Genomic DNA, 227,506 nt, shown 5'->3' with positions numbered 1-227,506 from the left:
CATCGTCGGCCCGTCGCGCCAGCGTATCGAGCTGCAGATCCGCACCAAGCGCATGCACGAGATCGCCGAATTCGGCATCGCCGCCCATGCGCTTTACAAGGATGGCGAAAACGGGGAGGGCGATCTGCTCTCGCCGGAATCGAACGCCTATTCCTGGCTGCGCCACACCATCGAATCGCTGGCCGAAGGCGACAGCCCGGAAGAATTCCTCGAGCACACCAAGCTCGAACTGTTCCAGGACCAGGTGTTCTGCTTCACGCCCAAGGGCAAGCTGATTGCCCTGCCACGCGGCGCGACGCCCATCGATTTCGCCTATGCGGTGCACACCAATATCGGTGACACCACGGTTGGCGCCAAGATCAACGGGCGGATCATGCCGCTCGTCACCCGGCTCAACAATGGCGACGAGGTGGAGATCATCCGCTCCGGTGTGCAGGTGCCGCCCGCCGCCTGGGAAGAGGTTGTCGTGACCGGCAAGGCCCGCTCGGCCATCCGCCGCGCCACCCGCATGGCCATCCGCAAGCAATATTCCGGCCTCGGTTATCGCATTCTGGAACGCACCTTCGAGCGCGCCGGCAAGGCTTTCTCCCGGGAAGCCCTGAAGCCCGTGCTGCATCGTCTGGCGCAGAAGGATGTCGAAGACGCCATCGCCGCCGTCGGTCGCGGTGAGGTCTCCTCGCTCGATGTGCTGCGCGCGGTCTATCCGGATTATCAGGATGAGCGCGTGACGGTGAAGATGACCGGCGACGATGGCTGGTTCAACATGCGCAGCGCCTCCGGCATGGTCTTCAAGATTCCCGGCAAGTCGCGCTCGGTGCTTGAGGACGATGGCGCGGCCGAGATGCTTGATGGACCCGACCCACTGCCGATCCGTGGCCTTTCCGGCAATGTCGACGTGCATTTCGGTGCCGCCGGCGCCGTTCCGGGAGACCGCATCGTCGGCATCATGGAAAAAGGCAAGGGCATCACCATCTATCCCATTCAGGCGCCGGCGCTGCAACGCTTCGACGATGAACCGGAGCGCTGGATCGATGTGCGCTGGGACCTCGATGAGGCGAACAAGTCGCGCTTCATGGCGCGGGTGATGATCAATGCGCTGAACGAGCCGGGCACGCTCGCCTCGGTGGCGCAATCGATCGCGACGCTGGATGTCAATATTCGCGGCCTGAACATGGTCCGCATCGGTACTGACTTCTCCGAGCTGGCGCTGGATGTCGAAGTCTGGGATCTCAGGCAGCTGAACCAGCTTCTGTCGCAGCTGAAGGATCTCGACTGCGTATCAACAGTGGCGCGTGCCTTCGATTGAGGCATTTTTAGACGATCCTGCAACTCAAAAGGCCGTTGTTATGCATTGAATGCATGGCAGCGGCCTTTTCCTGTCTCTGGTCGCGGAGGCGGTTTGCGACTATTTTCCTCTCAGAAATTGAAGAGAAGGAAACGCGGCGTGCCGGTGGAATAACACCGATGAGAAACGCCAGTTCCAAACCGAAAGGACCGAAAATCATGTTTACTCCGCTTCGTAAGATCGCACGCGCCGTTCGTGGCAAGACCACCCAGGAACGCGAATTCGAATATCTCAGCGGCTCGGTATCGAATGTCGACCTCGAGTTCCGCCAGCGCGAAATCGACCGCGGCCTGTTCCGCCGGTAATGCGCCCAGCGCATGGCAGCCCATCGCCATGCGTATGAGACTTGGAGGGTGCGCGGCTGTTGTTGGCACGCTCGCCCCTGTATCTTGCAAAACTATGTGAATGCGCGCTTCAAGCGGTTGTCCCAAACTGGTTGACCAATACGCCGCAAAAAATCCCGGTTCAGTCCCCTGTCGCAATAGACGACACTAAATTGGGACTGATATCGAAGGCTCGATATTCACTGTACTCGTGACATCCCGCGTCCGTCATGCCGGGCTTGATCCGGCATCCAGCCCGCCCGAGTCCTTGGGCGGGAAAGAGTCTTCTCGCCACGCGGACGCATGTCGGCTGGATTCCGGCTCAAGGCCGGAATGACGGAAGCGGAGAATACACCTGCAAAAGAAATCCCCGCGTCGTCTATGATGCTCTTGGCGCGGCCCGGGCGATGAAATAGACTGCCGCCATGCCGTTTCGCCGCCGTGAACCCATTGGTTTTTCAGAGAAGATTCGCGACCTGTTCTGGCCGCGCACGGGTTTTTCGCGTTCGCTGCGCTATATGAAGCTGCGTCTGCTCAGGCTTTCCGCCTCTCCGCATTCGGTTGCCGCTGGTGTCGCGCTTGGTATCGGCGTGGCATGGACGCCCTTTCTTGGTGTTCATATCATCATCGCCATGGCGCTCGGTTTTCTCATGCGGGTCAATCTCGTCGCCGCGGCGCTCGGCACCACCTTTGCCAATCCGCTGACATTTCCGTTCATCTGGGCGTCCACCTGGGAACTCGGGCATTTCATCCTCGGGCGGCAGCAGACGGCAAGTGCGGCGCATGTGGATTTCGTGGCGCTGTTCAGCCATCTCGAATTCCGGCAGATATGGACGCCGGTCCTGGAACCCATGACCATCGGCGCCGTGTTTCCTGCCGTCATCAGCGCGGTCATCGCCTATATCGCCGTCTACGGCCTCATCAGCGGCTTCCAGCGGCGCAAGATGGAAAATCTCGCGCAGCGTGCCGCCAACAGGAATGCTTCTCTGGAGATGTTGAAATGATCATTGGATTGGGCAGCGACCTGATCGATATTCGCCGTGTTGAAAAGTCGATCGAACGTTTTGGTGAACGCTTCACGCATCGCTGTTTCACCGATATAGAGCGCGCCAAATCCGATGGCCGCAAGAACCGCGCGGCTTCCTATGCCAAGCGTTTTGCCGCCAAGGAGGCCTGCTCCAAGGCGCTCGGAACCGGCCTTGCGAACGGTGTCTTCTGGAAGGATATGGGCGTCGTCAACCTGCCGGGCGGCAGGCCGACAATGGTGCTGACCAATGGGGCAGGGGAAAGGCTGGCGGCCATGCTGCCCGCCGGCCACCGCGCCAATATTCACCTGACGATCACGGATGACTATCCTTATGCTCAGGCATTTGTGATTATCGAAGCGCTGCCCGTGAACGGTTAAGGCCCGGGGTCGCCGCATTGGCGGTCTATTTGCACCGGTGTCATAGAAGCGCTTCCCTTCGGGCTGGAAAGGTTCTAGAGAAGTCGCAGAAATATGAAAGCGTTGCCGGCTGCGTGAAACAGCTTCACCCGCCGCAGGCGCGACGAAACAACGGCCCGGATGCTCCCTCACGATCGGAGAAGCCGGGAAACAATCAGGCAGGTCTTTAAGTGTCCGAAAAAGCTGAAAAGAAGCAGAACGCCCTCTGGGAGAACGTCAAGGTCATCATTCAGGCGCTGCTGCTGGCCATGGTCATCCGCACCGTGCTGTTTCAGCCCTTCACCATCCCGTCCGGCTCGATGATGCCGACGCTTCTGGTGGGCGACTATCTTTTCGTCAACAAGTTCTCCTACGGCTATTCGAAATATTCGCTGCCTTTCTCGCCGAACCTGTTTTCGGGTCGCATTCTCGAATTCAGCAAGCCGAAGCGCGGCGATGTCGTGGTCTTCCGCCTGCCGCCCAATCCCGAGGTCGATTACATCAAGCGTCTGGTCGGCCTGCCGGGTGATCGTGTTCAGATGATGAACGGCGTGCTGTTCATCAACGGCCAGCCGGTGCCGAAGCAGCCCGATGGCACCTTCACTTCCGATTACCGTGCCGATCCGGGCGCCAATGTGCCGGTCTTCCGCGAAACGCTCGACAATGGCGTCACCTACGACACGCTTGACCAGTCGCCCGACTCGCGCGGCGACAACACCCGGGAATTCCTGGTGCCGGAAGGCCATTATTTCATGATGGGCGACAACAGAGACAATTCGCTCGACAGCCGCTTCGATGTCGGTTTCGTGCCGGAAGAAAACCTGATCGGCCGCGCCAGCGTCATCTTCTTCTCGCTGGGCAACGACACGCCGTTCAGCCGCATTTGGGAGTGGCCGGCCAACATGCGTTGGGACCGCCTCTTCAAGGTTGTGGAATGAGCAAGACCAAGCCGCTTTCGGCGGACGAGATTTCCCGTCTGGAAGCGTTGATCGGATATGAGTTCAAGGAAAAGGCCCGGCTGGACCGGGCCTTGACCCATGCCAGCGCCCGCTCGGCGGCGGCCGGCAATTACGAGCGGCTGGAGTTTCTGGGCGACCGTGTCCTCGGTCTCTGCGTTGCCGAATTGCTGTTCTCCACCTTCCGCAACGCCACCGAAGGCGAGCTTTCGGTCCGTCTGAACCAGCTCGTCAGCGCCGAATCCTGCGCCGCGATCGGCGACGAGATGGGCCTGCATAATTTTATCCGCACCGGCTCGGATGTGAAGAAGCTGACAGGCAAGGCGATGCTCAACGTGCGCGCCGATGTGGTCGAAAGCTTGATCGCCACCATCTATCTGGATGGCGGGCTGGAGGCGTCGCGCAAATTCATCCTGAAATACTGGCAAAGCCGGGCCACAAGCGTGGATGCCGGGCGGCGTGACGCCAAGACGGAATTGCAGGAATGGGCGCATGCCAGATTTGCGACCACGCCCGCTTACCGGGTTGACGATCGCTCCGGACCGGATCACGATCCCCGCTTCACCGTGACGGTGGAAATTCCCGGCGTGAAGCCGGAAACCGGCGTGGAGCGCTCAAAGCGCGCGGCCGAACAGGTGGCGGCGACACGGTTGCTGGAGCGCGAAGGCGTCTGGCAGAAATCCTCCACCTGAGACTGAGTGCCCGAACGGGTGCTGAAATCGAGCGCATGGCGGACCCTTTTGGCCGCATGTTGAATACCTCTGACCTTGAATGGATATCATGACCGATCACGAAAACCCCGCCATCCCTGGCGAAGATGCAGCCCTTCCGACCCGCTCCGGCTTCGTCGCCCTCATCGGCCCGACCAATGCCGGCAAGTCGACGCTGGTGAACCGGCTGGTGGGCGCCAAGGTTTCGATCGTCAGCCACAAGGTGCAGACGACACGCGCGGTGATGCGCGGCATCGCCATTCACGACAATGCCCAGATCGTTTTCATGGATACGCCCGGCATCTTCAAGCCGCGCCGCCGGCTCGACCGCGCCATGGTCACCTCCGCCTGGGGCGGCGCGAAGGACGCGGACCTCATCCTGCTGCTGATCGACAGCGAACGCGGCCTGAAGGGCGATGCGGAAACCATTCTCGAAGGTCTGAAGGATGTTCCGCAGAAGAAAATCCTCTGCCTCAACAAGATCGACCAGGTGAAGCGCGAGGACCTTCTGAAGCTCGCCGCCGCCGCCAACGAGACAGTCGCTTTCGACCGCACCTTCATGATCTCGGCGACCAATGGTTCGGGCTGCGAGGACCTGATGAACTATCTGGCCGCCGAACTGCCGGAAGGCCCATGGTATTACCCGGAAGACCAGATTTCCGACCTGCCGATGCGCCAGCTCGCCGCCGAAATCACCCGCGAGAAACTGTTCCTGCGCCTGCATCAGGAGCTTCCCTACGCCTCGCATGTCGAGACGGAAAAGTGGGAAGAACGCAAGGACGGCTCCGTGCGCATCGAGCAGGTGATCTATGTCGAGCGCGACAGCCAGAAGAAGATTGCACTCGGCAAGAACGGCGATGCGATCAAGGCCATTTCCACCGCCTCGCGCAAGGAGCTGTCGGAAATCCTCGAACAGCCCGTTCATCTCTTCCTGTTCGTCAAGGTGCGCGAGAACTGGGGCGACGACCCCGAGCGCTTCCGTGAAATGGGTCTGGAGTTCCCGCGGGGGTAACGCGCAGGCGCGATATGCGCGATGCGAAAACACACCCGCTTCCGTCATTCCGGCCTTGAGCCGGAATGACGGGCGGAAATGTCGCGAACCAACGCGAACGTCGAGGTTGCCCAAGCCCTTCGTTTTTATGTGTTCGAGGGAGAACGCGACGCAATCCTTGAACGATCTGAATATCTTCACCTCCATCGGGAACCGAATAGGTTCGGGCGGGTTGTTCCAAAACAATTGGGCGCAACCTTTTTCGATGACGGATATTCATGTCGCCAAAAAAACCGAACGGAATTTCCACCACCCCGTGCCAGCAATGTCCTCTGCGCGACCTGCCGCATTTCCGGGATTTTTCCTCCTCCGAACTCGATTTCGTCTCGCGTTTCAAGACGGGCGAACTTGCGGTGGAAAGCGGCTCGGTCATCCTGATGGAAGGCTCGCACAGCGCCCATCTTTACACCGTTTTGCAGGGCTGGGCTTTCCGTTACAAAACGCTGGAGGACGGCAGGCGGCAGATACTCAACTATGTCATGCCGGGCGATCTCGTCGGTCTTCAGGGCACGGTGATGGGGGAAATGCAGCATTCGGTGGAGGCGCTCTCGCCGGTGACGCTCTGCGTCTTCGAGCGGTCCCGCCTCAACAACCTCTTCACCGATCACCCGACACTTGCCTATGACCTGACCTGGATCGCGGCAAGCGAGGAGCGCATGCTCGACAGCCATCTTCTCAGCATCGGCCGGCGCACCGCCCTGGAGCGTGCCGCCTATCTGATCGCGTTTCTTTATCGCAAGGCGAAAGCGGTCAATCTCATCCCCGGCGAAACACCGATCCCGGTCACCCAGCAGCATGTGGCAGACACACTCGGCCTCTCCATCGTTCATACCAATAAAACCCTGAGAAAGCTGGTCGATCGCGGCCTCATCCGCTGGACGGACAAGGGCTGTCTGGTGCTTGATGATGCGGGGCTTAGCCATGTGGCGGGGTGGGAGAGCGACGAGAAACGGCAAAGGCCCTTCATCTGATCTTCCTTTGACATGTCTTTTTTAAATGACGGTGGGGCCGTAATTTGCGACTCCTGTCGTGATATCTCACTGCGGAATCATTTCGGAGATCGCGGCTTCGGGCCTGACGGCTCTCTCATTTAGGAAGAAGAAAACATATGGTGCCACAACGGGTTATCATCGTTGAGGATGAATATCTGGTGGCGCTTGATGTCGAGGCGGTTCTCCAGTCCATGGGGGTGGAAACCATCACCATCGCCACGACGCTTGCGCAGGCAAGGGAGGCCGCCGGACAGGATGTTGCAGATTGCGTGCTTCTCGATGTCAGCCTCTCCGATGGCAAGAGTTACGATTTTGCCCGTGAGCTGCGCGCGGCGGGCATTCCCTTCGGTTTCGTCAGCGGTTACGGCGATACGACGGGCTTTCCGGAAGACCTGATGCATGCCCCCTTGCTTGGCAAGCCTTTCGGCGAAAACGAAATCGTCGGTTTTGTCCTTGGTCTGGTCGATACGGACAGGGATGCCGTAAAAGAATAACGTTTCGCCGCCAGATCGGTTATGGTGGGACTTGAATCGAAATTCGGACAGGTTTCATGCAGTGGCAGGATGAGGCGATCATTCTCGGTGTCAAACGCCATGGCGAGACGAGCGTCATCGCCGAGGTGATGACCCGTTCGCGTGGCCGCCATCTGGGCATGGTGCGCTCCGGTCGTTCCCGCAGCATGCAGCCGGTGCTGCAGGCGGGAAACCGGGTGGATGTCGTCTGGCGGGCGCGTCTTGACGACCATCTCGGCGAATATCGCATCGAGCCTCTGCAGTTGCGCGCCGCGCAGCTGATGGAAACGGCGACCGCCGTTTACGGCGTCCAGGCCATGGGCGCTCTTCTCAGGCTTCTGCCGGAGCGTGATCCGCACCCGCATCTCTATCAGGCGCTCGATATCATCCTCGACAATCTCCACGATCCGGCCGATGCCGGCGAATTGTTCGTGCGGTTCGAACTCGCCGTCTTGAACGATCTGGGTTTCGGGCTTGATCTCACCGAATGCGCGGCGACGGGGCTGCGCACCGATCTCATCTATGTATCACCGAAAACGGGCAGGGCGGTTTGCCGCACGGCAGGCGCGCCCTATGCCGCCCGGATGCTGTCATTGCCCGCTTTTCTCGGTGAGGGCCAGTCGAAAGCTGCCGATCCCGAAAGCCTCGCGGCGGCCTTCCGCCTGACGGCCCATTTCCTCAACCGGCATGTCTATGATCCACGTGGCCTGAGTGAAAACGCCGCCCGCGACGGTTTCGTGCAGGCGGCGTTGAAGGCGCTGCAGCGCAGGGCATCGCCGCCCGCGCTTGATGAGGCCGTGTAGTCTCAGGCCATTGCAGGCCGCGGTGCGGGGCGCTCCTGAATGGGCCAATGTACGATGGCGGCAAAGATTCCCATGCCGACGCCGAGCCACCAGACAAGATCATAGGACCCCAGCCGGTCATAAAGAAAGCCGCCGAGCCAGACGCCGAGGAACGAACCGATCTGGTGCGACAGGAACACGACGCCGCCGAGCATGCCGAGATGGCGCGTGCCGAACATGATCGCCACCAGGGCATTGGTGGGCGGTACGGTGGAAAGCCAGAGAATGCCCATGACGGCCGCAAAGAGGATGACCGAAAGCGGTGATTGCGGCAAAAGCAGGAAGGCCGTAACGGCGACCGAGCGGGCGATATAGATATAGGCCAGCATATAGGGTTTCGAATAACGCTGGGCGATGACGCCGGCGGCCAATGACCCGATGATATTGAAGAAGCCGATCAGCGCCATGGCAATGACGGCATAGCGCGGTTCGATGCCGATATCGCCGAGATAGGCCGGGAAATGCGCGGTGATGAAGGCCACCTGGAAACCGCAGACGAAAAAGCCTGTCGTCAACAGGAGATAGCTCTTGTGGCCAAGCGCTTCCCGCAACGCTTCGCCCGCCGTCTGCTGGAACTGCGTCTGTGACTGGCTGCCGGAAGAGGAGTTGCCGCGCATCGGAAAGGCGAGCAGCGGCACCAGCATCATCATCACGGCAAGCCAGACGAGGCTGTCAGACCAGCCATAGGCGGAAATCAGCCCCTGGCTGATCGGCGCGAACAGGAACATGCCGGCAGAACCCGCCGCCGTGCCGATGCCGAAGGCGAGCGAGCGCTGCTGCGGCGTGACATGGCGTGCAAAGGCAGACAGGATGACGCTGAAGGAGCCGGCGGCAATGCCAAGCCCGACAAGCACGCCGCCGCCGAAATGCAGCCAGAACGGCGAGGTGCCGAAGGACATGCAGATGAGGCCGGCGGCATAAAGAAAGCCTGAGAGCACAAGCACGCGGCCCGTGCCGTATTTATCGGCGATTGCGCCGAAGAAGGGCTGGCCGAGGCCCCAGAACAGGTTCTGCAGGGCCATGGCGAGGCCGAAGGTGGAGCGATCCCAGCCGGTGTCGGCCAGCATCGGCAGCTGAAAAAAGCCCATGGCCGAACGCGGCCCGAAGGTCATGACGGCAATCAGCGACCCGGCGGCGATAATCAGCCAGGGCATGGTCTGGCGTGTGGCTTGCGACATGAAATTCTCCTGCTGCAGCATGCGCCTTGGAGGTGGCGAAGATCTTCTGCAGATTCCCTCTGATCGGGATGAATATTAGCTTTTGTCAGCCGTCCCCACTAGCGACTTTTCTTGACCCCCATTATTCATGGGATTGATGGGATGCCCCCGTATATAGCTTCCGGGGATACCGGAGATATGACGATGAAGCAGAATATTTACGATGACCCCGGGTTTTTCGAGCGCTACAGCGCCATGCCGCGCTCCGTGGAAGGGTTGCGGCAGGCTGGCGAGTGGCACGAGCTGCGCGCCATGCTTCCGCCGCTGCAGGGCCGCAGCCTTCTCGATCTCGGCTGCGGTTTCGGCTGGCATTGCCGTTATGCGGCAGAGCAGGGGGCGGCCCGTGTCGTCGGCGTTGATCTTTCGGAAAACATGCTGCGCCGTGCCGCCGAAATAAATGGCGGCCCTGGTATCGAATATCGCCGGGCGGCAATTGAGGACATCGATTTTCCGTCGGAAAGTTTCGATGTGGTTCTGAGTTCTCTCGCCCTGCATTATGTCCGCGATATCGACCTGGCATTCGCGAAAGTTTCCGCGGTGCTGAAATCCGGCGGCGAGTTCATCTTTTCCATCGAACATCCCGTTTTCACCGCGCTGGAAAAACAGGACTGGTTCTATGACGAGAAGGGCGAAATCCTCCACTGGCCGCTCGACAATTACCAGAACGAAGGCGTGCGCCATTCCAACTGGATGGCGGATGACGTCGTCAAATATCACCGCACGGTGTCAGGCATTCTCAACAGCCTGCTTTCTGCCGGCTTTGCCCTGACGCGTCTGGCCGAGCCAAGGCCCGATCCCGCCTTGCTCGCGGAGCGACCGGAGATGAAGCACGAAGATCGCCGTCCGATCTTTCTGATCGTCAGCGCCCGCAAGCCGTGATGGCATTGCGGACGTTGCAACGCCCGTGGCTTACCGCCTCTTGATCGCCCAGCCTTCCGGCCGTTCCTCGACCACCTTGGCCACGTCGCCGAGCGATAGTTTGCCCTGACTGCGCGGCGTCACGTTCCAGCCGAACAGCGGGCCGGGCACGCGCCGATCCCCCGACATGCGGATGCGGCCCATGGCTTTCATGGGCGAGGGCACATCGCGGGAGCCGGTTATCTGGTCCTGCGTGGTCATGATGCAACGGGCGCAGGGCTTGACCAGATCAAAACGAATGCCGCCGATCTCGATGGCCGCCCAGCGATCCTCAGCCCATGGCTCGTCCGTATCCAGCACGATATTCGGCCGGAACCGCTCCATGCCGACGGCATCCTCGCCATTGGCGCGCATGTTGTCGTTCAGCGCGGCAAGCGAGGCGGTGGTGGTGACGAGGATCTGGTAGCCGTCCGCAAAGGTGACGGGCGTTTCGTTGCCGGTCCATTCGAGGCTTGCAATGCGTTTCGAGGCATCATCGAAGAATGCCAGCTTCACCTCGCGCCCCAGCCACGCCGAAAGCGTATCGTTGGTCTCGTCATCGGCGATATTAGCGCTGACGATCGATTTCCACACCGCCACATCCATGCGCGCTCCGGTCGGTCTTGCAACGATCTCGCCGTCCTTTTCCCGCGCAAGTGCCATGCCGCCATCCTCATGCCGCGCCAGAACCGTGGCGATGGCAGGCAACTCGCGCTGGGTGATGAAATGGCCGGAAGGGTCGATCAACATGGCGCGACGGTCGCCCGGCAGGCCCTCGGCCGAAACGGCGCTCTCGGAGAGGGGAATGCCGCGCGCGCTTTTCAGCGGATAGATGTTGAGTTCGGTCACACGCATCTTGGATATCCTCAAATCTCGTCGAGAAACAGCTCGAGCACCTGTTGCAGCCGCTCATGGCGGGCCTTGGCCATCTGCCGCCCCGTCCCGGTGCGAAAGCCGTCCGCCAGTTTGAAGAGCTTGGTTTCGAAATGGTCTATCGCAAAGGCGCGGTCGTCAAGCGGACGGTCCTTCGCCAGCGGATCGGCCGGATCGTAGAGCGCCGAGCCCATGCGTCCGGCAATGTAAAAGCACCGCGCCGCCCCCACCATGCCGATGGCATCCAGCCGGTCGGCATCCTGAAGGATTTTTGCCTCCAGCGTCTGCGGCTCGATATTGGCGGAAAAGCTATGGGTGGTGATGGCGTGTGTGGCGGCGTCGATATCTTTCTGCTGCCAGCCAAGCCCGGCCAGAATGCCGGATGCCTTTTCCGCCGCCAGTCGTGAGGCCTGCGCACGCAGCGGCGAGTTCTTTTCCACCGCAACGCAATCATGCAACAGCACGCTTGCCGCCAGCACGGTGCCATCGCCGCCTTCGCCCGCATGGATGCGCATGGCGTTGCGGAAGACGCGGTGAATATGGGCAAGATCATGCGAACCGTCGCCCGTATCGGCGGCGTGCGGTATCAGGTCCTGCGCAAGCGCCGCATAGGGCGCGAAAGCCTCGGCCGCGATCATGCCTGCGGCTTCCGGGTCAGGATTTTCTGGTAGAACAGGCCGATGCCGATCAGCACTGCGCCAAGCCCGATGAAGGACAGGGCTCTCAGCACGCCTTCAAGGTTGCTCATGTCGATCAGGAATGCCTTGGCAACCGAGATCAGCACGAAGGCGGCCGATGCCAGACGCAGGCTGCGGGCATTAAAGCGCGAGCCGAGCACCAGTAGCAAGACGCCGATCAGCAACCAGACCACCGAATAGCTGTAGGTCTCGCCCTGCATAAAACCCTTCCAGTCGGCGATGTTTTCGCCCTGCCAGAACCGCCGAACCGAAAGTGTGGCCCAGGCAAAACCGAGTGCCGCACCCGCCACCGCCAGCATGCTGACATAGGGCGGCGGACGTTTGCCGCGCGCATAATAGGCAAGGCCGCCATAGGCGAGCGCCGGCAGGAGGTAACCGATCAGCAGCAGATTGAGGACCGGAATGCGCCCGGTGTTTTCGCCGGTGAAATAAGGGTTGAGCGTAAAGAAATGCATCGTCAGCACGTTGATGACGGCAATCACGCCGGCAATCATCGAACCGTAACGGAAGACGGGGCTGGGGCTCTTGAGATCCAGCGTCATCAGCACGCCCGAGAAGCCGATGGTCAGCAGCGTGTAGATCGATTGTTCGCCGAGCGTCGGTACGCTGTTATCAAGCGTGCCGCCATTCATCGCGTGGCGGATGAGGATGGCGACGGCGAGAAGCCCCATGACGCTGGCAATCGCCTGCAGGAAGTTTTTCGCCCTGACCCCCGGCCAGTCGCGCAGCAGCCAGGCCGAGGCGACGGCCAGCAGTGCGGGAATGCCGTAACCCGGCAGAAGCGCGTTGAAGACTGGTCTGGTCCCAAGATTTTGCGGCCCGACAATGGTGGGTTCCCAGGCGATGCGGCCGAGAACGGCAACGCTTGCCACCGCCATGACCCAGGGCAGCACATCCCAGTTGCGGTAACGGCTGGCCAGCACATAAACAAAGCCGATAACCGAAAGCAGAACGGTTGTCGCGAGCCCTTCCGTCAGCGTGTGCAGGCTGAGCGCGAAGGCGGCAAACGAGCCGAGCACGAGAATGTTGAGCGGTTTGCGATAGGCCGCGTTGTCCTGCCGGTGCAGCCACTCCGCCCCGGCAATCAGCACCAGGCCGAGGCCGAGACCATAGGCGGCGTGCAGCCAGTCGCGGCCGAGATTGCCATATTCAACGAAGCTTGCGGTTGCCAGCCAGACCGGGAACAGCGCGGCAATACCTGCCCAGAGCTGGGCGAAATCCGCATCGTCAGCGCCCTTCCGCTTCAGGAAGGAGAAGGCGCAGAGCACGAGGACAGCGCCAAGACCAAGCGCCATGGCGATTTCAGCCGTATAGCCCGTCCCGACGGGCGGCAGTGTGATCCCGGTATCGTTTATGAGGCCGATGAAATCGATGCCCTGCCGCGACATCAGCGCAACCGCCGTCTGCGCACCGAGTGCTGCGATGATGGCCGGCCACACCGCATAGTGGCGGGCAGCACCAAGGGCCGCAAGCGCTGCGATGAGCGCCGAGACGATCAGCGCCGGGTGGGTGTCGATGCCGCCACTGGCGAACAGGAAGCCGATGGCCGGCAGGATGACGGCCATCGATACGGTGAGGTTGATGGCAAGTGACGGGCGCAACAAAAGCCGTAGCGCACGGATGGCGCGCCGCTCCGGGGCGGCGGTTTCGCCGGTTTCTGCCGGCGGCGTATCTAGGTGTTTCCCGGGCCACAGGAAGATCGTGCCGGCCAGCATGACGAGCAAAGCGAGCGTCGGTGGTTCGGCATTGATCGTCTCGGAAAAGCCGATATAGCCGAGCGCCCAGAGGCCAAGGCCGGCATTGGCAAGGGACGGAACCACGGTCCAGCCCTGCCTGCGCGCTGCGGCCGCGGTCGCCAGCCACGAGATCGTCAGGAAAACGAACAGCGCCCAGATATTTGGCGTTTCGCTGGAAATCAGCGCCGGCGTCAGCATCGAGCCGAGAAGACCGAGCCCGGCCAGCGCCTGCCCATGCAGCAGCGATAGGCCAATGGTGGCAAAGGCGACAAGCCCGAGCAGGATGAAGGCCGTTCCGGAGCCGATATAGCCGTAGATGCCATAGGCCGCATAAACCACGCCGAACAGCGTCAATGCGCCGGCCGCCGTCAGCACGCCCGGTATCATGGCGTTGGAATAAGCGGTGGCGATGCCCGGCACCGCCTTGCGGCGGATCGCTTCACCGGCAAGCCCGAGAACGAGGCCGAAAATGGCGGCAAGCGACAGCCTGACCGCTGGGCTGAGCAGCCCCGATTCGATCGAATATTTGACGAGGAAAATACCGCCCAGCGCCAGCGCCAGCCCGCCGGCCCAGACCGCCCAGCGCGCGCCGAGCAGACTTTCCAAGCTTTCATTCGTCGCCGGCGCGGATACGGCCCCGGCGGCGAGCGCAGGCTGCGCTTCCTCGCGCACGACCTCTTCCGGTACTGCTGTGGCTGCGATTTCTTCAGGCTCGGATGCGTATTCAGCCTGGGGGGCTGCCGCTTCCGGAGCGGCTTCACTTTCCTTTTCCGCTGCGAAATCCGGTTTTTCCGTGGTTTCCGCACTCTCCGCCTGCGCCGCCGCAGGAGCCACAACGCCCGCAGCCATCAGCCGCTTGAGGCTGTGAACCTCCCGTTCCAGAGACTTGATTCGGCCTGAATTGCGGATGGTCGCGACCAGCATGTAGATGAAGGCCGCGATGAGGGCGAGGATAAACAGCGGGATGTCCAAACGGGCTCTCCAATTACGAAGCTGTTTTTAAAGCTCTTTTGGCGAGTTTATGCAAGGCCCGGTTGATGAAGGTGTGGGTAACGGGGGAGCGGGCGGCGCCCACTCGGCCTATGCGCATCTATCGAAAATCAGGAAACATCCGCCAGCCAGCGCCGCGCGGCTTCGATATCGGCGAGCCCGAGATCGTGTCCGTCTTCGACCGTTTCCATCTCGGCCCTCGCGCCGCCGGCCGCAAGCTTTCCCTGCAGCTCGCTCGCCTTGTCGCGGTATTTGTCGCGTTCTCCCGCCACAAGCAGGAAATTGCGACCGGAAAGGTCGGCGTCCGGCCATGTTTCGAGAACCGGTGTCGGGCGATAGAGCAGCGCGTCTCCGGCCAACTCCGGATGGAGCGCGGCAAAGGCCGCATAGAAGTTCGCGCCATTGGAATGGCCGATAAACCGCAGCTTCGAACGATCAAGACCATAGGAGCGTATCGCGCCTTCCACGAAGGCGGCAAAGGCTTCCGCTTCGGAAACGATATCCTTCTGGTCGAAGCTGAAATCGGGATAACGGCGGAACCAGCGGGCGATATCTTCTTCCGTGCTGCGGCCGCGCACGCCAAGAAGTGTCGCGCCGGCTGCTGCCCGGTGCGCCAGCGGCATCAGGCTGGTTTCGCTGCCGCCGGAACCATGCAGCAGGATGATGGTGCTGCCATCCGGCTCCTCGGGCGTGTAAAAACGGTGTACGAAGGGCAGGTCGCGATAAACGATGCGCTCTTCGCCCGGCATCGCAAATTGCGGCAGGGCGACCCGCACATCCGCCTCGTCCTTCATGAACAGCGGCGGAATGAACAGTTTTTCGCCGAGCGTTTCCAGCGGTTCGTCCACTGTCATGCCCGGCCCGTCGGTCGCCATTTCAATCAGCACGCCGCCCGGTTCGCGGACGTAGAGCGAGTGGAAATATTTGCGGTCATGGGCGTTGGTGGTGCTGGAATTCAGCGATTTCAACCCCGCAAGAACAGCGTTCAGCTCTTCCATGTCCTCGGCGCGGAAGGCGATGTGGTCGACCGTGCCGGTGCCCGGCGCGCTGGACCAGAAGCCGGTCGCGTCGCGCACGTCGATAATGTCGCCGCCGTCGGAAACGAGCCGACGGATCGCGCCTGTCTGGCTTTCCTGCCGGTAACCGAAATGTTTCTCCAGAAACGCCACGGTCTCTTCCGGCACCTCGCTCAGCATCGTCGCACCATAGATGCGGCGAATCGCGTCCTGCGCAGAAATGTCGTCCGTCACATGCGGCGTGGCATCGGCAAAGGCATGGGTGCCGACCAGTTTGACGATCAGGCCATCAGGGTCTTTCAGCCGGATGACCGGGGCGCCGAATTCGTCGGCGGGACCTTCGGTGCGAATGCCGAATTTCAGCGCCCGCGTCAGCCAGAAACCGATGGCGGCGGGATCGATCGCCAGCGAAATCTCCAGCGTCTGGCCGTAACCGACACGCCCCTGGCCGCCGTCTTCCCAGACAAGAAATGTCAGAAGGGAGCCGGGCGAAGCGATATCGTCGCCATAGAGCAGATGCAGCTGCATGGCGTCTTCGAAGCCGGCGGTGCGCTTCGCCAGCCTTAACCCGAGGAAGCCGGCGTAAAAATCCACATTCGCCTGCACCTTCCGGGTGATCATGGTGATGTGGTGTATGCCCAGTGCAGAATTCATCTCGCCGTCCCGCTGTTTTACCCGTTATTCGTGATCCTATTTGTCCTACGCTGCCCCTGATCCGCAACCCCGGCAAATGAGAACGCTGTGTTCGTCGTGTGAACGGAATTCCACACGCTTCGTTGCATGCGCCTTGGGCAAAATTCCCGCTTTTTACTCGCCGATTGACCATTTTTGCTCTTAAAATAAGCATATAAAATTATGGCTATTTTGTATGCAGTTTTGTCTTGCCTTGAGGGATGGAATTGGCTCTTATGCAACCAATCCAACAAAACCATCAGGGGGAACAGATGATTTTAACGCGCAGGTTGTTGTCCAGGGGCCTGGCTATCGCCGTGGTCGGCGCCGCTGCCGGAATTTCGTTGCCGGCGACGGCTGTCCGTGCCGAAACGCCGGTCAAATTCACGCTCGACTGGAAATTCGAAGGCCCCGCCGCCGGCTTCCTGCTGGCGCTGGACAAGGGATACTTCAAGGCGGAAGGCCTCGACGTCACGATCGACAGCGGCAATGGCTCGGTGGAAGCGATCCCGCGCGTGGCGACGGGCGCCTACCAGATGGGGTTCGGCGATATCAACTCGGTGATGAAGTTCCTCGATGAAGATCCGAGCCAGAAGATCAAGGCCGTTTACATGGTCTATGAGCGCCCGACTTTTGCCGTCGTCGGCCGCAAGTCGCTTGGCGTCACGGGTGATCCGAAGTCGCTGGAAGGCAGGAAGCTCGGCGCGCCGCCGCCGGATGGCGCCTTTGCGCAATGGCCGGCCTTCAGGCAGGTCGCGGGTCTCGATGAGAGCAAGATCAAGATCGAATCGATCGGTTTTCCCGTGCGTGAACCGATGCTTGCCAAAGGCGATGTCGATGCCGTCTTCGGTTTTGCTTTTTCTGTCATCCTCAACCTGAAGAAGCAGGGCATTGCCGATGAGGACATCTCAACCATCCTGATGGCCGAGCACGGCTTGAATCTCTATGGCAATGCGGTGCTGGTAAATACTGATTTCGCTGAGAAAAACCCTGATGCCGTGAAGGGGTTCCTGAAAGCGCTGGCCAAGGGCTTCGCCGATTCCGTCAAGACCCCGGAAGAGGGCGTGGCGGCGGTGCTGAAGCGCAATGAGACGCTCGACAGCGCCATCGAGCTGGAACGCCTCAACATGGCCAACAGCATGAATATCAAGACGCCCTATGTGGTGGAAAACGGCATGGGCGGCGTCGATCCAGCCCGGCTTGCTGCCTCCATCGAGACGTTGAAGGTTTCCATGGGCCTGAAGGGCAATGTGAAGGCGGAACAGGTGTTCGATGCGACCTACCTGCCGGCCAAGGCAGAACGCATGCTTCCCTAAAGGATGGAGCGAGTGGGTGCCGCGCGCTTCTTCTCCCCCGCCGGGGAGAAGTCCGCGGCAGCGGGATGAGGGGCAGGGGTGCGGTCTATCGCTGGCGTCGCCCCCCTCATCCGACCCTTTCGGGCCACCTTCTCCCCGCGCAGGGAGAAGAAACAAGCGGCGATGACGGTAGCGCATCTAGCAACTGAAAATGGGGATCGCGATGTCACATCTCGTGGAAATAGACAATGTCGACATGCGTTATGGCGGGTCGGCCGGCACGCTGGCCGTATCCGGTTTGAACCTGACGGTCGACAAGGGTGAATTCGCCGCCGTGGTCGGCCCGTCGGGCTGCGGCAAGTCGACCCTGATGAAGCTGGTGACGGGGCTGCATATTCCGCAAAAGGGCAATGTCATCGTTGCCGGGCGGCAGGTCACGGAGCCGGTCTCCATCGTCGGCATGGCGTTTCAGAACCCGACGATGCTGCCCTGGCGCACCACGCTTGAGAACATCCTGCTACCGCTGGAAATCGTCGAAAAACACCGCCGCCGCCTGCGCGCCCACAGGGCGGAATATGTCGCAAAGGCCGAGCGCCTTCTGGAAATTGTCGGCCTGAAGGGATTTGGCTCGAAATATCCGTGGCAGCTTTCCGGCGGCATGCAGCAGCGTGCCAATCTCTGCCGCGCGCTGATCCATGAGCCGGAACTGCTGATGCTGGATGAGCCATTCGGCGCGCTCGACGCCTTTACCCGCGAGGAGTTGTGGTGTGTCATCCGTGACCTGCACGCCGCGCAGCGCGTGACCATCATTCTGGTAACCCACGATCTGCGCGAAGCGACCTTCCTCGCCGACAAGATTTTTGTGATGAGCGCGAGGCCGGGCCGCGTGCTGGCGGAACATCGCGTGCCCTTCGCCCGTCCGCGCCAGCTCGATCTCATGTATGACAAGGGTTTCAACGACATGGTGCAGGCACTGCATGGCGAAATCGCGCAGGCGAGGGTGGCGGCATGAGCGCGATCATGGAAAGCACCGTCACGGTCGAGCCACGCAAGCCGCTGATTGCCCGCGTCAACTGGGTGAAGGCCGCCCCCTGGCTTTATACGCTGGCGCTCTTCGCGCTGTGGGAATTGCTGGTATATGCGCTGAAAATGCCGCCCACCATCCTGCCGTCGCCGGTAAGGGTAGGTCAGGCCATCCTGCAATATTGGTCGCCGATCTGGAAGAATTCGCTGCAGACGCTTTATACGACGACTTTGGGCTTTGCCATCGCTGTTGTCGCCGGCCTTGCCATCGGCCTGTTCATCGGCTGGTCGAAAACCATTTATGCCGGGCTTTATCCATTGATGATCGGCTTTAACGCCATCCCCAAGGTGGCGCTGGTGCCAATCCTCGTCATCTGGTTCGGCATCGGCACTGTTCCCGCAGTGTTGACCGCCTTCCTGATTTCCTTCTTCCCCATCGTCGTGAATGTCGCCACCGGCCTTGCCACCATCGAGCCGGAAACCGAGGACGTGCTGCGGGCGCTGGGCGCAAAGAAGATGGATATCATGCTGAAGGTCGGCATTCCGCGTTCCATGCCCTATTTCTTCGGCTCGCTGAAAATCGCCATCACGCTCGCCTTCGTCGGCTCGGTCGTCTCGGAAACCGTCGCCTCCAATTATGGCCTCGGCAACATGATGAGTTCGGCGCAGAGCCAGTTCAACGTGCCGCTGGTCTTTGCCGGCCTCCTGATGCTCGCCGTGGAAGGCATCGTCATGTACGCCATCATGGCCTGGCTTGAAAAACGCATGACCGGCTGGGCGCATCGCTCGACCATGGGTCAGTGAGGCTTTCTTCTCCCTACCGGCGAGAATTTGGCCCGAAGGGTCGGATGAGGGGGCGACAGCAGAGATATGCGGCGAGCTTACCCCCTCAACCCGCTGCCGCGACCTTCTCCCCGGCGGGGAGAAGGCGAAAGACGTGCTAGCTCGGCATTCCTCACGCTCCGGAAAGCCGTGGGCCTGCCAGGGCTCAATGCGCCGCCATTTCCTTGACGATATCCGCGCCATCCATCAGGAAGGGATAATAGGTCGGCCAATTGGTGACTTCGTCCAGCAGGGCCTTGCGGTCATTCCCCCAGTAGAGGTGGTAATGGCCGGCCTTTACCGGAGCGATGGAGTGGTCGCTGAACTGGATGAACTGCGGAGCGGTCTCGTCGCCTGCGGTCTTCTTGAAGATGTAGCGCACGCCGCGGTTGCCCTTCGTGTAGGTCAGGATTTCCTGGCCGTCGCTGGCATATGTGCCTTCGACCGGCTTGCCTTCCTTGTAGAAAGCCACGCTGTCGCCCTTGATGACGATGCGGTTCACATCCGTCTTGTAACCGATGTCGTAATAGGCGCGATATTCTGCGGCCGTCTTGTCGCCATGGGCGGCTTTTTCGGCCATGACGGAATCAAGCGAACCGTTCAGCAGGTAAGGATAAACAGACTGCCAGTCGCCGCCCCAGTCGGAAAGCGTGCGCGGCTTTACCTGGGCATCCTCGAAATAGCCATTGTAAATCTTCTTTTCCGCCTCGGTCATCTGGTGGCTGTGATCGTGCCCGTGGTCATGGCTGTGGGCGGTGGATTTGTCGCCGCCGGCGCCCGTGGCAGCGGCTGCCACCAGCAGCATGGAACCAAGTGCGACCGCGCCGGTGACGCGGATGAGTGTCTTCTGCATTGTTTCGGCCCTCTCGTATCTGTCATGGAAGAGTAGGTTACGTAATAACATTACAATGCGACCTATAGAGATCGCGCCTGCGGGACGCAAGGCTATGTTCTGACATGCCACGATGAAAAAGCGCGATGGCCTTCCCGGCCACCGCGCTCGCAAAAGAGATGAAGAGGAGGGGCCTTTCCAGACGTCAGGCCGGCTGTGCGCTCAATTCCGCCTTGTGTTCATCGAAGGCGAGTTTCATGGCCTTCGTCACGTCGCGGGTTGTTGCGAAATAACTGTCGCTGCGTACCCAGTAACGCAAGATGAGGGTTGCGCCGTCGGCACTGACCGAATCGACAAAGGTAACAGGGGCAGGGTCCAGCAATATCCGGCTTTCTGAGCGCACCACGCGCATCAGCATATCCTGGGCGGCGGTCAGGTTATCGTCGTTGGTGACGGTCAGGCTCAGCTCGTGACGGCGGGAGGGAAAGCGGCTGTAATTGGTAATCGGCACGTTCCACAGGGTGGAGTTGGGCGCAAGGCGGTAAAGCCCGTCGCTGGTCTTGAGCTCGGTGGCAAACAGGCCGATTTCAATGACCGTGCCGCTGACCGTGCTGGTTTCGATATATTCACCGACCCGGAAGGGGCGCAGCACCAGAAGCATGATGCCGGCGGCAATGTTCTGCAGCGTGCCCTGAAGTGCCAGACCGATGGCGAGACCGGCGGCACCCAGCGCCGCGAGAATGGAGGCCGTCTGTACCCCGAACTGGCCAAGCACCATGACCAGCACCAGAATAAGCACGACGTAGCGGATCGCGCCCGCAAAGAAACCGGCAAGCGTCGCATCGAAGCCGCGAATGCGCGACAGGCCCTGAAAGGCCCATCGCTGCAGGAAGGTGGCGGCCAGCCAGCCGACGATCAGCAGCAGAAGCGCGCCGACGATCGAAAAGGAATATTGCACCGCCAGCGCGCTTGCCTGCCGCACGGCCGCCTGCGATGCGACGATGATATCCGTTGCCTGTTGTTCCATGAATTATCCCGTGATTTTCATTGCTGTTCAGGGTTGGTAACGAATGGATGCCGCAGGGGTTCCGCCAAAAATCGGGCGTCAGCCGGCAAGCGGCAACACGAAAGGCACGTTGCCGTCGGTATCTGCTCCCCTGCCGATCGCCTTGATCGCCTTGACCAGCCGGCCTTCACGCGCCAGCAGCCGGTCGCCGATGGCAATGATGCGGGCATTGGGGGTGACATAGGGCGAGACGGCGCGCAGGCGAAGCGCAAGCGCCATTTCGTCCTGATCCGGATAAAGGCAAAGTGCGGCAATGACGGCGGCGGCCGGCGAGCGCGAAATCCCCATCCAGCAATGGATGAGAAGCGGTGCTGACTGATCCCATTCCCGGGCAAAATCGATGAGCTTCAGCACATGCGCATCGTCAGGAGCGATAAGATCGCCGGTGCCCTTGAAGGCGATGTCGTTCATGGCAAGCGTCAGATGCCGGTCGGCGGCAATCACCGCCGGGCGGTGAAAGCTCTGCTCCTTGGCAATCAGCGTCACCATCTCGCGAGCCTTGTGCTTCACGGCCATTTCCGCGATCCGCGACAGCGGCGATACCACGATGGCCGTCATGTCGCGCTCCCGGTCCCGGTTGCGCGCAGCGCCTCGATTGCTTCGAAACGCTCGATGAACAGTTTCTGTGCTTCAGTCGAGGGCAGGGGCGTGATGGTGAACATGTCGCGGGTGATGCCGCGCGGCAGGCCGAAAAATTTCTGCGCCTCGGCGGTGGAAAAACCGGCAAGCTCCGTCGCCTCGAAAAAGGCGGCAACCGTGTCGGCCTTCTTGATCCGGTCCTTCAATTCGCGCGATGCATGCGGCGGCAGACCGAAGCGCAGATGCACGGCGGCCTCCAGCCGTTTTTCCACGGTCTTGTAACCGCCGCCGACCACGGATTTGAACGGCGAGATCATGTCGCCGATGACATATTCCGGCGCATCGTGCAGCAGCGCCATCAGCATGTCGCCGGGCGTCGCATCCGTGCACATGCGGCAGAAAATCGTCTCGACGATGAGGCTGTGCTGGGCGACGGAAAAGGCATGATCGCCGCGCGTCTGGCCGTTCCAGCGGGCAACGCGGGCAAGACCATGGGCGATATCGGCGATTTCCACGTCGAGCGGCGAAGGATCGAGCAGATCGAGCCGCCGCCCGGAGAGCATGCGCTGCCAGGCGCGCGGACTTTTTGCGGGCGCCACGCCTAGTCCTCCGCCCGCGCTGCCGGATCGGCGGCCGGGAAGGAAAGGCCGCTCCAGAGGGGTAGGGCCACGGTTACGGTGGCATCTTCCGCAAGAAGCGGGGTGCCGGAGGCAAGCGCATCGGCAATGCGATCGATCCGCACGATGGCGAGCGCTGTGCTGCCGCAAACGGTCCCAAGCGTGCCGACTGGTTTTCCATTGGCGGTAATCTCAGTCCCGCTGTCTGGAAGCGGACCTTCGGCCGAAACGGTAACGACGCGCCGCCTTGCGGTGCCGCGATGTTTCATGCGTGAGACGACTTCCTGCCCGACGAAGCAGCCTTTCTTGAAGGAAACGCCGTCATTCACATCCATCAGCACATCATGGGGAAATGCATCCTGCAGCGCATAATCCCGGCCGGATTCGGCAATGCCATGTTCGACGCGCAGGGCCTCATAGGCAGCAGCCTCGCCGGAGGCCGAAGCGCCCGGCAGGCGGAACAGATCAACGCCGGCCCTGGCGAAACGCCCATCCCGGATGCCTGTTTCCGGCGCATTCTCGTTCCAGAAAACGCTGACACCTTCGGTCGCTTCTGATTTCAGATCGACCGGCGCGCGCAGCTTGTACATCGTCAGGCGGCGCAGCAGCGCATCCTGCTCGGCAGCGCCTGTCTCGATCAGATAATCCGTTCCGTCGCGCGCAATCAGGAAATCGAACAGGATCTTGCCCTGCGGCGTCAGCAGCGCCGAAGCGCGGGCTTCGCCCTCGCCCAAATTTTCAACATCGGCGGTGATGAGATTATTCAGAAACTCCTCGGCGCCTGTGCCGGAAACTCTGATCAGGCGGCGGTCGGCAAGAAAGGCGGAAGGCATGGCGTCACCGTTCGGTTTATGGGAGCGTGTTCCGCCAAGCGTTTACAGCCCAAGGACTTGGGCTGGCTGGATTCCGGCTCGAGGCCGGAATGACGGGAGAAGGGAGCGTCAACCCGCAGTAAACTTTAAGCCTGCCGCACCAATCTCAAACCCAGCGTCGTTCACTCTAAAAACGAATCGCAGAACTTCTACCCAATTATTTCCATCCATTCCGGCAAAACCGCGAGGCGTTTCTGCCAAAATGCTCATTCCGCACAGTTAGGATTTTTACCGGAGAACGGCAAGCACCGGAAGGCGATCAATCGCCGGCGGTGAAGAACTTCCATTTGCCATCAGGCGAAATGCCGATGCGGTAAAAGCTGTAATTGCCATATTCCTGCATATCCGCCAGATCGCCCGCCGTGATGATGCGCAGGAGTTCCACCTTCTCCGGCGGCGTCAGCGTGTTGAGCGGCTTGCCGGCGAAATAGGGGAAGACATAGGCTTCGTCCGGCGTGCCGGCATCGATATGGGCATAACCGGTCGACAACAGGTCGATGATGATCGCCAGCACTTCCAGCCCGTCCGGATCGCCGGAATAGCTTTTCAGCGCCGCGATCGGGTCTTCGCTGTCATTGCCATCGATGCGAAATTCATTCTGCCCGGCGGCGATGAAGGGCCGCAGCTTTTCGATGTCGCCGGAGGCGGCGGCGTCGATGATCTGCTGGCGCAGCTTGCGCACGGCTTCCGGGGCCTTGGAAATATCGTGTTCGATGACCACGGACATTTCCGGCGTATTGTCGGGCTTGGAGGATTGCTGGTTGGTCTGGGCGGCGGAACGGTCGACCAGAGGGTCGGGCAGGGGAATGCCTTCCGAATCGCCTTCAACCTCGTCCGGCTCCGCAGGCTCGGCCTGCTTCGGCTGTTCGCCAGTCTGGGCCTGCGGTTGGTTTTCACCATTCTGCGCCGGCTTCAGCTCGGACAGGGCAAAGGCCGCGTCCGGCAAGCCGATTGACCCGGCGGTCAGGGCAAGCAGGATGGACAGCAGGGCGGAAGAGCGCAAAAGCCCCTTGCTCAGGCAAGACATGATAGACCCCGGCTTTACTGTATCACGCGCTGCGGAGAAAACTCGCCTTCAAGCATACGCTGGCGCAGCGATTCCAGCATTGCTTCCGCACCGGCTTCGCCATGCATGCGGATGGTTTCGCGCATGGCCAGAGCGATGGCGGCATCGGCGATGATCTCAGGCTCGATGCCGTCGGCCATGCCGTCAGCCCATGCCTCGTTCTGGTGTTCCAGAGCGACCTGCATCTTTTCATGCACGATCATATCGTCGATTTCGTTACGGCTCGTCTGCATTTTTCATCCTCGACAGGGCGGGCAAGTCCTTACCACCCTGTTAACAACACTAGCAGCCTTTTATCAAAACGGCACGGGCTGCGGCGAAAAGAGGTTAACAATCCTCTAATTTCCGAACCTGGACGCGATTTCCTGAGCGAGTGTTGCTCCCTCGTTACGGTAGTTCTCTTCTGCCATGATGGCGGCGCGCGTGCAACTGGTGTGGATGGCCGCAAAGGAGCGGTATCCACGGTTGAATGCAGCCGTCATGCGCTGGCGCCGTTCGGGTTCATTGGCCGTGTCCGCAGCCAGAAGGTCGCTCATCGATCTACGCCAGTCCTCGGGACCGGAAGAAGGGCACAGCGTCCTCAGATATTGCACCGCGCCCAGTATTTCCGAAAGCCGTGCCAGCTTGTCGTCATAGGGCGCGGGCTTGGGCGGCGTCACTTCCGCAGGGCGTGCCTCCTTGGAAGCCGCCTTTGAAGGCTGCGCATGGGCGATACCTTCCAGGCCCGCAGGTAGCATGGTCAGGAAAAGAGACAGGAAAATGGTTGGCCGTATCAAAATTCTATTCTGCCCCACACATACGCGTGAACTGCTGGCTCGTGAACATCCGGCGGGCGGACATGCCCTAAATAATCGCGATTCTGGCTGGCTGGCAATCATGCAAGCAGGCGCTCGGCGCACTCGATGACGCTTTCAGGGGCCGGCAGCCGGCGAATTTCCGCCAATGTGTACCAGCCCGCATCCGCCGCATCGTCGGCCGCCGTCACCGCCGGATCGGCATCCGTCTCCACGGTAAAGACCGACAGGAAATAATGGCTGGTCAGAACGCCTTCGGCGCTGCGCGAAGGCAGGTCGTAGGTGGCGAAGAGTTGCGGTTTGCGCGCCACGATGCCGGTTTCCTCGTGAAGTTCGCGAAGCGCCGTCTCCGCCGGCGTTTCCCCTTCTTCGCCGCGCCCGCCCGGAAAAGCGAACATGTCCTTTGACGGCGGATTGATGCGGCGCACGAGAAGCAGCCGGTCGCCATTCCTGACAATGGCGGAGGAGGCGGGGCGGGGCTTGATGCGAAGGGTCATGAACGGTTTCACTCGTTTCGGCCGTCTGAGGCCTGTCTGCATATTATGGTGCGTGAGCGCCGATGCGCCCTTTCGGATATGGCGCGGAGGCTCTAACCTGTTGCGAACAACACGCCCCATTGTGCACGCAGAAGACGGTGGAATGAAGGTCTATCTTATCTATGTATTGGCTGCGGTCGCGGAAATCGCCGGTTGCTTCTCCTTCTGGGCCTGGCTGAAACTCGGCAAGCCGGTCTGGATATTATTGCCGGGCATGCTGTCGCTTGCCGCCTTCGCCTGGTTATTGGCACTGGTGCCGACCGAAACGGCGGGCAGAGCCTATGCCGCCTATGGCGGGATTTACATCGCCGCATCGCTTCTCTGGCTCTGGGGCGTTGAAGGGCAATTGCCGGATAAATGGGATGTCGCCGGCGGCGTCGTCTGCCTGGCCGGCACGGCCATCATCCTGTTCGGCCCACGCGCCTGAGGAGAAGAAGATGTGTGGACGTTTTGTCCTGAAGGCGACGCCGGAAGAAATTGCCGATTATCTCGATCTGATCGGGCTTGATGACTTTCCCGCCCGTTTCAACATCGCGCCGACTCAACCGATTCTCGTGGTGCTGGAAGGCGAGCGGCAGGAGCGTGGCAGCAATTTGCCCAACCGCCGGGCGGTGCTGGTCCGCTGGGGTTTCCTGCCGGGCTGGGTGAAGGACCCCAAGGATTTTCCCCTGCTCATCAATGCGCGTTCGGAAACCGCCATCGGCAAGGCTTCCTTCCGCGCCGCCATGCGCCATCGCCGCGTGCTCATTCCCGCCACCGGCTTTTACGAATGGCGACGACCACCGAAGGAGGAGGGCGGCAAACCGCAGCCCTATTTCATCCGCCCGAAAAACGGCGGCATCGTCGCCTTTGCCGGTCTCATGGAAACATGGTCTTCCGCCGACGGATCGGAAGTCGATACCGGCGCCATCCTGACGACGGCCGCCAATGCCGCAATCGGCCGCATTCACGACCGGATGCCTGTCGTCATCGCGCCTGAGGATTTCAGCCGCTGGCTGGATTGCAAAACGCAGGAACCGCGCGAGGTGGCCGATCTGATGCGGCCGGCTCAGGACGATTTCTTCGAGATGATTCCGGTGTCGGACAAGGTCAACAAGGTCGCCAATGTCGGCGCCGATCTCATCGAGCCGGTGCCGGAAAGCGCGCCGCTGGCCAAGATCAAGCCGCCGAAGGACGAGGGGCAGATGTCGCTGTTCTGACGTGATTCCCAAGGCCAATGACTAGGGCCGGACGTTGCCGCATATTTCTTCTCTCCGCCGGGGAGAAGAAACAAGCGGCATCCGCTCGGCCCATGACCCTGTCTACGGAAAAACCTCAGCCGTTCAGCCCGATCTTCTGCAGGCCTTCCTGGATCATCACGTCGGAATACACCCGGTTACGGCCATTCGCCTTGGCGAGATAGAGCAACTGGTCGGCGGCATTCAGCTGGTTGTCGAAAGGTTCGCCCTTTTCGATTTCCACCACGCCGAGCGAAATCGTCAGCGCCAGGCTGCTGCCGCTGAGCTGGCGGCCATTGCTTTCAACGGCACCGCGCAGTTCCTCGCAGAACTGATAGGCGGCATGGGCATCGAGCCCGCGCAGGAACACGGCGAACTCCTCGCCGCCGAGGCGGGCGGGAATATGGCGCTGTTCGTGGCACATGTCGTGCAGCAGTTCGGCAAGCTTCTTCAGCGCCCGGTCGCCGGCATCGTGCCCGAGTGTATCGTTGATCTTCTTGAAATGGTCGATATCGAGAATGGCGACCGCGCCGTTCTCGTCATTGTCGTTGATGATATCCATCAACGCCCGGGTACGCTCGAAGAAGGAGCGGCGGTTCGGCAGGCCGGTCAGATGGTCGCGCTCGGCCAGTTCGCGCAGGCGTTTGAGCTGCTTCAGCGTTTCGATATTATTGTCGATACGGCACTGCAATTCTTCCGGCACGAAGGGGCGATAGACGAAATCCGATGCGCCTGCCTTCAGGAAACTTGCCGAAAGCAGCCGGTCCGTGGAGGACGAGATGCCGATCACCCGCAAATCTTCCGAGGAACGGCTGTCGCAGATGCGGCGTGTCAGCTCATAACCGTCCATGTCAGGCATATGATAATCGGTGATGACGAGCTGGATCGATGGGTCCTGCGACAGGATTTCCAGCGCCCGGTTGCCCGAATGGGCCTCGCTGACCCTGAAATTCTGCCGCTCCAGAATTTCCACCAGACCGGAACGCGCCGTGCGCGCATCATCGACCACCAGAACGGAAAAGCGCCGGTTGGTCAAAATCCGGTCGACGGTCTTGACCACCGCATCGACGGTGCGATGACCATCCTTGACGATATAATCGATGATCTTCTTTTCGGCGTAACGTTTGCGCGCTTCTTCATCCACCGTTGCGGTGAACACGATCGCCGGCACCTTGCGTTCGGAAAGAAGGCCCAAAATCTCGCCCTTCGGCGCGTCGGGCAGGTTGAGCCCCGTCAGCGCCAGCGTGAAATGATGGGCGCTCAGAAGGGCATCGGCGGCAGCCATGCTGTCGCAATGAATGACCTCAGCTTCGGTCTCTTCCGAGAGCCGCGACTTCAGCAGCATGGAAAGAGCAACGGAATCTTCAATCAGAAGGATCTTATCCTGCATGGCCGTCCCAAGCCCCCCTGGCCTGTCTCCGCATTCTTTCCCGAACACCGGATATTCGTCATCCGCATGTCTGCGGATTTGAAAGTCGGCTTATGCATTGTTTTGGAAAAAACTGCGAAAAATAGAAAATTCTTTGTTATTCACTAGTCTATACGTTTGCACTCGTACAGACGTTTCGTAGAGGCCGGGCTTTTTACTTCACTTTCGTTGCAGCTTCGTTACAAAAAGTTCCCGAATTTATGAATACCGATGCGTCGCGCCGCCATTCTGCAAGCCGGCGAAAAAAAACGGCGCCGTTAAAGGCGCCGCGTCATCGCTGAAATTCTGTCGGGGAATGGCGGCTCTCTACCAGATCCACCGCATGATCCGAAAAGATCAGAACCCGAAAAACCGAGTATTTTCAGGCGGTTTTGGCAGCGGGCTTGCGTTTCAGCATCAGGGCTGCGGCCGCTACGGCCTTCAGTCCGAGCGGGCGGTAGTGGCTTTTGAGGTCGGGCTTCGCCTGCGGCTGTGCCTTCGTCTCGTTCGTCATTTCTCTCTCTCCACAATTCACGCCATTCGCCTGTGCGAAGCGTGTGAGCCCTCTCTTTCGAGGGTAATCTTGACGGATTCGAGGCGAAAAAAACGAAGCTGACTTTTCGGGATGCGACATTTTGCGCCACATCCGCAAGCCAGGTCCCGCGGGAAAAATAACATCTGTGGTTTTAAATACCCCGGTCGAGGCCGTTGCCGCCATTCGCGTCATCATGCGCGTCTTCTTCGATGGTCAGCGTGCCGTAGCGGCGGTGCCAGAGCCGGGCGCTGATGGGAATGAAGACGAGATAGGCAGCAACCGTCAGAACCAGCACTTCCCATGTGAAGCTCATCAGCATCGCCACGTAGAGCACGACGACGAGGATCATTGGCAGCACCAGATCGCGGCGAATGCGGCTGGTGCCCGATTTTCCCGACCAGACCGGCAGGCGGCTGATGAGGAGATAACCGATGAGCACGGTATAGGCGGCGGCGACATAAGCGAAGGGCTTGTCCGGCGCCACGCCGAGGAAGCCGAGATAGACCGGCAGAAGCACCAGCATGGCGCCCATGGGAGCCGGAACGCCCACGAAGAATTCGTTCTGCCAGGGCGCTTTCACCGGCCGCTCGATCATCACGTTGAAGCGTGCCAGCCGCAGCCCGGCGGCAATGACATAGATGAGCGCGGCAATCCAGCCGATGGAGCGCGCCTGATCGAGCAGATAGGCATAGACCACGAGGGCAGGGGCGACGCCGAAATTGACGATGTCGGCAAGGCTGTCCATCTGTTCGCCGAATTTGGAAGTCGCCTTCATCATGCGGGCGATGCGACCGTCGATGCCGTCGAGGAAGGCGGCGAGCAGCACCATGCCGACGGCCAGCTCGAAGCGGCCCTCGATGGCGAGACGCACGCCGCTGAGACCCGCGCAGATGGCCAGAACGGTGATGAGATTGGGAACCACGAGGCGAAAGGGAATTTCCCTCAGGCGTGGCCCGCGGCCGCTATCCTTGCGGCCCTCCTGTTTTCCGTTCTGCTGCGGCTCGGCGATCGGCGTTTCCATGGCGCATGCCCTTCCTGATTGTCATCAGCCGCGGCGGCTGATGACCGGGCCCTTGGCGGAGCCGAACTCGGCAAGCACGGTTTCACCGGCAACGGCCGTCTGGCCGACGGAAACGCGCGGCTGGAAACCTTCCGGCAGGAAGATATCGAGGCGCGAACCAAAACGGATAAGGCCGAAACGCTCACCGGCATCAACTGGTTCATTCGGCTTGACCCAGCAGACGATACGGCGGGCGACCATGCCGGCGATCTGCACCACGCCGACCTTGCCATGCGCGCTTTCGATGACGAGGCCGTTGCGTTCATTGTCTTCGGAAGCCTTGTCCACTTCCGCATTGAGGAAGAGGCCGGGGCGGTAAGCGACATTGACGATGCGGCCGCGTACCGGCGCGCGGTTCACATGGCAGTTGAACACGTTCATGAACACCGAGATGCGCACCATCGGCTCCTTGCCGAGTTCCAGCTCCAGCGGCGGAACGACGGTCTGGATGGCGGAAACCTTGCCATCGGCGGGGCTGATGATCAGGTCGTCATCCTGTGGTGTAACGCGTTCGGGGTCGCGGAAGAAATAGGCGCACCAGGCCGTCAGTACGAGGCCGATCCAGAAAAGCGGTTCGGAGATCCAGCCGAGCACCAGCGATGCGACGAAGAAAGCGGCGACAAAGACGTAACCTTCCTTGTGGATCGGTACGATGGTGTTGCGAATGGTGTCGAACAGACTCATGAGATTCCTTGCTCCGGTTTCCGTTGTCGCGTCTATATGTGGTCGTGATACGACACGATCCACACGGCAATGCGACAAATTTTGCCTAGCTGGTTACAGCCAAACGCCCCGCCCGGCAATGGCCCGGTTGTCGCGCCACCCCAAGTTCCCCGGGGTTTCTGCCCGTTAGTGCGCGGGTTCGCCGCGGTCCACGACCCCGAGATCGTCGGTTTCGCGAACTTGGCGCAACATTTCTTCCGCCCGGATGGCTTCGCGCTGGCGGCTCCACATCGAGGCGTAGAGGCCGTTCTGCGCCATCAGCGAGGCGTGCGTGCCCCGCTCGGCGATCAGCCCTTCCTTCAGCACGATGATTTCGTCGGCGTGGATGACCGTCGAGAGACGATGGGCGATGACCAGTGTGGTGCGGTTCTTCGAGACGATATCGAGCGCGCTCTGGATCTCCTGCTCGGTATGCGTATCGAGCGCCGAAGTCGCCTCATCGAGAATGAGGATCGGCGGGGCCTTGAGGATGGTTCGGGCAATCGCCACGCGCTGCTTTTCACCGCCCGACAGTTTCAGACCCCGTTCGCCGACCATGGTGGCGTAACCTTCCGGCAGCTTGCCGATGAAGGCGCTGATCTGCGCCGCATCCGCTGCGGCCATGACCTCCTCCTGCGTTGCCGAGGGGCGGCCGTAACGGATGTTGTAGGCGAGCGTATCGTTGAACAGCACCGTATCCTGCGGAACCATGCCGATCACCGAACGCAGGCTCTGTTGCGTCACGTCGCGAATATCCTGCCCGTCGATTGTGACGGCACCTTCCTGAATATCGTAGAAACGATAAAGCAGCCGCGAGATCGTTGATTTTCCCGCACCCGAGGGCCCAACGATCGCCACCGTCTTGCCGGCCGGTACATCGAAGGAAACACCCTTCAAAATCGGCCTTTCGGGATCATAGGCAAAATGCACGTCGCGGAACGAGATGGCGCCCGGTCCGGCGCCAAGCGGTTTCGCATCCGCCCGGTCGGTAACCTCGGCCTCAACCTCGAGAAGGTCGAACATCTGCTCTATGTCGGTCAGACCCTGACGGATTTCGCGATAAACGAAACCGATGAAGTTCAGCGGCACGGAAAGCTGCAGCAGCAGCGCATTGACGAACACGAAATCGCCGATCGTCTGTTCGCCGCGCTGCACGGCAAGCGCCGACATCACCATCATGACGGTGGAGCCGATGCCGAAGATCACGCCCTGGCCGAAGTTCAGCCAGCCAAGCGATGTCCAGATCGAGATCGCCGATTTTTCGTAACGCTCCATGGCGACGTCGAAACGCCGCGCCTCCATCTCCTCATTGCCGAAATATTTGACGGTCTCGAAATTCAGAAGCGAGTCGATTGCCTTGGTGTTGGCGTCGGTATCGCTGTCATTCATGGCGCGGCGGATGGAGATGCGCCAATTGCTGGCCCTGACTGTGAACCAGATATAGGCCCAGACGGTGATGACCGTGACCAGCACATAGGAGAAACCGTAGGAAGCCCAGAAGATAATCGCTGTCAGCAGGAATTCGATGAAGGTCGGCGCGGTATTGAGGATGGTGAAACGGACAATGGTTTCAATGCCCTTGGTGCCGCGCTCGATAACTCGCGAAAGCCCGCCGGTCTTGCGTTCCAGATGGAAACGCAGCGAAAGCCGGTGCATGTGCACGAAGGTCCTGTAGGCGAGCTGGCGCACCGCATGCTGGCCGACGCTGGCAAACAGCGAATCGCGCAGCTGGTTGAGCCCCACCTGGATCAGCCGCGTCAGATTATAGGCGATGACCAGCGCCACGGCGCCGAGCAGGAAGGCGGGAACAAGACCCGCCATGTCCAGACGGCCGTTCAGCGCATCCGTTGCCCATTTGAAGAAATAGGGAACCGAGATCAGCACCAGCTTGGCGACAACAAGGAACACGGTGGCCCAGATCACCCGCATTTTCAGGTCCCACCGGCCCTCCGGCCACATATAGGGCCAGAGATTGATCAGGGTCTGGGTCGGATTGCTGGAATCTGCCGAAATGGTTTTTTGCTTCGTGGCCATCATTTGCTCCGGTCACTGCCGGAAGCCGACAGCAGGGCGGCGGCTTTGGTCAAGCCGCCGCGCGTGTCACAGATAGGGTCGTTGCGGGTTCACCGCAACGCTTCAAATTCAGGAACCGCCCTTCAGCCGCTTGCGGTGAAGTTCCTCCGCATTCGGCAGGGCCTCTTTCGGCACGCCGAAAATCTGGCCGGGCTCTATCAGGTCGGGATTCTTGATCTGGTCCTCATTGGCGAGGTAGATCGTCGTGTAACGCACGCCCTGTCCATAAACGCGCCGGGAAATCTGCCACAGCGTATCGCCGCGGCGGATGATGACACTGTTCTGACTTTCGGCAAGCGGTGCCTGCTCGAAGGTCTGCGGGCCGGCAGGCGCCTGCGGCGCGGGCGCGGCCGGCGCCGTAATGTGCAGTTCGGTCAGCCGGCTTGCGAGCGATGCGATGCCGTTGCCGATGGCCGCTACATCATTCGGCCATGCCTCGACCGATGCCAGCAGATCGCGCGCCTTGGCGGTGATGCCACCTGCAAAGGCAGTGAAGGCCGGTTCTGTTGCCGCGGCGGTGCGGAATTCCGAAAGCGATTTCAGGCCGATCGCCACCGCGGAGCGGCCGGCAATGGCCTGATCGAGCGCAGGTGTCGCCTGATCCTTGTAGAGATTGGACAGGATGCCGAATGCCTTGGCGACGTCGTCGCGCAGCTTTTCGAAAGCGGCGCGATCGCTCGCCGTGCTCTGGTTCTCAGCCGGTGCCGTCGTGGTGGCGGCTGGTGAAGCGGCCGGCGCCTGCATGGCGACGGTCGCCTGATCGGTCTGCGGCCGCTCGAAGGGAACGCGCACGCGCAGCTTCACGCTGCCATCGGCATTCAGTTCCTCGACGGTGATGAGGTGGCTGCCCACGGCCAGATCGACATCACCCTCGACGACGAAATGACCGGAGGCTTCCGTGACGCTCTTGCCGATCTCCCTGTCATCGACCAGCGCGCGCACCGTCGAACCGGCAGGCGCGGAACCCGCGACGAAAATCTTCGATCCTTCGAATTCGACGGCGGTGACCTGAACGCTCGAAGCCGCTGTCGGGGCTGGGGCGGAACCGGCAGCGGCGGGAGGCGTCACACCGGCGGCGGGCGCGGGTGCAGCGGCAGGATTGCCGGTTTCGCCGGCTGCGGCGGCGGGCTGTCCCGATTGTGCGGTCTGCGGGGCGGGCGGTGCCGCCTCCGGCATCGCCAGCACGCGGCTTGCTTGGCCGGGCTTGGAAACCATCGCCAGAAGTTCGCCGGCCTTGCCGTCCGGCACGGAAACGGTCGCCACTTCCTCGGATTGCGTCGCCTTGCCGCTGGTGTCGGTTGAACGCAGCACCAGCTCGTGGTCGCCGGGGGGCAGGGGATTGTCGAAGACGGCGGCGAAATCGCCGCTTCCATCGATGGTCGTCTGGGCGACGACATTGCCGTTGCTCAGAATTTCAAGTTTTGCGCCCGGCTGTGCCTTGCCGGCGATCACGGCCGAACCGTCAGGCTCGACGCGCAGCACGTCGAAGGTCGGCGCGCCGGGCGTGGCCTGGGCGGCATCACCGTTCGCAGGTGCGGCGGCGGGTTCCACAGGCTTCGGCGCACCGTCATCCGTGCCGGCGAAGACGCCGGCCAGACGGCGGATCTGTGCTGCGGCCGCGGCCGCGTTTTCAGGCAGGCCACGCAGGAAGGCGGTGGTGCGTTCGGCGGCAGCGCGCGCCGTGGTGATCAGCCGCGACGTGGTTTCGTCCAGCGTCTCGGGAATTTCGATATTGGTCAGTTCCTTCAGCGAGGCCTCGACCTTCTTGCGGGCGGCCGCGAAATCGGCGTCGGAGGGAACCTTTTCGTCGGCGAAAAGCCCTGCGAGATCCTTGATCGACTGCGTGGCCGAAGCCGCCAGACGCCCGACCTTGTCGGCGATATTGGCGGTTTCCTCGGCTGCGTCCGACAGGATGTCACCCGCCTTGTCGCCACCCATTTCGACGCTGTTCTTCACGGCGTTGCCCGCCTCGTTGATGGCGTCGCCGATCGGTTTGCCATCATTGGAAATTCTCGGCAGGACGAAAAAGATCATGAGCAGGGATGCAATCCCCAGCACGATCAGCGCCAGCAAACCGGCCTTATTGTTTTTCATCCTGGAATCTCCGGGTATTTCAAGCTTTTCACACGAGTTGAGATTGCTAGCGTCTTACCTTGCGCCAGACAAGCGGCGTGACGGCAAAAGGCCATATTTGCAAGGGATTTCCCAAATTTTCTTGACGTGCCGCATCGCACATAGTTCCTTCCCTTCATGACGGACAAAAATACAGCGATTCGATCCATCTGCGTTTATTGCGGCTCCCAGCCCGGTCGTGATCCGGCCCATATGGAAGCAGGCCGCGCGCTTGGGAAATCCATTGCCGAAAACGGCATCCGCCTCGTTTATGGCGGCGGCACCAAGGGCATCATGGGCGCAGTCGCCAGCGGTGTTCTTTCCAATGGCGGCGAAGTGACTGGCATCATACCGGAATTTCTCGTCGATATGGAGGCAACCCGCCATTCTCTCGGACAATTGAACGAGCTGGTCGTCACCAAGGACATGCATGAGCGCAAACATATGATGTTCGAGCGCTCGGACGCCTTCGTGACCCTGCCGGGCGGTGTCGGCACGCTGGAGGAGATCGTCGAGATCATGACCTGGGCGCAGCTTGGCCGCCACGCCAAGCCGATGGTCTTTGCCAATATCAACGGCTTCTGGAACCCGATGCTGGAACTGGTGCAGCATATGCGCGACCAGGGTTTCATCCATCGCGCCCATCTTTTGAACCCGCTTGTCATCGACGAGGTCAAGGACATCGTGCCCGCCATCATCGACAGGGCGCTGGCGCAGCAGAACCCGGAGGGTGACCCTTCGGTGATTTCCCGCCTCTAGTGCGGCCTGCCCGGAAGCGCGCGGCGTCTTCGGGAAAACGGCGTGCATCCGGCATCTGAAAACCGTTAATGAACCGCCCTGCGGTTCGTTACGATTTTAAATGTATATTAATACAGATTTAACAGCAGCGTCGTTCCGACCGCTCTTTTCATGGCCCCGCGACTGATCCTGTGCCAGCCTCACCAGGGCGTTGGCTGTTGCGGAATTTATTTCGCCGCCATGAGAGTGGGTGCATCGGGAAATGATAGCTTTTGTGGTGCGGCTTAAAAGCCGGGCGCATTTCATTATTCAGAGAAGCCCGCTGCGGGGCAGGGAGGCCGTTCTTGGTGCCGCCGCCCGCCGCCGGGTGGATGCCCGGATGAGGCTGGGCATCGTGATCGCCGTCTTTACCGTCATCTATGCCGTCGTGGCCGCGCGCCTCGTTCAATATGGCCTTGCGGAACCGGTTGCCACCGCCTGGATCAATACGGGTGCCACAGCCGTCGCGTCGCGGCCGGATATTGTCGACCGCAACGGTACATTGCTGGCCACCGATCTCAACATGGTGTCGCTCTACGCGGATCCGCGCCGGGTGGTCGATCCGGATGAGGTGGTGGAAAAACTCGCGACTGTCATCCCCAATCTCGACTGGCGCGAAACGCACCGCAGATTGCGCTCGGATAGCGGCTTCCAGTGGCTGCGCCGCCAGCTGACACCCCGGCAGCAGGCGGCTATCCTCAATCTCGGCATACCCGGCATCGGTTTTCGGCCGGAAAAACGGCGATTTTATCCGGGTGGCCCGACCGCCTCGCACATTATCGGCCATGTGAACGTCGACAATCAGGGCCTTGCCGGCATGGAGCGTTATCTCGACCAGCAGGGGCTCGCCGATCTGCGCGCCACCGGTCTTGCGAGCGGCATGGCGCTGGAGCCGGTGAAACTGTCGATCGATCTGCGGGTGCAGAACATCGTTCGTGAGATCGTCATGAAGGCGAAAAACGACTATCAGGCGGAAGCGGCGGGCGCGGTGATCCTCGATGTGGAGACAGGCGAGGTGCTGGCCATGGCCTCGGTGCCGGACTACGACCCCAACGAACCGTCCCGCATCCTTGCCGATGGCAGCATCGACAGGGAGTATGAAAAGGGCTGGTTCAACCGCATGAGCAATGCCACCTTCGAGATGGGCTCCACCTTCAAGAGCTTCACGCTCGCCATGGGGCTGGATGCGGGCGCGATCACGCTCAATTCGGTGGTCGACGCATCGCGGCCGATCCGCATGGGCGGCTTCACCATCAAGGATTTCTGGGGCAAGAACCGCCCGCTTTCAATCGCGGAAGTGTTTCAATATTCCTCCAACATCGGCACGGCGGCCGTCGCCGACATGGTCGGTGTCGAAGGCCACCAGCAATTCCTGACGAAACTCGGGCTGCTGTCGCGCATGGAGACCGAAATGCCCGGCGTGGCGACGCCAACCCAGCCGAGGACGTGGAAGAAGATCAATTCCGTCACCATTTCCTTCGGGCACGGTATCGCCACCACGCCGTTGCAGACGGCGGTTGCCGCCGCAGCGCTCATCAATGGCGGAAACCTGATTTCACCGACCTTCCTGTCGCGTTCAAGGGAAGAGGCGGCAACGGTTTCCCGTGCCGTCATCAAGGGAAAGACCAGCGCCGATATGCGTTATCTTTTCAACTGGAACGGTATCAAGGGCTCCGGCAGGCGTGCGCAGGTCGATGGTTTCCATGTGGGCGGCAAGACCGGAACCGCCGACAAGGTCATCAATGGCCGATACGCCAAGGATATCAATTTCAACAGTTTCGTCGCCGCCTTCCCGATGCACAGGCCGAGATATGTCGTTCTATCGATGATCGATGCGCCGAAGACGGGTGAGAACGGCGGCCGCACGGCAGCCTCCACCGCAGCGCCGATGATCCGCGAAATCGTCGCCCAGACGGCAGCGCTCCTCGGTGTCAAACCGCGTTTCGGTTACGAAGCGGAACCGCAATTGCTGATGGATTATTGACCCCCTCATTGCTGTGACGGGCACAGGAATGAGGGGAAAAGCCAGATTATCGCTTGAGCCGCATCAGGCTCGAGCCGGTATAGATCGCCAGCGCCACCCAGATCATCGCAAACGCCGCCATCCGCACCATGTCGAAGGGTTCCTTGAAGATGAAGATGGCGATGAGGAAGATCATCGTCGGCGCGATATATTGCATGATGCCGATGGTCGACAGCCGCAGCAGTTTTGCGCCATTGCCATAGAGAATGAGGGGAACGGCGGTGATCACGCCGCTTGCGGCCAGAAGCCATGTGTCTGCGGAATTGCCGCCCATGAAATGCGCCTGTCCACTGAAGGCAAGCCAGATCATGACCAGCACGGCGGGGATGGACAGCAGCATGACTTCCAGCAGGAAGCCCTGCGTCGCGCCGATCGGCAATGTCTTGCGGAAGAAAGCGTAAAAGCCCCACGAGACAGTCAGAGCGATGGAGACCCAGGGCAGGCTGCCGGCGTGCCAGGTGAGGATCGCCACCGCCACCGCCACGAGGCTGATGGCGGCAATCTGCGCCGGGTAGAGCTTTTCCTTCAGCAGCACTGCGCCAAGGAAGATGCTGAACAGCGGATTGATGAAATAGCCAAGTGCGGCGTCAAGCGCGCGGCCGGCGCCGATCGACCAGATATAGACACCCCAGTTGATGCTGATGAGGGCGGCGGTAAGGCTGGCCATGGCCAGCATTTTCGGGGTTTTCAGTGCCGTGCGGATTTCCGCCGTGCGCCCGAGCGCGATCAGCACGACCGCCGCGATCGGCACCGACCAGATGACGCGATGCACGATGACTTCGATCGGCGAAATATGCGCGACCGCCTTCATGTAAAAGGGGAGAAAGCCCCACAGCAGATAAGCGGAGAGCGCGAAAGCAAAACCGCGCGCGCTATCGCCGCCCTCTTGGGCCGGGAGCGTTTTGTCGAGTGCCATGGGAGTACCACCAATCGTTGGGATAGTTCCTTCATAGCGGATCGGCTTGACGGGAGCCAATTCATTTCCGTGAAGGGTTCATGAGAAAAACTGCATGAATAAAGGGCGTTTTGCCCGCGAAACGGGCTTCAGTCGCGACCGACAGGGGATTCACGCCGGCAGGTCCAGCGTGAATCCGGTTTGAATCATTGTCTCATCCGGCCTCTGCAACCGGTTGAACGGGCTGGTTATTTCCCCGCAAAACGATCATTTGCGCGAATCAGCTGGTCAAGAATGCCCGGCTCGCTCATCGCGTGTCCGGCTGCCTCGATGATGTGGAAATCCGCCTTCGGCCAGGCCTTGGCCAGTTGCCAGGCATATTTCAGCGGGCAGGGCATGTCATAACGTCCATGCACGATGACGCCGGGAATATCTTTCAGCTTGCCGGCGTCGCGCAGCAATTGCCCTTCCTCCAGCCAGCCGCCATTGACGAAAAAGTGGTTCTCGATGCGGGCGAAAGCGATGGCGTATTTATCCTCGCCGAAATCCTCGACACGGTCGGTATCGGTAACGAGCGCGATGGTCGCACCTTCCCACTGGCTCCATGCCTTGGCGCATTCGAGCTTCTTTGCCTCGTCGGTGCCGGTAAGATAGCGGTTATAGGCCTGCATCATCTCGCCGCGTTCGGCTTGCGGGATAGGCGCGATGAAATTTTCCCAGCGGTCGGGATACATTTCGGAAACGCCGAACTGGTAGTACCAGTCCAGTTCCGGCCTGGTGACGGTGTAGATGCCGCGCAGGACCAGTTCGCTGACGCGGTCCGGATGGGTCTCGGCATAGGCGAGCGCCAGCGTCGAACCCCAGGAACCGCCGAAAACCAGCCATTTTTCAAAACCGCAAAGCGCGCGCAGCCTTTCGATATCGGCAACGAGATGCCAGGTGGTGTTGGCTTCCAGCTCCGCATGCGGCGTGGAACGGCCGCAGCCGCGCTGGTCGAACAGGATGACGTCGTAAAGCGCGGGATCAAAAACCCGGCGATGCGTGGGATTGACCCCGCCGCCCGGGCCGCCATGCAGGAAAACCGCCGGCTTCGCACCGCGTGTGCCCACCCGTTCCCAATAGATCGTGTGGCCGTCGCCGACATCGAGCATACCGGTCTCGAAAGGTTCGATCTCGGGGTAAAAGCCGCGCAATTCTTCTGTCATGTGTCACTATCCTCTGGTGGCCATTTGGCCGTGTCGTGGTCCGGATGCTGCCGGCTGTTCACCGGCGCGGGCGCGTCATCCGTTGCAGGTTCCGGCTCGACCGGCAAGCCGTCAAGCTCGGCGAACCAGTGCATCTTGCCGGCAAGATTGGACTGCGCCTCGGGTTTTACCCGCTGCGGCTCGTCCAGCGAACCGAGGGTAATGTTGATGAAATCGGCCCCCGGCATGTCATAAAAGAGCGGCGTGCCGCAACGACCGCAGAAACCGCGGCGCACATGGTCGGAGGACTGGAACCATGATGCCTCGCCGCGGGTCATTTCGAAGAGTTCCGGGGTGCTTGCCGCAAGCGGCATGAAATAATTGCCCGACGCCTTCTGGCACATGCGGCAATGGCACAGATGCGGATAACGCAAGCCGCCCTTGATCCGGTAACGCACCGCGCCGCACTGGCATCCGCCGGAAAAGCCCGTCAGTTCGTCCATCAGCGGCCTTCTTCCGGAGGCCATACCTGCGTGTCGTGATCCGGGTGCTGATAGGAGGTGATCTCCGCCTCGTCGACGCCCTGTTCCACCGCCGGCTTGCTGAAAAGCTGCTCGATCCACGGCATGCGCTTGTGGAAATTGACCTGCACCTGCGGCTCGATACGCTCCGGCTCATCGAAAGCGCCGATGGCGATCTCCACGCCGCCGGGATAATGATAGGTCAGCGGCGTGCCGCATTTGTTGCAGAAACCGCGATGGATTTTTGCCGAGGAGCGGAAGAGGGCGGGCTGGCCGCGTGTCCAGGCCAGATGCGCCTGATCGGCGCTGACCAGCGCGCCGAAGAAATTGCCGAAATGTTTCTGGCACATGCGGCAATGGCAGATGGAGGCCCGGCCAAGCTTGCCCGCGTGAAAACGCACGGCGCCGCACTGGCAGCCGCCGGAAAAGCCCGCTTCACTCATTTTCTGTTCTCCGGTGGCCAGCTTTCGGTGTCGTGGTCGGGATGCTGATAGGAGATCAGGTTGGTGAGATAGTCCACCGAGGTCAGGTCGTCTTCCGTGGGAACGGCCGGCAGCTTGTGGATGCTGTCGACGAAATCGATCTTGCGCTCCACACCCCACTGAATGGTCGGCGGCAGTGCCGCGGGATCGTCAAACGCACCGGCGGCCACCGCCACGCCATCCGGCGCCTCATAGGTCAAAGGCGTGCCGCATTCCGGGCAGAAGCCGCGCTTGACGACGCTGGAGGACTGGAAGCGCTTCGGCTCTCCCCGGGTCCATTCAAATTCCACGCCACGCACCGAAACCAGCGGCGCGTAATAGGCCCCGAACGCTTTCTGGCACATGCGGCAATGACAGATCGAACTGTCTTTCAGATCGCCGGTAGCGCGAAAACGGATCGCGCCGCACTGGCATCCGCCGGTATGGGTGGTCATGGTTGGTTCTCCTTTACCGTTCGGATGATGTGGAGACAGACATTGTCGATGTCGCTCATGATATCGTCGTTCCAGAAGCGGAGGACGGTCCAGCCAAGTTCCTCGAGTGCCTGCGTTCTGTGCAGGTCATAGGCTGCCGCAGCGTCGTCCGCGTGCTGAAACCCGTCCAGTTCGACGACGATCTTATGCGACGGGCAGGCGAAATCAACGATGTATCCGCAAACCGGTAGCTGACGTCTGAAAGAGAGGCCGTCTAGGCGATGAGCACGGACGGCGTTCCAGAACCTCAGTTCGGCGTCGGTCATGGCCTTTCGCATCTGTCGGGCATGTGACCGATGTTGAGGATTGACCTTGGCGTGGGGCACGGGATGCTCGCGGCTTGATGGGGTACCGCGAGATTGGAGTATGGTGTGGTCGAAAGCAAGGGCGTGTCGTGGGGCTTACCCCCCTCTGCCCTGCCGGGCATCTCCCCCTCAAGGGGGGAGATCAGCAGGAGGCGCTACCGCCACTTCATTCGCAAACGTTGAGATGGGCGAGACCTTGCCGCAGATCGATCTCCCCCCTTGAGGGGGAGATGCCCGGCAGGGCAGAGGGGGGTAAACCGCAAGCCGCAGCAGCAAATTACCGCTTAATCTCCCACGTCGTCGTCCGCTCCCCGGTCTCCTTGTCCTTGCCATCCTTCAGCTGAATGCCCTTCTCGGAAAGCTCATCGCGCAAACGATCCGCCTCCGCGAAGTTCTTCGCCTTCAGCATTTCCAGACGCAGCTGCACCAGCGCATCGACAGCCGAAACGATGGCCTCGTCCACTTCCGCTTTCTTCGGCAGGACACCGAGCAGTGCGGCGCTGGCCGCAAAGGCCGGCAGTTTGGATGGATCGGTATTGGCGGCGTGGGCCAGCGCGTGCAGCGCCTGCACGGCGGCAACCGTGTTGAGATCGTCGGCAAGCGCCTCGAGCACGGTTTCATCCGGCGCGGCATCGGCGGCATCGGCCGCTGGCCACTTGGCCAGCAGGCGTTCAGCCTCTTCCAGACGCTTCACCGAAAAATCGATCGGCTCGCGGTAATGCGTCATCAGCATGGCAAGGCGCAGAACCTCGCCCGGCCATGTCCGGCCGCCGAATTTCTCCGTGTGCAGCAATTCGTAGATCGTCACGAAGTTGCCCTCGGACTTCGACATCTTGCGGCCTTCCACCTGCACGAAGCCGTTATGCATCCACACATTGGCCATGACATGCGTGCCGTTGGCGCAGCGCGATTGCGCGATCTCGTTCTCATGATGCGGGAAGATGAGGTCGAGCCCGCCGCCGTGAATGTCGAACACTTCGCCGAGGTAACGACCGGCCATGGCCGAGCATTCGATGTGCCAGCCCGGACGGCCACGGCCCCAGGGGCTTTCCCAGCCCGGTTCGTTATGCGAGGACAGTTTCCACAGCACGAAATCGCCGGGGGTCTTCTTGTGGGCTTCCACCGCCACGCGCGCACCGGCCTGCTGCTCGTCCAGCGGCCGCTTCGAAAGCTGGCCGTAATCGGCCATCGAGCGGGTGTCGAACAGCACCTCGCCGCCCGCCGTATAGGCATGGCCGCGGGCGATCAGTTTTTCGATGAGATCGATCATCTCGGCAATATAATCGGTGGCGCGCGGTTCGACCGTCGGCGGAAGGCAGCCGAGCATGGCCACATCGTCGTGGAACTGGTCGGCGGTTTTTTTCGTCACCGCGTGGATGGCCTCGTTCAGAGGCAGATGCGGATAGTCGCGCAACGCACGCGCGTTGATCTTGTCGTCGAGATCGGTGATGTTGCGGGCATAGGTCACATGGTCTTCGCCAAAGACGTGGCGCAGCAGCCGGTAGAGAACATCGAAAACGATGACCGGGCGCGCATTGCCGATATGGGCAAAATCATAGACCGTCGGGCCGCAGACATACATGCGCACATTGTCCGCGTCGATCGGCACGAACTCCGCTTTTTCGCGTGTGAGTGTATTATGAAATTTCAGGCGCAAGGACATGCGGCAGTTCCCTAAAGGCAGAATATTATCCTGGCCGGAACGTTTATCTTTCTTGACCTTGCGGGAGACGAAAACGATCTGGCCGGTGGCGAACCAGCAAAAAAAAATCTCAGCAGCAGGTGCAGATCATCGTTCTCATATCTTGCTTTATGGCGCGGCGGTGCGGCCCGGTCAAGAGCAACCGTGGTGGCCTTATCGCTGCCCGGAGCGGAAAATATTCACTCCGGCTGGCGGTAATCCACGAACTTTCCTTCGCGCACAAGGAAGAGTTTGCCGGTTTCGGTGAGATCGGGCGAGGCGAGCGGAAGAATGGCCGCGGCCACCTCCGATGGATGCGGCACGGTGGCCGGGTCTTCGCCGGGCATGGCCTGCGCACGCATCGCCGTGCGCGTCGCGCCGGGATTGATGCTGTTGACGCGAAGCGCGCTCTTCTGCGTTTCCGCCGCCCAGGTGCGGGCCAGCGCTTCGACTGCCGCCTTGGAGGTGGAATAGACACCCCAGAAGGGGCGACAGCTATGGGCGGCGCCCGAGGACAGGATCAGCGCGCGGCCGGCATCGGATTTCAACAGCAGCGGCTCGACCGAGCGGATCAGCCGCCAGGTGGCGGTGACATTGATGTTCATGACCCTTTCGAAGACTTTCGCCTCGATATGGCCAACCGGCGAGATCACGCCGAGAACGCCGGCATTGGCGACGAGAATATCGAGCTTGCCCCAGCGCTCGAAAATATTCGCACCCAGCGCATCGATGGCTTTCATGTCGGAGAGATCGAAGGGAACCAGCGTCGCGGTGCCGCCGACGGCCTTGATGGCATCGTCCAGCTCCTCAAGACCGCCCACCGTGCGGGCGCAGGCGATGACATGCGCGCCGGCCCTGGCGAGTTCCAGCGCCGTGAAATAGCCGATGCCGCGCGAAGCGCCGGTGACGAGAGCGATGCGGCCCTTGAGATCGATAGTCCCCTTGAGATCGATAGTCATTGTCTCCCCCGAAATGATTGCGCTTCCTTCTACGAAGCGCCGGCGGCCTTTCGCAAGCGATCATATCGTCGCATGCGAGGGCCTGAACAAAAGGCAAGAAAAAAGCGGCCACCGGAAGCCGGATGGCCGCTCTGTCTGGGGCGTATCAGCCGTTGCTGGCCAGCATGGAAATCTTGCTGCCCATGGCCTCGCCGTTCTTGTCGAGAAGGCGGGTCGGATAATCGCCGGTGAAATAGTGGTCCGTGAACTGCGGACGCGCCGGGTTGCGGTTTTCGCCGCCCACCGCACGGTAAAGCCCGTCGATGGACAGGAAGGCCAGCGAATCGGCACCGATATATTTCGCCATCGCCTCGACATCGGCATATTGGTTGGCGAGCAGCTTGTCTGCGTCCGGCGTGTCGATGCCGTAGAAATCCGGATGGAAGATCATCGGGCTGGCAACGCGGATATGAACTTCCTTGGCGCCGGCCTCACGGATCATCTGCACGATCTTCACCGAGGTCGTGCCGCGCACGATGGAATCATCCACCAGCACCACGCGCTTGCCTTCGATCATCGCCCGGTTGGCGGAGTGCTTCAGCTTGACGCCGAAAGCGCGGATCTGCTGCGTCGGCTCGATGAAGGTGCGGCCGACATAGTGGTTGCGGATAATGCCGTATTCGAAGGGAATACCGCTTTCCTGCGCAAAACCGAGTGCTGCCGGCGTGCCGCCATCGGGAACCGGGACCACGACGTCGGCCTCAAGCGGGGCTTCCTTGGCAAGGTTCATGCCCATGTTCTTGCGCGTCGTATAGACGTTGCGGCCGCCGACGACGGAATCGGGACGGGCGAAATAGACATATTCGAACAGGCAGAGGCGCTCCGGCTGTGGCTTTGAAGGCTTGCGCGCATCGATGGTGATCGAACCGTCAGGCTGGATTTCGCAGATGATGACTTCGCCGTTCTCAACGTCGCGCACGAATTTCGCGCCGATGATATCGAGAGCGCAGGTTTCCGAGCAGAAGATCGGCTTGCCGTCCAGTTCGCCCATGACCAGCGGGCGGATGCCGATAGGGTCACGTGCGGCGATCAGCTTGGTGCGCGTCATCGCCAGCATCGAATAACCGCCTTCCATCTGCCTGATGGCATCGATGAAACGATCGGCGGTGGAGGAGTGGCGTGAGCGGGCGATGAGGTGAAGGACGACTTCGGTATCCGACGTCGACTGACAGATGGCGCCGGTGGCGATGATCTGGCGGCGCAGCGTCAGGCCGTTGGTGAAATTGCCGTTATGGGCAATGGAAATGCCGCCTTCTTCCAGCTCGGCAAACAGCGGCTGCACGTTGCGCATCGCCACTTCGCCGGTCGTGGAGTAACGCGTGTGGCCAATGGCGATGGAGCCGGGCAGGCGGGCAAGGGTTGCGGGATCGGTATAATGATCGCCGACGAGGCCCATATGGCGTTCCTGATGGAAGCGCTTGCCATCGAAGGAGACGATGCCCGCCGCTTCCTGGCCGCGATGCTGGAGCGCATGCAGGCCGAGAGCGGTCAGCGCAGACGCATCGGCATGGCCGAGAATGCCGAACACGCCGCATTCTTCATGCAGCGTGTCGCCGTCGATCTCTTCCTTGAAAGTGGCCCCAGGGAACGGGGAATGCGAAAGCGGCTCAATCATCCGGCTTGCCCTTGCTCTCTACCGAGAAAAAAAGAAAGACCTCTCCGGTGAGTATTTCCCCCGGTCGGTCCGTCTGTGTCGTGCTTGATATTTAGCACAAATAGCGCGCCTTGCATGCATTGCAAGGCGCACCCTCGTGTCAATTATTCGTTGCTGGCGGATTTGTTGCCGGCACATCTTCCGCAGGCGCCTGCGTCGTCGTCGGTTCCTGCGGTTTTCCAAGGATACGGGCGCGGATCTGCGGCTCGATATCGTCAGGCAGAACCGCTTCCAGCTTGCCCACCAGCCCGTCGAGGAAGGGCTTGGACTTCGCCTGCGTCACCCATTCCGGCTGCGTCTTCACATCCACCAGCCAGTTCCAGAAGGCGACCGCGACGACGAGCAGCAGGATGCCGCGCGCCGCGCCGAACAGGAAACCGAGCGTGCGATCCAGCGCGCCGATGCGACTGTCGATGATGAAATCGGCAATACGCGAGGTGATGAAGGAAATCACGATCAGCGAGACGAGGAAAACGACGCCTGCCGAACCGGCAATGGCGATCTTGTCGTCATCGGTATAGTTGCGCGCATAGGGCAGCAGAACCGGATAAAGATAATAGGCGGCGGCCACCGAACCGGCCCAGCTCGCGATCGACAGAATTTCGCGGGAGAAGCCGCGGACCATCGCGAGAATGGCGGAGAAAAGAACAACGGCGATGACGATGCCGTCGAAAATTGTAATGGGCATATACCAACTCCGGAGGTGCGACGCCTTGTCAGACGCTGCCTTGCCAATTTTGCGATCCTCTTACACCACTGTTTCCCTTGGCGAAAGGATCAATATTCGTCGTCCTCAACCTGTTTGAACCGGTTGCCGGAGCCGGCGATGCGGGCCACGAGGTCCGGAAGGCTTTCGATTTCCGTCCAGCGTCCCTTGCCGCCTTTCGGCAATTCAGCCGAAGCAGAAGGCAGAAGTGCGGCGGAAAAGCCGAGTTTTTCAGCTTCTTTCAATCGCTGGCCCGTATGCGAGACGGGTCGCACCGCGCCTGACAGGCTGATTTCGCCGAAATAAACGCAATCAGCGGGCAGGGCAAGACCGGCAAGCGAGGAAACCAGCGCCGAGGCAATCGCCATATCGGCGGCCGGTTCGGAAATGCGGTAGCCGCCGGCAACATTCAGATAGACATCATGCTGGCCAAGCTTCACCCCGCAATGGGCCTCCAGCACGGCGAGAATCATCGCGAGGCGCGAACTGTCCCAGCCGACCACGGCGCGGCGCGGCGTACCCAGCGAAGTGGCAGCGACCAGCGCCTGCACTTCGACAAGCACGGGTCGCGTGCCTTCGATGCCGGCAAAAACCGCAGCGCCTGGCGATTTTTCGTTGCGCTCGCCGAGAAACAGTTCGGAGGGATTGGAGACTTCCCTGAGGCCGCGATCCGACATTTCGAACACACCAATTTCATCGGTCGGCCCGAAGCGATTCTTGACGGTGCGCAGGATGCGGTGGTGATGACCTCGGTCGCCTTCGAAATAAAGCACGGCATCGACCATGTGCTCGACCACGCGCGGACCGGCGATCTGGCCTTCCTTGGTGACATGACCGACCAGTACCATGGTCGCGCCCGTCTGCTTGGCGAAACGGATCATCGCCTGCACGCCGGTGCGCACCTGTGTCACCGTGCCGGGGGCGGAATCGGCCGTATCGCTCCACAGCGTCTGGATGGAATCGATGATGACGAGATCGGGCCGCTTGCCCTCGGAAATCGTCGCCAGAATATCCTCGACATTGGTTTCCGCCGCCAGCAGCACATCGGTTTCCGCAGCCCCGAGACGCTGGGCGCGCAGACGCACCTGCGCCACCGCCTCTTCACCCGAGACATAGATGATGCGGTGTCCGCGCCGGGAGAGGGCCGCTGCGGCCTGCATCAAAAGAGTCGATTTGCCGATGCCCGGATCACCGCCGATCAGGACGGCTGAACCGCGCACGAAACCGCCACCGGTCGCCCGGTCCAGCTCGCCGATGCCGGTCGGAATACGCGGCGCTTCCTCGATCTCGCCGGAAAGCGAGGTGAGCGTGACGGGCCGGCCCTTTTTTGGCGTCTTGCCCGGCCCGGAGCCGATGCCGCCCATCGGGTCTTCCTCGACGATGGTATTCCATTCGCCGCAGCCTTCGCATTTTCCCGCCCAGCGGGTGTGAACCGTGCCGCAGTTCTGGCACACGAATTGGGTCTTGGCTTTTGCCATCTTCTATCAGTTTTCTTCTTGTTTGAAATCTTTGGCGGAAATGTCTTGATGGCCATGCAGAACGCGCAGAACGGTAAGCTCATTCTTGTCGACACGAAAGAAAATGACGCGCTCACGATAAGCGATGCTGCGAAGCCCGGCTCCATATTCGCTTCTTGAGATACCGGATAAGCCCAGTGCCGCTATCGATTCGATTTTATTGAAGATATCGAGGGCGAAGCGATCAGCCGCAAGGGGATTCTCAGCCTCGATATAGGCGTGGTCTTCGGCAAGGTCGCGCCTTGCGCGCGTGGTCAAGGTTGGAGTCCGGATTTTAATGGCCGGTCCCCGTTTTTTGCTGCGCGGAAACTCTTTTTATATCGGCCAGAAACTCGTCCTGTGAGGCGTAACGGTGAACCCGGCCCGCCTCGGCGTCGTCGATGCCCTCCCGGATCAGCAACTGAAGCGCGGCTCTTTTACCCTCATCACTGCTCATCAATTGCAGGCTCGCATGGATAACCGCGTCCGCGTCGCTGTAAACGCCCGCCGCCACCTGCTCCTCGATGAACTTTTCGTCCTGCTCGCTCAAATGGATTTCGGGCATTTCGATCTCCTTTTGTTCTCTTTTAGCACAGGTCACGTCGGCTTTCCAAGAGCTAAAGGCAGCTCTCAGTCGTCGGCCATCAGATATTGCCGCTCGTAGCGCAGGCCAAGCCCCGTCAGCATCTCGTAGCCGATGGTGCCGGCCGCCCGTGCGGTCTCGTCGACCGGTACGTTGGGACCAAAAAGCTCGATATAGTCGCCGCTGCGAATGGCATTTGCCGGCACGTCCGTGACGTCAAAGATGGTGAGGTCCATGGTCACGCGGCCAGCCACCGGCACCCTGTGACCGTTGACCACGCCATAGGCGCCGCCATGGCCCATTTCACGCAGGGGAATGCCTGAACCCGAGAGCGAACGCTGGTATCCGTCCGCATATCCGACGGATGCGATGGCAAGCCGGCTTGCACGCTTCAGCAGGAAGCTGCCGCCATAGCTGACGGTCTGGCCTTCACCCGCCTCGCGTATCTGGATGATCCGCGCCTCGGCTCTCGCGACAGGCCGCATGGGGTTGGCCAGGTCGTTGACCGCTTCGCCGCCATAAAGGGCGATGCCGGGGCGGGTGAGGTCAAAGTGATAGTCGGGGCCGAGAAAGATGCCGGCGGAAGCCGAGAGGCTTGATTCGATGCCTTCAAAAGCGGCGCTAACCTTCCGGAATGATTCGAGCTGGGCTCTGTTCATCGGCGAGGAGGGCGTGTCGGCACAGGCGAGATGCGACAGAACCAGAACCGGATCGAAACTCGCCGGCCTTGTCACGTCGTCGGCGAGAAACAGGGCGTCGTCGAGCGGCAGCCCGAGGCGATTGAAACCGGTATCGACATGCAGCGCGCAAGGGTGGTCGCCACGCTCGGCCACCGTCGCCATCCAGAAGGACAGCTGCTCCTCGGATGCCAGCACCGGCACCAGATCATTGTCGAAGACCTGCCGTTCCTGGCCCTGCCAGATTCCTGAGAGCACGAAGATGCGCGCTTCCGGGGCATAGGAGCGCAGCGTTGCGCCCTCGGCCACCGTCGCCACGAAGAAATCCCGCGCACCGGCATGGTACAGGGTGGCGCCGCAATCCTCGATACCGAGGCCGTAAGCATCGGCCTTGACGACAGCCGCCGTCCGCGCCTTGCCAGACCGCTTCTTCATGTCCCGCCAGTTATCGGCCAGCGCGCCAAGATCGACGGTCAGCCTCAACGGTGCGTGCTCGAAAGCGTCGGTTTCTGTTTCGGCGAAAGTCTCTTCGAAGTCGTCTGTCATGCCATGCGTCCGGTTGATGGGAACTGCCGGAACCCTAGCACTTTTGTTCAAGACGGTAAGGATGGAATGCTCTAAACTTCGTTCATGCACAATGTTTCGCAGGAACAGGCCATAGATGCCATGCCGATTGCCGCGACGGAAACCACGCGTTTCTGGCGTGACGGGCGTTTCGGCGGCATGGAGTGCCTGAGTGCGACGTTTCTCACCCATGAATATTCGCCGCACGCGCATGATACCTTCTCGATCGGTGCGATCGAAAGCGGCTCGCAGATTTCCACCATCCAGGGAACCACGGAACAGACAGGGCCGGGGCATCTCTATCTCATCAATCCGGACGAGATACATGACGGCGCGCCGGGCGGCGGCGGTTATCGTTACCGGATGATCTATCCCGACACGGCGCTGCTGCGCGACGTTATCGAGGATGTGACGGGCAGGGCTTTTCACGGCACGCCGTCTTTCCCGAAATTCCTGCCGCGCGATCCGCAGATGGCCGCCGCCTTTCAGGTGGCGCATCGGCGGCTGGAGGCGAAATCCGGCGCGCTGGAAGCGGATGAGGGCATGTTTTCGGTTCTTGCCACCCTGTTCGGCCGGCACGGCAGCGCCATCATCCTGCCTGTGGAAACCCGTGAAAGAACGGCGGTCCATGCCGCCCGGGACTATCTTTACGACCACTATGAAACCGATATCGGCCTTGAGGAGCTGGCCGCCATCGCCGGCCTCAGCCGCGCGCATCTCATCCGTGCCTTTCGCAGGGAATTTCATATCACGCCGCATGCCTATCTGACGGATGTACGCATCCGCAGGGCGCGGAGCCTCCTGCGCGCCGGTGAGACACCGGCCGAGGTGGCGGCGATGTGCGGTTTTGCCGATCAGGCGCATTTCACCCGGCATTTCAAGGCGCGTACCGGCATAACGCCGGGGCAGTTCCGGGCGGCGTGATTCCGCGCACCTTTCCTTCTCGATGTCACTTTCGTTCAAGACCGGACGGCATCCCGGGCGTAATCGCTCTCTTCTGAAAGGGAGAATGCGATGTCCATATCGGAAAAACGCGCCGAATTTACCGCGGGGCTGAGGGCTGCTGCCCCATTGCTGGTCGCCATGGTGCCGATTGGCGTGGTGTTCGGTGCGGTTGCCATTGGCAAGGGCCTGTCGCCGCTCGAAGCCTCGCTGATGTCGCTCCTGGTCTTTGCCGGCGGCTCGCAATTCGTGGCGATGGATTTATGGACGCACCCGGCAAGCTGGAGCGCGCTCGGCTTTGCGGCGCTGCTGGTCAATCTGCGCCATGTGCTGATGAGCGCCTCCATTGCCGGTAAGCTGGATGACTTCAGGGGCTGGCGGAAATATGCGGCCATGCTGGTGCTGACGGATGAATCCTGGGCATTGTCAGAATTCCGCGTCATCGCCGGCAGGTTGACGGCGGCATTCTTCACCGGCGCGGCGCTGTCGATCTATCTCGTCTGGAACCTTGCGACCCTTGCCGGCGCACTACTCGGTTCTGTCGTGGGGGATATGTCGGTCATCGGTCTCGACTTTGCCTTTCCCGCGGTCTTCATCGTCCTGCTCATGGGCTTCTGGAAGGGCAGGGAAACCGGCTTCGTGCTTCTGGCAAGCGCGTCCGCTGCCTGTCTCACCCACGCGCTGGTTCCCGGCGCCTGGTACATTGCCGCCGGCGCGCTGGCCGGGCTTGCCGTCGCCGCCTTCGGCCATGGGGAGCGGGCGGAGCAGCCGGCATGACGCTCGACCCGAATACCCTGCTGACGATCCTCGCCATGATGGCGGCAACCGTCGCCACCCGGCTTGGCGGCCTGTTGCTGGTCAGTCATTTTACCCTGACGCCGCGCCTGAAAAAGGCGCTCGGCGTGGTTCCTCCCGCCGTCCTGATGGCCGTGGTCACCCCGACGGCGCTTGCCACCGGGCCGGCGGAAACCATCGCCTGCGCAATCACCGCCGTCGTGGCGCTGCGCCTCAGCCTTCTGCCCGCCGCCACGCTCGGTGTCGCGGCCGTGGCGCTGCTGCGCGGAATCGGATTGTGAGACAATCCTGTCAAAGCGTTGAAAAGATTCCGCGTCGGGAACCGGACGGGGCGCAAATTCATTCCATGCGGAATATTGAATGTGAACGGACGACGATAACCCGGACTTGAGTGAGCGCTTCCAAGCCGTTATCCAATGCCTGCCGTATCTTTCAAGCAGCGCCGGGCGGGAGAGAGTGATGACAGGCAATCGTGAAGTTGCATTCGGACCGCTTTCCCGAATCTATGCCGAAGACCTGAAGACGTCATGGCCGTCCATCACCTTTTTGCTGCTGACGATCCTGCTCGGCTCTGTTCTCGCCACCGCCGGTCCCTATGTGTTTTCCCGCCTGATCGACGATCTGCCGGACGCGCCGCTGCAATGGATGCTCGGTTTTTCGCTCTATGCGGGCCTGATGGCACTGGCGACGGGTATTCAGCGCTCCACGCAATATATGTCGGTCATCCATTCGGAACGGCTGGAATATGTCGCGACGACGCGCTTCTTCGAGCGCATCGTCCATAAACATCCGTCGTTCTTCAACGATCACAACCCGGCGGAGATTCAGGCTGCGCAGACAAGGGGCGCTTCGGCCGCCTCGGCGATCATGCAGATCGGCCTTATTTATTTCGTTCCGGGCATCGCCACGTTTCTGTTCAGCACGCTGTTGCTGGGAACTGTCCTCAGTGCGGATCTGGTCGCCATCGTCATTGTCTATGGCGCGGCCTTCATCGCGCTTACGCTTGCCTCGAACCGCCTGACCACGCCTTTTCTGGAAAAGGCCATTGAAGCCGGGCAGGGGAATGCCGGTTTTGTCGGCAATGCCATCGGCATGATCGAGCCTTTGCGGCACACGGGCAGCACTGCATGGATGAAACGCCGGTTCGCGGACAATGCAGGCTCGATCTATCGGAACTGGCGGCTTTATTCCCTGCGGCGGATCGGCTTTGTCTTCACCATCTCGCTTGCACTCGTCGTGCAGATGGTCATCGGCTTTTATCTGCTGTTGCCGCGCCATGAGGCGGGAGATCTCTCGATAGGCGATATCGTTCTCTTCAACACGCTTCTGCTTCAGCTCAACATGCCTTTTGAACTGATCGGGCAATCGATCAGCGAGGCGGTCCGATCCTTCGCCCAATTCGCGCCCTATGCCCGCATGTGGAACGAGCCAGCAGAGGAGGAATTTCCAAACACCCGCCCGCTGCAGCTGTCGGGCAAGGCGATTGAGTTTGATCAGGTGGGTTTTCGCTACGAAAACGGTCGCGGCGTCGAAGGTGTTTCTTTCACTGCAGCGCCGGGACGTCTGACCTTCATCACCGGCGAGACCGGCTCCGGAAAATCGACACTCTTCCGGCTTCTGCAGAAAACCATGGCGCCGCAATCCGGTCGCATCACCATCGATGGCACCGACCTGACCGCCATCGGCCGGGACGACTGGTTTGCCGTTGCCGGCATTGTTCCGCAGGAGGTGCAATTGCTGAACGATACGTTGCGCAGCAATATCGTGCTTGGGCGGGTGCTGGATGAGGAAAAACTGCGCCGCTCGGCCGAGCGCGCCGCCATATTCGACCGGATAGAGGCGATGCCGGAAGGTTTCGATACGATTGTCGGCGAAAGGGGGCTGAAGCTCTCCGGCGGCGAACGTCAGCGGGTTGCGATTGCCCGCGCGCTTTATGGCGAACCGTCCATTCTGCTGCTCGATGAGGCAAGTTCGGCGCTGGACGAGGAGACGGAGCGGGAAATCATGGACCAGTTAAGACGGGTCGACAGCGATATCACCATCATCGCCATCACCCACCGCCAGAGCAGCATCCGCACAGGCGATCAGGTCGTCGCTTTATCAGGCAGGGCACTGGATGAATCGGCTTCTGAGACGTCGGTGCCAAGCCATTGAAATGATTCCGCCCCATCCTGAAACCGGACGGGGCGGTGTTCTTTCAGCGATAGCCTGTGTGGCCGTGTGTCAATGCTCTTCGTACTGGCTGAAGGACGGGTCGGCCAGGTCGGCGAAGCGGGTGAATTCGGACTGGAAGGCGAGTTTCACCGTGCCGGTCGGTCCGTGACGCTGCTTGGCGATGATGACGTCGGCCGTGCCCTTCACCTTGTCGAACAGGGCTTCCCATTCGGCATATTTCGGGTCTGCGGGATCGCGCGGCTCCATGTTCTTGACGTAATATTCCTCACGGAACACGAACAGCACCACGTCGGCGTCCTGCTCGATGGAGCCGGATTCACGCAGGTCGGAAAGCTGCGGACGCTTGTCTTCGCGGCTTTCCACCGCACGGGAGAGCTGTGACAGTGCGATGATCGGGACGTTGAGTTCCTTGCCCAGCGCCTTGAGGCCCGTGGTGATCTGGGTGATTTCCTGTACGCGGTTTTCGCCGCTCTTGCCGGAGCCGGTCATCAGCTGAACGTAGTCGACAACAAGCACGTCGAGGCCGCGCTGGCGCTTCAGGCGGCGGGCGCGGGCGGACAGCTGGGCGATGGAGATGCCACCGGTCTGGTCGATGTAAAGCGGCACCTTCTGCATCATCTGGCTGCAGGCGACGAGTTTTTCGAAGTCGGACTCGGTGATGTCACCACGGCGGATTTTCGAGGAGGACACTTCCGTCTGCTCGGAGATGATACGGGTCGCCAGCTGTTCGGACGACATTTCGAGGGAGTAGAAGCCGACGACGCCGCCGTTCTTGGCCTTGTACGACCCGTCCGGCTGCACTTCCTGCTCGTAAGAGGCTGCGATGTTGTAGGCGATGTTGGTCGCAAGCGAGGTCTTGCCCATACCCGGACGACCGGCAAGCACGATAAGGTCGGAACGCTGCAACCCGCCCATGCGGGCGTCGAGCGAATGAATGCCGGTGGAAATGCCGGAGAGATTGCCGTCGCGTTCGAAGGCCGCGCCCGCCATGTCGATCGCCAGCGCCACGGCATCGTTGAAGGACTGGAAACCGCCGTCGTAACGGCCGGTTTCCGCCAGTTCGAACAGGCGGCGTTCAGTGTCTTCGATCTGCGCCTGCGGCGGCATGTCGAGCGGCGCGTCATAGGCGATGTTGACGACATCCTCGCCGATCTGGATCAGCGCGCGGCGCAGCGCCAGATCATAGATCGCGCGGCCGTAATCTTCCGCGTTGATGATCGATACGGCTTCAGCGGCCAGACGTGCGAGGTACTGCGCCACCGTCAGGTCGCCGATCTTGTCGTCGGCCGGCAGGAAGGTCTTGATCGTCACCGGATTGGCGGTCTTGCCCATGCGGATGATATCGCCCGCCACCTCGAAGATCTTGCGATGCAGGGGCTCATACAGATGCACCGGCTTCAGGAAGTCCGACACGCGATAATAGGCGTCGTTGTTGACGAGGATGGCGCCGAGCAGCGCCTGTTCGGCCTCGATATTGTTCGGCGCTTCGCGGTAGTGCGGTTCCGCCGGTTGCGCGGGGGTGATCTTTCTCACAGCGTCGTTCATGGTTTGCGCGATCTCCCTTTGCCTTGTCCTTACACTTCGGGTTTGGCTTCCTGGGGCATGGCAGTCAATGATATTGTTGCAACACTATGCGGCAGGCTGACGTCCGCTCTGTAAAGCTGGATCACATCTTCAGTTGTCCCCAGCAATCCACAGGCGGGGCGGGGACAGGGCGCCGGGATTTTCCGGCAACGTGATTCGCTGCCATGAGTTTACCGCATGGCAGACCCGGCATGAAAGAAACTTGAAAATCGTCAGGCTTGCGAATAAATAGGCAGAAAATAAGTAGTGTGCTAATTATAAGGCTTACTTGGAATGTCTCGCGAAACCGACAAGGAACAGCTTCTCGATGAGGTTTCCGCTTTTACCCGCAAGCTGCGCGCGTTTTTTGATGCGCGGGTAGGGGAAAGCGGGCTGACGCTTGCGCGTGCGCGTGCGCTTTTTGCCCTGTCGCGACGGGGGCCGCTGACGCAGACGGAGCTTGCCGAGGAAATGGAAATCGAAACCCCGACGCTGGTGCGGGTGCTCGACGGCATGGAGAAACAGAACCTCATCGAACGCCGCTCCGACGAAAACGACCGCCGCGCCAAACGCATCCACATGACGGAAGAAGGTGAGAAGACCTCCGGCACGGTGCAGGCGGTGGCAAAGACGCTGCGTTCGGAAATCACCGCCGACATCTCCTCGCAGGATCTGGCGATGGCGCTTGATGTGATGCGCCGTCTTTCGGCCAATCTGCAAAATCTCGCGGCGGGGAGGGCGCAGTCGTGAGCACTGTCTTGCCGCAGGCCACGGACGAGGCGGTTTCCGAAAAAGATGTGCCCGCCGCCGGGCCTGAAGACGCTGTAGCTGCCTCTCGGACGGTGAGCGACGCCGATGGCGATGCGACTGCGCCGGAACCTGCCGCAGCGGCTGCGCCGCAGCCGGTTGAGCGGCCGGTATGGCTGAGACTGTGTTTCATCTTTGCGGGCCTGTCATTCTTCATTACCCAGGGTCTGGGCATGAACCTCGTCATGGCCAATATCTACCAGTTGCAGGGCGAGTTCTCCGCCACGGTGGCCGAAGTGGCCTGGCTTTCCGCCGCCTATATGGCGCCCTATGCCACGTTTTCCATCGCGCTCTTCAAGATCAGGGCGCAATATGGCCTGCGGCCCTTTGCCGAACTCTCGATCATCGCCTTTGTGGTCGCTTCCTGTCTCAACCTGTTCGTGACCGACCTGCATTCGGCCATCGTCATCCGCTTCGTCAGCGGCATGGCGGCGGCGCCGATTTCCTCGCTGGGCTTTCTCTATATTCTGGAGGCCTTTCCGCCGGCACGGAAATTCTCGCTCGGTTTCAGCATCGCGCTGACCGGCACGCTGCTGTCGGCGCCGATCGCGCGTATCGTCTCGCCCTCCCTGCTGGAAATCGACGGCTGGAACGCGCTTTATTCCATGGAAGTGGGATTTGCGCTGATTTCCTTCGCGATGATCTACGTCCTCAAGGTTACGCCACCGCCGCGTGCGAAAGTCATCGAGCGTATGGATATCTTAAGCTATCTGCTGTTTGCGGGCGGCCTCGGTTGTCTCGCGGTCATGCTGACGCTCGGCCGGTTCTACTGGTGGTTCGAAACGTGGTGGCTGGGCGTGCTTCTGGCAACGTCGATCGCACTTTTGACCCTCATGGCCTTCATCGAACTGCCACGCAAGAACCCGCTGCTCGACCTGCGCTGGATTTTCTCGAAAACCAATCTGCATATCATTGCGGTGCTGCTCGTCTACCGCGCCGTTTCCTCCGAGCAATCCTCCACGGCGGTCAGCTTCTACCAGCAGCTCGGCCTGCTGAACGACCAGACCACCACGCTTTATGCGCTGGTGCTGCTGGCCACCGTGCTTGGCGGTGCGGCCTGCGCCTGGCTGATGCTGACGAAATATGTCGATACGGCCCATGTGATCGCGCTGACGCTGATTGCGGCCGGTTCGTTCATGGACAGCCAGTCCACCAATCTGACACGGCCGGCTGAGATGTATCTCAGCCAGATGATGATCGCCTTCGGCGCCGCCATGTTCCTGCCCCCGGTCATGTCCAAGGGATTTGCCGCAGCACTTGCCAGAGGCGTGCCCTATCTGGTGAACTTCATCACCATCTTCCTGTTCACGCAGATCACGGGTTCGATGTTGATGACGGGACTGCTCGGCAGCTTCGTGACCCTGCGTGAAAAGTTCCATTCCAATGTTCTGGTGGAAAATATCCTGCTCACCAATCCCCTGGTTGCCCAGCGCGTGTCGCAGCTTTCCGGCGCCTACAGCCACGTCATCACCGATCCGGCGCTGCTGAAGGCAGAAGGGCTTGCGCTGCTTGGCCAGCAGGTCAGCAGGGAAGCCTATGTGCTGGCCTATAATGACACCTTCCTGCTGATCTCAGTCGTTTCGGCGCTGGCGCTTGTCGCGCTTTTACTCCACCTTGCCTGGATGCGCATCCGTCCCTTCCTCCTCCGGAGTGACATCGATGCCGCGCCGGCACCACAGTCTTGAACCTTCCAAGAGTGACACAATGCTGAAGAAGTTTTTTACCCCCGTTTCCATTCTCGTGCTGCTCGGCGGTCTCGCCGGTGTCGCGCTGGTGCTTTATGCGTGGCGGCTGCCGCCGTTTCTCTCCACCGTCGAAATGACCGACAACGCCTTTGTGCGCGGTTACGTCACGACCATGAGCCCGCAGGTCAGCGGTTATGTCGTGGATGTCCCGGTAAAGGACTATCAGGAAGTCAAGCAGGGCACGCTGCTGGCGAAGATCGATGACCGCATCTACCGGCAGAAACAGGCGCAGGCGGCTGCCACGCTCGATACGCAGAAGGCGGCGCTGGATAATTCCCGCCAGCAGGAAAATGCCGCCAATGCCAACATCCTCTCCAGTCAGGCGGCGGTCGACAGCGCCGAAGCCTCGCTGAAGCAGGCGCAGCTTGCCTCCGACCGGCAGGATAATCTCATCAAAAGCGGGGTCGGAACCTCCAGCCTGCAGGAAGAGGCCCACGCCGCGCTTGAAAAGGCGCGGGCATCGCTGTCGCAGGCCAAAGCCGCCCTTGAGGTCTCGCGTCAGGATCTGCAGACGATCATCGTCAACCGCAGCTCCCTGCAGGCCGCTGTCGCCAACGCCGAGGCCGCGGTCGAACTCACCAAGATCGACCTCGCCAATACCGAAATCCACGCGCCCGTGGACGGCAGGCTCGGCGAAGTCGGCGTGCGCACCGGCCAATATGTCACCGCCGGAACGCAATTGATGGCCGTCGTGCCGCATGATGTCTGGGTCATCGCCAATTTCAAGGAAACCCAGCTTGCGGGCATGCAGGTCGGCCAGCCGGTGACGATCTCGGTGGATGCCCTGCATCGCCGCAAGCTTACCGGCCATGTGGAGCGGTTCTCGCCCGCCACGGGTTCGGAATTCGCCGTCATCAAGCCGGACAATGCGACGGGCAATTTCGTGAAGATCGCCCAGCGCCTCGGCGTGCGGATCGCCATCGATGCCGATCAGCCGCTCGCCGCGGATTTGTCGCCGGGCATGTCGGTGGTGGTGCATGTGGACAAGAGCGTGGCGCCGGAGGGGGCTGAGACGGCGGCGAAGTAGTCTTGTCGTCGAGTGTGCCGAGAGGCACCCCCCTCTGCCCTGCCGGGCATCTCCCCCTCAAGGGGGGAGATCGGCAAGGAGGGACTACATCGCCATAATCGCAACGTTGAGGTGGTCGAACGGTCGCCACGATTCGATCTCCCCCCTTGAGGGGGAGATGCCCGGCAGGGCAGAGGGGGGTAACCTCTCCGCATACTCTCCGCGAACCAACAAACAAAAAACCCGGATGTCTCCATCCGGGGTTTTCCTTTGACCGTTAAGCCAAATCTTATTCGTCGTCGCCGTCGCGGTCTGCTTCCGGATCGAAGAAGTCTTCCGGACGCAGCGCGTCTTCGTCAACGCCGTAGATGGCGTCGGCGGAGGTGAGGCTTTCACCCTTGGACTGGCGTTCTGCTTCTTCAGCCGAACGGGCAACGTTCAGCTCAACCTGCAGCTCGACTTCGGCATGCAGGTGAAGGGTAACGTTGTGCAGGCCGATGGTCTTGATCGGCGTGTTCAGTTCAACCTGGTTACGGCCGATGTTGAAGCCTTCTGCGCCGAGGATTTCAACGACGTCGCGGGCGGCAACAGAACCGTACAGCTGACCGGTTTCGCCAGCCGAACGGACGACGATGAAGGACTTGCCTTCCAGAGCCTCGGCAACCTTCTGGGCTTCCGACTTGCGCTCGAGGTTACGGGCTTCGAGCGTTGCGCGCTCGGTTTCGAAACGGGCCTTGTTGGCGGCGTTGGCGCGCAGCGCCTTGCCCTGCGGCAGCAGGAAGTTACGGGCGTAGCCGTCGCGAACCTTGACGGTTTCGCCCATCTGGCCGAGCTTGTTGATGCGTTCGAGAAGAATGACGTCCATCTTCTTGATCCTTTCTATGGTTTGGTTTCGTTCGTATTGTCGGTTTTCCGCGTCGGAGTAAGAGAGATCGTGCTGCGCACGTCGCTCAGGCCGAACACGAGAATGATGAACAGCGGAAAGACAAAGACCGCCGAGAGATATGCGAGAATGAGAACCGGCAGACGCCAGTCCTTGCCGCGGGCGCGCTTGTGCAGCGAGGCGTAACCCGCCATCAGGAAGCCCGCGCCGAAGGTGCCGCAGATGACCGCGCCGACCATGGCCGCGACGCCGCCGAGGAACATGGCGACGATGCCGGCCAGAAAAATGAAAATGGCGTTGCGGTGCATGCGCAGCGCGGAAGCAATATCCTCACGCGGGCGAAGGCCCTTGCCGAAGGAGCCGACCAGCCGGGTCGCGAAATAATAGGCCGCAAACAAAAGGATGACCCACAGGCCGCCCTGAACGATCGGCAGCATCAGCACCAGCAGCGATTTCGTCTGGGCGAGCGCCTCGGCATTGGGTTCGAACAGCGGCTCGCGGTTCTGCACCGAGGTCATCATGATATCGACCATGCGGGCAACGAGATCAGGACCGTAACCGATCATCCAGCCGAGAATGACAACGGCGAGGGAGACCAGAATGCACAGGTGCAGGACGATGCCGGAGAGCGGATACCAGGCGAGAAGATCGTCCGGGCCGCCGAGTTCGGAAGCCGGGCGCGCCAGATTGGCAAGATGCGAAAGCCAGCCCGCCGGGATCAGCGTGAAGATGGCGATGGTCAGCGCAAACAGCGGCGACATGACGAGAGCGCCGATGATGGCCGCGGTAATGATTGCGACGATGGCGGCGCGGTTGCCCCAGCCCATGCCTGCGATCAGGATCGGCATGGCGGAACCGGCATAGAGCAGGAAGGAAAAGGACGACTGTGCCGTTGCGCCAAGCGTCAAAAACGCGGCGCATATGCCGGCGAGAACGCCGGAAATCAGCACTGTCTGGTTCAACTTTTGCACTTCGCTGTCCTGCTGAAACGAAAGCAGTTAGAGGATCGCCCCTGAGAGCCTCATCCCCAACATGGGTTTTATGGTATCGATCCGCGCCCAACGCGGAAGGATTTGGAAACCTTCAACCTACTGCTTAGAAGGCAGTAGCTTCGAAGGAGAAAACGAGGCCGCGCCGGAACGCAGCCTCGCTTCAATTCATTACGCTACGACGTAGGGCAGCAGGCCGAGGAAGCGGGCGCGCTTGATCGCCTGGGCGAGTTCGCGCTGCTTCTTCTGGGAAACGGCCGTGATGCGGGACGGAACGATCTTGCCACGCTCGGAAATGTAGCGCTGCAGCAGACGTACGTCCTTGTAGTCGATCTTCGGAGCGTTTGCGCCGGAGAAGGGGCACGTCTTGCGACGGCGGTGGAACGGGCGGCGTGCCTGGGAAGAGGATGCGTCAGCCATTGGTCAAAACTCCTTCTTATGCACGGTCTTCGCGCGGACGGCGCGGACGGTCTTCGCGGTCGCCGAAGCCACCTTCGCGCGGTGCGCGGGGGCCACGATCTTCACGCGGGCCACGGTCCGGACGGTCGCCATCGCGGCGCGGACGGTCGTCACGGTCGCGCTTCTGCATCATCGCGGACGGGCCTTCTTCGTGTGCTTCGACGGCGATGGTCATGTAGCGAAGAACGTCTTCGTTGATGCGCATCTGGCGCTCGACTTCATGGATGGCGGCCGCCGGAGCGTCGATGTCCATGAGAGCGTAGTGAGCCTTGCGGTTCTTCTTGATGCGGTAGGTGAGGGACTTCAGACCCCAGTTCTCGATGCGTCCGACTTTGCCGCCGAACGATTCGATAACGCCCTTGTACTGCTCGACAAGTGCGTCGACCTGCTGGGCAGAAATATCCTGCCGGGCAAGGAAGATGTGTTCGTAAAGAGCCATTTAAGCTTTGCCTTTCTTGCGTTTCGTCCTTCACCCGGCAACGGCGCTAAGCCTCAACGACTGCTCTTGGGTGAGGCGGTGAAGCCTTGAAGCAAGAAAAGCGTTGTTCGAGACGGTCGAGAGCGGAGACACGGGAGGCCGGAAAAACCTTATGGTTCCTGCTGTTCCGTCACCGAAACCAGCCCTCCGTTCAGCCACCAGCCAATTGGACCGGGTGTTGTGAACAGCGCGCTTATACCCATTTTTGCCCGGAATGCAAGGGCAAGGGGCGAAAAAGCGCGCCGTCCGGTTGTCAGATCGCCATCGGATATTGCCGGTGGATCGCCGCGATCCCCTTCAGCACGTCATCCGACAGCGTCACGTCGGCGGCGGCAATATCCACCTTCAGCTGTTCCATCGTCGTCGCACCGATGATGACTGACGCCATGAACGGACGGGTGAGGCAAAACGCGATGGCGAGTTGTGCCGGGTCGATCCCATGGGCCGCGGCAAGTTCCAGATAGGCCCTGACCGGGGCTTCCTGAAGCGGTTGCAGGCGGCCGCCGAGATTGCTGTTGATGCTGCCGCGCGATCCCGCCGGGCACGCGCCATTCTGGTACTTGCCGGTGAGAAGTCCGGCCGCCAGTGGCGAATAGGCGAGCAGACCGACATCCTCGTGATGGGCGACTTCCGACATGTCCAGATCGAAGCTGCGATAGAGCAGGTTATATTCGTTCTGGATGGTGGCGACGCGCGGCAGGCCACGGGCCTCGGCGATGTCGATATATTTCTGGGTGCCCCAGGCGCTTTCGTTGGAAAGGCCGATGGCGCGGATCTTGCCGGCCTTCACCAGCTCGCCGAGCGTGTCGAGCTTTTCGGTGATTTCGGCGAGCGTGCGCTCCTTGTCCTGACCGGAGGCGTCGAAGCTCCAGACGCCGCGGAAATGATAGGTGCCGCGATTCGGCCAGTGGATCTGGTAAAGGTCGATATAATCCGTCTTCAGGCGCTTGAGGCTGGTGTCGACAGCCTCGCGGATGGCGGCGGCGTCGATATCACGGCCGCCGCGAATATAATCGCGCCCGGAACCGGCGACCTTGGTGGCCAGCACGACCTGATCGCGCCTGCCGGTCTTTTCGAACCATGTGCCGATATAATCTTCCGTCCGGCCCTGCGTTTCGGCGGAAACGGGGGTGGTGGGGTAAAGTTCTGCCGTGTCGAAGAAATTGACGCCGTTTTCGACGGCGTAATCCATCTGCGCATGCGCCTCGGCTTCGGTGTTCTGTGTGCCCCACGTCATCGTGCCAAGGCAAATTTCGGACACGGAAATACCCGTGCGGCCCAATAGTCTCTGTTTCATGGAAATGTCCCGGTGCTAGGCGAGATGGTTTGAAAGGTGGCATGAAAGTAATGGGGAATTGCCGCAGTGCAAGAAAAAATATGATGAAAAGACAGGGGAAAACAGCACGGCAAAACCCCGGAGAAGGGCCTGCCATAGGGCCTCAAGCCTTGACTTCGCTTCCGGGAATGTGAATGGAAGTCGCAGGAATAAAGGCAAGGCCAGAAAAGAAGGACCACATCCCATGGGTATTGCATTCACATTTCCCGGTCAGGGAAGCCAGGCTGTCGGCATGGGCAAGGAACTCGCCGATACCTATGTCGAGGCGCGTGCCGTGTTCGAGGAAGTGGACGAGGCGCTTGGCCAGAAGCTTTCCGATATCATGTGGAACGGCCCGGAAGAGACGCTGACGCTGACGGCCAATGCCCAGCCGGCGCTGATGGCCGTATCCATGGCGGTCATGCGGGTTCTCGAAGCGCGCGGTTTCAAGCTTTCGGATGCCGTCTCCTATGTCGCGGGCCATTCGCTCGGCGAATATTCGGCGCTCTGTGCCGCCGGCACCTTCTCGGTTGCCGATACGGCGCGTCTTCTTCGCATCCGCGGCAACGCCATGCAGGCTGCCGTGCCGGTGGGCGAGGGCGCCATGGCGGCGATCATCGGGCTGGAGCATGACGCGGTTTCGGCAATCTGCGAGGAAGCCGGCATTCTTGGCGTCTGCCAGATCGCCAACGACAATGGCGGCGGCCAGCTCGTCATTTCCGGCGGCAAGGCGGCTGTCGAAAAGGCGGCGGCAATCGCCTCCGAAAAGGGCGCCAAGCGCGCCATCATGCTGCCGGTTTCCGCCCCATTCCACTCCGCGCTGATGGCGCCGGCGGCGGAAGCGATGCGCGAGGCGCTGGCCAAGGTCGAAAAGAAGGCCCCTGTCGTGCCCGTCATCGCCAATGTGCGCGCCGCGCCGGTTTCCGATGCCGACGAGATTGCCGCCCTACTGGTCGAACAGGTGACGGGTCAGGTGCGCTGGCGCGAAACGGTTGAGTGGTTCGCCGCCAACAATGTCACGCAGCTTTACGAGATCGGCTCCGGCAAGGTGCTGACGGGCCTTGCCCGCCGTATCGACAAGACGGTGAACGGCGTTGCCGTCAACGGCGCTGCCGATATCGACCAGCTTCTTGCCACCCTCATCGGCTGAGACGGATACTCCGGCTGCCGCATTCATCGGGCGCAACAGCGCTGAACATTTTCAGTCCGAAGCTCTAAAGAAGGAATAGGACATGTTTGATCTGACAGGCCGCAAGGCTCTCGTAACCGGCGCGACCGGCGGCATCGGCGAAGAAATCGCCCGCCTTCTCCACAGCCAAGGCGCGACTGTGGGCCTGCACGGCACCCGCGTTGAAAAGCTCGAGGCGCTGGCGGCGGAACTTGGCGAGCGCGTCAAGATTTTCCCGGCGAACCTTGCGGACCGCGCCGAAGTAAAGGCTCTCGGTGAAAAGGCCGAAGCCGAGCTGGAAGGCGTCGATATTCTCGTCAACAATGCCGGCATCACCAAGGACGGCCTCTTCGTGCGCATGAGCGACGAGGACTGGGACAACGTCATCGAAGTGAACCTGACCGCGATGTTCCGCCTGACGCGTGAGCTGACGCACCCGATGATGCGCCGCCGTTTCGGCCGCATCATCAACATCACCTCCATCGTCGGCGTCACCGGCAATCCCGGCCAGGCCAACTATTGCGCCTCCAAGGCCGGCATGATCGGTTTTTCGAAGTCGCTGGCCCAGGAAATCGCCACCCGCAACGTCACCGTCAACTGCGTGGCGCCGGGCTTCATCGAAAGCGCCATGACCGGCAAGCTGAACGACAAGCAGAAGGAAGCCATCATGGGCGCCATTCCCATGAAGCGCATGGGAACCGGTGCCGAAGTGGCGTCGGCCGTTCTTTATCTGGCTTCCAATGAAGCCGCCTACATGACCGGCCAGACCCTGCACGTCAACGGCGGCATGGCAATGATCTGACGGCGCCATCAGCCGTTGTGAAAAGGATTGCGGCGCGATTTCAGTACCTTCTTGGGTAGCTGGCGCCGCAAGGCCCCGGATGCCGGTTTCCGGCGAAATAGCCTGTCATACGCTGTGCTTAGCGCGTTTTCAGGCTTTTCGACCGATTGAAACCGTGTTAAGCGGGCCAAGACTGTGAACAGTCGTCCCGGAGAGACAGGAAGCCGTTGCGATTTTGCGTGACGATGTCTAGCTTGGACCGGGTTGAACGGGTTTGCCCGCAGTGCCGGATTTGAACGGCGCATGAGGGCTTCTAACAGGGCAGGGTGCCGCGAGGCATTCCCTTCAAAATAAAGGTCGAGGAAACCGACATGAGCGATATCGCAGAACGCGTAAAGAAAATTGTAATTGATCATCTTGGCGTTGACGCCGACAAGGTTGTCGAAGGCGCCAGCTTCATTGACGATCTGGGCGCTGATTCGCTCGACACCGTTGAACTGGTCATGGCTTTCGAAGAAGAATTCGGCGTTGAAATTCCCGACGACGCAGCTGACTCGATCCTGACCGTTGGCGACGCCGTCAAGTTCATCGAAAAGGCCCAGGCCTGATCGACCTTCATCGGGAAGGTGAAATATCTTCCCGTCTTGGCCCGGCTTGTCCGGGCCAATGTTTTATAGAGAGACGGTACGCGCCCGAACGGGTGTGTGTCCCGTAGATTGCATGGATTTCCGGCCCCGAAGCGGTGCCCGGCAAATAATGCGGACATTTGAAATGCTGCAGCATTCCGTGAGCGTCACCCCTGTGATGTCCGGCGTTGCAGAAAGACCGATGATTTGGATAAGGGCGGAGCATTGGCGATGAGGCGTGTCGTTATCACCGGTACCGGCATGGTATCTCCTCTTGGATGTGGAACGGAAGTCACCTGGGAAAGGCTGCTCGCCGGCCAGAACGGTGCCCGTCTCGTAACTGAGTTCGAAGTCGAGGACCTGCCCGCAAAGATCGCCTGCCGCATTCCCGTCGGCGATGGCTCCAATGGCACCTTTAATGCCGATGACTGGATGGAGCCCAAGGAACAGCGCAAGATCGATCCTTTCATCCTGTACGGCATGGCTGCCGCCGACATGGCGCTTGCCGATGCAAACTGGCATCCGGAAACGGATGAGGACCAGATTGCCACCGGCGTGCTGATCGGCTCCGGCATCGGCGGTCTGGAAGGCATTGTCGAGGCGGGTTATACGCTGCGCGACAAGGGTCCGCGCCGCATTTCACCATTTTTCATTCCCGGCCGTCTGATCAACCTCGTATCCGGCCAGGTTTCCATTCGCCACAAGCTGCGCGGACCGAACCATGCCGTGGTGACGGCCTGCTCGACCGGCGCGCACGCCATTGGTGACGCTGCCCGGCTGATCGCGCTTGGCGATGCCGATGTCATGGTTGCCGGCGGTGCCGAATCGCCGGTCTGCCGCATCGCGCTTGCCGGTTTTGCCGCCTGCAAGGCGCTTTCCACCCAGCACAACGACAATCCGGAAAAGGCCTCGCGCCCCTATGACCGCGACCGCGACGGTTTCGTCATGGGCGAGGGTGCGGGCATCGTGGTTCTGGAAGAGCTGGACCATGCCAGGGCGCGCGGCGCGAAGATTTACGCCGAAGTCGTCGGTTATGGCCTTTCCGGTGATGCCTACCACATCACGGCGCCCTCCGAAGACGGCGAAGGCGCCTATCGCTGCATGTCGATGGCTCTGAAGCGCGCGGGTCTCACGCCTGACGATATCGACTACATCAATGCCCACGGCACCTCCACCATGGCCGATACGATCGAGCTTGGCGCGGTCGAGCGGCTTGTCGGCGAATCGGCATCGAAGATCTCCATGTCTTCCACCAAGTCGGCCACCGGCCATCTTCTCGGTGCGGCGGGTGCCATCGAGGCGATTTTCGCCATGCTTGCGATCCGTGACAACATCGTTCCGCCGACACTGAATCTCGACAATCCCGATGTCGAGACGAAGATCGATCTGGTGCCGCACAAGGCGCGCAAGCGTCAGGTTAACGTGGCGCTCTCGAACTCCTTCGGCTTCGGCGGCACCAACGCCTCCCTCGTGCTGCGCCGTTACGAAGCCTAGGCATGTCTTCCGAAACCGGGCAGCGGTTTTGGGGTGAGGACTTGCGTAAACCAGAATCCAGATCGCGACGGATTTGCCGTCGCGATGGTGCCCGCGCAGCAAACCGCCTCGGGTTGTTGCGGCTCTCTCCCGCCGGGTGCTGAAAGACAGCGCTCTTTCCTTTGAAGAACGCCTTGCGGTCTGCGAAAGCCATTTCGATTTTCGCGCCGATATTGTAGTCGTCTATGGGAGGTGGTTTGCCGGTTTCGGGATGATTTTCCCGCCACGGGCGGATTGCAGATCGCAGACGGCTTTACCTGACCGGCTCCGCCAGCAACGATGTTTCGCGGGGCCGGAAAAGAGGCATTCACAATGTCTCTATGTGGTGCAGGAAGATATTCCGAACCTGTTTTTGCCGCATTACCTGCGCAAAAAGCGCTGACAACGCCGAACTGAAAAGGACCGACGGTGAGCGACACGAACCAGAACAGCCAGGGACCATACGGACGAGACGGTGGAGGCGAGGGCAATCGCGGCCCGATCATTCCGAAATCCCCGACCGAGGCGCTGCGCCCGGAAAAGGTGCCGGCCCCGCCGAAGCGCTCCCGCAAGGCCCATGGCCAGCTGGTGATCTTCCTGAATTTTCTGATGACGCTTGCGGTCGCCGTCTGTGTGCTGGCCATCGCCGCCTTTTATTACATGATCAATGCGTTCCAGGAGCCCGGTCCGCTTCAGACGAACACCCATTTCACGGTGCGCAACGGTGCCGGCATCATCGAGATTGCCAATAATCTCGAGCGCAATGACGTCATCTCCAATGCCCGTGTTTTCCGCCTGATGACCGGCAGCTACCTGCAAAAGGACCAGACGCTGAAGGCGGGTGAATATGAGATCAAGGCCGGCGCATCGATGAAGGACATCATGATGCTGCTGGAATCCGGCAAGTCGATCCTTTATTCCGTATCGCTGCCGGAAGGTCTGACCGTCAAGCAGATGTTTGCACGTCTTGCTGCGGACGAGGTGCTGGACGGCGAATTGCCGTCGGCCCTGCCGGCGGAAGGCAGCCTGCGCCCGGATACCTATCGCTTTACCCGCGGCACCAAGCGCGAAGAGATCATCAACCAGATGAGTGCGGCGCAGGACAAGCTGATCGACATGATCTGGGAACGGCGCGATCCCGACCTGCCGATCAAGACCGTCGAGGAATTCGTGACGCTTGCCTCGATCGTCGAGAAGGAAACCGGCAAGGATGACGAGCGCGCCCACGTCGCCTCCGTTTTTTATAACCGCCTGAAGAAGGGCATGCGCCTGCAGTCCGACCCGACGATCATCTATGGTCTGTTCGGCGGCGACGGCAAACCGTCGGACCGGCCGATCTACCAGTCGGACCTGCAGAAGCAGACGCCGTTCAACACCTATGTCATCAAGGGCCTGCCGCCGTCACCCATCGCCAATCCGGGCCGCGCGGCGCTTGAAGCCGTCGCCAATCCATGGCGCACGGATGACCTTTATTTCGTTGCCGATGGCACGGGTGGCCATGTCTTTGCGAAGACGCTGGACGAACACAACGCCAATGTGCGCCGCTGGCGCAAGATCGAGGCGGAAAAGGCGGCAGCAGGCGCCAATCCCGATGTGGCCGTGGATGGCCAGCCGGGTGGCGCAGAGGCGGAAAAGCCGGCCAACAACTGATAATCGTGACCGGGCCTTGTCATCGCAAGGCCCGGTTTCGCAGGGCATGACGGGGGGAATCTGGATATGACATTGCAATCGATGACCGGCTTTGCGCGCAGCGAAGGAACCTCCGGCCGTTACCGCTGGGCGTGGGAATTGCGTTCGGTGAACGGCAAGGGGCTCGATGTGCGCCTGCGTCTGCCCAACGGTCTTGAAGCGCTGGAAACCGGCCTGCGGGAAATCGCGGGCGAGCATCTCTCCCGTGGCAATATACAGGCGGGCCTGACGCTGACGATTGCGGAAAACCGGCTGGAGGCCGTCATCAACCGCGATGCGCTCGCTGCGGTTCTGGCGCTCAAGAAGGAACTTGGTGCTGTCGTTGACGACAGGCCGTTGAGTTTCGATACGCTGCTTACGCTGCGCGGCCTTGTCGATTTCCGCGAGGCGGAAGACGACGCAGAGGCGCAGGCGAGACGCAACGGCGATGTGCTGGCCGGTTTCGCGGCCGCCGTCGAGAAGCTGAAGGATATGCGCGAGCGGGAAGGGGCTTCGCTGTTTGCCATCCTGTCCGGCCATATCGACCGGATCGAGCAGCTTGTAGACGTGATCGAGAGCGACCCTTCCCGTCAGCCGGATCAGATCGCGGCAAGGCTTGCCCAGCAGATTGCCCTGATCGGCGATGGCATGCACGGGCTTGATCGCGACCGTCTCCATGCCGAGGCGGCGCTGATCGCCACCAAGGCGGATCTGCGCGAAGAGATCGACCGCCTGCGCGCGCATGTGCAGGCGTCGCGGGAGCTTTTGACGAATGGCGGGCCTGTCGGCCGCAAGCTCGATTTTCTTGCACAGGAATTTAACCGCGAGTCGAATACAATCTGTTCCAAATCGAACGCCAGTGCGGTAACCGCAGCAGGCATAGAGCTGAAAGTGGTTATCGACCAGTTCCGCGAGCAGGTCCAAAATCTGGAGTAGACCCCATGGCCCCGGTGAATGATTCTCCCGTCACGATTGCCCGCAGAGGGCTGATGCTGGTGATTTCTTCACCATCCGGCGCGGGTAAATCCACGATTGCCCGCAACCTGCTCGACAAGGACAAGAATATTGGCCTCTCCGTCAGCGTCACGACGCGTCCGCGCCGCCAGAGCGAGATTGACGGCATCCATTACCATTTCATCTCCACGCGTGAATTCGAGCGCCTGCGCGACAGTGACGCGCTGCTGGAATGGGCGGAAGTTCACGGTAATTTTTACGGCACGCCGCGTGGGCCGGTGGAAGATGCCATGGCCGCCGGCCGTGACATGCTGTTCGATATCGACTGGCAGGGTGCCGAGCAGCTGCAGGACAAGATGAAGGCCGATGTCGTGTCGATCTTCATCCTGCCGCCGACGATGACCGAACTGCAATCGCGCCTGCACCGCCGGGCGGAGGACACCGAAGAGGTCATCAAGACGCGCCTTGTCAATTCCCGCGCCGAAATCGAGCACTGGCGCGATTATGATTATGTCATTCTCAATGACGACCTGCAGGCCGCCTTCGAAGCCGTGGAAGCCATCGTGAAGGCCGAACGCGTCCGCCGCGACCGCCGCCACGGTATGTTCGATTTCGTGCGGGCGTTGCTTGAGGAAGAGCCGAAGCTCTGATTTACGTTGCGGGTCCGCGCGCCAGCCATTGGCGGGACAGTCGCTCGTCCATCGTGTCTTCCGCCCAGCCATGGCCCGCGTCGATCGTCTCCAGGGCGATATCCGCACCGGCTGAAACCAGTTGTGCGGCCAGATGCGGAGCATCGGAGGGGTGACGCCGGTCGTCACGGGTGCCCGCCAGCAGAAGTATGGGATATCCTGCTAGATTTGGAAGAGGCTGCTCATTCCTCGGGGATAGTGGACGAAGCAGGATAGCGCCTTTTGATAGATGGCGGTTCTGACATATCGTTTCAGCCGCGATGATCGCACCATTCGAATATCCGACGAGAAAGGGTCTTTGCCCCGTCTCCTGAAAGACGAAGGTGACAAACCGGCATAGTCTGGCAGCTTGGTGTTTCAGATCGTCGATATCGAGCTGTCTGTCAGGCTTTCTGCGAAAAAATGCAAAGCCATTCTCCCATGGAACAGCCCCTCTCGGCGCATATAAGACGCCCTTAGGGAAGGTGGCACGGCCAAAGGAGACGAGGTCGTCTTCCGTTCGTCCCGATCCATGCAGCAAGACAACCGCGCAATCGGTCGTGTCGGCGGGAGTGTCGAGTTTGTAGTGAAAACCGGCATTATCCACGCGCTTGTTCCTCTATTCGCCAGGTCCACGAACCTGCGGCCCACCACCGTTCAGAACAGTGCGTCACATGGCGTATTTACAGGCAATTCGCCAATGTCACGAACTCTTCCACCGACAGCGTTTCCGCCCGTCGTGTCGGATCGATGCCCGCTTTTTCCAGCAGTGTTTCGCCGCCAAGGCTTTTCACGCTCTGGCGCAGCATCTTGCGGCGCTGGCCGAAGGCGGCCTCGGTCACTTTTTCAAGCTTGGCAACGTCGCAAGGCAGCGGCTTGTCCTTCGGCAGCAGGTGCACGACGGTGGAGGTTACTTTCGGCGGCGGGCTGAAGGCCTGCGGCGGCACGTCGAAGGCCATTTCCGATACCGTGCGCCAGCCGGCGAGAACGCCGAGGCGGCCGTAATGGTTATCGCCTTCTTCCGCCACGATGCGCTGGCCGACTTCCTTCTGGAACATCAGCGTCATGGAGAGCCAGAAGGGCGGCCATTGTTTCGGCAGCAGCCAGTTGACCAGCAATTGCGTACCGACATTATAAGGCAGGTTGGCGATGATCCGTACGGGTTCGCCGGCGGGAAGCAAGGTCTCGAAATCGGTCTTCAGCGCATCACCCTCGATGACCTCAAGACGTCCGGGATAATGTGCTTCTATTTCCGCCAGCGCCGGCAGGCAGCGGCTGTCGCGTTCGACGGCGATGACCTTTTTTGCACCAAGTGAAAGAATGGCGCGGGTAAGGCCGCCAGGTCCGGGGCCGACCTCGATCACCGTCACACCCTCAAGCGGTCCCGCCGTTCGGGCGATCTTCTGGGTGAGATTGAGGTCGAACAGGAAATTCTGCCCGAGCGATTTCTTCGCATCGAGCCCGTGGCGCTGGATGACATCGCGCAGCGGTGGCAGTCCGTCTATGGCCGCCATTATACGCCAACCCGGCTGCGGGCAGAGATTTCTGCCGCCATCTTCAGCGCCGCGACAAGGCTCGCTTCATTGGCGATACCCTGACCGGCAATGCCGAAGGCGGTGCCATGGTCGGGTGACGTGCGGATGAAGGGCAGGCCGAGCGTGACATTGACGGAATCGTCAAAGCCGAGCGCCTTGGCCGGAATGAGTGCCTGGTCATGATACATGCAGACCGCCACGTCGTAGCGCTTGCGGGCGGCATCATGGAACATGGTGTCGGCGGGCAGGGGGCCGAAGGCATCGATGCCGTCCTTGCGAAGCCGCATGGTTGCCGGATGAACCACATCGCGGTCCTCGGTGCCGAGCGCGCCATCTTCGCCCGCATGCGGATTGAGACCGGCGACAGCCAGACGCGGCGCCGCAATGCCGAATTTCTCGCGCAGATCGGTATCGATGATACGGCAGGTCTTGACGATCAGCTCTTCCGTCAGCGCCGCCGGCACGTCTTTTACCGGAATATGGATCGTTACCGGCACGACGCGGACCTTGGGGCCGGCAATCATCATCACCGGCGTTACCTGCTCGCCGGTCTGGCGCAAGGCGAGATCGGCCAGAAATTCCGTATGACCGGGAAAACCGAAACCCGCTTCGTAAAGCACGGACTTCGCAATCGGATTGGTGACGACAGCCGCAGTCTTGCCCTCAACCGTCAGGGACACGGCGGTCTCGATGGCCTTGATCGTCGCGTGCGCTGCTCCGACATGCGGCTGGCCCGCCTGTACCTCGAAACCGACGGGAAGCGGAAGCACAGGGAAAGCACGCTCGAACAGGCCTACGGCATCACCCGTTTCGCAGGTCTCGATAGTGACCGGGATACCGATCAACGCCGCACGGCTCGCCACCACATCGGGATCGCCGATGAAGATAAAGGGCGGCAGACCGTTCTCCCGGCGCTTTGCCCAGGCGGTGATGGCGATATCAGGGCCGATACCGGCTGGATCTCCCTGTGTCAGGGCAAGCGGCAGGGATGCATGTGTCACGGAAAGACCCGGCTTTCGTCTCAGTATCAGGTGTTGACGATCTGCGCCTTCTTGCGCAGCTCATCCATATATTTCTTCTCGTTGGGGTTTTCGCCGCCCTTGGCCTTCATCAGGTCTTCGGCCTTGAACACCATTTCCGCGGCATAGTCGTCGGATACCTGACGCTGCTTGCAGATTGCCAGATATTCGACGCCTTTTTCGGTCACGCGGGTGCCGGTGGTGCCGCCTTCCTTGGTCTTTTCCACCAGCGCCTTCCAGTCTTCCGGCAGTTCGGGCGCGAGAATTCGTCCAAGGTCCTTGATCGCCACGTCGCGCATGGTTGCGGCAAAGCTCATGGCCTGATCGCAGCCGGGGTAACGCTTGCGCGAGGCTTCGGCCTCGGCCTTGCGCTTGCCGGTAATGGCGTTACGCTTCGATTCCGGAATGACGAAAATGATCTGCTGCAGGAAATATTCCGTGGTGACCGGCTTGTCGCCGCGTTCCTTCAGGCGGGTAACGAGGTCCTGGGTCGACATCTTGCCACGTGCGCCATAACGGGCGTTGACAAGGCGAGGCCAGCTCATCTGTACGGCGATGAAGGCTTTGAAATGATCGGCGCCAACACCGGCCTTCGAAAGGATCTGTGTCAGCTGCTGCGGGTTCATTTTGTTATTGGCGGCAAAGCGCGCGAAAGCCGCGTCGACATCGTCCGTACTGACCGACATTTTCACGCGGCCGATTTCTTCACGCTTCAGCGCTTCGTCCACCAGCTGCTCGCGGGCCTTTTCGTTGAGATTGCCGGACTGGCGCTGCAGCTTCAGAAAGGCGACGCGCTTGGCGATATCGTCATTGGTGATCGGCGTCTTGTTGACGACGATCTTGACCGCGCTGTCGGCAAGGGCCTGGCCGGAATAGGGCACGACGGCCATGGGGACGGCGAATATCGCAAAGGCGAAAGCAGCGCCACGCAAAGCCGTCTTTCCGAAATTCATCATATCCTTCTCCCTTTCGTCGGGCCGGGTCCTGTTTCCCTGTCCCGCCAATCTGTTCGTCTGTCGCTCAGGAGTGCGGCACTCCCGGCTTTCAGAGCTGCATTTTTGTATCCGCACCACGATTTTGCCACGTATATATCATCGTGATCCGCAGGACGGCAATGTGTCGGTTTGTTGAAAGAAAACCCCGATGAAGGTTTAAACGCAGCCGACACTGGCGTGTTGTTGCGGCAAAACCGTGACTTTTACTGGCTGAATGGCAAAAAGGCAGGCCACGATGCTGTGTGACCTGCCTTTAAACTCAGTAATTGTTCGGTTTCCAGCCGATATCCATATCGGCCCAGTCTTCGTTTGCGGAGCCGACACTGATGTCGCCGAGCGTGCGGAACGCCAGACGGGCATTGATCGACCAGTCATTGGCGGACTGCCGGCTGGAATTGATGTTGCCCTCGTCGGAATAGCTGACGGTGAAGATCGTGCATTCATCCTGGTAGAGAATGCCGATCCGGCGCTCGGCGGCAAACTTGCCGTTCAGATCGTAGTTGATCGAGCCGAACAGCGACCAGTTGTCATCCATGCGCAACATGCCGGAGGCCTGAACGATGTCGCGGTCTTCGTTATAGCCATATTTCGGCTGTGCCTTCACCTGCGTATAGCTGAGCTTGCCGGTGATACGGCGGTCCGAATAGCTGAGGCCTGTCTCCGAGCGATTGATATCGAGATCGTCCTTGTCGAGACGCAGGCTCGACGACAGCGAAAGACCAATCGGCGCATCGAAGGCAGCCATGGCGACGTAATCCGAACGGTCGGATTCCAGACCGGAATTGGCGCCGACATTGGCCAGATCGTAGGAGGCGAAGGAGTTTTCACCCGCCAGATGGAAGGACTGGCCGACAATGGCACGAACACCATAACCGTTGTCGAAGGTACCATTATAGCGGAAGCCGAGATTGGCGCGGGTGCCGCCCTCGATCCGGTCGAAACCGGAGAACTTGTCGCGCTCGAACAGATTGGTCGCATCGAATACGAATGCCTGCGCATCTTCGTTTGGAAGGCGGCCGGAATATTGCTCGTTCGGGCGCACGAAAATCTGTGCGATCGGTTCGATCACGTGGCTGCTGTTGAGCGCCGTGAAGAGCCAGGGATAACGCACTTCCAGGCCGCCCGTGACCATGCCGCGAAACGCAGCATCGTCATGCATCATGCCCTCATAGGCATAGGATGTGCCGCCCGACGTGAAGCTTGACGGAGACATGTCCGTCCACAGCGCATCGCCGCGCGCAGCGAGGATAGGCGTGATCTGCAGACCGCTATCCATCGTGAAGGTGCGCTTCCACTCGGCTTCGGTGGAAAGGCGCGTATAATCGCCCTCGAGTCCGTTGAAGCGCGAATAACCTCCAAGCGCGTAGGAATCCTGCTTCAGGCGGGTGATGCTGGTCAGATTGGTGGTCAGCGAGAGCTCGCCACCATAGACCGGATCCGGCACGAAATAACGGTAATCGACAACAGGATGGACGATCGCCTGTTTGCGCTCCAGGGATTCGGTGTTGTCTGTGTCTTGAACGTTGAAATAATAACCGCGAGCTTCGAAGGTGTTACGTTCACCTGTGCCAGTCAGGTAAATCTGGTTGGTCTGGACGTCGTTCTTGTAACCCTTCAGCCCGTAGGTGCGTGAAAAGTTGTTGTCGGTCTGCACCATCGCATCCCAGCCGAAGGCCCAGCGCGGATTGATGGTGAAGTCGCCCTTGCTGGCGATCATGCCGCGATTGTCGTTCAGCGCGTCGCTGGTTCCGGCCGTGAAGGTTTCGGATTTCAGCTGGCTGATGCCGGCGATCGTGACCGTGTGCATGCCGGTTTCGAAACGCTGGCGCAGTTCCGCCTGCAACAGCAGGCCCTGCGTCGTGTAATAGGTCGGCGTAACCGTCACATCCGATGTATCGGACAGGACCTGGAAATAGGGAACGCCGATGCCGAAACCGAGATTGTCGGTAATGCTCATCTGCGGGAACAGGAAGCCGGACTTCCGCTTCACTGTATTGTCGGGAACCGTCAGGAACGGCACATAGGCAATCGAATGGCCGAAAAGCTGCAGGCGGGCTTTTTCCAGCCGGATCGTATGGGTCTTTCCGTCCTGGACGACGCGCTCGGCCTTGACCTGCCAGAGCGGCGCCTTTTCAGGCTTTGCGGCGCAGGGCAGACAGGCAGTGTAGACGCCGTTGTTGAGGACCATAAGATCGCCTTCGAGACGCTCGGCGCTCTCACCCGCGATACGGGTATTGTCCGGGGTCTCGACGCGCAGCGCGTTGACGAAGCCCTGACCGAAATCGTCAGTGACATCCATCTCGTCGGCATAGATCTTGTTGCCGCCGGGCTCGATCAGTTCGATGTTGCCATGGGCGATCACGCGACCGGTCTGCTGATTATATTCCACTTGCTGGGCCACCATGCGGTAGCCCGAATATTTCATGCGAACCACGCCCTTCGCGATGACGCGCTGGGAATCGCGATTATAGGTCAGTTCATTTGCTGTAAGCAGGAGTTTCGAATCGTCTTGGCTTGCCGACGCAAGCAAACCATCCTGGCCGAAAGCGACCGGGCTGGATGCCAAATACGCGCACACAGCGGCACCTGTCAGAAGGGCCGTCCAAAGCCGCCTGATATTCCCGCGGTCATATACCGCCACTAGCCGTCCTCCTGATGAAGCAGAATGGTTGCCCCCAAAGCCAACGCCACGATAACTGGAACCCAGACCGCAACGGTGGGAGGGACAACACCACCACTCCCGAATGCCCTTACGAGCACGGTTACTACATAAAGCACGAAGCCGGAAACGATTCCACCCAGAATCACGGAGCGCGACTGGGCGAAGCGGCTGAACTTTAATGAAACGGTCGCGGCGATCAAGGTCATCGCAACCAGAAGCAGGGGCGTCGATAGCAGGAAATGATACTGCGTCTCAAGCGCTTTTGAAGACAGTCCAAAAGACTTTGCAACTTCGATCTTGTGAGAAAGATCAAAGAAAGCAACGGTTTCCGTCTGCGTCATCCGTTCCTGCACGAATTCCCGTCTCAGATTGGTACTGATCCGCGTGCTCTCTTGCCGAACTGGCACATGTCCCGCGCGGGTTTCCGTTACGCCGTTAAGAAGCCAGTAACCATCTTCCAACTTTGCCGACTTGGCATCCTGCCGCGAGACGATGTTTCCGTCCTTGTCGAGGTGGATCAGAACCACATCGAGCAGCATCGTTCCATTGTCCTCGAAGCTCTTGGCGCCGATGATCGTGTCCTGGCCGCCGCTCGCCTGGCGCATCCACGGAATGATCTGCTGCTGGCGGCCGCCATTGGCTTCGTTGCGCCATCCCGCTTCCATCGCCAGCGACCGGTTCTGGCCCCATGCGGCGATGGGGTTCAAAACGGCGACGGACAGAATGCCGAGAAGGACCGCTCCCAGGACGAAGGGAAGGATGAATTGCCAGGCGGAAACACCTGCTGCGCGCGTGACAACCAGTTCATAACGTCGATTGAGCGAGATCAGCGTCGTCATGCCCACGAAAAGGGCGATGAAGGGAACTGTCTGCTGCAGGATCAGCGGCAGGCGAAGTGCTGTCAGGCCAAGTGCGCCCGGAACCGAATAGCCCGGCACACTGGACATGCGCCGCGCCGTCTCGCTGAAATCCGCGAGATAGATGATCGACGATACGCCGAGCACGAACCATACGGCGGTTATCAGATATCGTTTCAGGAAATACCGGGCAAGCGTGTTGAAAATCATGCGTTGCCGCTCCCCGAATTGCGTGCCAGCCGGCTGGAGAACAGACGGCGCAGGCGGCCTGCCGCATCCGCGATCACCTTCGGCATTTTCGGCTTGCGACCGGTTATCAGGATGAAGGCGGCCGCGGCGCCGCTGAGACCCGGCACGGCATAGACCAGCGGGATGAAGGCCGCGCTCTGCTTGACCTGATTGGTGACGTAAAAGCCGAGCCAGCGCAGCATGAAGGCCGTTACCAGCGCGGCGACCATCGGATGCATGCGCGCCTCGCGGTGCGAGCGGGCATCGGCGGCGATGACCAGCGAGATGAGCGCGAAGGAGAAGGCGAACATCCAGTCCGACAGCCGCTTGTGCAATTCGCTGCGGAAGTTCTCCGGCGACCGCTTGTAGCTTGCATTGTTCTCGTCAGGAGAAAGAAGGAAGCTGAGGCTGGCATCGCCGGGAGACAGCGACGGCTCGGAATCCTGCTTTTCCGACATGGTCGAGAGATCGAAGGCATAGGACAGGAACTTGACGATCGAGACCTTGCCGTCAGGCGTCTTCTGCTGCACTTCGCCGTCGCGCATGGTCAGCGACGTGCCGCTCTCATCGATCATGCCTTCCTTGGCGTAATAGATGAGATCGAAATTCGGATCGCGGCGGTCGGCGACGAACAGGCCCTTGAGAATACGGCCCTGCCGCTGCGCGATCTGCACGTAAAGACCGTCCTGAATGGTGCGGAAGGTCTTTTCCTCGATCACGGATGAGAGCAGGTCGGCATAGGCCGCAGCCACCATCTGCCGGGCGGAATTGCGCGCCGGCGGCTCGATGAAATTGGTGATTGTAAAGGAAAACGCACTCAGAACGGCGGCCAGAATGAGAACCGGGCGAAACATCACCGAACGCGGCGCCCCGGCGGCATCGATGATGGCAAGCTCGGAATCATTGTTCATCGCCGTGAAGATCTGGGTGATGCCGATGACGAGGGCGAAAGGCAGGACGACGGGAATGAGCGTCGGCAGGATCATGGTCGCAAGCGCCATGAAGGAGCCCATCGACTGGCCTGTATCGGTGACGAGATTGATTCTCTGGAGAACCTGGATGGTCCAGATGATGGCCAGCACCGGCAGCAGCGCGACCAGAAACATCTGCGTTGTCCGCCGCAGGATATAGTTCTCGAGAAGCTTCATACTGCCCTTGTCGACATTGTTTTTTCCGCACGATCGCCCGCCGGATTTCCGCCTATCTAATCGCATCGTTTGCAATTGGCTATTCCGGCGTGCTCACAAATATGTTTTGCGCGACGATTTTTCCATCGCCTGTGTCTTTTTGTGGAACAAGCTGTCGGTTTCATGACGTGATTTCCTGTTTCACAAAAATGCCTTTCCTTTAAAGACTGTAGGCCTTTAAAGAATGCAGGGTTGCGCCCAGGGCCGAAAAGGCCATGATTGTGCGCATCATGCAGGTCGTCCACGAAGAGCAGGAAAACATGTCCGCCAAATTCGATATTTCTTTCGCCAATTCCGCTTCGCTTGAAAACGCTCTGGCCGTTGTGCTGCAGGCCTCGGGTGAGACACAGGCCGTCGCCGGTGCTTCCGAGGCCGATCCGGGTGGGGTGATCGACAGGGCGGCGAAGATATCGGGCTTCTCCGCAAAGTCGATGACGACGCTCGACGTGATCGCGCCGCAGGGTTCCGCGGCCGACCGGCTGCTCGTCATCGGTCTCGGCAAGCCGTCGAAACTCGTGGCGCATGACTGGCTGCGCGCCGGCGGCACGGCTGCCGCCGGTTTCCGCAAGGCGGACAAGGTCGCCATCTATCTCGACGCTCCCGGCATTGAGGTCGGTGCCCAGGCGGCGGCGGATTTTGCTCTCGGCCTGCTGCTGCGCGCCTATAGCTTCGATGCCTACAAGACCAAGAAGAAGTCCGACGACGAAAAGACCCCGAAGAAGGTCGATGTCATCATCGTCACCGCGGCCCATCGGGAAGCGGAAAAGGCCTTCGCCGTGTCCGAAGCCGTGGCCGGCGGCGTTCTGCTGGCGCGCGATCTCGTGAACCTGCCGCCGAATGCTCTCGGTCCCGTCGAATTTGCCGAAAAGGCCGAAGAGCTGCGCAAGCTCGGCGTCGATGTGGAAATTCTCGGCGAGAAGGAACTGAAGAAACTCGGCATGAACGCGCTTCTCGGCGTGGCGCAGGGTTCGGCCCGTCCGCCCCGGCTTGCGGTCATGCAGTGGAATGGCGGCTCCAAGAAAGATGAACCCGTTGCTTTCGTCGGCAAGGGAGTGGTTTTCGATACCGGCGGCATTTCGCTGAAGCCCGGCTTGAACATGGAAGACATGAAGGGGGACATGGGCGGCGCTGCGGCCGTGACCGGCCTCATGCATGCGCTCGCCGCCCGCAAGGCCAAGGCGAATGTGATCGGCGTCATCGGCCTGGTGGAAAACATGCCCGATGGCAATGCCCAGCGCCCCGGTGACATCGTTACCTCCATGTCCGGCCAGACCATCGAGATCATCAATACCGATGCCGAGGGCCGGCTGGTTCTGGCCGATGCGCTCTGGTACACCAAGGAACGCTTCAACCCGAAATTCATGATCAATCTCGCCACCCTCACGGGCGCGATCACGGTTGCGCTCGGCAATCTGCAGGCGGGCCTCTTCTCCAATGACGATGAGCTGGCCACACGCCTTGCAGATGCGGGCGAGGTGACGGCTGAAAAGCTGTGGCGCATGCCGCTCGGCAAGGATTACGACAAGATCATCGATTCCAAATTCGCCGACATGAAGAACAGCTCGGGTCGTCTGGCCGGCTCCGTCACTGCCGCCCAGTTCCTCAAGCGTTTCGTCGGCGAAACGCCATGGGCGCATCTCGATATTGCCGGCACGGCCATGGGGTCGCCGCTCACCGAGATCAACCAGTCCTGGGGATCGGGCTATGGCGTGCGGCTTTTGAACGAACTCGTTCGCGCGCATTACGAAGATTGAGACGGCCGGAGCTCCAGGTCTGCGGATGACTGAAATTCTGTTCTACCATCTGACGGAATCGAAGCTCGAGGATGCCTTGCCGCCTTTGCTCGAAAAATCGCTGGAACGCGGCTGGAAGGTCGCGATCCAGACGGTTGACGAGGAGCGTCGCGACTTCCTCGAGACGCATCTGTGGACCTTTCGTGACGACAGCTTTCTGCCGCACGCCACGGATACGTCTTCGGCACCGCAAAGCCAGCCGATTCTCCTGACGGCCTCGGAGGCCAACGGTAACGGCGCAAATGTCCGCTTTCTGGTGGACGGCGCCGAACCGCCGGCGGTGGAAGCCTATGAGCGCATCGTCTTCATGTTTGACGGATATGATGCCTATCAGCTCGAAATGGCGCGAAATCACTGGAAGAGACTGAAGAGTGAAGGTCATGCCCTGACCTATTGGCAACAGTCGCCGGAGGGCCGCTGGCAGAAGAAGGCGTGAGCGCGGGCCGGTATCGATCTCGCCCGCCGGCATAGCCCATAAACGGACCGGCAAAAATTCGCACGTGGCGTCGCCTGCCGGTTTTTGCATTATGTGCCGGCCGGCCCGGAGGCCTCAGAGGAAGCAGCGGAAGGACATCATCATGGGACAGGCGATATTGCGGCCGGAAGCGGAAACGGAACGTCTGGTCGCGGTAAGGTCCGTCATGTCCTTCAGAAATGCGGAAATACCGGAGCTGAAGGTGCTCTCGCAGCTGGGGCAGGGCGTTTTCGGCGTGCCGCGCGCCGCCGTCCATATCGTTGACGAGGATTGGCTGCATATTGCCGAACAGGCGGGCATGCAGCTGTCGGAATGCCCGCGCGATCTGTCGATCTGCAACCGCGTCATTGACAGGCGGGATGTCGTGGCCATTTCCGATCTGACGGCGCATCCGGATTTCCACTTCATGTCCTACGTCAAAGGTGGGCCTGAACTGCGCTCCTATGCCGGTGCGCCGATCGAGCTGGAACCCGGCCTCGTCGTCGGGGCCTTTTGTCTGGTCGATACGGTGCCGAGAAAGTTTTCCCGCGCCGAAATCGACAATCTCAGACATTTTGCGATGCTGGCGGCGGCGCTCCTGCGGCTTCAGAAAGCCAATTTCACCATGATCCTTGCCGAGCGCGAGTTGCGCGACGCGGCGATGACGGACCCTCTGACCGGCTTTTATAACCGCAAGGCGCTGGAAGCGATCGTTGACGGGCAACTGGGCGCCGCACTTCAGGCGAGCGAGACCTTCGGCGTGCTTTATCTCGATCTGGATGGTTTCAAGACGATCAACGATACGTTCGGCCACCCGGCCGGTGACTGTGTGCTGACTGCCGCCGCCGGGCGCATTCGCGGTGCCATTCGCAGCGAGGATATCGCGGTGCGTATGGGCGGCGATGAATTCGCTATTTTCATACCGCGACCCGGCGCGCCGGAAGTGATGCGCGCAATGGCCGACCGGCTTTTATCCGCCTTCCGCAAACCTTTCGATGTCGAGGGCCAGGAGGTCGAGGCACGCCTCAGCATCGGCGGCGCGATTGCTCCGCAGGCGGGTGCCGATCGAGCGACGTTGCTGTGCAGCGTCGACGAGGCTCTGTATCAGGCCAAAAAATCAGGGCGCGACCGCTTCGTCAGCCGCGCCCTGTGATGTCTGCTTCTTCGAAAAGCGTTTCGGCGTCTCAGTCGTAGAAGGAATCCACGAATTTGTGGCGGCCGAGAAGGAAGGCGTCCGCCACATGGGTCAGCGGTGCCAGATCCACATCCGAACGGCCCGCCTTGATGATCTCCGCAAAACGCTCGTAAAGTGCCGGATATTCCCGCTCCGGTTCAGAGAGCTTCTCTTCGCCATTGATCGAGAGCTTCGCGCCGCCTTCCGAAAGCACCATCCGTCCGGATGAGGTTTCGGCAACGATATCCCAGCTCTGCTTGCCGGTCTGGCGCCAGTCGAATTCGGCATGAACGGGCATTTTCGTCACGTCGGAGAAATGCAGGTCGGCGGCGATCGGTGCGTCGCGGTTTTCCGGGAATTCCAGTGTCGCCTTGGTCAGGAACAGCGCGCGCGGCAGGATGTGGGTGATGATGGAGAGTGCGTTGATGCCGGGGTCGAACACGCCGAGGCCGCCCGCCTGCCAGATCCACGCCTGGTTCGGATGCCAGTGGCGCACATCTTCCTTCCAGATGATATGCACGCTGTCGATTTTTGTCGCGGCCAGAAACGCTTTGGCGGCTTCCGCTGCCGGCGCGTAACGCGAGTGCCAGCTGGCAAACAGCGAAAGGCCCTTCGAATCCGCGAGGCGCACGAGATCCTGCACTTCGGACAGCGTGGCACCCGGCGGCTTTTCGAGGAAAACATGCTTGCCGGCATTCAGCGCCGCATAGGCCGCCTCGTAGCGATATTGCGGCGGCATGCACAGCGACACGGCCTCGATTTGCGGAACCGCTTCGAGCATCGCCTCGATGGTGCCATAGGAGGCGACGCCGTCCACTGTGCCGTGACGGCTTGCCGTGGCGATCAGTTCGAAATCCGGATTGCCTGCGATGGCTGGAAGGTGCTGGTCGCGAACGATTTTGCCGACGCCGACGATGGCAAGCTTGGTGGCTGACATGGAGAGGTACCCGTTTGAGTGCTTCATGAGATAAAGTGTGACTTTACAAGTTTTTTAGCAGAAACGGCCGAAGGGGCAAGGTGATCATCCAGACCTGGAACGGCTTTTTTGGCTAACAATATCAGGCGTTGAAAACGTAAAGGCGTTATTTATGAATAAAGTAATATTCTTGAAATTAAATAATGAATTGAGAATTGATCGAAAAATTCAACTTCAGATGGTTTTAGAAGGTCGTTTTTTGATGTTCATCGTGGAAATTTAATAGTCGATTTTATTTTTTATTGTGAGTTCTTCGAATCGCGTTTGGATGATATTTTTATTTTGAGAAGAAAATCTCTTGTATTTTGTTTTACAAGATGAATTAAATCAATCATCGGTTCAATATGTATGGACCAAGTTCGGCATGGTTATCGATAGTCTGTAGCTGTGTCGATATGAATTGGGCGGGAAGTAGATTATCCGGTCGGACATTGTCCTGTGGCTTCCTGTTGTCACGCCACTCCGGTTGACTTATTTGCCTGCGCGGCATTATGCGGTGCCGGAACTTCTGGATGCGATCCCGCATGAAATACCGCGTGTGCCGGTGTGCATGCTGATCACGGCGCCACTGATGTCCGCCTTCGCCAGTGCCCGTACCGTGTCAGCGAGTGAATATTGGATACGTATCAGTGCCGTCCGCTTGTCGGCGGCCTGTCGCATCGGCGGCGTGTTATATTGTGCTCCGCAGAGACAGAAAGTGTGAAGGGCAAATGCCGGAATTACGGCTGTGAGACAAATGACAATCGGGGGGTGCAGATGATGGAATTGATCGCCATCCAGGCGGCGGCCGCTGCCGCTGAGCTTCCATTCCTGCTGCTCCAGGCAGCCGCGGTGATCGGCATGGTCTCCCTGCTGATCCTCATGCGCCGCAACATTGCCCTCGATGACCCGCGTTACAAGATTTATTATGGCGTCGTTTTCGGCGTGGCCGGTTTTCTGCTGACGCTTCTGGTGGCCGAGTTCATCAGGCTGCCCTCCAAACCCTATATCCGTTCGGATCTGCTGTTTCTCGCCGGGCTTCTGGGGTCATGGCAGGGCGGCGGCATCGCGCTGTTTCTCGTTGCGTCCGCGCGCTACCTGGTCGGTGGCCCCGTGCTGTTTCTCGCCGCTTTTCAGGACATGGCCATCATCTCGGCTTTCGGGATCATGATGTATGGCTGGATGCGCAGGCGCAGCCTCGCCGAACTGGGAATGCGGGATATTCTTGCCGTGTTCGCCGTGCGGTTTGTTGCCGTGCTGCTCGCCATTTCCGTGTCGTTCGGCCTTGGTCTTGTCGAGCAGTCGCTGTTTTTGGACGCGGTCGGCCGCCGCACTCTCGGGGCGGTCGTCGTCGGTCTGCCGATGATTGCCTGCCTGTTTCTTCTCCTGCGCAGCGAGGCGCGGGCGCGGGAAGACGTGAGGAAGCGCGAGATCGCGGCGCTGACGGACCCCCTGACCGGCCTGCCCAACCGGCGCGCGCTGAAGGATCATATCGAAACCGCGGCACGGCGGGAGCCGGCCGTTCCACGCGCGCTCCTTCTCATCGAAATCGTCAATATTGCCGATGTCGCCGCCTGCGAAGGCGAGGACTGGGCCGATCTTTTCTGGCCGCGACTGGCGCGGGAGATCTGCGAAGGCAATAGCAGCCTGCTGTCGAGTTCCAATGCGCCATGCGGTTTCATGTTCGGCGATACGACGCTTGCGGTGGTCGTCGAGGGGATTGCGCTGGAAAAATCGGAAAGCGCCAGACTCATGATGCATCTTCATGAAGGGCTGAGCGCATTTTGCCGATCCGCGGAGGCAGGGCCTGTTCCGCATCTGAAGATCGGCGCGGCCAATCTGGATATGCTTTCCCACCAGAATGTGGCGTCGTTCCTCCGGCATCTCAGCCTGGAGTTGGGAAGAAGTGAAAATCCGGTGCAGATTTTCCCGTTCTCCTTTGCCGAAAAAGCCAGCCGCGACGAAGGCGTTCGGCAGATGCTGGTCCATTGGATCAAATCCGGCAGGCCGCCCATATGTTACCAGCCGAAATTTGAAATGCACAATCGCCACATGATCGGCGCGGAGGCGCTTCTGCGGGCGACCGATGGGCGCGGGCAGGCGCTTTCACCCTATTACGTGCTGGAGATTGCCGAGCGCCACCGGTTGCTGGTGGAGTTCGAATGGTCGACGATCGAAGCGGTTGTCCGTGACCTTGCCGACCTGCGCGGCCTCGACCCCGATTTTCATCTGGCGGTGAATATTTCCGCCTCGTCTTTGGCGACCCCACGTTTCGGAAGCCGGGTCGTGGCGCTCCTCAGGGAAATGGCGGTCCCGGCGCATCGATTGTCAATCGAGGTAACGGAGATGAGCCGCATACCGGCCATCGATATCGTGCAGCAGAATTTCGACACGCTGAACGAGGCGGGCGTGCGGTTGTCGCTTGATGATTTCGGCACGGGTTATTCCGCGCTCACCCTGCTTGCGCGGTTTCCTTTCGAGGAGGTCAAGGTTGACCACTGGATGACGTCCCGGCTCGATCAGTCACGGTTCAGGGACGCCATCGCGCTCGCCTTTGAAAGCGCCGAGCGTTACGGCGCCAAGCTGGTGACGGAAGGCATAGAAACGGAAGAACAGAGCCTGCTTCTCATGCAGATGGGCATCCGCTTCGGGCAGGGTTATCTTTATTCGCCCGCGGTGCCGCTCGATCGCTTGCAGCCGCGCAGGGAATGCGCCTAGAGGGTTTCCGGCAGGACCAGGCCCGGCGTTACCTCGCCACGTTGCGGCTCCAGCGACATCGAAGCGGGCTTCGGCCGGATTGAATGTTTGGCGCGTCTGTGCTGAGGAGGTACCATGACGAACCAGTGGTCCGACCGTGCTTTCCGGTCACGCGAGCGAACCGATGCTTGAAAATAACGATGCATGGAACAGGCAGCCCGGAATATCCGGCCAGTCCCCGCCGGAAGCAAAGACGGTAAGAGCGGACGTCGCGCAGTCGCTCGGCGCCATCGCCGATGCCGAATTCGGCGCAGGACCTGTGTTGGGATATCCCAATCCTCCGGCGGCCTGGCCGCTGCTAAGGGTGTTCGCTGTCTGGGCATTGTTGATGGCTGCGGTCGTCGCCACTCTGGCGGCTTACCAATATGTCAGCCTGCTGGGTGAGCTGGAACGGCAGAGCGACGCCCTGCAGGCCGAGGCGTCGCGCCGGGCCGACCAGCACGATGCCCATGTGACGGCACTTTCGGCGGCGGCGCAGGCGCAGCAGGGACCGGGCGATAGTCTGTTGCTCGCCATTGCCGCGCCCATCCTGCAATTTTACCCGCGTATCGACGAAGTTCAGCTGGTCTCCCTCACGGAGGGAGGTCCCGTTGTCGGCACCCGGCCGCTGGAAAGCGAACTGGCCGCAGCGGTCCGCGAGGCGGCATCGGTGTTTTCAGGCCGGCCGGCTTTGCTGGCGAGTGCGCTGAGGCCCGGCCACTACCTGATCGTCAAGCGCAGCCCCAACAGCGAGACGGCGCAGCAGGCGCTTGTGCTGGCCGTCGACGCCGCGCAGCTGCTGGCCTCCGATGCTCCCTTCTGGTCGGCACAGCACGCCGTGATCCGTCTGAAAATGCCGGATGGACGCCTGTTATACGGCCCGCCGCAACTGCCCGCGCAGCCGCAATATGCTCGGCAGCTCAGCAGCGTCAGCCAGCCGCTGCTTCTGGAAGTCGCACTTCCCATCACCTGGCGGGAACTTCTGCCGGGCCGTGTCCTGTTCGCGGGGCTTGCCGGCGCCAGCGTCGTTTTTGTGTTCGGCATCGTTATGGCAAGGCAGAGGACACGTATGCGCGCCGCCGAAAGGCGGGCCGAACTGAGCGGCATGGAAGCGAGGCTGACCCATGCATCGCGGGTCAATGCGCTGGGAGAGATGGCAAGCGGCCTTGCCCATGAGCTGACCCAGCCGCTGACGGCCATCTTGGCGCAGGCGCAGGCCGGGCGGCGGCTTCTTGCCCGTCAGGATGTCGCAACGCTGTCCGGTGCTCTGGACGACATGATCGAGCAGGCGCGCTGCGCCGCCAACATGCTCGACCGGTTCCGCAACTGGTCGCTGCCGCATCGCCATCCTGCCACGGCGCATGATTTGCGCGTCGCGCTGCGCAATGTCGATGCGTTGCTGGCCGGCGAAGCCGCGCGGCAACAGGTCGTCATAGATATCCGGCAGCCGGAGGCGCCGCTTCTGGTTCGGGTTGATCCGGTGGAAATGGAGCAGGTCATGTTCAATCTGCTGCGCAATGCCCTCGATGCGCTGGCCGGTGCCGAGGGCAGGGGGGCCATCACCGCCACGCTCAGCCGCGACGGTGATCTCGCCATATTCGAAGTCGCCGATAACGGGCCCGGCGTGGCGCCGCAATTGCGCGACCGGCTCTTTACGCCCTTCGCGACCACGAAAAACAACGGCATGGGACTTGGCCTCGCGCTCAGCCAGCGGCTGGTGGAGCGCGCCGGCGGCGAAATCCTCTCCATAGAGCAGGAAAACGGCGCGTTGTTCCGTGTCGTCCTGCCGGTCATGGCGGAGGCAACGAAACCATGACGCTGCCCGTCTATCTGGTCGATGACGACGACGCCGTGCGCAAGGCGCTGATATTGCTGTTGTCCACCGTCGGCATCAAGGCGAAGGGTTTTGCCGATCCGACGGTTTTTCTCGGTCAATTGCCGGGTCTCGAGCCCGGCTGCCTGATCTTCGACATCCGCATGCCGGCCATCACCGGCCTGAAACTGCAGGAAAAACTGGTTGAGGAAGGCATCGACTGGCCGGTCATCATCATTTCCGGCCATGGAAATATCGAAGCCTGCCGCCGCGCCTTCCGCAACGGCGCCGTCGATTTTCTCTCCAAGCCGGTGGATGAGCAGGATCTCATCGATGCGATCCAGAAAGCGCACCAGACGCTTGCGCGCACGCTGGATGCCAGGGCACTGCAGGCGGAAACGATGGCGCTTCTGTCGCTTCTCACCGCGCGTGAGCGTGAGATACTCGAGCGCATCGCGCTGGGTTTCACCACCCGCCAGATCGCCGACGGGCTCGGCCTTTCACCGCGCACGGTCGACAGCCACCGCGCCGCCATCGGCCTCAAGCTCGGCACCACCTCCCAGGCGGAAATGACAAGGCTGTGGCTGGAGGCCGGCGAAGATCGGTAGAACTACCGACTGGCCGGCAAGTCTTACGGATTCGCAGTCCCGTTCCAATTGCCTAGGTTGCAGTCCTCATCAAGCAAGAGGACCTTTTCATGATCCGCAATCTTCTCATCGCTTCCGTTCTGCTCGCTCCTGCCGCCGCCTTGGCCCAGACGCTGCCAACCGCTCCCTATCTGCCGCTCGAAATGGCGGAGAAGGCGGCGAAAGCCGCGCTTCAGGCCTGTGTTGCCAAGGGTAATGCCGTCACTGTTGCCATCGTTACCCGCGACGGCGCCACCAAGGCGGTGCTGAAAGCGGACAACTCCGGCCCGCACACGGTTTCCAGCGCCACGGGTAAGGCCTTCGCGGCCGCTTCGCTTGGTCGCGACATCGGCGAGATCGCGGAATTCATCGCTTCCAAGCCAGCCAATGATGGTCTTCGCAATATGGATGAACGCATGGTCATCCAGGCGGGTGGCCTGCCGATCAAGATCGGTGAAGCGCTGGTCGGCGGCATTGGCGTTGGCGGCGCGCCGTCGGGCGCCATCGATGCCGAATGCGCCCGTGAAGGTCTCAATGCAATCGGCGCGAAATAAGCAGCGTCAATGTAATCCGGCGGCTTCGCAGAAGGCCGCCGGACCGCGTGCCGGCCTTGCACTGCCGAACATCACCCCGCCATTGCTTCCTCATATTCGCCGGAAAGCAGCAGCCATTGCTCTTCCGCGTCGGAAAGCTTTGCTGCGGCTTCACCGCGCTCCTTGACTTTCTGCGCCGCCTTGGCGGGTGCTTTTTCATAAAGGGCGGGATCGGCCAGTTCGGTGTCAAGCGCCTGAATCAGTTTCTCAAGCTTTGCCGTCAGGGATTCGATTTCGTTGATCTTTTTCTTCAGCGGCGCAAGCTGGGCGCGTTTCTCCGCGCTTGCCTTGCGCTGATCGGCCTTCGACGCCTGATCGGGAGCGGCCTCGGTCTTGTCTTCCTTTTTCCTGCCGGAAGAAACGACGATGTCGCGATATTCCTCCATATCGCCTTCGAAGGTTTTGACCGTGCCGTCGGCCACCAGCCACAGCCGGTCCACCGTCGCTTCGATGAGGTGCCGGTCGTGCGAAATGAGGATGACCGCGCCACTATAGTCATTCAGCGCCTCGATCAGTGCCCGGCGGCTGTCGATGTCGAGGTGGTTGGTTGGCTCGTCGAGGATGAGGAGGTTTGGCGCATGGAAGGCCGCAAGCCCCATCAGCAGCCGTGCCTTTTCGCCGCCGGACAGGTCCTTCGCCGCCGTTGCCATCTTTTCGGTCGCGAGACCCATCTGCGCCACGCGTGCGCGTACCTGCGCTTCTGGCGCCAGCGGCATCAGCTTGCGCACATGTTCGACCGGTGTTTCATCCGGTACGAGGTCATCCAGCTGGTGCTGCGCGAAAAAACCGATCTTCAGGCCGGGTGCCACACGAAGATCGCCCGCCTGCGGGGCAAGCCGGCCGGAAATGAATTTCGCGAAGGTGGATTTGCCGTTGCCGTTGGAACCGAGCAGCGCGATGCGGTCGTCATTGTCGATCCTGAGATTGAGCTGCTTCAGGATCGATTTGCCCGGCTCGTAACCCACAGCGCCGCCATTGATGGCGACGATGGGCGAGGCGGGCTGCTTTTCCGGCTCCGGAAAGGTGATCGGCTGGACATGGTCCTCGATCACGGCGGCAACGGTGCCCATGCGCTCCAGCGCCTTGATGCGGCTCTGCGCCTGCCGCGCCTTGGTGGCCTTGGCGCGGAAGCGGTCGATGAAACTTTGCAGATGTTTGCGTGCCGCGTCGTTTTTCGCCTTCGCCTTCATCTGCAATTCGTCGGCCTCTGCCTTCTGCCGCTCGAACTGGTCGTACCCGCCGCGATAGAAGGTCAACTTCTTCTGGTCCAGATGCACGATGGAATTGACGGCATTGTTCAAAAGATCGCGGTCATGGCTGATGATGATGACGGTATGCGGATAACGCCGGATGTAGTCCTCCAGCCAGAGCGTGCCTTCGAGGTCGAGATAGTTGGTCGGCTCGTCAAGCAGCAAAAGGTCCGGTTCGGCAAACAGCACGGAAGCGAGCGCCACGCGCATGCGCCAGCCGCCGGAGAAGGAGGAGGCGGGGCGCAGCTGCGCCTCGTGATCGAAACCGAGACCGGCGAGAATGCTCGATGCGCGCGCTTCCGCCGAATGGGCGTCGATATCGACGAGCCGCATCTGGATTTCGGCGATCCGGTGCGGATCGGTCGCGGTTTCGGCCTCTGCCAGAAGCGCGCTGCGCTCCTTGTCGGCGGAAAGCACGATGGAAATCAGCGAATCTTCCGTACCCGGTGCTTCCTGCGCGACCTGGCCGATGCGCGCCTGTTTGGGGATCGTCACCGAACCGCTTTCGGCCGAAAAATCGCCGGTGATGACCCGGAACAGGGTGGATTTGCCGGCGCCGTTGCGGCCGACAAGGCCCGCCTTCACGCCAGCAGGAAGTGTCACGCTCGCATGGTCGAGAAGCAGGCGCCCGGCGATGCGGGCGGAAAGATCGGTAATCGTAATCATGGCGTCGTTTTGGCTGAACTGGGAAGCCAAGGCAAGAGCAGCGACGACACACCAGGGCAGATATGGCGCCGGAAAAGCAGCCGGTTTGCAGGCCGCCCTCCGGGCGCATCCCATGTCTTCGGTTTCATGCGTTTTCCAGGGGGAAACAAGGGGGCCGTTTCGCTGGAGATGTTTCAGCAGCCGAGCTGGGCCAGATAGCTGCCGCGGCTGTGCTGAGCCACCTCACGGGAATAGCCGACCACGCAATTGCGCGTGCCGCAGCGTGCCGAAAGCAGGGCAAGTTCGGCATGGCTGAAAAATTCGGCGGGCGTGGCGGTGCCGTCAACGGCCGCAACGCCGATTGAAACCGTCAGGTGCTCGCCATCGCCTTCGCTGGTCACGAAACGCAGCGACCCAACGCTCTGCCGCAGGCGTTCGGCAATCGCTTCGGCCGTATGCTGTGAGACACCAGCAAACAGGAAGGCGAATTCATTGCCGCCGATGCGTGCGACGAAATCATCCTTCTTGATCGTCTTGCGGAAGAGGGCGGCAAGCCGCCGCAACGCCTTGTTGCCGGCGGTGGGGCCGTATTTGCCGTTGATTTCGCGAAAATGATCGATGTTGAGCAGCATCAGCGAGGTGGCGGATGCCGCCTGATCGCCGGCGAAGATATCTCCGAGCTTTTCAAGGAAGGCTGCACGGTTGGGGAGCGCCGTCAGCGCGTCGCGAAGGGAGCTTGCCTGCAGATCGGCCCTGCGTTGCTCAACCTCGCGGATTTTCATCAGCCCCATGGCGATGAAATGTTTCAGGCTTGTCTGTTCTTCCTGAATGTCGTCCAGCAATCCCGCCAGCCGTTCCGTTGCCGTCGAGCCGCGATGTTCGTCATCGGAGAGGCTGTCGATGAAGGTTTCGGTGCGCTGCAGGCCGGCTTCCAGCCGCGCGGAGATTTGCTTGAGGGTCTCGAAGGCCTCGCTCGCCATCTGTTCCGCCTCGATCCGGGAAAAGCCGGGCAGATTATGCCGCTGGCCGACAAGATCGATCTCATGCTGTTGCGGCGCATTGCCGAGTGCGAGGATGTCGCGGCCCATGGCCGGATTGTGTCCCGACAATATTTCGTAGATCAATTCATAATTGCGCGGCAGCGGCGCGATATTCATCTTGGCGATGAACTGCGCGATTTTTGTAAAGACAAGACTATTCCTTGCCTGTTCGCGTTTTTTATCGCCAGCAGATGCCATCGCTGTCAGCTCCAATATCGATGGTTGTATGAATTGAACGAAAAAATCGTTTTTGAATGGCGTATTCATACCGCCAACGGCTTAAAATTGGCTAAACCCTGGAGGGAGTTTGATCGCCTTCAGGTTTTATTTCCCGCCGTCGCAGCCGGCGTCTTCCGAACGGCTTTTGATCGATAATATGACAAATGCTGATTTGCTTTCGGACGGCGGGCGTTTTTATATCGTTCCATCGAGATTGCCAAAGAGGGTGCTTATCATGACGACCTCCAGAACCTTATATTCACTGTGCGGAAGCGATATCTCCCGGCCTTTTTCTCCCCATTGCTGGAAAACCGTTCTTTCGCTGGCGCATAAGGGGCTGGATTTCGAGGAGCGACCTTTGCCCTTCACCATCATTCCGACGGTTGAGGACGGGTTTTCGAAGACGGTGCCGATCCTGCGCGATGGCGACCAGCTCGTGAGCGACAGCTTCGAGATCGCGCTTTATCTGGACGACGCCTATCCGGAGCGCCCCTCGCTGTTTGACGGGGAGGGTGGCAAGGCAATGGCCCGTTTCGTCGAAAGCTGGTCGCAGACGGTGCTTCACCCGGCGATTACCCGCATCGCCGTCCTCGATATCCACAACATGCTGGATGAGCCGGATCGCCGTTATTTCCGCGACAGCCGCACGAAAGTGCTCGGCCGCCCGCTTGAGGATGTGGTGGCCAATCGCGAGACGGAAATCGCGGCCTTCCCGGCATTGCTGACACCGATCCGCCGCATGTTGAGCTTTCAGCCTTTCATCGGCGGTACGTCGCCGCTCTTTGCCGATTATATCCTGTTCGGCGCGCTGCAATGGGCAAGGATCACCACCGGGGCCGATCTGTTTTCCGACAATGACCCGGTGCGGGACTGGTTTGAAGGCTGCCTCGATCTCTATGATGCGAGAGGCCGCAGTGTGACAGCGGCGTGAAATGTCTGGCGTCATCGTCGCAATCTCGTCGATCCCCCTTGTTTTCGGGCCTTTGGGCGGGTAAAGACCGCCCACTTTCTCTGAAGGAAAAGGAAACGGACACATGGCGATTGAACGCACATTTTCGATGATCAAGCCGGACGCAACCAAGCGTAACCTGACGGGCGCGATCACCAAGGTATTTGAAGACAACGGCCTGCGCGTCGTCGCCTCCAAGCGCGTCTGGATGAGCAAGCGCGAAGCCGAAGGCTTCTACGCCGTTCACAAGGAGCGCCCCTTCTTCGGCGAGCTCGTTGAAGGCATGACCTCCGGCCCGACCATCGTTCAGGTTCTGGAAGGCGAAAACGCCATCCTCAAGAACCGCGAAATCATGGGCGCCACCAACCCGGCCCAGGCCGCTGAAGGCACCATCCGCAAGACCTTCGCGCTCTCCATCGGCGAAAACTCCGTTCACGGTTCCGACGCTCCGGAAACCGCCGCACAGGAAATCGCCTACTGGTTCGCCGAAACCGAAATCGTCGGCTGATTCAAAATATCAACGGCTTGAATCGTCCTTTCAGGCGATTGCGCGAGGCCGTTGAAAAGACTCGAGAAAACGGAGCCGAAAGGCTCCGTTTTTTGTTGGGTGACAGGTACGGGCCTCCACACTCCGTCACCCCGGACGAGATCCGGGGTCCAGCGCGATCAAGTCTTTGATCGTGAAAGACTCTTTACGTCGCGCAGACGCGCGGCTGCTGGATACCGGGTCAAGCCCGGCATGACGGATGAGAGCTTGTTATTTCGCTCCGGGAACTCAAGCACAGAAAGTCTTCACGACGCCGGGCACCCCTGAACCGGCCGCATATCCGTCGTACCATCCGGTTTGAACACCTCCGGATTGGGCGTATAGAGCGGCCCGATCACCAGCGGCTTGGCGGGAAGAAGCGACTGGTCCGTGTCGGAGCGGATCGTGGTCTCGATCGTCTGGAGAATGTCGCCCTCCGGCCCCTTGATGCGGATGGTGACCCGGTAAGGCCGGTCCTGCTTCACGCACTCGACTGGCGGACTTTGAACGGCGATCTTCTCGTCTGCCGGAAAAATCCTGTCGCTCGTCGTGAGGTCAGGGCCGCCGCGTGGATTTTCGAATGTTGCCTCAAGCTTGCTGCCGTCGCGAATGGGGGCGATGCGCTGAAGCGTGACCAGATAGGTGGCAACGGCGACGCGATAGTTGAAGACGAACATGCGGCCCGAAACCTTCGCGACTTCGCGCGGTTCGTCGCGCTGGCAAGCCGAAAGGCCGAGTGCAGCCGCAATTATCAGCAATGGCAAGGCAATTGCCTTCATTCCTGTGCCTCCTTCGTCCGGTGATAGTGCCGACTGGCTTTCCGCCGGTTGCCGCACACCGCCATGTCGCACCAGATACGGCTTCTGTTCTTGCTGCGGTCGATGAAAAGCCAGCCGCAATTGCTGCAGATCCGCAGCCTTTCCCGTGTCTGCGCCGCAAGCAGTGACAGAGCGGAATGGGCGGTGGCATTGCCGAGACTTTCGGCCAGCGGAAATGCGCGCAGTGCCGTGCCACAGGCGAAGAGAAGCCGCGCCAGCTTGCCGTCGTCATCGCCGCCATTGCTGATGGATGCGCGAAAATAATCGTCGATCGCCTCCCGCAATTCCAGAAAAACCGGCTTTTGGGCCGCTTGGGGGGCGATGAGTGCGGGAAACCTGCCGCGCTCCGCGCCAAGCCGTGTCGCCGCTTCGGCAAAGGCGACGATCTGCTCCGGCACGGCAAAACGGTCGATCGATTTTGCCGCGTCCGAGCGCAGGATCACGCTATTGGCGACATCCAGCGCCAGGGCGCCGCCTGCGAAACGATGTTCTGTCCAGCGAAAACTCATGCTGCACATTATAACTGTCAAAATGTGTTTTAACAGTTATAATAATGGCGAGAGGACGCGCATGGCCTATTTCCTGCAACAATTGCTGAATGCCGTGCCGGTCGCAGCCCTTTATGCGGTTCTGGCCTTCGGTTATGCCATCGCCTTTTCCATCACCAGGCGCGCCGATGTCACCTATGGCGCCATCTTCGCTTTTGCCGGCCAGACGTGCCTGCTGTTTGCCGATTTCGGCTGGAACCGGCTGTGGCTGGTTCTGCCGGCAACGCTCGCGCTCGGGGCAGGAGCAGGCCTGTTCGGTGGGTTGTGGGCGGCGAGCTTCGTCGGCAGGGCGGTGATGCGGCCTCTGGCGAAGGCCTCTCCCAATGCGGTGACAGTAGCCTCCGTCGGTGTGCTGATCGCGCTTACCGAAAGCGCAAGGCTTGCCGCGGGCACCCGGCAATTATGGCTGCCACCACTTTTGTCGCAGCCAGTACGCTTTTGGAGCGATGGCGGCTTTGCCGTGACCCTGACGCCGATGCAGATACTGAACACGGCGGTGTTTGGACTACTCATCCTCTCAGGGTCCATTTATCTCGGCCGTTCCGCTTTCGGCAGGCGCTGGAAGGCCGTTTGCGATGATCCGCTTGCGGCATCGTTCTGCGGCGTGAATGCGGGCAGGGTGTTCCTGCTGTCCTATTGCGCGGCGGGGTTTGTCGCCGCCATCGCCGGGGTGCTCGCCACCTTTTATTACGGCACCATGGATTTTGGCGCCGGACTTGTTTTCGGCCTCAAGGTCGTGCTGATTTCAGCGGCGGGCGGTTATGCCAGCCCGCTTATTTGCGGTTTGGGAGCTGCTGCCGTGGGATTTGCGGAAACCCTGTGGGCCGGTTATGGCCCGGTCGTCTGGCGCGATGCGGCGGTGCTGGCGCTTCTGGTCGGCTGGCTGATTATCATGCGCAGCAGGGTGGAGGCACCCTGAGGCATTTCCGGGAAAAGCGGATTGCGGTCTTCCACCCGGAAAGGCGGAAAAGGCGATGGATTACCGCCACTTGTCCTTTGCCGTATCGTCGGTTGTCTTTGCCGCAACCCAGTCGCCCGCCGTACCATCCTTGCCATGCTCCTTCTTCCAGAACGGGGCGGAGGTCTTCAGATAGTCCATCACGAAATTCGCGCCGTCAAAGGCCGCCTGCCGGTGGCTGGAAGCGGCGATGACGAGAACGATATTCTCGCCGGCAGCGATTTTGCCGTAGCGGTGGATGGCGGTAAGGCCGAGAAGGTTGAAGCGCTCTATCGCGAGTTTGGCGATGCGGCCGATTTCCGCTTCCGCCATGCCGGGGTAATGTTCGAGTTCCAGTGCCGCAAGCGTTCCACCATCGTCCCGGCAGAGCCCGGTGAAGGCGACCACCGCGCCGATGCCCTTGTCGCTTTGCGTCAGCCGTCGCGTTTCCTCAGTGGCGTCGAAATCCCCTGCCTGTACGCGGATCGTCGGCTGCACGGCTTTCTGCATCCGCTCATCCCCCGGTCATCGGCGGGAAAATACCGATCTCGCGTGCGCCGGCGATGCTCTCGTCATGCTCGACATGTTCCTGATTGACGGCGACGCGGATCACATCCGGAAATTCGAAGGCCGCCTCGTAATTCTCGCCACGGGTCGTGAGCCATGCGATCAGCTCACCGGCTGTGGTGACGGAGGAGGGGATGTCCAGCTCCTCTTCGTCCGTGCCGATCTTTTCGCGAACCCAGGCGAAATAAACGATCCGTGTCATCAGTCTTCGTCCACGATGTGCTTCAGGCCGGCCTTGAAGTAGTCATAGCCGGTATACATGGTGAGCGCCGCCGCAAGCCAGAGAAGTGTGATGCCCATCTCTGTCGTATAGGGCAGGACCTTGTCGCCCGCAGGACCGGCGAGAAGAAAGGCGATGGCGACCATCTGGATCGTCGTCTTCCACTTGGCGATGCGGGTGACGGGAACGCTGACCTTCAGCGCCGCCAGATATTCGCGCAGGCCGGAGACCAGAATTTCGCGGCAGAGAATGGTGATGGCCGCCCAGAGCGACCAGCCGGCAATGGTGCCGTCCGCGGCCATCAGGAGCAGGACGGAAGCGACCAGCAGCTTGTCGGCGATCGGGTCCAGCATCCGGCCGATATTGGAGGTCTGGTTCCAGATGCGGGCCAGATAACCATCGAGAAAATCGGTCAGCGACGCGATGATGAACAGCCAGAGCGCCGTCCAGCGCGCGAAATCAGAGCTTTCCAGCTTGCCCTCGATGAAGAAGCACAAAACGATGACAGGAACCGCCAATATGCGGCCATAGGTCAGAAGATTGGGAATGCTGTATGCGCGCGAAGCCATGGGAAACCTGTCAGTCAAAGATCAGCTGTCTTGATGCCGCCCCTGACGCATAGGGTCAACATGTGATTATGTTTTTTTAGCAGTTCGCCACGACGGTGCGGTATCAATCGCCGCCGCTCTCGTGGAAGTGATTGTAGATTTGTCGTGCCACCGTCTCGGAAATACCGGTGACGGCCATCAGATCGTTGAGGCCGGCGCGGGACACGGCCTTGGCGGTGCCGAAATGCTGCAGCAGGGAGCGCTTGCGTCCCGGGCCGATCCCTGAGATTTCGTCGAGCGGATTGCGCACCATTTCCTTCTTGCGCCGCGCCCGGTGAGAGCCGATGGCGAAACGGTGCGCCTCGTCACGCATGCGCTGAATGAAATAAAGCACGGGATCACGCGGCGGCAGCGAGAAATCGGCGCGCCCGTCGGCGAAGAAACGTTCGCGCCCGGCCTCACGGTCCACGCCTTTGGCGACACCGATCGCCGTCACGCAATCGCGAATGCCGAGTTCGTCGAGAATGGCCCGCACGGCCGTCATCTGCCCCTGACCGCCATCGATCAGGATCACGTCCGGCCAGGTGGGGAAGGGCATGTCGGCCGCTTCTTCGGCTGTCGGCGTCCGTTCGCGATCCGGTTTTCCTTCTTCCTTCAGGAGACGTGAAAAGCGCCGGGTCATCACCTCGCGCATCATGCCGAAGTCATCGCCGGGGGTGATGTCGGTCGATTTGATGTTGAACTTGCGGTACTGATTCTTCACGAAGCCTTCCGGCCCCGCCACCACCATGCCGCCAACGGCATTGGTGCCCATGATGTGGGAGTTGTCGTAAATCTCGATGCGTCGCGGCACGTAGGGCAGGCCGAAGGTTTCCGCAAAACCTTTCAGCAGCCGCGCCTGAGACGAGGTTTCCGCCAGCTTGCGGCCATGCGCCTCGCGGGCATTGGCCAGGACATGGTCGGTAATGTCCTTCTTTTCGCCGCGCTGCGGCACGCTGATGGTCACCTTGTGTCCCGCTTTTTCGCCAAGTGCCGCAGCCAGCAGTTCCTGTTCCTCGATGGTTTTGGATAGCAGAATCTGTTTCGGCACCGGCTTGTCGTCGTAAAACTGCGCGAGGAATGCATTGAGGATTTCCGAGCCGGGCAGGGAAGGGTCGGCCTTCGGGAAATAGGCGCGGTTGCCCCAGTTCTGGCCGGTGCGGAAAAAGAACACCTGAATACAGGAAATGCCGCCTTCATGATGAATGGCGAAGACATCCGCCTCCTCGATACCGGCGGGATTGATGCCCTGATGGCTCTGGACATGCGAAAGTGCGGCCAGCCGGTCGCGATAGACGGCGGCGCGTTCGAAATCGAGATCCTCCGCCGCCTCGTTCATCTGCCGCGCAATCGCGGTCTTGACGCTCTGGCTCTTGCCGGACAGGAAATCCTTGGCTTCCTTGACGAGTTCCGCATACCCCTGATCGCTGATCTCATGCGTACAGGGGCCGGAACAGCGCTTGATCTGGTACAGAAGACAGGGGCGGGTGCGGGTCTCGAAAACGCTGTCGGTGCAGGTGCGGATCAAAAACGCACGCTGCAGCGAATTGATCGTGCGGCCCACGGCGCCGGCCGACGCAAAGGGGCCGAAATAATCGCCCTTGCGTGCCCGGGCACCACGGTGCTTGAAGATCGCCGGCGCACGATTGTCGGCGGTGATGAGAATATAGGGAAACGATTTGTCGTCGCGCAAAAGCACGTTAAAGCGCGGCCGCAAGCGCTTGATGAGGTTAGCTTCCAGGAGAAGCGCCTCGGTCTCCGTGCGGGTGGTGACGAATTCCATGTGGGTGGTCAGCCGCACCATCTGGGCGATGCGGTTGGAGTGCACGCGGCCCTGCGCATAGTTGCCGACACGCTTCTTCAGCGAGCGCGCCTTGCCGACATAAAGCACGTCGCCCGCCTCGTTGAACATGCGATAGACGCCCGGCGAGTTGGGCAGATGTTTGACGAATTCGCCGATGAGGTCCATGCCCTTCAGGCCGGATTCGTTCTTCCAGCCCGCATTCCAGTCCATGCCGGCGACATCGCGCGAAGCCTCGCCCGCATCCGTCGCGGAAAGGCTGGCATCGTCGTCTTCGTCATCGGTTTCATCGAAGAGAATACCGCCATCAGGCAGCTTCTTTCCGTTCATTCAGGTATCTCCGCCACGTCAGGGGTTTCCCAGCCAAGATGCTGGCCGCCATCGAGCGCGATCATTTGTCCGGTGACCGACGGCGTGTCATAAAAAAAGCGAATCGTCCGCCCGAACTCGTCGGGTTCAGGACCACGCTTTAATATAAGGCCGTCGATCTGCGCCTGAAAGTCCTCGGGCGCCTGTCTTTCGCTTTTGAAGGAGGGACCCGGCCCGATGGCGTTGACCCTGACACGCGGCGCAAAGCTCTGCGCCATCGTTCGCGTCGCGGTCCAGAGGGCGGATTTCGAAAGCGTATAGGAATAGAAGCGTGGTGTGAGCGCCAGCACGCGCTGATCGATGATGTTGACGATGAGGCCGGATTTATCCCGCGGCAATTGTTCGACGAAGGCGGCGGCGATGAGGGACGGCGCCCGCACATGCACGGAAAAATGCGTATCGAAGATTGCCGGATCGGGTTTGTCCGCCGTGTCATCCAGAAAAACCGACGCGTTGTTGACGACCACACCGATGGGGCCGAGAGCGGAAGCGGCCTTGTCGACAAGCGCCATTGTTGGCGCGGATTGTGTCAGATCCGCCTGAACGGCAACGGCCTTGCCACCTTTTTGCCTTATTTCGTTAGCGAATTCCTCGGCCTGCGCCATCGATTCATTGGCATGAACGGCGATTGCGAAGCCGTGAGCGGCCAGATCGGTCGCGATTGCCCGCCCGAGCCGGCGGGCGGCTCCCGTTATCAAGACTGTCTTTTGTATATTTTCTTTCACGGCGGACCTGCATTTGCTCATACACGCCCTATGTGCTGGATATAAATGCAAATCGCAAGCTGTCCGTCGGCCTTAAAAGAATTGGGCGATTTTTTATTCGAAAAGAAATTTTGATTTAATTTAAATATAACTAAGTTTAAAGTTGATCTATTGCTGGTTAGGCTCCCGTTAGGGTTAATAAAACCCTTGTGGCAATTAGGCAACGTCTAATTCTAGTCACGCCTCTGCCCCAAACAATTCACATTTTGGCTCTTTGATCTCCGCATTCTCCCATCAAATTCAGTTTCCAGAGGGGCGATTAACCCGACGAGTTTACACCGCGTCTGAAAACGATGTTTTGAGTACAGAGCGGTCCTGAAAGGAGAATAGCATGCGTATTTTCGTAGCAACCCTTATGGCTTCGACCATTGCAGCCGCCGGCTTTTCGGCTGCTCACGCCGCTGATGCCGTAAATGAAGTGCCGCAGGCACCGGTGTCCTACGACCAGCCCGCACCGGTCAAGGATTGGTCTGGCGCCTACCTCGGTGGTACCGTCAACTATGACTGGGGCCGTTTCAGCTCCAGCAATGACGGTCGTGACGCCAAGGGCTTCGGTGGCGGCCTCTACGGTGGTTACAACATGCAGAGCGGCCAGATCGTTTACGGTGCTGAAGCAGACGTGAACCTGGGCGACGAGAAGGGCTCCGCCGGTACGGTTGCCGGCAATGCCATCGAAGGCAAGCAGGGCGTCAACGGCTCGCTGCGTGGCCGCGTTGGTTACGACATGAACCCGTTCCTGCTCTACGGCACGGCCGGTCTTGCTGTCTCCGACAACAAGGTTCGTGACGCGACCTCCAAGGACAGCGCCACCGCCCTCGGTTACACCGTTGGTGCCGGTGTTGAAGCCATGGTGACCGACAACATCACCGCCCGTCTGGAATATCGCTACAGCGACTACCAGAAGAAGGACTACGGTCTCGACTCCGGCGCATTCTCGCGCGGTTTCGACGATCACTCCGTCAAGGCCGGTATCGGCGTCAAGTTCTGATCCTTTCCGGATCGCTTAAAGAAAAGCCGGGGTTTGCGCCCCGGCTTTTTTGTTTTTCCGTCTGCGGCGGTCGCCCGGCGCGGAGGCCGGGCACGCTTCTGCCCTGGTGTCAGGCCGCCTTCATTTCCTCATAGGCGTCGAAGCGCTTGCCGAAAGTCTCCGGCCATTGCGAAAGCGCCTCGCGCCCTTCGGCCCATTCACCCGCGAAACGCAGGTCGAGATAACCGATCATCGCTGCCAGGGCGAAATGGCCGCCATGCAGCTTCTTGCCGGTCTTCGGCAGGTTCGCGTTCAGATGATCGAGACCCCGGACCACTTTTTTCCACTGCTTGTCGATCCACGGCTGGTGGATCTTGTCTTCCGGGCGAAAGCGGCGCTCGTAAACGATGGCCAGCAGGCAATCCATGATGCCGTCGCAGAGCGCTTCCAGAATTTCCGCTTCCGTGCGCTTGCCGTCCTTTTTCGGGTAGAGCTTGCCGCCCGAAAGACGGTGGAGATAATGCATGATCGCCACGCTGTCATAGACGGAGCCGCCGTCATCCAGAAGCAGGACAGGGATTTTGCCGAGCGGATTGTTGTCCATCAGCGTCGCGGGTTCGGCGCTGGCGTCGACGCGCACGGAGGTGATGTCGATTCCCAGATGGCGGGCGGCCATGCGCACCTTGGCGGAATAGGGGGAGGCGGGCGAATAGAGCAGTTCCATGATCGGGTCCTGTGGGTTTGATATCTGGTGATTAGCGTATCGGGATGATTTCGGCGGAGCCGGCGCGGCATCCCCTGCGGTCAAGTTCGGGGCAGTCGCGGAATGTCAGGTCCCTGTTGAGGCAGATGCGTACTTCCTCCAGGCGCTTGCCGTCGCAGCTGATTGAAATGCCGCGTTTCGACAGGCCCGGATTGGCGTCGGTGAAGGCGGTTTCTATGGCATCGGCGGAAAGGGTGGTGGCCCGGGCGCCCGAAGCGATCGTCTCAGGCAGCTTCACGGCCTCGAAGGCAGCCCGCGTCGCCGAGAAATAATCCTTCTGCGACAGGCCGGAACAGGAGCCGTGCTTGCGCCACTGATGGCCGATGAGGCCCATGGACGGCATGATGTCGAACATTGTCCGTCCGATCGCATCCGGAACACGGTCGGGTTCGCGGCTCTGGCAGAATTCGGGATAGCCGTTTTCGTTCTGCGGCCACAGCCCGTGCACCACAAAACCGTAGCGCCTGTCGCTGCCGCATTGCTGGCGGTTGCCGGAACCTTCGGAACTGGCGCAGAAGGCCGGAGACCAGGACAGGGACAGAACATAAAAATCGAATCCCGTTCCCTTGAACGCAGGATTATTGCCCGCATCGCGCCGGGACATTTCCGGCCCGGGACGTCCTGCGGGTTGCGACGGGGCCTGCGTCTGCCGGTTGTTCACGGAAGCGTTCGGTGTCGGATTTTCCTGCGCAAACCACAGCGCTGCAAGCGACAGAAGACCCAAGGCGATGAAACCCGCATAACGCTTCATTCCGTGCTCGTTTCCCGGAAAGTGGACGACCTCATATCGCCGTCGGCGACAAATCGGTCTTACATAAATTTGTGAACGAGGCAAACGGGCAAAAAGGTTGAAAGCTTCGCCGCATAACGAATAGAGTCGAACGAATCTTCCGCGAAAGACGGAAGCCGGGCAGGGGTGAATCTGGAGGAAATAGGCGGCATGACCGCATGAAATTCAAAAAATACATCTGGCCTGTCGTTGGTTTCGCGACGATCGGTTTTTCCGCTTGGCTGCTTTTCCACGAACTGCGTGGCCTGTCGCTCGATGACCTCTGGGACAGTCTGAAGGCAATCCGCGTGCGTGACTGGCTGTGTTCCGGTCTTGCCACTCTGCTGGCCTATGCCGCGCTTGCCGGTTACGACCGCATCGCGCTGCAGCATCTCGGCCGCAAGGTGAACTGGTTCTTCATCACGCTCACCTCTTTCACCACCTATGCGCTGTCCCACAATGTCGGGGCGTCCGTATTCTCGGGCGCCGTGGTGCGATACCGGGCCTATACATCCAAGGGGCTGAGCGTGGCGGAAGTGGGCGTCCTCGTCGGCCTCTGCTCCTTCACCTTCCTCATCGGTACCATCATGCTGATCGGTCTGGTGCTGCTGTACGAGCCCGACATCACCGAACGGTTTACCGGAATCCTGCCGGTCGAAGCCTCCACGACCACGGGCGTTCTGCTGCTTCTTTTCGTCGGCCTGTATGTTCTCGGCAGCCTGCTCAGGCTGAAGCCTCTGAAAATCGGTTCCTTCGTGCTGCCTTACCCCGCACCGAAGCTGGTGGCGCAACAGCTCGTCATCGGCCCGATCGAATTGATCGGCGCAGCGGGCATAATCTATTTTGCGCTGCCGGAAGCCGGAAATCCCGGCTACATGGTCATTCTCGGCATTTTTCTGGTGTCTTTTTCGGCGGCTCTCATCTCGCACGCGCCGGGCGGGCTCGGCGTGCTGGAGCTGGTTTTCGTCACAGGCCTGCCGGACATGAACCCCGCGGATGTGATTGCGGCGCTGCTGGTCTTCCGGCTGTTCTACCTCATCATTCCCTTTATCATGGCCCTGTTCGTGATCCTGTTCTTCGAACGGTCACAGCTTGCGGCGGCACAGAGGCGGGAAGGGTTGAGGTAGCCCTCAATCCTCTTCATGCTTTTCCTCGCCGCGCAGCCAGAAGGCGCGGTGGGAAGCATATCTGTCCTGCGCCATCACCGTCTTCAGGAAGGGCAGGAGCGTGTGCAGCTCGTCCTTCAGCGTGTAGGGCGGGTTGACGATGATGAGGCCGGAGCCGCTCAGGCCATCCAGCCGGTCGCTTTTGACGGAAAGCTCGGCGCACAGCATCTTCGGAATGTCGAAGGATTGCAGCCGCTCATGGAAATCCTTGATCGGGGCGCCCTTTTTTAGCGGATACCACAGGCAATAGGTGCCGGTGGAGAAACGCCGATAGGCCTTGTTCAGGCCGTCCGCCAGCCGCTGATATTCGTTTTCAAGCTCGAATGGCGGATCGACAAGGATGAGACCACGCTTTTCCTTCGGCGGCAGATGCGCGCCGAGCGACAGCCAGCCGTCCAGTTCGGTGACACGCACCTGATAATCCCCCTCGAACAGGCGCGACAGCGCGCGGCTGTCATCCGGATGCAGCTCCATGGCCGAAAGCCGGTCCTGCGGGCGGAACAGCATACGCGCCAGTTTCGGCGAGCCGGGATAGAATTGAATGCCGCCCTCCGGATTGAGTTCCTTCACGGCGGCAAGATAGGGCTCGAGCAGTTCGGCGATGGGGGCGGGCAGGTCGGCCTCCACCAGCTTGCCTATGCCGGTCTGCCACTCGCCGGTCTTCTGCGCCTCTTCCGAGGTCAGGTCGTAAAGCCCGATGCCGGCATGGGTATCCAGCACCCGAAATGCCTTGTCCTTGTTCTGCAGGTAGCGCACGAGGCGGGCGAGAACCGCGTGTTTGAGAACATCCGCGAAATTGCCGGCGTGATAGATGTGGCGGTAGTTCATGGATGTGTCTCGCTTGCCGTTTATCCGGATGAATGGTCAGGATGAATATTCTTGATGGACGTCACTTCGGCCTTTTTGCCGCATCATTGATGCAATATACAAAAGCCATGAACGTTGCGACCCCGATTTCCGCTGAAAAAGCCGCCACCAAGGCCGAACTCCGTATCGGTCATACGGTCTGCCCGCATGACTGTCCGAGCGCCTGCGCGCTGGAGGTCGATATCAATGCGGAAGGCCGTATCGGCCGCGTGCGCGGTGCCAATAGCAATACATACACCGCCGGCGTGATCTGCGCCAAGGTGGCGCGGTATTCCGAGCGCATCTATCATCCCGGCCGTTTGCTGACCCCGAAACGCCGCAAGGGCGAAAAAGGCGCGGGCGACTGGCAGGAGATTTCCTGGGAAGCGGCGCTGGATGAGGTGGCCGATGCTTTCGTAAAGGCGGAAGCCCGCCATGGCGCCGAGGCCGTCTGGCCCTATTTTTATGCCGGAACCATGGGGCAGGTGCAGCGCGATTCCATCGAGCGGCTGCGCCATGCCAAGAAATATTCCGGCTTCTTCGGCTCGATCTGCACCAACATGGCCTGGACGGGCTACGTGATGGGCACCGGTGCGCTGCGTGGCCCCGATCCGCGCGAGATCGGCAAGGCCGATGTCGTCGTTATCTGGGGCACCAATGCGGTCGCCACGCAGGTCAACGTCATGACCCATGCGGTCAAGGCCCGCAAGGAACGCGGCGCAAAGATCGTCGTCGTCGATATCTACGACAATCCGACCATGAAACAGGCGGACATGCGCATCGTCCTTCGCCCCGGCACGGATGCCGCGCTCGCCTGCGCCATCATGCACATCGCCTTCCGCGATGGTTATGCCGACCGCGATTACATGGCGCGCTTCGCCGACGATCCGGCAGGGCTGGAAGCACATCTGAAAACGAAGACGCCGCAATGGGCCTCCGGGATAACAGGTCTTTCCGTTGACGAGATCGAGGCTTTCGCGCGGCTGGTCGGCACCACGAAAAAGACCTTCTTCCGGCTGGGTTACGGTTTTGCCCGCCAGCGCAACGGCGCAGCCTCCATGCACGCGGCCCTGTCCATCGCCACCGTTCTCGGCTCCTGGCAATATGAGGGTGGTGGCGCCTTTCACAACAACGGCGACATTTTCCGGCTCAACAAGGCGGAGCTGATGGGCACTGCCTATGCCGATCCTGACGTGCGCCAGCTCGACCAGTCGCAGATCGGCCGCGTGCTGACGGGTGACGCGGAAGCGCTGCGCCACGGCGGGCCGGTGACGGCGCTGCTCATCCAGAACACCAATCCCGTCAATGTTGCGCCCGAACAAAGGCTGGTAAAGCAGGGCTTCCTGCGAGACGATCTTTTCGTCGCCGTGCATGAGCAGTTCATGACGGAGACGGCCGACGTTGCCGATATCGTGCTGCCGGCCACCATGTTCCTCGAACATGACGATATCTACCGTGCCGGCGGCCAGAACCATATTCTGCTCGGGCCCAAACTGGTGGAGCCGCCGGAAACGGTGCGTACCAACCTCTTCGTCATCGAGGAACTGGCGAAACGCCTCGGCATCGACCACATGCCGGGCTTCGGCCTTTCGGCCCGCGACCATGTCGACCGTCTGCTGAAAGTCAGCGGCTGGGGCGATTTCGATAGGCTGGCCGAAGAGAAATGGATCGATGCGCAGCCGTCTTTCGAAGTGGCGCATTATCTCGAAGGCTTCGGTTACGCCGACGGCAAATTCCGTTTCAGCCCGGATTGGGCGAGCGGACCGTCTCCGAACAAACCGCCGAAGAACATCGGTGTCATGGGACCGGTATCCGAATTTCCCAAATTCCCTGACCAGGTCGATGTCATCGAGGCTGCTGATGAGGAGCACCCGTTCCGGCTGGCGACATCGCCGGCGCGCAATTTCCTGAACTCCACCTTCGCGGAAACCAAAACCTCCGTGCAGAAGGAAGGGCGCCCGGAATTGATGATCTGTCCCGTGGATGCCGCCGGTCACGGTGTCGTCGATGGGGATATCGTCCGTATCGGCAACGGACGCGGCGAAGTGCGTCTCCACGCGAAGATCGTGGAGGGCGCAAGGCCGGGCGTATTGATCGCCGAAGGGCTGTGGCCCAACAAGGCGCATCTGGACGGTGAGGGCATCAATGTTCTTACCGGCGCCGATGCCGTTGCCCCCTATGGCGGCGCGGCTTTCCATGACAACAAGGTGTGGCTGCGAAGAGACTGACAGGACATGGAATGAGCAGGTTCGATAATGTGAAGATCGAGATTCTCAAGGACGAGACGCTCTCGAAGAACTGGTATCATCTCCGCAACATCACCTATAATTACACCAATTCGAAGGGTGAGACGAAGGTCATCAGGCGCGAAGCCTATGATCGCGGCAATGGCGCCGCCATCCTGCTTTATGATCCGCGCCGCGACACTGTTGTCCTTGTGCGGCAGTTCCGCATGCCGACCTATGTGAACGGCTATCACGGCTGGCTTCTGGAAGCGCCTGCCGGCCTTCTGGATGGTGACGACCCGGCCGAGGCCATTCGCCGTGAAGTGATGGAGGAAACCGGATATGTCGTGAGAGACGTCCGGTTTCTGTTCAAGTCCTTCATGTCGCCCGGCTCCGTGACCGAAATTCTCCACTTTTTTGCTGCCGTCATCGATTCATCGGATAGGCTGGAGGAGGGTGGCGGTGCCGCCCATGAGGACGAGGATATTGAGGTTCTGGAGTTTTCACTGGCGGATGCCATGAAGATGATAGAAACCGGCGATATCTGCGATGGAAAGACGATCATGCTGCTGCAATGGGCGGCCCTGAACAAATCGTCCCTCACCCTGTGACGGGATTGCCTGCGGAGTGATTATGGACCGTTCACTGAAAATGGCTTCCACCGGCGACGCGGACAGGATCCGGCTGGTGGAAAAAGAGACGGTCTGGAGGGGCTTCGTGCATATGCAGAAGCTCGTTTTCGACCAGCGTATGCCGGATGGCAGGACGATCCGCATCGTGCGCGAAGTGCACGATCACGGCAGCGCCGCCGCAATCCTGCTTTATGATAAAAAGCGCGACAGCGTGGTGATGGTGCGCCAGTTCCGCCCCGCGGCCTTCGTGAACGGAGACCAAAGCTTCATGATCGAGGTGCCGGCGGGGCTTCTCGATGATGACAATGCCGCCGATGCCATCCGCCGCGAGGCGATGGAAGAATCCGGCTACGCGGTCGAGAAGGTCGACTATCTCTTCGACATGTATGCCAGCCCCGGAACCTTGACGGAGAAGGTCAGCCTCTTCGTTGCGCACATCGATCTCGATGTGCAGGCCGGCAGCGGTGGCGGGCTGGAAAGCGAGGGCGAGGATATCGAGGTTCTGACTTACGGCCTCGACGAAGCCTTCGCGATGATCACGTCCGGTGAGATTACCGACTCCAAGACGATCATTCTTTTGCAATGGGCGATGCTGAACCGCACCCGGCTTTAAGGGCAGGGGGCAATCTCCGCAATCAGAAGCGCCCTTTGACGCCCAGCCCCACGAAAATAGACTGCAAGTCACCGCCGCCGGCGTTCTTTTCCGATGACAGGCCTCCCGCACCCGCGCCGCTGTAGTGCGTGTCGCCGCGCCCCAGGCTGGTATATTCATAGGCGCCGTCGAGATAGATCGAGGCATTCTCGGTCAGGTCATAGGCAACACCCGCCTTTACCCCGAACATGCCGGCTACGTCGAATTTGTCGGTAAAGCGCATGTCGCGCATCCAGTGATCGTCCGTCGCCTTGGCAAATACCATCGCGCCGCCTTCAAGGCCGGCATTGAGCGACCAGTTGCCGAACCTCTGGCCGCCCGTCAGGTTGCCGTAGAAGACCGGAATTTGCTGGCGGTAGGTAATGCCTTTCTCACCGTCCTCGAACCGGATGTTCAGATCTCTTCGTGAGAAAAGACTATAGACGGCGCTGCCGCCATAGGCCGACCATTGCACATCCGTGTAGCGAAAGCCGACACCGGCGCTGAGATATTGCTGGGGATCATCCAGCAACATGCGATTGAGTTCCAAGCTTCCCGCGAAATAGTGATCAAGCCGCGTATCGTCATGCTGGGAGCGATGGCTCCAGTTCTCTTTGGATGAGTCTCTGGAAAACGGCCACACCCAGTCGTAATCGGTCATGTAGCCATCGCCCTCAAAACCGACGCGGCCTTCCGCCTTCACCCGCCAGCCGGGCGCAAGTTCAAGCCCCAGCGAGCCGCGCAGCGCCATGGCGTTTTTGGTTTCCCATTCGAGTTCGCTGATCTTGCTGCCGCCGATATGAACGGTTTCCGTCGCCCGAAGATTGAGAACGCCCGCGTCCAGCGAAGCGGTAATACCACCCTGTTCGGCGGCGAGCGGACCTGCGCTCATCAGCATGACCGCAAAAAGCGGCAGGGAAAATCTCGAAAATAGCATAATCGCTCCTGAATGACCGGAGGGCCTGAAATACGGGGCCGTTGCGGGCATTAGAGATGATTATGGTAAATGATCGGTTTATTTTACGAAAAATACCACATTAAGTGCGGGTGTACTTTAGTGATTTCTTTATCAGAAGGCGGAAATCAGGGTGGAATACTCTGCTTTACTGTCGTGGCCTGTGAAGACGGCCTTGCTGCCTTCCATCCGCACCTTGCCCTCTGCGAGCCGTTTCAGGGTGAGCGGATAAAGCTGGTGCTCGACGGTCAGGATGCGGGCCGCGAGTGTCTCGGCCGTGTCGTCCGGAAGAACCGGTACGGCGCCCTGGGCGATTGTCGGGCCTTCATCCATGCCTTCGGTGACGAAATGCACGGTGCAGCCGGAAATCTTCATGCCGCTGTCAATGGCGCGCTGATGGGTGTGCAGGCCGGGGAAAAGCGGCAGCAGGGAAGGGTGGATATTGATGATGCGGCCTTCATAGGGAGCGATGAAATCCCCCGATATCAACCGCATGTAACCGGCAAGGCAGATGATATCCGGCGCGATTTCGCCAAGTGCGGCCAGAATGGCGCCCTCATGCTCGGCCTTGCTGGCATAGGTCTTGCGCTCGAAGACGAGCGTTGGAATGCCGAGTTCCCGGGCTTTTTCCAGCCCGCCCGCAGAAGCCTTGTCCGAGATCACACAGGCGATTTCAGCCGGAAAATCCGCTGCCTGACAGGCCTTGGCCAGCGACACCATGTTGGAGCCGCCGCCGGAGATGAAAACGACGACACGCTTGCGGCCGGACGACAGGGCGGCGCGCATCATAGGCCAAGCGCGCCCTTGTAGATCGTGCCATGCGCGCCTTCTGCACGGGCGACCATGCGGCCGAGCGGGAAAACCGTTTCGCCTTCCGCCGTCAGCGCATCGGTGACCTTGCCGGCATTTTCAGCCGAAACGACCACGATCATGCCGACGCCGCAGTTGAAGGTGCGCAGCATTTCCTTCGCTTCAACGCCGCCGGTTTTCGCCAGCCATGAGAAGACGGCGGGAACCTTGATCGCATCGAGATCGATTTCGGCAGCGAGATGCTTTGGCAGAACGCGCGGAATATTCTCCGGGAAACCGCCGCCGGTAATATGCGCCAGCGCCTTCAGCGCGCCGGTTTCGCGGATCGCCTTTAAAAGCGGCTTCACATAGATGCGGGTCGGTGTCAGCAACGCTTCGCCAAGTTTCTTGCCCTCGGCGAAGGGGGCAGGCGCGTCCCAGTCGAGGCCGGAGACCGATACGATCTTGCGCACCAGCGAAAAGCCGTTGGAGTGAACGCCGGAGGAGGAGAGGCCGAGAATGACGTCGCCTTCGGCAATGTCGCCGGCCGGCAGAAGCTGGCCGCGTTCGGCCGCACCCACGGCAAAGCCCGCGAGATCGTAGTCACCATCGGAATACATGCCGGGCATTTCGGCGGTTTCGCCGCCGATCAGTGCACAGCCGGATTCGCGGCAGCCGGCGGCGATGCCGGAAACGATGGCCGCACCCTGGTCGGGGTCGAGCTTTCCGGTTGCGAAATAATCGAGGAAGAACAGCGGCTCCGCGCCCTGAACGACGAGGTCGTTGACGCACATGGCGACGAGGTCGATGCCGACGGTATCGTGATAGTTGGCGTCGATGGCGATCTTCAGCTTGGTGCCGACGCCGTCATTGGCGGCCACCAGAACCGGATCGGTGAAGCCTGCGGCCTTCAGGTCGAACAGGCCGCCGAAGCCGCCGATTTCGCCATCCGCACCGGGGCGTCGTGTCGAGCGCACCGCCGGTTTGATCTTCTCGACCATCAGATTGCCGGCGTCGATATCCACACCCGCGTCACTATAGGTAAGACCGTTCTTGCCCGACTGGCTCATGGCTCTCGTCTCCGCTGGTTCCGTTCGCGTCGCCATTCGCACGGGACGGGGCCTGATGCAAGGGTTTGAGTGGCAAAAGCTCCGGTTTTTAACGGCTTTGGCGGGGCTTGCCGGATTGGGCCGTCACGATGGCCGCGGCGCGGCGCGACAGACCAGATTGAGCAGGCCGTCATTGGAGGTATCGGAATTTTCCGCGATCGGCCGACCGTTTTCACCGTAGCGCCCGACAATCTCGAAGCCCGCCGCCTCCAGCTGGCGGGTCTGGGCGGCAAGGTCGATGAAATAGAACAGGCCGCTCCAGCGGTGCGCCTGATCGGCCAGAATTGCATATTCCGGTGTCCGCCGTGTCGAAGGCTGCAGGCGCAGATAGTTGATCCAGCTTTGCGGATGCAGCGAATTCACCACCTCGCGCGGGTGCCAGGAACGCCGATGCAGCGGCATGCCGCCGGCCCGCCTCCATTGCCGGTTATGAAACGAAAAGATGAAGTAACCGCCCGGTGACAGGATGTTTCGGACGGCTTGGATGATGGCAAGCCGGTCCTCATGGCCGAAGGCGCTCAAGATCGCGAGCGCGCCGAGCACGCAATCGAAACGCTCCGCGCCGAACTGGCCGATTGCCCGCACATCCATATCGAGAAACGTGGCGGCGGGAAAATTGCGCCGCGCGAGCGCCAGCATGGGTTGGGAACGGTCGATACCGATATATTCACCCACCAGCGGCAGAAGCGGCTTTGTCGTCCGGCCGGTGCCGACGCCGAGGTCAAGCAGCCGCTTGTCCGCATAGGCATGGCGAAACTGGTCGAGAATGATGCGTTCGGCAGGGTAAAGCTGCTGGTTGTCGTACCATTCGGCAACTTCGGGGTTGTCGAAAAGACCGGCATTATATTCCGCGATGCCATTTTCACTGGTGCCTTGCATCGTGCCTCCGGCCATCGGGCATGACAGAGCGTAGCGGGCTCGCCCGATAATATTTGATATTTGTCCAAGACTATCCGCCCGTCAACCTGCCGTTGCGGCGGAAGGTCCCGGAAAGGCGGTTTTTTGCGCGCGGGAGGCTTTCGCGCCAAAAAACGCCGGTGAACCTGCGGGGCGCAGCCGCCTGTGCGCTGCAAGGCCGGTCTTGACCATATGCATATGGGCGTCCTATCTCCATCATGGGCGGTGACGGCACGGCGACAAGAGGATGAATGAATGCAACCCCATGTGAGCGGTACGAACCTGCGCCGGCAGGTGTTTTTCTGGATCGGCGTGCTCGCCGTCTTTGTCCTTTTCCTGATGGTCTTCAGTTCCATTCTCCTGCCCTTCGTGGCGGGCATGGCGCTTGCCTATTTTCTCGATCCGGTTGCCGACTGGCTGGAGCGGCGAGGCCTGAGCCGGTTGATGGCCACCGTCGTCATCCTCGTCTCCTTCGTGCTGATTTTCGCCCTGTCGCTCATCATCATCATTCCTTTGATCGCCGCCCAGGCCTCGGAATTCATAACGCGCATCCCGCAATATATCTCGTCGCTGCAGCAGCTGATCGCCGGTGCCGATACCAACCTCCTGCCGGACTGGGTCAGCAACCAGATCGATGCGGTGAAGGAGAACTTCTCCAAGCTCCTGACCGAAGGTGCCGGCTTCATCGGCACCCTGCTGACGCAGATATGGAACTCCGGCAAATCGCTGGTTGATGTCGTGTCGCTTCTGGTGGTCACGCCCGTTGTGGCCTTTTACCTGCTGCTCGACTGGGACCGCATGATCGACAAGGTCGACAGCTGGATACCGCGCGACTACGTGCATACCGTTCGCCAGATCGCCCGCGACATGGACAAGACCATCGCCGGCTTCGTGCGCGGGCAGGGGTCGCTCTGCATCATTCTCGGTGTTTATTACGCCGTCGGCCTGTCGCTGGTGGGCTTGAATTTCGGCCTGCTGATCGGTCTTTTCTCCGGCCTCATCAGCTTCATTCCCTATATCGGTTCCATGGTCGGTCTCATCCTCGCCGTCGGCGTCGCCATCGTGCAGTTCTGGCCGGACTATATCTATGTGTTTCTGACGCTCGTCGTGTTCTTTTCCGGCCAGTTCATCGAAGGCAACATCCTGCAGCCGAAGCTTGTCGGCAAAAGCGTCGGCCTGCATCCGGTGTGGCTGATGTTCGCCCTGTTCGCCTTTGGCGCGCTGTTCGGTTTCGTCGGCCTGCTGGTCGCGGTGCCGGCGGCGGCCGCTGTCGGTGTGCTTGTCCGCTTCGCCCTGTCGCGGTATCTTGAAAGCGATCTTTACCACGGGCATGCCGCCAACCTTCCCTGGGACACCAATTCTGCCCTGGAAGAAGGGGAAACGTCCTCCGGCAAGGTTGACTCTCAGAGCTGACGATGACTGACCAAATCAAAACCGACAACGCCCGGTCGAAGGCCGAGCAGCTGCCGCTCGCATTCTCGCACCAGCCCGCCTCCGGCAGGGACGATCTTCTCGTGTCCGCATCGCTTGAGGCCGCCGTCAGCCTCGTCGATGAATGGCCGAACTGGCGCGCGCCGGTCGTCGTGCTGGCCGGGCCGCCGGGCTCGGGAAAGTCGCACCTTGCCAATATCTGGAAGAACATCGCCGGCGCCCGCGATATCCACCCGCAGGCCGGCGCGGACGCCGCACGCGTGGCCGAGAGCGGAGCCGTTCTTTTCGAGGATGCCGACCGCCGCGGTTTTGACGATACCGAACTGTTCCATGTCATCAACAGCGTGCGCCAGCACGGCACGACGCTTTTGATGACAAGCCGGCAATGGCCGGCCGCATGGCCGGTAACGCTGCCGGACCTGCGTTCGCGCCTGAAGGCCGTGACGGTGGTGGAGACCGGTGAGCCGGACGAGGGGCTGCTGGCGCAGGTGCTGGTAAAACTCTTCGCCGACCGGCAGCTTTACATGGATGACAAACTCATAGGTTACATCGTCAACAGAATGGAGCGTTCGCTCGATACGGCGCAGACGATCGTGGAGCGGATCGACAGGCTGGCGCTGGCGCGCGGAACGAGAATAACACGCCCGCTGGCGGCGGAGGTCCTCAATGCGATGGACAGCGCAGCGGCAGGCCCCGGGCTGGACGTCGATTGACTGTCACAGTTCCGTCGTCAAACTGTTATACGGGCAAGAAGGACGATCACGCGATGCAACAGGATCACGGATTGGAAATTGGTCAGGGGATGGAACAGGGCATGGACGCTATCGCGCAGGAAGACTTCAACAAGGTTCAGCCGGTGACCGAGGGCGAGAGCCTGTGGGACAGCCCTGCACGTTTCGTCAACCGCGAATTCTCCTGGCTCCAGTTCAATCGCCGCGTTCTCGAGGAAACGCTGAACACGGATCATCCGCTGCTGGAGCGGCTGCGCTTCCTGTCCATTTCTGCCGCCAACCTCGATGAATTCTTCATGGTCCGCGTCGCCGGCCTCGAAGGCCAGGTGCGCCAGAAGATCACCGTCAAGACGCCCGACGGCAAGACGCCGGCCGAGCAGCTGGAAGACATTCTGAAGGAAATCGACAACCTGCAGATGGAGCAGCAGGCCTCGCTTGCCGTTCTGCAGCAATATCTCGCCAAGGAAGAAATCTTCATCGTGCGCCCCGCCGCGCTGTCGGATGCGGACCGCACCTGGCTGGAAACGGAGTTCGAGGAACGTATGTTCCCGGTGCTGACGCCGCTCTCCATCGACCCGGCGCACCCGTTCCCCTTCATTCCCAATCTCGGCTTTTCCATGGGCCTGCAGCTCGACAGCGTCAACGGCCGCGAGCCGATGACGGCACTCCTGCGCCTGCCGCCGGCGCTCGACCGTTTCGTGCGCCTGCCGGATGACAAGAACGCCATCCGCTACATTACGCTCGAAGACGTGGTCGGCCTGTTCATTCACCGGCTCTATCCCGGTTACACCGTGCGCGGTTCCGGCACGTTCCGCATCATCCGCGACAGCGATATCGAGGTGGAGGAAGAGGCGGAAGATCTGGTCCGTTTCTTCGAAAGCGCGCTGAAGCGCCGCCGCCGCGGTTCCGTCATCCGCATCGAGACCGACAGCGAAATGCCGCAGTCGCTGCGCCAGTTCGTCGTGCATGAGCTTGGCGTGCCCGACAATCGTGTCGCCGTTCTGCCCGGTCTTCTGGCGCTCAACACCATCTCGGAAATCGTGCGTGCGCCGCGCGACGACCTGAAGTTCGAACCCTATAACGCCCGTTTCCCCGAGCGTGTGCGCGAACATGCCGGCGATTGCCTCGCCGCCATCCGCGAAAAGGACATGGTGGTTCACCACCCCTATGAGAGCTTCGACGTTGTCGTGCAGTTCCTGCTGCAGGCGGCGCGCGACCCCGATGTGCTCGCCATCAAGCAGACGCTCTACCGCACCTCCAATGACAGCCCGATCGTTCGCGCGCTGATCGATGCGGCCGAAGCCGGCAAGTCCGTCACCGCGCTGGTCGAACTGAAGGCACGCTTCGACGAAGAGGCGAATATCCGCTGGGCGCGCGACCTGGAGCGCGCCGGCGTGCAGGTCGTCTTCGGCTTCATCGAACTCAAGACCCATGCCAAGATGTCGATGGTGGTGCGCCGTGAAGACGGCAAGCTCAGAACCTATTGCCACCTCGGCACCGGCAATTATCACCCGATCACGGCCAAGATTTACACCGACCTGTCCTTCTTCACCTGCAACCCGAAGATCGCCCATGACATGGCGAATATCTTCAACTTCATCACGGGTTACGGCGAGCCGGAAGAGGGCATGAAGCTGGCCGTTTCGCCCTATACGCTGCGCGCCCGCATCGTGAAGCACATCAATGAAGAGATCGAGCATGCCAAGCGCGGCGCGCCGGCGGCGATCTGGATGAAGATGAATTCGCTGGTCGATCCCGAGATCATCGACACGCTCTACCGCGCCAGCGCGGCGGGTGTGGAGATCGATCTCGTCGTGCGCGGCATCTGCTGCCTGCGCCCGCAGGTGCCCGGCCTGTCGGACAATATCCGCGTCAAATCGATCGTCGGCCGCTTCCTCGAGCACAGCCGTATCTTCTGCTTCGGCAACGGTTTCGGCCTGCCGTCGGACAAGGCGCTGGTCTATATCGGCTCGGCCGACATGATGCCGCGCAACCTTGATCGGCGTGTCGAAACGCTGGTACCGCTTACCAATCCCACCGTGCATGAGCAGGTTCTTTCACAGATTATGCTGGGCAATCTCATTGACAACCAGCAGAGCTACGAGATACTTGCGGACGGAACGTCGAGGCGCATCGAGGTGCGTAAAGGCGAAGAACCGTTCAACGCGCAGCACTATTTCATGACCAATCCCAGCCTTTCCGGACGTGGTGAAGCCCTGAAATCCAGTGCGCCCAAATTGATTGCCGGGTTGATTTCTTCCCGCAAGAAACAGGCTGAATGACTCGATCAGAAGCACAGGGGCGGCTGACCGGCCTTGCCCCCGTTTCCGTCATAGATATTGGTTCGAACTCCGTTCGTCTCGTCGTATATGAAGGTCTCTCCCGCGCGCCCGCCGTGCTGTTCAACGAAAAGGTCCTCTGCGGTCTCGGCAAAGGGCTGGCGCTTACGGGCAGGATGCATGAAGAAGGTGTCAGCCGGGCGCTGATGGCGCTGAGACGCTTTCATGCGCTTTCCGAACAGGCGCAGGCGCAGGAGCTCTACGTGCTGGCGACCGCCGCGGCGCGTGAAGCGGAAAACGGCCCGGATTTCATCCGCGAGGCCGAAGCCATTCTCGGTTGTGAAATCGAGGTATTGTCCGGCGAGAAGGAAGCGCTTTATTCCGCCTATGGGGTGATCAGCGGTTTCCACGATCCGGACGGCATCGCGGGCGATCTGGGCGGTGGTTCGCTCGAACTCATCGACATCAAGGGCAAGAACTGCGGCGAGGGCATTACCCTGCCGCTCGGTGGCCTGAGGCTTTCCGAACAATCCGATGGCTCGCTGGAAAAAGCAGCCACCATTGCCAGGAAACACGTCAAATCCTTCGCAAAGCTGTTGACGGCGGGCGAGGGACGCACCTTTTATGCGGTGGGCGGCACCTGGCGAAACATCGCCAAGCTGCACATGGAAATCACCGGTTATCCGTTGCATATGATGCAGGGATATGAATTGCCGCTGGAGGAAATGCTGAATTTTCTGGAAGAGGTCATTCTCTCCAGGGACAGCAAGGACCCGGCGTGGCAGGCGGTTTCCAAGAGCCGCCGCTCGCTTCTGCCTTTCGGCGCCATCGCCATGCGCGAGGTTCTGAAGGTGATGAAACCGGCGAAGATTGCCTTCTCCGCGCAGGGTGTGCGCGAAGGTTATCTCTATTCGCTGCTGACGGAAGCGGAACGGGATCTGGACCCGCTGCTGGTCACCGCCGATGAGCTTGCCATTCTGCGTGCCCGTTCGCCCGAACATGCGCGTGAACTGGCGGACTGGAGCGGCCGCACCTTTCCGGTCTTCGGTATCAACGAGACGGAAGAAGAGAGCCGTTACCGGCAGGCGGCCTGCCTGCTGGCCGATATCAGCTGGCGCGCCCATCCGGACTATCGCGGCCTGCAGGCGCTGAACATCATCGCCCATTCCTCCTTCGTCGCAATCACCCATCCGGGCCGGGCCTATATCGCGCTTGCCAATTATTACCGTTTTGAGGGACTGAACGACAACGGCACCACGGAGCCGCTTGCGGCCATGGCGGGGGAGCGCCTGCTCGAACTCGGCAAGTTGCTCGGCGGCCTGCTGCGTGTCGTTTACCTCTTCTCGGCCTCGATGCCGGGCGTCGTTGATCACCTGAAATTCCGCAAGTCCGATAATCCGGATCTCGATCTGGAATTTGTGGTGCCGCACGAATATTGCGATTTTGCCGGTGAGCGTCTGGATGGGCGTTTGCAGCAGCTGGCGAAGCTGACGGGCAAGCGGCTGGCATTCGTGTTCGAATAACGCAACGGCACGGTGTTATTGTGCGATGAAAAGGGTCGTGGGCGCAGGCTAGGACCAGCGCTCGCAAAAGGCTTCGATATCGTTTGACTGAAAATCGGCAAGACGCGCCATGATCGTCTCGAATGGCCAGTCCCACCAGGCGATGGAAGCAAGCTTCTCCGCGATCGATCTTGAAAAGCGCTCACGAATGATTTTCGCGGGAACACCGCCGACGATGGTGTAGGGCTGCACGTCCCTGCTGACGACGGCGCCCGCTGCGAGTACGGCACCGTCGCCAATTTTTACGCCGGGCAAGACAATAACCCCGTGTCCGATCCAGACATCGTTCCCGATGACGGTGCGGTCCTGCTTTCGCTGGGCGAAAAAGGCATCGTCACGCACGGCAGTCGCGGAATAATATTCAGGACAATAGCTGAAACGATGCATGGATGGCCGGTCCATCGGATGGTTCGGCGCACCGATCCTGACCTCCGCCGCGATGGCGCAGAACTTTCCGATGGTGGCGTCACCTGCCATGCAACGGGGGCCAAGATAGGAGTAATCGCCAAGCTCGACATTGTGCAGCGAGCTATCCGCCAGAATTTCGCAGCATCTGCCGATGTTTGAATCTCTGATGCTGGCCGTCGCGTGGACAACGGTTTCTGCGATTTTCGGGCGATTGAGTTGCGCGGTCGAATCCATTTCTGCCTCCGGATTTGCGCCTGCGTAACCGGGGATGATGAAGGGCCTGTGACGGCTGGGACAGCACAGGAGCCCGGTCCCGCCGGTTGCTCCATTTGAAGATGAATCGTGGGCGTCACGTCGTGCCGTGCAAAACCCTGCCTTCAGGCAGAAACGTTGGCAGAAGGAAGGCCGTCAGTCGCTCGAGGCATCCGTCTGGTTTTTGCGCCAATAATGGTCGGATATGTTCTGAGCATTCCGGATGATGTGGGCGGCGATTTCAGGGTCTCCGCCCTCGAATGTTTCCCGGTCGGCTCCGCATAATAGCAGGAAGAGCTGCTGATGCGCCGTGGCGACAAGATATTCATAGGCTGGCGGCTCGATCTCTGAACCAATGGCCTGGAGTTCTTCCGCGGCCTTCCTGCTGGCCTGCTCAAGCGCCGCGTAAATTGCAGCCATCATTGCTTCTTGTGTCTGTTCAAATATGTCCTGCGCTTGCCGTTCGGCCGGTGTCAGGATGGGGCAGCTTTCATTCACGGGGCAATTCTCCTCTTGGTGCGCCTCGTTTCGCTGACCGATCATATGTCATGGATTGTGTCCGCATTGCGGGAAAAGCCGGGATCAATACATTTTTAAGTGGATTAACCGTGCCCCAGCGCCTTTCTGATGCAGGCGCTGAGATAGGCATATTGCAGGGGCGTGATCTTCGCCATCGCTTCCACGCGGGTGGAGGGTCTGTCCTGGTAACCGACCGGAGTATCGAACTGGGCGAAGGTGAAATCCCAGCGGATCCCCTCAACGATATTATAGAAGTGGTCGGCGCCGCTGATTGCGGTCTTGGCAATCTCGCCACCGAAAATATCCTGAACCACCAGTGCGGTGACGCCACCCTGTCCCCGGGCGGGGTTTTCGCGCGACCACAGGCTGCTGGTTTCGTCAGACCAGCTTTTCCTCAGCGCGTAATAAAGTCGTTCGGCATGATCCTGCATAGGGGGTCTTTCCTGTTACGGAGCCGGGGTCCGGGTCAGGTATGATCTGAAGAGAAACGGAGCGCCGCGCCTTCTCCAGAGGCTGCGAGAACGCTCCGTCCTGTCGAACCTGCGCAGGGCGCAGGAGGACGCCGGAACGAATTCCGGCGCCACTATGCTTACTTGGCGTCGAGCAGGTCCTTGACTTCCAGCAGGACGAACTCGTTGTCGTCAGCCTTGTCCAGCGCACGGCCAGCCGAGAAGGGCAGGTTGTTGTCGTTGCCGACGATGATATGGGTGGCATCGACGCGGTCGACATTCTCGATGGTGACGAAAGGCATGTCATAGTAGCCGTCGCCGCCGCCCTGACGCTTCTTGTTATCAGGGTCGGAGATTTTCAGAAGATCGATATAGCCGATCTTGCGTGCGGCTTTGCCGACATTGGCGTCGTTGAACTCGATCTTGTAGATGCGCTTGACCTTGGAAGGCACGGCAAAGCAGTTTGCTTCCGGCTTCTTCGGATCGGCGCACGCCTTGTCGGCGGTGCCGGCGCCATTGTCACGTTCGATGACCAGCGCCGTGCTGTCGTCCAGCATGTTGAAGTCGCCGATGGCTTCGCCGCCCTGCGCCAGGGGATAGAGCCAGGTGCGGCCGGTCCATTCCTTCCTGGCGGTGTCGAGTTCGATGATGCGCAGCGCGGTCGCGCCGTCTTCGGTCTTTTCCACCTGGCCATCGGCCATGTAAAGCGGGCCTTCGAGAAGGCCGTAGAGCTTCGAGCCGTCCTTGGAAAGCGCCATGCCCTCATAACCGCCCGATCGCTTCAGGTTGAAGGCCGGCATTTTCTGCGTCGGGTTGCCGGGCAGGGCCAGGGTGGGGTGATCCGGAGACTTCACCTCGATGTCGCCAGCCTTGGTGGCGATGACGTCCGTCAGCTTGCCGTCGCGGGTGAATTTCAGGATGTAGGGGCCGAATTCCTCGCCCACCCAGAAACCGTCGGCGACGGGCTGAATGGATTCGACGTCGAAATCCGCGCCCGTCAGGTAACGCTTCTCGGTGCCTTCCAGAACGATGGGGAAGGGTGCCTTCATGTCCGGATCGGAGAGGAACACGGTTTCAAGCGCGTTGACCTTGCCGGCGTCCCAGTCGAATTTCAGGTGGTGAAGCATCAGCATGGCGTCGCTGGAATTGAGCTTGGAACCGAAGCCGTTGTCGGAAAGGCTCCAGAAGCTGCCGTCGGGCATCGCCTTGATGCCGGAAAAGCCCTGCATCGCCTGGCCGTTGAACGGCATGGAAAGTCCGGTCAGGCGCACGCCATCCTTGCCGGGAACGGTGCCGGTACCTTCCGCGCGCTTGCGGTCGGCCGTCGTGAACTTGGCGGAGGTCTTGAGGTGTTCCGGCGCATCGGCGGGCGCCGCGATAATGGTGTTGGCCGGCAGGATGGCGTGGGAGACCAGCTTCGCCGGAAACTCCTTCTCAGCCGCGTAAGACGTGGTGGCAAGCGCGAGAACCGCGCAGGAGGCGAAAAGAATGTGCTTCATGATGGAGACCCCTCGATACCTGTTGAAGACAGGATTGAGGCGATAGGGTCGTCGCATGACAGGCAGGTGATTGTCGTTTGAAGCTTTGATGAATTTTGATGACGGCCGCCGGCGACAGCGGAATAGCATGGCCTTTTCCGGCGTATCGCCTCAGGCGGCGGAGGCCTGATACTGGCTGAGCGTACACACGCCCAGCGTCTGGCCCCGGCCCTTGACCGCATGTTCACCCAGATATTCGCTGCGCACGCCCTTGGGAAACACCAGCTGATGGGCAAGGTCGGCGGAAATCAGCACCGGGTGGCCGAGCATCTTGCTCAGTGATTCGAGCCGCGAGGTCGTGTTCACCGTATCGCCGAAATAGGTGATCTTGTGGTGATCGACGCCTATTTCCGCTGTTATGACCGGCCCGCCATGGATGGCGAAGCGCAGGCGCGGCATTTCGCCGAAACGCGAGAGCCACATGTCACGCTTTTCCTCGATGGTCGCCTGAATGTCGAAAACGCAGCGCACGCAGGCGGCCCGCCGGATCGCCATGTGATAGGGCCAGGTGATGATGGCGGCATCGCCGATATAATCGTCGATGACACCGCCGTGTTTTCTCACCGGCGCGGCATAGCTCGCAAAGATTTCGCCGAGAAATTCCTGGGCCTTCAGGTCGCCATGCGTCTCGGCGAATGAGGTGGAGCCGACGAGATCGATGAAGATGAAGACGCGGTCCTCGCTGACAGGCCGGCGATAGCGCCCGAGAATGAGATCGATGAAGATGTCGCGCCCGAGAAGCTCACGCACGCGCATGATGAAGACGATGATGCCGCAGACGATGAGGGTGAAGACGAGCGTCTGCACCTCGGCATGCACCGCCCGTTTCCAGGTACCGGGAAATATCCCGCTCAGCCACAGGATGGTGCCGCCAAGCCCGAAGCCGCAGAAGACGAGAACGGCATAGATGATGAGGCCGACGGCGATATAGACCGGCGTCGGCAGGGCGCTGACCCGCCGCGACAGGCCGGGCATGATGTAACCGCGCTCAAAAGCGAGGATGGGCGCGCAGGCAAACAGCGCATAGGTCGCGCCGATCAGCGCGCCGCCGCCATATTCCAGAAAGGCGTAGGCCACGCCGCTGCCGGCCACGGCAACGAAGAGCACCACGTAATCCAGAATGGGCAGCAATTTTCTCATGTCGGTTCTTGATCTCGGGAAGGGAAGGTCCGCCGCTCCCGTCGGCGAAGCTTCTATTGTGGTCATATGCGACATTAATGCGGAAAAAGCGCTGCAAAAAGTGACCTTTCGGTAAGGTCACATGAAGGATTGGAAAGGTTGTTGCCCTGTTGCCGCAAAACCGGCGCAGAGACGCTGCTACGTCTAATATGATGTTCTGTAATAGACCGTTTCAAGCGGGGATTGCGGCCGGTCGTCCGGTGAGCGGTTCGACCATTTGAGTGGAAAGGCGGCGAAACGCAGCCGGTTGCCATCAATCCAGGCCCGGTCGAACAGCGTTTCCCCCTTGCGGGCGAAGGTGATGGCGGCGCAGGTCCGCCCGTCGACGTCGAATGGAATATTCTCCTTCCAGCCGCTCAAGCCGCAGCCGGTGCCTTTCGGGTCACCATTATAGTGCGCGACAACGTCGCCATCATTCGGCGTCATGGTGATGGCGCTAACGGTATGGGCAAAGAGCAGGCTGCCATGGTCTTTCAGCCCGCCATCCAGCGTGCCTTCGTAACGCACCTGCACCGTTGGCTGCTGGCAGCCATTGCGGGCATAGATCTGTGAAATGGCGTGCATGCGGCCGCCGTGTATCGTGATGCGGGTGACGATGCCGTGCCGGTCGTTCCTGCCGATTGTCAGGCAATCGGTCGTCCATTCGCCCTGCAGGTCCACCTTGCCGTCATCGGCGCGCGCCAGGAAAGGGGCCGGAGTGGGAAGAAAGCCTGCGGCCGCCAGAAGGGCGGCCAGCAGCAGGGTGCGGGCAGGTTTCATGCGAAGACCCTCAAAGCGCAACTGTCTTGAGACAGATGGACCGCGATGCGGGCAAAATTGGGGTGAAGGGCGGGGGATTACGACCCGCTCACCTCAACCGCCTCGACCTTCTTGCCGGCAAAACGCAGCGCCACTTCGCCATTGATGAGTTTCAGCGCCACATCACCGAAAAGTTCGCGCCGCCAGCCGGTCAAAGCCGCCACGGTGGCGTTTTCACCTTCGGCGGCGATCTTGTCCAGATCGTCACTGTTGGCGATGACCTTGGCGGCGACGCCGTGTTTGTCCGCCGTCAGTTTCAGGAGAACCTTGAGCAGTTCCACGGCAGCGCCGGAGCCTTCCGGCGCATGGCTGTGGCGTGGCGCCTTGGGCATTTCCTCTTTCGGCAATGCCAGCGCCGCATTCACCGTTTCGACGATGGCGGTGCCGGAGGCGGAGCGCTCCCAACCCTTCGGAATGGTGCGAAGCCGCGACAGCGCCTCGGCGTCCTTCGGCTGCTGCTGGGCGATTTCGAAGATCGCATCGTCCTTCAGGACACGTGAGCGCGGCACGTTGCGCGACCGCGCCTCCCGCTCGCGCCAGGCGGCGACGAATTTGAGAATGGCGAGTTCCGTCGGCTTGCGCAGACGCGACTTCAGCCGCAGCCACGCATCGTCCGGGTGCATGTCATAGGTATCGCGCGATTCCAGAATATCCATCTCTTCGGTCAGCCACAGCGAGCGGCCTTCGCGCTCGAGCTGGGCTTTCAGCGAGAGATAGACATCGCGCAGATGGGTCACGTCGGCCAGCGCGTAGTCCAGCTGTTTTTCGGTCAGCGGGCGGCGGCTCCAGTCGGTGAAACGCGAGGATTTGTCGATCTGCACGTTCTTGATCTTCTGCACCAGCTGGTCGTAGGAGATCGAATCGCCGAAACCGCAGACCATGGCAGCGACCTGCGTGTCGAAGATCGGGTGTGGAATGAGCCCGCCGAGATGATAAATGATTTCGATATCCTGCCGCGCGGCGTGGAAAACCTTCACGACGGCAGGATTGGCCATCAGCTCGAACAGCGGGGTGAGATCGAGACCCTTGGCGAGCGGATCGACCAGCACTTCAAGCGTCGGGCTTGCCATCTGCACGAGACAAAGCTCCGGCCAGAAGGTCGTTTCGCGCAGAAACTCGGTGTCGATGGTGATGAATTCCGATTTCGCCAGTTCCGTGCAGGCCTCGGCGAGGGCGGCAGTCGTTTCAATCATTGCAAATGGCCACTCGTGAAAATTATTCGTCTTACTTTCCCTTTGACGGGCGCATGTCAATACAAAGCCCGCTTTTGAAGGCTTATGGATCGTTTTTCTCGGGCGGATTGGGTTCCGGCCCGTCCTTTTTGGGTGCCGCGGGCGCGGCGAGCTTCTGAAAATAGGCGGATGTGCGCAAAAGCGAGCGGAACCGCCAGTTCCTCTCCTCCACGGGCACACCCTCGCGCACCTGCAGGCGATAGATGGTGTAGGCAATGAAAACGACCTGTATCGCGGCCGTATAGCTGAACAGTGCTTTGGGGCCGAACTGGTCGATCAGGAGCGAGGCGAGAAGCGGTCCCACCGTTGCGCCCACGGACCAGAAGAACAGAAGCCCGGCCGACATCATCGCATGTTCGCCTTCCCTGGCATGGTCGTTGCCGTGCGCTGAACTCAGCGAATAGAGCGGCAGGGCGAAGGCGCCGAAGACGAAGACGCCGATGATGTTGCTCCATTCATCCGTGCCGGCGAAAAAGGCGAGAAACAGACCGACGATGACCGAGCCGGCCGTGGTGGCGAGAATGATGATGCGCCGGTCATAGCGATCGGAATAGACGCCGAGCGGGTATTGCAGCACCACGCCGCCGATGATGCCGGCGCTCATGAAGGTGGCGATGGCCGTCACCGAAAGGCCGATCTGTTCGGCGTAGATCGGTCCGATATTGCGGAAGGCCGCCATGCTGAGGCCGACGGCCACGCAGCCGACGACGGCAAGCGGCGAGATGCGCCAGACGGCGAAAAGATTGAAGGGAATCTGCTTCGGCGGCGCGGGATTGGATTTGTCGGCAAGCGAGATCGGCACAAGCGACAGCGAGAGCGCCATGGCGATCAGCGAAAACACGACGGGCCCGCCAATGCCGGCGATGGGAATGATATATTGCGCAAGCGTGACGGAGCCGAGGTCGACGAAGCGATAGATGGACAGGGTGCGCGCCCGGTTGGAATTCGTCACTTGCGCATTGATCCAGCTTTCGATCACGGCGAAAAGACAGGCGACCGCAATGCCGATGACAAAACGCATCAGCATCCAGAACACGGGGTGAATGACAAGCGGCATGGCGATGGAGGCCGCGGAGGCTACCGCCGCCATGGTGGCGAAGGTACGGATATGGCCGATCCGGCGCATGAGCTGCGTCACCGAAATGCAGCCGAGCGCGAATCCGACGCTGTAGGCAGCGCTGATGAGGCCGATGGTGCTGGCCGAAAATCCCTCGGAAATGCCACGCAGAGCGATGTAAGTTCCCTGCAGGCCATTGCCGCCGATCAGAATGCCGGCGGTAACGAGAAGCGGGATAAGAGGTCTGATCTGGCTCATTGCGGGCCGACTCGGTTTGGCGGGCTGAATAAGCACTATCTAAAGCGAAGGCGGGGGAAAGGACAGCCAGGAGGCGACATTGTTGCGCTTTGCCTTGACAAATCGGGCTGGCCATGCGCTTTTCCGGCCAATTTCGACAGTGCGGCCCATCTGGCCCGCAGCACGTTCCAGGATATAAAAATGCATCGTTACCGCAGCCACACCTGTGCCGCTCTCCGCAAGTCCGACGTCGGCGCGACCGTTCGCCTTTCCGGTTGGGTTCATCGCGTGCGAGATCATGGCGGCGTTCTCTTCATCGACCTTCGCGACCATTACGGCATCACCCAGGTGGTGGCCGATCCCGATAGCCCGGCCTTCAAGGTTGCCGAAACCGTGCGCGGCGAATGGGTCATCCGCATCGACGGCCTCGTCAAGGCACGCTCGGAAGACACCGTCAACAAGGGCATGGCGACCGGCGAGATCGAGCTTTATGCGCAGGAGATCGAAGTTCTCGGCGTTGCCAAGGAATTGCCGCTGCCGGTCTTCGGCGAGCCTGACTATCCTGAAGACGTTCGCCTGAAATATCGCTTCCTCGACCTTCGCCGCGAAACGCTGCACAGGAACATCGTCAAGCGCACGCAGATCATCTCCGCCATGCGCACCGGCATGGCCGATGCCGGCTTTGCCGAATATACCACGCCGATCCTGACGGCCTCTTCGCCGGAAGGCGCGCGCGACTTCCTCGTGCCGTCGCGCATCCACGAAGGCAAGTTCTTCGCCCTGCCGCAGGCGCCGCAGCAGTACAAGCAGCTTCTGATGGTGGCCGGTTTCGACCGTTATTTCCAGATCGCGCCGTGCTTCCGCGATGAAGACCCGCGCGCCGACCGCCTGCCGGGCGAATTCTACCAGCTCGACGTCGAAATGAGCTTCGTGACCCAGGAAGATGTCTGGACCACGATGGAGCCGATGATGACGGCCGTGTTCGAAAAGTTCGCCGAAGGCAAGCCGGTTACCAAAGAGTGGCCGCGCATTCCCTATGACGAGGCGATCCGCAAGTATGGTTCCGACAAGCCCGACCTGCGCAACCCGATCGTCATGGAAGCCGTGACTGAACATTTCGACGGTTCGGGCTTCAAGGTCTTTGCCAACATGATCGCCTCCAACCCCAAGGTTCAGGTCTGGGCGATCCCGGCGAAAACCGGTGGTTCGCGCGCTTTCTGCGACCGCATGAACGCATGGGCACAGTCTCAGGGCCAGCCCGGCCTCGGCTACATCTTCTGGAAGGAAGAGGACGGCAAGGTCGGCGGTTCCGGTCCGCTTGCCAAGAACATCGGCGAGGAGCGCACCGAGGCGCTGCGCCAGCAGCTCGGCCTCGAGGCGGGTGATGCCTGCTTCTTTGTCGCCGGCGATCCCGCCAAGTTCTACAAGTTTGCCGGCGAGGCGCGCACCCGCGCCGCCGACGAGCTGAACCTGATCGACCGCGACCGTTTCGAAATGTGCTGGATCGTCGATTTCCCCTTCTTCGAATATAACGAAGAGGAAAAGAAGATCGACTTCGCCCACAACCCCTTCTCCATGCCGCAGGGCGGTCTGGAGGCGCTGGAAGGGCAGGACCCGCTCTCCATCAAGGCGTTCCAGTATGATGCGGTTTGCAACGGCTTCGAAATCGCCTCCGGCTCGATCCGTAACCAGTCGCCCGAGCTGATGGTCAAGGCCTTTGAAAAAGTGGGTCTCAGCCAGACGGACGTGGAAGAGCGCTTCGGCGGTCTCTATCGCGCCTTCCAGTACGGCGCGCCTCCGCATGGCGGTTGCGCATTCGGCATCGACCGTGTGGTCATGCTGCTGGTCGGCGCCAAGAACCTGCGCGAAATCACGCTGTTCCCGATGAACCAGCAAGCGCAGGATCTCCTGATGAACGCGCCGTCGTCGGCAACGCCGACGCAGCTTCGCGAACTGGCGCTGCGGGTGGTTCCGTCCAAGAAAGACTGATCTGGATTATTCAGGTTCAAACAAAGGGCTGGCGGCGACGCCGGCCCTTTTTGTTTTTGCAACGAACGCGGCAAAGTCACAATTTTACCGCGCGTTAAACCGAATTCCGCGCACAATCAGCCGAAATCCGCTTCCAGTATAGGCTCCGCGTTCACCTGGGGGACGCAAGACTATTCGGGGTTTTAAACTTGGGACAGCGCCGGCCGAACCTCGCTTTCGGTTTCGGCGCGATCATATTTATAAGGATTTCAGAATGGTACATGAAACGGAAAAAGATATCGCGCCGGCGGGTGGATATGCATCTCCAGCCCCGCCGCGCAGCAATTTCGCCGTCAGCCTGCGTTCGCCGGGCGCCAAGTTCCTGATGATCGGCTTCATATCGATGGTTCTGCTCGTGCCGCTCCTGCTTGTGTGGGGATTGACGGAAGAGCGTGCCTCGCGGGCGGAAGATGTCTCGGGGCGGATCGCCAATGGCTGGGGTGGGGATCAGGTGGTGAACGGCCCCTATCTTGCCGTGCCTTTCGACGTGGAGCGCCGCCGCGAGGTGGATGGCCGCAGCATCGTCGATCGCACGACGGAATGGGTGCTGGTCATGCCGGAAACGCTTGATGTCACGGCCGACCTGAAGACGGAGGAAAAGCAGCTGTCGATCTACAGCCTGCCGGTCTACAACGGCAACCTCGTGCTGAAAGGCCGCTTCGGTTCCGGTATCCTGCAGGATCTCGCACGCTTTTCCGGCACGCCGCGACTGGAGAACGCCATTCTCGTCCTCAGCATACAGGATATTACCGGCATTCGCTCCAGCGCCGGCGTCAAGATCGATGGCGGCCCGGTTCTGCCTTTCGATCCCGGCATGCGGGATATTTCGGTGATGACCAACCGCGCCGGTCCGGAAATCGCCATCAGGTCCGATGCCGGTGTGCACAGGCCGATTGAGAGAAACCTCATCGAAACCGGATTCGCCTTCGATATCGCCTTTTCCCTGAATGGCTCAGGCAGTTTCGCCGTTGCGCCGGCTGGCCAGACGACGAGCTTTGCGGCGAACGCCGATTGGCCGCATCCGGGCTTTGAAGGCCTGTTCCTGCCCGAACAGAAGACCGTCACCGCCACGGATTTCAAGGCCAGCTGGACCATCCCCTATCTTGCCAGGGGCATAGACCGGGTGGTGGAGGGCACGCGCCTGCCACTGTCGGGCAGCCTGATGACGATCAATCTCGTCGAACCCGTGAAGTTCTACCAGATCATCGCCCGGACGCTGAAATATTCGATCGGCTTCATCTCGCTGGTTTTCCTCGCCGTCTTCATCGTCGAACTCAAGGGCGGCAAAGTCGTGCACTGGATACAATACGTGCTGACGGGGCTGGCTCTGGTCATATTCTATGTTCTGCTGCTCGCGCTCTCCGAACATACGGGCTTCACGATCGCCTATGCCGCTGCATCGGCGTCGACGGCGGCGCTGATCGCATCTTATCTCGGCAGTGCAACCAATAGTCGTAAAAGCGGTATGGCGCTGTTTATGGTTTTGGCGATCGCCTATGGCGTCATGTATCTGGTTCTGAATGAGGATGAATACGCGCTGCTGGCCGGCGCGGTGATTTCCTTCATTGCCATTGCGGCAACCATGTATGCCACCCGGCAGGTCGACTGGTCGGGCGCCGGATCCTCACGCGCAGGCAACGCCACGGACAATATGGCATAGTTTCCGTCCGCTCCGAGAGCATCCGTCCTGATGACCGCAACGCCCGCCTTTCCTTATCCGGCTTGGCATCCGGCGTGAAGGACGGGACAGCGCGCAAGACGGGAAAGCATTGCTTTCCCGTCTCTTATCCGCTCTTTTCTACTGCAGGCATCTTGGCCGTACAGGCCTGTTGCTTGCAGGAAACGTCGGCTTCTTCCGATTTGACCTGTGGATTGTCATAAAAACTTAATCGAACTGACAAATCCGGTAGAGGACTTCTTAAGCCTTGTCGATCATTCATCGCCCCCATGAAATTTCACAAACGAGGGTTGAATGTTTTCGCTGGTCTCGACGTTCAAAATAGCGCATCGCGTGTCTATGCTGGCGCTGGCCGCGCTATGCGGTATCGCCGTCATCGCGGGCATGCTGCTGTGGCAAAGGCAGATGGAGGCGCGTTATCGCGTCGCTGAAGATACGCTGATCCAGAGGGACGGCGTGTTGACGACGCTGGTGGATGCCCTGCATGAAAGCCGCCTGCACCAGAAGGACTTCCTGCTGTCGAGGGATATGAATTCCGTCGCGCAGTTCGACCAGACGATGGGCAAGGTCGAGCAGTCCATCGCTTCCCTCGATAGCGGCGCGGCGGCGCAGACGCGTGCGAAACTCGAGGCGCTGTCGCAGGGCGTCGTTGCCTATAGTGACCGCATGAAGACGCTGGTTGCCAGGAACCGGGAGCTGGGTCTCACGCCCGCGGACGGTCTTGAAGGCGCCATGCGCAATGGTGTGCACTCCATCGAGAAACTCATCGACGCCGTCGCCAATGCCGAAATCCGCGCCAGCATGCTGATGATGCGCCGGCACGAAAAGGACTTCATCCTGCGGCGCGACGAAACCTATGCGACGAAACACGCCGCCGAGGTGGAAACCTTCAAGGCGCTGGTGAAGCTTGAATACCGGCCGGGAGTGGAGCGCCAGCGCATCATGGACGCCCTGGAAATCTACACCGCATCCTTCCGCTTCTACGCGCAGGCGGTGCTGGAGGAGCAGAAGGCACGCGAAACGGTCGTCACCGCCTATACGGCGCTGCTGCCCGTCGTCGCGGATATTTCCTCGACCTATCGGCAGGAGCGGGAGGCCAGCGCGCTCGAGAATAAAAATGCGGCGGAAAGCACGGTTTCGATCGTTGTCGCCCTCATTGCCCTGACCGTTCTGGTCCTTTTTGCCGGTGTCTATCTCATTGGCCGCTCGATAACACGACCCGCGACGGCAATAACCGGCGCGATGCGCCGCCTTGCCGAAGGCGAGACCGATTTTGCCGTTCCCGGTCTGCGCCGCAAGGACGAATTTGGTGCCATGGCCCATGCGCTGGAAATTTTCCGGCAGGCCGCCATCGCCAAGATCGAGCTGGAAAACCAGGCGCTTGCGGCCCGACAGCAGGCCGAAGCGGAAAAGGCGCGTTTCCAGCGCGAGGCGGAAGCCGAGGCGCAGGCGCGGCTGATGCAGGCAACGACCGGCCTTGCGGCAGCGCTGCATCGTCTTGCCGCCGGCGATCTCTCCTTTGAACTGAACGAGCCTTTCGCCCCGGATTTCGAGGCGTTGCGGCACGATCTCAATCGCACCATCCGCCAGCTGGATGCGGCCATGTCCGGCGTCGTGCAGTCCAGCGTGGCCATTGATGGCGGCAGCCAGGAAATCAGCCAGAGCGCCGCCGATCTTGCCCGGCGCACCGAGCAGCAGGCCGCCTCGCTGGAGGAAACCGCCGCGGCCCTCGATGAGCTGACGGCCAATATCCGCATCTCGGCGGAACGCGCGGTGGAAGCCCGCACGGTTGCCCATTCCGCGGATGAGGATGCCAGCCGCACGGCCGATCTCGTCGTCGATACGATCGCGGCCATGGAAAAGATCGAGCAGTCATCCGGCCGGATCGGCAGCATCATCAGCGTCATTGATGAAATTGCCTTCCAGACCAATCTTCTCGCGCTCAATGCCGGCGTCGAGGCCGCGCGTGCTGGCGAGGCGGGTCGCGGTTTCGCCGTCGTGGCGCAGGAGGTGCGCGAACTGGCGCAGCGCTCCGCAAGGGCGGCGGCCGAGATCAAGGTGCTCATCCAGACCTCCGGCGCCGAGGTGAAGGACGGGGCGCGTTTCGTGCGGGAAACCGGCGCGGCCCTGTCGCGCATCGGCGGTTCGGTGAAGACGATCAACGACCATATCGAAGCCATCGCCGCCGCCACGAAGGAACAGTCGGTCGGGCTTTCCGAGATCAACACCACCGTCAATCATCTGGATCAGGGCACGCAGCAGAACGCCGCCATGGTGGAAGAAAACAATGCCGCCAGCGCCATGCTGGCGGGCGAGACCACACGCCTCAAGGAACTGGTCTGCCAGTTCCGGCTGAGCGAGGTGGAGATGCTGGATTATCACGGACGCGAAGCGGCCTGAGACGCCATCGACGCCATCGAAAAGCGGGCGCGCAACTTGCCGCCCGCTTTTTTGCCGTTTATAGGTGGGCCACTCACCACGGACCCGGTGAAATTCCGGGTGGCTCTTCTGGCCGCCGATCCGCCAGACAACGCAAAGCACCGACATTCCTTTTCAATCTACCGGACATGGCTCCGGCCGGTGCGTCATTCTTTGCGAAAAAATCAGATGAACAGATTTCAGACTTACAGACGTGAGTGGTTTTCCAATATTCGCGGCGATCTTCTTTCCGGCATCGTCGTGGCACTTGCCCTCATTCCCGAAGCCATAGGCTTTTCCGTCATAGCCGGCGTCGATCCGAAGGTGGGATTGTTCGCCTCCTTCGCCATTGCCTGCGTCTCCGCCTTCACCGGCGGCCGACCGGGCATGATTTCGGCGGCCACCGCCGCCACCGCCGTCCTGATGGTCACGCTCGTCAAGGAACACGGGCTGCAATATCTCTTTGCTGCCACCATCCTCATGGGCGTGCTGCAAATCGCTGCGGGCTTTGCGAAACTCGGCCGGGTGATGCGTTTCGTGTCACGCTCGGTCATGACCGGTTTCGTTAATGCGCTGGCGATCCTGATCTTCATGGCGCAATTGCCCGAACTGATCGGCGTGCCCGTCGAAACCTATGTCATGATCGCGGCCGGTCTTGCGATCATCTATCTCTTCCCGCTGGTCACGAAGGTCATTCCCTCGCCGCTGGTCGCTATCGTCGCCCTGACCTGCGTGGCGGTTTTCTCCGGCATGGATATCCGCACGGTCGGCGATCTCGGCGAGTTGCCCTCGACATTGCCGATATTCGCCCTGCCGCAGGTGCCTCTGACTTTCGAGACGTTGCAGATCATCTTTCCCTATTCCGTGGCGCTCGCCGCCGTCGGCCTGCTGGAATCGCTGCTAACAGCCCAGATCGTCGATGACATGACGGATACGGGCAGTAACAAGAGCCAGGAATGCATCGGGCAGGGGACGAGCAATATCGCGTCTGCCCTCATCGGCGGCATGGGCGGCTGCGCCATGATCGGCCAGTCCGTCATCAATGTCAGCTCCGGCGGTCGTGGCCGCTTGTCCACTTTTGTGGCAGGCGCTTTCCTGCTGTTCCTCATTCTGGTGCTGGACGATCTCGTGCGCATCATACCGATGGCGGCGCTGGTGGCTGTCATGATCATGGTGTCCATCGGCACCTTCTCATGGCGCTCCATCATCGATCTCCGCCGCAACCCGCCATCGTCAAGCATCGTCATGCTGGTAACCGTCGGCACGGTGCTTGCCACCCATGACCTTGCAAAGGGTGTGCTGGCGGGCGTGCTTCTTTCCGGCGTGTTTTTCGCAGGCAAGGTTTCCAAGCTTTTCCACGTCAGACCGGAGCTTTCAGCCGATGGTCGCGAGCGGATCTACCGCGTCGACGGCCAGATTTTCTTCGCCTCGACGGAAAGCTTCATCGCCGCCTTCGATTTCGCCGAAGAGGTGGAGGCGGTAACGATTGATGTGACGGAGGCGCATCTGTGGGATATTTCCGCGGTCGGGGCGCTGGACAAGGTGGTCCTGAAGTTCCGTAGAGTTGGCAGGCGGGTCGAGGTGATCGGCGTCAACGAGGCGAGCGCCCATATGATCGACCGTTTCGCCCTGCACGACAAGCAGGATGCGGCGGCAGCGCCGCTGCATTAAGCGCAAAAGAAAAGCCCCGGAAAAACCGGGGCTTTTTTGTTTATTCGTTTGCCGTCACCGTCACGCCGAGCATTTTCGGCAGGGTGTTCGGCGCGCCCATCGCAGCGCCCATGATCATCGGGAACGGGACCGGCTTTTCCGGCTCCGCGGTGATCGAGAAGTTCTTCGGATTGTCGATATAGGCGTTGACGGCCGCCGAGACCATGTTCTGCAGGTCCGGAACGTTGAGCGAGGCCATCATGATCGGGGCCATGCCCTTGATGGTCTGGGCAAGCTGATCGCCCGTCATGCCCTGCTGGCTAGCCGCATAATCGATGGCGCGCTTGGTGATGCTGGCGTCTTCGAAGCTGATTTCAGCGTTGACGAAGGAGAGCTGCTGCATCAGGCCGAGCATGGCGAGGCTTGCTGCCTGGTCCGCCTGTTCCTTGTTCGGGTTGGCGGCCTGCGCCTTTACCGTCTCCTGCATCGACTTGATGAAGTCGAGCGTGTAGCCGGAGAAGCCGAACGACATGTTGAGGCGGCCGACATTGTCGAGATTGATGGCATATTCCTCGACGTCGACGGTGCCGGAGGCAACTTCCCAGCTGCCGCTCATGGTCATGTCGCCGGAAAGGGCCTTGAGTTCGAGCTTCTCGATCGCGTCCTTCGTGGCCGGGTCGGTGACTTCGCTAAGATCGGCCTTGAAGCCGGATGCATCCAGTTCGAAACCGATCGAGGCCTTGTCGTCGCTGACGGACATCGTCGCGGTGCTTTCCTCAAGCGAGAAAGCCTGCTTGCCGTCGATGGAAACCGAAACCGGACCGCTATGGGCTTCGTCATAGAACATCAGAGCATCGACGGTGCCCGTGGTCGCATCGGCGGGAATGACGAGGCCCGACATGTAGATGTCGCTTGCCTTGATTTCCACGTTTTCCTGCTTGTAGTCGATATTGTCGAAACGGGCGTTCTTGATCGTGTAACCGCCGTTGTTTTCCTCGACGCCTTCAAGCGTGATATTGCCGACCGGAATTTTCTTGGCCGGATCTGCGGCCGCGTTGAAGGTCACGCCGTTCAGTGTCACCGTCGTACCGTTGACGGCAACGGAGCCGGCGGCGATCTCACCGCCCTGCGCGGCATAGGCGGCGTTGATCTTCTTCAGCACATCCCCGCCGTCCAGCGCGAAGGCGGGCGCCGAAAGCGTGAGAAGCGCGGCACTCGCAAAAAGAACCTGCCGGGTGGATTTCAGTCTCATGATGTTTCTTCCCTCAACGTACGGCTGTGTACCGTGTTCGAATTCGAATGCTGATACTTATATTCGCGATTATTCAAAGGTCTATAGGATTTAGATCGATTCCCATGACGGCGGCATTGCGGCATTTGCAACGCGGTTAACAAAAAAGCGCATGAAAGGGGTGCTTTCATCCACAGGGCAGACCCCTGAATTTCTTGCCGGGAATCGGCATTTCCGCTAGTCAAGCACCATGGGAAAAAATCTTGTACCTCCGTCCGGCGGAGACGATAACATTCATCCGGTCGATTTGAAGGCGGCGCTTGAAGAGCGCTACCTCGCTTACGCCTTGTCCACGATCATGCATCGTGCGCTGCCGGATGTGCGCGACGGCCTGAAGCCGGTTCACCGCCGCATCATTCACGCCATGAGTGAAATGGGCATTCGCCCCAACTCGGCCTTCAAGAAATGCGCCCGTATCGTCGGTGACGTGATCGGTAAATTCCACCCGCATGGCGACCAGTCCGTTTATGACGCGCTGGTGCGCCTCGCGCAGGATTTCTCGCAGCGTTATCCGATCGTCGACGGGCAGGGCAATTTCGGCAATATCGATGGCGACGGCGCCGCCGCCTATCGTTACACCGAAGCGCGCATGACCGAGGTTGCGGCGCTGCTGCTCGAGGGCATCGGCGAAGATGCGGTGGATTTCCGCGCCACCTATAACGAGGAAGACGAGGAACCCGTCGTCCTGCCGGGCGCTTTCCCCAATCTGCTCGCCAACGGCGCCTCCGGCATCGCGGTGGGCATGGCGACATCGATCCCGCCGCACAACGCGCATGAACTTTGCGACGCGGCGCTTTATCTCATCAAGCACCCCGATGCGACGGTGGAAAAGCTGGTGGAGTTCATTCCCGGCCCCGATCTGCCGACCGGCGGCGTGATCGTCGAAAGCCGCGAGAATATTCTCGATGCCTATAAGACCGGCCGCGGCGGTTTCCGCGTGCGCGCCAAATGGGAGACGGAAGATCTCGGCCGCGGCGGTTACCAGATCGTCATCACCGAAATCCCCTTCCAGGTGCAGAAATCGCGTCTGATCGAGAAGATCGCCGAGCTGCTGATTGCCCGCAAGCTGCCGCTTCTTGAGGATATTCGCGACGAATCGGCCGAAGATGTGCGCATTGTGCTGGTGCCGAAGAGCCGTACCGTCGATGCGACGCTGCTGATGGAATCGCTGTTCCGTCTGTCCGACCTCGAAAGCCGCCTGCCGCTCAACATGAACGTGTTGTCGCTCGGCAAGGTGCCGAAGGTGATGGCGCTGAACGAGGTGCTGAGCGAGTGGCTGGCGCACCGCAAGGATGTGCTGGTCCGCCGCTCCCGTCATCGTCTGGCCGCCATCGACCGCAGGCTGGAGATTCTGGGTGGCCTGCTCGTCGCCTATCTCAATCTCGATGAAGTGATCCGCATCATCCGCGAGGAGGATGAGCCGAAACAGGTGATGATGGCCAAGTGGTCGCTCACCGACACGCAGGCCGAAGCCATCCTCAACATGCGGCTGCGCAACCTGCGCAAGCTCGAGGAATTCGAAATCCGCAAGGAGTTCGATGAACTCAGCAGCGAAAAGGCCGAGATCGAGGCGCTGCTCGCGTCCGATGAGAAGCAGTGGCAGACCGTCGCCTGGGAAATCGGCGAGGTCAAAAAGAAATATGCCAAGGCAACCGAGATCGGCCGCCGCCGCACGCAGTTCGCGGATGCGCCGGATGCCGATATCGAGGCCATCCAGCAGGCGATGATCGAAAAGGAACCGGTCACCATCGTCATCTCGCAGAAGGGCTGGATCCGGGCGCTGAAGGGACACATGTCCGACACGTCCTCGCTCACCTTCAAGGAAGGCGACGGCCCGAAACTGGCTTTCCCCGCGCAGACCACCGACAAGCTGCTGATGCTGACGACAGGCGGCAAGGCCTATACGCTCGGCGCCGACAAGCTGCCGGGCGGGCGCGGCCATGGCGAGCCGATCCGCATCATGGTGGACATGGAAAACGATCAGGATATCCTGACCGCCTTCGTACACGATCCGTCGCGCAAGCTGCTGCTCGTCTCCACGGCCGGCAACGGTTTCATCGTACCCGAGAGCGAAATGGTCGCGAATACCCGCAAGGGCAAGCAGATCATGAATGTCTCGATGCCCGATGAAGCCAAGCTCGCCGTGCCGGTCACGGGCGACCATGTCGCGGTCGTCGGCGAAAACCGCAAGCTCCTGGCCTTCCCGCTGGCGCAGGTGCCGGAAATGTCGCGCGGCAAGGGCGTGCGCCTGCAGCGTTACAAGGATGGCGGCGTTGTCGACGTGAAATGTTTCGCGCTTGCCGAAGGCTTGTCTTGGTCCGACACGGCCGGGCGCCTCTTCAACAAGGTGGGCGAAGAACTGCGCGAATGGCTGGCCGACCGCGCAACGGCGGGCCGCACCGTGCCGAAGGGCTTTCCGCGCAGCGGGAAGTTTGGCGGATAATATGTGAATGATGTTCCCGGCGGCAAAGCCGGGACGTCTTTCCTGGTCTTACTTACAAGAACTCAGCATTCGCTGAGGCTTTGACGACAGCTCATTTTTCTTCCGGCGTATAAACCTCCCACCCGCGCGGCGTCAGATGCTCCTGCGGATGGTAGCGGGTCTTGTAGCCCATCTTTTCCGAGCCATCGACCCAGTAGCCTAGATAGACATGCGGCAGGCCAAGTGCGCGGGTGCGGGTGATGTGATCGAGGATCATGAAGGTGCCGAGTGAGCGCTTCTCAAGGTCGGGATTGAAGAAGGAATAGACCATCGACAGGCCGTCGCTCATCACGTCGCTGAGCGCCACGGCCAGAAGTTCGCCGCGCTTGCTGGAATCGATGCCGGAGCCGGGTTCGCGCACACGATATTCGATGATGCGGGTGTTCACATGCGTGTCTTCCACCATGATCGCATAGTCCAGCGCCGACATGTCGGACATGCCGCCCGACTGGTGGCGGTGGTCGAGATAACGGCGAAACAGGGCAAATTGTTCGGTGGAGGGCTCGGCGGCGTGTACCGTGGCGACGACATCCCTGTTGGCTGCGAGAACACGCCGCATTGATTTTGTCGGCTGGAACTGCTCGGTCAGGATGCGCACGGAGACACAGGCACGGCAGTTTTCGCAGGCCGGTCGATAGGCGATGTTCTGCGAGCGCCTGAAACCGCCCTGGGTCAGAAGATCGTTCATTTCCGAAGCGCGCGGGCCGACCAGATGGGTAAAAACCTTCCGCTCCATCTGGTTCGGCAGATAGGGGCATGTGGCCGGCGCCGTAAGATAAAATTGAGGAGAGGGCGTCGCCTGCGTGTTCATCGAACCGTGATCGCCTCCTGCGTCTGTTATGAAAGCGCGCCGCGATTTCACGGGGTTGGCGGCGACGCTTCAAGCGACATGCATAATGTCACAGAATGGCAAAATGCCGGAAAACGTCAACTGCGAGATGCGGTATTTGCCTGATATGAAAGCCACGTTTGCGTGGCTTTCTTCGATATCAGCGCGTTCTGACGATGACGGTGCCGAGCAGGAAGTCGTGAACGAGGCGCGAGCGCTCGGTAAACAGGCCTGCGAGTAGAATCAGCGGCGTCAAAACCGAGTTGATGACCCAGAAAAGCACGATGTGAACGGTCGAAAGCAGGAAATCGATTCGCCGTCCGTCCATGCGCGCCATGGCTATCCCCATCGCCCGCATGCCGGGGGTCGCCTGCGAGGGGCCGCCGAGCGTCATGCCGAAATAAAGCACCGCGACGATGACGAACAGTGCCGGATAGAGGAAAAAGCCGAGGCCGAGCGTGATCACACCAAGAAAGAAGACGATCACTGCGGCCGGAATGCACAACAGGAGAACGATCGCGTAATCGATCAGGAACGCGAAGACGCGCCGGCTCAGGACGCCGCTATAGGCGCGCCAGTCATCCGGTGCGATATAGGTGGGGTTCTGGTCGAGGCTCATTGGTCGTTTTCTCCTGAGAGGGTCTGACAGCTCGGCAAACCTGCCGTGTCAGCAGACAATATGGGAAGAAAACGACCGAATACAATAAGCGCTGGCCTCAGCCCTTTGCGAGTTTGCGTGCCGCCTCGATGGCGAAGTAGCTCAGAATGCCATCGCAACCCGCACGCTTGAAACAGAGAAGCGTTTCCATCATCACCCGCTCGCCGTCGATCCAGCCATTCATGGCGGCAGCCTTGATCTGGGTATATTCGCCGGACACCTGATAGGCGAAGGTCGGCAGGCCGAAATTCTCCTTCAGTCGCCAGCAGATGTCGAGATAGGGCAGGCCGGGCTTGACCATCAGCATATCCGCACCTTCCTCCACGTCGAGTGCGGCATCGCGGATCGCCTCCATGCCGTTGGCAGGGCTGATGTAATAGCTGTTCTTGTCGCCCTTCAGCAGGCCGGCCGTGGAGATGGCCTCGCGATAGGGACCGTAATAGCCGGAGGCGAATTTCGTCGCATAGGCCATGATGCCGACATTCTGGTGCCCGGCGGCATCGAGACCGCGACGAATGGCGCCGATGCGGCCATCCATCATCTCCGATGGAGAGATAATGTCGGAGCCGGCTTCGGCCTGCAGGATCGCCGCCCTGACGACCTGTTCGACGGTCTCGTCATTGACGATCTCGTCGCCGCGCAGAATGCCGTCATGCCCGTGGCTGGTGAAAGGGTCGAGCGCGACATCCGTGATCATGCCGATATCAGGAACGGCTTTCTTGACCGCGATAGTCGCCTGATTGATGAGGTTGTTGGCCTCGAGCGCGTTCGAACCGGTCTCGTCGCGCAGCTCCATCTCGATATTCGGGAAGGTGGCGATCGCCGGAATGCCGAGATCGGCGGCTTCTTTTGCGGCTTCCACCAGTTTGTCGACGCTCATCCGGTTGACGCCGGGCATCGCTGGAATGGGATCGAGAATATTGCTGCCCGGCACGATGAAGACCGGCCAGATGAGATCGTCGACGGTGAGGCGGCTTTCCTGCACCAGACGGCGCGTCCAATCCGCCTTGCGATTGCGCCGCATGCGGCGATGGCCGGTGATCTCGTCGACCAGATGCGTTTTGTCCTGCATGTAAGAATGTCCTTCGATCAAATTTGGAACGCTGCATAACATGAAGAGTCGCCCGTGCGAATGCGACAATCTTCCCTCATTGGCGTCCCGCGCCGCGATGATGCTTTGACAAGGCAGGTGGCGAAATTCAATATGGACTGGTCGCCCGCCCGTCGAGACCGTATCTTCCGGCCATGGAACCTGATTCTCAACCTCTGCCGAAACGTCCGCTTACGGAAATCCTCTTTCTGGTCTTCATGAGGCTGGTTGCGGTCTCCTGTTTCTGGTTCGGCCTGCAATATTGGGCGATGCTGACGGGGTATTCGCTGGGCGGGCAGGGGCGGTTCGATATGCTGAACCTGCCCTGGCGGGTGGCGGGCAGCGCGCTGGCGGTCATTTTCCCCGTCGCGGCACTCGGTCTCTGGCTTGGCGCCTCCTGGGGCGCGGTCATGTGGGTCATGGGGGCAGGCGCGCAGATCGCCATGTATAAGGTATGGCCACATATCTTCGGCGCCAACACGCTGGTACCCGTCATGCACGGCCTTGTGGCAACCATTTATATACTATTCCTGGTCGCTTTCTGGCTGGATCACCGCCAGAATGAAGAACGCGCAAGAATTGATTTACCATAAGAATAAAGCAATTCGGCCTGTTTTCAGGCCGTTTTTTATCGCTAAGCTATTGATTTATAATGCATGGCCTCTGGCCATTCCCGCTTCGCCACAAGTTGGGCCCTCCAGGGAAAATGCAGGTAACCATTTGTTAATCGTAGCTTTTAAGTAGAATTTTATGCGCATTGATTAGGTTCTCACTCAAGGCGGGAGACAAACAAACACACCGCCAAACAAAACAGTGAGGCAGTCATGATCAATAGCAAAGTTAAGCCGCAGGCCGTTGTTGCCGATGCACATGAAGATACCATCCGCTCGCTCTACATGGAGTCGCTGCACCTGGTGGAACGTCTCCACCGCCGCCTCCTCGATGTCATCAAGGATGAGTTCGACCGTCAGGGTCGCGATGACGTCAACGCCGTTCAGGCCCTGCTGCTGTTCAACATCGGCAATTCCGAACTGACGGCCGGCGAGCTTCGTTCGCGTGGTTATTACCTCGGCTCGAACGTCTCCTACAACGTCAAGAAGCTGGTCGATCTCGGCCTCATCAACCACCAGCGCTCGCGTGTCGACCGCCGTTCGGTCCGCATCAGCCTGACGGAAAAGGGCCAGGAAATTGCCGAAACGGTTGCCCGCCTTTATGAACGCCACGTCGGCTCGATCGAAAAGGTCGGCGGCATCGGCACCGGCGAGTTCTCCGAAATGAACAAGCTGCTGCAGCGCCTCGATCGCTTCTGGAACGACTCGATCGCTTATCGTCTCTAATATCCGCGACGGTTTCACTGTTTAAGCCGGGGGCATCGCTTTGCCTCCGGCTTGCGGATTCCGAGCAGCGCCGGCCCACATTTTTCATGTCAAGCCCGGTCCATTATCTGAGCCTTCGCCTTCATTTTCAGGCAACACAGCTTTGTGAGAAAAGGCTCGTGACACGAATTGGCCATATTGATATGGGACCGGCAAGGATGAGGGAGCCGGCTGTTTCTCCTGCTGTCGCGGCAAGTCCCGACTGTTCTGCCAGACTGTAGCGCCCAGACCCTGGGCCTCGAGCATTACCGGCCGGCAGGCACGTTGTACGTGTTTGTTAATCATATTGATTTAGGCATTGTTGAGAATGCCGAAGAGAGTGGCTGGTAGGTAGAATGACAAAGAAATCCGTTTCCGATTCCGTATCGCGCCGCGCGCTTCTGCGTTCGGCCGTTTCCGTTGGTGCTGCCGCGCTTGCCGCGCCCGCCTTTGCGCAGAACGCGCTCAACGATCTCATGGGCTCGTCGCGCCGCGGCAACTGGGATGACCAGTTCGACGCCAATACGTCGCGTTCGGCCGTGGGCGTCGTTTCCAACAATCCGGTTCTCGGACGCGAAGCGCCTGTCTACATGCAGCAGGCGATCATGCAATATCAGCAGATCGTGCAGAATGGCGGCTGGCCGGAAGTGCCTGCTTCCCAGCAGCGTCTGCAGATCGGCGTCTCCGATCCTTCCGTACAGGCGCTTCGCCAGCGACTGATGGTATCCGGCGACCTGCCGCGCGAAGCCGGCATTTCCAGCGCCTTCGATAGCTACGTCGATGGCGCGCTGAAACGCTTCCAGGCCCGCCATGGCCTTCCGGCAGATGGTGTCAGCGGTGAATACACTACCAAGGCGCTCAATGTTTCCGCGCAGATCCGTCTGGCGCAGTTGCAGACCAACCTCGTGCGCATCCAGTCCATGTCGGGCGATCTCGGCCCGCGTCACCTGATGGTCAATATTCCGGCCGCCGCCATCGAAGCCGTTGAAAATGAACGCGTCGTCCTGCGCAACACGGCCGTCGTCGGCCGCGCCAGCCGCCCGACGCATGTCATCAACTCCAAGATTTACGAGGTCATCCTCAATCCTTACTGGACCGCGCCGCGCTCGATCATCGAGAAGGATATCGTGCCGCTGATGCAGAAGGACCCGACCTATCTGGAGCGGAACAATATCCGCCTCATCGATGGCAAGGGACAGGAAGTGCCGCCGACTGCGGTCGACTGGTTCGCGCCGAAGGCCCCGAACCTGATGTTCCGTCAGGACCCCGGCAAGATCAACGCCATGTCGTCCACGAAGATCAACTTCCACAATCCGAACAACGAATATATGCACGATACGCCGCAGCAGGGCCTGTTCAACAAGCTGATGCGGTTTGAATCCTCCGGCTGCGTGCGCGTGCAGAATGTGCGCGACCTCACAAGCTGGCTGCTGCGCGACACGCCCGGCTGGTCGCGTCAGGAAATGGAACGTGTCATCGCCACCCGCGTCAACACGCCGATCAAGCTCGCGCAGGAAGTGCCTGTTTATTTCGTCTACATCACCGCATGGTCGGCGAAGGACGGCGTGGTGCAGTTCCGCGATGACATCTATGAAAAGGATGGCAATGCCGAACTGGCGCTCAACACCACGAGCGGCATGGAGCAGCCGGCCGGCCCTGTTGATGACGATCTTCTGCCGCGCAACTGATCCACGCTTTCATCGATGAAAACAGGCCGCATCTTCGGGTGCGGCTTTTTTCTTGGCGATTTTCTGAAAACAGCTGCTGTTTTTTGTCGCAACGTCGCAGTTTGACAGGCAAATCTCGCACCCCGTATTGCTCTTGTCCGGGCGGAACGCTAAGACGCCATCGCATTACTGTTTCAGGAGCCTTCACCATGTCGAACACAGATGCTTTCTTCTCCCGTCCGCTTGCCGATGTCGATCCGGAAATTTTCGGCGCGATCGAGAAGGAACTGGGTCGCCAGCGCCACGAGATCGAACTGATCGCCTCGGAAAACATCGTTTCCCGCGCCGTGCTTGAAGCGCAGGGTTCGATCATGACCAACAAATATGCGGAAGGTTATCCGGGCAAGCGTTATTACGGCGGCTGCCAGTTCGTCGACATCGCTGAAGAACTCGCCATCGAGCGCGCCAAGAAGCTGTTCGGCGTCAACTTCGCCAACGTCCAGCCGAATTCCGGTTCGCAGATGAACCAGGCCGTGTTCCTCGCGCTGCTGCAGCCGGGCGATACCTTCATGGGTCTCGACCTGAACTCGGGCGGTCACCTGACGCATGGTTCGCCGGTCAACATGTCCGGCAAATGGTTCAACGTCGTGTCTTACGGCGTGCGCGAAGGCGACAACCTGCTCGACATGGACGAAGTTGAGCGCAAGGCCAAGGAAACCCGGCCGAAGCTGATCCTCGCCGGCGGCACCGCCTATTCGCGCGTCTGGGACTGGAAGCGTTTCCGCGAGATCGCCGATGAAGTCGGCGCTTACCTGATGGTCGACATGGCCCACATCGCCGGTCTCGTTGCTGGTGGCCAGCACCCGTCGCCGTTCCCGCATTGCCATGTTGCAACGACGACGACGCACAAGTCGCTGCGCGGCCCGCGTGGCGGCATGATCCTCACCAATGAAGAGGATCTGGCCAAGAAGTTCAATTCGGCCGTGTTCCCCGGCCTGCAGGGCGGCCCGCTGATGCATGTCATCGCCGCCAAGGCCGTTGCTTTCGGTGAAGCGCTGCAGCCGGAGTTCAAGGACTACGCCGCACAGGTCGTCAAGAACGCCAAGGCGCTGGCTGAAACGCTGGTCGAAGGCGGTCTGGATGTCGTCTCCGGCGGCACCGACAACCACCTGATGCTGGTCGACCTTCGCAAGAAGAACGCCACCGGCAAGCGCGCGGAAGCAGCTCTCGGCCGCGCCTACATCACCTGCAACAAGAACGGCATTCCTTTCGATCCGGAAAAGCCCTTCGTCACCTCTGGTGTCCGTCTTGGCACGCCGGCCGGCACGACGCGCGGTTTCAAGGAAGCGGAATTCCGCGAAATCGGCAAGCTGATCGTCGAGGTTCTCGACGGCCTGAAGGTCGCCAATTCGGACGAGGGCAACGCCTCCGTCGAAGCTGCGGTGCGTGAAAAGGTCGTCGGCCTGACCGACCGTTTCCCGATGTACCCGTACATGTAAGGAAAAAAGACGATGCGCTGCCCCTTTTGCGGTTCCGAAGACACACAGGTCAAGGACTCGCGTCCGGCGGAGGACAACACCTCCATCCGCCGGCGGCGCATCTGCCCCGATTGCGGCGGCCGCTTCACGACCTATGAGCGCGTGCAACTGCGCGAGCTGATGGTCATCAAGAAAAGCGGCCGCAAGCTGCCTTTCGACCGGGAAAAGCTGGTGCGATCCTTCGAGATCGCGCTGCGCAAGCGCCCGGTTGATCGCGACCGGATCGAGCGTGCCGTTTCCGGCATCGTTCGTCGCCTCGAAAGCTCCGGCGAGACGGAAATTCCCTCGGAAGAAATCGGCCTGCAGGTTCTCGAAGCGCTGAAGAGCCTCGATGACGTGGCCTTTGTGCGTTACGCCTCGGTCTATCGCGATTTCAGCCATGCCGAGGATTTTGAAAACGTGATTGCCGAAATCAACGCCAAGATCGCCCGCGACACGGACGCCGGAGTCTAGCCGTGACGAGCCGTGCCGATGACGAAAGGTTCATGGCAAGGGCAATCGAGGTTTCGCTTCGCCACCAGGGCCAGACGCTGACCAACCCCTCGGTCGGCTGTGTTCTCGTCAAGGACGGGAAAATCATCGCCGAAGCGGTGACTGCCATTGGCGGCCGCCCCCATGCCGAACGGCAGGCGCTGGAAATCGCCGGCGATGCGGCTCGTGGTGCTACCGCTTATGTGACGCTCGAACCATGCTCGCACTGGGGCAAGACCCCGCCCTGCGCCAATGCCCTGGTGGAATACGGCGTCGCCCGTGTCGTGGTGGCGGTGGATGATCCGGATGAGCGTGTGTCCGGCCGTGGTTATATGATTTTGCGCGATGCCGGCATTGTCGTGGAAACCGGCCTGCTGCGTGATGAGGGTAAGAGGGCGCTTGCCGGTTATCTCACGCGCCAGATGAAAAAACGCCCGCATGTGATTCTGAAGCTTGCCGTTTCCGCCGATGGCATGATCGGCAGGAAAGGCGAGGGGCAGGTGGCGATCACCGGTCCCGAGGCTCGCCATGCCGTGCATGAGCTGCGGGCGCGTTGCGATTGCATCCTTGTGGGGATTGGCACGGCGATTGCGGATGATCCGGAACTGACGGTGCGCATTGCCGGAATGGAACAGCGTTCGCCGGTGCGCGTCGTGCTGGATCGGCAGTTTGAATTGCCGCTGACGTCGAAGCTGGTGCGGAGTGCGCGGGAGGTGCCGGTAGTGGTTGCGGCTTTACCCCCCTCTGCCCTGCCGGGCATCTCCCCCTCAAGGGGGGAGATCGGCAAGGGGCTGTCCGCTCGCTCAAATTTTGAGCCGGGGTCTCATTCGCCAGCTGTTGATGTCGGGCAACACGCCGCTCCTTCGATCTCCCCCCTTGAGGGGGAGATGCCCGGCAGGGCAGAGGGGGGTAACCGCGAGTCAAAGCGCCAACTCCTCACCAACGCCGGCGTCCAGATCCTCGAAGCCACAACCCTCGAAAACCTCCTCCACATCCTTGCCGATAGCGGCATGTCGGAACTTCTGGTCGAAGGCGGTGCCTTTGCCGCAAAATCATTCCTTGAAGCCGGGCTGGTGGACCGTATCATGCTGTTCGAAAGCCCTGTCGTGATCGGTGAGGGCGGCATTGAAACGCCGCTCCGCCGTGCCGATATCAAGGGCGATTATGCTTTGGTCAGCGAAACCGCCTATGGGCCGGATCGCTGCTTCGATTATGAAAGGCCGATTTGATGTTTACCGGAATTGTCACCGACGTTGGAACCGTTTCCGAGCTGGAAGCCCTGGCGGAAGGCATTCGTCTGCGGGTGGCGACCAATTACGATCCCAAGACCATCGATATGGGTGCATCCATCTCCCATGGCGGCATTTGCCTGACGGTGACGAGGCTGCCGGAAGGCGGCAGCAACGAGCGCTGGTATGAGGTCGAGGCCTGGGAAGAGGCGTTGCGCCTGACGACGATCGCCGGCTGGAAACAGGGCACCCATGTCAATCTGGAGCGGGCGCTGAAGATCGGCGACGAGCTTGGCGGTCACATCGTATCCGGCCATGTCGATGGCAAGGCGGAAATCCTGGCCGTAGAGCCGGAAGGCGAAGCTGTACGTATCCGCCTGCGCGCGCCGGACCATCTGGCGAAATTCGTGGCACCCAAGGGTTCCGTGGCGCTCGACGGCACCTCGCTGACCGTCAACGCCGTCGAAGGCACGGATTTCGACGTGCTGCTGATCCGCCACACGCTCACTGTCACCACATGGGGCGAACGCCAGCCGGGCGATTTTGTCAATTTCGAAGTCGACACCATGGCGCGCTACGCCGCAAGGCTTGCGGAGTTTCCTTCGGCGTAAGCTGGGGAGGCTCGGCGCTTTATTATGTTCGCGGACTCTTCCTTCTCCCGTCATTCCGGCCTTGAGCCGGAATCCAGCCAGCCCAAGTCCTTGGGCTGAAAAGACTCCTTTCGCCGCACAGACGCGCGTCGGCTGGATGCCGGATCAAGTCCGGCATGACGGAGGAGGAGCAGCGAGTTTGATCGTGATCGGTGCTGGTCGCGACTGCGCTTCCGGTCGAACCGGAAAGATTGTACAGACGTCATTCGGCCGTTTGAGATCGACTGCGCGCCAAACAGGATAGGGGAAACACATCATGCCGTCTTTTGAACTGCTGACAGCCTTTTTCATCACCACCGCCCTGTTTGCCTATATTCCCGGTCCAGCCATGCTTTACGCGGCGGCACAGACCATGGCACGGGGTCGGTTTGCCGGGCTGATGGCGGTACTCGGCATCCATGTCGGCTGCTATTTTCATATCTTCGCCGCTGCGGCCGGTCTCTCCGTGCTGTTTCAGGCGGTTCCATGGCTTTACCTTGCGGTGAAGCTGTGCGGTGCGCTTTATCTCATCTGGCTGGGTTTCTCGATGCTGCGCAGCAAGCTGGAAGGCGAGGCGGTCAATCTCACCATCGAGCCGAAATCGGCGCGTCGGGCTTTCATCGACAGTATCATCGTTGATGTCCTCAATCCGAAGACGGCGCTGTTCTTCTTGGCCTTCCTGCCGCAATTCGTCGATCCGGCGGCTGCTTTCCCGGTCTGGCTGCAGTTCCTGATCCTCGGCATCGCCGTCAATTTCATTTTCTCCTCCGCCGATCTCGTCGGCGTGCTTCTGGCGGGCGCCATGGTCGGGCGTCTGAAGCGGTCGAGCGCCGTGCAGGCTCTGGCCCGGCGCGCCGCCGGAACGGTGCTGATGGGGCTTGGCGTGCATCTGGCTTTCCAGAAAAGCTGATTTCTCAGCCGCGCCGCAGAGACATCAAGCCTTGCGGGATACCCCGCAAACGGGCCATGCTGCGTGGGTAATGCATGAAAATACTTGCCAAGAACGGCCAGCCGTGGTTTGACCGCCGCAAAAGCCGGTATGATCCGGCGTAAAGCTTTTCGGGAAAATCCCCAGGAACCCTCACATGTCCAAACCCCATCTTCTTATCGTGGAAGCACGTTTTTACGACGATATGGCGGATGCCCTTCTCGAAGGCGCGAAGTTCGCGCTCGATGAGGCCGGCGCCACCTATGACGTCATCACCGTTCCCGGCGCGCTGGAAATCCCCGCCGCCATCGCCATGGCGCTTGACGGTGCCGACAATGACGGCACGGAATATGACGGTTTCGTCGCACTCGGCATGGTCATTCGCGGCGAGACCTATCACTTCGATATCGTCTCCAACGAATCCTCCCGCGCCCTGATGGATCTCGCCGTCAGCGAATCGCTGCCGATCGGCAACGGCATCCTCACCGTTGAGAACGACGAGCAGGCCTGGGCGCGCGTGCGCCGTTCCGACAAGGACAAGGGCGGTTTTGCCGCCCGTGCGGCGCTGACCATGATCGAGCTGAAGAAGAAACTGGGTGGCTGAGCGCATGTCGAATGTTGATAATGGCGGCGAACCGCGCCAGCCTTCGGTAAAGCCCGCCAACCAGCGCGGCGCGGCCCGCCTTGCGGCCGTGCAGGCGCTCTACCAGATGGATGTCGGCGGAACCGGCGTGATGGAAGTGGTGGCCGAATATGAGGCGCACCGTCTCGGTCAGGAAGTCGATGGCGATACCTATCTGAAGGCCGATCCGTCGTGGTTCCGCTCCATCGTCTCCGGCGTCGTCCGTGACCAGACGAAGATCGACCCCCTGGTGCGTTCCGCCCTTCTGGAAGACTGGCCGCTGTCGCGTCTCGATGCCACCGTGCGCGCCATTCTTCGCGCCGGCACCTTCGAGATCCTCGAGCGTAATGACGTGCCGGTCGCCGTCATCGTCACGGAATATGTCGAAATCGCCCGTGCTTTCTTCGAACACGACGAGCCGAAGCTGGTGAATGCGGTACTTGACCGCATTGCCAAGCAGGTGCGCGGCGAGGCAAAACGCTAAAAAACCTTAGGTGAGGAAGACATGAGCGCCGTTTCCGTCCCCGGACTTGAAGTTCAACTGGACGAGGCCAAGCGCAACGTCTTCCTCCTCACCATGGCGCAGGCGATCATGGGATCGGCCGCGCCTTTGAGCTTTTCGGTCGGCGCGCTTGCCGGCTATCAGCTGCTCGGCGCCGACAAGTCATTGGCGACCGCGCCGCTCACCGGCTTCAATATCGGCGTGGCGCTCGGCGCCATCTGCGTTGCTGCGGCATCCCGTTTTCTCGGGCGCAAGGCCGGTTTCATGGTCGGCGCGCTGATGTGCTCGATCGGTGGCGGCATTGCCGCAGTCGCGCTCTTCCGTTCCGATTTCTGGCTGTTCGCCGTCGGCTTGCTGCTGATCGGCATTTCAGGCGGCTTCACACAGAAAATCCGCTTCGCCGCCGCCGATGCATCGCCATCCTTCTACAAGCCGAAGGCAATCTCGTGGATTCTCGCGGGCGGCATCATCTCCGCCATCGTCGGGCCGCAGCTGGCTATTCTCGGCAAGGACCTGCTGGCGCCGGTCACCTTCGCCGGCGCTTTCATTGCGCTGGTGCCGCTGGGCATCATCTCGATCGCCATTCTGGCATTCCTGAAATTGCCCGATCCAAAGGCCGCCTCCACCCATACGGAGGCCGTCAGACCCCTGTCGGAAATCGTTCGCACGCAGCGTTTCGTCACCGGCATGATCTGCGGCATCGGCTCCTACGCATTGATGACCTTCATGATGACCGGCGCGCCGCTTGCCATGGTGGTCGGTTGCGGTTTCCCCACCGAACTTGCCACGCTCGGCATCCAGTGGCACGTTCTGGCCATGTTCGGCCCGAGCTTTTTCACGGGCATGCTGATTTCCCGATTCGGTGCTGAAAAAATCGTGGCGGCTGGCCTTGTCGTCCTGATGGCCTGCGCCATCGTCGCCCATATGGGCATCGAGCTGTGGAATTTCTGGGCGGCGCTCATCCTGCTCGGTCTCGGCTGGAATTTCGGCTTCATCGGCGCAACCGCCATCATCACCTCCAGTTACCGCCCGCATGAGGCGGACAAGGTGCAGGGCTTCCACGATATCGTGCTGTTCGGCACGGTGGCGCTGTCATCCTTCTCTTCCGGCAAGGTGTTTACGGCCTGGGGCTGGTCGGTGATGAACCTCGTCATCTGGCCGGTTGCGGGGCTTTGCCTCCTGCTCGTCCTGTCGCTGATGCTGAAGCCGCGCAAAAACACCGCATAGGGCGGCGTCCGTCTTCTAGCCCTTTCATGTTTCAGGCGAATTTGTGGGCTTGACGCCGCGCCTTTCGCCAACGCAATCTTGCCGCGCAGGTCGTTTTTCCTTGGGAGGGGAACAAATGGCCACGACAGGACCTGGAGTGCGTGCCATCGCCCCTGTCCTTGCACATGGTTCGCCACGCCGGGGAGGGAGTGAGACCCGGCCTTTTGGGAGGTAAGTGCGCATGACCGTAATACCCATAGTGATTTTATGCGGTGTCCTGTCCGTGGTTTACGCGGTATGGGCGACCAAGAGCGTTCTCGATGCCGATCAGGGCAACGAGCGTATGCGTGAAATAGCAGGTTTTATCCGTGAAGGTGCGCAGGCTTATCTCACCCGTCAATATCTCACCATCGCCATCGTCGGACTGATCGTCGCCATTCTGGCCTGGTATCTTCTGTCCTCCATGGCGGCCATCGGCTTCCTCGTCGGCGCGGTGCTTTCAGGCGTCGCCGGTTTCGTCGGCATGCACGTCTCCGTGCGCGCCAATCTGCGCACCGCGCAGGCCGCCTCGCACAGCCTGTCAGCCGGTCTCGATATCGCCTTCAAGTCGGGCGCCATCACCGGCATGCTGGTGGCGGGGCTCGCGCTGCTCGGCGTATCCATCTATTATTTCATCCTCACCTCGGTGATGGGCCATCCGGCCGGCTCGCGTGAGGTGATTGACGCGCTGGTGTCGCTCGGCTTCGGCGCGTCGCTGATTTCCATCTTCGCCCGTCTCGGCGGCGGCATCTTCACCAAAGGCGCCGATGTCGGCGGCGATCTCGTCGGCAAGGTCGAGGCCGGAATTCCAGAGGACGACCCCCGCAACCCCGCGACGATCGCCGATAATGTCGGTGATAATGTCGGCGATTGCGCCGGCATGGCGGCCGACCTGTTCGAAACCTATGCCGTCTCTGTTGTGGCGACCATGGTTCTCGCCGCGATCTTCTTTGCCGGAACACCGATACTGGAAAGCGCCATGGTCTATCCACTGGCGATCTGCGGCGCCTGCATTCTGACTTCGATTGCCGGCACCTTCTTCGTCAAGCTCGGTACCAACAATTCCATCATGGGCGCGCTCTACAAGGGGCTCATCGCCACCGGCGTCTTTTCGGTCGTCGGTCTTGCGGTCGCCACCTATGCGACGGTGGGCTGGGGAACGGTGGGTACGGTGGCCGGCATGGAGATCACCGGCACCAATCTCTTCTTCTGCGGATTGGTCGGCCTTGTCGTGACGGCGCTGATCGTCGTCATCACTGAATATTATACCGGCACCAACAAGCGGCCGGTCAATTCCATCGCCCAGGCATCGGTCACCGGCCACGGCACCAACGTCATCCAGGGGCTTGCCGTCTCCCTGGAATCGACGGCGCTGCCGGCCATTGTCATCGTCGGTGGCATCATCGGCACATACCAGCTCGGCGGCCTGTTCGGCACCGGCATCGCGGTCACCGCCATGCTTGGCCTTGCCGGCATGATCGTCGCGCTCGACGCCTTCGGTCCGGTCACGGACAATGCCGGCGGCATCGCCGAAATGGCCGGTCTTGATCCCGATGTGCGCAAGGCGACCGACGCGCTGGACGCCGTCGGCAACACCACCAAGGCGGTGACCAAGGGTTATGCCATCGGTTCTGCCGGCCTCGGTGCGCTGGTGCTGTTTGCCGCCTATGCCAACGACCTGTCCTACTTCGCCGCCAATGGCGATACCTATCCCTACTTCAAGGACATGGGCGAGATTTCCTTCAGCCTCGCCAACCCCTACGTGGTGGCTGGCCTGCTGTTCGGCGGCCTCATTCCCTACCTCTTCGGCGGCATCGCCATGACGGCGGTGGGCAAGGCGGCAGGTGCCATCGTCGAGGAAGTACGCCGCCAGTTCCGTGAAAAACCCGGCATCATGGCGGGCACGGAAAAGCCTGACTACGGCAGGGCGGTCGATCTGCTGACGAAAGCGGCGATCCGGGAAATGATCATCCCTTCGCTTCTGCCGGTTCTCGCTCCTCTCGTCGTTTATTTTGGCGTGCTGCTGATCTCGGGCTCCAAGGCGTCAGCCTTTGCCGCACTCGGGGCATCGCTGCTCGGCGTTATCATCAACGGCCTGTTCGTGGCGATTTCCATGACGTCAGGCGGCGGTGCATGGGATAATGCCAAGAAGAGCTTCGAGGATGGTTTCATCGACAAGGACGGCGTGCGCCACGTCAAGGGTTCGGACGCCCACAAGGCGTCGGTGACGGGTGATACGGTTGGCGATCCTTATAAGGACACCGCCGGTCCCGCCGTCAACCCGGCGATCAAGATCACCAATATCGTGGCGCTGCTGCTGCTGGCGGTTCTTGCCCACTGAAGGCTTTAGGTTTCGGCAAACGAAAAAGGCCCGGGGAGCGATCCCCGGGCCTTTGAATTTATTGTCTTTTTCCGATCAGGGCGTGTTATTGCCCTGGCCGAGAATGCTCTTGGCAATATTGGCGCCCGAGGTGCCGCCGGAGAGCAGCTGCTGCAGGAAGGTGAGATCCTTGCCGCCCGTCGGGGTGGTGCGCGAAATCGTGTCGAAGACCTTGCCGTCCTGCAGCGCGTAATTGGCCTTGCGCTCGATGACGCCGTCCTTGTTGAAATAGATCGCAAGAATGTTCTGCTCGACCAGCGTCGGCTTCATGAAGGCGGCGCGGCGCACACGCTTCTGCGAGATGTAATAGAACACTTCGTTGCCGAAGGTCGCGGTGGTGGAAGGCGTGCCCATGGTCAGCAGAACCTGCTCACGGCTGGAGCCTTCCGGGATCAGCTGCAGCGATTGCTCGTCCATGACATAGCCGTTGTGGAATACGTCTGTCGTGCTGGTGCAGGCGGAAAGCAGGCCGGATGCGAGCACGATTGCGATGGCGGTCTTGCTCAGAATTTTGCCGTGACTTGCGGATTTCTGCTTGCTCAACTGCTTTTCCCCGACTGCGATCATGAATGGCACCTTCCGGCATTGCGTGGTGCACAGTGTCTGTGCACATGATTGTGTCAATCCGGGGACGGAAAATCCCGATCACCCCCCAAATTCAATGCTTTCCCGGTCTTTTGGAACTCCTCCGGTTCTCTTCGACTGTTTCAGCGCAAAGACGAACGTGACCGCGACAGCATTGCAATTCGTGGATGCTTCGGTAAACCAGCTTTGACGATCATGCAACAAGTGCGAGGGGCGGTAAGTGAATTCACCGGCCCCGTTCGGAAAAAAACGATGATATTCGGGCTGTTCAAGAAGAAAAACAACAATCGCGCCATAGTCGACAGGCAATACGAGACCTTGACGGCTGCTGCCCGCACGCCGGCCTTTTATCTCGATCTTGGTGTTCCCGATACCGTGATGGGCCGCTTCGAGATGTTGTCGGTCATCATGATTCTCTATTTCCGCCGTACCAAGTCCTCCGGCGTCAGCGGCCAGGAGATCGCACAGGAGATCGTCGACGCCTTTTTTCAGGATATCGATCATTCCATCCGTGAGCTCGGCATCGGTGACCAGGGCGTGCCGAAACGCATGAAGAAATTCGCCGGCATGTTTTATGGACGACTCGAATCCTATGCGGCGGCGCTGGATGCGTCGGACGCCGTTGCCCTTGCCGCAGCGCTCCGGCGCAATATATATCCGCAGACAGACGAGACCGCACCGGCGCTGGACGGGCTGGCGGGCTGGATGATGGAAGCCTCCCTGGCCCTTTCCGCCTGCTCCGAAGAAACAATCGCAACCGGAAGCCTGACGCTGCCCTTGCCTGGACGATGAGGTTTACGATGAACACGCGACACGCCGCAAATGACGACCTGCCTTTTTCCTATCCCGTAAAGGTAGGCCATATTTCCGCCAATCCCGTCAGGATTGGTCTTGAGGCCGACGCCGAGGAACTGAAGGCGCTGGCGAAATTCTGGGATGTGCTTTCCGTCGATTATCTTAAGGCGGAGCTGCAGGTATCCCGCTGGAAGAAGGATGGCTTGAAGATCAAGGGTGAGGTGCATGCGGCCGTGACCCAGTCCTGCGTTGTGACGCTGGAGCCGGTCTCGAGCAGGATCGAAGAGACGCTCGAGCAGATTTTCGTTCCGGAAGGTTCGAAGCTGGCGCGGATGGTCACAAATGAGGAAGGCGAGATCGTGCTCGATCCCGATGGTCCTGATATTCCCGACCAGTTCACGGGTGACAGCATCGATGTCGGCGCCGTCGTCGTGGAATTTGCCGCCCTTGCGATCGACCCCTATCCGCGCAAACCGGATGCCGAATTTGTTGATACCGGCGACATGGAGCGCGAAGAGGAAAAGCGCCCGTCGCCTTTCGCCGCGCTGAAAGATTGGAAAAAAGACTGAATGGCCCCGCCGGGCTGAAATAATTTTATTGTAACAAAAGCCGGAAAAGGTATTTTCGCGCAAAATCCGCTGGAGTGGCGGCAAAAAGGATAAGGGACGAGTGATCAGAATTGCAATTGACGTCATGGGTGGCGATTTCGGCCCAGATGTTGCCATACCCGGTGCCGCCAAGGCGCTTGAACGGCACAACGATGTAACTTTTCTGCTCTATGGGCAGAAGAGCAAATGCGAGCCCATTCTGGCACAATATCCCGCGCTTCGGGAAAAGTCGGTCTTTCACGATTGTGAAGTCTCGGTCGGTATGGACGAAAAGCCGAGCCAGGCGCTGCGGCGCGGCCGCTATGTCTCCAGCATGTGGCGTGCCATCGAAGCCGTGAAGCTCGGCGAGGCGGATGTTGTCGTCTCTGCCGGCAATACCGGCGCGCTGATGGCCATGGCCAAATTCTGTTTGCGCACCATGGCGCGGGTGGAGCGGCCGGCCATTGCCGGCATCTGGCCGACGCTGAAAGGCGAAAGCATCGTTCTCGATATCGGCGCGACGATCGGCGCCGATTCCCAGCAGCTTCTGGATTTCGCCCTGATGGGCGGCGCCATGGCGCGTGCGCTTTTCGATATTGATCGGCCGACCGTCGGCCTGCTCAATGTCGGGGTCGAGGAGGTCAAGGGTCAGGAAGAAGTGCGGGAAGCCGGACGGCTGATCCGCGAGGCTGACCTCGGCACCATCGATTATCGCGGTTTCGTCGAAGGCGACGATATCGGCAAGGGCACAGTGGATGTGGTGGTGACCGAAGGTTTCACCGGCAACATCGCGCTGAAAGCCGCCGAAGGCACGGCGCGTCAGATCACCACGCTGCTGCGCGAGGCGATCTCCCGCAGCTTCTTCGCCAAGATCGGCTATGTTCTGGCGAAAAGCGCCTTTGATGTGCTGCGGGAGAAAATGGACCCGCGCAAGGTCAATGGCGGCGTGTTTCTCGGCCTGAACGGCATTGTCATCAAGAGCCATGGCGGCACTGATGCCATCGGTTTTGCCTCCGCCGTCGATGTCGGCTACGACATGGTTCACAACGGCCTGACCGCCAAGATTGAAAACGATCTGAAGATTTACCACGCAAGACGGCTTCCGCCCCCGGCGCCCGAAGCTCTCGTGGCTGACGAGGAATAAGGGAATGATCCGCTCTATAGTCCGTGGTTTCGGGGCAGCGCTTCCGAAGCGTGTCATGACCAACAGCGAAATCGAAGGTGTCGTCGAGACATCAGACGAATGGATCGTGCAGCGCACCGGCATCAGGCAGCGCTATATCGCCGGCGAGGGTGAAACCACCGCGTCTCTCGGCGAGGCGGCGGCCCGTGCCGCGCTCGACAATGCCGGCCTGACCCCTGATGATATCGACCTTATCATTCTGGCGACGTCCACTCCGGACAACACCTTTCCGGCAACGGCGGTGAATATCCAGAACCGGCTGGGCATGACCCATGGCTTCGCCTTCGACATGCAGGCCGTTTGTTCCGGTTTCGTCTATGCCGTATCGACCGCCGATCTTTATATTCGCGGTGGCATGGCCAAGCGCGTTCTGGTGATCGGCTCCGAGACATTCTCGCGCATTCTCGACTGGAAGGACCGCACCACCTGCGTCCTGTTCGGCGATGGCGCCGGCGCGCTTGTTCTGGAAGCGGGTGAAGGCGAGGGCACCTCCGCCGATCGCGGCATCCTGACCGCGCAGCTGCGTTCCGACGGTTCGCACAAGGAAAAGCTCTATGTCGACGGCGGACCTTCCACAACCGGCACGGTCGGCCATCTGCGCATGGAAGGCCGGGAAGTCTTCAAACATGCCGTTGGCATGATTACCGACGTCATCGAACAGGCTTTCGAAGCGACAGGCACGACGGCGGATGATCTCGACTGGCTCGTTCCGCATCAGGCCAACAAGCGCATCATCGACGGCTCGGCGAAGAAGCTCAACATCGACCCGGAAAAGGTCGTGATCACCGTCGATCAGCACGGCAATACCTCGGCCGCCTCCATTCCGCTGGCGCTTGCCGTTGCCGCCGGTGACGGGCGTATCAAGAAGGGCGACCTGGTCATGCTGGAGGCCATGGGCGGCGGTTTCACCTGGGGCGCAGTGCTGCTGCGCTGGTAGCGATGAATTTATTCTGCGGGAAGGCGGCGGCGCGAAATCGGTTGTGTTTTTCGCAGCCGAAGCCTGATCCGTCGCGCCTGAGCGCCCGGCTATTGCGGCAAAACCGCGCCGGGTGCTCTAAGCCCTTGCACTGATTGCCGAAAGCCTCAAATGAATCTGGAACAATCCCTTGACCGGTCGCCACAAGGGAAATAATCTCGGCGGCTCCTAGAGAAGAGTTCAGACACGGTTTGTGGGGAAAAATGGCCGGGAAGACAGTGACACGCGCAGATCTTGCAGAATCTGTGTTTCGTAAAGTCGGGCTGTCCCGCACCGAATCCGCCGAACTGGTCGAAACGATCATCGACGAAATATGTAACGCGATCACCCGCGGCGAGGTCGTCAAGCTCTCGTCCTTCGCGACTTTCCAGATCAGGGAAAAGAACGAGCGCATCGGCCGCAACCCGAAGACGGGTGAGGAAGTTCCGATTTCGCCGCGCCGTGTCATGACCTTCAAGGCGTCAAACGTGCTGAAGCAGCGCATCCTGAAGGCGCATACGGCCCGCAAGGCCAAGCAGAAGGGCCAGAAGGCCGGGGCATAAGCCCGACCTGAAGCCGCAGCGACACGCCTTTTTTGCCGTATCGCAAGCCCTTTTCCCCATTCTTCTTGTGAACATGCTTGAATTTCAACGTGCAAGCCGTTGAAATCCTGTCGACTCACATCATAATCAATTTTAGTGATTTGTATCTCGCCGCAACGGGTATCGGCGCGAGGGTCGGAAGACGGCTTTCGCATGGTGTCTGGACCGGTGGAGGAAAAGCGTTCTCGTTCAGTGTCCGGCCGGATGCATGGCGCTCCGGTTCGGATGGGAGTGGAAATTTGGACAAAAGCCCCGACGCGTTTCGGACGATCAGTGAAGTGGCGGATGAGCTGAACCTGCCGCAGCATGTGCTGCGTTTCTGGGAAACACGCTTCCCGCAGATCAAGCCGATGAAACGGGGCGGGGGCCGCCGTTATTACCGCCCTGACGACATCGATCTCCTGAAGGGCATTCGCCATCTTCTTTACGACCATGGCTACACCATCAAGGGTGTCCAGAAGCTGCTGAAAGCCAATGGCAACCGCTTCGTGGCCGCGATTGCCTCGGGTGATCTCGCGACCATGGAAGCGATCATGGCGGCGAGCGGCGAAAAGGAAGTCGCCGAACCACGCGTCATCGATACCGATGGGGACGAGGTCGTCGGCCGTCCGAAGGCCAGGCCGAGCGGTCGTTTTTTCGGCTTCGGCGGCGGCAACAGCGATGCGGAAATATCGGTCGGCAAGTCGGGCATCGGCAAGGACGATCAGGCGCTGTTGCAGGAAGCCCTGTTCGATCTGCTCGAATGCAAGCGCCTGCTCGATCAGGTTCGCTGACGGTTTATCCACAGCTGTTTTGAGCGGTTCCCATCGGGGAATTCGAAAAAACAAGGGGTTAGAGCGTTTCCCGATTCCGGGAAAAACGAAAACGCTTGGGAATGCCAACTTTTCGGAAACTCCTTTGGCCGATAATGCGGCTCCGTAAAAAGGAGTCCGATCGTGAGCAATCGAAAATCGACAGCACGACGCCGCACGGCGAAGAAATCGGGTGGCGGAAGCGTTTGGCCCTGGGTGCTGATGCTGGGCGTTGTTGCCGGCGGCATTCAGGCTTACGAGCACCGCGACAGTCTTCTGCCGCAGCGGCATGTTGCGAAGGCCACATCGTCGGCCACGAATTCTCCGAAAGTCGCGACAGCGGCCAGGCGCGATTCCGTCACGCCGGAGAAAGTCGCATCCATTCGCCCGGCATCGCCCGCTCTGCCCGGTAATGGCCCGGTGCCGCCACGCCCGATTGCCATGCCGTCCACGGCACAGCAGAGCCAGGTCGCCGCTATCCTGCCGGAAACGCGCCCTTCGGTCGAAAAAATCTCGCTCGGAGAAAAAAGCGGCACTTTTGCCTTCTGTGGTCGTTCCGGTCTCAACAATTGCGTGGCCGATGGCAACACCTTCTGGATGAAGGGTGTGAAAATGCAGCTTGCCGGCATCGAAGTCCCGCAGATCGACCGGGCGCGCTGCATGGAAGAGCGCCAGCGCGGTTTCGTTGCGAAGGTAAGGCTTCGCGACATGCTGAATGCCGGCGCCTTCGACGTGGCTTCTTCCGCTGTTACGGGCGGACAAACCACGGAACGCAAACGGCTTTCTCGTTCGGGCGTATCCTTTGCCGACCAGCTGGTGCGGGAAGGGCTCGCGCATCCCGCATCGGCAAAAAATCAGTCATGGTGTGGCTGAGGCCCCGTTGACCGAAACGGCCCGGCCTGTGTAGATGGGGCTAAGTTGTGTTTGGGATCGGCCCCTGCGCCGGGCGCCCGAAGCATGACGATTTTTTGCAGCGCCCCGGCCGGAACGGTACGCGGCGTGGCAATGCGGACGTGGCGAAATCGGTAGACGCAGCAGACTTAAAATCTGCCGACCATTGGTCTTGCGGGTTCAAGTCCCGCCGTCCGCACCAGTTTTCCTTTGATCTATCCGATGTCGCAAGTTCTGAACCGACATAAAACGCCCGTTCACGCGCGCGCCATCCCTTCTTGAAAATCATCAAAAAGAACCTATTGACCTTGCCACGATGGGAAGCCCTATCTTTTTTTTAATACAAGAAAAGAGGGGTCATACGCATGTCACAAATGGAGATTCGCGCGAGTCATCAGATTGCGATCGATGGCATGACATGCGCCTCCTGCGTTGGCCGGGTGGAGAAGGCCATTGCCAGAGTGCCGGGGGTTCTCAAGGCCTCGGTCAATCTCGCCACCGAACGCGCCGATATCGCCTTTTCCGGGCCGCCCGACGTCCTGGCCGTTATCGCGGCCGTGCGGAATGCCGGTTATGGCGTCGATGAGAAAACCATCGAACTCGATATTGAGGGCATGACCTGCGCCTCCTGCGTCGGACGTGTCGAAAAAGCACTGAAAGCGGTCGCCGGTGTTTCCGATGCGAGCGTCAATCTGGCAACGGAACGCGCCACTGTCCGCGTCGCGGGCAATGCCGTCTCCGCCGCCGGGCTGGCCGAAGCAATCAGGCAGGTCGGTTATAAGGCAAGCGAGATCGCCACGGACAAAGCCAAGGGCGAGGAGCCGGACCGGCGTGAGGCCGAGTTGCGTGGCCTGAAAGTCAGCCTGGCCGCCGCCGCTATTCTGACGCTGCCGGTTTTCGTCCTGGAAATGGGTTCGCATCTTGTGCCCGCCATCCATGATTTTGTGATGGACACGATCGGCATGCGGGAAAGCTGGTATCTGCAATTTGCGCTGACCACGCTGGTCCTGTTCGGACCCGGCCTGCGCTTCTTCAGGAAGGGCATACCCGCCCTTCTGCGGCTGGCGCCGGACATGAATTCACTGGTGGTGCTGGGCACTTCCGCTGCATGGGGATTTTCGGTGGTCGCGACCTTCCTGCCGGAAATCCTGCCGAGAGGCACGGCCAATGTCTATTATGAGGCGGCGGCCGTTATCGTCACCCTCATTCTGCTCGGTCGTTTTCTCGAGGCGCGCGCCAAGGGGCGCACCAGCGAGGCGATAAAGCGGCTGGTCGGCCTGCAGGCCAAGTCGGCCCGCGTGCTGCGCGATGGCGAAACCATCGATGTGCCGTTGCAGGATGTGCAGACGGGCGACGTTATCGTCGTTCGTCCCGGTGAGAAGGTGCCCGTCGACGGGCTGGTGCTCGATGGTTCCTCTTATGTCGACGAATCGATGATCACGGGTGAACCGATCCCGGTAACGAAGGCGGCGGGTTCCGAAGTCGTCGGCGGTACGGTGAACCGCAACGGCTCCTTCACCTTCCGCGCCACCAAGGTGGGCGCCGATACGCTGATCGCGCAGATCATCCGCATGGTCGAGGAGGCGCAGGCCGACAAGCTGCCGATACAGGCGCTGGTGGACAAGGTGACCAACTGGTTCGTGCCGGCGGTGATGCTCGCCGCGCTCGCCACCTTCATCGTCTGGTTCGTGTTCGGGCCGGACCCGGCCTTGACCTTCGCGCTCGTCAACGCTGTTGCAGTCCTCATCATCGCCTGTCCCTGCGCCATGGGCCTTGCCACGCCCACCTCTATCATGGTCGGCACCGGCCGCGCCGCCGAAATGGGCGTGCTGTTCCGGCGCGGCGATGCGCTCCAGACCCTGCGCGACGCCGATGTTATTGCGGTCGACAAGACCGGCACGCTGACGCTCGGCAAGCCGAAACTGGTCCATTTCACCACGACGGAGGGGTTCGACGCGGATGCGGTGCTGCGCCTCGTCGCCTCGCTTGAGGACCGTTCCGAACATCCGATCGCCGAGGCGATCGTCGAGGCTGCGAAACATGGCGGCCTGACGCTTGCCGATGCGGAGAGCTTTGAGGCCACCCCCGGTTACGGCGTGGCGGCGATAGTCGATGGCCATAAGGTCGAAGCGGGCGCGGATCGCTTCATGACGAAGCTCGGTTACGATGTCGCGATGTTTGCCGGTGATGCAGAGCGGCTGGGCAGGGAAGGGCAGTCGCCGCTTTATGCCGCCGTCGATGGCAGGCTGGCCGCGATCATCGCCGTTGCCGATCCGGTGAAACCAACGACGCCGGAAGCGATTGCGGCGCTGCATGCGCTTGGCCTCAAGGTCACGATGATCACGGGCGACAATCGCCGCACAGCCGAAGCCATCGCTCGCCGCCTTGGCATCGATGAGGTGGTGGCGGAAGTGCTGCCGGACGGCAAGGTCGAGGCCGTGAAGAGACTGGCGGCCGGCGGACGGCGCGTCGCCTTTGTCGGCGATGGCATCAACGATGCGCCGGCGCTCGCGGCGGCCGATGTCGGCCTTGCCATCGGCACGGGCACGGATGTCGCCATTGAAAGCGCCGATGTGGTTCTGATGTCGGGCGATCTTCGTGGCGTTGCCAATGCCATAGCGCTCTCCAAGGCGACGATCCGTAATATCGGCCAGAACCTGTTCTGGGCCTTTGCCTACAACGCCGCGCTCGTTCCCGTGGCAGCCGGAATATTGTATCCTGTCAACGGCGTTCTGCTGTCGCCTGTCCTTGCCGCCGGAGCCATGACGCTCTCCAGCGTATTCGTCCTGACAAACGCGCTGCGCCTCAAAAGCTTCCACGCGCCGCTGGCGGACAAAGCGGCTGGCATGCAGCTCGCAGCGGCCGAATAGGAGGGCGGATATGATGACGCCTGGCAACACAATCTATCTGCCGCAGATCGGACGCAGCATCATGGCGGCGCAAGGCGAGACCGTGCTTCAGGCCGCGCTTGCGGCAGGCATCACCTATCCGCACGGCTGTCGCATGGGCCGCTGCGGGGCCTGCAAATCGCACCTCGTTTCGGGCGAGATCGATCTTCTCAAGCACACGCCCTTTTCATTGACCGAAGAGGAAAAGGCGGAAGGCCTGACGCTCGCCTGCCGCGCCGTGCCGCTGAGCGACGTGACGATCGGCTGGCTCAACGGTGAGGACGAATTTGCCGATATTCCGACCGGCCGCTTCGAGGGCGTGGTGGCGGAAGCCGTGGATGCGACACATGATATCAAGCTCATCCGCATCAGGCTTGACGATCGCGCGCAGTTTACCTTCAAACCCGGTCAATATGTGCGCCTGCTTTACCCGGACTGTTCGCCGCGCGACTATTCCATCGCCAGCCGGATCGACGAGGAGTTGATCGAATTCCACATCCGGCACGTGCCGGGCGGCCTGACAAGCGGCCATATATTCGCGCAGGCCAAGGCGGGCGATCCTGTCACTTTGGTGGGGCCTTTCGGCTCGTCATTCCTGCGGGAAAAACATTGTGGGCCAATCCTTGGCATTGCCGGCGGCTCGGGTCTGGCACCGGTCAAGGCGGTTGTCGAGGCTGCTCTCGCAGCGGGGCAAATGACGGGCCGGGATCGTCCTGTCCATGTCTATTTCGGCGCCCGCGCCCTGCGCGATCTTTATATGGTCGAGCATTTCGAAGCGCTTACCGCGCGCCACGGCAATCTGAGCTTCGTTCCGGTTCTCTCCAATGAGCCACATGCGCAGATGCGGTGCGGTTATGTCGGCAACGCGGTGGCGGATGATTTCGACGACCTTGACGGCTGGAAAGCCTATCTCGCGGGCCCGCCGGCGATGATCGAGGCAACCGTGCCGCAACTGGTGGCGCGTGGCATGCGCACCGCCGACATTCATGCAGACGTGTTTTTCACCCCGGACAGATAGGAGCAGGATCCATGAATATCGGCACAGCCGCCACCGCGTCAGGCGTTTCTGCGAAGATGATCCGTCATTACGAAATGATCGGCCTGATCAAATCGGCAAACCGCACGGATTCCGGATACCGGGTCTATACGGCCAACGATCTGGAAACGCTGCGCTTCATAAGGCGCGGACGCGACCTTGGTTTCTCGATCGAAAAGATCAGGCAGCTCATGACGCTGTGGCGTGATCCGGGCGGCGCGTCCTGTGATGTCAAGCGCATCGTCATGGAACATGTCGTCGACCTCGAGGCGAAGATGCATACGCTTCGGGACATGGCCGATACGCTGCGAAACCTCGCAACCTATTGCCCCGATAATGGCGAGCCGGATTGCCCGATCATTCAGGATCTGGCGCAATCCGAAGATCCCGATTTTGTTCCGGTAGCGGTTGTGCCCAAGCGTTCGGGAATGCTGAAGGGCACTTCCGGGGCGGTGACGGAATTGCCGCGCCTCATGAAATAACCAGCCGTTCCCATCGGGAACGGATCGTTGATTGCAGCAAACGCCAATTGCGGTGAAGGAAACCGGGCCATGTGGATACAGATATTGCAACGCTTCCTTATCCTGTGCCTGATGCTGGCCATCGTTTCCGTCATCGCGTTTCTTTTGCCCTATATGGCGGGTGGCGATCCGGCCCGCACCATCCTGTTTTCGCGCATGCGCGATACCGCTCTCGATCCGCATGCGGTGGAGGCGCTGAGGGTGAGCCTCGGTCTCGACCGGCCGCTTTACGTGCAATATTTCGCCTGGCTGTCCAGTGCGCTGCGCGGCGATCTCGGCTTCTCCTTCACCAGTAGCCAGCCCGTGGCCGGCGAGCTTTTGCGCTCGCTCGGCGTATCGGTGACACTGGCATTGACGGCGCTGGCAATCGCGGTCGCCGTCGCCCTGCCGCTCGGCACGCTGGCCGCGATGCGCCCGGGCGGACGGCTCGACAATTTCGCGACGCTGATGATCCAGACATTCGTCGCAACGCCGGAATACTGGTTTGCGCCGATGTCGGCGCTGGTCTTTGCGCTTTATCTCGGCTGGCTGCCGTCAGCGGGATGGGAAAGCTGGCGTTCCCTGGTGCTTCCGGCTCTCACCCTGACGCTGCGCCCGCTCGCTTATTTCACGCAGGTGACGCGTGCCGCCATGGCCGAGGTTCTGCGTGCGCCTTATATCACGGCGGCACGCAGCCGCGGGCTCGGCATGCATGGCACGGTCATGCGCCACGGCATCCGCAACGGCTCGCTGCCGGTGGTCACCTTCTTCGCCCTGTGGCTTGCCGGCCTCCTGGGCGGATCGGTGGTCGTGGAGGTGATCTTCGCCATCCCCGGCATGGGCCGGCTTCTTTATGACGCGGTGGTCAATCGGGACATCCCGATGCTGCAGGGCGGGTTCATCTGCATCGTCGCCCTGTCCATCCTGATCAATACCCTGGCCGATGGCCTCTATGTCCTGATCAATCCAGCCATGCGAGGTCACCATGACCATTAGTCACTTTCCAGCCGCGACAGCCGCCGCCTTGCCGATGACCACGCCCAAGCGCCCCTCGACGCTCTCCCGTTTCACCGACTTCATCCGTCGGCGACACTGGACCTTCTATGCGGGATCGGCGATCTTTCTCGCCATCATCCTGCTATTGGTCGTCGCCCCGTGGATTTCGCCCTACAATCCCGCACAGCAGAACCTGCGCCTGCGACTGAATGCGCCAAGCGCCACCTATTGGCTGGGAACGGACCATCTGGGGCGCGACGTGCTCAGCCGGCTGCTGATCGGCGGTCGTTTCACGGTCACGATTGCCGCCATCACCGTCATTCTCTCGGTCGCCATCGGCACCTTCGTCGGCATCATCAGCGGCCGCAGCCGCGGCATTCTCGATGAGGTCCTGATGCGCGTGGTCGACCTGCTCATCGCCATACCGGACGTGGTGATCGCCATCTTCCTCGTCGCCATCTTCGGCCCGGGATATGGAACGCTCATCGCGTCGCTGACAATCGTTGGCTGGACGCCCTTTGCGCGGCTGGCGCGCGGGCTGACATTGTCGATCAATTCACGCGAATATATCCGCGCGGCGGAAGTGCTCGGCTGCACGCGGCGCTTCATCATCTTCCGGCATATCATCCCGAACACGATCTGGCCGATTGCGGCCGTGGCGTTCCTGCGCTTCGGCCACAAGCTGATCACGGTGGGCGGCCTGTCGTTTCTGGGCCTCGGCGTCCAGCCGCCTGCCGCCGACTGGGCATTGATGCTGGCCGATGCGCAGGCCTATGCGGAACGCATGCCCGTTCTCGTCATCGCCCCCGGTCTGGCGATTTTCCTGTCGGCGCTCAGCGTGACATGGATTGGCCACGGGCTGAACCTGGAGACCAAAAAACAGAATGGTCATTGACGCCTGCCGACAGGCAATGACCGGCTTGATCATCGTCAAACATGGCTGAGGCGAATGAACTGGAAGGAGAGTAATATCGTCTGAAGCCGCATGAAAATACGCAAATGCCTCCGATTCAATAAAAATAAGGGGAACTCTTATGAATATCGAAGGACAGACGCATGCCAATACGGCCATGTCTCCCGACTGCGCACCGCTTCTGGAGATTGAGGACCTGCACGTTTCGGTGCCGGCGCAAAATGGCCGTAAATTTGTCATTTCGGGCCTCACCCTTTCCGTCAATGCGGGGGAAGTTGTCGCTCTCGTCGGCGAATCCGGTTCCGGCAAGAGCATGACGGCCCTGTCACTGATGCGGCTTTTGCCGCAGGGCGCGGAAATCAATTCCGGCCGCATTTCCTTTGCCGGGCGCGATATCCTCGCACTTTCATCCTCCGAACTCGATGCGCTGCGTGGCGCCGATATCGGCATGCTGTTCCAGCAGCCACAGGCGATGCTCGACCCGACCAGCCGGGTGAGGACGCAGGTTGCCGAGCCGCTGTGGATTCACCGCAAGATGAGCCGGCACGCCGCACTCAACCGGGTTGTCGGCCTTTTGTCAGATGTCGGCATCCCGGACCCTTCGGCGCGGGCGCAATGTTTCGCGCATGAGCTTTCCGGCGGCATGGCGCAGCGTGTCATGATTGCCGCGGCACTCTCGGGCAATCCGCAACTGCTGATCGCCGATGAGCCGACGACGGCTCTCGATGTCACCGTCCAGGCACAGATATTGCGCCTGCTCGATGACGAGCGCCGCAAGCGTCGGCTTGCAACCCTGCTCATCACCCACGATCTGTCGGTCGTCGCCGCTTTCGCCGACAGGATCGCGGTCATGTATGCCGGCCGCATTGTTGAGGAAGGGCCGACGCAGGCGATCCTCAAGGCGCCGCAACATCCCTATACCAAGGCGCTGATCAGCTGCTCGCTTCTGACCACCGACAGCGACGGGCAATTGCTGACGATCCCCGGATCGAGTTCGCAGGCCCATGACATGTCCTGCGGCTGCCGTTTTCATCCGCGCTGTTCGCTCGCCAAGGCGGCCGGCATGGGCAGCCGGTGCATGGCGTCCGAACCGGACCTGAATGCCTTGCCGGAGGGCCGCAAGGCGCGGTGCTGGGCAGTTGGCGAGGACCACGCCGGTCATGATCATGCCAGCCATGCGGTCTGCTGAAGGAGAGGGCGTCATGTTATCGACAGCGATGAGAGAGAACCCGCCAATGGCTGGCAGCGAGAGCCGGCCTTACGTGGTTGCGAAGAATCTCTGCAAATATTATCCGATATCCGGCCTTGGTCACCGGGTGGTGAAATCCGTCGACGATGTGTCCCTGACCATCGGCGAGGGTGAGGTGCTCGGCCTCGTCGGCGAATCCGGATGCGGCAAAAGCACCGTCGCCGGGCTGATCACCCGGATGACCCACGCCACCAAAGGCGAAGTCAGCATCGGCGAACACGACATATTGCACATGCAGGGCGAGACGCTGCGGCGCATGCGCCGTGTCGTGCAACTGGTGTTTCAGGATCCGTATTCCGCGCTCGATCCGCGCATGCGTATCGGGCAGAGCATGGAGGCGCCGCTTGCCCAGCATGGTATCGGCACGCGTGAGGAGCGCACGGCGCGCGTTTTCAGGATGCTGGAAGAGGTCGGCCTCGACTCATCGTTTTTCGACCGTTACCCGAGCCAGTGTTCCGGCGGACAGTTACAGCGTGTGGTCATCGGCCGCGCTCTGCTTCTCAATCCGAGCTTCCTTGTCTGTGACGAGCCGACATCGGCGCTTGACGCCTCCATGCGCACGCAGATTCTTAACCTGCTGATGGACATGAAACGCCGTCATGGCCTGACCGTTCTGATGATTTCCCATGACCTGCGCGTGGTGCGTTATCTCTGCGATCGCATCGCGGTGATGTATCTCGGGCGGATCGTTGAAATCGCTGACCGGGAAGAGCTTTTTCGTGCGCCGAAACATCCCTACACCAAGGCTTTGATCGCCTCGTCGATGTTGGATGAAACCGGGCTTTATGCGCCGGAAATGCTGCTGGATGGTGATCTGCCGAGCCCCCTGAACCCTCCCGGCGGCTGCAAATTTCACACCCGCTGCAAATATGCGACGCCGATCTGCGGCGAAAAGGAGCCGGTTCTGGAGGGTGTTGCGGGTGAGCATTTCGCACGCTGCCACCACTGGCGCGAATGGGGCTGAAGCATGAAGCAGTTACAGTTCTGCGCCTTGGTAAAAACAGATGAATCGTGCGTCTGAGATTTAATATCAGAATTATATTTCGAGTATAGAAACGTAAAATGAATGATATTCGGATGGATATTCTTTTGTCTTGCGACTTAAGGATATTTAATCGGAAAATTCGTGAAGATAAATGGATTGTGAGCATTATCATCAAAAATAAAAGGGGAATATTCTATGATGAAGCACGCACTTTGGGCGACATGCGCCATCGTGGCCTCGTTTGGAGCCGATGCGGCAAAGGCCGCGACAATTACCTATGACGATAATTTCGGGGTGAAGACCGGCTGGCAGATGGCGTCCGACGACGCTTATCTCGGCTCGCGGGCAGGATGTTTCGAGAGCCTGATACGTGTCGGTTACGACATGAAACTGGAGCCGAGTCTGGCTGAATCCTGGACGCAGACCGACCCCAAGGTGTGGGAATTCAAACTGCGCAAGGGCGTCAAATTCCAGAACGGCGAAGCGCTCGATGCCAGGGCCGCAGTCAATGCTCTTACCAATCTTTTGGAGGCTCCGGTTCCGGCCCGCGCCTTTTCGCCCAAACTGATCGCCTCGGTCGAGGCCGGCGGCGATGATATCGTCCGGATAACGACGATCGAGCCCTCGGTGTTGCTGCCGGCACAGATGGCGAGCCCCGCCACCTCCATTCTCGCACCCGCCGCCTACAAGGACGGCAAGGTCGATCCGGTCGGAACCTGCACCGGACCTTTCAAGATCACGGAAGTTGATCCCAGCCAACATATGATACTGACCGCCAATCACGATTACTGGGGCGGAATGCCGAAGCTTGCGGGTGGCCGCGTGAACTTCGTTCCCGATGCCGACACCCGTGCCACCCAGGCCCGAACCGGAGAAGCGCAGATTTCGCGCCTCGTTCCGCCATGGACCGTCAAGACAATCGAATCCACCGACGGCGTCAAGGTCGCGCCGATCCCGTCGCCCCGCATCACGGAACTGCTGCTGAACAATTCCAGGCCGCCTTTCGACAATCTCAAGGTGCGTCAGGCAATCCAGGCCGCCATCGATACGGGCGGCATCGCCGACAGCATCTATGAAGGCGCAGTCAAGGGTGCGGCCATGCCCTTTGCGGCGGGTGAGCCCTGGGCCGCCGAAGAAAACAAGCCCGCCTATGACGTGGAAAAGGCCAAGGACCTGCTGAAGGAAGCGGGAGTGGCTCCCGGCAGCCTGAAGGTCACGCTGCTCGCCTACACGGCAAAAACGGAACTGAAGGATGTCGCGGCGATCATTCAGGCGCAGCTGCAGGAACTCGGCATCAAGGTTGATGTCCGCGTGGCTGACTATAGCGCGATCGAACCCGACCTTCTGGCCGGCAAGTTCGACATGGCACTGCTGTCGCGCGGTTATGCCACCGATGTCGCCGAACCGGCCGGTTTCCTCAATGCGGACTATACCTGCGGCGGCAGTTACAATATCTCGCATTATTGCAACGAGGCGACGGACAAGCTGATCAAATCCGCCTATGCCACGGCCGAACCCGCCGGTCGCTACGCCATATACAGCGAAGCGGCGAAGAAGATTTACGACGAAGCCGTCTCCGTCTTCCTCATCCATGAGACCGTGTTCGACGCCTATTCGGCCAAGCTCGAAAACTACAGGCCCCATCCGCTCAACTATTTTGTCATGACCAAGGATCTCGCAACGAAATAAGCTGGCGCGATATTGTCGATAACAGGGAGACCCGGCTTTGAAAGAGCCGGGTCTTTTTATGGCAAATCGGAGAGCCTCTCCTCGGTCATGACGTCCGTGAGGCCGCGTCCAGCCATGGCACCTCCGCGCCGTGAAAAGGATTTCCCGCGATCAGGAACCTGATCACGCGGTAGCTGGAAGGTGGAGAACTGGCGAAAGGAGAGGGCATCTGCTGTCTGCGAAGACAGGAGGGACGAGCGCAGGCATCGTCCAAAATCCGTCACACAAATTCAGCGTGACGCGGGGCAGGCAGGATGATCCGGCGGCTGCGGGGATACGCGCCGCCGGCATTTCTTTCGATCAGGCGCGTGCTTCCGGCGTGTAGCCTGCGGCGGTGATGATTTCGGCAATACGGGCCGCGTCGGAAACGCCGCCGACGACGACGGTGCGGCTTGCGGGATCGGCATGCACGGCGGCACCGGGAACGGTCTTTTCGATCGCGCCCTTGATCACCCCGGCGCAGTGACCACAGGTCATGTCTTCAACATGGAAAGAAAGGTCTGCATCAACCGGTGCCGTGGTGGTTTCGGCATGATGCTGGTGAGCGGTGCACATGGGGTGGTTCTCCTTGGTTGGGAATTCGTAACCGGGAGAGCCTGGACTATTCCAACGTGGGAAGGTCAAGCGCTTTATTCACGCAGGTGAGGCGATCTCAGTTCTTCCAGAAAATCGGCATCAGCAGCACCAGAACCGTCAGGATTTCCAGGCGGCCGAGCAGCATCAGGACCGACAGGAGATAAAGCGCGGGGTCGCTGATGGTGGAGAAATTGCCCGCCGGTCCGATGATCGGCCCGATGCCGGGGCCGACATTGGCAAGCGAGGTCGCCACCGCCGAGGTGGCGGTGAGGAAATCATAACCCATCAGGCTCATGGCAAGGCTGCCGCCGATCCACAGCGCGATGAAACAGCTGACGAACAGGAAGATCGTCCTGATCGTATCGGGATCGACCACCTGTTGGCCATAACGCACCGAATAGACGGCGTTCGGATAGATCAGCTTCTTCAGACCGGCGCGCACGACGTTGAAGATGATGAGAAAACGGTAGGCCTTGATGCCGCCCGCCGTCGAGCCGGAACAGCCGCCCATGAAGGTGGCGAAAAAGGCGACGACGACAACGAAAGGCCCCCAGAGCGTGTAGTCATCGCTGGCGAAGCCGCCGGTCGACAGGATCGACGTCATGTTGAAGAAGGAATGGCTGAGCGCGTCGTCCAGCGGCACGCCGTTCCTGAAATGATGGTAGACGCCGACCGCAATCGAGATGGCGCAGAGATAGCCGAGAAAGACGGCGATCTGCGGGTCGCGCAGCGTCTCCAGCCGGCGGCGCACCGCAAGCAGGATCATGACCGAAAAGGGCAGACTGCCGAAGATCAGGAAGATGGTGGCGATCCACAGCAGCGCGGTATTGTTGAAATAGGCGAAAGAGGCGTCGTGGGTAGAAAACCCGCCGGTCGCGACCGTCGACATGGCATGGTTCAGCGCATCGAAATGCGACATGCCGGCAAAATCATAAGCGATGGTGCAGGCCAGCGTCATGATAATGTAGATCGCCACGAAGGCCCGGGTAAAGCTTGCCAGCCGCGCGAAGGGCCGGTCATTGCCCGTGTCGGAGGATTCCATGCGGAAGAAGGTCATGCCGCCGACACGCAGGAGCGGCAGGATGAAGAGACCGAGCGCGACGATACCGATGCCGCCCAGCCAGCACAGAAGCGACCGCCACAGAAGAATGCCCTGCGGCGCGTTGTCGAGGCCCGAAATCGCGGTCGATCCCGTCGTGGTGATGGCGGAGACGGATTCGAACAGCGCCTGGCCGGGCGTCAGGTCGAGTTGTGACAGGTAGAGCGGAACCGCACCGACGATGGAAAACACCAGCCAGAGAATATTGACGAGCAGGAAGCCGAAACGCTTGTTGAAGGACGCGATCGGCCCGCGGGTGGCGAGCGCGCAGGCGAGAGCGAAGCCGCCGCACATAAAGCCGGACAGCGCAAACACCATCCAGTCGTCATTGCCGTAATAAAGATCCGTCAGCGCGGGCAGGAACATGGCCGTCGCGAGATAGAGCCCGAAGATGGACGCCACATAAATGACCGAGCGCAGAAGGTTGCTGTTCAAGAAATGAAACCCAGAGTTCGTGGCCGCGCTGAAATGAGTCTTTGTCTCCGACGCCTTCCTATGGCATAGCGGGTGCCATTATGAATTTCAATGGATTGACAATCGTGGACAAGCAGCTTGTGGAGGCAGCGCGGCGGGAAGTGCGGGAGATATTCCCGGAAACGCCGTTGCAGTTGAATGAACATCTCAGCCGTCGGTATGGCGCGTCGATTTGGCTGAAGCGTGAGGATCTGTCCCCGGTTCGTTCCTACAAGATTAGAGGCGCATTCAACTTTCTCCGCAAGGCGGTGGCGAAGGCTGGCAAGGACAAGGTTTTCGTCTGTGCTTCCGCCGGCAACCATGCCCAGGGCTTTGCTTTCGCCTGCCGTCATTTCGGCGTTCACGGTGTCGTTTTCATGCCGGTGACGACGCCGCAGCAGAAGATCGACAAGACCCGTATCTTCGGTGGCGAATTCATCAGCATCCGTCTGGTGGGCGATATATTCGACCAGTGTTATGCGGCTGCGCGCAAGCATGTCGAGGATAATGACGGCTATATGGTGCCGCCTTTCGACCATGAGGATATCATCGAGGGACAGGCGACTGTCGCCGCCGAGATCATGGACCAGCTGCCGGAAGGCACGAAGCCTGACATCGTCGTCATGCCGGTCGGCGGCGGCGGTCTCTCGGCCGGCCTTTCGGGTTTTCTGGCCGGCACGGTCGACAGGGAAAACTTCGTGTTCTGCGAGCCGGAAGGCGCGCCCAGCCTGAAGAAGAGCCTTGAACGCGGCGAGCCGGTGACGCTCACCAAGGTCGACAATTTTGTCGATGGCGCAGCCGTTGCCCGCATCGGCGACCTGAACTTCAAGGCACTGAAGGATTTCCCGGCCGAGCAGGTGATGCTCATCGCGGAAAACGCCATCTGTGTCACGATCATCGAGATGCTGAACCTCGAGGGCGTGGTGCTGGAGCCGGCGGGGGCGCTCGCCATCGCCGCGCTGGAAAAGCTCGGTCGCGAGAGGCTGGAAGGCAAGACGGTCATCGCCGTCGTCTCCGGTGGCAATTTCGATTTCGAGCGCCTGCCGGATGTGAAGGAACGCGCCATGCGTTACACCGGCGTGAAGAAATATTTCATCCTGCGCCTGCCGCAGCGCCCCGGCGCGCTGCGCGATTTCCTCAACCTGCTCGGTCCGGACGATGATATCGCCCGTTTCGAATATCTGAAGAAATCGGCCCGCAACTTCGGCTCGATCCTGATCGGCATTGAAACCAGCGCCAAGGAGAATTTCGCAGGACTGCTGGAGCGTTTCGAGGCCGCCGGTCTCGGTTATGAGGATATTACCGAAAACGAAATCCTGTCGAACCTGATCATCTGATCGGAAAGCGAACGGCAGGGAAGGGCGGATCACCTCCGCCCTTCAAACGTGACAAGATTGAGGGAGTGAAAGCCATGGCATCGTTTTTTTCCAAAATCCTCTCGGCCTTCGGCTCGGGGCAACCATCTTCCGATGCGCCGCAGAAGACCGCTCAGGTGGAGCCGCATGCGCATGGCGACTATCTGATCTACGCGACGCCGATCAAGGAAGGCGGCCAGTTCCGTCTCGCGGGCCGCATCGAGAAAAAGGCCGGGGAGGAAGTGCTGGTGCATGAATTCGTCCGTGCCGATGTCTTCACCAGCCTGGACGATGCGGTGGAGTTCACGATCCGCAAGGCGAAACTGATCATCGACCAGAACGGTTCATCGCTTTTCCCAGGAAAATGATGACGTTTTCTTCCCTCGGACATTAAGATTCCGTTGGTTGCTTGGGCCTATCGTCCTTGAAGGGCATGGAGTCGCGCCGATAGACCGGCGCGGTGTGGATCGACGGGGCGTGCGCCGATGCAATGGGCAAATCTGGCCCTCTTTCTGACGGAGGCCATCGTCTATTTTTCGGTAATGACGGCATTCCTTCATTACCGGCATATTCTCGGCATCGGTGTCTTTCTCACCGCGCTGGGCGTCATGCATTTCATGGAAACCTATCTGGCCGCCGTCTTTTATGTCGGCCTGCCGTTCGGCGTCGCTTCGCCCGGTTCCTCCATCCTTTTTGCCGGCAAGCTGATGATGATCCTCATGCTCTATATGCGCGAGGATGCGGCCGTTGTGCGCCAGCCGATCTACGGCCTGTTTCTCGGCAATATATTGACCGTCATCATGGCGCAGATCATCCATTTTCATCAGACGGAGGCGATCGTTCCCGGACAGTCGGTCAGTGCCGGCTTTCTCGATGAGATGGGCGCGCTGATGGTCTGGGGAACCAGCCTGCTTTACATTGACGCCATCGCCATCATCCTGCTTTACGAAAAGCTGGGGCGTTATCTGCAGCGCCATATCGTCCTGCGCTTCGCGCTCTGCGGCGTCGTCATCCTCAGCTTCGACCAGGCCGGTTTTTACGGGGTTCTGCGATTCCTGTTCAATGCGCCGGTCGATGTCTTCTACGACGGCTGGAAGGCGAAGATGGCGGCGGTTGCGATCTATTCGCTGCTCTTTGCCATCTATCTCTGGCTGACCTCGGCCAAGGGACGTTTTCTGACACGCCGCAGCGTTGCCGATGTCTTCAATGATTTGACTTTCAGGGAGCGCTACGAGGAGCTCTTGTCCCGCTCGGGCCGCGACATGCTGACGGGTGTGTCGGACCGCGCCCGCATGGAGCTCGATGCGCCCTCGGTCGTCGTGGAATGTCTGGAGAAACAACGGCCGGTCAGTGTGCTGATCGTCGACATCGATCACTTCAAGACCGTCAACGATACCTTCGGGCATTTGCAGGGCGACGAGATATTGCGGGAATTCGCCGCCGTGCTGAAACGCACGGTGCATCCGCACGGCCATCTGTATCGCTTTGGTGGTGAGGAGTTCGTGGCGCTCCTGCCGGCGATGGCGCATGAGGCGGCCCTTGCCTTTTCGGCCAGTCTCAGGGCTGCGATCCTTGCGGACCTGCAGCGGCCGGATGGTTCGCCGCTGACCGTCAGCATTGGTGTCGCCACGGCCTTCGAGGACGGGCAGCTTTTCCGCGCGCTTCTGTCAGAAGCCGATGCGCGGCTTTATGCGGCAAAAAACAACGGCCGGGACCAGGTCCACGGCCGTTTTGGCATGTGGGAAGGCTGATACCGGCAATCCCGCCGGCATCAGCCTTCCGTTCAATGTGCCTCAGGCGGCCTGTGCCAGTTCGGCAACCTTGGCGCCAGCGGCGGCAATGGCCTTCTCGACGGCTTCCGGGCCGAACGCCAGACCTTCCACGTAGATGACTTCCACATCCGTCATGCCCATGAAACCAAGAACGGTCTTGAGGTAGGGAACGGCATGGTTCATCGAAACGGCTGGGCCTTCGGAATAAACGCCTGCAGCGGCAAGCACGATGTAGACCTTCTTGCCGGTGGCGAGGCCGACCGGACCCGTCTCGGTGTATTTGAAGGTCTGGCCGGCGCGGGCGACGTTGTCGATCCACGACTTCAGGCCGGAATAGATGTTGAAGTTGATGAGGCCGGTGCCGATGACGACGGTGTCGGCGGCCATAAGCTCGGCAACCAGCTTGTCGGAATATTCAGCCGCAACCGCTTCTTCAGCGGTACGCTGGTCGGCCGGCTTGCGGATTGCAGCCGTCTTGACGGTGTCGAGGTGCGGAATGGGATCGGCGGCGAGATCGCGGTGGACAAGGGTGTTGGAAGCAGACTTGGCCTTCAGCTTGCTCGCGAGTTCACCGGAAAACTTGTTCGAAACCGATTCGTCGCCACGCGGGCTGGAGGTGATGAGAAGAATGTTGGACATGGTCTTTCCTTGCATATGCGATGAATTGACGGGCGCCTTGGGAGGGCGGGAGAGCACGATGCCCTTCCTTTGCGCTCTATATGAAAAATTACTGCCATCAAGAAAACTGTGATAATATGGAAACAATCTATCGATGAAATGGATGGGACATGGACGCGAACCCGACGCTCGATCAATTGCAGGTATTTTTGACGGTTGCCGAGACCGGCAGTTTTTCGGCCGCGTCGCGGGCGCTCAATCGCGCCCAGTCGGTCGTCAGCTACACCATCGCCAATCTCGAGGCGCAGCTTGAAGTGACGCTGTTCGAGCGCAGCGGCGTGCGCCAGCCGAAGCTGACGGATGAGGGCCGCGCCATGCTGGAGGATGCGAGGCGCATTGTCGCCGGCCTGCAGGAAATGCGCGCCCGCGCCAAGGGGCTGAAGCAGGGGCTTGAAGCGGAACTGTCCGTCGCCATCAGCACCATGGTTCCGGCGGAAGCCGTCGTTGCGGTTCTGCGGGATTTTCGCGAACAATTCCCCACTGTCACCCTCAGCCTCAATGTCGGTGAGCTGGGTATGGTGATGGAGATGGTGCTCTCCCGCAAGGCGGGCATCGGCATCGGCGGGGCGCTGATGCGCCAGGATGATGAACTGGTCGTCGAAAAAGTCGGCCATTCCTTCATGCTGCCGGTCGTCGCTGCGGATCATCCACTGGCGCAGATCGAGCGGCCGCTGGCCCTGGCGGATGTGCGTGAGGAAGTCCAACTCGTGGTCACCGATGCTTCGGGCCTCACGAAAGGACGCGATTTTAATGTGCTTTCCTACAAGACATGGCGGGTGAGCGATATCGCCACGAAATACCAGCTGATCAAGGGCGGTCTGGGGTGGGGCGGCCTGCCCGCATCGATCGTCCGCAACGACCTGACCAATGGCAGCCTGAAGGCCCTTGAACTCGAAGCCTATGAACAGGGCGAATATCCACTCTTTGCACTGCGGCGGGTGGATTCACCCGCAGGTCCCGCAGGTCAGTGGCTCGCCGAAGCTTTCCAGCAGCGCCTGTCAGCCTGCCCGAACCACAAGGATTTCAGTGGGATGCTGGAGGCGAACAAGCAGAGGAATATTGCTGTCGCCGCAGAGTGACATCGGCTGTCGGCACGACAATCACGCATGGTCTGGAAGAGTGCCGCTTGTTTCTTTTCCCCGCCGGGAAGACGAAATGGGCGGCAACCTCGTGTTACACCACTACAGGGCCAATTGACGGCAGCGAACGGTCTGCCTATACCTGACCACGGTCAGCAGTTCACCGAGGCATCGCCGTCCCGCAAGGGAAGCTAAACCTGCATCTCGAATAATTGACAGCACTTATCCCGTGCCTTGTCGGAAGCCGGCGATCAGCGACACCTTTCGGAATGGCACGTGAGGATAAGTCATGCCACGTTCGATCCTTTCCATTGATATCGCCGACCTCTCGACTTTTGCAAAATCGCTGCGCGAACAGATCGGCAGGCTGGAGCGCCAGCCAAGCCATGTGGAGATGCTCAATCTTCTGAGCCGGGCCGCAGGCTTCCGCAATTTCCAGCATCTGCGCGCATCCCGCACGGTGCCGCCCGCCGAAGGTGGGCCTGCGACGCCCGAGACGATGCCGGCCGTCAACGAGGGCAGGGTGCTGAAGACCGCGCGAATTTTTGATGCCGCCGGCAGGTTGGCGCAATGGCCTTCCCGCCGCGCGCAGCAGGAGCTGTGCCTCTGGTATCTATGGGCGAAAATTCCCGCCGGACGGAGCTTTTCCGAACGCGAGTTCAGCAGTTTTCTGGATGGCCTGCACCGGTTTGGGGACGCCGCGATGCTGAGGCGCGACATGGTCGGCCTGAAGCTCATCCGTCGCAACCGCGATGGCAGCGATTATCGGCGCATCGAGCAGAAGCCACCATTGGAACTGCCGCTTCTGCTGCGAACGCTCGGTGGGCGCGATTGAGGGGATAGCCCTCGGTATTGCCGATGGTTTCCATCAAACTCGGCGTCATCATCGGGCTTGTCCCGAGGATCTGCTACGGATTGATTTTGTTGACCTGGTTAGATCCTTGGGACAAGCCCAAGGATGGCGGCAGAGCTTCCCCCCTGCCGCCAGCAGCAGAACGGCCGAAGCCCTCAAAGAACCAGACGGAACTTCGCGAAACCTTCAGCGCCGTCACCGGCATCCTCGATTTTCGCGCCCTTGATATCCGCCGCATAGTGGCGGCCCTTGGGGCCGGTCTCGAAGATTGCCGTGGTATTGGCAACCGGTGCGAACGACCAGTTGGCATCCGCCGAAGGGTTGATGGTGCCCTGGTCGACGATATAGCGCACGATCACGTCGCGGTTGGTGTCGGGGGCCACGAAGATCACCTTGTCGGCGGCGATATCCGGGAACTTGCCACCGCCGCCGGCGCGGTAATTATTGGTGGCCACCACGAATTTCTGCTCGGGATCGATCGGCTTGCCTTCAAATTGCAGATTGACGATGCGGTTGCTGTCGGGATTGACCGCATTGCCGTCCTTGTCGAATTTCGCCGGCTTGGAAATGTCGATCTGATAGGTGACGCCGTCGATGACATCGAAATTATAGGACGGGAAATCGGCGTTCAGCAGCGGCGCGTCCTTCGCACCGGCCTCGACCGTATTGAACATGCCAGCCGACATTTCCAGCCAGTTCTTCACCTGCGCACCGTTGACCAGCACCGCCTGCACCGTGTTGGGGTAGAGGTAAAGATCGGCGACGTTCTTGATGGCGATGTCACCGGCGGGGACATCGGTATAATAATCAGCGCCGCCGCGACCGCCGGACTTGAAGGGCGCCGCCGCCGAAAGCACCGGCAGGTCCTTGTATTGTCCTTCCTTCAGCATGTCCTTGATGTACCAGGTCTGGGCATTGGAGACGATCTGCACGGAGGGGTCATCGGCCACCAGCGCGAAATAGGAATAGAGCGGGGCGGATGTCTTGCCGACGGGGCGGCGCACATAGGCAAGGGCTGCTTCGTGATCGGCCTTGGCGGCGGCGAGCACCTCTGCCTTGTCGGTGAAATCGGCGACGATCTTGCGGTTTTCGTCGCGGTGATAGATCGGCCGGGCTTCGGAGGTGAAATCGACGATCTTCCAGCTCTTGCCATCCTTTTCGAGCAGCAGGTCGATGAGGCCCATATGCGAGCCCCAGAAACCGGCCATGACCGCCGGCTTGCCCATCAGCGTGCCCTTGACGGCATCCGCACCCTCGATGCCGTCCCAGGTCTTCGGACCGGGGAAGACGAGATGCTGGTGGCCGGTGAAGATGGCGTCGATGCCTTCGACACCTGCCAGATAAAGCGAGGCGTTTTCCATGCGCTCGGTCTGGCCCTTGCCGTCGATACCGGAATGGGAGAGGGCGATGACGATATCGGCGCCTTCTTCCTTCATGACAGGCACCCATGCTTTCGCCGCCTCGACGATGTCACGGGTCTGCGCCTTGCCTTCGAGGTTCTTGGAATCCCACATCATGATCTGCGGTGGCACGAAGCCGATAATGCCGACCTTGACCGGGCTCGTCACGCCACCGCCGTCGCGGATCTGCTTTTCCAGAATGACGTAGGGCTTGAAGAACAGCTCGTCGTTTTTCGGATCGGAAGCCAGCTGACCCTTGGTGAGGTTGGCGCAGACGTAAGGGAAACCGGCGCCGGCCAGCGTGTTCGACATGTAGTCGAGGCCGTAATTGAATTCGTGGTTGCCGAGCGTGCCGCAATCATAACCCAGCACGTTCATGGCGTTAATGACGGGGTGCTTGTCGCCGGCCTTCATGCCGCGCTCATAGGCTATATAGTCGCCGAGCGGATTGCCCTGCAGGAAGTCGCCATTATCCACCAGCATCGAGTTTCCGGCTTCGGCGCGGATCTTGTCGATGATCGAGGCCGTGCGCGAAAGCCCCATCGTGTCGTTCGGCTTGTCGGCATAATAATCGTAGGGAAAGACGTGAACATGGATATCAGTCGTTTCCATGATGCGCAGATGCGCCTGATTGGCGGCGGCGCGGGCGGCGAAGGGATGCAGCATCACCAGCGCCGAGGAGGCCGCAATGCCGCCGAGAAGCGAACGGCGGGTGATAGGGTGGAGAGCGAGAAGCGACGACATGGGAACTCCTTGGGATGAAGCTTGCGCTGTCATGGAAAGCGACAGGGTAGAAGCAATCGCCGAGGAGTCCATCACCAAAATGACAGGGCGGTGACAGACGGACCCGTTTTCAACCGTTTGATAAATTTTTTGTCATTGCAGCACGGCGCGCAGGTTGCCATTGCGGGAATGCGCTCCGTTCGGCCGGCGCATTCCGGTTTTCGGCACTTGCCGGATCAGCGGGCGAGCGTCGGTTTCACTTCCTCGTGGAAGAAGCGGAAATAGGAGGAGAGCTGCGCCAGCGTGTTGGTGGAAAGCTTAAGCTGCAGGCCGAGACGGTTCTGGTGCTGCCACTGCACGACGCCTTCGATGAAGCCCAGATCCTCGCTCTGCACCTTGACCCGGCTACCCTTGGCAGCCGCGAAAGGCCCGTCCAGCTCGAGTGCCATCCCCGTCGCGGAAAGATCGACGACGCGGCCCCTGGTCGACTGGCTGAAATAGTGCACGGTCGCGAAGATTCTCGTCTTGCTGCGCGGTGCGCTGCGGGTCGCCATGTTGAGGTTGTTTGTCATTTTGCTGCTCAAATAAATTGTTTCCGATAGCTGCATCATGGTGCGGAAAGCTTGAGAGCCGTTTAGTGCTTTGCTTAAAATTGCAGATAATAGCCGATTATTCTGTGTCGATACGGCACTGATAGCAATTGTTGCGGGCAGAACGCACATGCACATAGGCAACATCCGTGCGTTCGAGAAGGCGCCGTGCGCGTGACACGATTTCGCCCGTCGCCGTCACCGCGCCGGTGCCGTAAACGATGCGGTCGTCGGCGCCATATCCGCGGATGATGTAATCCGGGCTGTTCAGCATCGGTGGAACGGTCTGCGTTTGCGGATAGCGCGCGCAGGCATCTGCATGCAGAAATATGGGCCCCGTTTCCGCATAGGGTTGCAGCGAAGGAAAGGGCCGGTAGGCGAGGATCAGCATTCTTTCCCCTTCACCGATCTGTGAAAGACAATGGCGGCAGGGCATGCCGCCCGGTGAAACGGCCTGTTCCGGCGGGTTGCCATAGGCGTCGGGCGCTCCCGCCCGGAAGGCCTCGGCTTCGTTAGCCGGCATTGCAGTAAAGACGAGATTGGCCATGACAGGCTCCTTCCGGTTCGGGATCGGCGTTGCTTGTTTGCAGCTATGATCCCGAAATGGAGCACTATCCACCCGATTCTTGACAGGCGATGCAACCAGCCCATTGCGTCATTCGTTAGCTTCGGGAATCAGTGACGCTCCTCGTTTCCGGAAGGTCTGATTTTATGTTGCGTCGTTTTCTGGCCGCCGTTCCGCTGGCTTTCGTTTCGTTGACGGCTCCGATCGAGGCGAAGGCACAGCTTGCCTCCGGTCTTGATGGCCTGTCCGACGACCAGCTGCAGCAGGCGGTCAATTTCGTCATCGGCAACGCGATCTTCTCGCTCTATCACGAGGGCGCGCGCATGCTGATTTCGGATTTCGGCACGCCGCATACCGGCAGCGCGCAGGCCCCGGCCGACCAGCTGGCGGGCACGCTCATCCTTCAGGCCAATGAGGAGTGGCTCGATACCGCGCTCGTCAACGCCACAGACAGCTGGTATCTGGCGCGGGAAGCAGAGACCTTGCCCGAGCACGAAGCACCGGTCTTTTCCGCGCTGGTGCCGGACAGGAGCCGCGACCGCAACATGGCCTGTCTGATGGTCGGCCGCGACAAGGACGGTTATGGCGATCTGGCCGCCATGATGGGGCTGGACAATGCACAGTTCGGCAAATGCGCTGCCGCCTATCCGGGCGTTGCTTCGGCCTGGGAGAATTTTCTCGCGCCCTACCGCAGCCAGACGTCGTCCAAATTCACCATCAGCTACGTGCCGCCGCGCGATCCCGAGCTTGAACCCTATGCCATCATGGTCAGGGAATCGAAGGTCCTCGATCTCATCAGCCGCAGCTTCGGCGCTTATGCCCTGAAGGGGGACGTCAAGCTGACGGCCAAATCCTGCGGCCGTCCCGATGTCTACTGGTCGGCGGAAAAACGCGAAATCACCTATTGCTACGAGCTTGGCAAGTTTCAGGCGGAACTGATTGCCGATCACCTGCTGAACACCGTCACGGAAGACAAAGGTGCCGCCGGCGGGCAAATCCCGACGGCCGCTGTTAATCTGGAACGGGAAATCTGAGGCCGGTCGCCCGACGCTGGTGATCTGCCTCCTGAAATGGGAGGAGAGTGCCATGCCGAAGGTTGTCGTTCGCAATTTCGCCATTTCGCTTGACGGATATGGCGCAGGACCGGACCAAAGCCTGCGGAACCCGTTGGGTGTGAACGGCGAAGAGCTGCACCAATGGGCCTTCAAGACCCGTACCTTTCACCGCATGTTCGGCAAGGACGGCGGTTCGACCGGCACGGACGAGGATTTTTCCGAAAAGAGCTTCGAGAATATCGGCGCGTGGATTCTGGGGCGTAACATGTTCGGTCCGGTGCGCGGCGCATGGCCGGATGAAAGCTGGAAGGGCTGGTGGGGCGAGGAGCCGCCCTATCACGTTCCGGTTTTCGTCCTGACGCATCATGCGCGCCCGTCCTTCACGATGAAGGGCGGCACCGTGTTTCATTTCGTCACCGACGGCATCGAGGCGGCCCTCGACAGGGCGCTGGCGGCGGCGAACGGCAAGGATGTCCGTATCGGCGGTGGCGTTTCCACCATCCGGCAATATATGGCGGTGGGCATGATCGATGAGCTGCACTTGGCGCTCGCGCCGGTTTTTCTCGGCAAGGGGGAGTTGCTTTTCGAAGGGCTGGACTTGCCCGCGCTCGGTTACCGCTGCACGGGAACGGTGGCGGGCGAGGGCGCGACGCACCTGATTATCGACAAGGCGTGAGGGCTGCGCCGTTCAAGGTATCCTCACCAACACCGTGTGGCTGTTTCCTGCGCTGACATTTTCCGCACCCTTATTCCTGTGCTGGTCACAGAAATAAGGGGAGTGAAGTGATCGGGAACGGCACATGCGGCACCCGATCAGCCGAAACCTCAATTGCGCAGCGAAATTTCCAGAAGCTCGGTATCGGCAAGCGGCTCCACCCAGGCCTCGTAGGTGCCGACGGGTGAAAAGCCCATCATCTGGTAAAGCTGCAATGCGCGCGGATGGTCGAGCGTGTTGGTGGTCACCGTCACTCGCTGCGGATTGTCCTGCCAGGCGGCGTAAAGCGCCTGCAACAGGAACCACTTGCCGACGCCTGCACCGATCGCCTCTTCGAGCAGCCCGAAATAGGAAAGCTCGGTCACATCGTCGCTCGCCTTGTGCAGTTCGAAGAAACCGGCGGGCGCGCCGTTCATGTAGAGAACCGTGACGCTGTTTTTCGGATCGCGCAGGATGGCGGAAAGCTCGGCATCGCTCATCCGCATGCGCTTTTGCCAGTGCCAGCGTTTCCCCACCCGCCAGTAGAGATAGCGGTAGAAATGCAGGGGAATATTGTTGACGCGCATCAGTGCCGTCTGGATGTTGACGGGGATCGGCAGGCTGACCTTCGGTGGCGCGGTCATTTCCAGCTGCGTCACATGCGCTTTCAGGGGGCCGTGCGAAATGGCGGGCAGGGGATCGGCAGCGCCGGTCACAACAGGCGTATCCTGCAATCCACCCCATTCCGACCAGGAACCGTCATAAAGCGAGTTGTCGGAATGGCCGAGCGATTCCAGCGCCAGCGTGATGACCGCGGCTGTGACGCCCGAGCCGCAACTGGTGACGACGGGCTTCGAAAGATCGATGCCGGCATCGGTCACCATCTTGCGGATGGCGGTGAGGTCCTTGAAGTGGCCGTTTTCGGAAAAGGCTGTCGCGGGCAGGCTGCGTGCGCCGGGCATATGGCCGGAACGCATGCCGGCACGCGGCTCGGCCTCGTCACCGGTGAAGCGGCCTGCGCCGCGGGCATCGGCGATCTGCTTTTCGCCGCTGTCGACAATGCCGCGCATGGCGCCAAGCGAGGTTACGCGCTTCTCGTTGAAATCAGGCGTAAAGGTTGCGGGTTCGATTTCCGGCGTGCCGGTTTCAAGCGAGCGGCCTTCGTGTTTCCAGCCATCGAGGCCGCCATCCAGCACATAGGCCTTGCGCACGCCCATCACCCGCAGCATCCACCACACGCGCGGCGCGGAAAAGAAGCCGGGGCCGTCATAGACCACGATCGTATCGGCATCGCTGAGGCCAAGCGCGCCGGCCTGTTCCGCGAAGAATTCCGGCGAGGGCAGGGAGTGCGGCAGGCCGGTCGTATGATCGGCGATCTTGTCCTGATCGAAGAAAACGGCGCCGGGCAGGTGACCGGCCGCATATTCTTCCGCGCCGTTGCGCTTGTGCGCCGGCAGATACCAAGAGGCATCAACGACACGAAACCCTGATGTGCCGAGCTGCTTTTCCACCCAGTCCGCCGAAACGACGAAACGGCTCTTATCCGTGCTCACGATGTCTCTCCCGATCTCAGGCAACAGCTTCAGGCGCGCCGAAACGAATGCGGAAGCGCCTGTTCTCCTTGCCCTTCTTTTCTATCTTGGCAATGTGAATATCGCCCACTTCCTGCGTTTCGGAAACATGGGTGCCGCCGCAGGGCTGGCTGTCGATGCTGGAGTTTTCACCGATGCAGACGAGGCTGACCCGGCCAAGGCCCATTGGCGGGCGCACATTCTTGGATTTGACGATGCCCGGATTGGCAGCCAACTCCTCGTCGGTGATCCATTGCAGGAAGACGGGATGGTTGGCTTTCACCAGCTCCATCAGCTTGGCCGTCACCTCATCCTTGTCGATGGTTTCCGACATGTCGAAATCGACACGCGATTCGTCCTCGCCGACGGCAGCGCCGGTGATCGGCCACTGGCAGACGACGGAGAGCAGATGGCAGGCGGTGTGCATGCGCATCAGCTTGTAGCGGCGCGGCCAGTCCACATGCAGGGTCAGCTTTTCGCCGATTTCAGGCGAGGGCTGGCCTTCAAGCGGCACATGGACGATTACGCTCTTGTCGGCACCGTTTCTGGTGATGCCGAGTTCGATGCGCGAACCATCCGCCCGCTCGAGAAAACCGCTATCGCCCGGCTGGCCGCCGGAGGTCGCATAAAAGCAGGTCTGGTCGAATTCTATGCCGCCATCCTCATGCACCGCCGTGACGATCGCTTCTGCGGTGGAAAGATAAAAATCGTCACGGAACAGGGCATTCACAGGCATTTCGGCATGTCCTCAAACGGTTTCGTACGGAACCGCAATCTCGCTTTTCGTCGCCAGCCACTGCGGAACGGGAAGGCCCTTGGAGCGCAGGAAATCCGGATTGAACAGCTTCGACTGATAACGATTGCCGTAGTCGCACAGTATCGTCACGATTGTATGCCCCGGACCGAGCTCGCGGGCAAGGCGGATTGCGCCGGCAATGTTGATGCCGGAAGAACCGCCGAGGCAAAGCCCTTCCTTCGTGACGAGATCAAACAGTACCGGCAGCGCTTCCGCATCCGAGACGCGATAGGAGAAATCCGGGGTGAAGCCTTCCAGATTGGCGGTGATGCGACCCTGTCCGATACCTTCGGTGATGGAGGAACCTTCGGATTTCAGCACGCCGTTCTTGTAATATTCGTAGAGCGCGGCGCCTTCAGGGTCGGCAAGGCCGATCTTGATATCAGGGTTGAAATCGCGCAGGCCATCGGCCACACCCGCCAGCGTTCCGCCTGAACCGACCGAGCATATGAAACCATCGACCTTGCCATCCGTCTGGTCCCAGATTTCCGGTGCGGTGGTTTCGATATGGGCCTGACGGTTGGCGATATTGTCGAACTGGTTGGCCCAGATCGCGCCGTTCTCATCGGTCGCGGCAAGCTGTTTTGCCAGCCGGCCGGAAACCTTCACGTAATTGTTCGGGTTGGAATAGGGGGCTGCCGGAACTTCGACCAGCTTTGCGCCGAGAAGCTTCAGCGCGTCCTTCTTTTCCTGGCTCTGCGTCTCGGGAATGACGATGACAGTCTTGTAGCCCAGCGCATTGGCGACCAGCGACAGGCCGATGCCGGTATTGCCTGCCGTGCCTTCCACGATGGTGCCGCCCGGGCGCAATTGCCCGCGCCGTTCGGCGTCGCGGATGATATAGAGCGCGGCGCGATCCTTCACCGACTGGCCGGGATTGAGGAATTCCGCCTTGCCGAGGATTTCGCACCCCGTCGCTTCAGAAGCGGCTTTCAGACGGATGAGCGGCGTATTGCCGATGGCACTGAGCGCAGAGGGATGAATGGTCATGATCGAGCCTTCTTGTCTGAGCGGAAATTAGGTGCCGTTATGTCCCGTTACAACCGCCTTTAGGCAAGAAATTATCTTCCCGGCTTTGGCTTCGCCACGCAAAATTTTGCCGATACCCAATTTTATGCGGTCTTCTTCAGCGCGGCATAGGCGGCAAGCGCTCTTTCCCGCGCCTTTGCATGGTCGACGATCGGTAACGGATAGGTCTTGCCAAGCTCGACGCCTGCCTTCTTCAGCACCTCCTTCGGTGCTTCGAATGGCTTGTGAATATATTTCCGCTCAAGCTTTTCAAGCTCCGGTACAAAACGGCGCACGTAGTCGCCATCACCGTCGAATTTCTCACCCTGCAGGATCGGGTTGAAAATGCGGAAGAATGGCGAGGCATCCGCCCCCGAACCCGCCACCCATTGCCAGTTGGCGGCATTGGAGGCCGGGTCGGCATCGACAAGCGTATCGCGGAACCATTTCTCGCCTTTCCTCCAGTCGATCAACAGATGTTTGATGAGAAAGGAGGCCACGATCATGCGCACCCGGTTGTGCATGGTGCCGTGTTTCCATAATTGCCGCATCCCGGCATCGACGATGGGATAGCCCGTCATGCCGCGCGTCCAGGCTTTGAAGGATTTCTCATCGTCGCGCCAGCCGAAGGCATCGAAACTGTCGTTCCAGTTTTTCTCGTCCAGTTCGGGGAAATGAAACAGCAGGTGATAGCAGAATTCCCGCCAGGCGATTTCCTTGCGGAAACGGCTGATATCGTTTGAGGCGATGTGGCGGGAAAGCCCCTTCGTCGCGTACCAGACGGTGGCGGGTGAAATTTCACCCAAGGCCAGATGCGGCGAGAGCATGGAAGTCGCATCCCTTGCCGGAAAATCGCGACCCTCTTCATAACCCTTCAGGGCGCCATCGATGAAGTCGTCGAGTTTCTCCTGCGCGCCGTCTTCTCCGGGCGCCCAGACCTCGCTGAAGTGCTTCGCCCAGTCCGGCTTGACCGGCAGCAGCTTCCAGTCATCGAGCTTTTCCGATTTCGGCCATATCTTCGGTGCCTTCAGGCTCTTTGGCGTCTGCGCCGGGGCATGCGGCTCCTCGCCACCCTCCAGTGCACGCCAGAAGGGCGTATAGACCCGGTAAGGCCCGCCGGACTTCGTCTGCAGCCGCGACGGCTCGTGCAGCAGGTGGCCGGAAAAGCTGCGGACCGTCAGGCCGTTGTCGTGCAGTTTCTGCTTCAGCGCCCCGTCGGTGGCCACGCCAGCCGGATCGTAACGCCGGTTCCAGAAAACGGCATCAGCGCCGGTATCGGATATCAGTTGCAGAAGTGTCTTTTCGGCCTCGCCGCTTAGAAACAGAAGACGGCTGCCGCTTTTTTCCAGCGCGGCGGAAAACGAGGCAAGCGAATGGTGAAGCCACCACTCCTGAGCACCGCCCAGCGGGCCAGAGGATTTTTCCCTGACATACACGGGAATGATGGGTCCGCCGTGCTCGACAGCGGCAAGCAAAGCAAGATTGTCCGAAAGGCGCAAATCCCTACGGAACCAGACGATGGCGGGGGAGGCTGTTGTCGGCATGAAGGGACCCGGTTCACTTCCGCTTGAACGAGTGTTGAAACGCTTTGTTCCGCAAATCGGCTAGAATGGAAAGATGGGGCACATGGTTTCTCGAGGGTTATTTTTTCGCTCTTGAAACCGCAGGTGAAGGGAACCAACTGGAGGAGCCGGCGTTTGTCGCGGGTTAATAGAGCATGGAAGTGCAATCAATGTTGCTGAATGACGTTAAGTGGGAAAAGCCCGTTACCATCTCCCTTGAAAACGGCGCTCCCCGGATTTTCAACGGCGTTTACGAAGCCTTCGATTTTTTGCAGCACGAATGGCCCGAACGGGGCGACAAGGTGCATGAACAGGCGCTGCGTCTGTGCCGCGCTTCGCTGATGGGCGACGTGGCGGGCGAAATCGCCCGCACGGCCTTCGTAGCGGCCAGCCGGCAGGCGCAATGCCTGATGGAGGACAAGGCGGAAGCGCAGAACAGGATCGCATCCTGAACCGGTTGAGGACTGATGCATTGGGAGGCCACCCGGCAAAATCGGGTGGTCTTGTTTTTTGGAGGTCAGGAATCGGGTTGTTTCGGACGCGGGATATGGCATCGTGTGCGACCGAAAGCGGATGAATGAATGCGATGACCAACCACTACGGCTATATTGTTTTTCCCACGGCGCTTGGCCATTGCGGCCTTGCATGGGCGGGGCGCGGCATCGCCCGCCTGCAATTGCCCGGCGCCGATGCCGGCGAAACCGAAAAGCTTCTCCTGAAACGTCTGCCGTCATCCACAATTGCGGTTCCCGAAACACGCACGCGTGAGGTGATCGCGATGATCACCCGTTATTTCAGCGGTGAACCGATCGATTTTGCCACCGTCGAACTCGATCTTGCCGGGCAGGATCGTTTCTTTCTCGATGTCTACGCGGTTGCCCGGCAGATCGGCTGGGGCCGCACGACGACCTATGGCGGTATCGTGAAGGATCTTGGCCTCGGCATGGAGAAGGCCCGCGACGTTGGCCAGGCCATGGCGAAAAACCCGGTGCCGCTGATCATTCCCTGCCACCGGGTTCTGGCCGCTGGCGGCCGACTGGGCGGCTTTTCCGCACCCGGCGGAACCACCACCAAACTGCGCATGCTTGATCTCGAAAATGCCGGCCGCAGCCGCGCCGATGAGGCGCAGGGCAGCCTGTTTTGAAGCAATGACAGATCAGGTCGCATGAATAGGCGTCTGATTTCTGCCCATTTCTCGTCAAATTGTCGCTAAATTGTCACAATACACGGACGCCCTCTAACATAAGGGCGAGACGTTTGAGAGTATCCGCGTTAATTCTATCCGCTGCCTTGGCTTTTACAGTCGTGGCGCCGGCCTCCGCCGGCATGCTGAACCAGGCAGAAAAATACACCGGGCTGCACGAGTCCAGAAACAACAAGAGCCTGAAGAACATTCTGGGGGCCAATCCCCGCAGCACCCCGTGGTGTGGTCTCTTCCTGCATGCCGTCGCCAGCAAGGCCGGCCGGCAGTCTCCCAAATCCTACGGATTTGCGAAATCCTGGAGTTCCTTCGGTTATGCCGTGCCGGTGGGCGAAGCCAAGCCGGGTGACGTCGTCGTCATTCGCAACGGCCGCGGCTACCACGCCGGTATCCTGAAGAGCATGAGCGGCAAGACCGCCAAAATCCTCGGTGGCAATCAGTCCGGCCGGGTGCAGGTTTCCAACTTCAGCCGCAAGGCCATCGTTTCCGTCCGCCGCTGACGGCCGACAGCAGCATATGTCTTATAAAGGCGGGCCATGACCCGCCTTATCTGTTTCAGGAAGCCTATGGCTGCTCCCTGACGCCCGGTGCAGCCTCTCGCTGGTCGTCGTCCTCCAGATCAGTGGCGACGATAAAAGCGTCCTCATGCTGGCGTGCGGCCTGTCGACGGGCGCGCAGGCTCATGATCTCGTCCGGATAAATCTCGCCCTCCCTGTCCTTGAGTTCGCTGTCGGTTTCAAAACGCGCCACGTCGTCGTCGCGAATGTCGAGCGGTTCGGTTTTCGGCTTTTGCGGGGTGCTCATGGAAGATTCTCCTGCGGGTTCCTGCAGACAAAACGATCCTCACTCGATGTCGGTTCCCTTTTGCAAGGAAAAGCGCGTTCACAGACGGCTGCGCGGAACAAAGTCTGGCTTTTTCTGTTTTTTCAGTGGCACAATAAAACAGCTGCAACACGAAGAGGGAGGCCCGTTATGAGCCAGGATCGCGAAGCCGCAATCCGTGAAAAAGCGCGCGCAATATGGGAGAGGGAGGGAAGGCCGGACGGGCACCACGAACGACACTGGATCGAAGCGGAGCGGGAACTCTCGGCAGGTGCGGAAACCGCAAAGACCAGCGGCAGGAACGGCGTGAAGAAATCCGCTGCCGCCAAGGCTTCGGCCGAAAAAGCGCCCGCGAAGAAGATGCCGGCAAAAAAGCCTACGGCGGCAAAAGCCAAATCCCCGGCGGTCAAATCGCTTGAGAAGGAACAGAAAGCCGCAGGTAACAGAAAAGAAGACGATCTGACCGAGAGCCTTGAGGAGAGCTTCCCGGCAAGTGATCCGCCAGCGCTTACCAACGCCACGAAGGCCACCAAGCGGGCGGTCAGGAAGAGCTGATTGGCTGGAGCCCGCCATCCGGCGGGCGGGAAAATGCCATGAGCCGGATCGGGCGAATGCAGCTGCACTTCGCTCTTCAAAACATGTTTTTGAGAGAAATGGCTCCCCGGGCCGGATTCGAACCGGCGACCTGTCGATTAACAGTCGAATGCTCTACCGCTGAGCTACCAGGGAACGTGCGCTGCTTGGCGCGGTGTGAGCGGGGTAATACAAATGCTTTTCCGATTTGCCAAGCGCTTTTTTCAAAAAAAACGCATTCCTCTTGTTTTATCTCGCCGGAGTCCCGATTTTCCGGGCTTATCGGCACTGAAAAAATTATCCACAGGCCGAATGCAAAAGGGCAGGATGGCATGAAATTCGGTATGGACCACAAGACGGGTCGTCTCAATGTCGGGAAATGGAGTCTTGCCATGCCACGTTCGCGTGTCGGCAGGATCGCCACCGGCTCCGCTCTGGTGGTTGGCGGAACGCTGGGTTTTTTACCCGTCCTCGGTTTCTGGATGATTCCGCTCGGTCTCGTCGTTCTCTCGCATGATCTGCCGGCGGTGCGCCGCAGGCGACGGCGGCTGGCGGTGTGGTGGGCCTCGCGACAGAACCGCCGGGAAACCCGCAGCAGGGACCGCCAGTAGGCCTTATCCGGCAATCGAGCTGCTGATGCCCTGTCCGGCCCAGAAGGCGGCATAGGCGAGCGCTGCGAAATAAATCGCCGTCAGGCCGAGAAACAGGTAGCCGCCAAGCACGGTGACGCCGTCCCTCTGGATCATGCCGGCCGAAAACAGCAGGATGGCAACCCCCGGCAGGGTGTTGGAAAAGGGAATGAAGCCGAGCGGCATCATCAGCAGCACACCCGCCGTCATCAGCGCGAGCCCGTTTATCCTGTTGGCGACGATGCCCGTCGTCAGCGCCGGAATACGCGGACGAATGAAACGGTCGAGCTTGGAGACGATGGCGACACCCTTCCGGAGCGCCGGCACCAGCTTTGCCGTTTCCATCTGCCGGTCGAGAATCTTCGCCGGCAGCCAGGGCAGGCGGTTCAGTGTGATCGCGAGGCTGACAAGGATGATCGCCGCGCCGAAAACGGTGCTGACGCCGGGAATGGAGACCGGAATGAGAAAGGGCAGGGAGGCAATGGCGCAGATGAGCAACAGGCCCTGTTCGCCGATCGCTTCCATCAGTTCGCGCAACGTGATCGTCTGGCCCTGCAGCTTGCCTATCAGCTTTTCCAGCGTGGTGCTGAGCTTTTCAGACGTATCAGTGAATGCGAATTCGTTCGTCATGCCGCTTCCCGGAAGTTGTTTTAACTCCGGGTTTGATACCATTCATCCTGCCTGATGCCTATCACCGATAGAAAAGGAACATCCGGCTTCCGGTGGCGTCATTCGTCTCGCTAGTGGGAAACCCAGCTGCTGTAGGCCCCGGCAAGAAGAACCACCAGCAGGATAACGAGTATGACCGGATTGATCGACGTAATGAAGTTTACATAGTCCATGATAACTTCCTCCTCTTTCCTCCGGGTTCCATTCTACAGCAAAAAGGCGAGTTCATCTACCTCAGGGTGAAATTTCGCATCGCAGCAACCGATGGCCTGTGCCGACTGGAATTGTTCGTCTTTCTCATTTTTCGCGATGCAAAAATAAATCTTCCAACATTTGCCATTCTCTTGCGTTGTGTCTAATCCTGCTGCGGTGTCGGCTCTTCTCGGTCCGCCGCGCGCCATCGCAAATCGCGTGAATAACGGTCGATATGCCTTGGCTTTCCTGCCCGCCTTCGCTCCGAAACACTTTTCCCGGGGACATGAAATGCTGAAAAACATCTATGCCTGGACGATGGCGCTTGCGGCGCGCAAAACCGCCGTGTGGTGGCTGGCGATCGTCGCTTTCGTGGAAAGCTCGGTTTTCGTCGTGCCGGCGGATGTGCTTTTCCTGCCCATGGTGCTGGCCAAGCCGAAAAAGGCGATGTTTTATGCGCTTGTGGCCACGGTCGCCTCGGTTCTCGGCGGCATCGCCGGCTGGTTCCTCGGTCATTATGCCTTTGAAAGCATCGCGCGGCCCATTCTGGAATTTTACGGCAAGCTCGACAGTTTCGAACACCTGAAGAACTCGGTGGACTACGAGACCATCGTTCTCCTGCTGGTGACATCGGGGCTCGCGCACCTGCCGCCGATCAAGGTGGTGACGATCCTCTCCGGTGCGGCCAATATCAGCCTCGGCCTGTTCATTTTCTCAGCCGTCGTCACGCGCGGCGCACGCTTTTTCATCCTTGCCGGATTGCTGCAGAAATACGGTGAACCGGTGCGCCATTTCATCGAAAAACGCCTCGGCGCCATCACGGCGGCGGCGGCCGCAGCGCTCATCGCGGTCTACGCGGTCTATGTTTTTGTGCGCTGATCGAACGCAATTTTTCTACTCTTACAATACTGTCGCATAACTTTCAGCCTGCTGTCAGAATCCGTCTGTATCGGTTCTCCTGTCGAGTAAGGGAACCGTTTTATTATGCGAAGATTTTGGAAGTGCTCCTTTTGGGGCATGGGCGTTGCTGTGCTTGCGGCAGGCGGATATCTTTATGCCATCCAGCTCCTCGGGAATTTTCACGAGGTGGTTGCCGGCCAGCTTTACCGCTCCAACCAGCCGAGCAACGAAGAGCTTGTCCGCTACACCAGGGATCACGGTATCAAGACGGTCATCAATCTGCGCGGGCCGAACGAATCCAAGGCCTGGTATCGCGACGAGGTCGAAACCGCGCGCGAACTCGGGTTGCGGCATATTGATTTCGGCATGTCCGCCAGTCAGGAACTCGACATGAGCAGGGTGAACGAGCTGGTCGCGATCATGCGCGATGCGCCGAAACCCATTCTCATCCATTGCAAGGCCGGCGCCGACCGCACGGGCCTCGCTACCGCCCTTTATCTCAGCCGCGTCGCGCGTCTCGGCGAAAAGGAAGCGGAGAGCCAGCTTTCGGTGCGTTACGGCCACATCGGCATTCCCTATCTCTCCGCGACCTATGCCATGGACCAGACCTGGGAAAATGTGGAGCACATGCCGATTACCGACGACTTCGCCATAGCGTCGAACGAGTTCTGAAGGCGCTAGGGTCAAGCTTCTCCAAAATCGTGGATCGTCTCCCGCAAAGGGATTGCGTTCGTCCTGGTTGCTGATGTGATCGGGGCGGGCGCACCTCCGTTTTTTCCAGTCTAGCGCACGGGCGCGTGATGACGTGACGGTGGATCGGGATCTGGCCCGCAAGGCAGACGATCAGCCAGATATAAGCGCGTCACATATAGCTTGATAAAGCATATGGCTGGCAGGTGCAGTGCGCTCACCCGCGTCCGGCTTCACGCGACTGCAGGCGAACCCAATTGGTGGCAAACGGCCGGTTCAGTCGCTTCCGAGATCCGGTTTCCAGCCGCGTGTATATCCCTTTCCCATGATGGCAACCGCAAGGGAGAGCTGTTCCTGCAAATGTTCGATTTCACCAAGCAGTGTTTCCACGGCCGCCTTCGCATCGCCGTCATGGCACTGGATGATGAAGCCAGCTATGTCGTCAGGCCGTACAGGAGTGATTTTCGCAGCGTCGGACATATTAGTGACCTCTCTTTTGTTCACTAAATGTTCTAATTTTGGCGGAGAGTCAATAAAGCAATGCCACCCGTCCTTCTCTTTGATGAAAGACGGGTGGCACGAACAGGGAGGACAAATCCTGAACCTGTTCATTCGAGCGGTATTCATCGATAGCGGCTTGCCCTTCAGTCTTCGGCTTGAGCAACTCTAGGCGGCGTGGTTTGCGCCGGCGGCGCCGACCGAAGAGGATCAGCGGATGAGACGGACCGGCGAGGGCTGCGTCAAAAAGCCCGTGCCTGAATGTATGAATGAAGTTGCTGAAACAGCAGCTTTGACGTAGCTCTTCCATGAGAAGTCGTACAAATAATAGCCTGGAAATATTCAAAATGACGGATTGGAATTGGGTAGACTTGTTCCCTTTGGTCTTCTTCCCGTTCAAGATTCTCGTGTTGGGCACGGGCATGTTCTTCGCCATCAAATGGCATCATGATCAGGCGAAGAAGGACAACAAAACCGGCGGGTCGTAAGCGTCCACCGAATACTCACCTGACGCCTCGGATTAGTCTGTTGGATATCCGGTAATACGGAAGCAATTCGCCCGGCAGGCGGCGGAATCCGACGCGCTTGCCCTATGGGCTCTGTCGTGCCGGACGATGGTGTGATCAGCCGGATCGGCTTCCGCCTCTCCATATTCTCGGTGCAGCTTCTCATTCTCCGGTTCAGGAGTTCGAATCGTCCCTGATCTTTCCGATAGCGACACGCCGCCATACCAGGCGATGTTCTCGTTTGGGGAGGAGGTAGCGCGTATCAGGAAATGATTTTTTAGGGGAGGGATGAGGGCGCATTATGCGGGCGAAAAGAACCGTTGGCACAACGCCAACTGTAACCGGCTCTTTTGTGTAAACTGCTTGAGGGTGGGGGATGCCTCAAGTCTTTGAATTTAATGGTCGGAGCGGCGGGATTCGAACCCACGACCCCTTGACCCCCAGTCAAGTGCGCTACCGGGCTGCGCTACGCTCCGAACCTGAAAGCCGTTTATATATAAGCCTGTTAGGGTGCAAGCGGAAAATCGCCTTTTCTCAAAAAAACGAACAAAGTGTGTGGACGGCGGGCAGGTGCGGGACTCCGGTTACCGTGTTGCGCCCACATGCTTCCGTCAAACGCATGACACATCCTCTTTCCATCATTGTCGGAACCTGCCGTGATCTTCAGCGTTCAATGGCAGCGGAACTGAAACTCAGGGAGATAAAACATGTCCGAACTCGTCGTTGTCGGTTTTGATGGAACGGAAGAAGCCGACCGGGTGCTTCTGAAGCTTGCGGGCCTGAAAAAGGAATATCTGGTCGATCTGGAAGACGCCGTGGTTGTTGTTCGCGATGAAAACGGCAAGGTGCATCTGAAGCAGAGCGTCAATCTGACGGCAATCGGCGCAAGCTCCGGCTTCCTGTCCGGCGGCCTGTGGGGTGGCCTTGTCGGCCTGCTGTTCCTCAATCCCCTGGCAGGATTTGCGATCGGCGGCGCGATCGGCGCCGGCACCGGTGCATTGGCCGGTTCGCTGACGGACTATGGAATCGATGACGATTTCATCAAATCGCTCGGCGAAACCATTCCGAATGGGTCCTCGGCGCTGTTCGTGCTGATCCGCAAGGTGCAGCCGGAAAAGGTTATGGCGGAACTGGAAGGGCTGCGCGGGCGCGTCATCAAGACATCGCTGTCACCGGAACAGGAAGCGGAGCTGCAGAAGGCGCTCTCGGGCGGAACCGGGCAAGCCGCCGCGCCCGTCGCCTGAGCGGGGCGCCCAAAATGCGCTGCGGCATGATCCATGTCGCAGCGTTTCCCTCAGACTGGCCGGACGTGGCGGCTCACACCGTCAGCGTGCCTGTCTTCGGTTGTGGCCAGGTCAGATAATAATAACGGCTGCCGACGCTGCCGAAAAATGCGTTGTCGCCGGAAATGCTGTCGACATAGGCGCCGCTGGCGGTCTTGGCATAGGCCGATCCGTCGCGCTTGAGGTGGTCCTTCAGAAAATCGCTCCAGCCGGTCGTGGCGATCTCCGTTGCCGGTTTCGAGGTGGTTTTCGAATCGGACTTCACGTCCCAGGCCAAGACCTGCGCCCCTTCCGACGGATCCGATACGGTCAGCGTGCCGGCGGCCAGCGCGTCCAGCATCGCTTTTGCCTGTGAGGCCTTGGCCGGGTCCTTGGAGAGGTCTTCCAGCATCGCCTTCAGATCCTTCATGAAGCCGGCCTGCGTTATGTCGCCGGAAGATGTCTGCTCTGTCGTCTCACTTGCCGTTTCCTCGCTGGAGCTTTGCGCATATTGCGCCAGAAGCTGCGTCAGCCTCGTATTGGTGGAGGAAGAGGACGTATCGACCCCATAGGTGCCGAGAAGAGAGGACCGCGATGAGGACGATGAGGTTGCGGCGGAATTGTCCTCCTGCTCCCTGATGGCCTTGAGGGCCAGTTTGGTGGCGGTGAGGCGTGTGGAGAGGTCGATGGAGGAGACCATTGCGTCAATATTTCCATGATCAGGCCCGATACGCATCATTCGCATCGAACCGGCACGGCGGGAGCGCGGTCCCGCCTTTCGTCCTCTCTCATAAGAGGACCGGGCGCGTCCCGACCGTTGTTCAGGCAGGAACGCACCCGGTCTTAATGGCCGTAGTTTGCGCGACGCTTGCGGCTTAATTTTCCTGAACGGAAACGCCGTTCGGGCCGATGTTCATCTCGATCCCCTTCGGCTTGCTTTCCTCATGCCAGACATAGGCGCCAAGGCCGGCGATGACCACGACGAGCGCGCCGATGATGAGGTAGAGATTATTGGTCTGCGTCATAGGATGTCTCCCCGTTGCACAATCGAAATCGGGAGCTAAACGCATGAAATCGCGAAAGGTTCCGTAAGGGTAAGCATCTAGGCCCTGCTTGTGCGACGACGCAGGCTTTCGCGTTTTTCCAGCGCCATGCAGCCCCACAATATACCGAGCAGCAGGAAGAAATGCCGCCAGTGATCGGTGTCGATAACGGCGCCGATCATTACGTGGCCGACGAAGGTCACCCAGGAAATGATCAGGAACGGTTGCCAGGGCCGCGGGCGCAGCAGATGCCTGAAACCGGCGGCGATGGTCCAGCAGATCAGGACAAGATAGATGACGAAGCCGAACCAGCCATGTGTGGTCAGGCTTTTCAGCCAGATATTATGTTCGGCGGCGGGAAAGATATCGTCAAAGACCAGCGGGCCGATGCCGAGCGGATGTTCCATCGCCAGCAGGAAACCGAGATAGTGACGGGCAAAACGCCCGAGATGCCCGCCATCATAGGATTGCACCGCCGAGGCGCGGCTGGAGAACAGATCGGCCACCTGCTTGAATTGCAGTGCGATGATGACCGCCGCCACCATGAGCGCCACCGCGACGAGAAACAGCACGAGGATCTTCAGGCGAAATGCCGCTGTGCGCTCCTTCAGCAGCATGACGAAAACGAGCAGGACCGCGGCGAACAGAAACAGGCCCCAGGCTGCGCGCGAGAATGACAGGAACACGCCAAGCGACAGGATCAGCAGTCCGAGGATGCGCCAGGGCGCATGCATCGCCTTGCCGGAAAGCAGGCCGTAGATCAGGTAAAGCGACGGTGTCACCAGAAAGGGACCAAAGACGTTCGGGTCCTGAAATGCTCCCTTGGCGCGGTCGTAGAGGGTAAATACCTCGAAGCCCGGAAGGGCATGGAAATAGCCGATGATGCCGAGCAGGGAGGTGATCAGTGCCGCCGCCAGCCAGGCCCGGAAAATCAGCAGCAGCCGCTGGAACTTGTCTTCGATGATCGCGGCATAAAAAACCGAGGTGAGTGCCAGAAAGGTCGATACCGCAAGATAAAGCGGTCCCTCATCCAGATCGGCCATGGTGGTCAGCGACAGATAGCCGCCGATATTGAAGGCGAGCAGCAGGCACAGAAGCAGCACGACGGTGCGTGAAAGGCGCAGGCCAAGCAGAAACCAGAGCGCGACCTGTCCCACCATCATCAGCTCGTAAGGCGCCGGTTCGGAAATGACGAAGCCGGAGAGAAACACGCCGAAGGCGATGAAGAACGAGCCGATGAGCCGCATGGTGGCCAACGGCGCATCGAAACCCGGAGCGTGCTGGTAACCGGTGTGGGTCAATAGGCGTTTTCCGATTTGAGCAGCCGGATCGGCGTCAGGAACAGGATCTTGAGATCGAGAAACAGCGACCAGTTCTCGATGTAATAAAGATCGTATTCGGTGCGGAACTTGATCTTGTCGCCGTGGTCGATCTCGCCGCGCCAGCCATTGATCTGCGCCCATCCGGTCACGCCGGGCTTGACCTTGTGGCGCGCGAAATAATGCTCCACCACCTCGGTATATTTCAGATCGCCGGTCTGGGCGTGGACGGCGTGCGGCCGCGGCCCGACGAGAGACAGATCACCGTAGAGAACGTTGAAAAGCTGCGGCAGCTCATCCATCGAGGATTTGCGCAGGAAACGCCCGACCGGCGTGACGCGCGGGTCGTTCTTGGTGACGGCCTTCTTGGCGGTTGGGTCGCTGAGTTCCGTATACATGGAGCGGAACTTCCAGACATTGATCGTTTCATTGTTGAAGCCGTGACGCTTCTGCTTGAAGAGGACGGGACCTTTCGACGTCGTTTTCACGGCAATGCCAGCACCCACCATCACGGGCCACAGAAGGGCTATGCCGATGAGGCTGAAGGTGATGTCGAATATGCGCTTCGCCACCGAATCCCAGTCGCGGATCGGCTTGTCGAACACGTCGAGCATCGGCACGGTGCCGACATGGGAATAGGCGCGGGGACGGAAACGCAGCTTGTTGGCATGGGCCGCGATGCGGATATCGACCGGCAGCACCCAGAGCTTGCGCAGAAGCTGGAGAATGCGTGCCTCGGCGCTGAGCGGCAGGGCGATGATCAGCATATCGAGTTTCGTCAGACGGGCGAATTCCACCAGTTCCGCAAAGGTGCCAAGCTTCGGATAACCGGCGACAACCTCGGGAGAGCGCTCGCTCTTCCGGTCGTCGAAAATCCCGCAGATACGGATATCATTGTCCGATTGCTGCTCCAGCGAGCGGATGAGGTCTCTGGCAGAATCGCCGCCGCCGACGATGACGGCGCGGCGTTCCATCACGCCGTTGCGGCTCCAGTGGCGAATGGCGAAGCCGAGCAGCAGCCGACCGGTGAAAATGGCAACCGCGCTTATCGCGTACCATATGCCGAATGCCGGCCAGGAATGCAGGGCCTCAGGGAAAAAGAGGAGAAGGAAACAGGCGGCGCCAACGAAGGACAGGCAGACGGCGCCCTGAATGCGGGCGAACATCTTCAGAGGCGTCCGCAGCGTCGGAAGCTGGTAGCAATCGCCTGCCTGCAGCAGGAAAACGCAGAGGGCCGCACCCAGCACGCCGCTGCCGAAAACCGCAAGAAAGATTTCGAGCCCGCGATCGGCGGCAATGCCGTTGATGATGGCGGCAATGACCACGAGCATCGCAAATTCCAGCAGCCGCAGCTGCCCGATCACCATATTCGGCGAATGGTTGCCGGCACGCAGCTGGTTGGCGATCTGTCGTGCAAGCGGATTGAGGACGACGGTTTCGGATGCCGAAAGCTCACGGGCTTCGTGCTCGGAGATTTTCTTGCGCAACGACGCCAGATCGAATTGCGGTCTTTCCTTGTCAGCCTTGGTCATTGCTTTGGTCCGCACCCTCCAGCGCCTCGACCCGAAAATCAGATATGATTTTCGAAGGGAACGATGCGCAACTTCAAAGTGGTAAAGCCTCCCTTGTCCGCCGGAACGGGCGCACGTGCTCCACGAGCAGGAAGCTAGCCGAAACATGCTAAGAAACGTTTATGATGAATTTCTACAGGATTGTGGAATATACAATCAAAAATCGTGTTTTTGAAATGTCTTTAGAGCAACAGCAGGTCACGATAGAGCTTCATCATGTCATCAGCCATGACCGGCGTTGAAAATTTCGCCCTGAAGCTGTCGGGCCGTGGCATGACCCTTGTTGCCCAGCCGGCGTCCTCAATATCCCTGACCATGATTTTCGCGAGAGCATCTGCGTCTCCGGCCGGAACGAGGGCCTCGCTGTCCTCGCCCAGAACCTCGGGAATACCCCCGACATGCGAAGCGATGACCGTCTTGCCCGCTGCGAGCGCTTCGAGCACGATATAGGGCATCGCTTCGGCGCGTGAGGGAACCACCACGGTCGTCGCCAGTTCAAAAGCCTGTCTGGCGGGCATGGCTGCATGCATGGAAATCCGCCGGGACAGCCCGGCCTGGTCGATCATCGCCGCATATTTGTCCCTGTCGGGGCCGTCGCCGACGATGACGCCGGACATGGGCTGACCAATGCTGCGCTCCATCCTGGCAAAGGCCCTGATGAAAACGTCGGGTCCCTTGAGGTCGCGCAACATGCCGATATAGAGGAAATGCGCGGCGCCTTCACGGGGCGGCACGGTCTCGAATTCGCTTTCCTGCACGCCGTTATAGATCATTGCCGTGCGGGTGCGCGGTTTGCCGACCTTGGTTTCATAAGCCGTCTGTTCGTATTTGCAGACGAAGCAGAGCGCGTCGGTGAAGCGTTCCTGAAACCGCTCGAGCCGCAGGAACAGCTGGCCCTTCACGCTGTTGCGGTCATAGTGCAGGCTGCCGCCATGCGGCGAATAGAGGCGGGCTACGCGATACCTGTTCGCCCGCAGCAATGAGCCGATCAGCCGGGCAAGAGCGCCACCCTTGGCGCTGTGCCCGTGCAGGATGTCCGGCCGCAAACTTTTGATGTGCTTGTAGGATTTCCACAGCGCCATAAGGTCGCCGGGGCTGATGGACCGTCGGATGGGCAGGCGGGTGAGGCCAAGCTCCAGCATCGGGGTGATCTGCGCGAAAAGCCGCTCCTCATGCGCGCCGCCGGTCGAGCTGTCGCAAACGATGCCGACCTTGTGGCCCTGTTTGACATGTTCTTCGATCAGGTCGCGGACATGGCGGAAGACGCCGCCGACGGGGGAGCGGAAACAGTGAATGATGCGCAGGGGAGGGCCGTCATCCGACACGTGTGCCACTCCGGCGTTCAGAAGAAGCGTTCACGCACATAGACCGTATCGCCCGCCAGAATGGGTGCGGTGATTCCGATCCGGCCGGTCATCACCTCGGCGTTGATCTTGCGGGTAATGTCGACATCGGCTTGGTTGGCGCGCGGCGTGAAGCCGCCGGCAATGGCGATGGCGTTTTGCACCGTCATGCCCGGCACATAGGAATACTGGCCGGGACGACCCACTTCACCCATGATGAAGACGGGGCGATAACGGTCGATCTCGATTGTCACATCGGGATCGCGCAGATAACCCTGGCGCAGCTTGGCGGCGATGGCGGCTTCGAGCTGCGGCAGCGTCTTGCCGCGGGCGGGAACCTGACCGACGAGCGGGAAGGCGACGTAACCGGCCTGATCGACCGTATAGGTGTTGGTCAGTCCGGCCTGCTCGAAGACGTTGATGCGCAGCCGGTCGCCGCTGTCGACGTGATAGGGCTGCAAGGCGGCCTCATTGAACGACCTTGGCGCGGGTTGATATGCCGCGCAACCGGAAAGGGCCGTCAGGACGGCAAGTGTCAGTGCGGTGACATGTCGTGATCCGGCGAGCGGCATCTGATCTGGCTCCGAGTCGATCTATGAGCTTTCTTATCGTTCTGTTAGGGTTAATGCACGGTAAACGGTCGATCCCGAGAGTCACAATATCTGCTTTATTTCGTCGGATTCGCAGCAATTAACTGTTGTGTTACCGGAAAGACTTAAACTTCGCCAAAATTGGCCATCTATATTTGAATTTGAGCGCCCGAGGTTTGTCTCGGTTACGGAGCCCGCATGAACGGCGATCGCATTGACGACAGGGATGTGGATATCGATCTTGCGGAGCTTGTCGCGGCCATATGGCGGCGCAGGGGCCGCATCGCAGCCGTCACGCTTCTGGCCGGAGGCGCCGCCTTCATCGCCGCCAGCATGATGTCGCCTGCCTACAAGGGCGAGGCGCGGGTCCTCATCGAATCCCGCGCGGCTTCCTTCGGCGCTTCCCAGCAGTCCAACGCGCCGGCTGAGCCCGTGCTCGACGAACTGACGGTTTCGAGCCAGGTGCAGATCCTGCAGTCGGTGGACCTCATCAAGCAGGTCGCCAAAGACATGAAGCTTTACGAGCTGGATGAGTTCGATCCGGAGGCGCATCCGTCGCTCGTCTCGCGGCTGCTGGTTGCGCTCGGGGCCAAGAAGGACCCGCTTCAGGTGTTGCCTGAAGAACGGGTGCTGAAGGCGTTCCGGGAAAAATTGCAGGTCTATCAGGTCGAAAGCTCGCGCGTCATCACGGTCGAATTCTCTTCCGAGGACCCGAAGCTCGCGGCCGCCATCCCCAATGAGATGATGAAGGCCTATATCGCGCTGCAAAGCGGCGCGAAACTGGACACCAGCACGGAAGCGGCCCGCTGGCTTGAGCCGGAAATCGCCAATCTGCGCGAAAAGGTGCGCGAGGCGGACAAGAAGGTCGCGGATTATCGTGCTTCGTCCGATCTTCTGTCCGCGGGGCAGGGCGAAACGCTTGCCACACGGCAACTCGGCGATATCTCCACCGAACTCGGCCGTATCCGTGGCGAGCGCGCCAATGCGGAAGCGCGGGCGGAAGGCGTGCGTAGCGCGCTGGCAAGCGGCCGTCCTCTGGATACTTTCCCGGATGTCGTCGGCTCTCCGACGATCCAGCGGCTGAAGGAAAACGAGACCACCATTCGCAGCCAGATTTCCGATCTGTCGTCCTCGCTGCTGGAAGGCCATCCGCGCATCCGGGCCTTGCGTAACCAGCTTGACGGCATACAGCGGCAAATCCAGGAAGAAACCCGCAAGGTGCTCGCAAGCCTTGAAAACGAGGCCAATGTTTCGCGTCTGCGGGAGCGCCAGCTGGTCCAGCAGTTGAATGTGCTGAAATCGGAAAGCGTGCGCGCCGGCGAGCAACAGGTCGGCCTGAACGATCTGGAACGGGAAGCCTCTGCGCAGAGGCAGCTTCTGGAAACCTATCTTGCCCGTTACCGCGAGGCGACATCGCGTGCCGGTTCGGCCGACTCCACGCCCGCCGATGCGCGCGTGATTTCGACGGCGGTGGAGCCGCGTGAACCCTATTTCCCCAAGACCGGTGCCATCACCATCGTCGTCACCCTGGCGGCGTTTCTGCTTTCCTGCATCGTTGTCATGCTGGTGGAACTCTTCACCGGCCGGGCCTTGAAGCCGGTGGGCAGGAGTGAGGCTCCGCCGCTCTCCGATCCGCCGCCCCCGCCTGCGCGCGCGCCGGTCGCTGCGGATGAGACCACAAATGCGCCGGAACAGCCGGTTGCCGCGCGCCACGAGAATATACCGCCGCCCTCCGCCGGAGCGATCCCGGCCGCCGCATACCAGCCCGTTTCCGAAGAGGAACGGCAGATGCCGGTCGCGGCCACGGCCGCCATACCAGCCTTGCCCGGAGAAGACGTGGTTGCCGCGAAAGAAGTGGCTGCGAAAGAGGTTGTGACGGAAGAGGGTGCCGACACGTCCGACGATTTCTCGATCGACGCCGTTGCGGGCTTCCTTGCCACGCGTCTTGCCAAACCGGTCGCTGCGGTCATATCGCCGGCCGGCGACAGCGGTTCGACCACGACCGTCATGCTCGCACGTGCCCTGTCTGAGATGGGCCGTTCGGTCGTTCTCGTCGACATGACGGCCTCGGCCTGTCCCACGCGTCTGATGGTGCCCGAGGCCGGGCTGCCGGGTGTCATGGACCTTCTGGCGGGTGCTGCCGCCTTTGGCGAAACCATTCACGGTGACCGGCTTTCCGACGCCCATATCGTGCCGCGTGGCAATGCGCAGCCGCGCGAGGCGATGCGCGCCATAGACCGCCTGACAATGATCCTCGGCGCCCTGTCGGATGCTTATGACACGGTTCTGGTCGAGTGCGGTGCGGTGCAGATTTCGAGCCTTGAAAAAATGCTGCGCAACCTGCCGGCCGAAATCATCGTCTCCGTGCCCGGCAAGGATGGCGAAATGCTGGAAAAGACGCTCGATGAGCTGGTGGCGCATGGTTACGAACAGGCATTGCCGATGACCGGCATGCGCAAGCCGGGACATTTGAGCGCCGCCTGACCGGCGCACCCCCCGCTCAGTCCGTGACGTCTGTCCTTGGCCGCCCGGCTCGGAAACGCTGTATCAGCGCATAGAGTGCCGGATTGGACTTGATCAGGCTCTTCGTCCGGGCGATGGCGACATAGGCGGACGCCGCTGCGCGGCCCTTCAGCGTCACCGGCAGGAATATATCGTGCTGCGATGTGGAAAGCGGGCACCAGCTGCGTTTGTAAAGCTGGTCGCCGACACCGAAATCGAAGATCGCGGCTCTTTCGCGACAGGCCCGCTCGATCATCAGCCAGAACAGCAACTCACCGGGACTGAGTTCCGAAACCGCCTCATCGATCGATCCGAACTGGCAGATGATGTGATCCTGCTTGCGCGAAAGACCGGATATGGCCGCAATGACCCCCTCGTTTTCACCATGCAGGCGAATGGCGTGCAGTTCTAGAAGACTGTCCGTGCCCGTCTCGGGAAAATTGGCGAGATCGTAGAAGAAATCCCTCACCGATTGGTGCCGGAAAACATCCGGAATGCCCTGAGATGCGAAGCGGGCGGCCTTCTGCCGGAAAAAAGCCTGCAGCAATTCGCATTTTTCCTGCGGTGAACGGGCGATCACATGGCTGTAACCGCCCATTTCCTCGGCCCTTCGGCTCTGGATACGGAATTTCTTCCGTCTTCTTTTGGCGTTGACCTGCCGCAGGGTGGTTTCAAAACTCTCCAGCAGCGGCAGTTGAAAGGCCGGGTTCTGGTTTTCGACGGAAGCGAGATACGAGAGCGGGTTGGTCCTGCCGCGCCAGGCGAGCGGTATGTTCTGCAGGGCAAGGATATCCGCGCGGCCATGCAGCAGTTTTCGTGCTTCTCGCGCGATGGCGTCTGCGGTTTTCTGGCTGGCCTGTTCGGCAAAAGCCGGATCGAAGAGGCCGGTATTGATATTGTTGAAACGGCCACCCGGAAAACGCGCCTTGCGGATGCCGCCTTCCTTCACGATTTCGAGAGGCAGCAGGAAGACCGTCTTTCCACCCTGACTGCCGCGAATGACCAGCAGCGGGCTCCCATGAGTCTGCGCCCAGATGGAGCACCAGCCGAAACCCTGATGCAGTGAATTGAGCGGGTCGCTTTCCATCTGCTCCCAGTCGGAACGGATGGCGGAAATATCGTCGACGAGATCGATCGCCAAACGGTCAGCGCCCCGCCGTTCGTCCTGAACGGTGGCCGGTGCCTTGCTCTGGCTTGTTATGACCGGCCCCGCAGCCGCCATTCACTCTCTCCGGTTGTTTCAGGCGCACTATAGCGTTGAGCGGCAAACAATCGGTTTATAAAATTTCGACCTGCGGATGTCCCGCGGCAGGGACGCTCATCCCTGTTTTTTGGGGCCAGCCATCCATTTGATGATGAGCATGGCCGGCAGGATCCACAAAAGCCCGCTCAGCACGAAATAGGCGAGATGCACCCACCAGGGCGATTGCGCCAGTGTCGCCGAGGCGATGGCCGTCGCCGCCACCGCGTAGATGACGACGAGGCAGATGATGACGATGGTGCCGATAAGCGATCTGAGGCGAGGGGGCATGAAATCTTCCATCATTAAATGTCTGCGCGGACTATACCGCCGCGACCGCATGCCGCAAACCCTGAGGCCTTGTTTTGTGGTGCCGGTTGAGGCTAATCAACATGACTGTATGAGGGAGACGTGAAAGATGCGTTCGAGCGGCATGACGATGGCAAACGGTTCTGCGGACATGGTGGTGGAGGCTGCCCTGCAGAAACAGGAGAAGAACCGCCGCCTGCTGCGCATCTGGCTGCGCGTCGTTCTCTTCACGCTCTTCTGTCTGGTCCTCGTCGGCGGCGCCACGCGGCTTACCGAATCCGGCCTTTCGATCACTGAATGGAAGCCGATCCACGGTGCCATTCCGCCGCTTTCCGTCGCCGAATGGGAGGAGGAATTCCAGCTCTACAAGCGCATTCCCCAATATCAGGAAATCAACAAGGGCATGTCGCTCGACGAGTTCAAGACGATATTCTGGTGGGAATGGGCGCATCGCCTGCTTGCCCGCGCCATCGGCGTCATCTTCGCCCTGCCGCTCGCGTTCTTCTGGCTCACCGGCCGCGTCGAAAAGCGCCTGCGCCTGCCGCTGGTGGGCCTTCTGGGGCTCGGCGGCTTCCAGGGCTTCATCGGCTGGTGGATGGTCTCTTCCGGTCTCGTCAACCGCACGGATGTCTCGCAATATCGCCTTGCCACGCATCTGACCATCGCCTGCCTCATCTTCGCGGGCTGCATGTGGATATTGCGCGGCCTGTCGCATCATTCCCCCGAGGCCGCCGACGAAAAGACGGGCAGGGGTTTTGCCGCACTGCTGACGGTGCTCTGTCTCTTCCAGATCTATCTCGGCGCATTGGTGGCGGGGCTGAATGCCGGTCTTTCCTATAATACCTGGCCGCTGATGGATGGCTCGCTGGTGCCGGGTGATCTCTTCCTGCAGCAGCCCTGGTGGATCAATCTTTTCGAAAACCCCAAGACGGTGCAATTCGTCCACCGCCTCGGTGCCTATACGCTGTTTGCCGCCACGCTGTGGCATATGGTGTCTATGGCCCGCGCCTTGCCCAATACACCCCATGCCCGCCGCGCGGTGCTGTTCTTCGTGCTCGTCTCCATTCAGGCGGCGCTCGGCATTACCACGCTGCTCATGCATGTGGATATTCATGTCGCGCTCGCCCATCAGGGCATGGCGCTGATCGTGCTTGGTTTCGCCGTCGCCCATTGGCGCGGATTCATCGGCGAATATCCGGCGCCCGTTGCGGTCGAAGTCAGGGACTGAGGCGGCTTAGAACTGCGCAAGCACCGTTTTGATGGTCGCCGCGACAGCGAGTTCGTTGTCGCGTTCCTCCGCATTGCCGTCCTCTTCGTGCCACGCGGCAGAAAGGCAGCCATAGGCAAAGGCATATTGCAGCAATAGCCGTTCGTCCTGTTGCAAAGCCTTTGCAAAAATCGCCGCCATGGAGGCGATGCGCGCCTCGCTGCGGGTGAGGTCGAAACGGTCGAGCGGATTGGAGAACATGTTGGCGACATCGAGCGCCGCATCGCCGATCAGGCCGGCCGGATCGATGATGATCCAGCCGCGTTCACCGCGCATGATGTTCTCGTGGTGCAGATCGCCGTGCAGGGGTTTCACATTCCGCTGCTGGCCGATCAGTTCCTGCGCCAGCGTGGCCGCTTCGATATAGGGGCTATCCACGCCGTCAGTACGGTCCCGTTCGGCCTTGCGGAACAAGCTCTCGAAATAGAGCGGCAGCGTCAGCAGGCTTGAAGGCGGCTGCTGCTGCGATGGTTGATGATATTTGAGAAGGACATCTGCGGCGATTTCCGTGGTGGCGTCGTCATTGCCGTCGCGGAACAGCACGTCGCGCAGGGTCTCCGTGCCGGCATGTTCCATCAGCAGAATATCGTCGGAACGCTCGAGCAGTTCCACGCAGCCGATGCCGGCACGCCATTCGATGAAATCGGCGCCGCGCAGGCTGTCTTTCAGCACCTTCTTTTTAAGGACCTTGGCGACGGCCAGAGAACCATCGCCAAGCGTTACCTCGTAGACCACCCCGGCCGGCGTATCGGCAATCTGTCTTGCGACCTCGATATTCCACGAGGCCGGAAAGGAGGGGATGGACCGACTCATGCGGAAAGCCTCATGCCGACAGCATCAGCTCCATGTTCTGCACAGCCGCGCCGGATGCGCCCTTGCCGAGATTGTCGAGCAGCGCGACGAGATTGATATGCTCGCCGCCCGGCGTACCGAAGACGAAGAGCTTCATCGTGTCCTTGCCGGCCAGTTCCTCGGCATCGATACGGTTGAGGCCCTTACTTTCGGCAAGCGCAACGACACTGACGATGTCCTGCCCCGCATAATGGGCAGTCAATGCCGCATGGACCGTCTCGATGCTCGTGCCTTCCTTGAGGTCGGCGGCAAACAGTGGCACCTGCACGATCATGCCCTGCGGGAAACGTCCGACGGAAGGCGCAAACAGCGGCGCGCGGTCAAGCTGGCCGTGAATGGTCATTTCCGGCACGTGCTTGTGCGTGAGCGTCAGGCCGTAGAGGAAATTATTGGCGCTGATCGCGTCGTCGCGGCTCTGGTCTTCCATCTGCGCGATCATCTGCTTGCCGCCGCCGGTATAGCCAGAGACCGCATTGACGCTGACTGGATAACCGTCGGGCAGGATGCCGGCGGCACGCAGCGGGCGGATGAGGCCGATCGCGCCCGTCGGATAGCAGCCCGGATTGGCGACGAAACGGGCGGAACGGACCTTGTCACCCTGTTCCCGGTCCATTTCGGCAAAACCGTAAGCCCAGTCCTTGTGGACGCGATAGGCGGTCGAGGTATCGATGATGCGGACATTGTTGTTGCCGGCCACCATGGAGACGGCTTCCCGGGAAGCATCGTCAGGCAGGCAGAGGATGGAAATGTCGGCACTGTTGAGCATATCCTCGCGCATCGCCGCATTACGACGCTCGGCTTCGGGAATGGACAGCAGGTCAATATCGCGGCGACCGGCAAGGCGCGTGCGGATCTGCAGACCCGTGGTGCCGTGTTCGCCATCGATGAAGATCTTCGCTGTCATGTCCTTGTCCTGACTTTTCAAAGGGTTGCGAGTGTACTCGGAATCAGTTTGGCAAGCGCCGTTTTCTCTCCTAGCCGGCCTTGGCCAGCCGTTCGGCGCGCAGGCCAAGCATATACATTGCAACGGTCGCTCCGGCAATGGCGGTAATATCCGCATGATCGTAAGCGGGTGCCACCTCCACTACATCGGAGCCGCGAATATCAAGCTGGCCGAGCCCGCGCAGAACAGACAATATCTTGGCGCTGGTCGGTCCGCCGGCGACAGGCGTGCCGGTTCCGGGTGCAAAGGCCGGGTCAAGACAGTCGATATCGAAAGTCAGGTAGGCCGGCATGCCGCCCGTGTGCTTGACGATCAGTGAGGCGATATCGCCCGCCCGCATTTCCTCAACCTCGTAACCGTGGAGAATGCGGATGCCGAAATCGTCGGGCGCATGGGTGCGGATGCCGATCTGGATCGAGCGGTCCGCATCGATCAGCCCGTCGCGCACGGCACGGGCCACGAAGGAGCCATGGTCTATGCGCTTGCCATCATCGAACCATGTGTCCTGATGCGCATCGAACTGCACCAGCGCCAACGGCCCGTGCCTGGCCACATGCGCCTTCAAAAGCGGCCAGGTAATGAAGTGGTCGCCGCCGAGCGTCAGCAGATAATCCGTCTTGGAGATGATGCTGCGAGCTTCCTTCTCGATCGTGTCAGGCGTCTTCCAGTGGTTGCCGTAGTCAAGCAGGCAGTCGCCATAATCGACGGTCGGCATATGGGCGAAGAGATCGCGCGCGAAGGGATATTGCGGGTCGTTATCGAAAATCGCCGAGGCCCGGCGGATGGCCTGCGGCCCGAAGCGTGCACCCGGCCGGTTGGACGTCGCCGCATCGAAGGGAATGCCCCAGATGGCCGTCGATACGCCCTTGAGGTTCTTGGTATATTTGCGCCGCATGAAGGAAAGGACACCCGCATGGGTCGGATCGGTGGCGGCCGATGTCAGGGTCGTTGCGGTGAAGGCATGGTCGATGGTTTTGGACGGCATTGATCACCCCATTGCGATTTGCGCCGAGGTTGCTGTCTTCCTGTTGAAAAAACAAGGGAGGAAACCATGAAAAAAAAGGCGGAACCGAAGTCCCGCCTTTCGAAGTTCTGAACGAACCGTTCGTAGAAGCGATTAGCGCTTGGAGAACTGGAACGAACGGCGGGCCTTGGCCTTACCGTACTTCTTACGCTCGACGACGCGGCTGTCGCGGGTCAGGAAGCCACCCTTCTTCAGAACGGAGCGCAGGCCCGGTTCGAAGTAGGTGAGGGCCTTGGACAGACCGTGACGAACGGCACCGGCCTGACCGGACAGACCACCACCGGCAACGGTGGCGATGATGTCGAACTGACCCGTGCGGGCAGCGGCGACGATCGGCTGCTGAAGGATCATCTGCAGAACCGGACGTGCGAAATACGTGGTGAAATCGCGGCCGTTGATGATGATCTTGCCAGAACCGGCCTTGACCCATACGCGGGCTACGGCGTTCTTGCGCTTGCCGGTCGCGTAGGAGCGGCCGAGGGTGTCAACCTTGCGGACATGCACGGGAGCCGAAGCTTCCGAAGCCGGGGCGAGGTCTTTCAGAGAGGAAAGATCGGCCATTATCAGGCGCTCCTTACGTTCTTCTTGTTGAGCGCGGCAACGTCGAGAACGACCGGCTGCTGTGCTTCGTGCGGGTGGTTGGAACCAGCGTAAACGCGCAGGTTCTTCATCTGGCGACGGCCGAGCGGGCCGCGCGGGATCATGCGCTCGACGGCCTTTTCAACGACGCGCTCCGGGAAGCGGCCTTCGATGATCTGGCGAGCCGTACGCTCCTTGATGCCACCCGGGTGACCGGTGTGCCAGTAGTACTTCTTGTCGGAATACTTCTTGCCGGTGAGGGCAACCTTTTCCGCGTTGATGACGATGACGTTGTCGCCATCATCGACGTGGGGGGTGTAGGTGGCCTTGTGCTTGCCGCGCAGGCGGGTTGCAACGATGGTGGCGAGGCGACCAACAACGAGGCCTTCGGCGTCGATGATGACCCACTTCTTCTCCACCTCAGCAGGCTTCTGAACGAAAGTAGACATGGATTTCACTTTCTAACGTGGACCCGTCATCCTCCTGTTTGAAAGAGCATACGGGCGTTTCTTGTTGCTTGGTTTGGTTGCCGTTAACGACAACCGCAAATGACCCTATTCCGGCTGGAATCCGATCTGGCGCGCTTATACGGTGCGGCGGCAGATGCGTCAATATGACGTTTTTGGCAGGCTGTAAAAATAACTATGCAAAAACAAATACTTATTGATGTGGTATTATTTTACCCCATCAAGCCTGTCCGTTTTACCCCAGTCGCATGACCAGAACGCCTGCCGCGATGATGCCGCCGGCAAGATAACGCCAGAGGCTGGCGCGTTCCTTCAGTATCACGACGGAAATCACCAGCGCAAAGAGAATGGAGGTTTCCCTGAGTGCCGCGACGACGGCGACGGGGGCCTTGGTCATGGCGTAGAGGGCCAGTCCGTAGGAGAGAATGGAGCCTCCGCCACCGACCAGGCCGCGCCACCAGTTGCGCCGCACATGGCCCATGACGGCGCTCGTCCCGCGCTGGTAGAAGGCGAAGCCGAAAAGCAGCACGGGCGGCAGCAGCGACATCCATAGCGTATAGGAGATGGCGTTGCCGGAAAGCCTGGCGCCGACGCCATCCACGAAAGTGTAGGAAGCGATGACGAAGGCGTTGATGAGGGCGACGAGGATCGCTTTTCCGCCGCCGCGCCGGGCCTCGAAGGCAAGCGTGAGGATGCCGGCGGAAATGATTGATATCCCTGCCAGCGCAAGCGGGCTCAGAACCTCGCTCAGGAAAAGGCTGCTTGTCGCGGCGACGATCAAGGGTGCCACACCGCGCATGACGGGATAGACAAGGCCGATATCGCCGATCGTGTAGGCGGCGGCGACAAGGCGAAAATAGGCGAATTGCAGGATGGCTGAAGCGATCAGGAAGGGAATGGCGACCGGAGCGGGCAGCGGCAGAAAGGGCAGGAAGGGTAACGAGCACGCCGCCGCCCCGGCGGCAATCAGTGAGGCGTCCAGTGACTTGTCTGATCCGGATTTGACCAGCGCATTCCATCCGGCATGCAGAATTGCGCCCAGGAGAACCAGAAGAAGAATGTCGATTGTCACAATAGAGACTCGCTCGCGGGCTACTTTGGGCAACCTATAGCATCGGCCAGCAAACCGGAATCCATTTTCGACGGGACGTGAAGCCTTGCGGTCGCCGGCTATCCTGCCCGACGTTCGGCCCTTCCGCGGAAGATGACATGCGTTAAATTTCGGCTTTGTGCATGTCGCGAAGCCTCGCGCTTCGATGGTCCTGCTGCTGTGCTCATGATTTCATCCATAAGATTGCCACGCAGGTGCCGGACGCACGGCTTCCGGTTTCGTATTGGCATATATTCTGAGGCAAAAACGCGGCAATTTTACCGGATATTCGCGCTGGATTTCCGTTTCCGGCGCGTTAGTTGGGTGTATCAATTCGGATGCCGGCTTCTTTCACCGTTATGAAAATTAATTTCATATCCATGTAAAATGATAAACTGCAACGTTACAGATTTACAAATGGATTGATTTACAGAATAACTTTCTGAAAATTAGATATGTCTAATTCACCGGTGAACGGAATGAAAACAAACAGGAGACGAAGGGCGCATGAAATGCACGTTAATGTTGATTGAGCCGGCATTTCCCCGCATATGGGCCATTTTTGAAAACTGGATGAAAATACTCAATACAGCTGTGCCCGGGCTGGTTTCGTGAAATCATTTTGCGTGGACGAAATCGACCGTGGCAGGCCGGCGAAGGTGTCGGCAGCATGTTTTAAAGACGGGGCAGGGGGTTCAAGAGTGCGATGCGCCTCCCTAAATGAAGGAGAGGACAAGGGGCGGCAATGCGCAAATGCGCCTGCACACGCATGCAGGAAATGCGAGGCTGGCACCGGTCTTTCACGGGCGGCGTCCGTCGGCGTTTCCCAAACTGCGTGACGTGCCAAAGGGACAAGTTGACATGCAGCATGATACTTACGAACCGGACTATCTCAGAAAAATCCTCACCGATGTCAGGACCATCGCCCTGCTTGGCGCCTCACCCAATCCGGACCGACCGAGCCATGGCGTCATGCGGTTCCTGCTGTCGAAGGGCTATCGGGTATTTCCCGTCAATCCCGGTCAGGCGGGCAAGGAGATATTGGGGCAGAAGGTCTATGCCCGGCTCGCGGATATTCCGGAACCGGTGGATATGGTCGATGTCTTCCGGGCGGCGGAATATCTGCCCGCGGTCGTCGAGGAGGCTATCCTGTTGCCGCAGCGACCGAAAGTGATCTGGGGTCAGCTATCCGTGCGGGACGACAACGCCGCCGCCAAGGCGGAGGCCTATGGCGTGAACGTGGTGATGGATCGTTGCCCCGCAATTGAGTATCCGCGTCTCAATATTATGCGATAGTTGGTACAGATCGGACTTATCATTTGGCGGCAAGGCATTATGATCCCTCCAAAATTTAATTGGAGGAAATACCATGCCGAGCAGCAATCCCGGTTTCTCAACGTTGGCCGTCCATGCCGGTGCGCAGGCTGATCCGACCACCGGCGCGCGCGCGACGCCCATCTACCAGACGACCGCTTACGCTTTCCGTGATGCCGATCACGCCGCGGCGCTGTTCGGGCTGAAGGAATTCGGCAATATCTATACCCGCATCATGAACCCCACCCAGGCGGTTCTGGAAGAGCGTGTCGCGGCGCTTGAAGGCGGCACGGCGGCGCTTGCCGTCGCATCCGGCCACGCCGCGCAACTGCTGGTCTTTCACACGCTGCTGCAGCATGGCGACAATTTCGTCGCTGCCCGCCAGCTTTATGGCGGCTCGATCAACCAGTTCGGCCACGCCTTCAAGGGCTTCGACTGGCAGGTGCGCTGGGCGGATGCGACCGATCCGGAAAGTTTCGAGGCGCAGATCGATGACCGCACGCGCGCCGTCTTCATCGAAAGCCTCGCCAATCCCGGCGGGACTTTCGTGGATATTGCCGCAATTGCCGACATTGCCCACCGGCACGGCCTGCCGCTCATCGTCGACAATACCATGGCGAGCCCGTACCTGTTGCGGCCGCTCGAACATGGTGCGGATATCGTGCTGCATTCGCTGACGAAATTTCTCGGTGGCCACGGCAATTCCATGGGCGGCATCATCGTTGACGGCGGCACCTTCGACTGGTCGGCGACCGACAGATATCCGGCGCTGTCGCAGCCGCGGCCGGAATATTCGGGCGTCGTGCTGCACCAGACCTTCGGCAATTTCGCTTTCGCCATCGCCTGCCGTGTGCTTGGTCTGCGTGATCTGGGGCCGGCCATCTCGCCCTTCAACGCCTTTCTCATTTTGACCGGCATAGAGACCCTGCCGCTGCGCGTTCAGCGTCATTCGGACAACGCGCTCGCCGTCGCCAAATGGCTGAAGGCGCATCCGAAAGTTGGCTGGGTGCATTATGCCGGGCTGGAGGACAGCGATAACCACGCCCTGCAGCAGCATTATTCGCCGAAAGGGGCAGGTTCCGTCTTCACCTTCGGGGTCAGGGGCGGCTATGCCGCCGGCAAGGCGCTGGTGGAAGGGTTGCAGCTTTTTTCACATCTCGCCAATATCGGCGATACGCGCTCGCTCGTCATCCATCCGGCCTCCACCACCCATGCGCAGCTGACGCCGGAACAGCAGACGGCGGCCGGCGCCGGGGCGGATGTGGTGCGCCTCTCCGTCGGCATTGAGGACGTCAAGGACATCATCGCCGATCTTGAACAGTCCCTTGCGAAGATCTGAGAGGCTGGCCTCATCATGACAAATTTGCTGACATTCGAAGATGGGCCGGTTGAGGCGGAGCACGGTGCGCCTGCGCCGGAAAGACTGATTTCCGGCGATCCGAAATTCACCACATGGAATCTGGAGGAAGCGCCGGGCGGCATCTATGCCGGCATCTGGCAATCCACGCCCGGAAAATGGCGGGTGATCTATGACGAATGGGAATATTTCAGCATTCTCGAAGGCCATTCCATCCTGACGGAGGATGGCGGAGCGCCACGCGACCTGAGGCCGGGCGACAGGGTGGTCCTGCGCCCCGGCTTCACGGGGACATGGGAGGTCGTGGAGACGACGCGGAAGGATTATGTCATCCGGCTGTGACCGGAACTACCGGCGCGTCATGACGCCCGGCGAGGGAATTTTCTCGTCGATGGATATCAGCGCCATGTTTTCGAAGATCGCCTGAGCCGCGAGAATCCGGTCGAACGGATTGCGGTGATCCCCGGTAGCATGGCGCTGCGAACCATATGCGCGCTGCTGATGGGAAGTTCCTGAAAGCCTTCCCGCCTTATGTTGCTCATGGTCGCTTAGCCACCAGAGCAAAGCATGAGTATCCAGAGGATATTTCATTCGCCTGAGAACTTTTTAAGTTCATCCTCCGGCGGGGTTCAAAAAACCGCGCCGATGACCAGCGTTTCCTTGAAGCGCCCGGGAACGCGCTTTTTCTTCGACTTGGTTGCCAAGGCATTTGCCTCATCACCGTTGGACGAAAATACCATAGCGCATCGGGCACAAAAAACGACTTCACCACGCCAGATCGAGCCGTTCCAGACCATGGAAATGATAGACGTCCTTGACCTTTGGCGGCTGGGCGATCCTGAGACCCGGCAGGCGTCTGAACAGCAGCGGCAGGGCAAGATTAAGCTCCAGCCTTGCCAGCGGTGCGCCGATGCAGAAATGGATACCGGCGCCGAAGGAAACATTGACGCCCTCGTTCCGGTCAGGCCGGAAGGCCAGTGGATCGGAAAACTTTGCCGGATCGAGATTGGCCGCGGCCAGAATGAGGCTGACCTTGTCACCGCGTTTGAACGCCACACCGTCGATCTCGACCGGTTCCAGAACCCAGCGCTGGAAAATATGGACCGGCGCGCAGATACGCAGCGTCTCTTCAACCGTGCGCTCTGTGGTCGTCTCGTCGCTGAACAGGGTGTCAGGCGAGATGCCGCTTTCCAGGATGATGCGAACGGAATTGCCGATCTGGTGCACGGTCGCCTCGTGCCCGGCGTTCAGCAGCACGATGGTGGTGGAGACCAGCTCGTCGTCGGTCAAATACTGGCCCTTGTGTTCCGTATGGATCATGTGGCTCAAGAGATCGTCTTGCGGCTCCGCCCGCCGTTCCGCGATCACGCTGCGCACATAGTCTGAAAATTCCCTGGCTGCTGTGTCGGCAAGAAGCTCGTCCCCGGCAGTGCGTTTGAACATGTACATGCCGACATAGGCATGTGACCATTTCAGGAGCTGCGGCCCCATCTCTTCGGGAATGCCGATCATGCGGGCGATCATCGTCACTGGAATGATGTCGGCATAAGAAGACAGCAGTTCGGTTTCGCCATTGGCTTCGAAGGCGTCGATCAGGCGGTTGGCCAGTTCCTCGATTTCCGGTTTCATCTTGTCGACGTGCCGCGACACGAAGGCGCGGTTGATGAGCGTGCGCAGCCGCGTATGTTCCGGCGGCTCCAGTTCCAGCAGCGAGTGCTGCTCGGCGGCGTCGAAGTGCTTCACATGTTCCAGCGGCTCGGCCAGGCCGATTTCCTCCCGGCTTGCCACATGCAGGATTTGTCTGCCGAACCGGCGGTCGCGCAGAAGCGCGCTCACATGGTCGTATCCGGTGAAGAACCATTGCCGCTGCTCTTCCCAGTAAAAGGTGGGACATTGCGCGTGCAGGGCCGCATAGACCGGGTTCGGATCATTGTAGAAGGCGGGATCGCGCGCATTCAGTGAAACGCGGCGTGTGGCGGGATCGATTTTGAGGAAGGGAAATGTCGCTGTCATGCCCAAGGTGTATTCCGCGTCTCTTGCTTTGGGAAGGGTGGTGGAAACCGCCTGCGGGTTTTTCCGCCTGTCGCCGCCTGTCGATCTTGTCACCGGCTGGCGATGGCGGATATCCGGTTCAGTGCCGCAACCTGCCGGTCGGCATTATTGTCCATCGGATTTTCGTCCCGGTCCACGGAAGGCACGACGACATTGGCCGAATTCACGTGGAGGACGGTCCTGTTGCGTCCGGCCTTTTTCGCGGCGTAAAGCGCGCGGTCGGCTTCCGTCATCATCACGCTCAGCTCGGCATCCCTGATCAGGGCTTCGGAGATGCCGACGCTGGTGGTGACTTCGATGCCTTCGCCGCGTGAGCTGATTCTGGAAAGGCGCAGATTGCTGCGGATGGCCTCGGCCAGCGTAACGGTGCTGGACGGGCTTTCGACCTCGGCCACCAGCGCGAATTCTTCGCCGCCCATCCTGACGAAAAGGCCACGATCGCCAATGACGCGCCGCGCGATATCGCAGAAATGCACGAGCACCGCATCGCCGGACTGATGGCCGTATTTGTCGTTGATCTTCTTGAAATGATCGATGTCGAACAGCACCAGCGCCACGTAGCGGCTGGAGGCGGACGACCGTTTTTTGATGCGCTCGAACTCTTCCAGAAGGCCGCGCCGGTTGAGGACGCCGGTGAGGTGGTCCGTCATGGCAAGCCGGTGCAGCCGGGCTTCGGTATCTTCCATGATGATTTTCGCGCTGATCATGATGATGACGGTGAAGCCGAGCATGCCTGAGAAGGCGAGCGGCGACGTCAGCGCGACGGCGTTGGGGGATGTGATATCGCCGGGAATGACGACGGTTGCGACGACCGCGCCAAAAAAGGCCTGCAGAATGAAGGTCGCGGCAAGAACCTTGCGGCTGAGCGACGCCCGGCTCCGGTTTGCCAGAACGACACCCGCCAGCATGAAATAAGCGACCGCGGCACAGGCATGGTAGAGCAGGATACGTGAAATCATGCTGTCCCGCACCGGCGGGACAAGCATTCCGCCCACCCACAGAAGCGCCGGAATGGCGATCCAGCCGCCGAGCTTGCGTTGTTCGAAGGAGAGAAGACCGGCCAGCCAGAAGCTGAAAGCTGCAAGCGCGAGCGTATTGCCGACTTCGATCGACAGGAAATAGGGGATGTCGCCGCGCAGGGCGACGAGGATGGCGCCGACGCCGGTGGAAAGGAAACCGGCGGCGAAATGGAAATTATGCTGGCGGGAAGGGCGGTGCAGCCACAGGGTTCCCAGAAGGACTGCGAGGGTGAACGTCTCCGACGCCCAGAGCAGCATGCCCGTTTTTGCATCCAGCATTGCAAGATCCTATCTGCGCTATCATGCCGTGAAAGCGGGGTTTGCTGCACGATGTGCGCAATGCCCGCGGGAATTGTTGAGATGCCATTTCGCCTGAATGAGGCGCCCGCTCCCTGACGGGAACCGGAAATTCGCCGCGCAGTATCAGCCGTAAATCCCTAACGAGTTCTTGCCGGTGAGAAGTTATATCTGTGCATGGTGGAGCGTTTTTGCATTTGCGGCTTGGCCGGACGAAAAATAACGCCGGTGACGGCAAGCGGCTCGAGATGCCTCCGCCAGTTTGAAGCCGCCGCCGGCAGGGGGCCGAAAGGCCTGTAAACGCTGTTGAGCCGTTAAGGATATGCGGCTTCGTGTCTTGAAGTACGGGGCAGGGACACTCTATGTAGGGAGTATGAAGGTTAGAAGTGATTCCGGAGCGGCTTTCCGCGAAGGGCAGAGTTGACAAAGGACGGACATGAAAAATCCAGTTGATACCGCCATGGCTCTGGTGCCGATGGTCGTAGAGCAGACCAATCGCGGCGAACGCTCCTATGACATATTTTCCCGTCTTCTCAAGGAACGCATCATTTTCCTCACCGGACCGGTGGAAGACCAGATGGCTTCGCTCGTCTGCGCGCAGCTGCTTTTCCTTGAGGCTGAAAACCCGAAGAAGGAAATCGCGCTTTACATCAATTCGCCAGGTGGCGTCGTGACCGCCGGCATGGCGATCTACGATACGATGCAGTTCATTCGTCCCGCTGTCTCGACGCTCTGCGTCGGTCAGGCCGCATCGATGGGCTCGCTGCTCCTGGCTGCCGGTGAAAAGGGAATGCGTTTCGCGACCCCGAACGCCCGCATCATGGTGCACCAGCCTTCCGGCGGCTTCCAGGGCCAGGCATCGGATATCGAGCGTCACGCCCGTGACATCATCAAGATGAAGCGTCGCCTCAATGAAGTCTACGTGAAGCACACCGGCCGCACGCTGGAAGAGGTTGAAAAAACCCTTGATCGCGACCACTTCATGGATGCGGACGAGGCGAAGGACTGGGGTGTGATCGACAAGATCCTGACCTCGCGCCAGGAAATCGAGGGCGCCGCCGCGAATTGAGGCGCGCCGCTTTTTGACGTTTGTTTGATCCCGCAAAAGTAATTTCGGGGCTTTCAACCGGAACAGAAAGCGATATTAGTATATATTAAGGCTGTGTTGAATTTTTATGACGTGGCCTTTGGTTTGATGGGGAATTCGTTGCAGCCGGTTGTCAGCTCCTGTATCTGACACGGCTAGTACCCCGGGAAACGAGGCGGATACGGCAATGCACCCCAAGGCGGGCCGTATCTGCGGGCGGTAAGTTGACCGCGATCCGTTTGGCGGACCTGCGGCGTGCTGGAAGGAAAGAGATATGAGCAAAGTCAGCGGCAGCAACGGCGGCGACTCTAAGAATACACTCTATTGTTCATTCTGCGGCAAGAGCCAGCACGAAGTCCGGAAACTCATTGCCGGGCCGACAGTATTCATCTGTGATGAATGCGTCGAATTGTGCATGGACATCATCCGCGAGGAGAACAAGACGTCGATGGTGAAGTCGCGCGAGGGTGTTCCCACCCCGCAGGATATCATCAAGATCCTCGACGAATATGTCATCGGTCAGAAGCAGGCGAAGAAGATCCTGTCGGTGGCCGTTCACAACCATTACAAGCGCCTCGCGCACGCCTCCAAGAACGGCGATGTCGAGCTGGCGAAGTCGAACATCATGCTCGTCGGCCCGACGGGCTGCGGCAAGACCTATCTTGCCCAGACGCTCGCCCGCATCATCGACGTTCCCTTCACCATGGCGGACGCAACGACGCTGACCGAAGCCGGTTATGTCGGCGAGGATGTGGAAAACATCATCCTGAAGCTGCTTCAGGCTGCGGATTACAATGTCGAACGCGCCCAGCGCGGTATCGTCTATATCGACGAAGTCGACAAGATTTCCCGCAAGTCGGACAATCCGTCCATCACGCGCGACGTGTCGGGCGAGGGCGTCCAGCAGGCGCTTCTGAAGATCATGGAAGGCACGGTCGCTTCCGTTCCGCCGCAGGGCGGCCGCAAGCATCCGCAGCAGGAGTTCCTGCAGGTGGATACGACCAACATCCTGTTCATCTGCGGCGGCGCCTTTGCCGGCCTCGACAAGATCATCTCGGCCCGTGGTGAAAAGACCTCGATCGGCTTCGGTGCGACCGTCAAGGCGGAAGACGATCGCCGTGTGGGCGAGGTGCTGCGTGAGCTGGAGCCGGAAGATCTGGTGAAGTTCGGCCTCATCCCGGAATTCATCGGCCGTCTGCCCGTTCTCGCAACGCTGGAAGACCTTGATGAAGATGCGCTGATCCAGATCCTGTCCGAGCCGAAGAACGCGCTCGTCAAGCAGTATCAGCGCCTGTTCGAGATGGAAGATGTGGAGCTGACCTTCCACGAGGACGCGCTGCGCGAGATTGCCCGCAAGGCGATCACCCGCAAGACGGGCGCCCGTGGCCTGCGTTCGATCATGGAAAAGATCCTGCTGGATACCATGTTCGAACTGCCGACCCTGGAAGGCGTTCGCGAAGTGGTGATCTCCAATGACGTCGTCAGCGGTGTCGCCCGTCCGCTCTACATCTACGCGGATCGCCAGGAAGAAAAGACCAACGTTTCGGCCTGATCGGTTCCAGAAGAATAAAGCCCCTCGCAGCAACGGCTGCGGGGGGCTTTTCTTTGTGTGGCGTCTGCCCGGCATTCGCGGCATTTCCGATGAAACGGCGGCGTCCGGCGCCTGAACGATACGTAAAAACAACGCGATGGAGCGCCTTTGCTTTTCATGGAGAAGCAGAAGGGCTCCAGTCAATATTCGGTATCTCGATGAACCCTGTAACCGCAATCCTTGTTCATGTGTCCGACCCCGCCGAGGGGTTGCTCTGGTACGGCAAGGCGTTTCCGGAGGCCGTCCCGTCCGTCAGCCTTCCGTCCGGCTTCGAATTTTTGCGGATCGGCGATATCCAGCTGGAAATCGTTCCCGCCGACGAAAAGGTTGCGAGCGGGGCGGCCGGGTCCGTCGTCTATTGGTGGACGGGTGATTTCGGGCGGTCCCTGACGCATCTGCGTGAAGCGGGTGCTGTTCTTTATCGCGGTCCGATGAAAATCGATGATGAACTCTGGATGTGCCAGTTCCGCGACCCCTGGGGCAATTGCATCGGCATTCGCGGCCCCATGGTCGCGGAGATGCTGTAACGCTCTTTGATGTTCCAAGTATCTTGCAGCTACATTTCGACAATCAGGTGGAGGAAAGCTTCGTCTGCCATTTTGCGTTTGGAGCGGATTGCGCTTTGCTGATAAAGTCTTACAACTGATTTGCAGCGCGATGTGACGGAAATGTGAATTGCCGTCGGCGACCCGGTTCCTGATCCCTTGGGATAACCGGAAATGTCGGGAGTAGTAGCCAGCGCTGGGTTTTGTTGAATTTCACGGTCCTGCCGCTTCGCGGGACCGTCTGTTCCGGCGACTTGAAATCGGTGTTTCGAAACTCCACTTTCAGTCTCGAGAAATGAATATGCCGGATGCCCCAAGCTGTCCGGCAAGGTGTCCCGAAAGGGACCATGGAAAGGAAATGATATGACGAACATCACGTCTGCGGCATCTGGCGGTACCTATCCGGTACTTCCCCTGCGCGACATTGTCGTTTTCCCGCATATGATCGTTCCCCTGTTCGTCGGGCGGGAAAAATCCATTCGCGCTCTCGAAGAGGTCATGGGTTCGGACAAGCAGATCATGCTTGTCACCCAGATCAATGCCAGCGATGACGATCCGGCCCCGGACGCCATTCACAAGGTTGGCACGGTCGCCAATGTCCTGCAGCTCCTGAAGCTGCCCGACGGTACGGTCAAGGTGCTGGTGGAAGGCAAGGGCCGCGCCCAGATTGATTCCTACACCGACCGCGAGGACTTCTACGAAGCCTCCGCGACGCCGCTGCAGGAACCCGCCGAAGACCCGGTTGAAATCGAAGCGCTGTCGCGTTCCGTCGTGTCTGAATTCGAGAGCTATGTGAAGCTCAACAAGAAGATTTCGCCCGAGGTTGTCGGCGCTGCCGGCCAGATCGACGATTATTCGAAGCTTGCCGACACGGTCGCTTCGCACCTGTCGATCAAGATCACCGAAAAGCAGGAAATGCTGGAAACCGTCAGCGTGAAGCAGCGGCTTGAAAAGGCGCTCGGCTTCATGGAAGGCGAGATTTCTGTGCTGCAGGTCGAAAAGCGCATCCGCTCGCGCGTCAAGCGCCAGATGGAGAAGACCCAGCGCGAATATTACCTGAACGAGCAGATGAAGGCGATCCAGAAGGAACTCGGCGACGGCGAGGACGGCCGTGACGAGATGGCCGAACTGGAAGAGCGCATCGCCAAGACCAAGCTTTCCAAGGAGGCCAAGGAAAAGGCCGAGGCGGAAATGAAGAAGCTTCGCCAGATGAGCCCGATGTCCGCGGAAGCGACCGTCGTGCGCAACTATCTGGACTGGCTGCTCGGTCTGCCCTGGGGCAAGAAGTCGAAGATCAAGACCGACCTCAACAGCGCCGAGACGATCCTCGATCAGGATCATTTCGGTCTGGACAAGGTGAAGGAACGTATCGTCGAATATCTGGCCGTACAGGCGCGCGCCTCGAAGATCCGCGGACCCATCCTGTGCCTCGTCGGCCCGCCCGGCGTCGGCAAGACCTCGCTCGCCAAGTCGATCGCCAAGGCGACCGGCCGCGAATATGTCCGCATGGCGCTTGGTGGCGTGCGCGACGAGGCGGAAATCCGCGGTCACCGCCGCACCTATATCGGCTCCATGCCGGGCAAGATCGTCCAGTCGATGAAGAAGGCCAAGAAGGCGAACCCGCTCTTCCTGCTCGACGAAATCGACAAGATGGGCATGGATTTCCGTGGCGACCCGTCATCCGCACTGCTGGAGGTTCTCGATCCGGAACAGAACTCCACCTTCATGGACCACTACCTTGAGGTGGAATATGACCTGTCCGACGTGATGTTCGTGACCACGGCCAATACGCTGAACATTCCAGGCCCGCTGATGGACCGTATGGAAGTGATCCGCATCGCCGGTTACACGGAAGACGAAAAGCGCGAAATCGCCAAGCGTCACCTGTTGCCGAAGGCGATCAAGGAACATGCCCTGCGTCCGGAAGAGTTCTCGGTCACCGATGACGCTCTGATGATCGTCATCCAGCAGTACACCCGCGAGGCGGGCGTGCGCAGCTTCGAACGCGAGCTGATGAAGCTGGCGCGCAAGGCTGTCACCGAGATCATCAAAGGCAAGGTCAAGTCCGTCGAGGTTACCGCTGCCAACGTTCCGGATTATCTGGGCGTTCCGCGGTTCCGCCACGGTGAGGCCGAGCGCGAGGATCAGGTCGGCGTCGTCACGGGTCTTGCCTGGACGGAAGTCGGCGGTGAGCTGCTCACCATCGAAGGCGTGATGATGCCGGGCAAGGGCCGCATGACGGTTACCGGCAACCTCAAGGAAGTGATGAAGGAATCCATTTCGGCGGCGGCATCCTATGTCCGTTCGCGCGCCGTGGATTTCGGCATCGAGCCGCCGCGCTTCGACAAGAGCGACATCCACGTCCACGTTCCGGAAGGCGCAACCCCGAAGGATGGTCCGTCCGCCGGTGTTGCCATGGCAACCGCCATCGTCTCCATCATGACCGGCATTCCGGTCTCGAAGGATGTGGCTATGACGGGCGAGATCACGCTTCGCGGTCGCGTGCTGCCGATCGGCGGCCTGAAGGAAAAGCTGCTTGCGGCACTGCGCGGTGGCATCAAGAAGGTGCTGATCCCGGAAGAGAACGCCAAGGATCTGGCGGAGATTCCGGACAACGTGAAGAACGAGATGGAGATCATCCCGGTTTCGCGCATGGGCGAAGTCATTAAGCACGCGCTCATCCGCCAGCCGGAGCCCATCGAGTGGGACGGCAGCATCGAGACGCCTGTTATCGCCACCGTCGAAGGTGTCGACGACGGCGGCCAGACAATCGCGCATTGATACATGCCGGCGGCGCGGAAGCCGGAATCGGTTTCCGCAAAGCGGGTGCATGGAATCAATATGTTAGGTGTCTGAAGAGACATGCGGCGCTGCGGCCCGCGCAAGTGATGCCAAATTGGCACGATTATGGGGAAGGCCGGCAGAAATGTCGGCCTTTTTTGTGAAAAAAACCGTAGACCCCTTGTTTTTCAGGCGATTCCAGCGCTTTTGAGTTGCTGCGCGCGGATGCGAACGTATTCTGCGCCGGCTTAATTTGAGTCGTTTCAAACCATTGAAAGGGGTGGAAACATGAACAAGAACGAGCTCGTCTCTGCTGTTGCCGAAAAGGCTGGTCTCACGAAGGCAGATGCTGCTTCCGCGGTTGATGCAGTATTCGAAACCGTACAGAGCGAACTGAAGAACGGTGGCGACATCCGCCTGGCCGGCTTCGGCAGCTTCTCCGTAAGCCGCCGTGAAGCCTCCAAGGGCCGTAACCCTTCCACGGGTGCTGAAGTCGATATCCCGGCTCGCAACGTGCCGAAGTTCTCCGCAGGCAAGGGCCTGAAGGACGCCGTCAACTCGTAAGGTTTCCGGAAGGCCATGACGCCCGGCGGCGGGCGGATGGCTTTTCAGGTTCACGAGGAAGCATGTTTTGACGCGCTGACCCATCAGCAGGCACAAAGACGGGCAGGCCTTCCGAAAATCTTTCGGATGGCCAGACTTCTGAGCCAGTATGGTGTGGATTGAAAGTATCGATGCGCGCCTGTGTAGCTTCCATCCGGACACACGGCGTTTCGATACGCGGAATGTGCGCATAAACACGAAAGCCCGGCCTTCACGGCCGGGCTTTTTGATTCAGCCGCAAGGAAATGTCATGCCACTGTCATGTCTTTGACGCAGAAGCCATGGGGTATTTTTGGACCCAAGGGGGATTATAATGGCGTTCCGATTTTCTCATATGGCTTTGACTGCTGCGCTGCTCACATCCGCAGCTTTTCCGGCCGCTGCCGAGCCGGTTTTCAACCGCATCGCATCTTTCCCGGTGGCGCAGAACCTGCCTGCCGACAAGGATGCAAAGTCCGTCACGTCGGCTGAAATCATCACCGCCAGCGAAGATGGCAAGACCCTGATCTATTCGGACAGCCCGCTTGGTGGCATCGGCTTCATCGACATCACCGATGCGAAGGCCCCGAAGGCAGGCGGCGCGTTGCTGCTCGAAGGCGAGCCGACCTCGGTTGCCGTCGCCGGCGTCAAGGTTCTGGCCGGCGTCAACACGTCGGAAAACCGCGCCAAGCCGTCCGGCAAGCTGGTGACGGTCGATATCGCCACCAAGAAGATCGAGGCAAGCTGTGATCTGGGCGGTCAGCCCGATTCGGTTGCCGTCTCTCCGGACAAGACCTTTGCCGCCATCGCAATCGAAAACGAGCGCGACGAAGAGGTGAATGAAGGTGCGCTGCCGCAGATGCCGGCTGGCTATCTGGTAACGGTCGGCCTGAAGGACGGCGTTGCCGACTGCGCGACGCTGAAGAAGATCGAACTCACTGGTCTCGCTGAAATCGCCCCGGAAGATCCGGAGCCGGAATTCGTTTCGATCAACGCCAATGGCGAGATCGCGCTCACGCTGCAGGAAAACAACCATATCGTCATTCTCGACGGCAAGACCGGCACGGTGAAGACGCATTTCTCCGCCGGCACGGTTGATCTCGAAGGCATCGACACGAAGTCCGATGGCCAGCTGAAGTTCACCGACAAGCAGGAAGGCCGCAAGCGCGAGCCGGACGCGGTGAAGTGGCTGGACAACGACCGCATCGTCATCGCCAACGAAGGCGACTGGCAGGGCGGTTCGCGCGGCTTTACCATCTTCGACAAGACGGGCAAGCTTCTCTATGAATCCGGCGCCTCGCTCGAGCATGCGGTTGCGGCCATCGGCCACTATCCGGAAAAGCGCTCCAAGGCCAAGGGCATCGAACCGGAAGGTCTGGAAGCGGCAACATTCGGCGACCAGAAGTACTTCTTCGTGCTTTCCGAGCGTGCCTCCGTCGTCGCTGTCTACAAGGACACCGGCAAGGAGCCGGAACTGACCCAGCTCCTGCCTTCGGGCGTTTCGCCGGAAGGCGCAGTTGCCATCCCGTCGCGCAATCTGCTCGCCACGGCCAACGAGGTCGATCTGGTCGAGGACGGCGGTGTCCGCTCGCACGTCATGCTCTATGAGCGCGCTGAGGGCGAAGCAGCCTATCCGCAGCTGGTTTCCGCCACCGTTGACGGCGCACCGATCGGCTGGGGCGCTCTTTCGGGCCTGGTCGGCGATGCCGAGAAGCCTGGCATTCTTTATGCCGTTTCCGACTCGGTCTATGGCAACCAGCCGTCGATCTACACCATCGACGCGACGAAGAAGCCCGCCACCATCACCAGCGTGCTGCGCATCAAGCGTGACGGTATCGCTGCCCAGAAGCTCGATATCGAAGGTATCACGCTGGATGGCAAGGGCGGCTTCTGGCTGGCCTCTGAAGGCGACAGCGCCAAGCTCGTTCCGCACGCGCTCTACAACGTCAACGCCAAGGGTGAAATCAAGGCCGAGATCGCGCTGCCGAAGGAACTTCTCGCCGGTGAGACCCGCTTCGGTTTCGAAGGCGTGACCATGATCGGCAAGGGCGATGATGCGACGCTGTGGATGGCCGTTCAGCGTGAATGGGGCACGGACGAGAAGGGCTTCGTCAAGCTCGTCTCCTACAAGCCGAAGTCCAAGGAATGGGGCGCGGTGCGTTACCCGCTCGACAAGACCGAGGCAGGCTGGGTCGGTCTCTCCGAAATCACCGCGCAGGGCGAATATGTCTATATCGTCGAGCGTGACAACCAGATCGGTGACAAGGCCAAGATCAAGAAGCTCTACCGCGTTGCAATCGCGGACCTGAAGCCGGGCAAGATTGGCGGCGAGCTGCCGCTGGTGGCCAAGCAGGAAGCCCATGATTTCCTGCCGGACCTCAAGGCCCAGACCAACGGCTACGTCGTCGACAAGCTGGAAGGCTTCACCTTCGACAAGGCTGGAACGGCCTATGCCGTGACCGACAATGACGGTGTGGACGATTCGTCCGGTGAGACGCTGTTCTTCACGGTCAATCTGAAGGCGATCAACTGATCGCGCCGAACGGCACTGCAAATGGGAAAAGCCGGGCATAGCCCGGCTTTTTTATTGCGGAAGCGATACGGCGACAGGTCAGCGCTTTGCGCGAAGCAACACAATTCACGGCCGTTAAGCGGCCGTGTGGCGTCGGTATCTGATAGGAGCGGGTGTGTGCGGGAAAATACGCTGACGACCGTGGCGGGTCACCGTCCCATGGAATTCTTGTTTTTGGGAGTGTCCTGCTTTTCCGAATCCTGCTGGACCCAGCGGAAAAAAATATAAACAGGCAGCGCTATAAGCGCGAGCGTCACAAACGCGTCGATCGTCATGGTTTCATCCATCAGTTCCACCGTTCATCATGAAACGGTGCAAAAACAATGCCCGAAACCCCTTTAAAAAGTCTGAATCCGCTTATTTTCCGGTATGTTACGGAGTGGAACAGGGGGGAGGAGAAGCTGTCGGAATCTGGAGCAGAAGTGCCGATTTGGAATAGATTCGGACCATAAGAACGATTCCGGTGCTGCGAAGCCGAAATCCTGCCCCGAGAGCCACGTCTCGGGGGGGGCGGGGATCATGGCGCACGAAGCCGGAAACTCAAGCGACGCGGCACGTCACCTGAAATATCTACCGGCCAACATTCGTAGTCTGGAAAGGGAAATAAATGGTGGGCGATGAGAGACTCGAACTCCCGACATCCTCGGTGTAAACGAGGCGCTCTACCAACTGAGCTAATCGCCCTTCGCGTGCCTCGGATCGTGTCCGCCGCGTCGGTGGCCGTGATGTATTCGGATCGGAAAAAAACCGCAAGAGCTTTTGTGAAGTTTTTTTGTTTTTTTTGCCGAGAGATTTTTCCGTCGCCGCGGCCAGGCGGCAAAAAGCCGGGAACTGCGGGCTTTTTGCCTGAAACAGGACGCTAAGACGCCTTGATGGCCTTGTGGAAATCCCGTTACGGAAGCCTGCGGCTGTGGACAAGTTTTTTGTTTTCGTTGGGAAAAGCCCGGAAAATAGCGGCTCTGCGCCATTCGCCTTCAAAGGCCTTCCGGTTTTTCCCGATCAAAATGAAGAAGCTTATTCTTTTGTCGTGAAACCTGCTTGACACCCCCGCACGAACGCCGTAGTTAGCCGCTCATCGAACAGCCGAGGCTGGTTCGAGCGGCGGGACAAGGTTCTGTCGTCAGGAGATGCGGGTGTAGCTCAGTCGGTTAGAGTGCCGGCCTGTCACGCCGGAGGTCGCGGGTTCGAGCCCCGTCACTCGCGCCATCCTGTTCCTCGGAAAACGCAGATGAATATCTGTGGTGCGCGGGTGTAGCTCAGTCGGTTAGAGTGCCGGCCTGTCACGCCGGAGGTCGCGGGTTCGAGCCCCGTCACTCGCGCCA

Annotated in this window: 220 protein-coding genes, 7 tRNA genes and 1 other annotated feature (1 of these 228 cut by a window edge); of the genes, 114 read left to right on the top strand and 113 right to left on the bottom strand. The window is 60.2% G+C overall.

From position 1 onward, the window contains the following. The 10 genes from JZX88_RS21395 to recO all read left to right on the top strand — a co-directional run. Positions 1-1,306: the 3' portion of a bifunctional (p)ppGpp synthetase/guanosine-3',5'-bis(diphosphate) 3'-pyrophosphohydrolase gene (locus tag JZX88_RS21395; protein ID WP_065116173.1), read on the top strand. Its footprint begins 929 nt before the window's first position; only the last 1,306 of its 2,235 coding nucleotides appear in the window; its start codon lies off the left edge, out of view; its stop codon occupies positions 1,304-1,306. A gap of 197 nt (positions 1,307-1,503) precedes the next feature. Beyond that, positions 1,504-1,650 carry a hypothetical protein gene (locus JZX88_RS21390; protein ID WP_003496944.1) on the top strand — a complete coding sequence of 49 codons (147 nt, stop codon included), beginning with the start codon at positions 1,504-1,506 and terminating at the stop codon, positions 1,648-1,650. A gap of 443 nt (positions 1,651-2,093) precedes the next feature. Then, positions 2,094-2,672: a DUF2062 domain-containing protein gene (locus JZX88_RS21385; RefSeq protein ID WP_065115256.1), complete on the top strand. Its 579-nt coding sequence runs from the start codon at positions 2,094-2,096 to the stop codon at positions 2,670-2,672. Continuing rightward, a complete protein-coding gene (acpS, locus tag JZX88_RS21380; RefSeq protein ID WP_065115257.1) occupies positions 2,669-3,073 on the top strand; it encodes a holo-ACP synthase in 405 nt (134 codons plus the stop codon). The genes JZX88_RS21385 and acpS overlap by 4 nt, the downstream gene beginning before the upstream one ends. A gap of 209 nt (positions 3,074-3,282) precedes the next feature. Next, complete coding sequence (lepB, locus tag JZX88_RS21375; protein WP_065115258.1) at positions 3,283-4,029, top strand: signal peptidase I; 747 nt, start codon at positions 3,283-3,285, stop codon at positions 4,027-4,029. Further along, complete coding sequence (rnc, locus tag JZX88_RS21370) at positions 4,026-4,739, top strand: ribonuclease III (protein ID WP_206914639.1); 714 nt, start codon at positions 4,026-4,028, stop codon at positions 4,737-4,739. The genes lepB and rnc overlap by 4 nt, the downstream gene beginning before the upstream one ends. 79 nt (positions 4,740-4,818) lie before the next feature. Then, positions 4,819-5,769, top strand: a complete 951-nt coding sequence (gene era / locus JZX88_RS21365; RefSeq protein WP_065115260.1) for a GTPase Era — start codon at positions 4,819-4,821, stop codon at positions 5,767-5,769. A gap of 257 nt (positions 5,770-6,026) precedes the next feature. Beyond that, on the top strand, positions 6,027-6,779 hold the full coding sequence (locus tag JZX88_RS21360) for a Crp/Fnr family transcriptional regulator (protein WP_110759392.1): 753 nt from the start codon (positions 6,027-6,029) through the stop codon (positions 6,777-6,779). 137 nt (positions 6,780-6,916) lie between these two features. Further along, positions 6,917-7,294 (top strand): response regulator, encoded by a 378-nt coding sequence (locus tag JZX88_RS21355; protein WP_206914638.1) that lies wholly within the window; start codon positions 6,917-6,919, stop codon positions 7,292-7,294. Between the two features lie 56 nt (positions 7,295-7,350). Continuing rightward, on the top strand, positions 7,351-8,115 hold the full coding sequence (gene recO, locus JZX88_RS21350) for a DNA repair protein RecO (RefSeq protein WP_110759389.1): 765 nt from the start codon (positions 7,351-7,353) through the stop codon (positions 8,113-8,115). Positions 8,116-8,117: 2 nt separating this feature from the next. On the opposite strand, the gene JZX88_RS21345 is transcribed toward recO, so the two are convergent. Next, entirely contained in the window at positions 8,118-9,332 is a 1,215-nt protein-coding gene (locus JZX88_RS21345; protein ID WP_206914637.1) for an MFS transporter, read from the bottom strand. A gap of 183 nt (positions 9,333-9,515) precedes the next feature. Between JZX88_RS21345 and JZX88_RS21340 the strand changes: the two genes are divergently transcribed. Then, positions 9,516-10,250 (top strand): class I SAM-dependent methyltransferase, encoded by a 735-nt coding sequence (locus JZX88_RS21340; RefSeq protein WP_206914636.1) that lies wholly within the window; start codon positions 9,516-9,518, stop codon positions 10,248-10,250. A 30-nt stretch (positions 10,251-10,280) separates the two neighbouring features. On the opposite strand, the gene JZX88_RS21335 is transcribed toward JZX88_RS21340, so the two are convergent. The 4 genes from JZX88_RS21335 to JZX88_RS21320 form a co-directional block, all read right to left on the bottom strand. Continuing rightward, the gene (locus tag JZX88_RS21335; RefSeq protein WP_206914635.1) at positions 10,281-11,123 is read right to left on the bottom strand and encodes an MOSC domain-containing protein; all 843 of its coding nucleotides are present in this window, start codon (positions 11,121-11,123) and stop codon (positions 10,281-10,283) included. 11 nt (positions 11,124-11,134) lie between these two features. Then, complete coding sequence (locus tag JZX88_RS21330) at positions 11,135-11,779, bottom strand: HD domain-containing protein (RefSeq protein WP_206914634.1); 645 nt, start codon at positions 11,777-11,779, stop codon at positions 11,135-11,137. Continuing rightward, positions 11,776-14,547, bottom strand: coding sequence for a DUF2339 domain-containing protein (locus JZX88_RS21325; RefSeq protein WP_206914633.1), 2,772 nt, complete (start codon positions 14,545-14,547; stop codon positions 11,776-11,778). Before JZX88_RS21325 ends, JZX88_RS21330 begins: the two co-directional genes overlap by 4 nt. A gap of 128 nt (positions 14,548-14,675) precedes the next feature. Then, entirely contained in the window at positions 14,676-16,235 is a 1,560-nt protein-coding gene (locus JZX88_RS21320) for a VOC family protein (protein ID WP_206914632.1), read from the bottom strand. Positions 16,236-16,525: 290 nt separating this feature from the next. Between JZX88_RS21320 and JZX88_RS21315 the strand changes: the two genes are divergently transcribed. The 3 genes from JZX88_RS21315 to JZX88_RS21305 all read left to right on the top strand — a co-directional run bounded on the left by JZX88_RS21315 (position 16,526) and on the right by JZX88_RS21305 (position 19,375). After that, positions 16,526-17,569, top strand: coding sequence for an ABC transporter substrate-binding protein (locus JZX88_RS21315; protein WP_206914631.1), 1,044 nt, complete (start codon positions 16,526-16,528; stop codon positions 17,567-17,569). A gap of 202 nt (positions 17,570-17,771) precedes the next feature. Continuing rightward, complete coding sequence (locus tag JZX88_RS21310; protein ID WP_161991619.1) at positions 17,772-18,560, top strand: ABC transporter ATP-binding protein; 789 nt, start codon at positions 17,772-17,774, stop codon at positions 18,558-18,560. Beyond that, a complete protein-coding gene (locus JZX88_RS21305) occupies positions 18,557-19,375 on the top strand; it encodes an ABC transporter permease (protein ID WP_206914630.1) in 819 nt (272 codons plus the stop codon). The genes JZX88_RS21310 and JZX88_RS21305 overlap by 4 nt, the downstream gene beginning before the upstream one ends. Before the next feature lie 184 nt (positions 19,376-19,559). Here JZX88_RS21305 and JZX88_RS21300 read toward each other — a convergent pair whose 3' ends face one another. The 9 genes from JZX88_RS21300 to JZX88_RS21260 all read right to left on the bottom strand — a co-directional run bounded on the left by JZX88_RS21300 (position 19,560) and on the right by JZX88_RS21260 (position 25,716). Then, the gene (locus JZX88_RS21300; protein WP_206914629.1) at positions 19,560-20,246 is read right to left on the bottom strand and encodes a metal-binding protein ZinT; all 687 of its coding nucleotides are present in this window, start codon (positions 20,244-20,246) and stop codon (positions 19,560-19,562) included. 184 nt (positions 20,247-20,430) lie between these two features. After that, on the bottom strand, positions 20,431-21,252 hold the full coding sequence (locus tag JZX88_RS21295; RefSeq protein ID WP_065115274.1) for a mechanosensitive ion channel family protein: 822 nt from the start codon (positions 21,250-21,252) through the stop codon (positions 20,431-20,433). Between the two features lie 78 nt (positions 21,253-21,330). Next, positions 21,331-21,849, bottom strand: coding sequence for a tyrosine phosphatase family protein (locus JZX88_RS21290; RefSeq protein ID WP_206914628.1), 519 nt, complete (start codon positions 21,847-21,849; stop codon positions 21,331-21,333). Then, complete coding sequence (locus tag JZX88_RS21285; RefSeq protein ID WP_206914627.1) at positions 21,846-22,469, bottom strand: HD family hydrolase; 624 nt, start codon at positions 22,467-22,469, stop codon at positions 21,846-21,848. Before JZX88_RS21285 ends, JZX88_RS21290 begins: the two co-directional genes overlap by 4 nt. Before the next feature lie 2 nt (positions 22,470-22,471). After that, positions 22,472-23,320: a folate-binding protein YgfZ gene (locus JZX88_RS21280; RefSeq protein ID WP_206914626.1), complete on the bottom strand. Its 849-nt coding sequence runs from the start codon at positions 23,318-23,320 to the stop codon at positions 22,472-22,474. Positions 23,321-23,618: 298 nt separating this feature from the next. After that, complete coding sequence (locus tag JZX88_RS21275; RefSeq protein WP_206914625.1) at positions 23,619-24,386, bottom strand: hypothetical protein; 768 nt, start codon at positions 24,384-24,386, stop codon at positions 23,619-23,621. 14 nt (positions 24,387-24,400) lie between these two features. Continuing rightward, positions 24,401-24,658 carry a hypothetical protein gene (locus JZX88_RS21270; protein ID WP_003496894.1) on the bottom strand — a complete coding sequence of 86 codons (258 nt, stop codon included), beginning with the start codon at positions 24,656-24,658 and terminating at the stop codon, positions 24,401-24,403. 105 nt (positions 24,659-24,763) lie between these two features. Continuing rightward, the gene (locus tag JZX88_RS21265; RefSeq protein WP_206914624.1) at positions 24,764-25,201 is read right to left on the bottom strand and encodes a TIGR02301 family protein; all 438 of its coding nucleotides are present in this window, start codon (positions 25,199-25,201) and stop codon (positions 24,764-24,766) included. Between the two features lie 98 nt (positions 25,202-25,299). Continuing rightward, positions 25,300-25,716 carry an NUDIX hydrolase gene (locus tag JZX88_RS21260; protein WP_110759421.1) on the bottom strand — a complete coding sequence of 139 codons (417 nt, stop codon included), beginning with the start codon at positions 25,714-25,716 and terminating at the stop codon, positions 25,300-25,302. Positions 25,717-25,858: 142 nt separating this feature from the next. Between JZX88_RS21260 and JZX88_RS21255 the strand changes: the two genes are divergently transcribed. Together JZX88_RS21255 and JZX88_RS21250 are read left to right on the top strand one after the other, a co-directional pair. Beyond that, positions 25,859-26,182: a YnfA family protein gene (locus tag JZX88_RS21255; protein ID WP_065115281.1), complete on the top strand. Its 324-nt coding sequence runs from the start codon at positions 25,859-25,861 to the stop codon at positions 26,180-26,182. 10 nt (positions 26,183-26,192) lie between these two features. Then, positions 26,193-26,954, top strand: a complete 762-nt coding sequence (locus JZX88_RS21250; protein WP_110759365.1) for an SOS response-associated peptidase — start codon at positions 26,193-26,195, stop codon at positions 26,952-26,954. Positions 26,955-27,069: 115 nt separating this feature from the next. Here JZX88_RS21250 and JZX88_RS21245 read toward each other — a convergent pair whose 3' ends face one another. The 6 genes from JZX88_RS21245 to JZX88_RS21225 all read right to left on the bottom strand — a co-directional run bounded on the left by JZX88_RS21245 (position 27,070) and on the right by JZX88_RS21225 (position 34,844). Beyond that, on the bottom strand, positions 27,070-28,362 hold the full coding sequence (locus tag JZX88_RS21245; protein WP_065115283.1) for a PleD family two-component system response regulator: 1,293 nt from the start codon (positions 28,360-28,362) through the stop codon (positions 27,070-27,072). Positions 28,363-28,762: 400 nt separating this feature from the next. Then, positions 28,763-28,894, bottom strand: coding sequence for a hypothetical protein (locus tag JZX88_RS26330; RefSeq protein ID WP_004440985.1), 132 nt, complete (start codon positions 28,892-28,894; stop codon positions 28,763-28,765). Positions 28,895-29,066: 172 nt separating this feature from the next. Further along, entirely contained in the window at positions 29,067-29,936 is an 870-nt protein-coding gene (gene pssA, locus JZX88_RS21240) for a CDP-diacylglycerol--serine O-phosphatidyltransferase (protein WP_065115284.1), read from the bottom strand. 24 nt (positions 29,937-29,960) lie between these two features. Beyond that, on the bottom strand, positions 29,961-30,695 hold the full coding sequence (locus JZX88_RS21235; protein ID WP_077767785.1) for a phosphatidylserine decarboxylase: 735 nt from the start codon (positions 30,693-30,695) through the stop codon (positions 29,961-29,963). A 129-nt stretch (positions 30,696-30,824) separates the two neighbouring features. Then, a complete protein-coding gene (locus tag JZX88_RS21230) occupies positions 30,825-32,711 on the bottom strand; it encodes an ABC transporter ATP-binding protein/permease (RefSeq protein ID WP_206914623.1) in 1,887 nt (628 codons plus the stop codon). Positions 32,712-32,819: 108 nt separating this feature from the next. Beyond that, complete coding sequence (locus JZX88_RS21225; RefSeq protein ID WP_206914622.1) at positions 32,820-34,844, bottom strand: LysM peptidoglycan-binding domain-containing protein; 2,025 nt, start codon at positions 34,842-34,844, stop codon at positions 32,820-32,822. A 156-nt stretch (positions 34,845-35,000) separates the two neighbouring features. Between JZX88_RS21225 and JZX88_RS21220 the strand changes: the two genes are divergently transcribed. Beyond that, on the top strand, positions 35,001-35,621 hold the full coding sequence (locus tag JZX88_RS21220) for a TIGR00730 family Rossman fold protein (protein WP_065115288.1): 621 nt from the start codon (positions 35,001-35,003) through the stop codon (positions 35,619-35,621). Positions 35,622-35,862: 241 nt separating this feature from the next. Then, the gene (locus JZX88_RS21215; protein WP_206914621.1) at positions 35,863-37,623 is read left to right on the top strand and encodes a penicillin-binding protein 2; all 1,761 of its coding nucleotides are present in this window, start codon (positions 35,863-35,865) and stop codon (positions 37,621-37,623) included. Between the two features lie 46 nt (positions 37,624-37,669). Here JZX88_RS21215 and rarD read toward each other — a convergent pair whose 3' ends face one another. The 14 genes from rarD to alr all read right to left on the bottom strand — a co-directional run bounded on the left by rarD (position 37,670) and on the right by alr (position 49,863). Beyond that, complete coding sequence (rarD, locus tag JZX88_RS21210; RefSeq protein WP_110759359.1) at positions 37,670-38,578, bottom strand: EamA family transporter RarD; 909 nt, start codon at positions 38,576-38,578, stop codon at positions 37,670-37,672. Between the two features lie 227 nt (positions 38,579-38,805). Further along, positions 38,806-39,762, bottom strand: a complete 957-nt coding sequence (gene pip, locus JZX88_RS21205; RefSeq protein WP_110759357.1) for a prolyl aminopeptidase — start codon at positions 39,760-39,762, stop codon at positions 38,806-38,808. After that, positions 39,759-40,244: a GFA family protein gene (locus JZX88_RS21200; RefSeq protein ID WP_206914620.1), complete on the bottom strand. Its 486-nt coding sequence runs from the start codon at positions 40,242-40,244 to the stop codon at positions 39,759-39,761. Before JZX88_RS21200 ends, pip begins: the two co-directional genes overlap by 4 nt. Then, a complete protein-coding gene (locus JZX88_RS21195) occupies positions 40,244-40,705 on the bottom strand; it encodes a GFA family protein (protein ID WP_065115293.1) in 462 nt (153 codons plus the stop codon). Before JZX88_RS21195 ends, JZX88_RS21200 begins: the two co-directional genes overlap by 1 nt. Then, positions 40,702-41,178, bottom strand: a complete 477-nt coding sequence (locus JZX88_RS21190) for a GFA family protein (protein WP_206914619.1) — start codon at positions 41,176-41,178, stop codon at positions 40,702-40,704. Before JZX88_RS21190 ends, JZX88_RS21195 begins: the two co-directional genes overlap by 4 nt. Continuing rightward, positions 41,175-41,483, bottom strand: a complete 309-nt coding sequence (locus JZX88_RS21185; protein ID WP_236773659.1) for an endonuclease domain-containing protein — start codon at positions 41,481-41,483, stop codon at positions 41,175-41,177. Before JZX88_RS21185 ends, JZX88_RS21190 begins: the two co-directional genes overlap by 4 nt. 316 nt (positions 41,484-41,799) lie before the next feature. Next, entirely contained in the window at positions 41,800-43,185 is a 1,386-nt protein-coding gene (gene cysS, locus JZX88_RS21180) for a cysteine--tRNA ligase (RefSeq protein WP_206914618.1), read from the bottom strand. 218 nt (positions 43,186-43,403) lie between these two features. After that, positions 43,404-44,162, bottom strand: a complete 759-nt coding sequence (locus tag JZX88_RS21175; protein ID WP_110759349.1) for an SDR family NAD(P)-dependent oxidoreductase — start codon at positions 44,160-44,162, stop codon at positions 43,404-43,406. 145 nt (positions 44,163-44,307) lie between these two features. After that, positions 44,308-45,816, bottom strand: coding sequence for an amidophosphoribosyltransferase (purF, locus tag JZX88_RS21170; protein WP_065115299.1), 1,509 nt, complete (start codon positions 45,814-45,816; stop codon positions 44,308-44,310). 139 nt (positions 45,817-45,955) lie between these two features. Continuing rightward, positions 45,956-46,543, bottom strand: a complete 588-nt coding sequence (locus tag JZX88_RS21165) for a CvpA family protein (protein WP_003502039.1) — start codon at positions 46,541-46,543, stop codon at positions 45,956-45,958. Positions 46,544-46,632: 89 nt separating this feature from the next. Beyond that, positions 46,633-48,039, bottom strand: coding sequence for a DNA repair protein RadA (radA, locus tag JZX88_RS21160; RefSeq protein ID WP_110759348.1), 1,407 nt, complete (start codon positions 48,037-48,039; stop codon positions 46,633-46,635). A 6-nt stretch (positions 48,040-48,045) separates the two neighbouring features. Beyond that, positions 48,046-48,336, bottom strand: coding sequence for a type II toxin-antitoxin system RelE/ParE family toxin (locus JZX88_RS21155; RefSeq protein WP_142855570.1), 291 nt, complete (start codon positions 48,334-48,336; stop codon positions 48,046-48,048). Positions 48,337-48,352: 16 nt separating this feature from the next. Then, positions 48,353-48,622 carry a type II toxin-antitoxin system ParD family antitoxin gene (locus JZX88_RS21150; RefSeq protein WP_206914617.1) on the bottom strand — a complete coding sequence of 90 codons (270 nt, stop codon included), beginning with the start codon at positions 48,620-48,622 and terminating at the stop codon, positions 48,353-48,355. A gap of 65 nt (positions 48,623-48,687) precedes the next feature. Then, positions 48,688-49,863: an alanine racemase gene (alr, locus tag JZX88_RS21145; protein ID WP_206914616.1), complete on the bottom strand. Its 1,176-nt coding sequence runs from the start codon at positions 49,861-49,863 to the stop codon at positions 48,688-48,690. An 84-nt stretch (positions 49,864-49,947) separates the two neighbouring features. On the opposite strand from alr, the gene JZX88_RS21140 reads away from it, so the two are divergent. The 4 genes from JZX88_RS21140 to JZX88_RS21125 all read left to right on the top strand — a co-directional run bounded on the left by JZX88_RS21140 (position 49,948) and on the right by JZX88_RS21125 (position 53,772). After that, positions 49,948-50,805: an AraC family transcriptional regulator gene (locus JZX88_RS21140; RefSeq protein ID WP_206914615.1), complete on the top strand. Its 858-nt coding sequence runs from the start codon at positions 49,948-49,950 to the stop codon at positions 50,803-50,805. Positions 50,806-50,895: 90 nt separating this feature from the next. Then, positions 50,896-51,600, top strand: a complete 705-nt coding sequence (locus JZX88_RS21135; RefSeq protein ID WP_065115304.1) for an AzlC family ABC transporter permease — start codon at positions 50,896-50,898, stop codon at positions 51,598-51,600. Further along, positions 51,597-51,899: an AzlD family protein gene (locus JZX88_RS21130; protein ID WP_142855572.1), complete on the top strand. Its 303-nt coding sequence runs from the start codon at positions 51,597-51,599 to the stop codon at positions 51,897-51,899. The genes JZX88_RS21135 and JZX88_RS21130 overlap by 4 nt, the downstream gene beginning before the upstream one ends. Before the next feature lie 178 nt (positions 51,900-52,077). Then, positions 52,078-53,772: an ABC transporter ATP-binding protein gene (locus JZX88_RS21125; RefSeq protein WP_206914614.1), complete on the top strand. Its 1,695-nt coding sequence runs from the start codon at positions 52,078-52,080 to the stop codon at positions 53,770-53,772. A 69-nt stretch (positions 53,773-53,841) separates the two neighbouring features. Here the strand turns inward: JZX88_RS21125 and JZX88_RS21120 are convergent, their stop codons facing one another. Beyond that, positions 53,842-55,338, bottom strand: a complete 1,497-nt coding sequence (locus JZX88_RS21120; RefSeq protein ID WP_065115307.1) for a replicative DNA helicase — start codon at positions 55,336-55,338, stop codon at positions 53,842-53,844. Positions 55,339-55,650: 312 nt separating this feature from the next. Here JZX88_RS21120 and JZX88_RS21115 point away from each other — a divergent pair, with 312 nt between their 5' ends. From JZX88_RS21115 to JZX88_RS21105, 3 genes are read left to right on the top strand one after another with little or no spacing between them, the layout of a single operon-like run. After that, positions 55,651-56,106 carry a MarR family winged helix-turn-helix transcriptional regulator gene (locus JZX88_RS21115; protein WP_065115308.1) on the top strand — a complete coding sequence of 152 codons (456 nt, stop codon included), beginning with the start codon at positions 55,651-55,653 and terminating at the stop codon, positions 56,104-56,106. Further along, positions 56,103-57,848: an MFS transporter gene (locus tag JZX88_RS21110; RefSeq protein WP_206914613.1), complete on the top strand. Its 1,746-nt coding sequence runs from the start codon at positions 56,103-56,105 to the stop codon at positions 57,846-57,848. Before JZX88_RS21115 ends, JZX88_RS21110 begins: the two co-directional genes overlap by 4 nt. Before the next feature lie 19 nt (positions 57,849-57,867). Continuing rightward, positions 57,868-58,935 carry an HlyD family secretion protein gene (locus JZX88_RS21105; RefSeq protein ID WP_065115310.1) on the top strand — a complete coding sequence of 356 codons (1,068 nt, stop codon included), beginning with the start codon at positions 57,868-57,870 and terminating at the stop codon, positions 58,933-58,935. Between the two features lie 268 nt (positions 58,936-59,203). Here JZX88_RS21105 and rplI read toward each other — a convergent pair whose 3' ends face one another. The 6 genes from rplI to JZX88_RS21075 form a co-directional block, all read right to left on the bottom strand. Further along, positions 59,204-59,779, bottom strand: a complete 576-nt coding sequence (gene rplI / locus JZX88_RS21100; RefSeq protein ID WP_065115311.1) for a 50S ribosomal protein L9 — start codon at positions 59,777-59,779, stop codon at positions 59,204-59,206. Between the two features lie 14 nt (positions 59,780-59,793). Continuing rightward, a complete protein-coding gene (locus tag JZX88_RS21095; protein ID WP_206914612.1) occupies positions 59,794-60,768 on the bottom strand; it encodes a DUF2232 domain-containing protein in 975 nt (324 codons plus the stop codon). A gap of 87 nt (positions 60,769-60,855) precedes the next feature. Beyond that, positions 60,856-60,947 (bottom strand) — tRNA-Arg (locus tag JZX88_RS21090). A gap of 10 nt (positions 60,948-60,957) precedes the next feature. Beyond that, a complete protein-coding gene (gene rpsR / locus JZX88_RS21085) occupies positions 60,958-61,206 on the bottom strand; it encodes a 30S ribosomal protein S18 (RefSeq protein ID WP_003502063.1) in 249 nt (82 codons plus the stop codon). A 16-nt stretch (positions 61,207-61,222) separates the two neighbouring features. Beyond that, the gene (gene rpsF, locus JZX88_RS21080) at positions 61,223-61,684 is read right to left on the bottom strand and encodes a 30S ribosomal protein S6 (RefSeq protein WP_003520723.1); all 462 of its coding nucleotides are present in this window, start codon (positions 61,682-61,684) and stop codon (positions 61,223-61,225) included. A 292-nt stretch (positions 61,685-61,976) separates the two neighbouring features. Continuing rightward, positions 61,977-63,020, bottom strand: a complete 1,044-nt coding sequence (locus tag JZX88_RS21075) for an aldo/keto reductase (RefSeq protein WP_065115313.1) — start codon at positions 63,018-63,020, stop codon at positions 61,977-61,979. Between the two features lie 223 nt (positions 63,021-63,243). Between JZX88_RS21075 and fabD the strand changes: the two genes are divergently transcribed. The 8 genes from fabD to gmk all read left to right on the top strand — a co-directional run bounded on the left by fabD (position 63,244) and on the right by gmk (position 70,397). Beyond that, the gene (fabD, locus tag JZX88_RS21070) at positions 63,244-64,188 is read left to right on the top strand and encodes an ACP S-malonyltransferase (RefSeq protein WP_174029175.1); all 945 of its coding nucleotides are present in this window, start codon (positions 63,244-63,246) and stop codon (positions 64,186-64,188) included. A gap of 82 nt (positions 64,189-64,270) precedes the next feature. Beyond that, complete coding sequence (gene fabG, locus JZX88_RS21065; protein ID WP_206914611.1) at positions 64,271-65,008, top strand: 3-oxoacyl-[acyl-carrier-protein] reductase; 738 nt, start codon at positions 64,271-64,273, stop codon at positions 65,006-65,008. A gap of 350 nt (positions 65,009-65,358) precedes the next feature. Continuing rightward, positions 65,359-65,595, top strand: coding sequence for an acyl carrier protein (locus JZX88_RS21060; RefSeq protein ID WP_003502080.1), 237 nt, complete (start codon positions 65,359-65,361; stop codon positions 65,593-65,595). Positions 65,596-65,844: 249 nt separating this feature from the next. Beyond that, a complete protein-coding gene (gene fabF, locus JZX88_RS21055; protein ID WP_206914610.1) occupies positions 65,845-67,107 on the top strand; it encodes a beta-ketoacyl-ACP synthase II in 1,263 nt (420 codons plus the stop codon). Between the two features lie 136 nt (positions 67,108-67,243). Continuing rightward, positions 67,244-67,528, top strand: a complete 285-nt coding sequence (locus tag JZX88_RS21050) for a hypothetical protein (RefSeq protein WP_206914609.1) — start codon at positions 67,244-67,246, stop codon at positions 67,526-67,528. 26 nt (positions 67,529-67,554) lie between these two features. Then, the gene (gene mltG, locus JZX88_RS21045) at positions 67,555-68,775 is read left to right on the top strand and encodes an endolytic transglycosylase MltG (RefSeq protein WP_110759326.1); all 1,221 of its coding nucleotides are present in this window, start codon (positions 67,555-67,557) and stop codon (positions 68,773-68,775) included. A gap of 66 nt (positions 68,776-68,841) precedes the next feature. Then, on the top strand, positions 68,842-69,729 hold the full coding sequence (locus tag JZX88_RS21040) for a YicC/YloC family endoribonuclease (protein WP_206914608.1): 888 nt from the start codon (positions 68,842-68,844) through the stop codon (positions 69,727-69,729). A gap of 5 nt (positions 69,730-69,734) precedes the next feature. After that, the gene (gene gmk / locus JZX88_RS21035) at positions 69,735-70,397 is read left to right on the top strand and encodes a guanylate kinase (protein WP_110759322.1); all 663 of its coding nucleotides are present in this window, start codon (positions 69,735-69,737) and stop codon (positions 70,395-70,397) included. A 1-nt stretch (position 70,398) separates the two neighbouring features. On the opposite strand, the gene JZX88_RS21030 is transcribed toward gmk, so the two are convergent. The 7 genes from JZX88_RS21030 to JZX88_RS21000 all read right to left on the bottom strand — a co-directional run bounded on the left by JZX88_RS21030 (position 70,399) and on the right by JZX88_RS21000 (position 78,859). After that, positions 70,399-71,022, bottom strand: coding sequence for a dienelactone hydrolase family protein (locus JZX88_RS21030; RefSeq protein ID WP_206914607.1), 624 nt, complete (start codon positions 71,020-71,022; stop codon positions 70,399-70,401). Between the two features lie 76 nt (positions 71,023-71,098). Further along, positions 71,099-71,929, bottom strand: coding sequence for a 16S rRNA (adenine(1518)-N(6)/adenine(1519)-N(6))-dimethyltransferase RsmA (rsmA, locus tag JZX88_RS21025; RefSeq protein WP_065115321.1), 831 nt, complete (start codon positions 71,927-71,929; stop codon positions 71,099-71,101). Further along, positions 71,929-72,951 carry a 4-hydroxythreonine-4-phosphate dehydrogenase PdxA gene (gene pdxA, locus JZX88_RS21020; protein WP_174031144.1) on the bottom strand — a complete coding sequence of 341 codons (1,023 nt, stop codon included), beginning with the start codon at positions 72,949-72,951 and terminating at the stop codon, positions 71,929-71,931. Before pdxA ends, rsmA begins: the two co-directional genes overlap by 1 nt. A gap of 26 nt (positions 72,952-72,977) precedes the next feature. Then, complete coding sequence (locus tag JZX88_RS21015) at positions 72,978-73,925, bottom strand: SurA N-terminal domain-containing protein (RefSeq protein ID WP_065115323.1); 948 nt, start codon at positions 73,923-73,925, stop codon at positions 72,978-72,980. A gap of 298 nt (positions 73,926-74,223) precedes the next feature. Next, positions 74,224-76,605 (bottom strand): LPS-assembly protein LptD, encoded by a 2,382-nt coding sequence (locus JZX88_RS21010; protein ID WP_065115324.1) that lies wholly within the window; start codon positions 76,603-76,605, stop codon positions 74,224-74,226. Continuing rightward, positions 76,605-77,693, bottom strand: a complete 1,089-nt coding sequence (gene lptG / locus JZX88_RS21005; RefSeq protein WP_206914606.1) for an LPS export ABC transporter permease LptG — start codon at positions 77,691-77,693, stop codon at positions 76,605-76,607. The genes JZX88_RS21010 and lptG overlap by 1 nt, the downstream gene beginning before the upstream one ends. Beyond that, on the bottom strand, positions 77,690-78,859 hold the full coding sequence (locus JZX88_RS21000; protein WP_142855581.1) for an LptF/LptG family permease: 1,170 nt from the start codon (positions 78,857-78,859) through the stop codon (positions 77,690-77,692). Before JZX88_RS21000 ends, lptG begins: the two co-directional genes overlap by 4 nt. A gap of 299 nt (positions 78,860-79,158) precedes the next feature. On the opposite strand from JZX88_RS21000, the gene JZX88_RS20995 reads away from it, so the two are divergent. The 3 genes from JZX88_RS20995 (at position 79,159) to JZX88_RS20985 (ending at position 82,298) form a co-directional block, all read left to right on the top strand. After that, a complete protein-coding gene (locus JZX88_RS20995) occupies positions 79,159-80,652 on the top strand; it encodes a leucyl aminopeptidase (RefSeq protein ID WP_206914698.1) in 1,494 nt (497 codons plus the stop codon). A 25-nt stretch (positions 80,653-80,677) separates the two neighbouring features. Then, positions 80,678-81,127: a DNA polymerase III subunit chi gene (locus JZX88_RS20990; protein ID WP_065115327.1), complete on the top strand. Its 450-nt coding sequence runs from the start codon at positions 80,678-80,680 to the stop codon at positions 81,125-81,127. Between the two features lie 142 nt (positions 81,128-81,269). Further along, positions 81,270-82,298, top strand: a complete 1,029-nt coding sequence (locus JZX88_RS20985; RefSeq protein WP_206914605.1) for a sensor domain-containing diguanylate cyclase — start codon at positions 81,270-81,272, stop codon at positions 82,296-82,298. A gap of 31 nt (positions 82,299-82,329) precedes the next feature. On the opposite strand, the gene JZX88_RS20980 is transcribed toward JZX88_RS20985, so the two are convergent. Beyond that, on the bottom strand, positions 82,330-83,256 hold the full coding sequence (locus tag JZX88_RS20980) for a Gfo/Idh/MocA family protein (RefSeq protein WP_206914604.1): 927 nt from the start codon (positions 83,254-83,256) through the stop codon (positions 82,330-82,332). Between the two features lie 795 nt (positions 83,257-84,051). Here JZX88_RS20980 and JZX88_RS20975 point away from each other — a divergent pair. From JZX88_RS20975 to JZX88_RS20960, 4 genes are all read left to right on the top strand, one after another. Further along, positions 84,052-85,992 (top strand): bifunctional diguanylate cyclase/phosphodiesterase, encoded by a 1,941-nt coding sequence (locus JZX88_RS20975; protein WP_206914603.1) that lies wholly within the window; start codon positions 84,052-84,054, stop codon positions 85,990-85,992. Between the two features lie 163 nt (positions 85,993-86,155). After that, on the top strand, positions 86,156-87,826 hold the full coding sequence (locus JZX88_RS20970; protein ID WP_206914602.1) for a sensor histidine kinase: 1,671 nt from the start codon (positions 86,156-86,158) through the stop codon (positions 87,824-87,826). Beyond that, entirely contained in the window at positions 87,823-88,431 is a 609-nt protein-coding gene (locus JZX88_RS20965) for a response regulator transcription factor (protein WP_206914601.1), read from the top strand. The genes JZX88_RS20970 and JZX88_RS20965 overlap by 4 nt, the downstream gene beginning before the upstream one ends. 89 nt (positions 88,432-88,520) lie before the next feature. After that, a complete protein-coding gene (locus tag JZX88_RS20960; protein ID WP_110759304.1) occupies positions 88,521-89,003 on the top strand; it encodes a heme-binding protein in 483 nt (160 codons plus the stop codon). A 71-nt stretch (positions 89,004-89,074) separates the two neighbouring features. Here JZX88_RS20960 and JZX88_RS20955 read toward each other — a convergent pair whose 3' ends face one another. Both JZX88_RS20955 and JZX88_RS20950 read right to left on the bottom strand, forming a co-directional pair. Continuing rightward, the gene (locus JZX88_RS20955) at positions 89,075-90,958 is read right to left on the bottom strand and encodes an ABC-F family ATP-binding cassette domain-containing protein (protein WP_065116177.1); all 1,884 of its coding nucleotides are present in this window, start codon (positions 90,956-90,958) and stop codon (positions 89,075-89,077) included. 173 nt (positions 90,959-91,131) lie between these two features. Then, a complete protein-coding gene (locus JZX88_RS20950) occupies positions 91,132-92,175 on the bottom strand; it encodes a GGDEF domain-containing protein (RefSeq protein ID WP_161991622.1) in 1,044 nt (347 codons plus the stop codon). 256 nt (positions 92,176-92,431) lie between these two features. Between JZX88_RS20950 and JZX88_RS20945 the strand changes: the two genes are divergently transcribed. Together JZX88_RS20945 and ndk are read left to right on the top strand one after the other, a co-directional pair. Beyond that, entirely contained in the window at positions 92,432-93,127 is a 696-nt protein-coding gene (locus tag JZX88_RS20945; protein ID WP_206914600.1) for a glutathione S-transferase family protein, read from the top strand. Between the two features lie 103 nt (positions 93,128-93,230). Beyond that, a complete protein-coding gene (gene ndk, locus JZX88_RS20940) occupies positions 93,231-93,653 on the top strand; it encodes a nucleoside-diphosphate kinase (RefSeq protein ID WP_003496769.1) in 423 nt (140 codons plus the stop codon). 284 nt (positions 93,654-93,937) lie between these two features. On the opposite strand, the gene JZX88_RS20935 is transcribed toward ndk, so the two are convergent. Then, positions 93,938-94,450: a hypothetical protein gene (locus JZX88_RS20935; protein ID WP_206914599.1), complete on the bottom strand. Its 513-nt coding sequence runs from the start codon at positions 94,448-94,450 to the stop codon at positions 93,938-93,940. Then, on the bottom strand, positions 94,447-95,007 hold the full coding sequence (locus JZX88_RS20930) for a CGNR zinc finger domain-containing protein (protein ID WP_206914598.1): 561 nt from the start codon (positions 95,005-95,007) through the stop codon (positions 94,447-94,449). The genes JZX88_RS20935 and JZX88_RS20930 overlap by 4 nt, the downstream gene beginning before the upstream one ends. Before the next feature lie 52 nt (positions 95,008-95,059). Here JZX88_RS20930 and JZX88_RS20925 point away from each other — a divergent pair, with 52 nt between their 5' ends. Continuing rightward, positions 95,060-95,956, top strand: coding sequence for a branched-chain amino acid ABC transporter permease (locus JZX88_RS20925; RefSeq protein ID WP_206914597.1), 897 nt, complete (start codon positions 95,060-95,062; stop codon positions 95,954-95,956). Between the two features lie 60 nt (positions 95,957-96,016). On the opposite strand, the gene JZX88_RS20920 is transcribed toward JZX88_RS20925, so the two are convergent. From JZX88_RS20920 to JZX88_RS20900, 5 genes are all read right to left on the bottom strand, one after another. Beyond that, on the bottom strand, positions 96,017-96,484 hold the full coding sequence (locus JZX88_RS20920; RefSeq protein ID WP_206914596.1) for a molybdenum cofactor biosynthesis protein MoaE: 468 nt from the start codon (positions 96,482-96,484) through the stop codon (positions 96,017-96,019). Positions 96,485-96,488: 4 nt separating this feature from the next. Then, positions 96,489-96,743, bottom strand: coding sequence for a molybdopterin converting factor subunit 1 (gene moaD, locus JZX88_RS20915; protein ID WP_065115336.1), 255 nt, complete (start codon positions 96,741-96,743; stop codon positions 96,489-96,491). Then, the gene (pgsA, locus tag JZX88_RS20910; protein WP_046798832.1) at positions 96,743-97,330 is read right to left on the bottom strand and encodes a CDP-diacylglycerol--glycerol-3-phosphate 3-phosphatidyltransferase; all 588 of its coding nucleotides are present in this window, start codon (positions 97,328-97,330) and stop codon (positions 96,743-96,745) included. Before pgsA ends, moaD begins: the two co-directional genes overlap by 1 nt. A gap of 103 nt (positions 97,331-97,433) precedes the next feature. Next, a complete protein-coding gene (gene uvrC / locus JZX88_RS20905; protein WP_206914595.1) occupies positions 97,434-99,479 on the bottom strand; it encodes an excinuclease ABC subunit UvrC in 2,046 nt (681 codons plus the stop codon). After that, positions 99,476-100,264: an SDR family oxidoreductase gene (locus JZX88_RS20900; protein WP_065115338.1), complete on the bottom strand. Its 789-nt coding sequence runs from the start codon at positions 100,262-100,264 to the stop codon at positions 99,476-99,478. The genes uvrC and JZX88_RS20900 overlap by 4 nt, the downstream gene beginning before the upstream one ends. A gap of 349 nt (positions 100,265-100,613) precedes the next feature. Here JZX88_RS20900 and JZX88_RS20895 point away from each other — a divergent pair, with 349 nt between their 5' ends. Continuing rightward, a complete protein-coding gene (locus JZX88_RS20895) occupies positions 100,614-101,270 on the top strand; it encodes an outer membrane protein (RefSeq protein WP_065115339.1) in 657 nt (218 codons plus the stop codon). Positions 101,271-101,379: 109 nt separating this feature from the next. Here the strand turns inward: JZX88_RS20895 and JZX88_RS20890 are convergent, their stop codons facing one another. Beyond that, entirely contained in the window at positions 101,380-101,973 is a 594-nt protein-coding gene (locus tag JZX88_RS20890) for a glutathione S-transferase (protein WP_065115340.1), read from the bottom strand. Positions 101,974-102,004: 31 nt separating this feature from the next. Beyond that, entirely contained in the window at positions 102,005-102,763 is a 759-nt protein-coding gene (locus tag JZX88_RS20885; RefSeq protein WP_110759295.1) for a ribonuclease, read from the bottom strand. A 197-nt stretch (positions 102,764-102,960) separates the two neighbouring features. Between JZX88_RS20885 and JZX88_RS20880 the strand changes: the two genes are divergently transcribed. Further along, positions 102,961-103,908 (top strand): lysylphosphatidylglycerol synthase domain-containing protein, encoded by a 948-nt coding sequence (locus tag JZX88_RS20880; protein WP_065115342.1) that lies wholly within the window; start codon positions 102,961-102,963, stop codon positions 103,906-103,908. A 3-nt stretch (positions 103,909-103,911) separates the two neighbouring features. Here the strand turns inward: JZX88_RS20880 and JZX88_RS20875 are convergent, their stop codons facing one another. Beyond that, positions 103,912-104,775 carry a 23S rRNA (adenine(2030)-N(6))-methyltransferase RlmJ gene (locus JZX88_RS20875; protein WP_110759293.1) on the bottom strand — a complete coding sequence of 288 codons (864 nt, stop codon included), beginning with the start codon at positions 104,773-104,775 and terminating at the stop codon, positions 103,912-103,914. A gap of 41 nt (positions 104,776-104,816) precedes the next feature. Here JZX88_RS20875 and JZX88_RS20870 point away from each other — a divergent pair, with 41 nt between their 5' ends. The 3 genes from JZX88_RS20870 to JZX88_RS20860 are packed head-to-tail and all read left to right on the top strand — an operon-like array spanning position 104,817 to position 108,263. Then, the gene (locus tag JZX88_RS20870; protein WP_206914594.1) at positions 104,817-107,021 is read left to right on the top strand and encodes a molybdopterin-dependent oxidoreductase; all 2,205 of its coding nucleotides are present in this window, start codon (positions 104,817-104,819) and stop codon (positions 107,019-107,021) included. A gap of 11 nt (positions 107,022-107,032) precedes the next feature. After that, entirely contained in the window at positions 107,033-107,629 is a 597-nt protein-coding gene (locus JZX88_RS20865) for an NUDIX domain-containing protein (RefSeq protein ID WP_065115345.1), read from the top strand. A gap of 22 nt (positions 107,630-107,651) precedes the next feature. Further along, positions 107,652-108,263: an NUDIX domain-containing protein gene (locus JZX88_RS20860; RefSeq protein ID WP_206914593.1), complete on the top strand. Its 612-nt coding sequence runs from the start codon at positions 107,652-107,654 to the stop codon at positions 108,261-108,263. A gap of 22 nt (positions 108,264-108,285) precedes the next feature. On the opposite strand, the gene JZX88_RS20855 is transcribed toward JZX88_RS20860, so the two are convergent. The 4 genes from JZX88_RS20855 to JZX88_RS20840 all read right to left on the bottom strand — a co-directional run bounded on the left by JZX88_RS20855 (position 108,286) and on the right by JZX88_RS20840 (position 112,013). Then, positions 108,286-109,218: an omptin family outer membrane protease gene (locus JZX88_RS20855; RefSeq protein WP_065115347.1), complete on the bottom strand. Its 933-nt coding sequence runs from the start codon at positions 109,216-109,218 to the stop codon at positions 108,286-108,288. A gap of 132 nt (positions 109,219-109,350) precedes the next feature. Next, positions 109,351-110,025, bottom strand: coding sequence for a phosphoribosylglycinamide formyltransferase (gene purN / locus JZX88_RS20850; RefSeq protein WP_206914592.1), 675 nt, complete (start codon positions 110,023-110,025; stop codon positions 109,351-109,353). Beyond that, complete coding sequence (gene purM, locus JZX88_RS20845) at positions 110,022-111,095, bottom strand: phosphoribosylformylglycinamidine cyclo-ligase (protein ID WP_206914591.1); 1,074 nt, start codon at positions 111,093-111,095, stop codon at positions 110,022-110,024. Before purM ends, purN begins: the two co-directional genes overlap by 4 nt. A 123-nt stretch (positions 111,096-111,218) precedes the next feature. Continuing rightward, complete coding sequence (locus JZX88_RS20840) at positions 111,219-112,013, bottom strand: class I SAM-dependent methyltransferase (RefSeq protein ID WP_206914590.1); 795 nt, start codon at positions 112,011-112,013, stop codon at positions 111,219-111,221. A 273-nt stretch (positions 112,014-112,286) separates the two neighbouring features. Here JZX88_RS20840 and JZX88_RS20835 point away from each other — a divergent pair, with 273 nt between their 5' ends. Genes JZX88_RS20835 through ppx form a run of 4 tightly spaced genes read left to right on the top strand, consistent with a single transcriptional unit; the run spans position 112,287 to position 117,995 of the window. Beyond that, positions 112,287-113,444, top strand: a complete 1,158-nt coding sequence (locus JZX88_RS20835) for an AI-2E family transporter (protein WP_065115350.1) — start codon at positions 112,287-112,289, stop codon at positions 113,442-113,444. A 2-nt stretch (positions 113,445-113,446) separates the two neighbouring features. Beyond that, the gene (hdaA, locus tag JZX88_RS20830; RefSeq protein ID WP_110759287.1) at positions 113,447-114,175 is read left to right on the top strand and encodes a DnaA regulatory inactivator HdaA; all 729 of its coding nucleotides are present in this window, start codon (positions 113,447-113,449) and stop codon (positions 114,173-114,175) included. Continuing rightward, on the top strand, positions 114,172-116,475 hold the full coding sequence (locus tag JZX88_RS20825; protein WP_371741213.1) for an RNA degradosome polyphosphate kinase: 2,304 nt from the start codon (positions 114,172-114,174) through the stop codon (positions 116,473-116,475). The genes hdaA and JZX88_RS20825 overlap by 4 nt, the downstream gene beginning before the upstream one ends. Further along, a complete protein-coding gene (gene ppx, locus JZX88_RS20820) occupies positions 116,472-117,995 on the top strand; it encodes an exopolyphosphatase (RefSeq protein ID WP_206914589.1) in 1,524 nt (507 codons plus the stop codon). Before JZX88_RS20825 ends, ppx begins: the two co-directional genes overlap by 4 nt. Before the next feature lie 48 nt (positions 117,996-118,043). Here the strand turns inward: ppx and JZX88_RS20815 are convergent, their stop codons facing one another. The 8 genes from JZX88_RS20815 to JZX88_RS20780 form a co-directional block, all read right to left on the bottom strand. Further along, the gene (locus JZX88_RS20815; protein WP_065115353.1) at positions 118,044-118,676 is read right to left on the bottom strand and encodes a DapH/DapD/GlmU-related protein; all 633 of its coding nucleotides are present in this window, start codon (positions 118,674-118,676) and stop codon (positions 118,044-118,046) included. A 174-nt stretch (positions 118,677-118,850) separates the two neighbouring features. Then, positions 118,851-119,192: a hypothetical protein gene (locus JZX88_RS20810; protein ID WP_110759403.1), complete on the bottom strand. Its 342-nt coding sequence runs from the start codon at positions 119,190-119,192 to the stop codon at positions 118,851-118,853. 104 nt (positions 119,193-119,296) lie between these two features. Beyond that, positions 119,297-119,644: a hypothetical protein gene (locus tag JZX88_RS20805; RefSeq protein ID WP_206914588.1), complete on the bottom strand. Its 348-nt coding sequence runs from the start codon at positions 119,642-119,644 to the stop codon at positions 119,297-119,299. Between the two features lie 158 nt (positions 119,645-119,802). Beyond that, positions 119,803-121,161 carry an esterase-like activity of phytase family protein gene (locus JZX88_RS20800; RefSeq protein WP_065115356.1) on the bottom strand — a complete coding sequence of 453 codons (1,359 nt, stop codon included), beginning with the start codon at positions 121,159-121,161 and terminating at the stop codon, positions 119,803-119,805. A 150-nt stretch (positions 121,162-121,311) separates the two neighbouring features. Then, positions 121,312-122,340: an adenylate/guanylate cyclase domain-containing protein gene (locus tag JZX88_RS20795; protein WP_206914587.1), complete on the bottom strand. Its 1,029-nt coding sequence runs from the start codon at positions 122,338-122,340 to the stop codon at positions 121,312-121,314. A 183-nt stretch (positions 122,341-122,523) separates the two neighbouring features. Beyond that, positions 122,524-123,138, bottom strand: a complete 615-nt coding sequence (locus tag JZX88_RS20790) for a hypothetical protein (RefSeq protein ID WP_065115358.1) — start codon at positions 123,136-123,138, stop codon at positions 122,524-122,526. 77 nt (positions 123,139-123,215) lie between these two features. After that, a complete protein-coding gene (rnd, locus tag JZX88_RS20785) occupies positions 123,216-124,370 on the bottom strand; it encodes a ribonuclease D (RefSeq protein WP_110759278.1) in 1,155 nt (384 codons plus the stop codon). Between the two features lie 82 nt (positions 124,371-124,452). After that, on the bottom strand, positions 124,453-125,724 hold the full coding sequence (locus JZX88_RS20780; protein WP_065115360.1) for an MFS transporter: 1,272 nt from the start codon (positions 125,722-125,724) through the stop codon (positions 124,453-124,455). A gap of 180 nt (positions 125,725-125,904) precedes the next feature. On the opposite strand from JZX88_RS20780, the gene aspS reads away from it, so the two are divergent. From aspS to JZX88_RS20760, 4 genes are all read left to right on the top strand, one after another. Beyond that, complete coding sequence (aspS, locus tag JZX88_RS20775; RefSeq protein ID WP_206914586.1) at positions 125,905-127,692, top strand: aspartate--tRNA ligase; 1,788 nt, start codon at positions 125,905-125,907, stop codon at positions 127,690-127,692. Between the two features lie 253 nt (positions 127,693-127,945). Next, the gene (gene creD, locus JZX88_RS20770) at positions 127,946-129,391 is read left to right on the top strand and encodes a cell envelope integrity protein CreD (protein WP_206914585.1); all 1,446 of its coding nucleotides are present in this window, start codon (positions 127,946-127,948) and stop codon (positions 129,389-129,391) included. A gap of 312 nt (positions 129,392-129,703) precedes the next feature. After that, positions 129,704-131,809, top strand: coding sequence for a HAMP domain-containing methyl-accepting chemotaxis protein (locus JZX88_RS20765; RefSeq protein ID WP_142855597.1), 2,106 nt, complete (start codon positions 129,704-129,706; stop codon positions 131,807-131,809). Between the two features lie 77 nt (positions 131,810-131,886). Further along, positions 131,887-131,942, top strand: a sequence feature (sul1 is cis-regulatory element that is thought to sense ions involved in sulfur or methionine metabolism; They are found in Alphaproteobacteria). Positions 131,943-132,016: 74 nt separating this feature from the next. Further along, positions 132,017-133,498: a SulP family inorganic anion transporter gene (locus tag JZX88_RS20760; RefSeq protein ID WP_206914584.1), complete on the top strand. Its 1,482-nt coding sequence runs from the start codon at positions 132,017-132,019 to the stop codon at positions 133,496-133,498. A gap of 40 nt (positions 133,499-133,538) precedes the next feature. On the opposite strand, the gene JZX88_RS20755 is transcribed toward JZX88_RS20760, so the two are convergent. After that, a complete protein-coding gene (locus tag JZX88_RS20755; RefSeq protein WP_206914583.1) occupies positions 133,539-134,729 on the bottom strand; it encodes a hypothetical protein in 1,191 nt (396 codons plus the stop codon). Between the two features lie 229 nt (positions 134,730-134,958). On the opposite strand from JZX88_RS20755, the gene parC reads away from it, so the two are divergent. Continuing rightward, the gene (gene parC / locus JZX88_RS20750) at positions 134,959-137,211 is read left to right on the top strand and encodes a DNA topoisomerase IV subunit A (RefSeq protein WP_206914582.1); all 2,253 of its coding nucleotides are present in this window, start codon (positions 134,959-134,961) and stop codon (positions 137,209-137,211) included. A 91-nt stretch (positions 137,212-137,302) separates the two neighbouring features. On the opposite strand, the gene JZX88_RS20745 is transcribed toward parC, so the two are convergent. From JZX88_RS20745 to hemB, 3 genes are all read right to left on the bottom strand, one after another. Beyond that, positions 137,303-138,061 carry an arginyltransferase gene (locus JZX88_RS20745; RefSeq protein ID WP_065115368.1) on the bottom strand — a complete coding sequence of 253 codons (759 nt, stop codon included), beginning with the start codon at positions 138,059-138,061 and terminating at the stop codon, positions 137,303-137,305. Positions 138,062-138,239: 178 nt separating this feature from the next. Next, positions 138,240-138,698 (bottom strand): RDD family protein, encoded by a 459-nt coding sequence (locus JZX88_RS20740; protein WP_065115369.1) that lies wholly within the window; start codon positions 138,696-138,698, stop codon positions 138,240-138,242. Positions 138,699-138,795: 97 nt separating this feature from the next. Next, complete coding sequence (gene hemB, locus JZX88_RS20735) at positions 138,796-139,809, bottom strand: porphobilinogen synthase (RefSeq protein WP_110759271.1); 1,014 nt, start codon at positions 139,807-139,809, stop codon at positions 138,796-138,798. A gap of 173 nt (positions 139,810-139,982) precedes the next feature. On the opposite strand from hemB, the gene JZX88_RS20730 reads away from it, so the two are divergent. The 12 genes from JZX88_RS20730 (at position 139,983) to JZX88_RS20675 (ending at position 152,354) form a co-directional block, all read left to right on the top strand. Continuing rightward, entirely contained in the window at positions 139,983-140,420 is a 438-nt protein-coding gene (locus JZX88_RS20730) for a DUF6163 family protein (protein WP_046798867.1), read from the top strand. A 234-nt stretch (positions 140,421-140,654) separates the two neighbouring features. Next, positions 140,655-141,164 (top strand): transcriptional regulator LdtR, encoded by a 510-nt coding sequence (gene ldtR, locus JZX88_RS20725; protein WP_026363448.1) that lies wholly within the window; start codon positions 140,655-140,657, stop codon positions 141,162-141,164. 374 nt (positions 141,165-141,538) lie between these two features. Next, complete coding sequence (locus JZX88_RS20720) at positions 141,539-142,870, top strand: murein L,D-transpeptidase (protein ID WP_065115371.1); 1,332 nt, start codon at positions 141,539-141,541, stop codon at positions 142,868-142,870. 188 nt (positions 142,871-143,058) lie between these two features. Continuing rightward, on the top strand, positions 143,059-144,348 hold the full coding sequence (glyA, locus tag JZX88_RS20715; RefSeq protein WP_065115372.1) for a serine hydroxymethyltransferase: 1,290 nt from the start codon (positions 143,059-143,061) through the stop codon (positions 144,346-144,348). Positions 144,349-144,360: 12 nt separating this feature from the next. Then, complete coding sequence (gene nrdR, locus JZX88_RS20710) at positions 144,361-144,840, top strand: transcriptional regulator NrdR (protein WP_003496675.1); 480 nt, start codon at positions 144,361-144,363, stop codon at positions 144,838-144,840. A gap of 2 nt (positions 144,841-144,842) precedes the next feature. Continuing rightward, a complete protein-coding gene (gene ribD, locus JZX88_RS20705; protein ID WP_206914581.1) occupies positions 144,843-146,087 on the top strand; it encodes a bifunctional diaminohydroxyphosphoribosylaminopyrimidine deaminase/5-amino-6-(5-phosphoribosylamino)uracil reductase RibD in 1,245 nt (414 codons plus the stop codon). Beyond that, positions 146,087-146,698, top strand: a complete 612-nt coding sequence (locus JZX88_RS20700) for a riboflavin synthase (RefSeq protein WP_206914580.1) — start codon at positions 146,087-146,089, stop codon at positions 146,696-146,698. The genes ribD and JZX88_RS20700 overlap by 1 nt, the downstream gene beginning before the upstream one ends. A gap of 295 nt (positions 146,699-146,993) precedes the next feature. After that, complete coding sequence (locus tag JZX88_RS20695) at positions 146,994-147,626, top strand: LysE family translocator (RefSeq protein ID WP_065115375.1); 633 nt, start codon at positions 146,994-146,996, stop codon at positions 147,624-147,626. A gap of 175 nt (positions 147,627-147,801) precedes the next feature. Beyond that, a complete protein-coding gene (locus tag JZX88_RS20690) occupies positions 147,802-148,248 on the top strand; it encodes a 6,7-dimethyl-8-ribityllumazine synthase (protein ID WP_020809943.1) in 447 nt (148 codons plus the stop codon). A gap of 4 nt (positions 148,249-148,252) precedes the next feature. Beyond that, positions 148,253-148,750: a transcription antitermination factor NusB gene (gene nusB / locus JZX88_RS20685; RefSeq protein ID WP_046798873.1), complete on the top strand. Its 498-nt coding sequence runs from the start codon at positions 148,253-148,255 to the stop codon at positions 148,748-148,750. Between the two features lie 21 nt (positions 148,751-148,771). After that, complete coding sequence (locus JZX88_RS20680) at positions 148,772-149,995, top strand: MFS transporter (RefSeq protein ID WP_142855605.1); 1,224 nt, start codon at positions 148,772-148,774, stop codon at positions 149,993-149,995. A gap of 220 nt (positions 149,996-150,215) precedes the next feature. After that, positions 150,216-152,354: a sodium-translocating pyrophosphatase gene (locus tag JZX88_RS20675; protein ID WP_065115377.1), complete on the top strand. Its 2,139-nt coding sequence runs from the start codon at positions 150,216-150,218 to the stop codon at positions 152,352-152,354. 75 nt (positions 152,355-152,429) lie between these two features. Here JZX88_RS20675 and JZX88_RS20670 read toward each other — a convergent pair whose 3' ends face one another. Then, positions 152,430-152,960, bottom strand: a complete 531-nt coding sequence (locus JZX88_RS20670; RefSeq protein WP_046798876.1) for an outer membrane protein assembly factor BamE — start codon at positions 152,958-152,960, stop codon at positions 152,430-152,432. A gap of 270 nt (positions 152,961-153,230) precedes the next feature. On the opposite strand from JZX88_RS20670, the gene JZX88_RS20665 reads away from it, so the two are divergent. From JZX88_RS20665 to JZX88_RS20590, 16 genes are all read left to right on the top strand, one after another. Continuing rightward, positions 153,231-153,770 carry a ubiquinol-cytochrome C chaperone family protein gene (locus tag JZX88_RS20665; protein WP_065115378.1) on the top strand — a complete coding sequence of 180 codons (540 nt, stop codon included), beginning with the start codon at positions 153,231-153,233 and terminating at the stop codon, positions 153,768-153,770. An 8-nt stretch (positions 153,771-153,778) separates the two neighbouring features. Beyond that, a complete protein-coding gene (locus tag JZX88_RS20660) occupies positions 153,779-154,342 on the top strand; it encodes a DUF177 domain-containing protein (protein ID WP_206914579.1) in 564 nt (187 codons plus the stop codon). A 100-nt stretch (positions 154,343-154,442) separates the two neighbouring features. Next, positions 154,443-155,504: a phosphate acyltransferase PlsX gene (gene plsX / locus JZX88_RS20655; RefSeq protein ID WP_065115380.1), complete on the top strand. Its 1,062-nt coding sequence runs from the start codon at positions 154,443-154,445 to the stop codon at positions 155,502-155,504. A gap of 4 nt (positions 155,505-155,508) precedes the next feature. Beyond that, positions 155,509-156,480, top strand: a complete 972-nt coding sequence (locus JZX88_RS20650) for a beta-ketoacyl-ACP synthase III (RefSeq protein ID WP_077982505.1) — start codon at positions 155,509-155,511, stop codon at positions 156,478-156,480. A 242-nt stretch (positions 156,481-156,722) separates the two neighbouring features. Further along, positions 156,723-157,061, top strand: coding sequence for an integration host factor subunit alpha (locus tag JZX88_RS20645; protein WP_003502236.1), 339 nt, complete (start codon positions 156,723-156,725; stop codon positions 157,059-157,061). A 278-nt stretch (positions 157,062-157,339) separates the two neighbouring features. Further along, positions 157,340-157,873 (top strand): MerR family transcriptional regulator, encoded by a 534-nt coding sequence (locus JZX88_RS20640; RefSeq protein WP_065115382.1) that lies wholly within the window; start codon positions 157,340-157,342, stop codon positions 157,871-157,873. Between the two features lie 162 nt (positions 157,874-158,035). Then, complete coding sequence (locus JZX88_RS20635; protein ID WP_110759256.1) at positions 158,036-158,764, top strand: thermonuclease family protein; 729 nt, start codon at positions 158,036-158,038, stop codon at positions 158,762-158,764. A gap of 134 nt (positions 158,765-158,898) precedes the next feature. Continuing rightward, a tRNA-Leu gene (locus tag JZX88_RS20630) sits at positions 158,899-158,984 on the top strand. Between the two features lie 163 nt (positions 158,985-159,147). Beyond that, entirely contained in the window at positions 159,148-161,652 is a 2,505-nt protein-coding gene (locus JZX88_RS20625) for a heavy metal translocating P-type ATPase (protein WP_206914578.1), read from the top strand. Between the two features lie 13 nt (positions 161,653-161,665). Beyond that, positions 161,666-162,688 carry a 2Fe-2S iron-sulfur cluster-binding protein gene (locus JZX88_RS20620; RefSeq protein ID WP_206914697.1) on the top strand — a complete coding sequence of 341 codons (1,023 nt, stop codon included), beginning with the start codon at positions 161,666-161,668 and terminating at the stop codon, positions 162,686-162,688. Between the two features lie 11 nt (positions 162,689-162,699). Further along, complete coding sequence (gene cueR / locus JZX88_RS20615; RefSeq protein WP_065115386.1) at positions 162,700-163,188, top strand: Cu(I)-responsive transcriptional regulator; 489 nt, start codon at positions 162,700-162,702, stop codon at positions 163,186-163,188. A 69-nt stretch (positions 163,189-163,257) separates the two neighbouring features. Then, complete coding sequence (locus JZX88_RS20610) at positions 163,258-164,202, top strand: ABC transporter permease (RefSeq protein WP_065115387.1); 945 nt, start codon at positions 163,258-163,260, stop codon at positions 164,200-164,202. Continuing rightward, positions 164,192-165,097, top strand: a complete 906-nt coding sequence (locus JZX88_RS20605) for an ABC transporter permease (protein ID WP_174029256.1) — start codon at positions 164,192-164,194, stop codon at positions 165,095-165,097. Before JZX88_RS20610 ends, JZX88_RS20605 begins: the two co-directional genes overlap by 11 nt. Before the next feature lie 139 nt (positions 165,098-165,236). After that, positions 165,237-166,304 (top strand): ABC transporter ATP-binding protein, encoded by a 1,068-nt coding sequence (locus tag JZX88_RS20600; protein WP_174029257.1) that lies wholly within the window; start codon positions 165,237-165,239, stop codon positions 166,302-166,304. Between the two features lie 13 nt (positions 166,305-166,317). Next, complete coding sequence (locus tag JZX88_RS20595; protein ID WP_065115390.1) at positions 166,318-167,328, top strand: ABC transporter ATP-binding protein; 1,011 nt, start codon at positions 166,318-166,320, stop codon at positions 167,326-167,328. Between the two features lie 216 nt (positions 167,329-167,544). Next, entirely contained in the window at positions 167,545-169,038 is a 1,494-nt protein-coding gene (locus JZX88_RS20590; RefSeq protein WP_206914577.1) for an ABC transporter substrate-binding protein, read from the top strand. Between the two features lie 339 nt (positions 169,039-169,377). Here JZX88_RS20590 and JZX88_RS20585 read toward each other — a convergent pair whose 3' ends face one another. Then, entirely contained in the window at positions 169,378-169,632 is a 255-nt protein-coding gene (locus JZX88_RS20585; protein WP_003521591.1) for a heavy-metal-associated domain-containing protein, read from the bottom strand. Positions 169,633-169,729: 97 nt separating this feature from the next. Continuing rightward, positions 169,730-171,187 carry a TrkH family potassium uptake protein gene (locus JZX88_RS20580; protein ID WP_065115392.1) on the bottom strand — a complete coding sequence of 486 codons (1,458 nt, stop codon included), beginning with the start codon at positions 171,185-171,187 and terminating at the stop codon, positions 169,730-169,732. 80 nt (positions 171,188-171,267) lie between these two features. Here JZX88_RS20580 and ilvA point away from each other — a divergent pair, with 80 nt between their 5' ends. The 3 genes from ilvA (at position 171,268) to JZX88_RS20565 (ending at position 174,311) form a co-directional block, all read left to right on the top strand. Next, positions 171,268-172,542 (top strand): threonine ammonia-lyase, encoded by a 1,275-nt coding sequence (gene ilvA / locus JZX88_RS20575; protein WP_110759247.1) that lies wholly within the window; start codon positions 171,268-171,270, stop codon positions 172,540-172,542. A gap of 74 nt (positions 172,543-172,616) precedes the next feature. Continuing rightward, entirely contained in the window at positions 172,617-172,928 is a 312-nt protein-coding gene (locus JZX88_RS20570; protein ID WP_065115393.1) for an HlyU family transcriptional regulator, read from the top strand. Between the two features lie 117 nt (positions 172,929-173,045). After that, positions 173,046-174,311: a diguanylate cyclase gene (locus JZX88_RS20565; protein WP_110759245.1), complete on the top strand. Its 1,266-nt coding sequence runs from the start codon at positions 173,046-173,048 to the stop codon at positions 174,309-174,311. A 42-nt stretch (positions 174,312-174,353) separates the two neighbouring features. Here the strand turns inward: JZX88_RS20565 and JZX88_RS20560 are convergent, their stop codons facing one another. Next, the gene (locus JZX88_RS20560) at positions 174,354-174,971 is read right to left on the bottom strand and encodes an FMN-dependent NADH-azoreductase (protein WP_065115395.1); all 618 of its coding nucleotides are present in this window, start codon (positions 174,969-174,971) and stop codon (positions 174,354-174,356) included. A gap of 149 nt (positions 174,972-175,120) precedes the next feature. On the opposite strand from JZX88_RS20560, the gene JZX88_RS20555 reads away from it, so the two are divergent. Beyond that, entirely contained in the window at positions 175,121-176,089 is a 969-nt protein-coding gene (locus JZX88_RS20555) for a LysR family transcriptional regulator (protein WP_065115396.1), read from the top strand. A 289-nt stretch (positions 176,090-176,378) separates the two neighbouring features. Next, the gene (locus JZX88_RS20550) at positions 176,379-176,924 is read left to right on the top strand and encodes a DUF2087 domain-containing protein (RefSeq protein WP_206914576.1); all 546 of its coding nucleotides are present in this window, start codon (positions 176,379-176,381) and stop codon (positions 176,922-176,924) included. 173 nt (positions 176,925-177,097) lie between these two features. Here the strand turns inward: JZX88_RS20550 and JZX88_RS20545 are convergent, their stop codons facing one another. From JZX88_RS20545 to JZX88_RS20535, 3 genes are all read right to left on the bottom strand, one after another. Beyond that, positions 177,098-179,086, bottom strand: a complete 1,989-nt coding sequence (locus JZX88_RS20545) for a bifunctional 2',3'-cyclic-nucleotide 2'-phosphodiesterase/3'-nucleotidase (protein ID WP_206914575.1) — start codon at positions 179,084-179,086, stop codon at positions 177,098-177,100. Positions 179,087-179,301: 215 nt separating this feature from the next. Continuing rightward, positions 179,302-179,637: a PilZ domain-containing protein gene (locus tag JZX88_RS20540; RefSeq protein ID WP_065116183.1), complete on the bottom strand. Its 336-nt coding sequence runs from the start codon at positions 179,635-179,637 to the stop codon at positions 179,302-179,304. Positions 179,638-179,734: 97 nt separating this feature from the next. Next, positions 179,735-180,202: a DUF1203 domain-containing protein gene (locus tag JZX88_RS20535; protein ID WP_206914574.1), complete on the bottom strand. Its 468-nt coding sequence runs from the start codon at positions 180,200-180,202 to the stop codon at positions 179,735-179,737. Between the two features lie 164 nt (positions 180,203-180,366). On the opposite strand from JZX88_RS20535, the gene JZX88_RS20530 reads away from it, so the two are divergent. Further along, positions 180,367-181,254 (top strand): DUF4344 domain-containing metallopeptidase, encoded by an 888-nt coding sequence (locus JZX88_RS20530; protein WP_142855618.1) that lies wholly within the window; start codon positions 180,367-180,369, stop codon positions 181,252-181,254. Between the two features lie 52 nt (positions 181,255-181,306). Continuing rightward, a complete protein-coding gene (locus tag JZX88_RS20525) occupies positions 181,307-181,951 on the top strand; it encodes a dihydrofolate reductase family protein (RefSeq protein ID WP_206914573.1) in 645 nt (214 codons plus the stop codon). A 149-nt stretch (positions 181,952-182,100) separates the two neighbouring features. Here JZX88_RS20525 and sseA read toward each other — a convergent pair whose 3' ends face one another. The 4 genes from sseA to JZX88_RS20505 all read right to left on the bottom strand — a co-directional run bounded on the left by sseA (position 182,101) and on the right by JZX88_RS20505 (position 186,888). Next, entirely contained in the window at positions 182,101-183,522 is a 1,422-nt protein-coding gene (gene sseA, locus JZX88_RS20520; RefSeq protein ID WP_206914572.1) for a 3-mercaptopyruvate sulfurtransferase, read from the bottom strand. Positions 183,523-183,538: 16 nt separating this feature from the next. Continuing rightward, entirely contained in the window at positions 183,539-184,276 is a 738-nt protein-coding gene (locus tag JZX88_RS20515; RefSeq protein WP_206914571.1) for an alanyl-tRNA editing protein, read from the bottom strand. Positions 184,277-184,288: 12 nt separating this feature from the next. Beyond that, positions 184,289-185,326 carry a cysteine synthase A gene (locus JZX88_RS20510; RefSeq protein ID WP_142855621.1) on the bottom strand — a complete coding sequence of 346 codons (1,038 nt, stop codon included), beginning with the start codon at positions 185,324-185,326 and terminating at the stop codon, positions 184,289-184,291. A 122-nt stretch (positions 185,327-185,448) separates the two neighbouring features. After that, positions 185,449-186,888, bottom strand: a complete 1,440-nt coding sequence (locus JZX88_RS20505) for a deoxyribodipyrimidine photo-lyase (RefSeq protein ID WP_206914570.1) — start codon at positions 186,886-186,888, stop codon at positions 185,449-185,451. A gap of 188 nt (positions 186,889-187,076) precedes the next feature. Between JZX88_RS20505 and JZX88_RS20500 the strand changes: the two genes are divergently transcribed. The 3 genes from JZX88_RS20500 to JZX88_RS20490 all read left to right on the top strand — a co-directional run bounded on the left by JZX88_RS20500 (position 187,077) and on the right by JZX88_RS20490 (position 188,607). Beyond that, positions 187,077-187,358 carry a DUF982 domain-containing protein gene (locus JZX88_RS20500; protein ID WP_065115406.1) on the top strand — a complete coding sequence of 94 codons (282 nt, stop codon included), beginning with the start codon at positions 187,077-187,079 and terminating at the stop codon, positions 187,356-187,358. A gap of 134 nt (positions 187,359-187,492) precedes the next feature. Next, positions 187,493-188,050, top strand: coding sequence for a methylated-DNA--[protein]-cysteine S-methyltransferase (locus JZX88_RS20495; RefSeq protein ID WP_065116184.1), 558 nt, complete (start codon positions 187,493-187,495; stop codon positions 188,048-188,050). Positions 188,051-188,163: 113 nt separating this feature from the next. Continuing rightward, the gene (locus JZX88_RS20490; protein WP_077767630.1) at positions 188,164-188,607 is read left to right on the top strand and encodes a TIGR02594 family protein; all 444 of its coding nucleotides are present in this window, start codon (positions 188,164-188,166) and stop codon (positions 188,605-188,607) included. Between the two features lie 64 nt (positions 188,608-188,671). On the opposite strand, the gene JZX88_RS20485 is transcribed toward JZX88_RS20490, so the two are convergent. Then, a complete protein-coding gene (locus JZX88_RS20485; protein WP_206914569.1) occupies positions 188,672-188,911 on the bottom strand; it encodes a hypothetical protein in 240 nt (79 codons plus the stop codon). A gap of 168 nt (positions 188,912-189,079) precedes the next feature. Between JZX88_RS20485 and JZX88_RS20480 the strand changes: the two genes are divergently transcribed. Next, positions 189,080-189,484 (top strand): DUF2934 domain-containing protein, encoded by a 405-nt coding sequence (locus tag JZX88_RS20480; protein WP_142855624.1) that lies wholly within the window; start codon positions 189,080-189,082, stop codon positions 189,482-189,484. 99 nt (positions 189,485-189,583) lie between these two features. Here JZX88_RS20480 and JZX88_RS20475 read toward each other — a convergent pair. Next, positions 189,584-189,658 (bottom strand) — tRNA-Asn (locus JZX88_RS20475). 176 nt (positions 189,659-189,834) lie between these two features. On the opposite strand from JZX88_RS20475, the gene JZX88_RS20470 reads away from it, so the two are divergent. Continuing rightward, positions 189,835-190,113, top strand: coding sequence for a hypothetical protein (locus JZX88_RS20470; protein ID WP_065115409.1), 279 nt, complete (start codon positions 189,835-189,837; stop codon positions 190,111-190,113). A 3-nt stretch (positions 190,114-190,116) separates the two neighbouring features. On the opposite strand, the gene JZX88_RS20465 is transcribed toward JZX88_RS20470, so the two are convergent. Next, positions 190,117-190,761: an exopolysaccharide biosynthesis protein gene (locus JZX88_RS20465; protein WP_065115410.1), complete on the bottom strand. Its 645-nt coding sequence runs from the start codon at positions 190,759-190,761 to the stop codon at positions 190,117-190,119. A gap of 522 nt (positions 190,762-191,283) precedes the next feature. On the opposite strand from JZX88_RS20465, the gene JZX88_RS20460 reads away from it, so the two are divergent. Both JZX88_RS20460 and JZX88_RS20455 read left to right on the top strand, forming a co-directional pair. Further along, positions 191,284-191,871: a YqaA family protein gene (locus JZX88_RS20460; protein WP_206914568.1), complete on the top strand. Its 588-nt coding sequence runs from the start codon at positions 191,284-191,286 to the stop codon at positions 191,869-191,871. A gap of 138 nt (positions 191,872-192,009) precedes the next feature. Then, positions 192,010-192,564 carry a dual specificity protein phosphatase family protein gene (locus JZX88_RS20455; RefSeq protein WP_065115412.1) on the top strand — a complete coding sequence of 185 codons (555 nt, stop codon included), beginning with the start codon at positions 192,010-192,012 and terminating at the stop codon, positions 192,562-192,564. Between the two features lie 294 nt (positions 192,565-192,858). On the opposite strand, the gene JZX88_RS20450 is transcribed toward JZX88_RS20455, so the two are convergent. From JZX88_RS20450 to JZX88_RS20440, 3 genes are all read right to left on the bottom strand, one after another. Beyond that, positions 192,859-193,062: a hypothetical protein gene (locus JZX88_RS20450; protein ID WP_110759224.1), complete on the bottom strand. Its 204-nt coding sequence runs from the start codon at positions 193,060-193,062 to the stop codon at positions 192,859-192,861. A gap of 49 nt (positions 193,063-193,111) precedes the next feature. Then, on the bottom strand, positions 193,112-193,516 hold the full coding sequence (locus tag JZX88_RS20445; protein WP_206914567.1) for a hypothetical protein: 405 nt from the start codon (positions 193,514-193,516) through the stop codon (positions 193,112-193,114). Between the two features lie 469 nt (positions 193,517-193,985). Continuing rightward, positions 193,986-194,062 (bottom strand) — tRNA-Pro (locus JZX88_RS20440). 231 nt (positions 194,063-194,293) lie between these two features. Between JZX88_RS20440 and JZX88_RS20435 the strand changes: the two genes are divergently transcribed. Continuing rightward, entirely contained in the window at positions 194,294-194,830 is a 537-nt protein-coding gene (locus JZX88_RS20435; protein ID WP_110759218.1) for a DUF1269 domain-containing protein, read from the top strand. Positions 194,831-194,903: 73 nt separating this feature from the next. On the opposite strand, the gene JZX88_RS20430 is transcribed toward JZX88_RS20435, so the two are convergent. From JZX88_RS20430 to uppC, 6 genes are all read right to left on the bottom strand, one after another. Continuing rightward, positions 194,904-195,548 (bottom strand): hypothetical protein, encoded by a 645-nt coding sequence (locus tag JZX88_RS20430; protein ID WP_206914566.1) that lies wholly within the window; start codon positions 195,546-195,548, stop codon positions 194,904-194,906. Positions 195,549-195,723: 175 nt separating this feature from the next. Further along, a complete protein-coding gene (locus JZX88_RS20425) occupies positions 195,724-195,873 on the bottom strand; it encodes a hypothetical protein (RefSeq protein ID WP_162854461.1) in 150 nt (49 codons plus the stop codon). A 77-nt stretch (positions 195,874-195,950) separates the two neighbouring features. Next, the gene (uppF, locus tag JZX88_RS20420) at positions 195,951-197,192 is read right to left on the bottom strand and encodes a polysaccharide biosynthesis O-antigen ligase family protein UppF (protein WP_206914565.1); all 1,242 of its coding nucleotides are present in this window, start codon (positions 197,190-197,192) and stop codon (positions 195,951-195,953) included. Continuing rightward, positions 197,189-198,742, bottom strand: coding sequence for a polysaccharide biosynthesis glycosyltransferase UppE (gene uppE, locus JZX88_RS20415; RefSeq protein WP_065115417.1), 1,554 nt, complete (start codon positions 198,740-198,742; stop codon positions 197,189-197,191). The genes uppF and uppE overlap by 4 nt, the downstream gene beginning before the upstream one ends. A gap of 221 nt (positions 198,743-198,963) precedes the next feature. After that, entirely contained in the window at positions 198,964-200,106 is a 1,143-nt protein-coding gene (uppD, locus tag JZX88_RS20410) for a polysaccharide biosynthesis type 4 glycosyltransferase UppD (RefSeq protein ID WP_206914564.1), read from the bottom strand. Between the two features lie 17 nt (positions 200,107-200,123). Then, positions 200,124-200,696 (bottom strand): polysaccharide export protein UppC, encoded by a 573-nt coding sequence (gene uppC, locus JZX88_RS20405; RefSeq protein ID WP_003502309.1) that lies wholly within the window; start codon positions 200,694-200,696, stop codon positions 200,124-200,126. Between the two features lie 216 nt (positions 200,697-200,912). Between uppC and uppB the strand changes: the two genes are divergently transcribed. Continuing rightward, positions 200,913-203,198 (top strand): polysaccharide biosynthesis protein UppB, encoded by a 2,286-nt coding sequence (gene uppB, locus JZX88_RS20400; protein WP_206914563.1) that lies wholly within the window; start codon positions 200,913-200,915, stop codon positions 203,196-203,198. A gap of 16 nt (positions 203,199-203,214) precedes the next feature. Here the strand turns inward: uppB and uppA are convergent, their stop codons facing one another. Both uppA and JZX88_RS20390 read right to left on the bottom strand, forming a co-directional pair. Beyond that, positions 203,215-204,438 carry a polysaccharide biosynthesis GNAT family N-acetyltransferase UppA gene (uppA, locus tag JZX88_RS20395; protein WP_206914562.1) on the bottom strand — a complete coding sequence of 408 codons (1,224 nt, stop codon included), beginning with the start codon at positions 204,436-204,438 and terminating at the stop codon, positions 203,215-203,217. Positions 204,439-204,534: 96 nt separating this feature from the next. Then, complete coding sequence (locus JZX88_RS20390; protein ID WP_046800379.1) at positions 204,535-204,747, bottom strand: DUF2842 domain-containing protein; 213 nt, start codon at positions 204,745-204,747, stop codon at positions 204,535-204,537. A 142-nt stretch (positions 204,748-204,889) separates the two neighbouring features. Here JZX88_RS20390 and JZX88_RS20385 point away from each other — a divergent pair, with 142 nt between their 5' ends. After that, on the top strand, positions 204,890-205,993 hold the full coding sequence (locus JZX88_RS20385; RefSeq protein ID WP_162883107.1) for a COX15/CtaA family protein: 1,104 nt from the start codon (positions 204,890-204,892) through the stop codon (positions 205,991-205,993). Positions 205,994-205,999: 6 nt separating this feature from the next. Here the strand turns inward: JZX88_RS20385 and JZX88_RS20380 are convergent, their stop codons facing one another. The 6 genes from JZX88_RS20380 to JZX88_RS20355 form a co-directional block, all read right to left on the bottom strand. Further along, positions 206,000-206,845, bottom strand: a complete 846-nt coding sequence (locus tag JZX88_RS20380; RefSeq protein ID WP_206914561.1) for an aminoglycoside phosphotransferase family protein — start codon at positions 206,843-206,845, stop codon at positions 206,000-206,002. A 10-nt stretch (positions 206,846-206,855) separates the two neighbouring features. Further along, the gene (gene argC / locus JZX88_RS20375; protein WP_206914560.1) at positions 206,856-207,788 is read right to left on the bottom strand and encodes an N-acetyl-gamma-glutamyl-phosphate reductase; all 933 of its coding nucleotides are present in this window, start codon (positions 207,786-207,788) and stop codon (positions 206,856-206,858) included. 70 nt (positions 207,789-207,858) lie between these two features. Further along, the gene (gene speB, locus JZX88_RS20370; RefSeq protein WP_206914559.1) at positions 207,859-208,812 is read right to left on the bottom strand and encodes an agmatinase; all 954 of its coding nucleotides are present in this window, start codon (positions 208,810-208,812) and stop codon (positions 207,859-207,861) included. Between the two features lie 132 nt (positions 208,813-208,944). Beyond that, the gene (rpsI, locus tag JZX88_RS20365) at positions 208,945-209,412 is read right to left on the bottom strand and encodes a 30S ribosomal protein S9 (protein WP_003521540.1); all 468 of its coding nucleotides are present in this window, start codon (positions 209,410-209,412) and stop codon (positions 208,945-208,947) included. Between the two features lie 2 nt (positions 209,413-209,414). Beyond that, positions 209,415-209,879, bottom strand: coding sequence for a 50S ribosomal protein L13 (gene rplM, locus JZX88_RS20360; protein ID WP_004441288.1), 465 nt, complete (start codon positions 209,877-209,879; stop codon positions 209,415-209,417). A 253-nt stretch (positions 209,880-210,132) separates the two neighbouring features. After that, positions 210,133-210,969, bottom strand: a complete 837-nt coding sequence (locus tag JZX88_RS20355; protein WP_206914558.1) for an EamA family transporter — start codon at positions 210,967-210,969, stop codon at positions 210,133-210,135. A gap of 879 nt (positions 210,970-211,848) precedes the next feature. Here JZX88_RS20355 and JZX88_RS20350 point away from each other — a divergent pair. The 3 genes from JZX88_RS20350 to JZX88_RS20340 all read left to right on the top strand — a co-directional run bounded on the left by JZX88_RS20350 (position 211,849) and on the right by JZX88_RS20340 (position 214,000). Continuing rightward, positions 211,849-212,283, top strand: a complete 435-nt coding sequence (locus JZX88_RS20350) for a CoA-binding protein (RefSeq protein WP_065115427.1) — start codon at positions 211,849-211,851, stop codon at positions 212,281-212,283. Positions 212,284-212,356: 73 nt separating this feature from the next. Beyond that, positions 212,357-213,640 (top strand): O-acetylhomoserine aminocarboxypropyltransferase, encoded by a 1,284-nt coding sequence (locus tag JZX88_RS20345; RefSeq protein ID WP_206914557.1) that lies wholly within the window; start codon positions 212,357-212,359, stop codon positions 213,638-213,640. 15 nt (positions 213,641-213,655) lie between these two features. Next, a complete protein-coding gene (locus tag JZX88_RS20340; protein ID WP_065115429.1) occupies positions 213,656-214,000 on the top strand; it encodes a cupin domain-containing protein in 345 nt (114 codons plus the stop codon). Positions 214,001-214,006: 6 nt separating this feature from the next. On the opposite strand, the gene JZX88_RS20335 is transcribed toward JZX88_RS20340, so the two are convergent. The 3 genes from JZX88_RS20335 to JZX88_RS20325 form a co-directional block, all read right to left on the bottom strand. Then, the gene (locus tag JZX88_RS20335; RefSeq protein WP_206914556.1) at positions 214,007-214,249 is read right to left on the bottom strand and encodes a type II toxin-antitoxin system VapC family toxin; all 243 of its coding nucleotides are present in this window, start codon (positions 214,247-214,249) and stop codon (positions 214,007-214,009) included. A 174-nt stretch (positions 214,250-214,423) separates the two neighbouring features. Further along, a complete protein-coding gene (locus JZX88_RS20330; RefSeq protein ID WP_206914555.1) occupies positions 214,424-215,671 on the bottom strand; it encodes a cytochrome P450 in 1,248 nt (415 codons plus the stop codon). 89 nt (positions 215,672-215,760) lie between these two features. Beyond that, positions 215,761-217,008 carry a diguanylate cyclase gene (locus tag JZX88_RS20325; RefSeq protein WP_110759204.1) on the bottom strand — a complete coding sequence of 416 codons (1,248 nt, stop codon included), beginning with the start codon at positions 217,006-217,008 and terminating at the stop codon, positions 215,761-215,763. 454 nt (positions 217,009-217,462) lie between these two features. Between JZX88_RS20325 and clpP the strand changes: the two genes are divergently transcribed. The 6 genes from clpP to JZX88_RS20295 all read left to right on the top strand — a co-directional run bounded on the left by clpP (position 217,463) and on the right by JZX88_RS20295 (position 226,145). After that, on the top strand, positions 217,463-218,095 hold the full coding sequence (gene clpP, locus JZX88_RS20320) for an ATP-dependent Clp endopeptidase proteolytic subunit ClpP (protein WP_003521529.1): 633 nt from the start codon (positions 217,463-217,465) through the stop codon (positions 218,093-218,095). 292 nt (positions 218,096-218,387) lie between these two features. Further along, complete coding sequence (clpX, locus tag JZX88_RS20315; RefSeq protein WP_003521528.1) at positions 218,388-219,665, top strand: ATP-dependent Clp protease ATP-binding subunit ClpX; 1,278 nt, start codon at positions 218,388-218,390, stop codon at positions 219,663-219,665. A gap of 197 nt (positions 219,666-219,862) precedes the next feature. Continuing rightward, positions 219,863-220,231 (top strand): VOC family protein, encoded by a 369-nt coding sequence (locus JZX88_RS20310; RefSeq protein ID WP_065115433.1) that lies wholly within the window; start codon positions 219,863-219,865, stop codon positions 220,229-220,231. Positions 220,232-220,612: 381 nt separating this feature from the next. Continuing rightward, on the top strand, positions 220,613-223,030 hold the full coding sequence (gene lon / locus JZX88_RS20305; RefSeq protein WP_065115434.1) for an endopeptidase La: 2,418 nt from the start codon (positions 220,613-220,615) through the stop codon (positions 223,028-223,030). Positions 223,031-223,318: 288 nt separating this feature from the next. Further along, positions 223,319-223,594 (top strand): DNA-binding protein HupB, encoded by a 276-nt coding sequence (hupB, locus tag JZX88_RS20300; RefSeq protein WP_003502360.1) that lies wholly within the window; start codon positions 223,319-223,321, stop codon positions 223,592-223,594. A gap of 352 nt (positions 223,595-223,946) precedes the next feature. Beyond that, positions 223,947-226,145, top strand: coding sequence for an esterase-like activity of phytase family protein (locus tag JZX88_RS20295; protein WP_110759199.1), 2,199 nt, complete (start codon positions 223,947-223,949; stop codon positions 226,143-226,145). Between the two features lie 188 nt (positions 226,146-226,333). On the opposite strand, the gene JZX88_RS26325 is transcribed toward JZX88_RS20295, so the two are convergent. Next, a complete protein-coding gene (locus JZX88_RS26325; protein WP_256436382.1) occupies positions 226,334-226,459 on the bottom strand; it encodes a hypothetical protein in 126 nt (41 codons plus the stop codon). 333 nt (positions 226,460-226,792) lie between these two features. Beyond that, a tRNA-Val gene (locus JZX88_RS20290) sits at positions 226,793-226,868 on the bottom strand. A gap of 226 nt (positions 226,869-227,094) precedes the next feature. Between JZX88_RS20290 and JZX88_RS26320 the strand changes: the two genes are divergently transcribed. The 3 genes from JZX88_RS26320 to JZX88_RS20280 all read left to right on the top strand — a co-directional run bounded on the left by JZX88_RS26320 (position 227,095) and on the right by JZX88_RS20280 (position 227,506). Beyond that, on the top strand, positions 227,095-227,226 hold the full coding sequence (locus JZX88_RS26320; protein ID WP_256436381.1) for a hypothetical protein: 132 nt from the start codon (positions 227,095-227,097) through the stop codon (positions 227,224-227,226). Between the two features lie 87 nt (positions 227,227-227,313). After that, positions 227,314-227,390 (top strand) — tRNA-Asp (locus JZX88_RS20285). A gap of 39 nt (positions 227,391-227,429) precedes the next feature. Then, a tRNA-Asp gene (locus tag JZX88_RS20280) sits at positions 227,430-227,506 on the top strand.

It is taken from the genome of Agrobacterium sp. OT33 (assembly GCF_017313365.1).
GTDB classification, from domain to species: Bacteria; Pseudomonadota; Alphaproteobacteria; order Rhizobiales; family Rhizobiaceae; genus Agrobacterium; species Agrobacterium rhizogenes_A.
The sequence above is the reverse complement of the archived record's forward strand: the minus strand, read 5'-3'. Positions and strand labels throughout refer to the sequence as shown.

Bases quoted from the DNA above. Each gene is read 5' to 3' on its own strand.
- JZX88_RS20435 (WP_110759218.1), top strand. From the start codon at position 194,294: ATGTCCGAACTCGTCGTTGTCGGTTTTGATGGAACGGAAGAAGCCGAC.
- JZX88_RS20380 (WP_206914561.1), bottom strand. From the start codon at position 206,845: ATGAGTCGGTCCATCCCCTCCTTTCCGGCCTCGTGGAATATCGAGGTC.
- JZX88_RS21140 (WP_206914615.1), top strand. From the start codon at position 49,948: ATGCACAATGTTTCGCAGGAACAGGCCATAGATGCCATGCCGATTGCC.
- rpsI (WP_003521540.1), bottom strand. From the start codon at position 209,412: ATGGCCGATCTTTCCTCTCTGAAAGACCTCGCCCCGGCTTCGGAAGCT.
- JZX88_RS20480 (WP_142855624.1), top strand. From the start codon at position 189,080: ATGAGCCAGGATCGCGAAGCCGCAATCCGTGAAAAAGCGCGCGCAATA.
- JZX88_RS20570 (WP_065115393.1), top strand. From the start codon at position 172,617: ATGGCATCGTTTTTTTCCAAAATCCTCTCGGCCTTCGGCTCGGGGCAA.
- clpP (WP_003521529.1), top strand. From the start codon at position 217,463: ATGAAAAATCCAGTTGATACCGCCATGGCTCTGGTGCCGATGGTCGTA.
- JZX88_RS20350 (WP_065115427.1), top strand. From the start codon at position 211,849: ATGCAGCATGATACTTACGAACCGGACTATCTCAGAAAAATCCTCACC.
- JZX88_RS20500 (WP_065115406.1), top strand. From the start codon at position 187,077: ATGTTGCTGAATGACGTTAAGTGGGAAAAGCCCGTTACCATCTCCCTT.
- JZX88_RS20295 (WP_110759199.1), top strand. From the start codon at position 223,947: ATGGCGTTCCGATTTTCTCATATGGCTTTGACTGCTGCGCTGCTCACA.
- JZX88_RS20700 (WP_206914580.1), top strand. From the start codon at position 146,087: ATGTTTACCGGAATTGTCACCGACGTTGGAACCGTTTCCGAGCTGGAA.
- JZX88_RS20925 (WP_206914597.1), top strand. From the start codon at position 95,060: ATGGCCTATTTCCTGCAACAATTGCTGAATGCCGTGCCGGTCGCAGCC.
- JZX88_RS20325 (WP_110759204.1), bottom strand. From the start codon at position 217,008: ATGCTGGATGCAAAAACGGGCATGCTGCTCTGGGCGTCGGAGACGTTC.
- glyA (WP_065115372.1), top strand. From the start codon at position 143,059: ATGTCGAACACAGATGCTTTCTTCTCCCGTCCGCTTGCCGATGTCGAT.
- hdaA (WP_110759287.1), top strand. From the start codon at position 113,447: ATGACTGACCAAATCAAAACCGACAACGCCCGGTCGAAGGCCGAGCAG.
- JZX88_RS21125 (WP_206914614.1), top strand. From the start codon at position 52,078: ATGACAGGCAATCGTGAAGTTGCATTCGGACCGCTTTCCCGAATCTAT.
- JZX88_RS21115 (WP_065115308.1), top strand. From the start codon at position 55,651: ATGTCTCGCGAAACCGACAAGGAACAGCTTCTCGATGAGGTTTCCGCT.
- JZX88_RS26325 (WP_256436382.1), bottom strand. From the start codon at position 226,459: ATGACGATCGACGCGTTTGTGACGCTCGCGCTTATAGCGCTGCCTGTT.
- cysS (WP_206914618.1), bottom strand. From the start codon at position 43,185: ATGTCCTTGCGCCTGAAATTTCATAATACACTCACACGCGAAAAAGCG.
- rpsR (WP_003502063.1), bottom strand. From the start codon at position 61,206: ATGGCTGACGCATCCTCTTCCCAGGCACGCCGCCCGTTCCACCGCCGT.
- JZX88_RS20510 (WP_142855621.1), bottom strand. From the start codon at position 185,326: ATGACCATTCATCCCTCTGCGCTCAGTGCCATCGGCAATACGCCGCTC.
- JZX88_RS20695 (WP_065115375.1), top strand. From the start codon at position 146,994: ATGCCGTCTTTTGAACTGCTGACAGCCTTTTTCATCACCACCGCCCTG.
- JZX88_RS21190 (WP_206914619.1), bottom strand. From the start codon at position 41,178: ATGACCACCCATACCGGCGGATGCCAGTGCGGCGCGATCCGTTTTCGC.
- rplI (WP_065115311.1), bottom strand. From the start codon at position 59,779: ATGGACGTCATTCTTCTCGAACGCATCAACAAGCTCGGCCAGATGGGC.
- JZX88_RS21135 (WP_065115304.1), top strand. From the start codon at position 50,896: ATGTCCATATCGGAAAAACGCGCCGAATTTACCGCGGGGCTGAGGGCT.
- JZX88_RS21310 (WP_161991619.1), top strand. From the start codon at position 17,772: ATGTCACATCTCGTGGAAATAGACAATGTCGACATGCGTTATGGCGGG.
- JZX88_RS20485 (WP_206914569.1), bottom strand. From the start codon at position 188,911: ATGAGCACCCCGCAAAAGCCGAAAACCGAACCGCTCGACATTCGCGAC.
- JZX88_RS20970 (WP_206914602.1), top strand. From the start codon at position 86,156: ATGCTTGAAAATAACGATGCATGGAACAGGCAGCCCGGAATATCCGGC.
- JZX88_RS21355 (WP_206914638.1), top strand. From the start codon at position 6,917: ATGGTGCCACAACGGGTTATCATCGTTGAGGATGAATATCTGGTGGCG.
- JZX88_RS21195 (WP_065115293.1), bottom strand. From the start codon at position 40,705: ATGAGTGAAGCGGGCTTTTCCGGCGGCTGCCAGTGCGGCGCCGTGCGT.
- ppx (WP_206914589.1), top strand. From the start codon at position 116,472: ATGACTCGATCAGAAGCACAGGGGCGGCTGACCGGCCTTGCCCCCGTT.
- JZX88_RS21315 (WP_206914631.1), top strand. From the start codon at position 16,526: ATGATTTTAACGCGCAGGTTGTTGTCCAGGGGCCTGGCTATCGCCGTG.
- JZX88_RS21275 (WP_206914625.1), bottom strand. From the start codon at position 24,386: ATGTCTTGCCTGAGCAAGGGGCTTTTGCGCTCTTCCGCCCTGCTGTCC.
- JZX88_RS21385 (WP_065115256.1), top strand. From the start codon at position 2,094: ATGCCGTTTCGCCGCCGTGAACCCATTGGTTTTTCAGAGAAGATTCGC.
- JZX88_RS20665 (WP_065115378.1), top strand. From the start codon at position 153,231: ATGATATTCGGGCTGTTCAAGAAGAAAAACAACAATCGCGCCATAGTC.
- JZX88_RS21225 (WP_206914622.1), bottom strand. From the start codon at position 34,844: ATGAAAAACAATAAGGCCGGTTTGCTGGCGCTGATCGTGCTGGGGATT.
- JZX88_RS20455 (WP_065115412.1), top strand. From the start codon at position 192,010: ATGGGCGTTGCTGTGCTTGCGGCAGGCGGATATCTTTATGCCATCCAG.
- JZX88_RS21305 (WP_206914630.1), top strand. From the start codon at position 18,557: ATGAGCGCGATCATGGAAAGCACCGTCACGGTCGAGCCACGCAAGCCG.
- JZX88_RS20855 (WP_065115347.1), bottom strand. From the start codon at position 109,218: ATGCTATTTTCGAGATTTTCCCTGCCGCTTTTTGCGGTCATGCTGATG.
- JZX88_RS20600 (WP_174029257.1), top strand. From the start codon at position 165,237: ATGAATATCGAAGGACAGACGCATGCCAATACGGCCATGTCTCCCGAC.
- JZX88_RS20945 (WP_206914600.1), top strand. From the start codon at position 92,432: ATGACGACCTCCAGAACCTTATATTCACTGTGCGGAAGCGATATCTCC.
- JZX88_RS21200 (WP_206914620.1), bottom strand. From the start codon at position 40,244: ATGGACGAACTGACGGGCTTTTCCGGCGGATGCCAGTGCGGCGCGGTG.
- creD (WP_206914585.1), top strand. From the start codon at position 127,946: ATGGTACATGAAACGGAAAAAGATATCGCGCCGGCGGGTGGATATGCA.
- JZX88_RS20860 (WP_206914593.1), top strand. From the start codon at position 107,652: ATGGACCGTTCACTGAAAATGGCTTCCACCGGCGACGCGGACAGGATC.
- gmk (WP_110759322.1), top strand. From the start codon at position 69,735: ATGGCCCCGGTGAATGATTCTCCCGTCACGATTGCCCGCAGAGGGCTG.
- JZX88_RS21245 (WP_065115283.1), bottom strand. From the start codon at position 28,362: ATGCAGGATAAGATCCTTCTGATTGAAGATTCCGTTGCTCTTTCCATG.
- JZX88_RS20870 (WP_206914594.1), top strand. From the start codon at position 104,817: ATGAATATTCTTGATGGACGTCACTTCGGCCTTTTTGCCGCATCATTG.
- JZX88_RS21120 (WP_065115307.1), bottom strand. From the start codon at position 55,338: ATGAACGACGCTGTGAGAAAGATCACCCCCGCGCAACCGGCGGAACCG.
- JZX88_RS20595 (WP_065115390.1), top strand. From the start codon at position 166,318: ATGTTATCGACAGCGATGAGAGAGAACCCGCCAATGGCTGGCAGCGAG.
- rplM (WP_004441288.1), bottom strand. From the start codon at position 209,879: ATGTCTACTTTCGTTCAGAAGCCTGCTGAGGTGGAGAAGAAGTGGGTC.
- ilvA (WP_110759247.1), top strand. From the start codon at position 171,268: ATGAATTTCAATGGATTGACAATCGTGGACAAGCAGCTTGTGGAGGCA.
- JZX88_RS20740 (WP_065115369.1), bottom strand. From the start codon at position 138,698: ATGAGCCTCGACCAGAACCCCACCTATATCGCACCGGATGACTGGCGC.
- pip (WP_110759357.1), bottom strand. From the start codon at position 39,762: ATGACAGAAGAATTGCGCGGCTTTTACCCCGAGATCGAACCTTTCGAG.
- hupB (WP_003502360.1), top strand. From the start codon at position 223,319: ATGAACAAGAACGAGCTCGTCTCTGCTGTTGCCGAAAAGGCTGGTCTC.
- JZX88_RS20745 (WP_065115368.1), bottom strand. From the start codon at position 138,061: ATGAACACGCAGGCGACGCCCTCTCCTCAATTTTATCTTACGGCGCCG.
- JZX88_RS26330 (WP_004440985.1), bottom strand. From the start codon at position 28,894: ATGACGAACGAGACGAAGGCACAGCCGCAGGCGAAGCCCGACCTCAAA.
- hemB (WP_110759271.1), bottom strand. From the start codon at position 139,809: ATGCAGGACAAAACGCATCTGGTCGACGAGATCACCGGCCATCGCCGC.
- pssA (WP_065115284.1), bottom strand. From the start codon at position 29,936: ATGGAAACGCCGATCGCCGAGCCGCAGCAGAACGGAAAACAGGAGGGC.
- clpX (WP_003521528.1), top strand. From the start codon at position 218,388: ATGAGCAAAGTCAGCGGCAGCAACGGCGGCGACTCTAAGAATACACTC.
- JZX88_RS20985 (WP_206914605.1), top strand. From the start codon at position 81,270: ATGGGACAGGCGATATTGCGGCCGGAAGCGGAAACGGAACGTCTGGTC.
- JZX88_RS21000 (WP_142855581.1), bottom strand. From the start codon at position 78,859: ATGAAGCTTCTCGAGAACTATATCCTGCGGCGGACAACGCAGATGTTT.
- JZX88_RS20900 (WP_065115338.1), bottom strand. From the start codon at position 100,264: ATGAGCAAATGCAGGTCCGCCGTGAAAGAAAATATACAAAAGACAGTC.
- JZX88_RS20805 (WP_206914588.1), bottom strand. From the start codon at position 119,644: ATGCAGGATCATGCCGAACGACTTTATTACGCGCTGAGGAAAAGCTGG.
- rsmA (WP_065115321.1), bottom strand. From the start codon at position 71,929: ATGGCGGCCATAGACGGACTGCCACCGCTGCGCGATGTCATCCAGCGC.
- JZX88_RS20545 (WP_206914575.1), bottom strand. From the start codon at position 179,086: ATGTCGTCGCTTCTCGCTCTCCACCCTATCACCCGCCGTTCGCTTCTC.
- JZX88_RS21075 (WP_065115313.1), bottom strand. From the start codon at position 63,020: ATGAAACAGAGACTATTGGGCCGCACGGGTATTTCCGTGTCCGAAATT.
- JZX88_RS20840 (WP_206914590.1), bottom strand. From the start codon at position 112,013: ATGCAAGGCACCAGTGAAAATGGCATCGCGGAATATAATGCCGGTCTT.
- JZX88_RS20865 (WP_065115345.1), top strand. From the start codon at position 107,033: ATGAGCAGGTTCGATAATGTGAAGATCGAGATTCTCAAGGACGAGACG.
- JZX88_RS20550 (WP_206914576.1), top strand. From the start codon at position 176,379: ATGCCACGTTCGATCCTTTCCATTGATATCGCCGACCTCTCGACTTTT.
- acpS (WP_065115257.1), top strand. From the start codon at position 2,669: ATGATCATTGGATTGGGCAGCGACCTGATCGATATTCGCCGTGTTGAA.
- JZX88_RS20310 (WP_065115433.1), top strand. From the start codon at position 219,863: ATGAACCCTGTAACCGCAATCCTTGTTCATGTGTCCGACCCCGCCGAG.
- uppA (WP_206914562.1), bottom strand. From the start codon at position 204,438: ATGGCGGCTGCGGGGCCGGTCATAACAAGCCAGAGCAAGGCACCGGCC.
- JZX88_RS20890 (WP_065115340.1), bottom strand. From the start codon at position 101,973: ATGGAACTGCTCTATTCGCCCGCCTCCCCCTATTCCGCCAAGGTGCGC.
- JZX88_RS20540 (WP_065116183.1), bottom strand. From the start codon at position 179,637: ATGACAAACAACCTCAACATGGCGACCCGCAGCGCACCGCGCAGCAAG.
- JZX88_RS21270 (WP_003496894.1), bottom strand. From the start codon at position 24,658: ATGCAGACGAGCCGTAACGAAATCGACGATATGATCGTGCATGAAAAG.
- JZX88_RS20585 (WP_003521591.1), bottom strand. From the start codon at position 169,632: ATGTGCACCGCTCACCAGCATCATGCCGAAACCACCACGGCACCGGTT.
- JZX88_RS20625 (WP_206914578.1), top strand. From the start codon at position 159,148: ATGTCACAAATGGAGATTCGCGCGAGTCATCAGATTGCGATCGATGGC.
- JZX88_RS20920 (WP_206914596.1), bottom strand. From the start codon at position 96,484: ATGCAGAAAGCCGTGCAGCCGACGATCCGCGTACAGGCAGGGGATTTC.
- fabD (WP_174029175.1), top strand. From the start codon at position 63,244: ATGGGTATTGCATTCACATTTCCCGGTCAGGGAAGCCAGGCTGTCGGC.
- fabG (WP_206914611.1), top strand. From the start codon at position 64,271: ATGTTTGATCTGACAGGCCGCAAGGCTCTCGTAACCGGCGCGACCGGC.
- JZX88_RS21320 (WP_206914632.1), bottom strand. From the start codon at position 16,235: ATGAATTCTGCACTGGGCATACACCACATCACCATGATCACCCGGAAG.
- JZX88_RS20980 (WP_206914604.1), bottom strand. From the start codon at position 83,256: ATGTCAGCCACCAAGCTTGCCATCGTCGGCGTCGGCAAAATCGTTCGC.
- JZX88_RS21295 (WP_065115274.1), bottom strand. From the start codon at position 21,252: ATGGAACAACAGGCAACGGATATCATCGTCGCATCGCAGGCGGCCGTG.
- uppE (WP_065115417.1), bottom strand. From the start codon at position 198,742: ATGACCAAGGCTGACAAGGAAAGACCGCAATTCGATCTGGCGTCGTTG.
- JZX88_RS20330 (WP_206914555.1), bottom strand. From the start codon at position 215,671: ATGACAGCGACATTTCCCTTCCTCAAAATCGATCCCGCCACACGCCGC.
- JZX88_RS20505 (WP_206914570.1), bottom strand. From the start codon at position 186,888: ATGCCGACAACAGCCTCCCCCGCCATCGTCTGGTTCCGTAGGGATTTG.
- JZX88_RS20955 (WP_065116177.1), bottom strand. From the start codon at position 90,958: ATGATTACGATTACCGATCTTTCCGCCCGCATCGCCGGGCGCCTGCTT.
- JZX88_RS20445 (WP_206914567.1), bottom strand. From the start codon at position 193,516: ATGGCGAAGAACATGCCCGTGCCCAACACGAGAATCTTGAACGGGAAG.
- rpsF (WP_003520723.1), bottom strand. From the start codon at position 61,684: ATGGCTCTTTACGAACACATCTTCCTTGCCCGGCAGGATATTTCTGCC.
- JZX88_RS21130 (WP_142855572.1), top strand. From the start codon at position 51,597: ATGACGCTCGACCCGAATACCCTGCTGACGATCCTCGCCATGATGGCG.
- JZX88_RS20935 (WP_206914599.1), bottom strand. From the start codon at position 94,450: ATGAAGGCAATTGCCTTGCCATTGCTGATAATTGCGGCTGCACTCGGC.
- JZX88_RS21040 (WP_206914608.1), top strand. From the start codon at position 68,842: ATGACATTGCAATCGATGACCGGCTTTGCGCGCAGCGAAGGAACCTCC.
- JZX88_RS20560 (WP_065115395.1), bottom strand. From the start codon at position 174,971: ATGTCCAACATTCTTCTCATCACCTCCAGCCCGCGTGGCGACGAATCG.
- JZX88_RS20660 (WP_206914579.1), top strand. From the start codon at position 153,779: ATGAACACGCGACACGCCGCAAATGACGACCTGCCTTTTTCCTATCCC.
- JZX88_RS20590 (WP_206914577.1), top strand. From the start codon at position 167,545: ATGATGAAGCACGCACTTTGGGCGACATGCGCCATCGTGGCCTCGTTT.
- ndk (WP_003496769.1), top strand. From the start codon at position 93,231: ATGGCGATTGAACGCACATTTTCGATGATCAAGCCGGACGCAACCAAG.
- JZX88_RS20790 (WP_065115358.1), bottom strand. From the start codon at position 123,138: ATGAAACCTGCCCGCACCCTGCTGCTGGCCGCCCTTCTGGCGGCCGCA.
- JZX88_RS21280 (WP_206914626.1), bottom strand. From the start codon at position 23,320: ATGCCTTCCGCCTTTCTTGCCGACCGCCGCCTGATCAGAGTTTCCGGC.
- JZX88_RS21360 (WP_110759392.1), top strand. From the start codon at position 6,027: ATGTCGCCAAAAAAACCGAACGGAATTTCCACCACCCCGTGCCAGCAA.
- JZX88_RS20450 (WP_110759224.1), bottom strand. From the start codon at position 193,062: ATGTCCGACGCTGCGAAAATCACTCCTGTACGGCCTGACGACATAGCT.
- JZX88_RS20670 (WP_046798876.1), bottom strand. From the start codon at position 152,960: ATGATCGCAGTCGGGGAAAAGCAGTTGAGCAAGCAGAAATCCGCAAGT.
- JZX88_RS20755 (WP_206914583.1), bottom strand. From the start codon at position 134,729: ATGAGACTGAAATCCACCCGGCAGGTTCTTTTTGCGAGTGCCGCGCTT.
- uvrC (WP_206914595.1), bottom strand. From the start codon at position 99,479: ATGAACGGAAAGAAGCTGCCTGATGGCGGTATTCTCTTCGATGAAACC.
- JZX88_RS21250 (WP_110759365.1), top strand. From the start codon at position 26,193: ATGTGTGGACGTTTTGTCCTGAAGGCGACGCCGGAAGAAATTGCCGAT.
- JZX88_RS20470 (WP_065115409.1), top strand. From the start codon at position 189,835: ATGAAATTCGGTATGGACCACAAGACGGGTCGTCTCAATGTCGGGAAA.
- JZX88_RS21060 (WP_003502080.1), top strand. From the start codon at position 65,359: ATGAGCGATATCGCAGAACGCGTAAAGAAAATTGTAATTGATCATCTT.
- JZX88_RS20690 (WP_020809943.1), top strand. From the start codon at position 147,802: ATGTCCAAACCCCATCTTCTTATCGTGGAAGCACGTTTTTACGACGAT.
- JZX88_RS20675 (WP_065115377.1), top strand. From the start codon at position 150,216: ATGACCGTAATACCCATAGTGATTTTATGCGGTGTCCTGTCCGTGGTT.
- JZX88_RS20650 (WP_077982505.1), top strand. From the start codon at position 155,509: ATGATCCGCTCTATAGTCCGTGGTTTCGGGGCAGCGCTTCCGAAGCGT.
- JZX88_RS20645 (WP_003502236.1), top strand. From the start codon at position 156,723: ATGGCCGGGAAGACAGTGACACGCGCAGATCTTGCAGAATCTGTGTTT.
- JZX88_RS20995 (WP_206914698.1), top strand. From the start codon at position 79,159: ATGTCCGCCAAATTCGATATTTCTTTCGCCAATTCCGCTTCGCTTGAA.
- JZX88_RS20975 (WP_206914603.1), top strand. From the start codon at position 84,052: ATGATGGAATTGATCGCCATCCAGGCGGCGGCCGCTGCCGCTGAGCTT.
- JZX88_RS20390 (WP_046800379.1), bottom strand. From the start codon at position 204,747: ATGCCCCCTCGCCTCAGATCGCTTATCGGCACCATCGTCATCATCTGC.
- JZX88_RS21300 (WP_206914629.1), bottom strand. From the start codon at position 20,246: ATGCAGAAGACACTCATCCGCGTCACCGGCGCGGTCGCACTTGGTTCC.
- JZX88_RS21175 (WP_110759349.1), bottom strand. From the start codon at position 44,162: ATGACTATCGATCTCAAGGGGACTATCGATCTCAAGGGCCGCATCGCT.
- uppB (WP_206914563.1), top strand. From the start codon at position 200,913: ATGAACGGCGATCGCATTGACGACAGGGATGTGGATATCGATCTTGCG.
- lon (WP_065115434.1), top strand. From the start codon at position 220,613: ATGACGAACATCACGTCTGCGGCATCTGGCGGTACCTATCCGGTACTT.
- rarD (WP_110759359.1), bottom strand. From the start codon at position 38,578: ATGGCACTCGACAAAACGCTCCCGGCCCAAGAGGGCGGCGATAGCGCG.
- JZX88_RS21345 (WP_206914637.1), bottom strand. From the start codon at position 9,332: ATGTCGCAAGCCACACGCCAGACCATGCCCTGGCTGATTATCGCCGCC.
- JZX88_RS20885 (WP_110759295.1), bottom strand. From the start codon at position 102,763: ATGAAGCGTTATGCGGGTTTCATCGCCTTGGGTCTTCTGTCGCTTGCA.
- JZX88_RS20930 (WP_206914598.1), bottom strand. From the start codon at position 95,007: ATGTGCAGCATGAGTTTTCGCTGGACAGAACATCGTTTCGCAGGCGGC.
- JZX88_RS21150 (WP_206914617.1), bottom strand. From the start codon at position 48,622: ATGCCCGAAATCCATTTGAGCGAGCAGGACGAAAAGTTCATCGAGGAG.
- JZX88_RS20535 (WP_206914574.1), bottom strand. From the start codon at position 180,202: ATGGCCAATCTCGTCTTTACTGCAATGCCGGCTAACGAAGCCGAGGCC.
- JZX88_RS20720 (WP_065115371.1), top strand. From the start codon at position 141,539: ATGACAAAGAAATCCGTTTCCGATTCCGTATCGCGCCGCGCGCTTCTG.
- JZX88_RS20875 (WP_110759293.1), bottom strand. From the start codon at position 104,775: ATGAACTACCGCCACATCTATCACGCCGGCAATTTCGCGGATGTTCTC.
- JZX88_RS20605 (WP_174029256.1), top strand. From the start codon at position 164,192: ATGACCATTAGTCACTTTCCAGCCGCGACAGCCGCCGCCTTGCCGATG.
- argC (WP_206914560.1), bottom strand. From the start codon at position 207,788: ATGACAGCGAAGATCTTCATCGATGGCGAACACGGCACCACGGGTCTG.
- purM (WP_206914591.1), bottom strand. From the start codon at position 111,095: ATGAGCCAGTCGGGCAAGAACGGTCTTACCTATAGTGACGCGGGTGTG.
- JZX88_RS20335 (WP_206914556.1), bottom strand. From the start codon at position 214,249: ATGAAATATCCTCTGGATACTCATGCTTTGCTCTGGTGGCTAAGCGAC.
- nrdR (WP_003496675.1), top strand. From the start codon at position 144,361: ATGCGCTGCCCCTTTTGCGGTTCCGAAGACACACAGGTCAAGGACTCG.
- JZX88_RS20950 (WP_161991622.1), bottom strand. From the start codon at position 92,175: ATGGCATCTGCTGGCGATAAAAAACGCGAACAGGCAAGGAATAGTCTT.
- JZX88_RS20780 (WP_065115360.1), bottom strand. From the start codon at position 125,724: ATGAGCCAGATCAGACCTCTTATCCCGCTTCTCGTTACCGCCGGCATT.
- JZX88_RS21230 (WP_206914623.1), bottom strand. From the start codon at position 32,711: ATGGCCACGAAGCAAAAAACCATTTCGGCAGATTCCAGCAATCCGACC.
- rnc (WP_206914639.1), top strand. From the start codon at position 4,026: ATGAGCAAGACCAAGCCGCTTTCGGCGGACGAGATTTCCCGTCTGGAA.
- JZX88_RS20610 (WP_065115387.1), top strand. From the start codon at position 163,258: ATGTGGATACAGATATTGCAACGCTTCCTTATCCTGTGCCTGATGCTG.
- pgsA (WP_046798832.1), bottom strand. From the start codon at position 97,330: ATGGCTTCGCGCGCATACAGCATTCCCAATCTTCTGACCTATGGCCGC.
- JZX88_RS20765 (WP_142855597.1), top strand. From the start codon at position 129,704: ATGTTTTCGCTGGTCTCGACGTTCAAAATAGCGCATCGCGTGTCTATG.
- purF (WP_065115299.1), bottom strand. From the start codon at position 45,816: ATGATTGAGCCGCTTTCGCATTCCCCGTTCCCTGGGGCCACTTTCAAG.
- JZX88_RS21335 (WP_206914635.1), bottom strand. From the start codon at position 11,123: ATGCGTGTGACCGAACTCAACATCTATCCGCTGAAAAGCGCGCGCGGC.
- JZX88_RS20495 (WP_065116184.1), top strand. From the start codon at position 187,493: ATGACCAACCACTACGGCTATATTGTTTTTCCCACGGCGCTTGGCCAT.
- JZX88_RS20835 (WP_065115350.1), top strand. From the start codon at position 112,287: ATGCAACCCCATGTGAGCGGTACGAACCTGCGCCGGCAGGTGTTTTTC.
- JZX88_RS20425 (WP_162854461.1), bottom strand. From the start codon at position 195,873: ATGACGCAGACCAATAATCTCTACCTCATCATCGGCGCGCTCGTCGTG.
- JZX88_RS20385 (WP_162883107.1), top strand. From the start codon at position 204,890: ATGACGATGGCAAACGGTTCTGCGGACATGGTGGTGGAGGCTGCCCTG.
- JZX88_RS21165 (WP_003502039.1), bottom strand. From the start codon at position 46,543: ATGCCCATTACAATTTTCGACGGCATCGTCATCGCCGTTGTTCTTTTC.
- JZX88_RS20795 (WP_206914587.1), bottom strand. From the start codon at position 122,340: ATGAGAAAATTGCTGCCCATTCTGGATTACGTGGTGCTCTTCGTTGCC.
- speB (WP_206914559.1), bottom strand. From the start codon at position 208,812: ATGCCGTCCAAAACCATCGACCATGCCTTCACCGCAACGACCCTGACA.
- JZX88_RS21185 (WP_236773659.1), bottom strand. From the start codon at position 41,483: ATGACCGACGCCGAACTGAGGTTCTGGAACGCCGTCCGTGCTCATCGC.
- JZX88_RS20960 (WP_110759304.1), top strand. From the start codon at position 88,521: ATGATCCGCAATCTTCTCATCGCTTCCGTTCTGCTCGCTCCTGCCGCC.
- JZX88_RS20565 (WP_110759245.1), top strand. From the start codon at position 173,046: ATGCAATGGGCAAATCTGGCCCTCTTTCTGACGGAGGCCATCGTCTAT.
- JZX88_RS21015 (WP_065115323.1), bottom strand. From the start codon at position 73,925: ATGATGAATTTCGGAAAGACGGCTTTGCGTGGCGCTGCTTTCGCCTTT.
- fabF (WP_206914610.1), top strand. From the start codon at position 65,845: ATGAGGCGTGTCGTTATCACCGGTACCGGCATGGTATCTCCTCTTGGA.
- JZX88_RS20880 (WP_065115342.1), top strand. From the start codon at position 102,961: ATGAAATTCAAAAAATACATCTGGCCTGTCGTTGGTTTCGCGACGATC.
- JZX88_RS20345 (WP_206914557.1), top strand. From the start codon at position 212,357: ATGCCGAGCAGCAATCCCGGTTTCTCAACGTTGGCCGTCCATGCCGGT.
- JZX88_RS20800 (WP_065115356.1), bottom strand. From the start codon at position 121,161: ATGAAGCACATTCTTTTCGCCTCCTGCGCGGTTCTCGCGCTTGCCACC.
- purN (WP_206914592.1), bottom strand. From the start codon at position 110,025: ATGATGCGCGCCGCCCTGTCGTCCGGCCGCAAGCGTGTCGTCGTTTTC.
- era (WP_065115260.1), top strand. From the start codon at position 4,819: ATGGATATCATGACCGATCACGAAAACCCCGCCATCCCTGGCGAAGAT.
- JZX88_RS21340 (WP_206914636.1), top strand. From the start codon at position 9,516: ATGAAGCAGAATATTTACGATGACCCCGGGTTTTTCGAGCGCTACAGC.
- JZX88_RS21105 (WP_065115310.1), top strand. From the start codon at position 57,868: ATGCTGAAGAAGTTTTTTACCCCCGTTTCCATTCTCGTGCTGCTCGGC.
- JZX88_RS20620 (WP_206914697.1), top strand. From the start codon at position 161,666: ATGACGCCTGGCAACACAATCTATCTGCCGCAGATCGGACGCAGCATC.
- JZX88_RS20555 (WP_065115396.1), top strand. From the start codon at position 175,121: ATGGACGCGAACCCGACGCTCGATCAATTGCAGGTATTTTTGACGGTT.
- JZX88_RS20990 (WP_065115327.1), top strand. From the start codon at position 80,678: ATGACTGAAATTCTGTTCTACCATCTGACGGAATCGAAGCTCGAGGAT.
- JZX88_RS21215 (WP_206914621.1), top strand. From the start codon at position 35,863: ATGATAGCTTTTGTGGTGCGGCTTAAAAGCCGGGCGCATTTCATTATT.
- JZX88_RS21255 (WP_065115281.1), top strand. From the start codon at position 25,859: ATGAAGGTCTATCTTATCTATGTATTGGCTGCGGTCGCGGAAATCGCC.
- lptG (WP_206914606.1), bottom strand. From the start codon at position 77,693: ATGATTTTCAACACGCTTGCCCGGTATTTCCTGAAACGATATCTGATA.
- JZX88_RS20515 (WP_206914571.1), bottom strand. From the start codon at position 184,276: ATGCCTGTGAATGCCCTGTTCCGTGACGATTTTTATCTTTCCACCGCA.
- JZX88_RS20680 (WP_142855605.1), top strand. From the start codon at position 148,772: ATGAGCGCCGTTTCCGTCCCCGGACTTGAAGTTCAACTGGACGAGGCC.
- rnd (WP_110759278.1), bottom strand. From the start codon at position 124,370: ATGATTGAAACGACTGCCGCCCTCGCCGAGGCCTGCACGGAACTGGCG.
- JZX88_RS20760 (WP_206914584.1), top strand. From the start codon at position 132,017: ATGAACAGATTTCAGACTTACAGACGTGAGTGGTTTTCCAATATTCGC.
- JZX88_RS21260 (WP_110759421.1), bottom strand. From the start codon at position 25,716: ATGACCCTTCGCATCAAGCCCCGCCCCGCCTCCTCCGCCATTGTCAGG.
- JZX88_RS20340 (WP_065115429.1), top strand. From the start codon at position 213,656: ATGACAAATTTGCTGACATTCGAAGATGGGCCGGTTGAGGCGGAGCAC.
- JZX88_RS21390 (WP_003496944.1), top strand. From the start codon at position 1,504: ATGTTTACTCCGCTTCGTAAGATCGCACGCGCCGTTCGTGGCAAGACC.
- JZX88_RS20895 (WP_065115339.1), top strand. From the start codon at position 100,614: ATGCGTATTTTCGTAGCAACCCTTATGGCTTCGACCATTGCAGCCGCC.
- JZX88_RS20730 (WP_046798867.1), top strand. From the start codon at position 139,983: ATGGAACCTGATTCTCAACCTCTGCCGAAACGTCCGCTTACGGAAATC.
- JZX88_RS21220 (WP_065115288.1), top strand. From the start codon at position 35,001: ATGACGGACAAAAATACAGCGATTCGATCCATCTGCGTTTATTGCGGC.
- recO (WP_110759389.1), top strand. From the start codon at position 7,351: ATGCAGTGGCAGGATGAGGCGATCATTCTCGGTGTCAAACGCCATGGC.
- JZX88_RS20460 (WP_206914568.1), top strand. From the start codon at position 191,284: ATGCTGAAAAACATCTATGCCTGGACGATGGCGCTTGCGGCGCGCAAA.
- uppC (WP_003502309.1), bottom strand. From the start codon at position 200,696: ATGCCGCTCGCCGGATCACGACATGTCACCGCACTGACACTTGCCGTC.
- nusB (WP_046798873.1), top strand. From the start codon at position 148,253: ATGTCGAATGTTGATAATGGCGGCGAACCGCGCCAGCCTTCGGTAAAG.
- cueR (WP_065115386.1), top strand. From the start codon at position 162,700: ATGAATATCGGCACAGCCGCCACCGCGTCAGGCGTTTCTGCGAAGATG.
- JZX88_RS20430 (WP_206914566.1), bottom strand. From the start codon at position 195,548: ATGGTCTCCTCCATCGACCTCTCCACACGCCTCACCGCCACCAAACTG.
- JZX88_RS20530 (WP_142855618.1), top strand. From the start codon at position 180,367: ATGTTGCGTCGTTTTCTGGCCGCCGTTCCGCTGGCTTTCGTTTCGTTG.
- JZX88_RS20525 (WP_206914573.1), top strand. From the start codon at position 181,307: ATGCCGAAGGTTGTCGTTCGCAATTTCGCCATTTCGCTTGACGGATAT.
- JZX88_RS20815 (WP_065115353.1), bottom strand. From the start codon at position 118,676: ATGGATTCGACCGCGCAACTCAATCGCCCGAAAATCGCAGAAACCGTT.
- JZX88_RS20465 (WP_065115410.1), bottom strand. From the start codon at position 190,761: ATGACGAACGAATTCGCATTCACTGATACGTCTGAAAAGCTCAGCACC.
- aspS (WP_206914586.1), top strand. From the start codon at position 125,905: ATGCATCGTTACCGCAGCCACACCTGTGCCGCTCTCCGCAAGTCCGAC.
- radA (WP_110759348.1), bottom strand. From the start codon at position 48,039: ATGGCAAAAGCCAAGACCCAATTCGTGTGCCAGAACTGCGGCACGGTT.
- JZX88_RS21330 (WP_206914634.1), bottom strand. From the start codon at position 11,779: ATGATCGCGGCCGAGGCTTTCGCGCCCTATGCGGCGCTTGCGCAGGAC.
- JZX88_RS21290 (WP_206914628.1), bottom strand. From the start codon at position 21,849: ATGACGGCCATCGTGGTATCGCCGCTGTCGCGGATCGCGGAAATGGCC.
- moaD (WP_065115336.1), bottom strand. From the start codon at position 96,743: ATGACACGGATCGTTTATTTCGCCTGGGTTCGCGAAAAGATCGGCACG.
- alr (WP_206914616.1), bottom strand. From the start codon at position 49,863: ATGACAGACGACTTCGAAGAGACTTTCGCCGAAACAGAAACCGACGCT.
- JZX88_RS20965 (WP_206914601.1), top strand. From the start codon at position 87,823: ATGACGCTGCCCGTCTATCTGGTCGATGACGACGACGCCGTGCGCAAG.
- parC (WP_206914582.1), top strand. From the start codon at position 134,959: ATGGGAAAAAATCTTGTACCTCCGTCCGGCGGAGACGATAACATTCAT.